A 230,686-nucleotide genomic window follows, 5' to 3' on the forward strand; every position below is an offset into this window, starting at 1 on the left:
GTAGTGAAACCGCTTAGCGCCGATGGTAGTGTGGGGTCTCCCCATGCGAGAGTAGGTCATCGTCAGGCACTTATTGTGAAAAATCCCCCGGGGCTTGCGCCTCGGGGGATTTTTTTGTGTGGAAGAAAAGTTTGTAGGTATAAAAGCGGAAGAGAGCGCCAGGTTTTAACGCCTGGCCTCTCTCACTGTTTGATCAGATATTGTCTCGCCTATGCTGGCACTGTCCTCCTGCCCAGGTTTCGTAGATGGCCCGGTCGTCCGCAAGCATCATGAGTGCAAAGAGACGTTCGCCTAAAGTAGTGCAGTGGTCAATGCGTCGTGACAGAAGCGGTGTCGAGCATGGGTCGATAACCACGAAATCTGCATCAAAAGAGGGGGCAAGCTGACCAATGTGGCTATGCAGCGAAAGAGCTTTCGCGTTGCCGTGGGTCAAGCCATAAAACCCCTGCCACGCCGTAAGCGGCTGTCCGCGCAGCTGGCCGACCTGATAAGCGCTCTTTAAAGTACCAAAACCGGAAAGGTCGGTGCCAGCACCGATATCGGTGGCATAGCTATACGCCATGCCGATTTCATTGGCTGCGTCACGATCAAAAAGACCGCTACCCAGGAACAGGTTGGAACTGGGGCAGAACGCTATGCTGGCTCCTCGATCGGCCAGGCGTTTGCGCATGCCGTTATCCAGATGAATACCGTGGGCAAACGTACTGCGCGGGCCTACCAGGCCTGCCTCTTCATAAACCGCCAGATAGTCGCGGCTGCCCGGGAAAAGTTCGGCTACCCAGTCAAGCTCGCCGCTGTTTTCGGCCAGATGCGTTTGCAGCCAGAGGCTTGAATCATTGCGTAGCAGCGCACCGGCGGCATCCATTTGTGCCTTGGTCGAAGTAGGCGCAAAGCGAGGCGTTACGCTATAGCCTAGCCGTTCACGGCCATGCCAGTCCTCGATCAAACGCTCGGTATCAGCAATACCCGAAGCGCCGTCAAGAAGCCCCTGAGGTGCATTGCGGTCCATCAACACCTTACCTGCCAGCATTCTCAGATTGCGTGTTTGGCAAGCAGTAAAGAAAGCATCTACTGAGTTTGGATGACTTGAACCGAAGACCTGCGCGGTTGTCGTGCCGGCCCGCAGCATCTCATCGAGAAAAGCGTTTGAAAGCGCTACTGCATGGGCATGATTGGCAAAGCGGCACTCTTCAGGAAAGGTGTAATCGTTCAGCCAATCGAGCAATTGGCGGCCATAGGACGCCATGATATCCAGCTGCACATAATGCACGTGAGTATCAATAAACCCCGGCATGATGAGCTTGCCGCGATAGTCGAGAACGCCCGCATTTTCAGCAAGCGAAGGGGATAGTTCAGCGAAATCGCCTAACGCATGGATATGTTGACCTTTCAGCCATAGCAGACCATCAGCATAATGTACGAGACTCCCCGGTTCAGGGGCATTCCCATTTCCCGGGTCCTGGGCAAAACTGATCAATTCAGCACGAATAAATGTGTCGGTTGTAACGGTCATATCAACTCGAGGTCGTCGGGGATTTGGCAAAGAGCGTGCGTGCCATATGTGGGTCAAGCCCACGGCTTTCTTGATTGGGGGGCATATCGGCCAGCCAGAGCAGTTCTGATACTGCTGTCAGGGCGATTGCGTAAGGTGTCTTATCCTGCAGCTTGGCATTCTGAATGCGGCCAATAGGACTTCGTACCCGATTTATTCGATTTTCGGAATATCCATCCCGCTTGAGTCGTCCTGCAAAGCTTGCCCATTTGCTCTCTGAACCGATAAGGCCGATAGAGGCGATGTCATCACGCAAAATCAGTGCGGCGACAAGCGCATAATCCTCATCGTGATCGTGGGTCATTACCAATGTATGCGTATCGGGTGGTAGCGTCGCCACACTGGTTTTTGCGTCATCAAGCGTACCGTACTCAAGGCGCGGCTGATGGCGGCACCTCTCGGTAAATACATCAAGGCGGCTATCAAACCAATACAGCTGCCAAGGTAGCGGTGCGCATAGCGAAACGATTTCACCGCCCACGTGGCCAGCGCCAAAAACCGCTACATTGACACGACTGCCCGGGAAAACTTCAAGAAGAACATTGACGTACCCGCCACAGCACTGCCCGCTGCGCCCACCCAGAGAAAAGGTTTCCAAGTGAAAACCCGGCTTTCCTGTGCTTAAAAAACTGCGTGCCGCCTCAAGGGTTTGCCATTCAAAAGTACCGCCCCCGAGTGTATCAAAGCATTCGGTAGGGGTGATGACCATTCGGGCACCGGGCTCACGCGGCGTTGACCCTTGGCAGGTAACCAGGGTGGCGAGCACGTGTGGCATTCCTGCTGTTTGCAGGCGGTTCAGGGCTTCATGCCAGGTATCAGAAGAAAGCGGTGCGCTCACAGCGTCTTTACCCTTAAAGCCTGAGCTGCCAGCAGTACGCGCTCGGGGGTGGCGGGTGTGTCCAGACGGGGTGAGACCCTATAATCTGAAAGACTCGAAAGCGCATCGCGTAGCGCTGACCATACGCTGATTCCCAGCATGAAAGGTGGCTCGCCGACCGCTTTTGAGCGATACAGGCTGGCCATGGAGTTCGGGTGCCCTTCAAGTAAGGATACGTTGAACGTGGCCGGCAGGTCGCCAAACGTGGGTATCTTGTACGTAGCGGGTCCGTCACTCATTAGTACGCCCTTATCGCTCCACTTGAGCTCTTCCGTCGTCAGCCAACCCATTCCCTGGATAAATCCGCCTTCCACTTGGCCGATATCAATGGCAGGGTTGAGCGAGTTGCCGACATCGTGGAGTATATCGACGCGATCCACCAGATACTCACCGGTCAATGTGTCTACACTCACTTCACTTACCGCCGCGCCAAACGCGTAGTAATAAAAGGGCCGGCCCTGGCCGGAAGCGCGGTTATAGTGGATCAGCGGGGTAGCGTAAAAGCCTTTTTCGGAAAGTGAAATCCGATTGAGGTACGCTGTCTGCACAAGTTCGCCCCACGGGATCCTGTGCTCACTTTCACCCAGGCCGGCGACCAGCATGCCGTCTTCCAGGCGCATACCCTCGCGATCCAGCCCGGTTTCAAAGTGGGCGGCAGCAAAATCAAGCAGTCTTTCACGTAGTTTACAGGCTGCGTCACGGGCGGCCATGCCATTCAGATCCGCACCGCTCGAGGCTGCCGTAGGAGAAGTGTTGGGCACCTTGTCGGTCCGCGTCGCAGTAATGCGCACTTGAGAGAGGTCCAATCCCAATTCAAGCGCTACTACCTGGCAAATCTTGGTATGCAGACCCTGGCCCATTTCTGTGCCGCCGTGGCTGATCATCACGCTGCCGTCGGTATAGACGTGGAGCAGGGCGCCGGCCTGATTGAGGTGTTGGGCAGTAAAGGAAATGCCAAACTTGACCGGCGTAAGCGCCAGCCCCTTTTTGATGATCGTGCTGCTCGCGTTGAAGTGGCGTACCGTCTCGCGCCGCGACCAGTACTCACTGTCGGTTTCGAGCTTGTCGATCAGATTATGCAGTAATTGGCATTGATCCACCGTTTGCCCGTAGTGAGTGACATCACGCCCTTCTCGATAAAGGTTACGTTTGCGAACCGTCAGTGGGTCCACGCCCGTATGGCGGGCAATATCATCCATGGCAGCTTCGATAATCATCATGCCCTGAGGACCGCCAAAGCCGCGAAACGCCGTATTGGAAGCTGTATGGGTCCTGGCCCGGTAGCCGGTTACGCGAACATCGCCCAGCGAGTAGGCGTTGTCGGCATGGAACATGGCGCGATCCACGATGGCATCGGAAAGGTCCGGCGAATAGCCACAGTTTCCAATCAGCGAAATTTCGCCGCCCTGAATAACGCCGTGGGCATCAAAACCGAGTCTATAGCGGTTGTGGAAAGGATGGCGTTTGCCAGTGACGTGCATATCCTCTCGGCGCGGTAGGCGAAGCCGCACTGCTTTACCGGTGCGCCTGGCAATAATGGCAGCGATACAGGCCCAGGGCGAGGCCTGGGTCTCTTTCCCGCCAAACCCTCCGCCCATTCGCCGAACCTCTACCGTCACGGCGTGAAAGGCAATGCCAAGGACCTCCGCCACCAGTTTCTGAGTTTCGCTCGGGTGCTGATTGGACGTGTGCACAATAACGCCTTCATCTTCAGTAGGCAGCACCACGCAGGCTTGTCCCTCCAGATAGAAGTGCTCCTGGCCGCCAACGAACAGATCGTTTTCAATGATTTGATCAGCCTGCTGCAGGACACTCTGCCAGTCGCCGCGCTCCTGGGTATGCGTAGGGCGAACCAGCTCTTCGCAGCGCGCCGCAGCAACCGGGTCGAGGCGGGCGGATCGTTCGTCGATATCGATAATGGCCAGCTTGACCGCGCGCCGCGCCGCCTGCAGAGACGTTGCCGCAACGGCAAACAGACACTGCCCGGCATAGCTGATATCGCTTTCGACAAAAATGGGATCGCCCGGGAAGACCGGCCCTATATCGGTATGTCCTGGTACATCGCCAAAGGTGATCACGTCGATAACGCCTGGCGCTTGCCTGACCGTTTCGAGATTCAGGCGCGTCAGCGTGCCGTAAGCTACCGGGGATAGACCAAGGGCCACATGCAGCGCATCAGCGGGTATTGCCAGATCATCGATATAGGCAGCTTTACCAGTCACGTGCTTTTCAGCGCTTTCATGAACGCTTGACTGCCCTGCATGGCATTGTCCGTGGTTTGCCACGGTATGGCGTGCCAATGGCCCATCGCCCTTGATCTGATCATCCAGCTCGCGGCGGGCGTGGCGGCTGTCGGTATCTAGCCTAGTGAGCGTACGCATGCAGCATTACCTCCTGGCCTGGTGATGAAAGCGTCAGATAAAGCCGCTCGATCAGATTGGCGGCCGCCTGCTGGCGGTACCGCGCACTGCCGCGAACGTCATCCATGGGTGAAAAATCTTTGCTCAGGGCAGCTTGGGCCTGACGAAAACCATCGGCAGTGATGAGCTGGCCTTCAAGGGCCTGCTCGGCTTTCAGGGCACGCTTGGGTATGGCTGCCATTCCCCCGAAAGCGATACGCACGTCACGCAGGCGCTCATTTTCGAGCCGATAGGTAAACGCGCCGAGAACCGCTGAAATATCATCTTCGCGGCGCTTGGAGAGTTTCCATACGTGGCATTTGACGTGCTCGTCAAGCCGGGGGATAAAGACACGGGACACGACCTCGCTTGCCGCCAGTGCGGTCCTCTTGTAGTCCAGAAAAAAGTCCTCGAGTGACAGCTGACGAGTCTGGTCGATACTTGCCAGTTCCACAACGGCACCCAGGGCCAGCAGCACCGGCGGGGTATCGCCAATGGGTGAGGCATTGGCAATATTGCCCCCCAGCGTACCGCGGTTACGAATCTGCCGAGAACCCAGGCGATGCAGTAGGTGGGCAAAGGCCGGGAAATGAGCGTTCAACAATGGCTCAAGCTGGGAGTAGGTAACCCCAGCGCCTATCCACCAGCCCTCTTGCCCCTCAAGTTGAGCCGTTTCGATGACCGATAGCGCTTTGACCCCTGTAATATCGATTAGCTGATTCAACGGTGTTAACTGCTGTGTCGCTTCAAGCCAAAGATCTGTCCCTCCGGCTATCAGGCGAGCATCAGGATAGCGAGCGCGAACGTGAGTCAAATCTTCAAGCGAAGCTGGCTGATAAAAGAAGCACTCAGCATTATCGTCTGGTGCCACCGGTGGTTGAGCCGATAGCACCGGCAGGGAAGCTTCATGCCAAAGGGCGGAGGGCTGGGCAAGGCTCTGCATCTGCAACGCTGCATCCCGGATAGGACGATACCCGGTGCAGCGGCAAAGATTGCCGCTTAGGGCGGCCTCAAGCTGTTCAGAAGTCGGGGGTTCACTCGTTTCAGTGCGCGACTCGTGAAGGGTAAACAAGGACATGACCACGCCGGGTGTACAAAAGCCGCACTGGCTTCCGTGGCACTCGACCATGGCTGCCTGAGCTGGATGCAACTGCCCGTTCAGCTCGAGCCCTTCAACGGTCATCAGCGATTTTCCCTGGAGCTGATGCGCGGGAGTAATGCAGGCATTGATACTTATATAGGCAGGTGTAGGCGCATCGGGGTCGGCAATGGCGACAGTGCATGCGCCACAATCTCCTGACGCGCAGCCCTCTTTCGTGCCTGTGATACCCAAATGTTCGCGCAGGAGCGTTAAGATACTCGTATCCGGCGCTACATGGCACTGTCTGGGGTTGCCATTGAGAAAGAACTCAATATTAGCCATGCCCGACTCCGTTATGTTTGTTCTGACCGATTGGTCAATATCAACTGAGCTTGAGACAAAAAAGCGCGCCGCGCAAGTGTTTGCTGAGCGCACCGAGGTGGGGCAAAGTTACGCAAAATGTTACTATTTTGTGCAACGTTAAGCGGCGTTGAGCGAAGTAGCGCGCGTATGTGTCATGCTTATTCAGGAAGTTTATATGTCAGCAGAAACTGCGACCAACGAAAGCGCCCAGCGTGAACGCATTGAACAAGGAATATTGAACGCAGCCGAGCAGGTGTTTGCAAGGCACGGATACCGGGGCGCTAGCCTTCAAGCCATAGCCGATCAGGCTGCGCTGCCCAAGGCTAATATCTTGTATTACATGGGCAGCAAACAGGCGCTCTATATTCGCCTGCTTAACCGTATGATGCGGCGCTGGAACGCGGTACTGGAAAACATCACCCCGGATAGTGATCCAGGGCAGGTTCTGAGCAACTTTATTCGCACTAAAATGGTGCTGGGTCAGCGCTATCCTGACGGTTCAAAGCTCTTTGCCGCCGAAATTCTAGCCGGTGCGCCGTTTTTGAATGAGTATCTTGCAGGCGAACTGCGCGAATGGGTGGCCGCACGGGCAGCCATCATTCGGCAGTGGTCTGCACAGGGCAGAATGGATGAGGTTGACCCGCGCTGGCTGATTTTCCTGATCTGGTCGGCCACTCAGCACTACACCGAGTACAGTGCTCAAGTGACGCGGGTCATTGGTCGCGATGCCCTTGACGAGAACGATCTGGCTTCCATTACCCGGTTTCTTGAGCACGTGATCCTTAAAGGCTGTGGAATCACTGCGCGGTCAACCGTTGAAAATGATGGGGCGGTCGATTCATGAGCCAGCTTCCTATCGAGCCGCATCTTGCTGCTATTGGCAGCGGTCTTGAAAGGCATAACCGACTTATTCTGATGGCGCAGCCGGGCGCCGGGAAAACCACTCGTGTACCGCTCGCGCTTTTAGAAAGCAGCTGGGCATCTGGGCAAAAGATTCTGTTGCTTGAGCCTCGGCGAGTTGCCGCCCGGTTAGCTGCCAGCTTCATGGCCCAGCAACTTGGTGAGCCGCTTGGCCAGACGGTCGGCTATCGGATGCGAGGCGATAGCTGTGTTGGCGAGCATACCCGGCTGGAGGTCATTACCCAGGGAGTGCTGCTGCGCATGCTGCAGGATGATCCGCTGATGGAAGGTGTAGCGGGGATTATCTTTGATGAGTTTCATGAACGCAGCATGGATAGCGATGTAGGCCTGGCATTCGCGCTGGATGTACAGACCAGCGTGCGTGATGATCTGCGCCTGATAGTGATGTCCGCAACCCTGGACATAGGCGCCCTGAGCCGTGTAATGGGGGCAGATGCGCCGGTTATCGTAAGCGAAGGTCGTCAGTATCCGGTAACAACCGGCTACCGGCCTGCTTATGCAAATGAAAGTCTTGAGCAGGCAACGCTGCGCGTTATCCAAGAAGCGCTAGGCGGTCAAGAGGCTGCGGATTTACTGGTGATTCTGCCCGGTGTTGCCGAAATAGAGCGGCTGGTGCAGATGCTGCGCCACACGCTGCCTGATATAGCGTCGCGCCCACTTCATGGGCGTATGTCGCTTGATGATCAGCGTGCGGCATTGGCCCCAGAGGCGAATAGGCGCCGCATCATTGTCTCTACTGCGATTACCGAGTCGAGCGTAACGGTCGAGGGGGTCAATGTCGTCGTTGATGCGGGGCTTGAGCGTGTGCCGATATTTCAGCCGGCAACGGGGCTTACCTATCTAGCGACCCGACGGGTTAACCGGGCAAGCGCCGATCAACGACGCGGCCGGGCAGGGCGCCAACAGCCAGGATACTGTTTTCGGCTATGGGCGCAAGAGCAGCCGCTGGTGGCGCACCGTGAACCTGAGATTTCACAAGCTGACCTGTCGGGCCTTGTATTGGAGCTGGCACGCTGGGGTGTCGGTTCGCCGGATAAGCTTAGCTGGATGACCGCGCCTCCCGCAGGCGCCTGGCAGAGTGCCAGAGCACTACTGGTACAGTTGGGTATGCTGGATGGAGAGCATAAGCTGACTCCCCTGGGCAAACGCTGCGCCCGTTGGCCGGTTGAGCCTCGCTTGGCCGTCATGCTTGAGCATGCTGCCGAGTTCAAGGCAACGGCCCTGGCCTGCGGGCTTGCCGCTTTGCTGGAAAACCGTGAGCGTCGTGAACGCTCCTTGCACGACGCGCTTGGGCAGCGGTTTTCCAACGCGAGACAGTTTCCTGCCTGGTTGCGTGACGCCAAGCGGTTTGCAAGGCTTGCGAACGTATCGCTCAAAGAGGCCGATTTGACACCGCTTTGCAGGCTTCTGGCGCTTGCTTACCCAGAGCGTATTGCCCAGCAGCTCAGCCCGGGGCGGTTCCAGCTGGCATCGGGAAAAACGGCGACTCTTTCGCTGAATGATCCGTTGGCGCACCAACCGTATATCATCGCGGTTGATCTAGAGAGTGCCTCGCGTGAAGCCAGAATCTATGCCGCTGAAGCATTCAGTCTTGAACTGCTAAGCCAGTTATATGCAGACCGTCTGGAGTGGCAAACACGGGTAAGCTGGTCTGAGCAGCAGGGCAAGCTTGTGGGCGAAAAGGTGCAAACCTATGAAGCGCTTACGCTCCTGGCGCGCCCTTTGACTACTCTGCCGCCGGACAGGGTGCTTGAAGCGATGCTTACCGCCGTACGCCAGCGCCCGGGCTTGTTGGCGACTTCGTCGCTTCAGCAGTTGCAGGGGCGGATGACGCTCTTGCGCGAAACGCTGGGGGAGCAGTGGCCCGACTGGTCGACGAAAGGGCTGCTTGATTCGCTGGGGCAGTGGCTGGCGCCTTACTTGACAGATATCACCCGTTTGACTCAGCTTGAAAGAATGCCACTGCACACTTTTCTGTTCAGCCAATTAAGCTGGGAACAGCAGAAAGCATTCAATCAACTTGTTCCTGAGGCGCTACAAGTACCCAGCGGTAAACAGGTTCATATCGATTACCTGACGTGCCTTGAAGGGCGCCCGCCGGTGTTGGCGTTAAAGCTGCAAGAGGCGTTTGGCTGGCAGGAAACGCCTGCCGTCGTAGAAGGTAGGGTAATGTTGATGATCCATCTGCTGTCACCAGCGCGCCGCCCCCTTCAGGTAACGCAGGATTTGAACAGTTTCTGGCTTAACGGCTACCCTCAGGTACGCAAGGAAATGCGCGGGCGTTATCCAAAGCATCCGTGGCCTGAGGATCCCTTGAGCGCAAAGGCCACAGCGTGGACCAAGCGTCGTTAATCCTGCTGTTGCGGGACTTCACCTGGAATACGATACCGAACACCATCTGCGCGCTGCTCTTCATAGCGCCTGTTTTCATCCTCCGGAGCCACACCCAGTACGGTTTCTTGCGAGCCGTCTGGCCAGGTATAGGTAGTGCAGCCTGATAAGGTGCTGAGTGTAGTCAGCGCCAAAACGGCTACCATCCCTGTCGAAAGGCGGTGCTTGTACATGCATGACTCCCTGCTTTATAGGATCTTGTTGAAAGACCTTGAATCGATGTGGGAACTATAGGGTGCTGGCTGGCAGGTTGTAAATCGCCAATCGTCACGCATCTGCTGTAAAAATGACTCTTGATGCGCTGTAGCAGGGACATTAATGCATTGACAAGCCGTGTTTTTCTAATCAACGCGCCACGTTGACAGTTTGTAGTGCGCGTTAGCCAGGTAGGTCAGCGTTTTTGTTTGATGCTAATATAAGTGCCAGGGAACGTTTGGTGATATCTGCGCGTTTTTATAGAAACCAAGGCTATCGCCATCGAAAAAAGTGTAAGGACACATCATGCAAGAATCGATAGAAAGCCGCTTGAAGTGGCTTTTACGTTTAACGCTGTTAGGGACATTGCTGACTGTTCTGGTCATTTTGGTAGGCGCATGGACACGCTTGGTCGATGCAGGCCTTGGCTGCCCCGATTGGCCGGGCTGCTACGGGCGACTGGTGGTGCCGGATAGTGAGTACGCTGCCCTGCGCCATCCGGATGCGCCGCTGGATGCATCGAAAGCCTGGGTTGAAATGGCCCACCGATATATAGCAACCCTGCTTGGCATGCTGGTCATCGGTGCCCTTGTACTAGGTTGGCCGCTGCGAAAAAAGAGCCAGTACCCTTGGCGCATAAGCCTTGTACTTATGGCCGCTATCGTCGTACAGGGCGCTTTTGGTGCTTTCACCGTTACTTTAAAGCTCTGGCCGCAAGTGGTTACCTTGCACCTTCTGGGTGGCTTAAGTGTACTGATGCTGTTTCTCTGGTTACACCTGCGTTTAAGAGGTGTCGCCCAGCACAAGGCGCTCGGCTCCAAACGTTTAAATGTCTGGTGGGGAATGGCCGCTGGCTTGCTGATAGTGCAGCTTGCCTTGGGCGGGTGGGTCACCAGTAATTATGCAGGTATTGCCTGTCAGGGGATTCCTACCTGTAACGGTCAGTGGTGGCCAGGTATGGATATTCACGAAGGCTTTCATTTGACACAAACGGTTGGGCCTAACTACCTGCATGGGCAGCTGCACGCGGAGGCGCGAACGGCGATTCACTTTGTTCATCGTGTTGGCGCCGTATTGCTGGGCTTGTCGCTAATTATTCTGCTTTATCAATACCGCCGCCACCCCATTATAAGGCGATCACTTGGCTGGGTGGTGGGTGTTTTCTTCCTGCAGGTTGCGCTTGGAGCATTAAATGTATTGATGTGGCTGCCTTTATGGCTTGCGCTGATACATACCGCAGGCGCCGTTCTTTTGAGCATTGCTATGCTATTGGCCTGGTGGCAGTGGCGACAGGAGAATGAATGCGCTTTCAACCGCTCTTTTGATGCGTGTTACCCCACTCAAAAAGTACCTGCCGGGCGTGGCATATAATCAAAAGCAGCTAGACCTATTAATCTTGCACAAGAAGTTCACGGTTGTCCCGTAAAGGGTGTACAATTCCTGTTCAGATATTTTCTGTTGGTGGTAAGGAGCTCTATGAATGTAACGGGCGCACTTATATTTCTCGTACTTGCCCTGGCTATCATTGCCGGTCTGGCGTTTTATGCCATGAAGCTTCGCAAGGAAGTAAAGCGGCGTGACGAATTCCGAATTGAAGAGGATCAACGGGCTATTCAGAACAGCCTGGATAACCTGGATTTCGTCACTGGCGCTTTGGTGCAAGGGCAGGTAGATATAACGGAAGGGGCGTGGCGCTGTAAGGTGCTTCTGGAAATTGTTGACCCAAGCCTGGCCGAGCGCGCTGAGTTTCAGGCGTTTGGTCAGGTTTATGAGCGCACTCGGCATTTAAAGACACACTCGGCGCGTTCAAAGCTTACGCCGCGTGAGCGCATGAGTGAAGACAAGCAGCGTCTGGAGGTGGAAGCCGAGATGCGACCAGCCGTATTGGCCGCTGCAGAAGCCGTGATTAAATGGCGCGCGCAAGGTCCTTCTGCGCTACATTAGGTGGATGCCGGTTGCAAAGAATAAGCAAATTGGCGCATCGGCGTGTTTTTTTAGTGCCGATTATGGCAGCTTTGCTATGCTTGAGATGTCGATATTGCCAACAAGTTGATATCTCGGCATTGTTGCCTTCATGCGTAAAAACGTTAATGATAGGCAAACCGTTCAATGCCAAGCAGGGGAACGCCCGCGTGGTGATATTGAACAGGCGAAAAATGGATGCTCTCGCAATAAGAAGCATTGGATAGATTTGGTCATATGGCCAGGTCAGCATTGGATCAAGGAGTCTTGCATGAAAAAATCTACGACTGGCTTACTCATCGGTTCTGCCTTGGTTGTTGGGCTTTCTGGCTGTGCCAGCTCTGCCTCACAATCTTCTGGTCAGAGCAGTGCCAGCAACAACAGCGAGCGTGAGTGGTATCAGCACCCGTTCGTCTGTGGTCTGGCAGGCAGCGTAATCGGTGGCAGCATTGGCTACGCCACCAGTGGCTCTTCCGACGAAGAGAGCGGTGCAGCAACGGGCGCGGTAGCGGGTGCAGCTATCGGCGGCCTGCTGTGTGCAGACCGTACGCCTGAGCCTGTAGCAGCACAGTGCCCAAGCTACGGTGAAGTACCTGCTGGCGTTGCGGTTGATGCCGAAGGTTGCCCGCTGGATTCAGACAATGACGGCGTGCCGGATTACCGCGACCAGTGCCCGGGTACCCCGGCCGGCGTTGAAGTAGATGCAGTAGGCTGCCCGCTTGACTCCGATGGTGACGGCGTTCCGGATTACCGCGATCAGTGCCCCAACACACCGGCTGGCACCGAAGTGAACGCGCTGGGCTGCCCTGCAAGCGCCGTTCTTAACGATGTGAACTTCGAATTCGACTCCGCTGAGCTGACTTCCAACGCCCGCAACATCCTTAACGATGTTGCCGAGCGCCTGGTCAACAACCCGGATGTACGTGTAAGCATCGAAGGCCACACTGATTCACGCGGTACCGCTCAGTACAACAAAGACCTGTCTCAGCGTCGTGCTGAATCTGTAACCACTTACCTTGCGCAGCGTGGCGTAGCTTCAAACCGCATGCGTGCTGTCGGTTATGGTCAAGAGCGTCCGGTTGCTTCTAACGACACCGATCAGGGTCGTGCGGAAAACCGTCGCGTTGAAATCGACGAGTGGAAGTAATTCATGACCTATCGATAGCGTCTCTGGTTTAACCGCTATCTTTAGTTGTGAAATGTGTACCAGCGGGAGGCCTCGGCCTCCCGTTTTTATTTTCCGTAGCGTGCAAGTCTGCTAGGCTACGCGCGGTTATAGTTTTGTATTACCTTATGCTTTTGCTCATTGATAGCGAAATGTGATCCTTGGTATGGATCACCACTGCGCTCAAGGAAAATTTGAATGCCGATTGTCACACTACCTGACGGTAGCCAAAGAACGTTTGAGGCGCCGCTTTCCATCATGCAACTTGCTGAGTCCATTGGCCCTGGTTTGGCTAAGGCGTGCATAGCAGGGCGTATCGACGGCGTTTTGGTAGATGCTGCAGACCTCATCAAGGATGACGCCAATGTGGCGATCATTACCGCGCGCGATCCGGAAGGGGTGGAAATCATCCGCCACTCCTGCGCGCACCTGATAGGTCATGCGGTCAAGCAGCTTTATCCCGAGGCCAAGATGGCCATTGGCCCTGTGATCGAAAACGGCTTTTATTACGATATCGATTTTGGCCGTTCAATTACGCCGGAAGATCTCGAAGCCATCGAAAAGCGTATGCAGGCGCTGATTGAGCGTGAATACGACGTGGTTCGTGAGTATGTGGATCGTGACCAGGCGATGCAGACCTTTCAGAATCGTGATGAAACCTACAAGCAGGAAATCATTCGCGACATTCCTGAAGGGGCCGAGATTCGTCTCTATCATCATGAAGAGTACACGGACATGTGCCGTGGCCCGCACGTACCGAACACACGTCATCTCAAGGCGTTCAAGCTGACCAAGCTTGCCGGTGCCTACTGGCGCGCAGATGCGTCCAACGAAATGTTGACGCGTATTTATGGAACGGCCTGGGGCGACAAGAAGCAGTTAAAAGCCTACCTCAAGCGCCTCGAGGAAGCGGAAAAGCGCGATCACCGCAAGCTAGCTCGTCGGCTTGATCTTTTCCATATGCAGGAAGAGGCGCCAGGCATGATCTTCTGGCACCCCAACGGGTGGGCGTTATGGCAGCAGGTCGAGCAGTACATGCGGGGTGTATACAAAGAGGGTGGCTATCAGGAAATCCGTTGTCCTCAGGTAATGGATGTTTCGCTCTGGAAGAAGTCCGGTCACTGGGACAACTACGCCGACGGAATGTTCTTTACCGAGTCCGAGAAGCGCGAGTACGCCCTGAAGCCCATGAATTGCCCTGGCCATGTTCAGGTATTCAATTCCGGGCTGCGCAGCTATCGTGAGCTGCCTGTACGCTTTGGCGAATTTGGCGGGTGTCATCGTAATGAGCCGTCCGGCGCCTTGCACGGTATCATGCGCGTTCGTGCCTTTACTCAGGATGACGGCCACGTTTTCTGTACCGAAGCCCAGGTCGAGCCTGAAGTCACCAGCTTCCACCGCCAGGCGCTCAAGGTCTATGAGGACTTCGGCTTCGAAGACATCGCCATCAAGATTGCCCTGCGCCCTGAAAAGCGCATTGGCAGCGACGAGGTCTGGGATCGCGCCGAGGACGCTCTGCGTGGCGCATTGAAAGCCTGCGACGTGGAATGGCAGGAACTTCCTGGCGAAGGTGCGTTCTATGGTCCCAAGATTGAATACCACATGAAAGACTGCCTGGGCCGGGAATGGCAAGTAGGTACCATGCAGGTGGACTTCATGATGCCCGAGCGTTTAGGTGCACAGTATGTGACCGAAGAGGGCGAGCGCAAGCCGCCGGTAATGCTGCACCGCGCGATCGTGGGCTCCATGGAGCGCTTCATAGGTATCCTGATTGAACATTATGCTGGCGCTATGCCATTATGGTTGGCACCTCAGCAGGCCGTGGTGATGACGATCACCGATGCACAGCGCGAATATGCCCTTGAATTGGAGCAGCGCCTGCAAAAAAATGGCTTACGGGCTAAAGCGGACTTGAGGAACGAGAAGATCGGCTTTAAAATCCGTGAGCATACGTTACAGAAAATTCCCTATCTCCTTGTGGTGGGAGATAAGGAAGTCGAAGCTGACTCGGTGGCCGTGCGAACTCGCAGCGGCGAAAACCTCGGCACAATGACTATCGATGAACTTATTGAGCGTCTAAGTGCAGAGCGAGCAGCCCTGGCGACATCGTCAATTGCCTAAGGAGACGGAACGATCAAGCGAAGCAACCAGCGCGGGCGTCCAGCAGACAAACGCCCACCAATGAACGAGCGGATTACCGAAGAAGAAGTACGTTTAATCGATGCAGAAGGTGAGCAGTTGGGTGTCGTGCCCACCACCGAAGCATTGGAGCGTGCTGAAGCTGCCGGTCTAGACCTCGTGCAAATCTCGAATGCCGATCCCATCGTCTGTAAGATCATGGATTACGGCAAATTCGTTTTTGAGACGAAGAAGCAAAAAGCGGCTCAAAAGAAGAAGCAAAAGCAAATCCAGGTCAAGGAAGTCAAATTCCGTCCTGGCACCGACGAAGGCGATTATCAGGTGAAGTTGAAAAACCTGACGCGCTTTCTGGAAGGTGGTGACAAGGGTAAGGTCACTTTGCGCTTCCGTGGTCGTGAAATGGCGCACCAGGACATCGGCCGCAAGCTGATGGAACGGATCGCGGCAGACCTGGAAGAGATCGGTGTGGTGGAGTCTTTCCCGAAAATGGAAGGCCGCCAGATGATCATGATCCTTAACCCGAAGAAGAAGTGATCCAGAGGCGTTGCCAACGGGCCATCGCTTAGGCGGTGGTCGGCCCTGGGTTTTCTAAAAAATATCGAGCGGAGTTTTCTCATGCCGAAAATCAAAAGCAACAGCGGCGCTGCCAAGCGCTTCAAAAAGACCGCTAACGGCTTCAAGCACAAGCAGTCTTTCCGTAGCCACATCCTGACCAAGAAATCGACCAAGCGTAAGCGTCAGCTGCGTGGAATGAAGCAGATTCATGCTTCTGACAAAGCGCTGATTCAGCGCATGCTGCCGAACCTGTAACGTCGAATTTTCTTTTCTGAGTGCCGTTGGCCTCAGCCTTAAAGTCAGGAGTGTGTTATGACTCGTGTTAAGCGTGGCGTAGTTGCCCGTCGTCGCCATAAAAAAGTATTGAAGCAGGCCAAGGGTTACTACGGTGCCCGTTCGCGTGTTTTCCGCGTAGCCAAACAGGCCGTTATCAAAGCCGGCCAGTATGCCTACCGTGACCGCCGTAACCGCAAGCGTCAGTTCCGCGCGCTGTGGATTCAGCGTATCAATGCGGGTGCACGCATCAACGGCATGTCCTACAGCCGTTTTGTTGGCGGCCTGAAGAAAGCCGGTATTGAAATCGACCGTAAAGTATTGGCCGACCTGGCAGTACACGAAAAAGCGGCGTTTGCTGCTATCGTGGAAAAAGCCAAGGCTGCCCAATAAGGTTTTCATTACGCCGAGCACTGCCGGTGTAACGTGACCAAGGTCATTTCAGTGTGACCCTGCAGGGGAAGAGCAGCCGCTCTTCCCCTGTTTTTTTGTCACCTTCTACGTGCAACACCCTCAAAAAGAGGGAGCCGCTTAATTCGGAGTGAAACGGATGGACCACCTTCCTACTCTGGTATCTGAAGCTCGTGATGCCATTCAGGCCGCGCAAGACGTTCCTGCCCTTGAGGAGCTACGCGTTCGCTACCTGGGAAAAAAGGGCGAAGTAACGGCCTTGCTGAAAGGCCTGGGCAAGCTATCGGCAGAAGAGCGTCCCGCTGCCGGTGAGCGGATCAACCAGGCCAAGCAGACGCTGGCCGGTGAAATTGATGCCAAGCGCCAGGCGTTGGACAGCGCTGCCCTAGATGCCCGGCTGGCGGCGGAGCGCATCGATGTCACTCTGCCAGGGCGTGGTCAGGCTGAAGGCGGTCTTCACCCCGTAACGCGCACGCTCGAGCGTATCGAAGGGCTGTTTACACGCATTGGCTACGATGTAGCGGTCGGCCCGGAAATCGAAGATGACTATCACAATTTTGAAGCGCTCAATATTCCGGCTCACCACCCGGCACGCGGAATGGCGGATACGTTTTATTTCGACGCGACTCGGCTGCTGAGAACCCATACGTCACCGGTGCAGGTGCGCACCATGAAAAACAGCGAGCTGCCGCTGCGCATCGTGTGCCCTGGTCGTGTTTATCGTAGCGACTCGGACTTGACGCATACGCCCATGTTTCACCAGGTAGAGGGGCTGCTGGTCGATGAGGGCGTCAGTTTCGCCGATCTCAAGGGTACCATTGAAGATTTTCTTCAGGCCTTTTTTGAGCGTGACGATCTGTCGGTACGCTTCAGGCCTTCTTACTTCCCGTTTACCGAGCCCTCCGCTGAGGTCGATATTCAGTGTGTCATGTGCAGCGGTAAGGGGTGTCGCGTCTGTTCACACAGCGGCTGGTTGGAAGTAATGGGGTGCGGCATGGTGCATCCGGAAGTATTCCGTCATTCGGGTATCGATACCGAACGCTATACCGGGTTTGCCTTCGGCATGGGCGCAGAGCGTCTGGCAATGCTGCGCTACGGGGTCAATGATCTGCGTTTGTTCTTTGAAAATGACCTGCGCTTTCTGCGCCAATTCGCCTAATACCGCCGCCTGATACAGGAACGATCATGAAATTTTCAGAACAGTGGCTGCGCGAATGGGTATCGCCGCAGCTTGGGACTCAGGCCATTGCCGATCAGATCACCATGGCCGGTTTGGAAGTGGACGCCGTCGAAGCGGTTGCCGCCTTGTTCAGCGGCGTTGTGGTCGCCGAAGTGCTGAGCAAGGAAAAGCATCCGGATGCCGACAAGCTGAATGTCTGCACGGTCAATGACGGTTCAGAGGCGCCGGTGCAGGTGGTGTGTGGCGCCGCAAACGTCGAGGTTGGTCAGAAGATTCCTTTTGCCCAGGTGGGCGGCGTACTGCCGGGCGATTTCAAGATCAAGAAAGCCAAGCTGCGCGGCGTCGAATCGCGTGGCATGATCTGTTCGGCATCCGAGCTCGGGCTCGAGGAAGATACCTCGCCCGGTATTCTGGTGCTGCCTGAATCCGCCCCGGTGGGTGTCGATTTTCGTGAGTTCATGCATCTTGATGACATGACCATCGAGGTGGATTTGACGCCCAACCGCGGCGACTGCCTGAGCATCAAAGGACTGGCGCGGGAAGTGGGCGTGCTTAATCGCCTGGCGCTCAGTGCACCTGACATCGAGCCGGTTAGCGCTGAAATCGACGATACCTTTTCGGTAAGCGTGGAAGCGCCCGAGAAGTGTCCGCGCTACGTTGGTCGAGTCATCAAGGGGGTGAACGTCAAGGCTGAAACGCCGCTGTGGATGGTCGAGCGGCTGCGGCGCAGCGGTATTCGCTCCATTGATCCGGTCGTGGATATTACCAACTATGTCATGCTGGAACTTGGCCAGCCGCTGCATGCTTTCGACCGCGATAACCTCAATGGCCAGATCATTGTGCGCCTGGCTCAGGCGGACGAGCAGCTGACGCTTCTGGATGGCCAGCAGGTATCGCTACGTCCCGAGACACTGGTGATCGCCGATGAGGCAGGGCCGCTCGCCATGGCGGGTATCATGGGGGGCGAGAATTCAGGCGTCAGCGAAGCTACTCAGACGATTTTTCTCGAGTCAGCCTTTTTCACGCCGCTTGCAATCGCCGGGCAGGCGCGCTCCTACGGCCTGCATACGGATGCCTCTCACCGCTTCGAGCGTGGCGTGGATCCGCAGCTTGCCAGCGTGGCGGTCGAGCGCGCCACGCGCCTGCTGATCGATATCTGTGGTGGCAAGGCCGGGCCTGTAGGCGAAACGACAAATGATGCCCACATGCCGGTGCCCAGCACCATCTTGCTGCGCGAAGCACGGCTGGAAAGTGCGCTCTCCAAAAAGCTGGCCGGTGATGATGTCACTGATATTCTCGAGCGACTGGGTCTTGATGTTACCCCCCAGGCAGATGGCTGGTCGGTGGTGGCGCCGAGCTGGCGTTTTGATGTTGCCATTGAAGAAGACCTGATTGAAGAGATTGCACGTATTCATGGCTACAATAACTTGCCTGTTCGCCGTCCGGCGGCGCGGCTTGCGCTGCGCTCAGCCGATGAAGCGACCCTGACCCAGGCACAGCTGCGTCGTCAGATGGTGGCTCGCGGTTTCCAGGAAGCCGTCACCTACAGTTTTGTTGCACCTGAGCTGCAGGCTGCGCTGCTGCCGGATGCGGTGTCTCCGGTACTTGCCAACCCGATCTCCGCCGATCTTTCGGTAATGCGGGCAAGTCTGTTTCCAGGTCTGGTGCGTGCCATGGAGCACAACCTGAATCGTCAGCAGACCCGCGTTCGTCTCTTCGAGACAGGGCTTGTGTTCAACGGTGAGCTGGACCAGCTGTCGCAAATCCCCATGATGGGGGCGCTGGCGTGCGGTAGCCGCGAATCGGAAGGGTGGAGCGGTTCAAAGGAGCGTATCGACTTCTACGATTTGAAAGGCGATCTCGAGAGTCTGCTGGCGTTAGGCGGTAATCTCGATGCCTGGCGTTTCGAGCCTGCCGAGCATCCAGCGCTCCATCCGGGTCAGAGTGCCCAGATTCTGTTCAAGGGTGAGCACGCCGGTTGGATTGGCACGCTACATCCTCAGGTGCGCGCCAAGCTTGGCCTGAAAGTGGATGCGGTGCTGTTTGAAGTGCGCCTGGATACGCTGAGTCAGGGCAGTATTCCTGCGTTTGAAGCATTGTCACGCTTCCCTGAAGTGCGCCGCGACCTGGCGTTTACCGTCAAGGATGAGGTGCCGGTACAGGCATTGCTGGATTGTGCCAGGGCGCAGTCGGGTGATTACTTGAAAGACATCACGCTATTTGATGTCTATGCTGGTAAAGGCGTGGCGGACGGCCACAAGAGTATTGCATTGGGCTTGACCTGGCAGCATCCTTCACGCACGCTAAACGATGAAGAAATCAATCAGTTGATAGATTCCATCGTGACACAAGTGCGTGTCCAGCTTGAGGCTGAGCTGCGCGGCTGACAATAATACGCGACACGACGCTTATCACGTTCTTGGCAATGCGTTTGCTACAAGGAGAGTCTTATGGGTGCGTTGACCAAAGCAGAGCTGGCGGAGCATTTACATACCGAGCTGGCACTGTCTAAGCGAGAAGCGAAAGCAATGGTCGAAGCTTTCTTTGAAGAGATTCGAGCCTGCTTACGAGAAAACGAACAGGTCAAGCTGTCAGGATTTGGCAACTTCGACCTGCGTGATAAGCGTGAACGGCCAGGGCGTAACCCCAAGACCGGCGAAGAAATTCCTATTTCGGCACGCCGTGTAGTGACCTTTCGCCCGGGTCAAAAGCTGAAGCAGCAGGTCGAGCACTACGTCAAGAACAAGTAGCGCTGATGAATAGCGAGATGAATGGAGCGTCTTCGGACGCTCCATTTTTTATGCGCGTAAGAATCAAGCCGCCTTGCACCAGCTAAAGCACAGGAGGGGGCTGAAATGCGCCTTCCAGACGGGTTATGTTACTATTCCGACTCATTAGCGGCGCTGGTTGAATCTCTGAATCAGGCGTCGGAATACTCTGAATACAGGAAGGTAGTGATGCCTCAACTGAACATACTGGTGGGTACCATGTACGGCGGCGCTCTGGATGTCGCCGAGCAGGTCAAGCCGCTCTTCGAAGCAGCCGGGTATGAAGTGAATATTGCCGAGCAGCCCACTTTAGACGATGTGACCAGTGATGACGGTGTTTCCCTGTTTGTAATCTCAACTACCGGTAGCGGCGACTATCCCGGCAACTTCGTCCCCTTTGTGCGTAATCTGAGTGATCAAAGCCCGGCGCTTACCTCCTTGCGTTACGGCCTGATTGCCTTGGGGGATAGCTCCTACGCCGATACCTTCTGTGGCGCAGGGCGCCAGCTCGATGCGCTGCTCGAAGAGCATGGCGCACGCCGTCTAGGCGAGCGCCTGGAAATCGATGCCATGGAAACCTTCATGGCGGATGATGCCGCAGTTCCCTGGGTGGAAACATGGATTGACGAACAGCTGAAGGGCGCCTGACATGCAGATCAGGCCTTACTCAGCGGAGCGTATAAGCGTAGCGCTTGGACTTTGCGTAGTGATGCTGGCGGCCGTGCCACGCTTCATGGCAGACGGCCATGAAACACGGCAAACGCTTATCATGATGGGCGTAGCCCTGGTAGCCGTGGCCACTGCCGTTCAGTGGCGCCTGCTGGGCGCCGAGCAGCGCAGCCGTCTGCCGCGTTTATGCTTGCGTCTTTCAGGCATGCTTGTTTTGGGGGCCTTGGTAATGGGCGCATGGCATATGCTGTTCACGGACTGGATCAGCTGGCAGGTGTTTATCTCTCATGCGGCTACCTGCGGATTGCTTGTGCATGCGGTAAGCCTTTGGTGGACATCCGAGCAGCATGCTAAAGAAATCTAAGCAGCATCTTCACTCAACTGCTGGTATTCACAAGCGATTAATCAAGCGTCTTGCGCTTTTACATGCGGAACCGCAAATGGGTAAATCTTGATGAATGGACATGAGTATCGGTACGATGGTTGACAGAAGATTGCTAGATGGCAAGCAGGATATTGCATCAACTCAACGTTACAGTGATTCAGGCCCGGAAAGTAATAAATAAGTCACTTATTGCCTTGTAATTAATGCCTGCGCCCCCATCTTGCGAGCATGGCGCTTGCCACCGTGCGCCAGGGTTCTTAAAATTGCCCCTTTGATCTTATTAAACACAGTCAACATGACGCCCAGCCGCTAGAGGACAATTCATGCAAGTTTCCGTCGAGACAACCTCCCAGATCGAACGCCGTATCACTATTCAGGTACCGGCTGCCGAAATCGACGAGGCTGTCAGCACTCGCTTGAAAGACACCGCGAAAAACGTTCGCCTGAATGGTTTTCGCCAGGGCCGGGTTCCGATGGCAGTGGTTCGTCAGCGTTACGGCGACAGCGTACGCAGCGAAGTCGTAGGCGAAGTGATGCGCGAGCGCTACGTGCGTGCCATTACAGACGAAAGCCTCAATCCTGCCGGCTATCCTCAGATCGAGCCGAAAGTGAATCAGGAAGGCAAGGATCTTGAGTTCGTGGCGATCATGGAGATCTATCCCGAGGTTGAGCTGGCCTCTATCGAAGGCACCGAGGTTGAGCGACCCGTCGTCAACGTAAGCGATGCCGACGTTGATGAAATGATCGAAACGCTGCGCAAGCAGAATGCCGATTGGCAGGAAACCGATGCAGCGGCGGCGGATGGCGACCAGGTAACCATCGATTTCCAGGGCTTCATTGGCGACGAGCCGTTTGAAGGCGGCAGCGCTGAAGGTCACGCGCTGGTTATCGGTTCCAATAGCTTTATCCCGGGTTTCGAAGAGCAGCTGATCGGTGCCAAGGCCGGTGAAGAGAAGACGATCAATGTAACCTTCCCGACTGATTACCAGGCCGAGCACCTGGCGGGTAAGGAAGCGAGCTTCAAGGTCACCGTACACAAGGTCAGCACCCAGCAGCTGCCCGAAGTGGACGCTACCTTCATCGAGCGCTTTGGTGTTGAAGACGGCGATCAGGAAAAATTCCGCGCCGAGATCAAGAAGAACATGACGCGTGAAGCGTCACAGGCAGTCGACAATCGCGTCAAGCAGCAGGTGCTGGATGCGCTGAAACAGGCGAACGATATTCCTGTGCCGAGTGCTCTTGTTCAGCAGGAAACTGACGCCATGAAGCGTCAGGCCGCGCAGCAGTTCGGCCTGGGCGAGGACTTCGATGTCAGCCAACTGCCCAATGAACTGTTTGAAGAGCAGGCCAAGAGCCGTGTTCAGGTAGGCCTGCTGCTGGCTGAAGTGATCAAGTCCAACGAACTTGACGCCGATGACAACGCTATCAAGGCGAAGGTTGAAGAGCTTGCCGAGCAGTACCAAGACCCCTCCGAGGTGGTTGAGTACTACATGAGCAATGACCAACTGAAGACCCAGGTGAAGTCAGCCATTCTTGAAGAGAAAGCGGTTGATAAGCTTCTGGAACAGACGAACGTTAAAGACGTTGAAATGTCTTATCAGCAAGCACTGGCTGCGGCTCAGCAGCAGGCTGAGCAAGACGAGGGTGCCGAAGAGGGCGAGCAGGCAAACGCCTAAGTACCCCGTAAGCGGCGCACCCCAAGCGGTGCGCCTTTCCCTCACCGGACGCAAGGAATCACCTGAATGAGTGAATTTGATATTCAAAACGCCGGCGGTCTAGTGCCCATGGTGGTTGAGCAGAGCGCCAAAGGGGAAAGAGCCTACGATATCTACTCGCGCCTGCTGAAAGAGCGTGTCATTTTTCTGGTCGGCCCCGTTGAAGACTACATGGCCAACCTGGTGGTTGCTCAGATGCTGTTCCTCGAGTCGGAAAATCCGGACAAGGACATTCATCTGTATATCAACTCGCCGGGCGGCTCGGTAACCGCGGGTATGTCGATTTACGACACCATGCAGTTCATCAAGCCTGACGTATCTACCGTCTGTATTGGCCAGGCGGCCAGCATGGGCGCGCTGCTGCTGACCGCAGGTGCTGCCGGCAAGCGTTACTGCCTGCCCAACTCACGCGTCATGATTCACCAGCCGCTGGGTGGCTATCAGGGCCAGGCGTCTGACATCGAAATTCATACACGTGAGATTCTGGGTATCCGTGAGAAGCTGAACCAGATTCTTGCCCACCACACCGGTCAGGATCTGGAAACGGTTGCCCGTGATACGGATCGCGACAACTTCATGAGCGCCAATAAAGCTCAAGAGTATGGCTTGATTGACGCAGTGCTGGATAAGCGGCCTACATCCTGATAGCGTGATGAGGTTTTGCTTTTCTAACGAGCTTTTATGGCGGTGCAAGCCGCCGCAGTGATAGAGGTACGCTAATGGCCGACGGCAAAGGCAAGGATGAAGGTGGCAAATTACTCTACTGCTCGTTCTGCGGAAAAAACCAGAATGAAGTACGTAAGCTGATTGCTGGCCCGTCCGTATATATCTGCGATGAGTGTGTCGACTTGTGTAATGACATCATTCGCGAGGAAGTTCTCGAAGCCGATGCCGAGAGCGATGAGGAGCGTTTACCTACGCCTCGCGAAATTCGCCATACACTGGATGACTACGTCATCGGACAGGACCGCGCCAAGATGGTGCTGTCTGTCGCGGTTTACAACCACTACAAGCGTCTGAAAACCGACGTGCGTGATGGCGATGTTGAACTAGGTAAATCCAATATTCTGCTCATCGGCCCCACTGGTAGCGGCAAGACGCTGCTGGCGGAAACCATGGCGCGTCTATTGAACGTACCTTTTACCATTGCGGACGCCACCACGCTGACGGAAGCAGGTTATGTGGGTGAAGATGTAGAAAACATCATCCAGAAACTCCTGCAGAAGTGCGATTACGACGTCGAGAAAGCTGAACGCGGCATCGTCTATATCGACGAGATCGACAAGATTTCTCGCAAGTCCGATAATCCGTCGATTACGCGGGACGTATCGGGTGAAGGCGTACAGCAGGCCCTGCTCAAGCTGATCGAGGGCACTACCGCCTCGGTACCGCCTCAGGGTGGGCGCAAGCATCCGCAGCAGGAATTTGTGCAGGTGAATACTGCCAATATCCTGTTCATCGTCGGCGGTGCCTTTGCCGGTCTGGATAAAGTCATTCGCGATCGTGCCGAGAAGGGCGGTATCGGCTTCAACGCCAGCGTCAAGAGCAAAGAGTCTTCGCGCGGTGTCGGCGAGCTTCTGGCGGATGTCGAACCGGAAGATCTGGTCAAGTTTGGCCTTATTCCCGAGTTCGTCGGCCGTCTGCCGGTCATCGCCACGCTGACTGAGCTTACCGAAGATGCGCTGATCCAGATTCTCACTGAGCCGAAAAACTCGCTGGTCAAGCAGTATGCCAAGCTCTTTGAAATGGAAGGCGTGACGCTTGAGTTCAGAGACGAGGCGCTGCGTGCAGTGGCTTCCAAGGCGATGGAGCGCAAGACCGGCGCGCGTGGTCTGCGCTCTATTCTTGAGTCAGTACTGCTCGACACCATGTATGAAATTCCTTCGATGGATAATGTCAGCAAAGTCGTCATCGATGGGTCGGTGATTGCTGGTGAAAGCGAGCCGCTGCTGATGTACTCCAACCAGGAAGAAGCTCGGGTTGACGGTACTGACGGGTAATCGCGGGTTGCTAGCCGCGGCCTAGCGTCAGCCGCTTGCGCCAAACCAAGGGGTCGCCTATGCGACCCCTTGTTGTTCATAAGGTGTCACTGCGTAGCATGCTCTACACTGCGTAGTACTTTTCATACAGTGATGTACTTGATCCGTCATTTTATCAAGTGCGCATCCCATTTGTTGAGGAACGTCTGCGATGCAGCAGAACGCCGAACAGACTCAATGTCTACCCCTATTGCCATTGCGGGATGTCGTGGTTTACCCGCAGATGGTTATCCCCTTGTTTGTGGGGCGCGAAAAGTCGATCCAGGCCCTCGAAGCGGCGATGGAGGCTGATAAACGCGTACTGCTGGTGGCTCAACGTGAAGCCTCTCAGGACGAGCCGGACAACTCCGACCTGTACGCCATGGGCACCGTGGCCGACATCATGCAGCTGCTCAAGCTGCCCGATGGCACGGTCAAGGTACTCATCGAAGGCAGTTTCCGTGCCGACGTACTCGAAATTGAAGAGAACGAAGCCGGCTATACCCAGGCAACCCTTTCTCCACGTGAAAGCGAACCGCTGACCAGTCGTGAACAGGAAGCCCTGGTGCGTGTGCTGCTCAACCAGTTCGAGCAGTACGTCAAGCTTTCCAAGAAAGTGCCCAATGAGGTGCTCAACTCGCTTTCCGGCATTGAAGACCCCAGCCGGCTGGTGGACACCATCTGCGCTCACTTGTCGCTCAAGATTGGCGACAAGCAGGAGCTTCTGGAAATGGACCGGGTGCGCGATCGTATCGAGCACCTGATGGCGCTTATCGAGTCCGAGATTGACCTGCTGCAGGTCGAGAAGCGCATCCGCTCGCGGGTCAAGGAGCAGATGGAGAAGACTCAGCGCGAGTACTATCTCAACGAGCAGATGAAAGCCATCCAGAAAGAGATGGGTGAGCTTGATAACGTGCCCAACGAGGCAGAAAAGTACGAGCAGGCGATCAAGGAGTCGGGAATGCCCCAGGAGGCATCCGACAAGGCGACGCAAGAGCTCAACAAGCTCAAGATGATGGCGACCAACTCGGCGGAAGCCACGGTTGTGCGCTCCTATCTGGACTGGCTGGTCGCTATTCCCTGGAAAAAGCGCACCCGCGTCAAGCATGATCTGGTCAAGGCGCAGGAAGTGCTCGATGAAGACCACTACGGCCTGGAAGAGGTCAAGGCACGGATTCTCGAGTATCTGGCCGTGCAGAAGCGCGTGCGCAAGATGAAAGGGCCGGTACTGTGTCTGGTGGGCCCGCCCGGGGTGGGCAAGACTTCACTTGGCCAGTCGATAGCTCGGGCTACCAACCGCAAGTATGTGCGACTGGCACTGGGTGGCGTGCGTGATGAGTCGGAAATTCGCGGGCATCGGCGTACCTACATCGGCTCGCTGCCCGGCAAGCTGATGCAGCGTATGAGCCGAGCGGGTGTCAAGAACCCACTGTTTCTGCTGGATGAAGTAGACAAGCTGGGCATGGATCACCGTGGCGACCCCGCGTCAGCGCTTCTTGAGGTGCTGGACCCTGAGCAGAACAACAGCTTCAGTGATCACTATCTCGAGCTCGATTACGATCTTTCCGAGACCTTGTTCATCTGTACGGCCAACTCGATGAATATCCCGGGTCCGCTATTGGACCGCATGGAGATCATTCGTCTGCCGGGTTATACCGAAGACGAGAAGCTGGCGATTGCCAAGCGCTACCTGCTGCCCAAGCAGCTGGCGGCCAATGGCCTCAAGGATAACGAGCTGGCCCTCAATGACGACGCGCTGCTTGAGTTGATCCGCTATTACACCCGGGAAGCCGGGGTGCGTGAGCTTGAGCGTCAGATTGCCAAGGTAAGCCGTAAGGTGCTGCGCGAGCGTCTCGAGAAGAAGAAACTCGAGAAGACGCAGACCCTTTCGGCAGAGCAGGTCGAAGACTATGCAGGCGTCAGGCGCTATAGCTACGGACTGGCCGAGCAGGATGATCAGGTAGGCCGCGTGACGGGCCTTGCCTGGACCTCCGTAGGTGGAGAGCTTCTGAGCATCGAGTCGGTGGTAACGCCAGGCAAGGGGCGTATCAACAAGACAGGCTCGCTTGGCGATGTGATGAAAGAATCGGTCAGCGCCGCGCAAACGGTCGTCAAGGCGCGTGCGGTAAGCTTTGGTATCGACCCTGCGCGGTTCGAGAGCGAAGACCTGCATATCCACGTACCCGAGGGCGCGACGCCCAAGGATGGCCCGAGCGCCGGCATCGCAATGGTAACCGCCATGGTGTCAGCCTATACTCAGCGCGCGGTACGCTGCGATGTGGCCATGACCGGGGAAGTGAACCTACGTGGCGAGGTATTGCCGATTGGTGGGCTAAAGGAGAAATTGCTGGCAGCCCGCCGTGGTGGTATAAAGACCGTCCTGATTCCTGAAGAAAACCGCCGTGATCTCAAGGAAGTACCGGAAAATATCAAAGGACCACTGGATATTCGCCCGGTACGTTGGATAGATGATGTATTGGCGGTGGCGCTGGTGAGTGATGAAAACGGTGGCAGTGCGTCGTTAAAGAGCGCTGACGCATCGTTCAATGCCACGACCGTTGCCAGTACCCATTGATGTTAAAGCCATCGGTCTTTAATTTTACTTAGTAAATTTGCCCAAAGCCTTATGCAATGGGCATTTCACGGCGCGTTTGCTTGACAGGTGTTTCAAGGCATTGCTATAAAACGCAGCTATGCTTTGAGGTTGTACCTTCTGGTGACCGTGCCGTTCAGAGCCATTTTTTGAAACAGTTAAGGGGTGAAGTGTGAATAAGTCCGAGCTGATTGAAGCCATTGCCGCGTCTGCCGATATTCCTAAAGCAGCGGCAACCCGCGCATTGGATGCCATGGTGGAGTCTGTCACCGATAGCCTCAAGAAAGGCGAAAGCGTTTCACTGGTAGGTTTTGGTACCTTCGCAATCAAAGAGCGTGCTGCACGTACGGGCCGCAACCCGCAGACTGGCCAGCCCATCGAAATCAAAGCGGCAAAAGTTCCTGGCTTCAAAGCAGGCAAGGCTCTGAAAGACGCCGTCAACTAATTGACCCGCGTTTACGGTAAGCTAATGGGCGCATCGCATCCGCGATGCGCCCATGTTATTTTCTGGGCGGGTATTTAAGGGGTTATCCGAAAACGTTTTTCGGACGACGAAGGTGTATTTGTATGGCTGTGTTGATCTGAGGCTAGCATGCTGCAAAGTATTCGAGATGGCTCCAGAAGCTGGGGCGCCAAAATTATTATCGGTCTCATGGTGGCAGCCATGGCGCTGTTCGGTGTGGAATCCCTGTTCAGCGTATTTGGCAGTGATCCCAATGAAGTCGCAAGTGTCAACGGCGAGCCCATCATGCGTCAGCAGGTTGAGCTTGAAGTGCAGCGCGCGCTACGCTCGGGTCAGGTGCCGCCAGAGCAGGAGCGTGCCCTGCGCAACGACATGCTTGATCAACTGATCACTCAGCAGCTTTTGACCCAGTACGCAGACGACGGTGGTTTCTACGTATCTGACGCCCAGCTGGACCAGATCATCGTTGGTCTCCCCGAATTTCATGATCATAACGGCCGCTTTTCTGCCGATATCTTCCGTAACCGTCTAGCGGGTGCCGGGTACTCGCCGGTATCCTTCCGTCAGGACCTGCGTCTGGATATCAAGCGCCAGCAGCTCCAGCAAGGCCTTGCGTTCAGCGATTTCAGCCTGCCGGGTGAACAGGCGCGTCTGGCCGAGCTGCAGCGCCAGGCACGCAGCTTCCGCTATGTGCTGCTGGACAGCAACGATGCCGATGCCGACATCAACGTCACTGATGAGCAGATACAGGCTTACTACGATGCCAACCAGGCGCGTTTCGAACGCCCTGAGCAGGTCCGGGTCGAGTACGTGTTGATCGATCGCCAGGCCATGGCGCAAGAAAGCGATGTCGATGAGCTGGCGCTGCGCAATGCCTGGCGCGAGCAGAACCGCGATGCAGACCGGCGCGTTTCGCACATCATGGTCACGTTTGGCGATGAGCGCAGCCGTGAAGAGGCGCAGGAGATTGCCAATACGGCCCGTGAAGCACTGGATGAAGGTGAATCCTTTGCCGATACCGCGCTTCGCTACTCCGATGATACGGCGAGTGCTGAAGAAGCCGGCGATCTAGGCGTCATTTCCCGCGGTATCTTTGGCGAGGCGTTCGATAACGCCGCTTTCTCGCTGGAAGAGGGCCAGGTGTCTGACGTCGTGGAAATGGATGGCGCTTTCCATATTGTTCAAGTAACCGAGATTGAAGCACCCACTTTTGAAGAGCAGCGCGATGTGCTGCGCCAGAACGTTGCCTTGAATGAAGTCAACGACGATTTCAATGCCAAGGTGCAGCAGCTCATTGACGAAAGCTTCGCCGCCGATGACCTGCAAAGCGTGGCAGACGATCTGAATCTGACACTCAACCAGACCGATTGGCTTGCCCGCGGTGAGGGCGAGGGCGTGCTTTCAGAGCCGGGCGTGCTGGATGAGGCGTTCAACGAAGAAGTGCTCGAAAACGGCTACAACAGCGAAGTCATCGAGCTGGACGATGACCGCCGCCTGGTGCTGCGTGTGGCGGAGCACCGTGAGGCCGCGCTGATCGGGCTCGATGAGGTGCGCGACGAGGTTGAACAGGCGGTTGCCTCTCAGCAGCGTCAGCAGGCCCTGCTCGAGCAGGCGAGGGCAATGACCGCCCAGCTTGAGGCGGGCGAGACCATCGATATTGACTGGCAGGAAGCGACCAATGTCAGTCGTCAGTCCGAGGGTACGCTGCCGCAGGTACTGATCCAGGAAGTGTTCAGGATGCCGCATCCCGAGGCCGGAGAGAGCCGCTACCGGGCGATCAACTTGCCCCAGGGTGTGGCCGTTGTCGCACTGGATGACGTCACAGATGGCGAAGCTGACGAGCAGATGCAGGGGTTTGTCACGCAGATGGCCGAGCAACTGCGCGCTCAGGCGGTCATTCAGGGCTTGATAGCCGAGTTGTATCGCGACGCGGATATCGAACGCTAGCGTTTCAAGTAGTGCTCTAAGACAAAAAGCCGATCATTTGATCGGCTTTTTGCTTTACGCTCGAGCCGCGGCGATTGCCACGCTCAGGTCAATCAGGCAGCCGGTGGCGCGTTCAACGGAAACTGACGAAGCGCCGGAGCGGGATGGTGCTCTGATGAGTCAATCACGATATCCCAGCCGTGCTGCGCATCCCAGTCGCCTAGAACAAACCGTTTGGCAGGTACGTCTTCAACGGTCAACTCATGTACCTGGGGGCGGTGCGTATGGCCGTGAATCATGGTGGTTATCCCGAAGCGCTCCATGACCGCGACGACTTCTTCATGGGTCACGTCCATGATCGCCTCGGCCTTGCCGGCGTTTGCATCCCCGGACTGCATGCGCAGGCTCTTGGCAAGCTCCATGCGCTGCTCAAGGGGCAGGGCAAGAATCTGCGCCTGCCACTCGGGGTCGCGCGACTGCTGTCGAAAGGCCATATAGGCGTCATCCTGGGTACACAGGCTATCGCCGTGAAGCAGAACCACGGGTACCCCTTCAAGTTCGACTTCCTGCACATCGGGCAACAGGCTTGCCTGGCATTCTGTGATGAACCGCTCGCCGAGCAGGAAGTCGCGGTTGCCGTGACAGAAATATACCGCCGTACCGCTGTCACTCAATGCTCTGAGGCGCTGTATCACCTCGTGCGCAACGGCACTCAAGGGATGAGGCGTATCGAGCAGGTCGTCGCCAATCCAGGCATCAAAAAGATCGCCCAGTATGTAGAGAGCGTTTGCCCCCTGAGCGGTATGTTCCAGATAACGATAGAACCCCTGATTGATCTCAGGGGTATCGCTGCTCAAGTGCATATCGGCTACAAGCAGAGTGCGCATAAGGCTCCCGGGATTATTCCGCTTCCTTGACGTAGGCGCGCTCGATAATCACGTCTTCAGCAGGAACGTCAGCGTGCATGCCGCGACGGGTAGTGCTGACGGCCTTGATGGTGTTGACCACGTCCATGCCTTCAACCACTTCGCCAAATACCGCATAGCCCCAGCCCTGCAGGCTCTTGCCGCTGTGGTCAAGGAAGCTGTTGTCGCCCACGTTGATGAAGAACTGGGCGGTCGCGGAGTGCGGGTCCTGGGTGCGCGCCATGGCGAGCGTGCCCACGGTGTTTTTCAGACCGTTATCGGCTTCGTTCTCGACCGGGTCGCGGGTCGGCTTCTGGTTGAAATCCTGATCAAAGCCGCCGCCTTGTACCATGAATCCGTCAATGACCCGGTGAAACAGGGTGCCATCGTAGAATCCTTCCTTTACGTACTGCTCAAAGTTGGCCGCAGTTGCCGGGGCTTTTTCATGATTGAGCGCGATGGTGATGTCACCGAAGTTCGTCTGTAATACGATCATAGATAAATTCCTGTTCAATAAAGGCGTTCGCCTTGGCGCTGTGCATCGGCGTCACGCTATAATAGCGGTTTTGCTCGGCACCGCGAAGCGCTAACCCATAAGCGTAGGCTTTGGTTGCCCGGCACGCCATCCACCACGAGGTTTTCAACACCACCATGACCAACGAGACCACCCCAGCGCCGAACTTCATTCGCAACCAAGTACGCGACGAGATCGAGGGCGGCCAGGTCACTAAAATCGTGACGCGTTTCCCTCCAGAGCCCAACGGCTTTCTGCATATCGGCCATGCCAAGTCGATCTGTCTGAACTTCGGGTTGGCGGAGCAGATGGGTGGCGAGTGTCATCTGCGTTTTGACGACACCAATCCGGCGAAGGAAGAGCAGGCGTATATCGATGCGATCAAGGAAGACGTCAGCTGGCTGGGCTTCAACTGGGCAGGCCCGGTGCGCTTCGCCTCTGATTACTTCGACCAGCTCTACGCCTGGGCGCAGCACCTGATTCGCGAAGGCAAGGCCTACGTGGATGATCTTTCCCCGGACGAGATTCGCGAATACCGCGGCACGCTGACGGCGCCGGGCAAGCCAAGCCCTTACCGCGAACGCAGCGTCGAAGAAAATCTGGATTTGCTGGAGCGCATGAGTCTGGGTGAGTTTGGCGAGAGTGAAAAAGTGCTGCGCGCCAAGATCGATATGGCCTCGCCCAATATCAACTTGCGCGACCCCATCCTTTATCGCATTCGTCACGCAAGCCATCACCAGACCGGCGACAAGTGGAAGATCTATCCCTCCTACGACTTCACTCACGGTCAGTCCGATGCCATCGAAGGTATTACGCACTCGATCTGCACCCTTGAGTTTGAAGACCACCGCCCGCTTTACGAGTGGTTCTTGAACAATCTGCCGGTGCCGAGCAAGCCGCGCCAGATCGAGTTTGCCCGCCTGAATCTCGACTACACGCTGACCTCCAAGCGTAAGCTCAAGCTGCTGGTCGATGAGCAGATTGTAGAAGGTTGGGACGACCCGCGTATGCCGACCATTTCCGGCATGCGCCGCCGCGGCTATACGCCGGCCTCGATTCGCAAGTTCTGCGAAATGATCGGCGTGACTCGGGCCGATGGTGGGCTTGTCGATATCGCCATGCTGACCCACGCGATTCGCTCGGACCTTGAAGATAACGCGCCGCGCGCCATGTGCGTGCTGAAACCGCTCAAGGTCGTGCTGACCAACGTGGCCGAAGATCACGAAGAGGTGTACGACGTGCCGGGTCACCCCGCCCGTGACGATATGGCGATGCGCAAGGTGCCGTTTGGTCGCGAGCTGTACATCGACCAGGACGACTTCATGGAAGATGCTCCCAAGAAGTTCTTCCGCCTGGCGCCGGGCAAGGAAGTGCGCCTGCGCAACAGTTACGTCATCCGCTGTGATGAAGTGATCAAGGACGATGCTGGCGAGGTGGTCGAGCTGCGCTGCTCGGTGGATTTCGACACCCTTGGCAAGAACCCGGAAGGGCGCAAGGTAAAAGGCGTTGTGCACTGGGTCAGTGCTGCTCATGGTGTGCCCATGGAAGTACGTCTGTACGACAACCTGTTCATGGTCGAGCAGCCGGATCGTGACAAGGATGTCGATTTCCTTGAGCACCTGAACACGGAATCTCTGGTCATCTGCCAGGCCATCGGCGAGCCGAGCCTTGCCGACGCCGCGCCGGAAGACCGCTTCCAGTTCGAGCGCATGGGGTACTTCTGCGCTGATCGTCATCTGTCCAAGCCGGGTCAACTGGTGTTCAACCGTACCGTAGGATTGAAAGACAGCTGGGCGAAAATCAAACAGAAGGGTTAAGGAATCGTCATATGCAAATTTACAATACGCTGACACGTCGCAAGGAACCGTTTACGCCGCTGGTCGCGGGTAAGGTGAGCATGTATGTCTGCGGCATGACGGTGTATGACTATTGTCACCTTGGCCACGCCCGCGTCATGGTGGCGTTCGACGTGATTACCCGCTACCTGCGTCACCGCGGCTATGACGTCACCTATGTGCGCAATATCACCGATATCGACGACAAGATATTGAAGCGTGCCGATGAGAACGGTGAAAGCATCACGGCACTCACCGAGCGCATGATCGCGGCCATGCACGAAGACGAAGCGCGCCTTGGCGTGTTGCCGCCTAGCCAGGAGCCCCGTGCAACGGGGCATATCGGCGATATCGTGGCCATGATCGAAACCCTGATCGATAAAGGTTTTGCCTACCCGGCCGATAATGGTGATGTGTATTACCGAGTGCGCAGGTTCACAGGCTACGGCAAGCTCAACAACCGCCAGCTGGACGACATGCGCTCGGGCGCACGGGTAGAGGTAGACGTCCATAAAGAGGATCCGCTCGATTTCGTGCTCTGGAAAGCGGCCAAACCGGGTGAGGCTCATTGGCCCTCGCCCTGGGGTAACGGCCGCCCCGGCTGGCATATCGAGTGCTCGGCGATGTCGACCTGCTGCCTGGGCGAAACCTTTGATATTCATGGCGGCGGGCCCGATCTGACCTTTCCGCACCATGAAAACGAGATCGCCCAGTCGGAAGCTGCCACGGGCAAGACCTACGTCAACACCTGGATGCATGCCGGCGCAGTACGCGTGAACCAGGAGAAGATGTCCAAATCCCTGGGCAACTTCTTCACCATTCGTGACGTGCTGGCGGAGCACGACCCGGAAGTGGTGCGCTATCTGCTGGTGGCAAGCCACTACCGTAGCGCCATCAACTACTCGGTGGATTCCCTGGTCGAGGCGCGTAAATCGCTGACGCGCCTTTATACCGCTCTCGACGGCGTCGAGGCCGTGCCTGCTCAGATAGAAGCGGCAAGCGCCTATCGCGAGCGTTTTACCACGGCCATGGATGATGACTTCAACACGCCCGAAGCGCTAGCCGTACTGTTTGACCTGGCACGGGAAGTGAACCGGGCCAAGAGCGACACACCGGAAAACGCGCCCGCCTTGGCGGCCGAATTGCGCCAACTGGCGGATGTGCTGGGCCTGCTTCAGCAATCCGCCCAAACGTTCTTGAAAGGCTCCCAGCAGCAGGGAGTTGCGCTTGACGAGGCGGCAATCGAGGAGAAGATTGCGCAACGCAAGGCGGCGAAGGCGGATAAGGATTTTGCTCGGGCAGATGCAATACGCGACGAGCTGGCTGCACTCGGCATTATCCTCAAGGACTCGAGAGAGGGGACGACCTGGGTTATCGAATCACCCCAGTAAGTGTGCGATTGTCAGGCGCTGGGGGCGGCGTCTGGTAACCCCTCGAATGCCTCTTATACTGAGGTTTATATACAGCGGGCGCCAGCGTCCGCTGTATAACGCCTGACCAATGCTCAATAAAAGACGTCTACGAAAGGATTGCCAAGATGCGCTTTACGCTGAAACCGCTACTCACTGCCGTCAGTCTGTCGCTGCTTACACTGTCGGCTGCGAATGCCAACGACCCCGTCGTGGTCGCCTCCAAGATTGATACCGAAGGCGCAGTGCTTGGCGAGCTGATCATTCAAACGCTGGAGCGCAACGGCATTCCTACCGAAGACCGCTTGCAGCTTGGCGCCACCAATGTGGTGCGTACCGCGCTGAGTGCAGGTGAAATCGATATCTATCCCGAATACACCGGTAACGGCGCTTTTTTCCACGATATGGCCGATAGCGACGTATGGAAAAATGCTGAGCAGGCCTATCAGACGGCGCGCGACAAGGACGCCGAAGATGGCCTTGTCTGGCTTGCGCCTGCCAGTGCCAACAACACCTGGGCGATGAGCATCCGCCAGGATGTGGCCAGTGAGCATGACCTGAAAACGCTGGACGACCTGGCGGCCTATATCGCCGAGGGCGGCGAGTTCAAGTTTGCGGCCAGTGCCGAGTTTGTCGAATCCGCCCAGGCATTGCCCGCGTTTCAGCAGGCCTACGGGTTCGAGCTGAGCGATGATCAGCTGCTGGTGCTTTCCGGTGGCAATACGGCGGCGACCATGCGCGCCGCCGCTCAGCAGACCAGCGGTGTCAACGGCGCCATGACCTACGGCACCGACGGCGGGCTGAGCGCGCTGGGCCTGCTGGTGCTTGAAGACACCAAAGGCGTACAGCCCGTTTACCAGCCGGCGCCGGTAGTGCGTGAGAGCGTGCTTGACGCTTACCCGGATATGGCGCCGCTGCTTGAAAAGGTTTTCACAAGCCTTGACGAAGTCACGCTGCAGGAACTCAACGCAAACGTTGCCGTTAACGGCCTTTCGGCTGATCAGGTGGCCAGCGATTATCTCGATAGCCTGGATGACTAATTAATGTCGCTGCTGGATGCGCTACCCGCGCCCAGGTTGGGGCGGGGCAGTTACCCTAATGTCGTTCTGGTCAGTTTAAGTGCGGTAATGCTGGCAGCGATCTGGGGGCTCGATGCGGTAAGCATGGCCCCCAACCGTATTGTTCAAGGCACCGGGGCGGGGGTGATGGAGGCGCTGGGCTGGCCCGGCGCGCTGCTGGCCTCGCTGCTGGTACTGGCACTGGGCGCGCTGGCCTTCAGGCCAAACCCCACCAACTACTCGGCGGCGCTGGGTGTGGTGGTACTGATACTGGCACTGATGCCCTTTGGCCTGATGGTGGCCGGGCACTTTCTGATCGATCCGGCGCTGCCTCAGGCGCGTCTTGGTATCGGGGCGGGCTACTGGGTCGTGCTGTTCGTTCTGCTGCTGTGTCTGATCGAGCTGCGCTTGCGTCTTGCACTGACCCGCCTCTGGCCGATGCTGATTCTTGCAGGCGTAGGGCTTCTCTGGTGGCTGTGCGCCTGGCTGTGGCTTGGTGATCTGGCGCTGGTGCAGGAGTACCGCGCCCGCGACCAGCAACTGATCCGCGCAGTAGGCCAGCATGTGGTGCTGGTAAGCGTGGCGGTGAGTATCAGTGTGGTGCTGGGAACGCTGCTGGCGCTGCTGATGCGGCGCTACGCACGGCTCCAGAAGGGGGCTTTTGCAATACTCAATTTCCTGCAGACCATTCCGAGCCTGGCGCTCTTTGGCCTGTTGCTGGCGCCGCTTGCCTGGCTCTCGGCCAACGTGCCGGTGCTTGCAAAGCTGGGCGTGAGCGGCATCGGCAATACGCCAGCGCTGATTGCACTGGTCGCTTACAGTCTGCTGCCCATGGTACGCAATACCTATATCGCCCTTGAAGAAGTCAGCGCTGATACTCTCGAAGCGGCAAGCGCCATGGGCATGCGTGCAAGCCAGCGGTTCTGGCAGGTGCGCCTGCCGCTGGCGCTGCCGGTGCTGCTTGAAGGCGTGCGTATCACTACCGTTCAGGCAATTGGCCTGACCGCGGTGGCCGCGTTGATTGGTGCCGGCGGCCTGGGTACTTTCATCTTTCAGGGGCTTGGGCAGGCGGCCATGGACATGGTACTGCTCGGTGCGCTGCCTATTCTCATACTGGCGCTACTGGTGGATGCCGCGCTCGGCGCCCTGGCAGAAGCGCTGCGCCCTGGAGGCGTTCAATGATCGAGCTTTCCCAGGTATCCAAACGGTTTGGTGATGAGACCGCCGTGGATGCCATCAGCCTCAAAGTGCCCAATGGCAAGTTCTGTGCGCTGGTGGGCACTTCCGGGTGTGGTAAATCCACTACGCTGCGCATGATCAATCGCCTGATCGAGCGTAGCAGCGGAGATATCATTTTAGACGGTCAAGCCATTGAAGCGTACGACCCGGTGAAGCTGCGCCGCCGGATCGGCTATGTCATCCAGAGCACCGGGCTATTTCCTCACTGGACGGTGGCTCGCAATATCGGCTTGGTGCCCAGACTTTTAAAGTGGTCGGCAGAGGACGTTCAAGCCCGAGTGGAAGAGTTGATGGGCCTTCTGGGCCTGCCCATCGAAGAGTTTGCCCATAAGTACCCGCATCAGCTGTCCGGCGGCCAGGCGCAGCGGGTGGGGGTGGCACGAGCCCTGGCGGCCGACCCGGATATCCTGCTGATGGACGAACCCTTCGGGGCGCTTGACCCGATTACCCGCGTCAAGCTTCAGGATGAGCTTGCTGGGCTTCAGGCGCGGCTACATAAAACGGTGGTCTTCGTGACACACGATATGGATGAAGCGCTGAAGCTTGCCGATCACCTGGTAGTCATGCGCGACGGCCAGATCGTACAGCAGGGGACCCCGCTTGCGCTGCTTCAGCGCCCCAAGGACCCGTTTGTCGAGTCACTGCTGGGCGGACTCGAGCGCGGTCTGAAGCAGGCGGCACTCAGTCGGGTGAAGGATCATATGTCCTCGCTTGGGCCAACACTACCGTCCCAGTACCGCATTGCGGCCGACTGCTCCCTGCGCCAGGCGCTTTCCGTCATGCTGCGCGACCACACCGACCGCCTCACCGTGGTTGATCAGCACGATGTACCCATTGGGGAGCTGTCACTGCGCAGGGTGGTGAAAGAAGCGCAGCTGGAAAAAGGGGCTACGCGTGACGCATAGCGCAACTCGCCGCTCTGCTGGCGGCGTGCACGTCACGCAAGATCACCTCTGGATGCGCCCGCTGTTCTGGGGCGTACTGCTGTGTATCTGCGTAGCGGGTATTCCCTATGCCGACGCGCTTTTTCGCTGGCTGGAGCCGGATGCCCGGCAGGTCATTTATCAGCGCGCTCCGTTTTATGCGCTGCTGAGCCGCCATCTGCTGGTGGTGGGCGTTGCCGCGGTGGTCACTATTGCGGTGGGTGTAGCTGCAGGCATTGCTGTAACCCGTAAAAGAGGTCGCGACTTTCTACCGCTGGTAGCTCAGCTGGCGTCGCTGGGGCAGACCTTTCCACCGGTAGCGGTGCTGGCGCTGGCCGTGCCGGTACTTGGGTTCGGTACGCTGCCGATCATCATGGCACTGATGCTTTACGGACTTTTACCCATCGTGCGCAACACCCTGGCGGGCCTGCAGGAGGTCGATGCCGATATCAAGATGTCCGCCCGCGCCATGGGCATGACCCCCGCCCAGATTCTCTATCAGGTGGAGCTGCCTCTGGCCGCGCCGGTCATCCTGGCCGGTATCCGTACCTCGGTGACCATCAATATTGCCACCGCGGCGCTGGGTGCCACGGTAGGCGCCAGCAACCTGGGCGACCCGATCATTGCCGGTATCATCAATGGCAACATGGCCTACGTCGTGCAGGGCGCCCTGATTATTGCGCTGCTCGCGCTGACCCTGGACAGCCTGTTCGATAGCATGCAGACCCGCTGGCGGCAGCGTCTCTCTTCGTCTTAAGTGGTATCCCTAAAGTCCTTGTGCTGCGTTACTGTCGCAGTAGTTGCGTTGACCCTCGTCAGATAAATCCACTGGCGAAATTGGTCAACACCAACAACACTGCCCTCAAAAGGGGTAAAACAAGGATAATAATGATGACGAACCACGTGCACCAGCCGGCCTTCATGACCGGTGATGAGTTTTCGATCGACACCTTCAGCCTGCTGGATGCCGAAGGCGAGCTCTACAGTGGCGCCAGCGAGCCCGCCCTTGAGCGTGACCACGCGCGCAGGCTCTATCAGGCAATGCTGGCCACGCGCATTCTCGATGAGCGCATGATGGCCGCCCAGCGCCAGGGGCGACTCAGTTTCTACATGCAGTGTGTCGGTGAGGAAGCCGCCGTGATTGGTGCAGCTGCCGCGCTGGACGATGCCGACATGATCATGGCGCAGTATCGTGAGCAGGGCGCGCTGATGTATCGCGGCTTCTCCATCGACGAGTTCATGAATCAGCTGTTCGGCAACGAGCTGGATTACGGCAAGGGCCGCCAGATGCCGGTTCACTACGGCTCGCGCAAGCTCCACTACATGACCATTTCCTCGCCGCTGGCGACCCAGATCCCCCAGGCCACAGGCTACGCCTACGGCCAGAAACTGGCCGGCGACGGCCTCTGCACGCTGACCTTCTTTGGCGAAGGTGCGGCCTCGGAAGGCGACTTCCACGCCGCCTTGAACATGGCCTCGGTACACAAGGTGCCGGTCATCTTCTTCTGTCGCAACAACGGCTACGCCATCTCCACACCCGCTGTCGAGCAGTTTGCCGCCGACGGTATCGCCCCGCGCGCCTTTGGCTATCACATGCACGTTATTCGGGTAGACGGCAACGATGTGCTCGCCGTGTTTGAAGCTACCCGTCAGGCGCGCAAGATTGCGGTTGAGCAGAACCAGCCCGTGCTGATCGAAGCCATGACCTACCGTCTGGCGGCACACTCCTCCTCGGACGACCCGTCCGGATACCGGTTGAAAAGCGAAGAGGAGACCTGGCGGCTCAAGGACCCGGTGCTGCGCATGCAAAAGTGGTTGTTGAAGAAAGGTTGGTGGAGCGAGGAGGAGGAAACCCGCGAGCAGGAGACGCGGCGTCAGGAGGTGCTGGATACCATGAAGCGCGCCGAAAAGCGCACGGCGCCGCCGCTCGAGAGTCTGGTAAGCGATGTCTACGCGGACGTCACTCCAGAGCTTCAGCGCCAGTTTGACCAGCTGAAAAAGCATATCCGCCGCTATCCAGAGGCCTATCCGCGCGGCGCGCGCTCACTCGACCTTGACGTAGATACCGCAAACGACGCGCAGGGAGATGCGTAACATGGCGACCATGAACATGCTGCAGGCGATCAATAACGCGCTGGATATCGCCATGGCCGAAGATGAAAAGGTCATCTGCTTCGGCGAAGACGTGGGTATCTTTGGCGGCGTCTTTCGGGCGACAAGTCATTTGCAGGAAAAGTACGGCAAGGCACGCTGTTTCAATACCCCACTGGTCGAGCAGGGCATCATCGGTTTTGCCAACGGGCTCGCCGCCCAGGGGTCGGTGCCGGTGGCGGAAATCCAGTTTGCCGACTACATCTTTCCGGCGTTTGATCAGATCGTCAACGAAACCGCCAAGTACCGCTACCGCTCGGGGGATCTGTTCAACGTGGGCGGGCTGACCATTCGTACGCCTTACGGCGGCGGCATCGCCGGCGGGCTTTACCACTCCCAGTCGCCGGAAGCCTACTTCACTCATACGCCGGGCCTGAAAGTCGTTGTGCCGCGCAACCCCTACCAGGCGAAAGGACTTTTGCTGGCCGCCATTCGCGACCCGGACCCGGTGCTGTTTCTAGAGCCCAAGCGCCTATATCGCGCCGCCGTCGGCGAGGTGCCTGAAGACGATTACCAGCTTCAGATAGGCGAGGCCGAAGTGATCAAGGAGGGCAGCGATATCACCCTGGTGGGCTGGGGCGCGCAGATGGAAGTGATCGGCAAGGCGGTGGAGCTTGCCGAAGAGCAGGGCATTGCCTGTGAGGTGATCGACCTGCGCTCGTTGCTGCCCTGGGATGCCGACACCGTTGTCGAATCCGTGCTCAAGACGGGGCGTCTGGTAGTGAGCCATGAAGCGCCGCTGACCGGCGGCTTTGCCGGTGAAATTGCGGCGACCGTTCAAGAGCGTTGTTTTCTCTATCTGGAATCGCCGATCAGGCGGGTTACCGGGCTGGATACGCCTTTTCCACTGGCATTGGAAAAAGAGTACCTGCCCGATCACCTGAAAATTTTTGAAGCGATTCGCGAAAGCGTTAATTTCTAGCGCCAGGAGAACAACAATGAGCGATTTCAAACTACCGGACATCGGCGAAGGCATCGTCGAGTGCGAAGTGGTCGAGTGGCGTGTGGCAGAAGGCGATACCATCGAAGAGGACCAGCCGATCGTCGAGGTGATGACTGACAAGGCCTTGGTGGAAATTACCGCTCCAGAAGCCGGCGTGGTGACAAGACTTTATGTGCCCCAGGGCAAGATTGCCAAGGTACACGCGCCACTATACGCCTACCAGGCAGAAGGTGAAGGAAGCGAAGATACGACGGATGAAGCCGTCGCTTCAAGCACTGACGCGCAAGCACCAGCAGCTGCGCTTTCCTCGCCGGTGGAAGACGCAACAACTTCTCAGCCCAGCGAGCGTACGCAGGGTAAAGTGCCGGCAAGCCCGGCCGTGCGTCGTCTGGTTCGCGAGCATGGCCTTGCACTCAATGCCATTGCGGGCAGCGGCAAGGCAGGGCGGGTGTTGAAAGAGGACGTGCTGGCCCACCTGGAGCAGGGTACGACGGCTTCTGCGTCTGGCGCGCCTGCACCTCAGGCCCGACACCCTCACGCGGATAGTGCACCGCGTATCGAACCCTTGCGAGGCGTGCGCGCGGTCATGGCCAGGCGGATGGTGGCGTCGGCAACCACCATTCCACACTTTCACTACGGTGAAGAGATCGATGTTACCGAGCTTCTGGCACTGCGCGAGCGCTTGAAGCCCCTGGCCGACGCCCAGGGCGAACGGCTCACGCTGATGCCGTTCTTCATGAAGGCGTTAGCGCTGGCCGTTGCCGAAACCCCCATTCTCAACGCTCAGCTCAATGAAGCGGGCGACGAGCTTCACTACTACCCACAGTGCAACGTGGGAATGGCGGTGGATAGTCAGGCGGGGCTTTTGGTGCCCAATGTCAAAGGGGTGGAGCGCCTGTCGCTTCTGGCGCTTGCCCGGGAAGTCGGCCGCCTGACCGCCGCCGCCCGGGAAGGGCGGGTAGATCAGGCTGATCTCAAGGGCGGCACCATCAGCATCTCGAATATCGGCGCGCTTGGCGGCACATACGCCGCCCCGATCATCAATGCGCCGGAAGCGGCCATCGTGGCCATCGGCAAGACTCAGTGGCTGCCGCGCTTTGATGCCGAGGGCGCGGTCCAGCGGCGCGCCATCATGACGATTACCTGGGCCGGCGATCACCGCTTTATCGATGGCGGGACCATCGCCCGGTTCTGCAACAGCTGGAAAGGTTTCCTGGAGGCGCCGGAAACCATGCTGCTACACCTGGCCTGACCAGTATGTCCCAGGCGCCTCTGCAGCAGTTCTATATTCCTGAAGAGCAGTCGGTCTACCTGCTGAGCCACCACGATGCGCGAAAACTGAAGGACTGGGTGGCGCTGTGCCAGGCGCAGCTCACCCAGCTGGGGTATCGAGACATCGAGCTGATCGGCAAGGGCGCCTACGGCTTCGTGTTCGCCGGAAGCGCCACAGCGCACCGCCAGGCTGACGGGGCAAACTCCCACTATGTCTTCAAGTTCTCGCGTATCACGCTGCCCACCCACCTGCAGGAGCGTCTCGAGGAGGAGGCGTTCATGCTGGATCAGGTCTCGCACCCGCGCATCCCCCAGCTGATTACCTATCAGCGCGCCCGCGGGCAGTCGATTCTGGTAATGGAGCGCGCCCCTGGCTGGAACCTCGAGCAGATATCGTTGAAACACGGGCGCCTGTCGCCCCGGCTGGTCGTGCATATTGCCCGTCAGCTCGCCGAGCTGCTCATCGCGCTGCGCCAGGAAACCGGCCCCAATGCGCGCCCCGTGGTGCATGGTGATATCAAGCCCTCCAACCTGGTCTTCGACCCGCCAACGGAATCGGTGGCGCTGATCGATTGGGGCTCTTCGGTATTTGCTCAGCTAGATGCCCGGCTGCAGTTCGTCGGCGCCAATGTGATGGAGCTGATGTCCGATAACCTGCAGCAGACCAATGCACGGCTGGGCGATGTGTACTTTATCGGCGAAGAGCAGCTCAACGGTGCGCTCTCTTCGCCGCGTTTCGATGAACAGGGCGTGGCAGGCACACTCTATGCGCTGGCCTCGGCACAGTCCTGCCGGTTTGGCCACCGGGCCATCCCGGCAAGCTCGCTTGGCCTGCCCATGGAGTTTGCCCGCACGTTGGACGGCATGCTGAGCCCCGACCCCGAGGTGCGGCGCCGTGCGGGGGACTACTTTCTCGACGCCATGCCGCGCATGGCTCGCGTCGTCATGATCGACCTGCCAGCGGCACCGCAATCGCCGCTGGTGCCGGTATGGTCACGCTCGGCCCGCCAGGAAATCGATACGGTGGTGTACAGCTCGCGCAAGGCGTTCTTGAGAGAAGCCAACGTCCAGGAAACCTTGAACGAGGTCAACGACGTGCAGCTTGACCGCTACTACAAGCAGTTCATGCAGGGCATGGGCGAAACCGAAAAGGCCTTTCTGGCCTCGGTCAGCCGGCTGGGCAAATATCCGGTGGTCGGTGGCCTGGCGGTACGCTGGGAGCGCGACGGCGTGTATATCGACTCATCGCTCAACCTGCACGACCCGGACCTGAAGCCTGCCTTCATCGAAGCCGTCAACAATATGGTGCATCTGGCCCGGGCCATTCACCGCCAGGGAGTCTTCAAGAGTTGCCTGTTCAACGCCCGGCAAACCCTGCATCTGGAGCGCGCCTCACTCGAGGATGCTTTCATTCCCGACGCCGCCATGGCCATCGGCTACGAGCTGAGCGCCATGCCCGAGCTTGAAAATCGCACCCGGCAGCATAGCTACTTCGAGGATGGACCCGACCCGGAGGAGCTGTTGATACTACCCGCGGCCATCATGCGCGGGCTACAGGCGCTCAACGACATTCACCATACCGGGATGATCATCTTCGAAGCGCTGCCCCAGCACCTCAAGATTCACACCTACTATCGCCTGCTGGACCCGGCAAAAGAGCAGGAATTTCGCGCACTTCTGGCCAGTATCCTGGCGGCCGTGTGCCAAATAGAAGGGCTTGGCGTATCCGGATTCATGAAAATGCCCTATAAGGACACGCGCTTTTTCACTCACCTTGAAAACCAGCCCGAACGCTACTATCCGCGCGACCCACGAGAGCAGGCCAGGAAAGCGAGCGTGTCCTAGTCGCGTGCTTTAATTGCGTGGTTCAACGTCGGTACGCTGCTTTGAGAGCCACGCGGTCAACTGCTCGACCAGGGTATCGCTGGCGCGCCCGAAGGCATCGACCACGGCGGGTATCTCGACGTCTGCCGCTTGGCTCGAGGTACGAAAACTCTGCGAGCCGATACTGGCGCGGGAATCGGCTTCCACCAGCTGTACATCCAGTTGAATGACCGCGCTTGGCCGGCCGTTTTCATACACGCTCTGAAAGTGGCGCAGCTCACTTAGCAGCAAAAGATCCGATGGCAAATGGTCGCTGCCTACGCTGGTATACAGGCCGCTCTGCTGAAGCCCATCGATCAGCCGTGCCTGTATGAGATCCGGCGTGTCCTCATGCCAGCGGGCGCCTTCATAGACATTCACCCGAGTGTTCTCGGGGTAGACCACGATTCGACTGCTGCTTAACAGGTAGCCCGCCTCGGGGGCGGCGATCCCCAAACGCCTTGTGGCCGATTGTCCGGCGCTCGCTTGGCTTGAGATAGTCGAAGCGGCGGCCTCGGATGCGGGCAGGCGATATAGCGTCGGCGGATCGTTTTCAGGCAGTATCGAGCAGCCCGCGCTCAGCATGAGCGCAAGCGACGTCAACGAAATGGCAAGGTGGCGTACTGTCATGGACGAAACTCCTCTACTTGATCACGGCCCAATAAAAAATCTCTGGGGCTCTCTTCCAGCTGGCGGGTAATGCGGTCAAGCGTATTGAGCGTGGAGCGCAGTGCAGACAGCGCCGGCGCAATGTCACGGGTACCCTGTAGCGTGCTTTCGACGGCGCCGGCGTTCTGCTCGATCAACTGCTCCATGCGCTGGGCGGCGCGGGCCACATCGCGGCTGGCGTCGGCGGCGCTCTGCATGACCTGCTGCCCATCTTGCTTGAGTAGCTGGTTGGCTTCGCGGCTGAGCTCGTCAATGCTTTCAAGGGTGGTGGTTGCCTGGCGCGATACGTCGCCGAACAGCGCCATGTTGTCATCCAGCGCCTGCTGCTGCGAGGCGATCATCTCGGTAATCTGCGCTACATTGGTCAGGATATTGCCCGCCTGCTCGCGGTTATCGTCGTTGAACAGCTCGTTGACGTTTTCCATGATGGCGCTGACGTTCTTGATCAGCTCTTCGCCCTCTTCGAACAGCGTGGCGATGGGGGATGGATCGGCGCTGATAAACGGCGCGTCTTCATCGGTCTGGTCGATCAGGCGCGGGCTTTCCGGCGTGCCGCCGTAGAGTTGAACCGACATGCTGCCGGTAATGCTGGCAAACGCGAGCTTGGCCCGCGTATCGATCTTGACCGGGGCATCCTCCACCACACGAATTCTGGCGATGACCTGGCGAGGGTCAGCAGGGTTGAGGGTAAGCTCGGTGACATCGCCCACCTCGATACCGTTGTACTGAACCGTGCTGCCTTCCGAGAGACCGCTGACGCTGCGTTCGAACAGAATACGATAGGCTTGATAATCGCGCTGGCCGGCGGCCTGGCTCATCCAGAGCGCAAACAGCAGGGCGGCCACAGCGGTAATGACCGTAAACAGGCCGATTAAAACGTGATGAGCGCGCGTTTCCATGTGCTACTCACTCCTTGTCTGAGGCGTTGAAGAGGTGGCGGACTGTTCCGCCGCCCGGCCGCGGGGGCCGTGAAAGTAATCCCGAATCCACTCGTCGTCGGTGTCGGCCACCTTGTCGATGGTATCTACCACCAGCACGCGCTTTTGCGAAAGCACCGCGACGCGATCGCAGGCGGCGTACAGCGTATCCAGGTCGTGGGTCACCAGAAACACGCTAAAGCCCAGTGCATCGCGCAGAGTCACCAGCAACTGGTCGAAGGCGGCCGCACCGATCGGATCAAGGCCCGCCGTGGGTTCGTCAAGAAACAGGATGTCCGGGTCGAGTGCCAGCGCGCGGGCGAGGGCGGCACGCTTGATCATCCCGCCAGAAAGCGACTCCGGATACTGCAAGGCCGCTTCCGGCTCCAGGCCGACCAGCGAAAGCTTCACCCGGGCGATGCGCTCGGCATCCTCTCTTTCAAGTTTGGCGTGCTCGATCAGCGGCAGCGCCACGTTTTCCTGAAGGTTGAGCGAGCTGAACAGCGCCCCTTGCTGAAACAGAACGCCAAAGCGGCGCTCGATCTGGCTGCGCTCTTTATCGTCCAGTGCACTCAAGTTGTTGCCCAGCACCTCGATCTGACCCGCATCGGGGCGCTTGAGTCCCACGATGCTGCGCAGCAGTACCGATTTACCGGTGCCAGAGCCGCCCACCACACCGAGTATTTCACCGCTCAACAGGTCAAGATCCAGCGATTCATGCACGACATGATCGCCAAAGCGGTTTTCCAGGTCACGCACCTTGATGGCCGGTGCCGATGAGTCGTCGTCGGTTGCCGGGCTGTTTGGGGGATGTTGTGTACTCACCAGCCCATCTCCATGAAAAAGAGTGCCGCCAGCGCATCGATCAGGATCACCATGAAAATGGATTGCACCACGCTTGACGTGGTGTGTGCCCCTACTGACTGGGCGCTGCCGCTGACCTTGAAGCCTTCCAGACAGCCGATAACGGCAATGACGAAAGCGAATACCGGCGCCTTGCTCAAGCCCACCAGAAAGTGCACCACCGAGACATCTTTTTGCAGGGTGGTCATGAATTGACCAACAGAAATATCCAGCGATAGTACGGCGACCAGCGCGCCGCCCACCAGGCCGCTGAGCATACCGATAAACGCCAGCAGCGGCAGGCTGACCAGCAGCGCCATTACTCGGGGAAGTACCAGAAGCTCTATGGGGTCGAGCCCCTGAGCCTTTAAAGCGTCGATCTCTTCGTTGGACTTCATTGCCCCCAGTTGCGCGGTGAAGGCGCTGGCCGTACGTCCTGCCAGCAGAATGGCCGCCAGCAGAACACCGAATTCACGAAGAAACGAAAAGGCCACGAGATCGATGGTATAAACGGTGGCACCAAAGTCTTCCAGCACGGTGGCGCCCAGAAAGGCCACCACCGCACCGACCATGAAGGTCAGCAGTATGACGATAGGTACCGCGTTAAGGCCGCTTTGCTGGATGTGCGCTACCGTGGCGGTCAAACGCCAGTGGCGCGGTTTGAACAGGGTCTGCGAAAAGGTGGCAAGCACCAGACCGATAAAGGCCAACAGCTGGCGCTGCTGAGACCAGAGGCCTGCCATGTACTCGCCGATATCCGCCAGCTTGTCAGTGAGACGCCGGGTACGCTGCTTCTCGACATCCAAGGGTGCGTCCATGGCCTCGGCAATGCGCAGCAGCAGCGCCTGCTGCTCCTTGGATAGCTCGCTTGCCCAGTCATCGACCGTCTGCGCGTTTTCAAGCCCAATGATATCGATGACCAGCATGGCGCCGGCAGTATCCAGGCGCTCGATATCCACCAGCGAGATAGTCTCTGCCTGGGTTTCAAGATAGGGCTTCACCGCGTCTTTCAACTGCGGGAAGTGGGCAAGCGTCCACTCGCCCTGTAGTACTAGTTTGTCATCCTGGCGTGTAATCCATTCGCTCGGCATCCCTGCTCCTATACGCCTGTTCCTCGATTAGTCTCTATGATGCATTCAAACAAGCGTTAGGGAAAGGCTGCCGTGGCGAGTTAGCCGATCAATCGACTCCTTGGCGCCAACTCCTGCTTGATCTGAGAGGCGACCTCCTTGAGCCGGGGGCCCAGGCTATTGACCAGCCGGTCATGGTCCAGGCGCAGGCTGGAACCGCCACAGTTGATCGCCATGATTTCTGCGCCATCTTCAAGAATCAGGGGCATGGCAACGGCGCTGATGTCACGCTGCCAATCCTGTTCAGAGAAGCAGAAGCCATGCTTGGCATAATCCTCCATGCTGCGCTGGATACCCTTTTCCAGAGCAGGCCAGTCGCTGCCATGAAACGCTGCCAGCTCCTGAAGCACCTGCTGGCGCCGGGGAGCGGGTAGACCGCACAGCCAGGCACGGCCGATGGCGGACGTGGCGATGGGCAACCGTGAGCCGACATCCAGGCGAATTATCAAGGGGCCGCTGCCGTGGCAGGTTTCCAGATACACCATGTCGTGACGGTCCGCACCGCCCAGGCTGACGTTGCAGTCGGTGGAGTCGGCAAACGTCTGCAGATGCGGCCGGGCCACCTCACGAATCCCCATGTTGGCCAGGAAACGATAGCCAAGCGCCAGCACGCCCGGGCCAAGACGGTATTTTTCCAGGTGGGTATTGTGCTGAAGATACCCCAGCTGGGTCAGTGTGTAGGTCAGCCTGGAAACCGTGGGGCGGGGAATGCTCGTGCGTTTGGAAAGCTCGGCGTTGCCCAGATACTCTTCACCCGTGCCAAAGGCGCGCAACAGCTCAAGACCGCGCGCAAGCGCGGTCACGAAGTTACGATCTTTTCCGGGTAGTTGCGAATCATCGGCTTCAGTGTCGATGGGGTGCATTCAATCTTCCAACAAGAGGTGACTTATAGCGCCCATTATCGCATACCTGTTTCAGGGCAGCTGTTTTCGCCTTCAACGAACAACACCGTGTACAGGCGTTAGCTGTCCAGGCGCTCGATGATCGTCGCAATGCCTTGCCCAACGCCAATGCACATGGTGACCAGCGCATAGCGCCCGCCGGTGGCTTCCAGTTGCCGAAGCGCCGTGAGCGCCAGGCGAGCCCCGGATGCACCCAGCGGATGGCCGATGGCAATGGCGCCACCGTTGGCATTCAACCGGCTGTCGTCGGATGAAAGGCCAAGCTGCTGCACGCAGCCCAGCACCTGAACCGCAAACGCTTCGTTGATCTCGATCACGTCCATCTGGTCAAGCGTAAGGCCCGCACGTGCCAACGCTTTCTTCGAGGCGGGTACCGGGCCCAGCCCCATGACACGCGGGGCTACGCCTGCGACGGCACTTGCCACAATGCGCCCCCGCGGGGTGAGGCCAACCTTATCGCCAGCGGCCTTGCTCCCCACGATCAGCGCCGCGGCGCCGTCGTTCAGGCCCGAAGCGTTACCGGCGGTCACCACGCCGCCCTCGAACAGCGCGCCCAGCTTGGCAAGCTTGTCTTCGGTACTTTGAGGGCGCGGGTGCTCATCCTTATCCACCAGCAGCGGCGGCTGCTTGCGCCCCTGTGGGACTTCGACGCCGACTATTTCGCCCTCAAAAAAGCCGCCGGCCAGCGCTTTCGCGTAGCGGGCCTGGGAGCGCGCGGCAAAGGCGTCGCTTGCTTCGCGGCCGATGTTCAGATCATGGGCTATGTTGTCAGCGGTTTCCGGCATGCTGTGGCTGCCGAACTCCTGGGCAATCCAGGGGTTGGGAAAGCGCGAGCCGATGACGGTATCGAACATGGGTTGGTGGCGGGCGTAGGGCGACTCTGCCTTGCCCAGCACGAAAGGCGCCCGGGACATGGATTCCACGCCGCCGGCCAGAAACAGCTCGCCCTCATCCAGGCGCGCGGCGCGGGCGGCATCCATCATGGCCGAAAGGCCGCTGCCGCACAGGCGGTTGACGGTCTGCGCGGCCACATCGATGGGCAGCCCGGCCAGCAGACTAGCGTGGCGGGCCACGTTGCGCGAATCTTCACCGGCCTGGTTGGTACAGCCGGCCAGCACTTCTTCATAGCTTTCCAGGGCAAACGGGTTGCGCCCTACCAGCGCTTTGAGCGTCAGGCCCAGAAGCTCATCCGGGCGAATGGCGGCAAGGCTGCCGCCATGGCGGCCAAAGGGCGTGCGAATACCGTCATAAATGTAGGCGTCTTGCATGTAAGGCTCCTTGTTGTCATCAAGCCGCTGTCAGTGACATCGAAAGCTCGGCACGGCGGCGTAGCCAGGGGCTTGGGCGGTAGCGCGGGTCGCCGGTCGCCTCAAGCAGGTTGTTCAAGATCGTCATGATGCGCGCCGCCCCGTAGTGGTCACCCATTTTCAGCGGCCCAAAGGGGTAGCCCAGGCCAAGCTCCACGGCGCGGTCGAGGGTGGCGGGGTCGGCCACGCCTTGCTGGGCGATCTCGGCGCCCACATTGACGATACACGCGGTAATGCGCTGCAAAACGAAGCCGTTGCTGTCCGAAAGGGTGCTTACCGGCGTGCCGTCGTGGTGGAGCAGGTGTGCGGCGGCTTGCACGTATTCAGGTTGAGTGATGGGTGTGCCCATCAAGCTGCGGCGCTTCTCGAGCCCGGCGAGCATGTCCACGGCGACGCACCGCCTGGCGTCGAGGCCCTGACGCAGGGCGCAGCCGGTGGCATCTTCGCCAAAGGGCGTCAGCAGGCAAAGCGCTTGGGCAGAGGGTGTGTCATCACTTTCCAGCGCCCAGCCAGCACTTTCGAGGAGTTCGGCGAGCAGCTTCGCGCTTTGCGGGTCGTCTTGGCTGATCCACACCGGGCAGGCTGACACCGAGGCAATTTCAGGCTCGTCCGGCATCTGCTGCTGGCCATCCACGTAGCGGTAGAAGCCCTCGCCGGTCTTGCGGCCCAGCAGGTTGGCGCTCAAACGCTGGCGCGTGAGCGGAGAGGGGCGAAAGCGCGGTTCCTCGTAAAACTGGTGGTAGATGGACTCCATCACCGCATGGGAGACATCCAGCCCGGTCAGATCCAGCAGCGTGAATGGCCCCATGCGAAACCCGCCCTGATCCACCATGATGCGGTCGATGGTGGCCGGGTCGGCCACGCTTTCGCCCAGAATACGCAGTGCTTCGGTGCCAAAGGCACGCCCGGCGTGGTTGACCAGAAACCCCGGGGTATCGGTGGTCAGGGCCGTAAAGTGGCCCATGGCCTCACCGAGTGCAGTAACGCGTCGGGTAACATCGCTGTGCGTGCGCAGGCCGGGAATGACCTCGACGATTTTCATCAGCGGTACGGGGTTGAAGAAGTGAAAGCCGATCACGCGTTCCGGATGCTGGCAGGCTGCGGCAATCGCCGTGACCGAAAGCGACGAGGTGTTGGTGGCAAGCACTGCCTGCGCGCTCACGATGCCTTCCAGTTCGCTGAAAAGCCCCTGCTTGGCCTCAAGCTTTTCCACGATGGCCTCAACGACGATATCGCAATCGGCAAGCTCGGTCAGGGCATTGGCTTCGCGTAATTGCTTGCTGTATTGCTGAGCGTTTTCAACGGTGATGCGCTGCTTTTCCGCGCTTCGCTGCCACAAGCCTTCTATAAAGGCTTTCGCCTCTTTGACAGCACCCTGCTGGACATCGAAGAGAACGACGTCAAGCCCTGCCTGAGCGGCAAGCTGAGCGATACCCCGGCCCATGGCGCCGGTACCTACAATGCCGAGTGTGGTAAAGGAAGAGGGGGTCGATTCAAACGCCATACGCTGGATCCTCGCGGCCATTAATGTCTTTTATACGTTATGGTTTTGCATTGCAAAATGGTATTCCGATTATTGACTGCCATCCTAGGCTATGCAAAAGTGCCTGACAAGCAATGTGGACGCTGATTTCGCAAAGCGAAACATAGCGGTTCGCAACCCATTATAACCATTCCTTGCCGCCAGGAGCCGCCATGATTCGTGACCCCGAACTGATCAGCCAGCTAGTCGATACCATTGCCCGTTTCGTTCGCGAGCGCCTGATTCCCAACGAGGCGCGCCTTGCCGAAGAGGACGCGGTGCCGCCGGAGATTCTCGCCGAGATGAAAGAGATGGGCCTTTTCGGACTCTCGATTCCCGAAGAGTACGGCGGCCTTGGCCTGACCATGGAAGAAGAAGCGCTGGTGGCCATGGAGATCGGCAAGACCTCGCCGGCGTTTCGCTCGGTATTTGGCACCAATAATGGTATCGGCGCTCAGGGCATTCTGATTGACGGCACCGAGGAGCAGAAAGCCAAGTACGTACCGCGCCTGGCGACTGGCGAGATCTTGAGCTCGTTCTGCCTGACCGAGCCCGACTCCGGCTCCGACGCGGCCAGCCTGCGTACCACCGCGGTGCGCGATGGCGACCACTACATCCTGAACGGCACCAAGCGCTACATCACCAACGGGCCTGAAGCCGACCTCTATACCGTCATGGCGCGTACCGATCCGGATAATAAAGGCGCTGGCGGTATCTCCGCATTTATCGTGGAAGGCGACACGCCGGGGCTTCATCGTGGCCCGGCGGATAACAAGATGGGCCAGAAGGGGGCGCATACCTGCGACATCATTTTCGAGAACTGCCGAGTGCCGGCCGAGAACATCATTGGCGGCAAGGAGGGGCAGGGCTTCAAGACCGCCATGAAGGTACTCGACCGCGGCCGGCTGCATATCTCGGCAGTATGCGTGGGGGTGGCCGAGCGTCTGGTGGAGGAGTCGCTGCGCTATACCATGGAGCGCAAGCAGTTTGGCGCGGCTCTGGCCGAGCACCAGCTGATTCAGGCCATGCTCGCCGACAGCAAGACCGAAGCCTACGCCGGCAAGACCATGGTGATGGATGCCGCAAGGCGCAAGGATGCCGGCGAAAACGTCTCGACGCTGGCCTCCTGCTGCAAGCTCTTCTGCGCCGAGATGGTGGGCCGAGTGGCAGACCGTGCGGTGCAGGTGCACGGCGGGGCGGGCTACATGTCCGAATATGCTGTCGAGCGTTTCTACCGCGACGTGCGCCTGTTCCGTATCTATGAAGGCACCACACAGATTCAGCAGATCGTGATTGCCCGGAACATGGTGCGGGAGGCGTCCTGATGGCCCTGTCGGTTACCTACCAGGCGCCGGATGAAGCGATCTTCGGGCACCTGGCCAGTGAACTCATCGCCCAGTTGCCCGAACGGCTAAGCACCCGGGTGCTGGAGAACGCTCAGCGCCTGGCTGATCAACCCGCCCTCGTCGACGGTAACGTGCGCTGGAGTTACGCAGAGCTTGGTCAGGAGATATGCGCCGCTTGCGATTGGCTGCGGGGAATGGATATTCGTCCCGGCGACCGGATAATGACGGTGAGCGAAAACTGCCGCGCCCTGGTGGTCCTGCTGCTGGCGGCCAGCGAAATGGATGTCTGGGTGGCGATCGTCAATTCGCGCCTCTCCGCGCAGGAAGTCGACCTGATTCAAGGTAACTGCCTGCCCCGGCGGGTGTTCTATACCTGTGATGCCTCGCCGGAAGCGTGTGCGCACGCCGAGCGTCATGGGGCGGGCCGCTACCAGCACCCTCAGCTGGGCGGGCTGGCCATTTCGCCTCTGTATGAAACCGACTCTGAGCCGGTATACGCAAGCGGTGCCGAGCAAGTGGCGGCGATGATCTATACCTCGGGCACCACGGGCACGCCCAAGGGCGTCATGCTGACTCACCGTGGCATCCTGTACATTGCTTCGATTTCCGGCGGCATGCGCCACTTGAGCGAGGGCCAGCGGGTATACGGCGTGCTGCCGATGTCGCACGTGTTCGGGCTCTCCTCGGTGTGCATGGGCTCGCTGTACAACGGCGCCTGCCTTTATACCGTACCGCGCTTTGACGCCGCCCATCTGCTGGCCGCCCTCAAGGATGAACGCATCACCGTGCTTCAAGGTGTGCCGGCCATGTACGCTCGTGCGCTTGAGTTCGTGAAACGCGAACGGCGCGCGCTGGAGGCACCGGAGCTTATCTATATTTCCGCTGGCGGCTCACCCCTGGACAGCGATACCAAGACCCGCGTGGAGGCGACGTTCGGATTGACCCTGCACAATGGATATGGACTTACCGAAGCCAGCCCGACCATCAGCCAGACACGTATCGATGACCGCCACACCAGCAGTACTGTAGGCCGCGTGCTGCCGCTACTCGAGTACCGCCTGGAGCCGCTTGGCGATAGCGGCACGAGCGAGCAGCCCGGTGATGAAGTGGGCGAGCTGTGGGTGCGCGGCCCCAACATCATGAAAGGCTACTTTCGCCAGCCCGAGGCCACGCGTGTCACCCTGACCGAGGATGGCTGGCTCAATACCGGTGATATCGCGCGCATCGATCACGACGACCAGCTGTATATTGTCGGGCGAAGTAAAGAGCTGATCATTCGCTCGGGATTCAATATCTATCCGCCGGATGTCGAGGCGGTGATCAACGAACACCCGGCGGTCACGCTTACCGCCGTGGTAGGCCGTCAGATTGCTGGAAACGAGGAGGTCGTGGCATTCGTGCAGTGCGAGCCCGGCGTGGAGATCGATATGTCTGAACTCAAAGCCTTTATCGCTGAGCGGCTGGCGCCTTACAAACGTCCCACGCAGATTGTGCTCATGGACGCGCTGCCTTCGACCGCCAGCGGCAAGATTCTCAAGGGGCGGCTGCGGGATCTGGCCCAGCAGGAGAGCGAGTGATGCGCTTGACCGATGAGACACAAACCGGCGATCAGACCGATGAGCCCGGTGGTTTCAATGACCTGCTGGGCTTTTACGTGGTCGAGTGGAGCGAGGCGCGCGCCGTGGTCGAGCTTGCACTGGACGAGAAGCACCTGAACCGCAGCGGCAACGTTCACGGCGGGGTGCTCGCCTCGATGCTGGACAACGCGCTGAGCCTGGCCGGGCTTTACTGCCCGGTGGCGGGTAACGCCCGGCGCGCCGTCACCCTCTCGCTCAGCACCACCTTCGTGGGCCCGGCCAGGCACGGCGTACTGCGTGCAACCGGCGTGTTGCGCGGCGGTGGGCGCAAGATCTTCATGGCAAGCGCGGATATCGTCGACTCCCAAGGCAATCTTGTCGCCATGGGTGAAGGCTCGTTCAAGCGCCGCCCGGGCAGCGAATCTCCTGAGGGGTTGCCCATTGCGCAGCTGCGGGCGCTTCGCGAGTGACCCTGGCCCGCCTGCGGGTTTCGCTACTGCTGCTGGTCACGAGTGCTACGCTGATCCACCTGGTCGTCGGCAGTGGTGTCGCCCAAGGCATCGGCATTGCCGCGCTCGCAGGCTACCTGGCTACCCTGGCCGGGCAGCTAAGCCGTATGGCCTGGGGGCTGCTGATAGCCGCCGGGCTTTTGACACTGCTCGCGCTCTGGCGCTCGCCCGCCCCTGGGCAGCTGCTGTTTGAGGCCGGTGGCCGATTTGCCTTCTTCGCCACTTTTGTAGTGGCGCTTAGCATGCTGCGCCTGCCGGCCTATCGCTCGCGCCTGGTGCGCCGCTGCGGGCAGAGCATGCTGCTGCAACTTCCCAGCCGCCGCTATCCGATTCTATCCCTCGGCTCGGCGCTGTTCGGGATTATCCTCAACATCGGCGTGCTCAACCTGTTTGCCGCCATGATCGAGAAAAGCAATACGCTTGAGGCGGCCCAAGGGCGCACCTGGGTGCGCGAGGCGCGCCGCCGCCGCATGATGCTGGCCCTGTTACGAGGTTTTGCCCTCGCGCCGCTGATTTCCCCCATGGGTATTGGGGTAGCCGTCGTGCTGTCGAGTCTGCCCCAGATCACCTGGTGGGAACTCGCGCCGTTTATTCTGGGCGCGGCTGGGCTGATTTTCGCGGTGGGCTGGGCAGTTGATTTCGTTACCGGGCCGCATCCTCCTGCCAATCGTGTTCAGCTCGCGTCACCTTCGCTGCGCCCGCTTGGGCAGTTCGCCATGCTGCTGATAGGGATTGTGGCTCTCGTCTTCTCGATTGCGTGGCTTCTGACGCTACGCCTGCCGATTGCTGCGCTGCTCGGCGCACCCTCCGCGGCGCTGATCTGGCTTGCCTGGCAGCGGCGCAGACTGGGTTATGCAGGCCTGCCGGCCGCTGCCTGCGCGTTGCATCGTCAGCTGCCCTGGCTGCTTTCTCCCAGTGCCAACGAAATCGTGGTGCTGGGGGCGGCGGGTTATTTGGGGCACCTGTGTGTGGGCCTGATCGATACCCAGCAGCTGGCGCCACTGCTGGCAGTACTGGATTCGCTAGGCACCTTTACCGCAGTGCTTGCCATGCTGATGGTAGTGGGGCTCGCTCAGGTGGGCGTCAACCCCATCGTTACCGTGACGTTGCTGGTGGGGTTGTTACCCACGCTACGCATTGAAGGACTTTCACCGGCCATGGTGGGTGCCTCGCTGATGGTGGGCTGGGCGCTGGCGCTCATGTCTTCCCCCATGACGGCATCGATGCTGATTCTGTCGCGCTTTACCGGGGTCCGGGCGACGCTGATTGGCTATCAATGGAACGGTCGATTTCTGGCAATCGCGATTCCACTGCTGGCTGTCTGGTTCGTGTGGGCACCATTTTAACCGCCTGCCGACAGGAAGCGCTTGACCTTTGTTCGGCGTTTTTTTATTGTATTTTTACAAATTGAAATATCATTCTGCTATGCGAAATTAAACTTTGTCGATATAACCCTTTGTCCATACAAACATTATGAATACGAGCGTTACCACTGTCAGCGATATGAATACTCGTCTTGATCGCCTGGAGCATGCCTTATGAAAATTCTCGTCGCGGTAAAGCGCGTCATCGATTACAACGTCAAGATTCGCGTCAAGGCGGATCACAGCGATGTCGATCTGACCAACGTCAAGATGGCCATGAACCCCTTCTGCGAAATTGCCGTGGAAGAAGCCGTGCGTCTTAAAGAGAAGGGCACTGCCACGGAAGTGGTCGCCGTATCCATTGGCCCGAAGGCTGCTCAGGAGCAGCTGCGCACCGCGCTTGCACTCGGGGCTGACCGGGCGCTTCATATCGAAACTGACGAACGTGTCGAATCCCTGGCGGTGGCCAAGCTGCTGGCCAAGGTAGTGGAAGAAGAGCAGCCCGAGCTTGTGATCCTTGGCAAGCAGGCCATCGATACCGACAACAACCAGACCGGTCAGATGCTCGCTGCACTGGCCAATATGCCTCAGGGCACCTTTGCATCCGAAGTGGTGGTTGAAGGTGACAAGGTCAACGTGACCCGCGAGATCGACGGCGGCCTGCAGACCGTGGCGCTGACGCTGCCTGCAATCGTCACCACCGACCTGCGCCTGAACGAGCCGCGTTACGCCAAGCTTCCCGATATCATGAAGGCCAAGAAGAAGCCGCTGGAGTCCAAGGCGCCGGCGGATTACGGCGTCGAGGTGGCATCAAGAGTGAGCCTGGTGAAGGTCGAAACCCCGGCGGAGCGCAAGGGTGGGGTCAAGGTGGCCTCGGTGGATGAGCTGATCGACAAGCTCAAGAACGAAGCCAAAGTGCTTTAAACCAAGGCTGCTTCAACCACTTCCCCGTTTTGAAAAGGAGTCCATACCATGAGCATTCTGGTTCTTGCCGATCTTCATGAAGGCGAGCTTGCCGCCGCCACCGCCCACGTCGTGGCCGCCGCCCAGCAGATTGGCGGTGACATCGACGTGCTGATAGCCGGCGAAGGCGTTCAAGCTGCAGCTGACGCCGCCGCCAGGCTTGAGGGCGTCAGCCGTGTACGTCTGGCCGATCACAGCGTCTACGCCCATCAGCTCGCCGAGCCATTAAGCGCGCTGATCGTGGCGCTGGCCGACGACTACACCCATATTCTCTCCAGCGCCTCCACCACGGGGAAGAACGTGCTGCCTCGGGTTGCCGCGCTGAAGGATGTCAGTCAGATTTCCGAGGTGCTGGCCATCGACAGCGCCGATACCTTCAAGCGCCCGATCTATGCCGGCAACGCCATCGCCACGGTGAAAAGCGACGATGCGCTGAAAGTGATGACCGTGCGTACAACGGCGTTCGACGCGGTGAACGAGAGCGGCAGCGCGGCGATTGAAACTGTCGATACGGTGGTCGAAAACGCCCAGTCGCAGTTCGTCAAGGAAGAGCTTGCTCAATCCGACCGTCCGGAGCTTGGCGGCGCCAGGATCGTGATCTCCGGCGGACGCGGCATGGGCAATGGCGACAACTTCAAGCTGCTCGACGGCATTGCCGACAAGCTGGGCGCGGCGGTGGGCGCCTCCCGCGCGGCGGTGGACGCAGGCTTCGTACCCAACGACATGCAGGTGGGGCAGACCGGCAAGATCGTTGCCCCGGATCTGTATATCGCCGTGGGCATCTCCGGGGCGATTCAGCACCTGGCGGGGATGAAGGACTCCAAGGTGATCGTCGCAATCAACAAGGACGACGAGGCGCCGATCTTCCAGGTGGCAGATTACGGGCTGGTGGGCGATCTATTCGAGCTGCTGCCCGAGCTCGAGAGCAAGCTGTAAAGTGCTCGATACCAAGGCCCCGCAAGGGGCCTTTTGCTGCCTGATAGTGAACCCTCGACCCTCGAGATGCCCATGATGGATAAACTTACCGCTTCCCTGCACCTGCCGGTCATTGGCTCGCCCATGTTCATCGTCTCGGGCCCGGAGCTTGTCATTGCCCAGTGCCAGGCGGGTATCATCGGTGCGTTTCCCGCCCTCAATGCCCGCCCGGCCGAGGTGCTGCGCGAGTGGCTTGCACAGATCACCCAGCACCTGGCGCAGTACAATCAAGCGCATCCCGATGCCCCGGCAGCCCCTTTTGCGGTGAATCAGATCGTGCACCCCACCAACGACCGGCTCGAGCACGATGTGGCGCTCTGCGCCGAGTTCGAGGTGCCGCTGGTGATTACCAGCCTGCATGCGCCGAATCGGGTGGTCGAGCAGGTGCATGGCTATGGCGGGCTTGTATTTCACGATGTGACCACGCTGCGCCACGCCAGAAAGGCGGTGGATGCCGGTGTCGATGGCCTGATTCTGGTATGCCAGGGCGCCGGCGGCCATGCCGGGCGGCTGAATCCGTTTGCCTTCGTGGCCGAGGTGCGCCGGTTCTTCGACGGGCCTCTGGTGCTTGCTGGCGCCATCACCAAAGGCGAGCAGATTGCTGCGGCGCGCGCGTTGGGAGCTGATCTCGTGTATATGGGCACGCGCTTTATCGCAACCCGGGAGGCCCGCGCTCAGCCCGAATACAAGCAGATGGTGCTGGACGCGGCGGCGGCGGATATTGTCTATACCAATCTGTTTACCGGCGTACACGGCAACTATCTGCGCCAGAGCATCGAGCAGGCGGGGCTTGACCCGGACGCGCTGCCCGAAAGTGACAAGAGCGCGATGCGCTACGGCTCCGGCGGGAGCAGCAAATCAAAGGCCTGGCGGGATATCTGGGGCGCGGGTCAGGGCGTGGGCGCCATCGATACACTCGGCAGCGTGGCCGATGAAGTGGCCACGCTGAAGGCGGATTATCAAAAGGCTCTGGATCACCTGCGCCGGCTTTGACGAAACGCCGCAACGCGCGCCTTGAAATCGTCGGTGGCCTTGCATTGATCCTGAAGTTCGCCTTCCAGACGCAGGGTGTCATCCAGCGAAAGCCCGGCGGCCTCGCGCAGCGCACGCTTGGTTGCCGCCAGAGCCTTTGGTGATTGCACGACCAATTGATGGGCAAGCTCACGCGCCTGGGCCACCACCTCGTCATCTTCTACCACACGATTGGCAAGCCCCAGCGCCTGGCAGCGCTCGGCATCGATGGGCGTGGCAAGTGCTGCCATCTCGAACGCCTGGGCGTGGCCCAGCTTTCTTGCGAGATGCCAGCAGGCACCGCCGTCGGGGATCAGCCCGATATTGATGAAGGCGAGTTTCAGGTAGGCCGAGCGGCCCATGACCACCATATCGCTGGCCAGTACGTAGGAGACCCCGATGCCCGCCGCGGCACCACTGACCGCGGCGATGACCGGTTTCTCCATGGCCATCAGACTTTTCAGCGCAGGCAGGAATAGCGTTGCCAGCCGCTCGCTGGCGGGCCGGGCGTCGGCTTTCTCGAACTCGGCAAGATCGGCGCCTGCGCAGAACGCACTGCCTTCACCGCGCAGAATCACGCAGCGCACGCTGGGATCGTCAGCCACCCGCGCCAGCGCTTCATTGAGTGCCAGGGCGGTTTCCTCGTTGAGTGCATTGCGCACGTCTGGCCTGCTGATCGCCACTTCCACCACGCCGCCTTCCAGATCAGTGGTGGTGACAACGTTACCGGTTTGTGAAGTCATTTAACGCTCCTTAAGCGGCGCTGAGTCGATCACTGACGTGCTCCAGGTGATAGTCGCTATCGCCCAGGTAGTGATCGAACATTATCAGATGCCTGGCGTAGGCGGCCACATGGCACTCGTCGGTCATGCCCATGGCACCGTGCAGTTGAATCGCCTGTTCGGCGATAAAGCGCGCCGACTCGCCGCAGTACGCTTTTGCCGCGGCGACCCTGTAGTCGCGCTCATCATTTGCAAGCGTCAGGCTGGTGGCTGCCAGAATCGCCATGGAACGGGACTGCTCCAGGTGCAGATGCATATCCACCATGCGGTGCTGCAGCGCCTGAAATGTCGCCAGAGGCACCCCGAACTGCTTGCGCTCTTTCAGATACGCAAGGGTCTGGTCGCAGGCGGATTCCATGGCGCCAATGGCCTGGGCGCAGAGCGCGGCGCGGCCAATGGCAAGCGCCTCGTCGAGCGCGCTTTCCACGTCCTCGCTCAGGCAGTGCTCCTGGGCAAGCAAGACATCCTCGAGCGTAAGATCCCCGGCGGGCTGCTCGTCCATGGTCTGATAGGTAAAGCTGCGAGCGCCGTGAGTGCCCGCAGGCACCACGAACAGCCCCAGCTTGCCGCTTTCGAGCTTTGCAGTGACCAGTGTGGCGGCAGCAGCGCCCAGGTTCACGACCAGATCCTTGCGGCCGCTGAGATGCCACTGACCCTCTTTCTGACGTGCTTGGGTAGTAATGGCCTGGGCGTCATAGCGTGCGGCGATCTCCTGCCAGCCGAGCGCCAGCTGATGTTCGCCCTCCAGCAGCGGCGCGAGCCAGCGCGCGCGCTGGGCATCATCGCCGGTCAGCGCCAAGAGCGTACCCGGCAGCACCAGCCCGAACAGGTAGGGTTCCGGCACCAAGCCCCGGCCAAGCGCCTGCAGGATGATCATCAGGTCGGTGCCATCGCCGCCAAGTCCGCCGGCTTCTTCGCTGAAAGGCATGTGCAGAAGGCCGAGCTCGGCGAAGGTTTGCCACAGCGAAGAGGCGCCGGGCGAGGGCGCCTGGAGCCGCGCGCGTCGCTGTTCCGGCGAGACGCGGTCCGCCACCAGGCGGGTCAGCGTCTCTTCAAGCATGCGCTGCTCGTCGGTTAAAGCAAAATCCATGGTGTCCCCTTACATGCCGAGAATGGTTTTGGCGACGATGCCTTTTTGTATCTCGTTGGCCCCGCCGTAAATCGAAAGCTTGCGCCGGTTGAAGTACTGGGCGCTGGCTGCCGCACGTTCGGCGTAGGCCGCATCGAGCGGTTCGTCGCGATAGAGAAAGTCGGGAAAGAACGCGACGGCCGCCGGGCCAAGCGCCCGCCGGGTCAGCTCGCTGAGTTCCTGGCGAAGCTCCGAGCCACGCACCTTCAAAAGTGAGCTTTCCGCGCCCGGGGCGCCGCCGTCACGCGCGGCGGCAATCACGCGCAGATTGGTTACCTCGAGCGCCATCAGCTCGAGCTCGGCTTTCACTACACGCTGGCGAAAGCTTGGCAGTTCCAGCAAAGGCTTGCCGCGGTGCTCGACACGGCCCGCCAGCGACTTCAAATGGCGCAGCGCCTGCTTGGCATGACCCAGCCCGGCGATGCCCGTTCGCTCGTGGGTAAGCAGAAATTTGGCGCAGGTCCAGCCCTGGCCCTCTTCGCCCACGCGGTTCTCGACCGGTACGCGCACGTTATCCAGAAAGACTTCGTTGACTTCATGCGCGCCGTCGAACGTGATGATCGGGCGCACCGTGATGCCCGGCGTCTGCATGTCAATCAGCAAAAAGCTGATACCGGCCTGCTTCTTGGCGGCCGGGTCGGTGCGCACCAGGCAAAACAGCATGTTGGCGTGCTGGCCAAGGGTAGTCCAGGTCTTCTGGCCATTGACCACGTAGTGATCGCCGTCGCGTACGGCGCGGGTAGTCAGGCTGGCCAGGTCCGAGCCGGCGCCGGGCTCGGAGTAGCCCTGGCACCACCAGTCCCGGTTATCGAGAATGCGCGGCAGATAGTACGCCTGCTGCTCGGGGGTGCCGAACTTCATGATCACCGGCGCCACCATGTTTACTCCGAAGGGCACTACGGTAGGGGCGTGGGCGGCGGCGCACTCTTCATCGAAGATATGGCGCTGCACCGGACCCCAGCCCGGCCCCCCGTGCTCGACAGGCCAGTTGGCGCCGAGCCAGCCCTGCTCGCTGAGGAGGGTCTGCCAGCGCAGATGATCGTCGGCGCGCAGATGGCGCCCGAGTCGCACGCGCTCGCGGATATCGTCGGGCAAAGTATCGGTCAGGAACTGGCGGACCTCGGCACGGAAGGCCTGCTCTTCGGGACTAAAGGTAAGGTTCATGTTCAGGATTCCTTGGCAAGCGTGGCCTGGCGATGCGGTCCGCCCAGGTGGCGCGGATAGTTCAACGCTTCCACGGCCAGCAGGTCGATATCGCTTTCCCGGTAGCATTCGCCGCGCTCGACGATGCCCAGACTCGCGGCTTCCAGCGCCGTCTGGGCTTTTTCAGCGTCCCCCTGCGCGGCGGCGCTGAGCGTGCCGAGTAGGCTTTTCTGTCTGCTGGCTACCACGTTCAGGCGCAGCGCTTTTAACGTGAGCGCGACGCGCTGCTGGGCCAGGCCATCGACGCCGTGATTGACCAGCTCATGAAACGCACCGCTTTCGGCGAGTACCAGACTCAGCCCGGTATCGGATTCGCCTTGCCCGAGATGCTCGAGCGTTAAACGCACGGCGCTTGATGGGCAGCCGTCAGCCGTGGCATCGGGGGCGAGGATGCAGAGCTCGGTGTCCGCGTTCGGGGCGCCGGCAAGCTCGAGCCCGGCGCGCGGCGCGGCCGCTTGAAGCTTCTCGAACAGCGGGTGCTTGCCGATCAAGGCGAGGCGCTTGAACGGTTCGGCGTTTTCGATATCCGGCACCTGGTGGGGGCTGCGCGCGGCGAAGAACAGGTGAATAAGTCCGGCGCGCTGGGGCGACTCCATGCACGCCATGAAAAGCGCTCGTTCGCGGTCGAGACCTTCCTGAAGCGACGCTGAGGTAGTACACGCCTCGACGGCCTCGACGATGCGAAACGGCGAGAAAAGCTCGGGCGCCTCACGCTCCAGACGCGCTCTGGTCGCCGCGATAGCATCAGCATCGGGCGCTGGGGCAGGCAGCTCGCCGGTCACCCGGGGCTGGATACGCCCGGCCACGGCGTCCTGCGCCGCTGCAAGACCTGCATCCAGAGGCGTTTGTGCTGTGCTTAGCGCATTGATGATACCCGCGGCAAGCGCTTCATCGGCGTCCAGGAAGCGCCCGCTGGTGATGATATCCAATGCCAGCGACACCCCGGCCAGGCGCGGCAGGCGCTGGGTGCCACCGGCGCCGGGCAGAAGCCCCAGTTTCACCTCTGGCAGGCCCACGCGCGTGCCTTCCAGAGCAACCCGATAGTGACACCCCAGCGCCACTTCCAGCCCGCCACCCAGGGCGGTGCCGTGGAGTACGGCGATAAGTGGCTTGGGGCTGGCTTCGAGCGCGGTGATGACCTCGGGCAGTATCGGCGCCTGGGAAGGCTTGCCGAATTCGCGAATGTCCGCGCCGGCAATAAAGGTACGCCCGCTTGCCAGCAGCACCAGTGCCTGGGTTTGAGGGTCGGCAATGCCCTCATCAAGCGCGTCGATCAAGCCGCTGCGCACGGTATGGCTCAGCGCATTGACGGGCGGGTTGTCGATTTCGATGATGCCGATATCGCCGTGGCGCTGATACGAGACGGTCATGGCTTACTCGCTCTGTTTTGTATAGTGAACATTTGATTATCAAGTGGGGCTAAGTGAGATCAGCAAACGCTGGTGGCGTTTTTGACTCAGGCGCGCCAGTAAAATACCCGGTAGCAAAGCAGCAAGCGCCAGGCCAATCAGCTCAAGCTGACTAAGCGGTACCATGCCGCCGCCGGGCAGGGCCAGCAAAAGCCCCGCAATCAGTACCAGGGCGCGGATGACGATCTCCTGCAGCGCCCCAAAACCGAGCCTGCCCACGCCCATCAGGTAGCCCTGCATTGCCGAGGCGAACAGGATGATGCCCACGACCGCCTGGATGAACACGGCCACGATCAACAGCGGCGCGCCCTGCATGATCAGCGCCGGGTTGAGCACGAACAGAAACGGAATGAAGTAGATCACGCTACCCAGGCGCATGGCCTGCAGGCCGGTAGCCATGGGGCGGGCGCCGGCCACCGTGGCCGCAGCAAAGGCGCCGAGTGCTACCGGCGGGGTGATAAAGCTCAGCATGCCCCAGTACAGAATGAACATGTGTACCGCCATCGGGTCCAGCCCGCCGCCCTGGATCAATGCCGGGGCCAGCGCGACCGCCAGGAAGATATAGGCGGCGGTAACGGTCATGCCGATACCCAGCACGAAACTCGTGACCGCGCCCATGATCAACAGAAGCGGCACGCTGCCACCGGCGATATTGATGAAGTCGTTGGCGATGGTGCCGGAGAGCCCGGTCATGGAAAGCGCGCCCACCAGCATGCCCACACCGGCCAGAATCGCGATCAGCTCGGCGAACAGCTTGGCCGCCGAGGAGAGTGTGTCGGCCACGTCCGACCAGCCCCAGCGGTTGTGCCGGGAGAGCTGGTTGAGCACCAGCAGAAGCGCAGTCGCATAGAAGGGGGCGACGGCTTCGCGCTGCATCACCAGCAGCATCCATACCAGCAGGGCGAAGACAAAGATGAAGTACCAGCCCTCTTTCAGCGTCTGTTTCAGCGAGGGCAGCTCCACGGCGGGCAGGCCCTTGATGTCGTTACGCGCGGCGTAGGCGTCGATCTGGATGAACAGGCCTAGAAAGTAGAGAATCGACGGGATGACCGCGGCCAGCGCCACGGCGGAGTAGGGAATATCCAGAAACATCGCCATGACGAAGGCAGTGGCGCCCATCACCGGCGGCATCAGCACCCCGCCGGTAGAGGCGCAGGCTTCCACCCCGCCGGCAAACGAGCGGCTCATGCCGATCCGCCGCATGGCGGGGATCGACAGCACGCCGGTAGTCAAGACGTTACTGATCACGCTGCCGCTCATCGAACCCATCAGACCGCTCGAGAAAATCGATACCTTGGCAGGGCCGCCGCGCACATGCCCCAGCAGTGCAAACGCCAGATTGATGAAGAACTTGCCGCCGCCGCTTTTTTGCAGCACCACCCCAAAGACCAGAAAGCCGATGACCAGCCCGGCAAAGGCTTGCAGCGGCACACCCATGATGCTTTCGGTGCTCATGGTGTGATACATCGCGGTCTGTTCAAGCGTGGAGGGGAAGGCCTGGATCGGGCCGGGCACGATATCGGCGACCAGCGGGTAGAGCGAAAACAGACCGGCAATGATGGCGATGGGCAGCCCACCCGCCCGGCGGGCCGCTTCGATGATCAAGAGCCAATAGGCGTAGCTTGCGTAGATGGCCAGGTCCGGGGCGGAAAATGCCCAGCCGCGTTCGAGAATGGGCACGGCGTTATAGACGAAGTAGCCGCCTACCGCGAGCGTTGCGGCGCTCAGCAGATAGTCGTACCAGGGGATGGGTCTGTCCTGCTGACGGCTGCTCAATGGCCAGAGCAGAAAGACCAACGGTAGCAGCAGCGCCACCACGGCGTAATAGAACTGCGTTTCGAGCCCTGTCACGAAGGTCAAAAGACCGGTGTTGAACAGATAGTCCAGGGTCATCAGCATCAACAGCACGGTAATGAAGGCCGGGATCCAGCGTAGCGCCGGGGGAAGCTCGCGAATCTGGCTGATCTTTTCTTTGACCTGCTGTTGATCGGCAGGGGGAGTATGGGTGGTCATAGGGCGTTCCATCAATCAGCAGGGGCGGCGGGCGCCGCCCCGTGGCGTGTCACTCGAAGATCGGCTCGAAACCGGCATCGCTCAGAGCGCTTGCGCGGGCGCTCATCCACTCGCTGGCAAAGGCGTCGTTATCGCTCGGGGCTTCTTGCAGGAACTGTTCCCAGGCGTCGATCAGCACCTGCTGGCGTTCGACCAGCTGGTCCTGGTGTGCCTGCATCTCGTCGGTCCACACATCAATTTCCTTGTAGTACTCGACGACCGCATCATGAAACGGCACGACCCACTGTAGGTCCTGGTACTCCAGGGCGTATCCGTTGGCGCCCGGGGCGTTATCCTTGTAGTCGTCGTAGTTCTCCTGCAGCGCCTTGATCAGGCCATAGGCAACGTTGTCTTCCAGGTCCTGATTGGCAACCACGATAGGGTACGGGTAGCTGGCACTCGCCAGTGGATTGTCGGCGCTGATATCGCCGGCACCGGCAGTCACTTCGTGCGGGCGGAAGTAGGGTGCCACGGCGGCCATGCGCTCCCAGCCTGCCTCGTCATCGGGGTCCAGCACCGGCCAGCTGATGCCGCGCGGGCTGCTGGCCAGCTGCTGGGCAGGCGGGGTGACGGTGGTAGTGAAAGAGGCGTCCACATCGCCGGCAATGATGCCGTCGAACGAGCGGGCGTAGCCCGGGTAGTCCACTCGCTCCACGTCGTCCCAGGTCAGCCCACCAAAGGCCAGATACGCCTCGGTACCCTTGTTGAGCGCATCATCACCCCGGATATAGGCAATGCGCTTGCCCGCCAGATCCGCCGGCGTTTCGACGTTCAGGTCGCCGGCTACGGCCAGGGAGAGGCCGAAGGAGGCGGTGGAGGTGGTGATCACGCGGATCGGCTGGGGTCCCCAGTCACGGTCGGCGAACATCATCACCCCTTCCATTCCGTAGTAGCTGGCGATCCCACAGGCGCACAAATCGACGCGCCCCTGCTTCAGCGGGGTCATGCGCGACACGTCGTTTTCACCCGGCAGAATACGTACTGACGAGTCGTATTTATTCTGCAGCATATTGCCGATGGCAACTGCCTGGGCGTAGCCGCTGGAGTTGGTACCGTAGGCGGTCCAGGCCATGGTGCTGGGAAGCTCGACGTCGCTTGCCTGGCTGACTGCAGAACCAAGCAGCGACAGGGGGAAAGCGGCGATCAGCAGGTATTGAGCAAATGGGCGCATTGATAGGCTCCTTTATTATGGTTGTGAGGCGGAATAAATTACGTTGAGTTACATGCTGTTTTGCTGTGCGGTATATCGTTTTGCAAATTGTCGATTGATAGTAGTGAAGCCGCCGGTGATATGTCAACGCCGTTATCTCGGTGGGCACGCGTCAAGACCACGGGCAGACTAAAAAGCCAGGCATCGGCCTGGCTTTTTAGTAAAGACTTTTTAGTAAAGAAGAGGGGAGATCACTAGGAAAATTCACGCCACGCTGCATAGGTGCTTAGAAACACCCGGCCGGTCAGCGCGTCGAGAAAATCGCTGTTCTTGAGCCTGTCCATGACCGGGCCCTTTACTTCGGAGAGGTGAAGCTTGACGTTCGAATCCTTCAGCCGGGCATTGATGGCGTCCAGGCTCTCGAGTGCCGAGGCATCGATCAGGTTGACCGCCGAGCAGATCAGCACCACGTGCTCAAGCTCCGGGCGGCTGGCCACCAGGTTGTAGACGGTATCTTCCAGATAGCGGGCGTTGGCGAAATAGAGGCTTTCATCGATACGCAAGAGTGCTGCATTGGTAGGCGCCTGCACGTCGTGGCGTTCGATATTGCGAAAGTGCTCGGTATCCGGTACCCGGCCCACCAGGGCGCTGTGCGGGCGGCTGGTCCGGTACAGAAACAGTGCAATCGAAAGCGTCACGCCGCCGATGAGGCCCGCCTCGATGCCTTCCACCAGCGTCAGCACAATGGTGACCGCCATGGCGGCAAAGTCGCTGCGCGAATAGCGCCAGGTCTGGCGCAGCATGGGGATGTCCACCAGGGTCAGAATCGAGACGGTGATGGTCGCGGCGAGCGTGGCGATGGGGAGATAATAGAGCCAGCCGGTAAACGAAAGCGTGATCAGCGCGATACCCAGTGCTGCAAAGGCACCCGCCGCCGGGGTCTGCGCGCCGGCGTCGAAATTGATCACCGTGCGTGACAGCCCGCCGGTGACCGGCATGCCGCTGGTGACCCCTGCCGCCAGGTTGGCCGCGCCCAGGCCAATCAGCTCCTGATTGGGGGAAATGCGCTGGCGCCGCTTGGCAGCCAGCATCTGGCCCATGGAGACCGATTCGACAAAGCCCACCAGGCTGATCAAGAGCGCTGGCACCAGCAGTGCGCGCCACAGCGAACTATCTCCCCAGGGAAAGCTCAACGCCGGCAGGCCGCTGGGGATATCGCCCACCACGGCCACCCCCTGGTCGGCCAACTGCCAGTGCCAGGTCATTAGCGTGGTGGCCACCACGGCAAAGACGGGGCCAGCCTTGGTGATGAGATCGACAAGCCCTCCGGGCAGGCCCACACCCGTCAGGAGGTTCTTGCCAAAGCGGCGCATGCCGATCAGAAACGCCAGCGTGCCGACGCCGATCATCAAGGTGTAAGGGTTGATGCCTGCAAGGTTGGGCGTCAGCGTCATCAGTCGTTCGACCAGGGTAAAGCCGCTGCTGGAGATTCCCAGCAGGCTGCCCAGCTGACTGACCGCGATCAGAATGCCCGAGGCGGTCAGGAACCCGGAAATGACCGGATGGCTCAGAAAGTTACTGAAAAAGCCCATTCTCAGCGCGCCCATCACGACCAGTATCATGCCGGAGAGCAGCGAGAGGATCAGCGCAGCGTCCAGATACATGGCCGACCCCGGCTCGGCCACTGAGGAGAGCGCCGCCCCGGTCATCAGCGCGATGATCGCCACCGGCCCCACGGCCAGCGTTTGACTGGTGCCCATGACGGTGTAGAGAAGCTGCGGCAGAATGCTGGCGTACAGGCCCACGACCGCGGGTAACCCGGCCAGCAGCGCGTAGGCCAGCGACTGGGGAATGACCATGACGGTCACGATCAGCCCCGCCAGTAGATCAGCACCCAGCAGGCGCCTGTGGTAATGGGGTAGCCACGTAAGAATGGGTAGGTAGCGCTTGAGCATGGGTTCCGGGCCGTCGAGAAGGTTTAAGAACCGAACGTTCTTTAGTTAGACGCTAATATTAACGCGTTCGCCATCGCTTTGCGGTATCGATGACAAAATTAACCGGCTCTCCTGCTCCCAAAGTGTAACTTCCATCATACTCGTAACCCGTTAAGCTGACTGAAGATGTAGTAGTCCAGTATTCAAGCGCTCAATAACATCAATTACAAAAGAGTTCTTTCCATGCGGCGACGATCTTTATCAGTGCTACGTATACTGGCGCCCTTGATGCTGCTGGTGCTGGCCATCGAGCTTGTGTCCTATTCCAACGGCCTTGAGTATGTGGCGCTGCTGTGCGCCCTGCTGGCCGGGGCCGGGCTGGTCGTGAGCGCGCTATCAGGCATCTACATGGCTGACCCGGAGCGTCTGACCCAGGTTCGCGGCGTCAAACCGCTACGCGATTACGGCTCGCTCAAGGCCATGGCCTATCGGCTGATGGGACGTGCCAGCAGCACGGCCATCGCTTCGGCAGAAGTCTCCCACTACGCCGATCTGATGGACCAGCGCTTGAACCAGCAGGAGGCCATGGTCCGCGAAGCCTCTTCGAGCATGAGTGCCATCAACACCGCCATCCTGCAGGTCAGCGCCAGCGCCACCCAGGTTGCTTCGCTTGCGGAAAACGCGCGTCAGGCCGGGCATCACAACCGCGATGAGCTGTCTGCCATCATCCGCGACATGAGCGAGGTGGCCCAGCGCTCCGATCAGGCGCTTGCCATGCTCAACGCGCTCAATGACAAGATCGAACGGGTGCGTAACGTGACCTCCATGATCGAGGGCATCGCCGAACAGACCCACCTTCTGTCGCTCAACGCTTCTATCGAGGCCGCCAGGGCGGGAGAGCACGGGCGTGGGTTTGCCGTGGTGGCCGGGGAAGTGCGCAGCCTGGCGTTGAAGACCTCGACCGCTACTCAAAGTGTCGAAACGCTGGTCAAGGATATGCATCATAGCGGTCAGCAGGTAGCGGTGACCCTGGGTTCACTGATGACGCGCGTGCGCGAACGTGCCGAAAGTCTGCAAACGGTGGGCGAAGGCGTGGGCACGATGACCCGGGAGTTCGATCAGGTCCAGCTCGAAATTACCGGCGTTGCCGAGTCCATGGAGAGCACCAAGGCGCACAGCCAGACCGTCGCCGAGAGCCTGCACCAGCTGGAAGCCGATGTCGACGAGGGTAACCGCAACATGCACGACCTGGCTGGCCAGGCGCGGGCCTTGATGGAGGCCGCCGAAGGCGTGGATGGGGAGCTTGCGCAGCAGCGCCTGAAAGGGCGACACCAGGACGTGTTTAGTGCGGCCCGCCAGGCTGCCGATCATCTGGGCAAGCTGCTTGAAAAAGCCATTGCCCGGGGTGAGCTGACCGCCCAGGCACTATTTCAGCCGGATTATCAGGCCATCCCCGGCACGCGGCCGCCGCTTTATCGCACCGGCTTCGATGCCTTCACCGACCAGCACCTGCCGGCACTTCAGGAGCCGCTGTTGGAGCAGTACGGGTTAAGCTACGCCATTGCCTGCGACCGCAACGGCTACGTGCCCACGCATAATGCCAGTGTCAGCCGGGAGCCGACCGGCGATTACGCTCATGATCTCAAGTACTGCCGCAGCAAGCGCATTTTCGATGATGCCACGGGCAGCCGCTGTGGAGCGCATACTCAGCCCCTGCTGCTGCAAACTTACAAGCGCGATACCGGTGAGATCATGCATGACCTCTCGGTGCCCATCTATATCAACGGCAGGCACTGGGGCGGTTTTCGGGTCGGCTATCAGCCAGAGCGCTCGACTGAAACGGCGTTGCCGCTGGCGCATCAGCGTTCTGCTTCAGTCCACCGCCTGGCGCGGGCGTGACTGCCAGGACGACCAGGAGTAGAGCGCAAGGCCCAGCCAGATCATCACGAAGGTAGCCAGTTGAATGGTGCCCAGCGACTCGCCGAATATGAACAGGGCAATCAGAAACTGGATGCTTGGATTGATGTACATCAAAAACCCCAGGGTCGAGAGGCGCAGCCGCCGGGCCGCGCCAGCAAAGGCCAGCAGCGGAAGCGCCGTGGCTACACCGCTCGAGACCAGCAGCACGCTCATGGGCGCGTCATGCAGGAAGTGCGATTCGCCCTGCAGGCTGAGCCAGGTCAGCGCCAGAAGTGCCAGCGGGAAGAGCAGCAGGGTTTCCACGAACAGTCCGGACAGGCCATCCAGCGGTATCTGCTTGCGGAAAAGCCCGTAGCTGCCAAAGCTCAGCGCCAGCATCAGGCTGATCCAGGGCAGCTCGCCCAGCATGGCAAACTGGATGATGATGGCAAGGCTTGCAAGCCCCAGCGCCACCAGCTGTAGCCGCGCCATGACCTCCCGGAGCACCAGCATGCCGAGCGCCACGTTGACCAAAGGCGTCAGAAAATAGCCCAGGCTTGCCTGCAGCACCTGACGGCTCTCCACCGCGTAGATATAAAGTCCCCAGTTGGCGCCGATCAGAAGCGCACAGATAAGTACCCGGCCCAGCCGGCGCGGCGCTTTCAGAGCGGCGATGACCGGTGTCCAGCGCTTTAAAAGCGTGATCAACCCCACCAGAAACACGCAGGACCAGAGGATGCGGTGAATCAGCACTTCCAAGGCCGGGATGCCCTCGAACAGCGCAAAGTAGAGCGGAAAACAGCCCCACATGATGTAAGCCGTCAAACCGAAGGTGACGCCTTTGGCTGCCTGTGGGTCGCGAACGGAAGGGGAGTGCATAGCAGCCTCATTATTTAAAAATGCTAATCTATCACACAATATGACAACACACCGGTGAAAGGAGAAGTAGCATGACGCAGCTGAAAACGAGCCTTGTACAGTGCGATTTGCGCTGGGAAGACCCCGAGGCCAATCATGCCCACCTGGAGCGTTTGCTGGGCGAGCTTGATAGCCGCGATACCGACCTGATCGTGCTGCCCGAGATGTTCGCCACCGGCTTTACCATGAACTCCCGGGAAATGGCCCAGCCGATGAACGAGAGTGCAAGCGTTGCCTGGCTCAAGGCGCAGGCCAAGGCGCGCGGATGCGTGATGACGGGAAGCGTGGCCATCAAGGATGACGGCCAGTACTACAATCGAATGATCTGGGCCACGCCGGAGGGCGAAATAAGCCATTACGACAAGCGCCATCTATTTCGCATGGCCGGCGAACACGAGCGCTACGGCATGGGCAAGACGCGCCAGATCGTCGAGCTCAAGGGCTTCAAGCTGCTGCTCAGCGTATGTTACGACCTGCGCTTTCCGGTCTGGACGCGCCAGCAACCGGCAGAAGGCGAGCACTTCGAGTATGATGCGCTACTTTGCGTCGCCAACTGGCCCGCCCCGCGCCGGATGCCCTGGCGGACACTGCTTCAGGCCCGCGCGGTTGAAAACCTCACGTATGTGGTGGGTGTTAATCGGGTGGGCGAAGATGCCAAGGGGCTGGCCTATAGCGGCGACTCCATGCTGATCGATTTCAAGGGCGAGCCCTTGATCGACCGTCCCGCCCATACCCCGTTCATTGAAACGGGCGTACTCGATAAAACGGAACTCGATGCTTTTCGTGAAAAATTTCCAGCCTGGCAAGATGCCGACCGCTTTTCGCTGCTGCCAGGGGTGGGTCAATAATGCGCCTTGACCGCTTTTTGAGTGAAACCAGCCCCTTGACCCGCAGCCTCGCCAAGCGGGCGCTCAAGAATGGCGAAGTGACGCTGAACGGCGAGCCGGTCAAGCAGGCGTCAACGCACATCGACACCGAGCAGGATGAGGTGGTGCTCAACGGCGAGACGCTCTCTCTGGTCGGGCTTCGCTACCTGATGATGCACAAGCCGACGGACGTCGAGTGCACTGCACGGCGCGGGCTTTACCCCCGGGTGATCGATCTGATCGACCTGCCCAAGGTGGAGCGGCTGCAGCCGGTCGGGCGTCTGGATGTGGATACCACCGGGCTTTTGCTGTTGACCGATGATGGCCAGTGGTCCCACCGCGTGACCTCGCCCAAGCACCGCTGCGCCAAGGTGTATATCGCCGAGCTTGCCGAGCCCTGGGAGGGCAGCGCTGCCGAGCACGCCATCGAACAGGTGGCCCAGGGCATTCTGCTCGACGATGAGGATACGCCGACCAAGCCCGCGACGCTTCGCTTCATCACCCCCCAGCGCGCCGAACTGACCTTGACCGAAGGGCGCTACCATCAGGTCAAGCGGATGTTTGCCGCTCTCGGTAATCACGTCAACGAACTGCATCGTCAGTCGATTGGCGACATTTCCCTGCCCGACGATCTGGCCCCCGGCGAATGGCGCGAACTCAGCGCCGAAGAGATCGCCAGCTTCTAGAACCTGGCCCAGCGCCCTTGACCGGGCGCTGTCAGACACCTCTATATTATACCGTTATCTTGTGTATGTGATCATTTGTAGACGCCTGAAGCTTGAATCAGGTAGACAGGCGTCAGGCAGAAAATTCGCGCAGGTGGGCGGCGGCAATCAGCGCCTGGGTATAGGGGTGTTGAGGCGAGGCCAGCACGTCCAGGCAGGGCCCCTGTTCGACCACTTCACCCTCTTTTAACACCATGATGCGGTGCGCTACGGCGCGTACCACGGCCAGGTCGTGGCTGATAAACAGATAGCTCAGCTTGCGGCGTTCCTGCAGCTGGCGCAGCAGGGTGACCAGCTGCTTTTGCACCGTGCGATCCAGCGCCGAGGTCGGCTCGTCCAGCACTAAAAGCTCAGGCTCGAGAATGATCGCCCGGGCCACGGCAATGCGCTGGCGCTGCCCGCCGGAAAATTCATGCGGGTAACGCGCTGCGCCACTTTCCGGCAGGCCGACTTCCTTGAGCGTCTGGTGCACCCGCTCGGCTACTTCGTCCTGGGTCAGGTGCGGGTAGTGAAAGCGCAGGCCTTCGCTGACGATATCGAACACCGGCATGCGCGGCGAGAGCGCGCCGTAAGGGTCCTGAAACACCATCTGAAAGCGGTGACGCTGGCGGCGCAGGGTGTCGCCGTTAAGCTCGCTCAAGCGCGCCTCGCCCAGATTTATCTCCCCCTGGCTCTGCACCAGACGCATGATGGCCGAGGCAAGCGTCGTCTTGCCGGAACCGGATTCGCCGACGATACCCAGCGTCTCGCCCGGGGCGATGGCAAGATCAACCGCCTTTACGGCTTCAAAGGGAGGTGGCTGGCGCTTGAAAAGCCCTGCCTTGGGGCGCGCGAAACTGACCTTGAGCTGCCGCGCGGTGAGCAGTGGAGCGTCACTGATCAAGGGGGCCGGGCGGCCTTCGGGCTCGGCGGCCAGCAGGGCCTTGGTGTAGTCACTTTGCGGGTGGGTAAGCACCTCTTCCACCGGGCCGATTTCCTGGACCTTGCCCTGGTACATCACACATACGCGCTCGGCATAGCGGCGCACCAGGTTGAGGTCGTGGCTGATGAACAGCATGCCCATGCCATGGCGGTCGCGCAGCTCCTTCAGCAGCGCCAGAATATCCTGCTGCACGGTGACATCGAGTGCCGTGGTGGGTTCGTCGGCAATCAGCAGCGCGGGATTGTTGGCAATCGCCATGGCGATCATCACGCGCTGACGCTGGCCGCCGGAAAGCTGGTGGGGCCAGGCGTCCAGCAGTTCCTCTGCCCGCGGCAGCTTCACCTGTTCGAGCAGCTCCCTGGCTTGTAAACGTGCCGCCTTGCCGCCAAGCCCCTGGTGCAGGCGCAGCGTCTCGCCGATCTGCTTGCCGATACGGTGCAGCGGGTTGAGCGAGGTCATGGGCTCCTGGAACACGAACCCTACCCGGTTGCCGCGCACACCGTTCCACTCCCGGCGGGAAAGGCGGTTGAGGTCGGTATCCTCCAGCCAGCGCTCACCGCTCACCTCGGCGTTGCCGGGCAGAAGGTTGAGCGCGGCAAGCGCCGAAACCGACTTGCCCGAGCCGGATTCACCGACAATCGCCAGGGTTTCGCCGGCGTTCACGCTGAGCGACAGCGCATCCACCACGGTGTGGCCGTCGAAGGCGATGGTGAAGTCGGTCAACCGCAGCAGCGGCTTTACAGCGTTTGAGTCAGGCATGCGGGGCTCCCTGTACGGGTCGAGCGCTCTGTTTGACGTGGCGCGGGTCAAAGGCGTCGCGCAGGCCTTCACCGATGAATACCAAAAGCGAAAGCATGATGGCCAGCGTCATGAAGGCAGTGATACCCAGCCAGGGGGCGTGCAGGTTGTTCTTGCCCTGCGCTGCCAGTTCGCCAAGCGAGGGGGCACCCGGTGGCAGGCCGAAACCGAGAAAATCAAGCGCCGTCAGCGTGCCGATGGCGCCGGTAAACAGAAAGGGTATGAAGGTGAGCGTGGCCACCATGGCGTTGGGCAGCACGTGGCGCCACATGATCAGCCGTGACGGCAGGCCCATGGCCTTGGCGGCGCGCACGTACTCCAGATTACGCGCCCGCAGGAATTCCGCGCGCACGATATCGACCAGCCCCAGCCATGAGAACAGCAGCATGATGCCCAAGAGCCACCAGAACCCCGGCTGCACGAAGCTGGCCAGGATGATCAGCAGAAACAGCACGGGGAGCCCCGACCAGATCTCGGTGATGCGTTGGCCGATGAGGTCCACCTTGCCGCCGAAATAGCCCTGCACGCCGCCGGCCAGCACGCCAAGCACCAGCGAACCCGCGGTCAGCACCAGCGCAAAGGCCACCGACAGGCGAAAGCCGTAGATGACTCGGGCCAGCACGTCACGGCCCTGATCGTCGGTACCCAGCCAGTGGCGGCGGTCCGGCGGTGCCGGCGAAGGGCGGGTCATCTGCATGTCCAGCGTCTGGTAGGAGAACGGAATCACCGGCCACAGCGCCCAGCCGTGGTCGTGGATCTGCTCCTGGATGAACTGGTCGAGATAATCGGTGCGCGTGGGCAGAAAGCCGCCGAACTCGGTTTCCGGATACTCCACCAGCAGCGGTGCGTACCACTGGCCATCGAAGTGTAGAATCAGCGGCTTGTCATTGGCGATCAGCTCCGCCGCAAGGCTCAGAATGAACAGCCCGCCAAACAGCCAGAGCGAAACGCGTGCTCGCCGGTTGGCCTTGAAGGCCGCGATACGGCGCCGGGTGATCGGCGACAGTCCTTGAAACAGTCGTGATGTCATAAAGCCCATGCTCACGACTCCCTTGACGCAAAATCGATGCGTGGGTCGACCCACACATAAGTAAGATCGGATATCAGCTTCAGCAACAGTCCGATCACGGTATACAGGAACAGCGTGCCGAAGATCACCGGGTAGTCGCGCTGCATGACCGCCTCGAACCCTAAAAGCCCCAGCCCGTCGAGGGAGAAGATGACCTCGATCAAGAGCGCCCCGGTAAAGAAGATGCCGATCATGGCGGCGGGCAGGCCTGCAATGATGATCAGCATGGCGTTGCGGAACACATGGCCATACAGGATGCGGCCTTCGGTTGCCCCCTTGGCCCGGGCAGTGAGTACGTACTGCTTGTGAATTTCATCCAGAAAGCTGTTCTTCGTCAGCATGGTGAGGGTGGCAAAACTGCCGATCGCGGCGGCGACGACCGGCAGTGTGATATGCCAGAAGTAGTCCTTCACCTTGCCCCAGGTAGAAAGATCGGCAAAATCCGGCGAAGTAAGCCCGCGCAGCGGAAACCAGTCCAGGTAGCTGCCGCCGGCGAACACCACGATCAGCATGATGGCAAATAGAAAGCCCGGAATCGCGTAGCCGACGATCACAAGCCCCGAGGTCCAGACATCAAAGCGCGAACCGTGGCGCAGCGCCTTGCGAATACCCAATGGAATCGAGATCAGATAGACCAGCAGCGTCGTCCAGAGCCCCAGCGAAATCGATACCGGCAGGCGCTCGATCATCAGCTCGACCACCGGCCGGTCGCGAAAGAAGCTGGTGCCGAAATCAAGCGTCAAGTAATCCGCCATCATCCCCATGAAGCGCTCGTGGGCGGGCTTGTCGAAGCCGAACTGCTGTTCGAGCTGTTCGATGAAGCGCGGGTCGATCCCTCGGGCGCCGCGTGAGTCGTCATTGACCTGAATATCCGCGCCGCCCATGTCCAGGCGCGTGCTGGCCATCGCGTTGGCGCCTTCAAAGCGTGCCAGCATCTGGTCGATGGGGCCGCCCGGGGCGGCTTGAACGATCATGAAGTTCAGCAGCATGATCCCCAGGAGCGTCGGGATCATCAGTAGCAGTCGGCGTAGGGTATAGCGTGCCACGGTACACTCCATGAGTGATAAGCGAGCCAGGCTCTGCGCGCCTGGGTTATGCGTCAGTTGCGGCGCTGAAGTTCCGCTTCACGTTCGGTATTCACCCACCAGGCATCCAGATCCATGCCGTACTCGGGAAACGGCTCCTGATAGCCGAACTTGTCCCAGACGGCGATTCGCGTTTCTCCCGAGTGGTACTGGGGAATCGCGTAGAAGCCCCAGCGCAGCACGCGATCCAGCGCCTGGGTGGCAGTATCCAGCGTTTCTCGGCTATCGGCGCGGATGATGTTCTCGACCAGCGCGTCCACCGCCGGGTGGGCCAAGGCCATACGATTGCGGCTTTGCGGCGCCTCGGCGGCGGCGCTGCTCCAGTAATCGCGCTGCTCGTTGCCCGGGTTGTTGGACTGGGGGAAGTGGCTGGTCACGATATCGTAGTCGTAGTTGCGCAGGCGGTTGAGGTACTGGTTGATATCCACGATGCGCATGGACGTCTGCACGCCGAGCCTGGCCATGTTACGCAGCATGGGCTGTACCACGCGCTCGAGTGCGGCGTCATACATCAACACTTCAAGACGCAGCGGCTGGCCGGTTTCAGAATGCATCAGCACGCCGTCCTCGATTTCATACCCCGCCTCACGCAGCAGTTCGAGCGCGCGGCGCAGGCGTTCGCGCAGGTCCGTGGGTTCATCGATGGGCAGTGGGTCGGTAAACAGCCGCTCGGAGCGGTGCGAGGCCAGAAGCGCTTCCCGATAGGGTTCCAGCAGGGCAAGCTCTTCATCGGAAGGAAGCCCCGTGGCTTCCATTTCCGAGTTCTGGAAATAGCTTTCTGTGCGCCGGTAAGCGTTGTAGAAGATATTGGTATTGAGCCAGGGGAAATCGAAGGTCAGGCTCAGCGCTTCACGTACGCGCGGGTCCTGAAACTTCTCCTTGCGCAGATTGAACACGAAGGCCTGCATCAAGGATGGGTTCACATCGGGAACCGTGATGCGCTTGACCAGCCCTTCACGGTAGGCAGGAAAGTCATACCCGATTGCCCAGGTGGCGGCGCGGGCATCTTCACGAAAATCGATCAGCCCGGCCTTGAACGCTTCCCAGGCAATGTCCCGGTCACGGTAGTAGTCGTAGACCACGCGGTCGATATTGTAGCGGCCGACGTTGACCGGCAGATCCTTGCCCCAGTAATTTTCATCGCGCTGGTACACGATGCGCCGACCCGGGTCCACTTCACTGATGCGGTATGGGCCAGAGCCCGGGTGGGCGACCAGCGTCGGCGAGCTGAAATCCCGCGGCTCCCAGTAGTGGCGGGGCAGAATGGGCAGCTGGGTGATGATCAGCGGAAGTTCTCGCGACTGGGTGCTTGCGAACTCGAAGCGCACCTGGTGCTCGTTAAGCGCCTGTACCTTGTCGACGTCGGCGTAGTAGCTTGCGTAAAACGGGTTGCCTTCTTCGCGCAGCAGGTTGAAGGAGAACACGACATCATAAGCCGTGACCGGCTCGCCATCCTGAAAGCGCGCTTCCGGGCGCAGGTCGAACTCGATCCAGCGGCGCTCGGGGTCAAGGCGCACGCCCTCGGCCAGAAGGCCGTAGACGCTGAACGGCTCCCCCGGGTTGCTCACCATGAGGGTATCGTAGATCTGCGAGATGCCGGTGGCAGGGGTGCCGCGAATGATGAACGGGTTGGTGGAGTCGAAGCTCGAACCCACGGCGGTGTGGATGATACTGCCGCCCTTGGGCGCCTGCGGGTTGACGTGGGGGAAGTAGGCGAAATCCTCGGCAAGCGCGGGGCTATCGTAAAGCGACAGGCCGTTTACGGTTTCGATCGGCGCGCTGTTGGCATTGACGGTGTCGGCCGGGGCGAAGTTGGCCGTGTCCACACTGTCGGCGTCTGTGGGCGAGGCAGTCGCTGAAAAGCTCATCAGCAGACTGCTTGCGATCAATAGCGACTTGGCAAAAAGCACACCGCGCAGCATGGGTTACATTCCGTATCAGCAGAGCCTTGCAACTCAACGACCCGAAAGGGTCAGGAGTTGTCCCGGTTGCAGGGCTCCAGGGCGGTCGAGGGCATTCCAGCGTATCAGGTCATTCTGATTAACATTATAACGGCTGGCAATGGCCGACAGGCTATCGCCGCGTTCAACGCGATGGATATCCGGCGTCTGGGCCGAGGCCAGCTCTGTAGAGGTGGTTTGCGAAAGCTGAGCTAATACCTGGGTATCGACTTCTTCAGGCACCAAAAGCGTTTGTGCGCTGCGCGGGTCGATGCTGCCGTTAAGCAGGCCAGGGTTTAGCTCGGCCAGCGCCGACTGGCTGACATCCAGCAGTTTGGACGCCTGGGCAATGCTCAGCGGCTGCTCCAGGTGTACCTTGGCGAAGGCTGGGTCTACGTGAATCTCAGGCAGCGAAACGTTGAAACGTGCCGGGTCAGCGATGATGGTGGCAATCGCTTTCAGCTTGGGAATGTACTGCATGGTTTCGCGGGGCAGGGAAAGGTCCCAGTAATCGGCGTTGGCGCCTTGGCTCCGAGCCTGATGCAGCGCGCGGTTGACCGTTCCAGCCCCGGCGTTATATGCCGCCAGCGACAGCATGATATCGCCTTCGTACCACTGGTCTGCCTGCATTTCCAGGTAGTCAAGCGCGGCATCGGTGGAGGTGATCACATCGAGCCGTCCGTCGTAACTGCCGTTGCGAACCAGGCCTAGCGCATCGCCGGTCCCCGGCATGAACTGCCATAACCCGGCGGCGCCCCGGTGGCTACGTGCGCTTGGATCAAACGAGCTTTCCACGAAAGGAATCAGAGCAATTTCACCCGGCAGGCCGCGCTCGCTGACCTGCTGGCTGATCCAGGCAAGCCAGGGTGTTGCGCGTTCGGTGATGGTTGCAATGTTTTGCGGGCTGGCACGGTAGTACTCGATCCACTCATCTACCCGGGCCTGAGCGTCGGGTGGCAGCTTGAGATCCTGCCATTGAAAGCTCTGACGCAAGGTCGTCCAGGCATCCTGGGGCTCAAGATCCAGCGCCTCCCAGAAATTCGTTTGAAACGGTGAGGGGTAAGCGGGCTTGGCGGCGCCTGTGCTGTCGTTACCAGGAGTATCTGCATAGGCGTCATAGGCAGGTGACGAAGCTTGTGTGTTGGCGGCGGCGGCCATCAACAGGCCCATAATTACCGTGCTGCCAGCGCTCAGCATCAAGCGCTGACGGATCGTTCGATAGGTCATAGTCAAATTCGTTTAGTTTCGATAGCGTACTTAAAAACGATTCTTCCACTCACGCAGAGTGGTAAACGTTGCGAGGTCGTGGTCATTGGCTCCCTGAGTACCGGCGGCGTTACGCACGCTTTGCGTACCAACGCGCAGGTAGGGATTGATCTTCAGCTCGCGTCCTATCGTGCTGGGTAGGGTCGGGCGATCCAGTGCCCTGGCCTTTTCACACTCGTTCAAGGCGTATGTCACGTCATCATTCTCTGGGTCTGCCGCTTTGGCAAAATCAAGGTTGGCTTGCGTGTACTCATGAGCTGCAAAGACCAGCGTATCGGAAGAGAGTTCCGCTAACCTGTTCAATGAAGTGAACATTTGCTCGGGGGAGCCTTCAAACAACCGACCACAACCGGCGCAGAAAAGCGTATCACCACAGAATAGAAGCCCCGGAATGCCGGGGGCGTAGAAGCTTATGTGATCGAGGGTATGGCCGGGCGTGGCCATGACTTCAAATACGCGGCCCATGACGCGAACGGTGTCCCCATCGCCCACGCGCTGGTCGATACCTTCGATGGAGGGGTTTGCCGGGCCGATCACGTGAGGGGAGTAGCGCTTGATCAGCTTGGCAAGGCCCCCGGTATGATCATGATGGTGGTGAGTGATCAGGATCGTGTCGAGGGTCAGCGATTCGCGCTCCAGAAGCTCGATGACGGGATCGGCTTCACCGGGATCCACCACACAAACATTTTGACTGGTATCTTGTCTCAGTAGCCAAATATAGTTGTCGCTAAGGGCGGGAATCGGTGTCACGCTCATCATGGGCGAGATCCTTTTAGGGTTGCAAACCTGCTGTTAAGTACGTTGAAAATACGTCGAGAAGGCGTTAAAAGCCGATACTCTGGAGGGAAGCGCTGTTCATGTCAAATTCGAGCCCGGCAACGGTAATGGCCAAGCGTCTGCTGGATAGCCAGTCCTACTGGAAGACGGATGCCGGGCGGGCGCTCTGGGACGTACAGCGTGCCTGCCTGGGGCCTGTGATAGAAAACCGCGCGGGCAGGCATGGCCTTGAAATGGGTATGGGCCCTTCACTGATGAACGTTTCGGCCATTGCCCATCCGATACGCTGGGCACCTGCCTTGGGCGTGGCGACCGGCCCATCGACGCTGGTGTGCCCTCCGGATCACCTGGCGTTACCGGATCGCTGCATGAACGTGGTGATCATTCACCACTGGCTGGAGCACCTGGATGCCCCGCATCACGCCCTTCAGGAAGCCGCCCGGGTAACTGCCGACGACGGCAGGCTGGTGTTGATGGGATTCAACCCGCTGGGCCTGAATGCTCTGACGCGCAAGCTTCGAAAACGCAGCTCGGAGTTTCCCTATAATGGGCAGTGGCACAAGCCAAGCCGCCTTCGCGACTGGCTGGCGTTTGTCGATTTTGAGGTCGAACGCGTAGACTATTGCTGCTTCAGAGGTTTGATGAAAGCGACCTGTCGGGAGAGCTGGGAAGCACTTGGAAGGCGCAACAACCTGCCGTGGGGTGAAAGCTACATGATTCAGGCGCAGCGTCGCCAGCAGTCGGCGCCGATCAAGCGTGTCAGATTTTCATTACCCACCCCGCTGCCTTCCTCTTCATTGGGGGCCACACGCAGCACTTCTGCCCATGTATATCCGCCAGACACCGCCGGTCGCCCCAGAACACGTTAAGCCAATGCCCGTTGATAAAGGATAGTAAGTGTGAGTAATCAAGCTGCCGAGCGGCTACCGCAAGTGACGGTATATACCGATGGCGCATGCCGGGGCAACCCGGGCCCCGGAGGGTGGGGCGTTGTCCTTTCAAGCGGCCAGCATGAAAAGACCCTCAAGGGGTATGAAGCCGATACCACGAATAACCGCATGGAATTGATGGCCGCCATCATGGCTCTTCGCACGCTGAACAAGCCCTGCGAAATAGCGCTATGGACCGACTCCCAGTACGTTCGTCAGGGCATTACCCAGTGGATTCACAACTGGGTGAAGCGGGGCTGGAAAACCGCCGCCAGGCAGCCGGTCAAGAATGCCGAGCTGTGGAAGGCCCTGCACGAAGAGACCCACCGCCACAAGGTGGCCTGGCACTGGGTAAAAGGGCATAGCGGCCATCCCGGCAACGAGCGCGCCGATGCGCTCGCCAATGAAGCCATTGATGAACACCAGCAGAGGAGAGCGTGATGCGCCAAGTCATCATGGATACCGAGACAACCGGTATCGACCCCAAGGATGGCCATCGCATTGTCGAGATCGGCGCGGTCGAGATGATCAACCGCCGTTTTACCGGGCGCACCTATCATCAGTACATCAACCCGGAGCGGCATATCGACGCCGAGGTCGTGGCGATCCACGGCATCGATAACGAGAAAGTCGCCAACGAGCCGGTATTTGCCCAGATAGCCGATGAGTTCTGGGCGTTTATTGAGGGCGCAGAGCTGGTCATCCATAACGCGCCCTTTGACGTAGGCTTTATCGACCATGAGCTTGGCCTGCTCAACAAGACGCGTGGCGGTGCCCCGCTTGGGCCGGTGCGCCAGCACTGCCGGGTGCTGGACACGCTGACCATGGCGCGAGCCATGCACCCAGGTCAGCGAAATAGCCTGGATGCGCTGTGCAAGCGCTACGATATCGATAACGGTCACCGGGTGTTGCACGGCGCCTTGCTAGATTCCGAGATTCTGGCCGATGTCTACCTGGCCATGACCGGCGGGCAGACGGCGCTGACACTGGATGCCGAAACCTCTTCCGAGGAGCAGGAGGACAACTCGACAAGTGAAGGGCTTTCGGTGCAACGGCTTGCGCTGACCCCCGGCCAGCTGCGCGTTATTCGGCCAACGGATGAGGAGCGCGCCGCGCATCAGGCCAAGTGTCAGGCCCATCAACTCAACTGGTTCAAGGAAAGCAGTAACGATGCTTAGGCGTGAAATTCCCCATCACGTGCGCGAAGGGCGGGTGATAGTGCTTTCCCGAAGCCGACTTGCGCCTGCGCCGCTCTCGGCAGATGAACCGCTGACGCCGCTTCAGCCCCATCAGCCCTGGACAGCGCAGATGCAGCCGCTGTGTTACTGGGACGATGAGCCCGTGGCCCTGCGCCTCGAGAAAGAGCCGAATGAGGAATGGATCGATGGGCGCCAGTGGATGGCGGAGCTTCCCGCCAGCTGGTTCAGTTTGCTGTCTACCGCGTTGCAGGTAGGCGCATGGCTTGAAAACCACCGTTTCTGCGGGCGCTGCGGGGCACCGGCCACCAAGCTTGAAGCCGAGTTCGCCATGCACTGCCATGCCTGCGGGCATCGCAACTATCCGCGCATTTCACCGTGCATCATTACGCTGGTGACCAGTGGTGAAGCGATGCTGCTGGCGCGCAGTCCGCGGTTTCCACCGGGGCGCTACTCGACGCTGGCGGGGTTTATCGAGCCTGGGGAATCAGCGGAGGAAGCCGTACACCGTGAGGTTTTCGAAGAGGTAGGCGTGCATATCGACCAGCTGCGCTATCACCAGAGTCAGGCCTGGCCGTTTCCGCACTCGCTGATGCTGGGTTTCTTTGCTGAAGCCACCACCAAGCGGATTCGGATCGATGGTGTGGAGATCAGCGATGCGGCGTGGTTTTCACCGCGCCAGCTGCCGTCTCTGCCTCCGCCGTACTCGATTTCACGCGAGCTGATCGAAGCGCATCTGGCCCGCCTGAGCTGAACACGGCGGACCAGCACAAAAAAGAGTAAATCAGTTGGGGAACAGGCTGGTCAGCTTGGTGGCCAGCATGACGTTGCCGGTGGCTTTCAGCTTGCCGGTCATGAAGGCGGTCATGCCGTTGATTTCGCCGCTCATGATGCCTTTGAGCGTATCGGTGCTCATGCTCAGGCTGACCGACGGGTCATCGTGCTCGCCTTCGTGCACATCCAGGCTGCCATCATCGATGACCAGGTAATGACTACCAGCGTCGGAGAAGTGGAACTGAAATATTTCATGCATTCCCTTGGCAGCGTCAGGGTTAAAACGGGCCTGCAACTTTTCAAGCGTAGTGTTCGACATACGATTATCTCCATGGGTGTTAAAAGGCGTATAAGTAGGGTTCGATAACCTTGAGAATGTAGCTGAGCGTATTTCAAACAAGTGTTTTAATCAAGCGGTGTTACCCGGTGGCAATCGCAAGGTCTGATCTTTTCATAGGAGAGTGTACGTGAGTGAATGGATAGCGGAAATGGGCACGTTCCTGTTGCAGACCACTATCGTGATGGTTCTGCTGGGGCTGGTGGCACTTTTAATGCTGCGGAGCAAGGGGACTCAAGGGAGTGACCTCAAGCTGTATATCGAACCTCTCAATGAGCAGCGCCTTGCGCGCAAACGGCGCTTGAAAGCCGCCGCCAGTGAGCCCGGGGCGCGCAAGCAGCTGATCAAGACGTTTCGGCGTGAGGACAAGAAGCGCCAGAAAGCTGCGAAGCAAGGAGATAGCGTGCCCTCAAAACCGCGCGTGTGGGTGCTGGATTTTCAAGGTGATTTGAAAGCGTCGCAGACCGAGCACTTCGGGCAGGAAATCTCGGCGATCATTGATGTCGCCACTGCTGAGGATGAGGTGGTCGTGCGTCTTGAGTCCGCCGGCGGTCTCGTACACGCCTATGGTCTTGCCGCCGCACAGCTTGATCGGTTACGTAGCGCGGGGCTTACTACCACCGTATGTATCGACAAGGTAGCGGCCAGCGGCGGTTACATGATGGCCTGTACGGCGCAGCACGTTAAGGCAGCACCCTTTGCGGTCATTGGCTCGATTGGCGTTGTTGCCCAGGTGCCCAACGTGCATCGCCTGCTCAAACGGCATGATATCGATGTCGAGCTGCTCACAGCGGGTAAATACAAACGCACGCTGACCGTCATGGGTGAAAACACCGAAGAGGGACGGGCAAAGTTTCTGGACGATCTGGAAAACACGCATCAGCTGTTCAAGCGCTACGTAAGCGACCACCGCCCGCAGATGGATATCGATACGCTCGCCACTGGCGAGATATGGTACGGCAGCGAAGCGGTGTCCAATCAGTTGATCGACAGCCTGGGTACCAGCGAGGCATACCTGGTGGAGCGCATGGCCGAAGCCAAGGTGTACAGCGTCAAGCTCGAGCGCCCCAAGACCATGGGGCGCCGGTTGGGTCTGGCAGTCTCCAGCGGCGTGGAGAGCGCCATGCTCAAGGCCTTGAGTGTGCTGGAAGCGTCTAGCTGGCAGCGCCGCTGAGCTTCCAGGTGTGACTCCATGTTCAGGGCGTGTAGTGCTGCGCCAGGGTGTTCAATATCGCCTTGGCGCTTTCACTGCTCAATGAATAGTAGATGGTCTGTGATTCTCGCCGCGTATTGACCAGCGCATCGCGACGCAGGATGGCCAGGTGCTGGGAAAGCGCTGACTGGCTCAACGATAGCTGGTGGTTGATTTGCGTGACGGAAAGCTCTTTTTCCGCCAGCAAGCAAAGAATTTGCAGTCGTTTCTCATTGGCTAGCGCCTTCAGCAGGTTTGTGCCCGCCTCCAGAGCCTGACCATTGTTTTCAAGCAGGCGTGCAGCAGCGCTTGAGGACGCAGACATGACAATCTCCTTGCCTACACTGTTTGAATAGTTGTTATGGCAGCTTTTAAAAGCTTCGTTTTTATAAATTACGTTTTTATGATTCAGGTTTTTATAATTTATCGTCAGTTATCGTCGCGGCGAAGATTATTAAATCAATGATCAGTAATTTAGCGAATTTTGTCCAAGAAATTGTTTAACGGTTAATCAATGGTAAGCACCGGTAAAAAACGCGAAATGCTGCTTTTTTGTCGCTAACGGGTACTTTTGTCCGACATTTAGACAATGGTAGCAGGGCGGGTCAGGCGTATACTTTATAGAGTATCCGAAAGGAAAGATCGAAGGTTGATTCACTATTCCCTGTAACAATGAATACAACGATAAAGGGCTGCCATGAACCGCTATTCAGATGCCTACCGTCAAGCCACCGAGCAGCCTGAAGTATTCTGGGCGGAACAGGCCAGGCGCCTGCCTTGGTATACTCCACCAACTCAGGTACTCAGCTACGATGATCAACAGCATGCGCGCTGGTTCAGCGATGGCGAGTTCAATATCTGCTACGCCGCGCTGGACCATCATGTAGCGCAGGGGCGGGCGGAACAGCCTGCTATCTATTGGGACTCACCGGTTACCCAGTCCAGGCGAACGCTGACCTACCGCGAATTGCGCGATCAGGTAGCCCACTTTGCCGGTGCGTTGGCAGGCCTGGGTGTCAGGAAGGGCGATCGCGTGGTGATATACATGCCCATGATTCCCGAAGCGCTGGTCGCCATGTACGCCTGTGCAAGGTTGGGTGCCATCCACTCTGTGGTATTCGGCGGATTTGCCCCGCACGAGCTTGCCATGCGCATCGAGGATGCAGAACCCACCGTTGTGGTCGCGGCTTCCTGCGGTATCGAAGTCGACAAGGTGGTTCCCTACAAGCCGATTATCGATCAGGCGCTTACCCAGAGTCGCCATCAGCCCGACGCCTGTGTGATCTTTCAGCGCGATTTACACCCGGCCATCTTGGGTGCGCGTGATCATGACTGGGGCGAACTGGTCGCCAATGCTCCTTTCGCTGAATGCGTGCCGGTCAAGGGCTCGGATCCGCTGTATATCCTTTACACCTCCGGAACTACCGGCAAGCCCAAAGGCGTCATGCGTGATACCGCCGGGTATGCCGTGGCGCTTGCCTACTCGATGCAGACCATTTACGCCATGAACCCGGGTGAGGTGATGTGTACCGCCTCGGATGTCGGCTGGGTGGTGGGTCATTCGTATATTGTTTATGGCCCGTTGCTGCATGGCTGCACCAGCGTGGTGTATGAAGGTAAACCCGTGAATACACCGGATGCCGGCAGCTTCTGGCGCTTGATCGAAACCTACCGGGTGACGAGTTTCTTTACCGCGCCGACGGCGTTTCGAGCTGTCAAGAAGGCCGACCCGGAGGCCCGGCTGCTTGGCGAATACGATATCAGCAGCCTGAAACATCTGTATGTGGCCGGCGAGCGGCTCGATCCACCAACCTTCCATTGGTTGGATGACCTGCTTGATGTGCCGGTGATCGACCACTGGTGGCAAACCGAGACCGGCTGGCCGATTGCAGCCAATCAGCCAGGGCTTGAGGCAATGCCGATCAAGGCGGGGTCTGCGAGTCTGCCGGTGCCCGGCTTCAACGTGCAGGTGCTTGACCGTGAAGGTGAGCAGGCAGCCCCCATGGAACAGGGCAGCGTGGTGATCAGGCAGCCGCTGCCGCCTGGGTGCCTGACCGGCATCTGGCGCGATCCGCAACGTTTTCACAGTGCCTACATGGCCGCGTTTCCGGGTTACTACCTGACCGGTGACGGTGGCTATTTCGATGAAACGGGCTACCTGTTCATCATGGGGCGTACCGATGATGTGATCAACGTGGCCGGGCACCGGCTTTCTACTGGTGAAATGGAGGAAGTGGTGGGCGGGCACCCGGCCGTGGCCGAGTGCGCGGTCATCGGTATCCATGATGCGCTCAAGGGACAGGTCCCCCTTGGCCTGGTGATTCCCAAGGATGACTTCAGCGGTGATGAGCTGACGCTTGAAAACGAGTTGATCGCTCGGGTGCGCGAGACCATTGGCCCTATCGCGTGCTTCAAGCAGGTGCTGGTGGTGAACCGTTTGCCCAAGACACGCTCGGGAAAGATACTGCGCAAGCTTCTGCGTAACATGGCCGATGGCAAGGCGTTTGGCATTCCCTCGACCATTGATGATCCGACAAGCCTTGAAGAGGTGCACGCCATCATGTGTGACCGCGCGGTAGGTTCAGCATTGATCCGGCACGCTTGAAATAGCGTGCGCTTTTATTGCACTCGAGAACGCGTATAATGCGCGCCCAGCAGCGCCATGCGCTTTCTTATGAGGGTTCCCTAACCCCTCCTGGCTTGAAAAAAAGGTCTTCCTGAATGTTTGCATTAACTCCTGCCCAGCACCGCCGTTGCCTGATGGTGATGGTGGCGTTTCATATCGGCATCATTGCCGCCAGTAACTACCTCGTACAGCTTCCCTTTACGCTTTTCGGGTTTCATACCACCTGGGGGGCGTTCAGCTTTCCGTTCATCTTCCTGGCGACTGACCTGACGGTCCGGTTATTCGGCAAGGGGCCTGCCCGTGCCATTATCCTGCGCGTCATGCTGCCGGCGCTTGTGGTGTCCTACGTCGTGTCCGTAGTGTTTCCGCGCGGCAGTTTCGCGGGAATCGAGGCGCTGGGTGAATGGAATCTGTTTGTGGCGCGTATTGCGCTGGCAAGTTTTCTTGCCTACGTGATTGGACAGCTTCTGGATGTACAGGTATTTGACCGCCTTCGCCAGCTGGCCTGGTGGGTAGCGCCGGTGTGCTCGACGGTATTGGGTAACCTTGCCGATACCTTCGCCTTCTTCTGGACGGCTTTTCACAATAGCCCCGACCCTTTCATGGCCGCCCACTGGATGGAAATTGCCGCCGTTGACTACGCCATCAAACTGGCCATCAGCTTGTTGTTCTTTCTTCCTTTGTATGGCCTGCTGCTCGCCTGGCTGACGCGCCGCCTGGTGGTCTGGACAGGGCGCGCCGACCTTGCGCCGCGCACAGCGTAGGCCCTGTCTGAAAAGTGCCTGCATGAACGCCTTTTACCCCGGATTTACAACGCTTAGGAAATCGACATGACCGATGCCGAAACGCTAGATCTGCACTTTCTGGACATGGCCTGCGAAGCGCAGCGCGAGGCCACACCGCTGGTCGTGATTCACGGTCTGATGGGCAGCGCTGATAACTGGCGCTCTCACTTGAAAGTCTGGCAGCGTACGCGGCGGGTCATTGCAGTCGATTTGCGCAACCACGGCCGCTCACCGCACGGTGATGACATGCGCTACGCCACCATGAGCCAGGATGTGCTGGCCCTGATGGACAGGCTTTCCATCACACAGGCGCACATTCTGGGGCACTCCATGGGCGGCAAGGTGGCAATCAGCCTGGCGCGATTGGCGCCGGAGCGCGTGGTATCGCTGATGGTAGGCGATATTGCTCCGGTCACCTACCGGCATGGGCACGACGACGTCTTTGCAGCGCTTGAGCGGGTAAGAGAAGGCACACCCAAGAACCGCCGCGAAGCCGACGACCTGCTGGCCGAGCACGTGGATGCTCGCCCAACGCGTCTGTTTCTGGCCACGAACCTGGTGCGTAACGATGACGGCGTGATGGGGCTTCGGGTGGGGCTTGACGAAATCAAGCGCGGCTATAGCGATATCATCGGCCCGCCCGCCGGCGAGGTGCCTTTTGAAGGCCCGACGCTGGTACTTCGCGGTTCAGAGTCCCACTACGTGACCGATGACATGCTGCCTGCCCTGCGTGAGGTACTGCCCAAGGCGCGGGTAGTGACGCTCAAACAGGCTGGGCACTGGCTGCATGCCGAGCAGCCCGAAGCGTTCCAACAGGCGGTGGACGCCTTTATCGCGCATCATGACCGCTGAGGCGCGCCCCTCAAAGCGCCTTGATGCTAAGGCCATGCGCTTCAGGCGTGCGTAGAAAACGGTTGAGAATGCGGTAGCTATCCACATCGAACGCCGGGGCTGCGGCGTGGGTCAAGCGTTGGGCTTTCCTGAGCGTCTCGGCGCTGCCCAGATAGCACCAGTGATCGACCACGTGCCAGGCCCGCCGGCCTTGTGCGCTGGGTCCTTCCTGAATGGCAATACGCCCAGGCCACGGCCAGGCCTTGATCTGTAGCTGCGCCAGTGCTTCCTGAGCGCGCGCCGTGTGGGTTGCCAGGCTCTCCTTGCCATCACAGGCGCCCAGACATTTACCCAGCTGGCTTGCAAAGCAGCGGCCTTTCCCCTTGGTCAGCCCGAGCACCTGGGGGCAGAGCCTATGCTCTTCTGCGATAGTGCGCAGCGCCTCCTTGGCATCCTTGGCACTTCGAAATAACCCGTAAAGCGTCCCTTCCGGCGGCTTCGTAAGCGCGTCGCCGCTGGCAAGCGCAGGCTGGTTAGCCCCTGCCGGCCAGTGCCAGGTCGTGAGCTTGCGCTGCTTGCGAAGCTGGCGGTTCATGATCGGCATCAGAGATTTGACCAGCTGTGCCTCACGCAGCTGGGCGCCCAGGTCGCCGGCGGTTTCTTCCCACTCGATATGATGAATCTGCTGGGCAAGGCGCATGGCCTTGTTGTCCTGATAGTCGCGCTGAAAGTGGCTGAGCACGCGGCGGCGCAAATTGACGCTCTTGCCTACGTAAAGGGGTAGCCGGTTATGCCCGTAGAAGAAATAGACGCCCGGGGATTCGGGGAGATCCGCAAGCTTGTGGCTATCCAGGTGCGCAGGTAGCGTGCGATGGCGCTTCTCTTCGGCAAGCGCGCCTTGCCACGTTTCATCACTGTGCTGGGCTTGCCACGCCTGCCACAGGGCCCACAGCGCTTGTACGTCATCATCGGCGCGGTGTGCACGGGCCCGGGGTATGGCATAGCGCTCAAGCAGCGCTTTAAGGTTGTGCTGAGGCTCGTGAGGGGCAAGCCTGCGTGAAAGGCGCAGCGTGCAGATGATGCGAGCCTGGTAGTCGTGGCCCGAGCGAGTGAAAGCGTTGCGCAGAAAGCTGTAATCAAACCGCGCATTGTGAGCGACCAGCGTATGGGAAGGGCCCAGCCACTCGCGCAGCGACTCGGCAATCTCTTCAAAGCGCGGGGCGCCTTCCACCATGGCATCATCAATACCCGTCAGCTGGCGGATATTGGCCGGCACACGAATCTCCGGGTGAATCAGGCTGGACCAGCGATCAACCGGCTTACCGTCAATGACTTTAAGCGCCGCGATCTCGGTAATGCGGTCCCGCGTTGCGCGCGTGCCGGTAGTTTCCAGATCGATAAAGATCAGCGGTGCCTGAGTCATGGTGCTCCCGTGTTGAAAGATGGCATCAAGGGGTAAAAAGATCGACGGCCACGCGTGAGACGGGCAGGACCGCGTCGGTTAGGCCTTTGTGAAGCAGATAAGTTTCGAAAGCGCCGTAGCGGCGAGTATCCAGCGCGGCCGGGCTAAGCGCCATGCGCCGCTGGATATCCGGCCAGGCGGCCACGTTGGAGGCGTTATCCAGAATAGGGTGGGTCTCTACCAGAAGCGTCCAGGCCGCTTCCGGATTATTCACGATCCAGTCGCTGGCTTCTTCCACAGCGATGATGACCCGCGACCAGGTCTCGCCGTGCTTTGCCAGTGAGTTGCTATTGGCAATCATCACCAAGCCGTCGTGGCGAGGTACGCCCAGCTCAGCGTAGTGCAAGGTATGCGTGGCAATGCCGTTGGCAGCGAGCGCCTGAGGCAGGGAGTGATAAAAGCCATCGGCAATGGCATCGATATCGCCGCCGTCCATGGCGCTGACAGCGTTGAAATGAACGCTTTGCGGCGTTAGAAAGCCGTCGGTCTGGCGTACCGAACGCGGCACCAGCTCGCGTATCAGAATATCGGCCCCTTCCTGAGTAGAGTAGCCGTAATGCAGACCGGCCAGATGCGTGGCGTTTTCCGGCTGCGCGGTCCCTTTCACAATGACGGCGGTCAAGGGGGTTTCGATCAGCGTGGCAACACGGGTAATCGGCGCGCCGTGGTGAGCAAACAGATGCAGAAGTGGCTGACGCGTTAGCGCCAGATCCACTTCGCCGGCAGACAGCAGCTTGATGGCTACCGAAGGGTCGGCCGGGGTTTGCAGTTCTACATCCAGCCCCTGGGCGATAAACAGTCCACGCTCCTTGGCGACTATCAGCGCGGCGTGTTGAGGGCTTAGATACCAATCCAGCATCAGCGAGACGCTTCTCAAGGGGGGCGGCTCAAGCGGTGGGGGGAGCGCCAGTGCGGTAGAAGGCGCTTCCTCGATCTCTTCGTCAGCACTGGTTTGCCACAGCTCTTCGACAACTACCAGTTCACTTTCCAATGAAAGGGGAGGCTGCTCGTCCGGTGCGTCCGTATCTTGCGCGTAAGCTGATGAAAAAATAAAAAATATGCAAAATATCGTTATAAAGAAACGTAACTGCCCAACACCTGAAAGGCAACGTACCATAATCACTGACTCCTGATATCAAGTCGGCGGAGTTTAGCCGTGTCTATCCGTCCATGACTAGTCTTGGGTGCGTTGAGCGGCTGAGTTAGCGGAGTAAATTTATCGGCAGCGTGTAATAATAGTGCGGCATTGATGGTGAGATGGAGAGACATGGACGCGATCTATACGTTCTTTTTAGTAGGTGGTTCCCTGATGGCGCTTAGCATCCTTGCAAGCCGCCTTTCCTCGATGATGGGGGTCCCACTGCTGCTTATCTTCCTGGGCCTTGGGATGCTGGCCGGCGAAGAGGGTGTACTCGGGGTAGCCTTTGATGACTACTCGATGGCCTTTGCGATAGGCCATCTGGCGCTTGCCATGATTCTACTGGATGGCGGGCTGCGCACGCGGCTGAAAACCTTCAGGGTAGGTTTCAAGCCCGCGCTTTCCTTGGCCACTCTTGGTGTCTTCATTACCAGCGCCATCGTTGGCATGATCGCCATGTGGGTGTTTGATTTAACCCTTATACAGGGCCTGCTGGTTGGTGCCATTGTCGGCTCGACCGATGCCGCTGCCGTCTTTTCCATGCTGAGTGGGCGCGGGGTCAACCTCAACGAGCGGGTAGGCGCGACGCTTGAAATCGAGTCGGGCACCAACGACCCGATGGCCATCTTTCTTACCCTGATGCTGGTAGAGTTGCTGGTAGGCGATATCGGCGGGCCGCTGGAAACCCTGGCTTTCTTTGTTTCCCAATTTGGTATTGGTGTAGTGGTCGGCATTGGTGGCGGCTGGCTGAGCGCCAAGCTGCTGCGCTGGCTGGATCTCGCGCCCGGCCTTTACGCCATGCTGGCGCTGGCGCTGGGTTTCAGCGTATTCGGCTTGACCAGTGTACTGGGCGGTAGCGGCTTCCTGGCTATCTATTTGACCGGCGTCATGATTGGCAACCAGCCGGGGCGCCATCTCAACTTCATTCTGCCGGTTCATGATGGTCTGGCCTGGCTTAGCCAGATCGGCTTGTTCCTGGTGCTGGGCCTGTTGGTAACTCCCAGCCAGCTCTGGGAAGTGGCCCTACCGGCTGGCCTGGTTGCGCTGGCGCTTATCTTCATCGCCCGTCCGCTTGCCGTGCTGATTACCATCAAGCCGTTCTTCAAGTTCCGCTGGCGCGAAACCTTCTTCATTGCCTGGGTAGGTTTGAGAGGCGCGGTACCCATCGTGCTGGCCATTTTTCCGGTCATCGGCGGGGTCGAGAATGCGTCGCTGTACTTCAACGTGGCATTTGCCGTTGTATTGATGTCGCTGCTCATTCAGGGCGGTTCACTGACGCTGATGGCCCGCTGGCTGAAGGTAGAAGTACCGGCCGGCACCACGCCTAATCGACGAGGCCCGCTCGGGATTCTGCCGGACAATGATTTCGAGATGTTCGTTTACACGGTGGAGAACAGCGACCTCGAAGACGTACCCATCCGCCTGTTGCGCTTTCCTTCGGGGGCGCTCATCTCAGCGCTATTTCGAAACCACGCCATGCTGCATCCCAAAGGCAGCACGCGGTTGAAGCTGGGGGACGTCATTTGCGTGATAGGCCGCACCGAGGATCTCATCGCCCTCAATCGGCTGTTTAACGGCGATGCCAAGCTCAAGCAGGAGCGAGCCTTCTTCGGTACCTTCACGCTTGATGGTACCGCTCATATGAAAGATGTGGCCCAGGCCTACGGTTTGACGCTAAGCCCCGGGGAGCACGATATGACCCTAGCCGAGTTCGTCGCCCTGCGTGTAGGTGGGCATCCGGTAGTCGGGGATGACGTGGATTGGCACGGTATTCATTGGGTAGTCAGCGAGATGGAGAAGGGCACGATTACCCGCGTCGGGCTGCGGTTGTACTAATTTCTCTAGAAGGTGTTGACTTACAAGGGAATGCTGATACTATACGCACCCATAAGCCGGAGGGATGGCAGAGCGGTTGAATGCACCGGTCTTGAAAACCGGCATAGGTTAATAGCCTATCCAGGGTTCGAATCCCTGTCCCTCCGCCAAATATTACGAATAAGCCGCTGATTTCAGCGGCTTTTTTGTGTCTGCGATTTAGCTGACCCATACTGCAGCCCATACTTTGGTTTTGGCTCTCACGGAGCGGTATTGCACCTTTTTGGACGCTGCTTTTCTTTCTAAACTTCCTCTTTCTCACCTTCAGATTGCATTCCAACAAAACCTTTATGCATGCACACACATGAAGGATGACAGCCCCTTTTCCATCAGATACTGTTATCTTAAGAATTATGAGTGACCGCTATTGGCTGGTAACGATCTGAAAGGGAAATACAGTTGGGGAAATCCTATGCAAGCTTTGCAGCGAGAGAGTACCTTGGCTGCAAGTATCTGTGGCTCTGACAATTACGCTTGGGCCATCTCTATTAGGTTCAACTCATAGCGGCCCTGGTTCATCCTCGTTGGAGTGACACACCATAGACAGCATTATCATCAAATCTTAGATTCACCAAGATTGGCCTTTCAAATAAAAGTATATAGGGAATAGCGGTGATTTCTATCGGCGACATTTATAACCAAGATCTCAACTTCTTGTTCGGATCAGGAGCGTCTTCTGGGCTGCTTCCCACGCTGCAGTTGCAAGTAATGACCGGCGAAGGCGACAAACGTTACACACTGGAAGACTTGGCCACTAAGTTCGAACGTGAGGGCGACCGACGCCTGATCCCGTTATTCATGCACTATTACGCCAATTGCATCCGACCGGCGGAACAGCTCAGCCTAGAAAAGGCAGTAGCAGAGGAGCCAGGTGCCACGGTCATCAGAAATTACCGCACTTTCTTGGTCACAGCGTTGGAGATGACTAAGCGCCGCAAGGCACTCGACCGCCGCTGTAATGTGTTCACGACCAACTACGATGGTTGCTTCCCGCTCGTAGCTGATGCTTTGATCAGGGAGAGTGACATTGATTTCGTGCTCAACGACGGTGCAAGAGGTTTTACTCAACGCATCCTACAGGCCCGGAATTTTGGGGCCTATATGTGCCAATCTGGCGTATTTGGTCGATATCAGAGCAGCATCCCACAAATCAACCTGATCCACCTGCATGGGTCGGTCTACTGGAGCAAGTCGAGTGAAACTATACAGGTCGACTACAACCTGTCAGACCGAGAACCCTTGCTGGATGTAAATGCTATTGAGCTGCTGCAGCCCTTCTCTGCGGCCCTCAACAATCCGGCTTCTATGCTTGCCGATGTGCCCGACCCTGACTTTAGTGTTGAAGCGCTTAAAGCATTCTGGGCAAAATACGAGCAGATGCCCATCGTTAACCCAACTAAGTGGAAGTTCCACGAGACCGTATACGAAGAACACTACTACCAGATGCTACGACTGCTCAGCTATGAGCTGGAAAAGCCCAATGCCGTACTCATTACCTTTGGCTTTTCGTTCGCAGACGAACACATTCTCAACTTGGTCATGCGGTCGCTTTCTAACCCTCGCCTACAGGTTTTTGTGTGCTGCTTCAACAAGTCGGAGCAAGTAGCGATGGAAGAGAAGTTTAAAAGCCTCCGTAACGTTAAGTGCTTGGTCTTGGAAGGCGAGGAGATGACCTTCACCGCCTTCAATGAGCAGGTGCTGGCTTGGCCGGATGCGATGACGTCAGCGCAGTTGGTATCTGGTACCGGAGAAATTACCACTGATCTAGAAACATCGGATGCGTTCGAGGATCTCGTATGAGCATCCGCGTTGGCGAAGTTATTGCGGTGCATGGTACCAAGATAGTCCTTAAGATCGACGAGCAGTCGAGCAAAGAAACTCTCTTCTACGATGGCGACAAGTACAAGGGAGTGTCGATCCGCGAGTACCTGTCAATCCAGCGTGGATTCCGGGACATAATCTGCATGGTCGAGGGGGAGTTTTTGGACGAAAGCCGGACAGAACTCCTCGACGGCAAGCAAACCTTCGTCCGAAAGGTTGAGGCAAGACCCATCGGCTACTTCGACCGATCTGGGTTCAACCAAGGCATCAAGTTTCTGCCAATGATTCAAGACGCTGCCCACCTGTTGTCCGAAGAAAGGATTAGATCCATTTTTGACCGCGAGGCCGATGGTGATTTCAAGATTGGGCAAATGCTCAAAGAGGAGATCGCAGTCGGGCTACCCTGGAAGCGCCTATTCAATAGCCACATTGGCATCTTTGGCAACACTGGCAGTGGTAAGTCCAACACGCTAGCTAATTTATACACCGTTCTATTCGACCAGAAACTGACTGTAATCACGGGCAAGAGCCGGTTCATAATCTTAGACTTTAACGGTGAGTATGGTGGCGAGCAGCTTACGTCAGCCGCTAATAAGACGCTCTACCAGCTGTCCACTATGACAAGCCCCGATCAGAATGACCCCACGTCTCGGTTCCCGTTGGCTCCAGATGAGTTCTGGGAGCTGGAGACGATGGCTCTACTCTTTCAAGCTACCACCAACACGCAACGCCCATTCCTTAGTCGTGTCATTAATGGCAAGCAGCGCTTTGGAGAAAATCCAGCTTCGTTGGCAAACTACGCCAAGGCCAAATTCAGGCAGTCGTTCTGCGCTGGCGAAGTCAAACCCGCCACGCTAGACCTGATGCGCACAGTGGCAAAGCGGATGGGCAACCAACCATTGCAGGATCTACTGGCTGAAATCACCTTGTACCGCAATGGTCGCTTCAACTATCGCGGAGCATTTATCGATCCGAACGGTACCCAGTATGCAGTGCACATTGCGCCATCTGTGGAGACGCTGGACGCTCAGGGGCTCGATGAATTCGACGAGCTTGTGCTACGTGTCAACTTACAGCTAATGTCAGACCTAAACGCAGGCTATGTTCAGTTTGAATACATCCAGCCGCTACTCAAGCGAGTTGAGTCATCATTAGCCAGCCTACGGAAAGTCCTAACGATTTCGAGAGTCCCGTCCGCCGAACAGCTACTCACGGTCATCTCGATGCGTCGTTGCAATAACGAGCTGAAGAAGATCCTACCGCTACTCTTTGCTAAGCATTACTACAACAGCCACAAGTCCGTGGTCGCTAATCCGCCGGATTGCACCATCCATCTTATCATCGACGAGGCGCACAATATTCTCTCAGACCAGTCTGCACGTGAAAGCGAAACGTGGAAAGACTATCGCCTTGAGCAGTTTGAGGAGATTATCAAAGAGGGGAGGAAGTTCGGCATGTTTATCACCATTGCCAGTCAGCGACCGGCCGACATATCGTCGACAATTGTCTCGCAAATACACAACTTCTTTATCCACCGGCTAGTGAACGACCGGGACCTCTATCTGATCGACAACACTATTTCCACATTAGATTCGCTGTCCCGGAGCCACATACCTAGCTTGTCGCAAGGGTGTTGTGTGGTGACCGGTACCGCCTTTGAGCTGCCGATGCTGATTCAAGTTGACAGGCTGCTCGGTAATAAGCAGCCAGCCAGCGAAGACGTCGATCTGGAAAGGCTCTGGAGCGAGTAGCAGTCGCGTATTGAGAGCGTAACACGGCCCTCTCACAACCTTTACCGGATATTGGCATTGAGCAAATGAACTCCTACATTTATTGACCGTTATATCTTTATTGCAATGTCAGGATGTCAGCTTGTTGGTTCGGCGGCGCTAGTACAGAACGGTATGGGCACAAAGCTGGATTTATCCTCTTGGTTAGCAGCCGTTTATGTAAAAGACGGCTTCAGGCATCTAGGGATAGCAACGAAATTGATTGCTCGGTGTGAAGAGAAGGTAGTTCGCTCAGGTGCTAACGCCTAGTACCTCTACACCGAGTTTGCGTCGAGACTTTATGAGAAGCTCAGCGGGCGTCACATGGAGCGATGCGAATACAAGGAAGTGACAGTCGACGTCATGTGCAAACAGCTCCGCTCTTAACAAACGCAGGCACGGCGACGGCCTTTTCATTGCGGCTGCGCCTCCACTACAAGCCGCGCGTGCTGCGGGCGTTGGGCCACGGTAAACGAAAGCAGGCGGAAAGTGATAAATCTGACTTACTTGGGAAAAATAGAAGACGCCTTCAAGAAGCGCGGCTACGGATATCAATGGCACGTGATGTCTGGGTACATCATCGAGCAAACCTTAGGATTGGACTGGTACCGGAAGAACGGCGCCCTTGGAGGCCGCCGTGCCCCTCCGTTTGACCAGAGTATGAAAGAAGAGGTACTAGCGCTCGACAATTACCTTAACTTTTTTCGACTCGGGCACATGCTGTTTCTCCTAAGGGACACACCGGGGTTCGAGCAACTCTTGGCGGACTTGTCGCGTCGCGAGTTTGAGCCAGTCTTCTTTGAGCTGCACGCTGCAGCCCTGCTGGTGCAGAACGGTTATCCGATCCAATTTATCCGTCCCACTGGCGTCAAGGGAGAAGACTACGACTTGCGAGCGAATGTAGATGGTCAACTTGTTGCTGTTGAGGTGAAGGCGCGCCGCGCGGGACCGATAAAACACTCCCGCTCAATGAGGAACGCGCTGAAAAAGGCAAAGGAGCAGCTACCGCGGACAAGTCCGGGCGTTATATGCATCGCGATTAGTACTGAATATGACGCAGAGGAAGAAGGGTGACATGTCGAGGAGGAAATAGAAGCAATCCTCTATGAGTTTTTGTCGAAAACAAAGCGGGTGAACGGCGTCTTCGTCGTCTGGCATAGATGGGCTGGAGATCCGCTGCTGTGCATGACGGTTGTAAAGGAGTACAGAAACCATAACGCTCGGAATCACCTTTGCCGCGAATGGCTTATAAAGCCTGCGGCAGATGGCGTTCAAAACGGTTTCCCCTCCTTTATGTCGAAGGCACAACAAAGCGATTCAGCCGACACAGCAAAACCGCGCGGCTGAGCTTCAGCGTTCTATCAGAGTGTTGCCTAAAAGACCGCTCTTGGCCGAAATTGGAATACTCGTACATATGTACTATCGACCCCAATCGGACATGCTTGGGAATGCAGCAGGAGCGGAATTTTGGCTATATTGCCTAATGGAAATTAATAGCCCAAAGGGTCATAGGCTTGGGAGAATATGGAAGGTTGTATTTACTGGAAAAAGTGCCAGCATACTCATTCAATCATAAAACACGCCGTCTAATAACTGTTATATGCCATAGGAGAGATGGTGGAAACGACAAACATTGTACGTAAATTATTTGATGGTGTTGTTCCTGAAAGAGCAACAGATATTGACTCGATCACGAAAACCTATGGCCCCCAGTTTCGACTGCTCGGCGATCGAGAAGGGTTCAATTTAGATGCTGGAGGCTTCTCCGCGATTCAGTACACCAGCAGATCAACTCGCCAAATGTGGCTTTTTGGGTACGCAGGAAGGCAAGCGCTGCACTGTTATGCTTCGTTAATAGTATTGCTGAAATCATGGGGCGACACTCTCGATATCAACGAAATCAACAAAATTCCAAATCAAGCTGCAGAAGATGATGCTTTCAAAGCAATACTTGATGCTGTGAAGAAGTTGAACACTGCATTTCACGAAGATGACTTTGAATGGCCTTCGGATACACCGATGCCGGAGAAAGGGAGGCCATCAGATGCAGAGCGTGCTGCAGTGTATGATCTAACCTGCATGGCGACAGCATATGTATTTTTGCATGAGCTGAAAAAAGGCGTTACTAAACATTGCAGTGATACGGCGATTGAGGAGCTGTACGAGCATGAAAAACACAAGCCGACTCACCCGCCCAGATTGGGTATTCGTACGCTTAGCAATGTGACAACAGCGGCAGCTATTGATCTTTTTGATCGGGAAGCCGTCAAATCCACAATATTACGCTCAAGTGAAGGGGAGAAAATTTTATCGGGTCATGCAGCTCAAAAGTTATCGCTATGGAATTCGCTTTGGGGTGGCGAGCCTGTGCGAGTGGATCGTAAAACGAGTAATAGTTGTGTGGTCAACCCACGTACTACGCTTTACATACAGGCACAGCCGAGTGTGATGCAGCGATTTGTCGCAAAAGGAGGAGAAAACGCACGAGGCATAGGCTTTTTCGCAAGGACACATATTGCTTACCCAATTACGACACAGGGCATGCGATCTGTTAAACAGATAATCAAAGCACCCAACTATGAATATGATGCTTTAGTGAAGGATCTGTTTCAGCGCAACATTGAAGCTGGAAAAGTGCCCGACTTCGAGCGTTGTGTCATTCGCTTCTCTAATGACGCAAAAGGCCGATGGTTTGTGATGGCCAATGAAATTGAGCGTGAAATATGTTTCGGTGGCCGCTTTGAGGGCTTTGGAGATCATGCATCTAAGCTAGCGGATAATATTGCCAGAATGGCAGTGCTTCTGCACTGCGCCGAATTTGGTCTAAAAGGGGAGGTTTCATTAGCCACATTAAACGATGCAATACTGCTCTGTTTCTGGTTCTCTAATGAATTTGTTCGCCTATTTCGGGCACCTTCAGAAGAGCAGCGAGATTACCTATCACTACAAGACTGGTTTAACCAAAAGAGAGCCGAAGGTTATCGCTATTTGCGTAAAAACCATGTTAGGAAATATTGCCCAAATGCATTACGTGACGCAGGTAAATTAAACATCCTGCAGACCACTATGCAAAACAACGGTGAAATTAGAATGGCAGTGTTCGCCAATAAAGCCATTATCGATCTTTATCCGAACTATCAAGATGATCAGGCTTTGCTGATGTCAGTAGTAAGCTCATAACACAGAATCCCCTGGGCCATAAGGCTCGGGGGTTTTTGTTTTTGTACGGGGTATAAAAGGCTATTCACGTGCAATGTAATCTCAGGCCTTAATTAAGTGGGGAAAGTGGCGGTTTGAGAAAGTGAAGAATGCTTCATTAACCGCTTGCGTTGATATACGCTAGCAAGCCACACCATTTAACAGCACGCTTGGCACGGTTTACGGCCAAGGAGTGGTAGGAGACAAGCGCATGGAGATCATCGACAATATCAACCGGCTGTTAGGCGATGATCTGAAAGACACTCTGCAGCCTGGAGCCAAGCTCAAAATAGCGGCGTCCTGCTTCTCCATCTATGCCTTTGAAGCCCTAAAAAAAGAACTAGAAAAGGTTGAGTCTCTCGACTTCATTTTCACGTCGCCTACCTTCGTGCCTAGTGAGGCCACCGACTCGCTGCGAAAAGCTCACCGTGAGTTTTTTATCCCTAAGGCCGAACGTGAGCGCAGCCTTCATGGTAGCGAATTCGAAATACAGCTCAAGAATCAGCTGAATCAAAGGGCCATTGCCCGCGAGTGTGCCAGCTGGATACGCCGCAAAGCTAACTTCCGTTCTAATCGTGGGCAGGCTGCCATGCAGCCTTTCGCGGGTGTGCTTTCCGATACCGCTAATACGGTTTATATGCCGTTGCAAGGCTTTACCGCTGTCGATCTTGGTTACCAGCAAGGCAATGCCATTTCCAACTTTGTCACGCGGTTCAGTGACCCAGCACATACCACACAATTTATGGCGCTGTTTGACCAGCTCTGGGAAGATGAAGAGAAGCTGGAGGATGTGACCGCCGCGCTTTGCGAGCATATCGAAACCGTGTATCGAGAGAACTCGCCCGAGCGCATTTACTTTTTGATGCTTTACCACATCTTTCACGAGTACCTGGAAGACATCAGCGAAGACGTTTTACCCAATGACCGCACGGGCTACCAAGATACGGTGGTGTGGCAGAAGCTCTTCAATTTTCAGCGGGATGCAGCCACTGGCATTATCAATAAGCTAGAGACCTACAACGGCTGTATCCTGGCCGATAGCGTTGGGCTTGGTAAAACCTTCACGGCATTGGCGGTGATAAAATACTACGAGCTGCGCAATCGTGCCGTGCTGGTACTATGCCCGAAAAAGCTAGCCGATAACTGGCTGACCTATAACCGCAACCTGACCACCAACGTACTTGCTCAAGACCGGCTTAATTACGATGTGCTTTGCCACACAGACTTGCAGCGCACCAGTGGCGAATCTCTAGGCATGCCGCTAGATCGTGTCAACTGGGGCAATTACGACCTTGTGGTGATCGACGAGTCACATAATTTTCGCAACAACGACATCTATAAAGACCGGGAAACGCGTTACCAAAAGCTGATGAACCAGGTCATTCGCGCTGGTGTGAAAACCAAGGTGCTGATGCTGTCCGCGACGCCAGTCAATAATCGCTTCAACGACTTGAAGAATCAGCTGGCCCTCGCTTACGAAGGTGAATCAGAAAACCTGACGCGTCACCTCAGTGGCACCCAGGATATTGATGTTGTGTTTAGGCGTGCTCAGGCCGCTTTTAATCACTGGTCGTCTCTGCCTCCTGAAAAGCGCACTACTAGCGCTATCCTCAAGTCGCTGGATTTTGATTTCTTTGAACTGCTGGACAGTGTCACCATTGCGCGGTCACGGCGGCATATTGAAACCTTCTACGACACCAGCGAGATAGGCAGTTTTCCTAAACGTCGAAAGCCTCTGTCATTTAATTGCCCATTAACTGAACGTAAAAGTGTCCTTGATTTCAATGAGATTTTCCAACATTTGTCACAGCTTAGACTCGCTGTTTATGCGCCTATTAGCTATATCCTGCCCAGCCGTTTGAAGAAGTACGAAGCGATGTATGACACTCAGGTGTCAAGTGGTGGAGGGAGTTTCAAGCAGGCTGATAGGGAAAAGAGCTTGCAAGCCTTGATGACAACTAATTTGTTGAAGCGGCTAGAAAGCTCGGTGGCTTCCTTTCGACTGACGTTACAAGCGCTGCAAAATAGTCATCAGACGATTCTAGATAAAATCGAAGCCTTCAAGCAAAACGGCAGCACGCTACATTTTGCTGATATTGCAGCGGCTTATGAGAACGCTGATCCTGAGGATGATGACATCCCCATGCCTGACGACAGCACGGTGGGCAAGAAGATACAGATCAGCTTGAAAGACATGGATTTACCCTCGTGGGAGCATGATCTTAACAACGACTTGGTGTGGATCGAATTGCTGTTAGAACAAATGGCAAAAGTCACGCCTGAAGAAGATACCAAGCTGCAGCATCTAGGCCGTTATATTACTGACAAAATCGCGGCACCTATCAACCCAGGCAATAAGAAAATTCTCATCTTTACCGCCTTCGCGGATACGGCCAAGTACCTCTACCAACAGTTGTCCCCGACGTTATTAGAAGCGCATGGCCTTCACACTGCGCTAGTGACTGGTAGCGATGCCCCGGTTTCTACACTAGGTAATATGCCCGATAGCCGCCGCCATCACGATTTCCAAGGTTTACTCACTCTGTTTTCGCCGCACTCCAAAAGCAAAGCGCAGGTGTTTCCGAACGAGCCGCGTGAAATTGATATCCTGATCGCGACAGACTGCATCTCAGAAGGCCAGAACCTACAGGACTGCGACACCCTCATTAACTACGACATTCACTGGAACCCGGTGCGCATTATTCAGCGTTTCGGGCGAATTGACCGTATCGGCTCTCTTAACGAGACTATTCAGCTAGTTAACTACTGGCCGGACATCAGTTTAGATGAGTACATCAACCTAAAAGAGCGGGTAGAGAACCGCATGGTGATTGCCGATGTCACCGCGACGGGGGACGACAATGTACTCAATGCCCAGGCCAACGATGTTGCCTATCGGCGGGAGCAGCTGCGCCGCCTTCAAGACGAAGTCGTCGAGATGGAAGATTTGAAGTCCGGCGTCTCTATTACAGATCTGGGCCTGAACGAGTTCCGTATGGATCTGCTGGGCTATATCAAAGAGCACGGTGATTTAAGCCGTCTGCCCAATGGATTGCATAGCGTTGCACCGGCACAGCCTGACAAAGGCCTGTTTCCTGGTGTGATTTTTCTGTTGCGACACCTCACGAACTCCGGCCACAAAGCAGAAAGCGAACTTCAGCAACAGAACCGCTTACATCCTTACTACCTGGTTTATATTGGCAATGATGGCGAGGTACTGAACGATTACACTGAGGTCAAACGCCTGCTAGATTTAGCGCGCACGGCCTGCAAAGGGTATTCTGGCGCCGTAGAGTCTGCTTACCGTCCATTCAATCAGGAAACCCAGGATGGCCGTGATATGAGCGTTTATTCAGCACTGCTGGATCAAGCTATCCGCTCTATGGTGGCTGCTAAGGAAGAGCGAGAGGTAGATAGTTTGTTCGGAGGCGGGACAACTACTGCCTTAGTCGATACCATACAAGGACTTAGCGATTTTGAGTTGATGGCGTTCGTGGTGATCCGCGACGCAGCGCATCAAGCATATTAAAACGATATCGCTGCGGTTAACTGGGGGAAGGATGAAACTGAACAAAGTTGATGTCAGGAACTACCGCTGCTTTGCGTCAGTGAGCCTGTCTTTGCACCCCCAAATGACGGTGATTGTGGCGGAGAACGGTCAGGGGAAATCCACCCTGCTAGATGCGTTACGCGTTGGGCTATGGCCCTTCATCAGCAGTTTTGATCTGGCAAAGGCTTCAGGATACAGCGACCCGCAAAACGGTATTTCAGTCGCAGACGTGCGCCGTGTGATGGAGAGCAGCGTGGGGATGAAGCGTCAGTTGCCTACCATTATCGAAATGGAAGCCGATTGGGGCGAGCTTTGTTCAGTCGAGTGCGGCAACACCATGCCAGCGTCACACTGGCTTCGTTTTCGTGAAAGTGAAGCTAATCGCACCAAAACGAGAGGGGATGGTGATACCAAACAGTTGGAGAAGTGGGCCAAAGCGCTACAGGAAACGGTGCGCAAGCCAGAAGATGCTTCTCCCTTACCCGTTTTTGGTTATTACGGCACTGGGCGCTTGTGGATGCAGAAGCGCCTACTATCAGAAGCAGATCGTCGCTCAGAAAAGCAGTCTGAGAAAGACGACTTCTACGTGCGCACTTTTGCCTACCGCCACTGTATGGACCCGGCCTCATCGTTCAAATATTTTCGTGACTGGTTTATCTGGGCTTGGAAAAGTCGTACCAACACGAATGAGCGTAAGTCGGCAACATCAGCTGACCGAATCCGCGCTCATGAACGCATTGAAGCTGTTCAGCATGCTATCGACGCTATTCTTAAGCCGACCACCGGCTGGCATACATTGGAATATAGCCTGGAAGATGGCGAAACCCTGATTCTCAATCACGATAATGCAGGTTACTTATCGGTCGACCAACTAAGCGACGGCATACGGAGTGTTTTAGCAATGGTAGGAGACTTAGCCTACCGCTGTATTCGCCTGAACCCACATCTAGGGTCGGAGGCTCCGTCGAAAACAACCGGCGTTGTGTTGATCGATGAGGTAGATATGCACCTGCATCCTCGCTGGCAACAGCGGATTTTGCAGGCATTACAAACATCGTTTCCCTCTATTCAATTTGTGGTAACTACCCATAGCCCCCAAGTGATCACAACCGTGGCGCGGGAAAATCTGCGCGTGATTCACGAAGAGGACGGCCAGTTTGATGTCGTGATGCCAGATTTCAGCCCGTTAGGGCATTCGTCAGGGGATGCGCTTTCGTATGTCATGGGGGTAACGCCCACTCCCGCCATCGACAACATTAAAGAACTGGTGGCGCAAACCGAGCAGCTGATTCGTGCAGGCAAAGAGCAAACGCCAGAAGCGCAGCAAGCTATGCAAACCCTCACGGCAATGGGCTACGAATTTACTGAAGCAGAGCTTCACACTTGGCGCTTTTTGGCAGACCTGAAAAAGAGCCGTAACGATGGTTGAACTACAGCATGGCAACACAGAACCTCATGTCCTGACAGAGTTCAAGCAGCAGCACCCTGGCTTGCAGGTAATAGACTTTAAAGAGAATCAGCAGTTTCAGGCTATCAAGTACGAAATACGCTCGGCCCTTAACCTTTTGCAGCAAGGGCGCTGCGTTTACTGCGAGGCTTGGCTGAGTGATGAAGAGGGGCATATTGAGCATATAGTGCCCAAAGGTGGGCCAAATGCTCAGCCAACGCTTTGTTTCGAGTACACCAACTTTGCTCATAGCTGTTCCACGTACAACACCTGTGGGCATAGCAAACAAGCAAAAGTGTTACCCATACCACCAGGGCAGGGCTGTAATGATCACTGGACCCTAAGCACCGAAGACGGTTCTATCCAACCACTGACGGGATTGAACCGGGCACAGCGACACAAAGTGACGCAGACGCGCGATATGTTGGGGTTAAACAGGCACGCCGAGCTTGTACGTGACAGAAAAAAATGGATTGAACAATTTGAGGTAGTGGCGAAAGCACACCCAGAAGCGATAGACCAGTTTATTGGCAGTGCGCCGTATCGATACCTACTCGCCACACTGCTCCGGTAACGTCGGTCATGTTCTATCACTACCCAGATAAAACCCGCTTAGATCGCGTGGTAGCCAAGCAGAAGGTGCTTGCTCACACCAAGGGAAGCAACAAGCTGCGTGAGCGTTTTCGTGATGAAGTAGAGCAGATCACTTGGCATGCCAAAATAGCCCCCAGCACACTGAATATACCCAGCACGAAGGATGTGCCTGAGCTGCAGGTGTTTGTGGTCACCCTGAAAGGTGAAGCACTCCACGATGATGTGTTGAGCGCCATAGACCATGCTATCCCGTTTCCCATTGTATTTGAGCTGCAAGGCCCAAACGGCGTGTGTGTTAAAGCGGCCTACAAATGCCCAAGCCAGGCGGATGCCAACAAATGGGTAACGGACGATAGCTATCTTAGTAGGGGTTGGCATGCAAAGGATGCAGAGCGCCATCCACTACCACCCGCTATTCATCTGCAGGCACTCTACCACCAGTGGCTGAGTAAGCTGATACCCGTGCCTAAGCGTGGTGGTGAGCGTTTGGAAGAGCAGCTAGCACGCTTCAGTGCTGCCAGCGCCTTAGAAAAGCAGGCTGAAAAATTAGAGAAACGGTTACGCAGCACGAAACAATTTAACCGCAAAGTCGAGCTGAATGCCGAGCTTCGCGGAATACGAAAACAGATTACCGAATATATTGCCCACTAGGGGTCAAGCGCCTAGCAGGCCAGGAGAAAGAAATCACCATGGATAAGCTCAAAATGCATTCGCCCAACCTAACAGAGGGCAACATCGCCAAGCTGGCAGAACTCTTCCCTAGCTGCGTGACGGAAGCGCGTGATGAGCATGGCAAGGTAAAGCAAGCAATCGACTTCGATCAGCTGCGCCAAGAGCTATCTGATCATATCGTTGAAGGCCCTCAAGAGCGTTACCACTTGAATTGGCCCGGTAAGCGAGACGCCTTGCTGGCAGCGAATGCGCCGATAGCTAAAACGCTACGTCCTTGCCGGGAAGAAAGTGTTGATTTTGATAGCACTAAAAACCTATTTATCGAGGGTGATAATCTTGAGGCGTTAAAGCTACTTCAGGAAACGTATCTTGGTAAGGTTAAGATGATTTACATTGACCCGCCTTATAATACGGGAAATGACTTTATATACTCTGATGATTTTTCAGAGCGAAAAGAAGATTATTTTTTGAGGTCAGTGCAAGTTAATGAGGAGAATGAGCGGCTTGTTGCTAATTTAGCTTCAAACGGGAGATTTCATTCAGACTGGCTTTCAATGATGTATTCGAGAATTAAGTTGGCGCGGAATCTGCTTTCCGAGGATGGAGCTGTTTTTGTAAGTATTGATGATAATGAGTCAAGCAATATAATAAAAATCATGTCCGAAGTCTTCGGGGAGCAAAATTTCGTTGCACAATTGGCTGTTCAGCTAAACCCTAGAGGTCGACATCTTGATCGTTATGTTGCCAGTACTCATGAGTCTATAGTTGTTTTCGTTAAAGATACAATTAACACAAATGCCATTCATGGAGTAGAAAAAGAAGGGCGAATGGAAGATGAGTACAATAAGAAAGATGAAAATGGTCCCTACCGATTGTTAGGGCTAAGAAATCGTAATCAATCTTTTAATCCCGAAACTAGGCCAAATCTATATTACCCTATTTATGTAGACCCCCAATCAGAGTCCGTATCTCTTATAAAAGATGATAAGTACAGTATCGAAGTTTGGCCAGATGCGCCTGATGGTATAAAAACATGTTGGACGTGGGGTAAGGATAAAGTGAGAAAGGAAAGTAGCTTATTGTGCGCTGTTCCTTACTCTTCCGAGTGGAGGATTTTTAGGAAAGATTATTTGCTCGGTACGGATGGTGAAAAAGCTAAAAGCTTAGTTAAGTCGCTGTGGATAGATAAAGAATTTACCAACGACTACGGAAGGAAGTCGGTTAAAGATCTTTTCGGGTCAGCAGTCATGGACTTTCCAAAATCTCCATATCTTTTGGAAAGACTGGTTCAAATTGGCAGCCATAAAGATTCTTTAGTCATGGATTTTTTTAGTGGTTCATCTACTTTGGCGCATTCAATAATGAATGTTAATGCGAACGATGGGGGTGATAGGCGATTTGTGATGGTGCAGCTGCCAGAGAAAGTTCAAATAGGCTCTAAAGCAGAAAAAGCCGGCTGTGAAAACATTGCTGAGCTTGGTAGGGAAAGGATTCGACGAGCGGGTGAAAAAATTCTTGAGTCAGATTTTAATTCAAATTGGGGTAAGGACATTGGCTTTAGAGTATTGAAGGTAGATAGCTCCAATTTGCAAGAAGTTTACTACCAACCCGGCGAGCTGCGGCAGGATATGCTGTCTGATACTGCCGATAATATCCGCCCAGACCGCACCCCAGAAGACCTGCTGTTTCAGGTATTACTGGACTGGGGCGTTGATCTCAGCCTCTCGATAGAGCAAAAAGACATTGCGGGTAAAACGGTTTACTTCGTGGATGGTAGCGACAAGCATATGGCGTTAGCCGCCTGCTTTGATCTGGATATCGATGAGGCCTTCGTCAAGCAGCTGGCTGATTACGAGCCGCTACGAGCCGTTTTCCGCGACGCGGGCTTTGCTAACGACGGCGTCAAAATCAATGTTGAACAGGTATTTGCTCAGAAGTCACCCAACACAGATGTGAAGGTGATTTGATGAAGCTCCAATTTAAAACTCAGGCGTATCAGACCCGAGCCGTTGACTCCGTAGTGGCCTGCTTCAAAGGCCAGCCGCCAAGCCGTGGGGTAACTTATCAAATTGACCCAGGTAGGGTAAGCACGCTTTCTACCCCCATGCAGCGTGACCTTTATGCATCGCCGCAAGAGGCTGATGCAGGCTTTCGAAACGCAGATGTTGAGCTTTCTGAAATGGAGCTACTGGGCAATATAAAAGCGGTGCAGCAGCGCCAGAATTTGCCCGTTTCAGACGCACTGGCCAAGGATGATAAAACTGGTTGTTCCATTAACCTTGATGTTGAGATGGAGACCGGCACCGGCAAAACCTACGTTTACTTGAAGAGCATGTTCGAGCTGTATGAAAAATACGGCTGGGGCAAGTTCATCATTGTCGTACCCAGCATTGCCATTCGTGAGGGTGTATATAAGTCGCTGCAAATCACGGCAGACCACTTCCAAGAAGCCTATGGCAAGAAAGCACGATTTTTTATCTACAACTCAAAGCAGCTGCACCAAATAGAGGATTTTTCCTCTAATGCGGGCATTAACGTGATGGTCATCAACGTCCAGGCGTTTAACTCCCGTGGTGCCGATAATCGGCGGATATACGACGAGCTAGATGATTTTCAATCTCGTAGGCCTATCGATGTCATCAAGGCTAATCGACCCATTCTATTCCTTGATGAACCGCAGAAGATGGAGGGCGGCAAAACGCTTGGCTCGCTGAGCGAGTTTAACCCTCTGTTTATTGTGCGCTACTCAGCCACACACAAAACGACCTACAACAAAATCCACCGGCTGGATGCGCTGGATGCCTACAACCAAAAACTGGTTAAAAAAATATCAGTGCATGGCATCACTACCCGTGGCTTAACCGGCACGGATGCCTATCTGTACCTTGAAAATATCGAAACCTCCCGCAGCAAACCACCCGTTGCGGTAGTGGAGTACGAAGAAAAAGGGGCAAGCGGTATTCGGCGTAAGCGTCGCAAGCTGCGGCTGGGTGACAACCTTTATGAGCTGTCGGGTGGGTTAGCCCAGTACCAAGGCTTTGTGGTCTCTGACATTGATGCCAGGGTTGACCAGCTCAGCTTTACCAACGGCGTTGAACTAACGGTGGGTGATATCACCGCTGATATCTCTGAAAAGGTATTGCGGCAGATACAAATTCGCGAGGCGATCAAAGCCCATTTCAAGAAAGAGCAGCAGCTCTTTTCTCAAGGCATCAAGGTTTTAACGCTGTTCTTTATCGATGAAGTGGCCAAGTACCGCCAGTATGACGACAGTGGTGAGGTAGCTGGCGAGTACGCTCAGATGTTTGAAGAGGAGTACAAGCGTGAACTCAACGAGGTGATGACGCTTGAAGACAGTGACTACCATCGCTATCTGAAAGGAATTGCCACCGAGAAAACACACAACGGCTACTTCTCTATCGACAAGAAGTCCAAGCGGCTGGTAGACCCCAAAACGAAGGCGCGCTCAAACGAGACGGATGATGTCGATGCGTATGACCTTATCCTGAAAGACAAGGAGCGGCTGCTTTCCTTCAAGGAGCCAACGCGCTTTATTTTCTCGCACTCAGCGCTGCGAGAAGGCTGGGACAACCCTAACGTATTTGTTATCTGCACGTTAAAGCACAGCGATAACACCATCTCACGCCGCCAAGAGGTCGGGCGTGGGCTGCGTTTGGCGGTTAATCAGCTGGGTGAGCGTATGGATGACCCCATGACCGTTCACGACATCAACGGGCTGACTGTAATCGCCAGCGAAAGCTACAAGGATTTCGTCACCGCGCTGCAGAAAGATATTGCCGCCAACCTTTCTGAACGGCCCCGTAAGGCTGATGAGAATTACTTCAAGGGTAAACTGCTGGTGAACGATGCCGGAGAAGAGACTGAAGTAACGGCTGCGATGGCGAAGGATATATATCGTTATTTGCTCAAACATGATTACACCGATAACGATGACCACATCACCGATACCTATCACCAGGCTAAAGAAAAAGGCGTGCTAGCGGAGTTGCCGGATTCACTGAAGCCTTATGAGGCACAGATTGGTCAGCTGATCGATAGCGTTTTCAGCAATGCTCAATTGCCGCACATCGACGATGGCCGTCGCACCAAACTCAATCCCCGCAACGATAACTTCAATAAGCAGGAGTTTCAGGCGTTGTGGGAGAAGATAAATCGCAAAGCGGCGTATTCGGTACGCTTTGACTCAGATGAGCTGATTCAAAAATGCGTCGGTTATCTGGACTTAAAGCTCCAGGTGAAGCGCCTTGAATACAAAATCGAGCGCGGCGAGCAGAATGTGGATGCCAGCTATGAAGACCTCAAGCGTGGCGAAGGTTTTACGGTCAAAGAAAGAGATAACCAAAAATACCAAGGCTCAGTGCATTCAGCAGTTACGTATGATCTGATTGGTCGATTAGCAGATGGTACAAAGCTAACGCGCCGTACCATTGCTGCGATGCTTTCTAAGGTTAAGGCGAGTACCTTCAAACAGTACGCCATGAACCCAGAAGACTTCATGATGCAGGCCGTGCGCCTTATCAATGAGCAGAAGGCGACCATGGTGGTCGAGCACATCAGCTACGACCCGCTCAATGAGACCCATAGCCAAGACATCTTCACCATCGAGAAGCCTGAAAACCGGCTGGATACCGCCTTCAAAGCCAAAAGGCACATTTACGATTATGTGGTGACTGACTCAGGGATTGAGCGTGACTTTGTGGAAGATATGGAGACACGCAAAGAGGTCGTGGTATACGCCAAGCTGCCTAAGAGCTTCTTCATCCCGACACCAGTGGGCAATTACAACCCAGACTGGGCGATTGCCTTCCATGAAAATGATGTCAAGCATGTCTACTTTATTGCAGAGACCAAGGGCAGCATGTCATCTATGGAATTACGTAAGGTGGAAGAAGCCAAGATCAAATGCGCTGCCGAGTTCTTCGATACCATTGCCACTGCCCAGGTGAAATACGATGTGGTGGATTCCTACGACAAATTGTTGGATTTGGTGAGATGATGCAGTACTGAGATGGCTCAATGATTTCACTATTCTTGGTTGTGAAAGCTGTACTTTATTAGTCTATTAAGTTTAACTAAAAACTAATTCAGTATTGTTTTTACCACAAGGTGGTCACTGTGAGTCGAGTAATATTGGTGCGCAGCCCTGCAGTATTAAGTCATCAGCATCAGGTTGGCTACGGCTGGTCCCAGATGAATTTTTCTGGTCATGCTAGCGCTGATGACTTAATGGGCGCGTTTTGCGAGCAAAATATAGAGATTGGTCGAAAAGAAAACCAAATCCGCCGATTTTTCAATATTGAGCAAGGTGACCTGCTTGTAGTGCCAGTAAATCGTGCGATCTTGCTTGCCCGAGCTACGGGACAGAAAAGCTTCAGCCAGGATGTGCATTATGGTGAAAATCTTGTAGGGGCTGAATTTCTGCGTAATCCGGATGGTAGTCTTAAGCGCGTTCCTCGAAATGATCTCTCTAACGCACTCGAAACCCGTCTAAAAATTCGCATGGCGATTGCACCACTGGACGAGTTCTCCGATGAGCTAGAACGTCTTTATTCTACGCTCGAAAAAGGTGGGCATAGCAGCATTAGCAGCCACTACGAAGCACAAAACAATGACTTAGTAGCTGAGGCGAAAAGCGAACTACTCAAGCGTATCCAAAAGGGTGGCACCTACTTAGCAAGTGGTGGAGAGGGCTTTGAGCGGTTGGTTATGGAGCTATTGGAGTTAGAGGGTTATAGCGTTCATCGCCCTAGTAAGTGTCACTATGCAGGTATAGCAGATGCTGACATTGAAGCGTATCGGCAGGATCGTTTCATCCAGACAAAGCTCTTGCTTCAGGTTAAGCACCATCAGGGCACAACAGATGCCCATGGAATTAAGCAGCTAGCGGCCATTGAAGAAGAGGGCGCACTGCGCTGGCTCATCACCTCAGCACTCATTGAAGAGCAAACAAAGACTTACGCAGAAAGTCATGATGTGCAGGTGATGGATGGAAACGAGTTTGTGGACTGGCTCTTTGAGCAAGCTCATCGCTTGAAGTTAACGACCAGAAGCCGTCTAGGGCTTTCTGATGCGCCAGTGCTAGTGTAGGGAAGGCTTAGCTCCCTCTTCTAGATTTAGGTTAGTGTATGAGCGTAGGTGCTTTTGGAAAAATATATTTCGCTTTTAATTTCAGCTTTCCTAATGGGCATACTTGTTCAGAGTCGTCCTCGATAAAATTTGCTAGACTTTATCCAAAATAAAATTTAATATCAATTTTTATCTTTTTTTCAGGAGTTTTGTATGTCAGGCGTGAATCAATATCTTAAGGAAGAGTTTGCTAAAATGAAGGGTAAGGTATGGTTAACGCCAGATATACCCGAGAAAAAGCTTAGCAATGCAGTCAATGCTTTTAAGTATAATGGTGATCCTTCAACAATTATTGCTATTCTTGATAATACTACACTTCGTAGCGCTAAAGAAGGTTTTATAGTCAGTGGTAGCAAGTTGGTGTGTAAAGAGGTTTTTGAGTCGCCAATAGAATTGCTTTTTGAGGACATTGAAAGCTTTGAATATATTGAAAACATTACTCAAAACTCAAAAGGTAAAGAGAAAAAGAGCAGCTTTTTAAAAGTGAATAAAAAAGATGGAAGTGCGCACGATTTTAAATACAATGCACTTGTCGATACTGAAGCACTTGCTAGAATATTAAATGACGCGCTTAAAGGTTTCGAAAATTATGAAGAGCAAAGTCAGCTTGAGCCTATTGAAAATCTGTCTGAAGAGTTAAAATTAGCTTATCTTAAAGTTATAGTTAACATGGCCTTTGATGATGACGGGGAGGTTGATGAAAATGAGTTCTCCGAAATACTTCAACTGATTACGCGCCTCAATTTAAAACCTGAGTCACGCAATGAAGTTAGACTGTATATAGCCACTCCAGAAGATGTACTCTCAACTGAAGAACTTGTAAATATTTTAAATAAGCATTCTCCTGATGGAATGCAGCAATCATTACATGTTTCTTTAGTGAAAGATTTACTCAGCATTCATTCATCTTTGACACAAGGTCAAGCAAAAGAATTTGAATTTCTTCAAAAAAACAAAAAATTATTTAGCATTGGAGATCAAGAGATAGAGCTCGCACAGATGGCGATTGAAAATGATAGAAAAATACTTGATCGAAAATATGATGATAAAGCGATTGCCAGAAGTGTCAAAGAATTGAGTGCTAAAGCAGGCGCAATAGGTGTCCCCCTAGGTGCTGTGTATTTGTCTGGTTCTGTCATGGGATTATCGGCAGCTGGCATGACCTCAGGTCTTGCAACACTTGGTATGGGTGGCGTTCTAGGCTTGTCCAGTATGGCAACCGGAATAGGAGCCGCTGTAATATTAGGTGTGGTTGCATATAAGGGTATTCGTCATCTATCTAACACGGGCGTTGAAGAAGGCGATAAAAGACGAGAAATTATGCTTCAGGAAGTAATCCGGCAGAGTCAAAAAACAATTAGTATGGTAATCGAAGATATTAATTTATTGACAAAAGAACTATCAGAAGCTCTTGCTTCTGAGCATGTGACAAAGGAGAGGCTTGACCAGCTTGGGCAAAAATTTAAGCAATATGTTCAAGCTACAAAATTGATTAATAACAAAGCAGAAAAAGCAGAAGTTCATAAGGCTAGGCTTAAGTCTCCAGAGATATTGGATGTTAATAGATTAAGAGCACTAACTAAAGAACATGATAAAAAACGCTATTTTGATTTGGTGATGAGTTTTTATCAAGAGGTAACTATTAAAGAAGAAAATAGTGATGGCCAAATAGAGGAAAAAACTGTCTGGAAAATGATAGGTTGTGATAATACTAGAGAGCTAGAAGAGTTAGGCGGCGTTTTTGAAATGTTAGGCTACTCAAGTACGCAAAGTGCTATCAAAGGTAAATTGCAGGGTTTTATGTCGTAATGAAGAATGACAAGAGAATAACAGACTCATTGCTGGTGCAGAAGCACCAGCAGCTTGCCAGTCAAAAAAAAATTGGTGAAATTCGCTCAGGTATTAAAGATCTAAAAATAGTACGCAGTGAAAACCTTAATAAAATAGATGACCTTGAGTCTGAAATAGATGCAATGTTAAGTGCAGAAGGCATTGTATTCGATGAAGCATTGCATATAGAGGGAGCTGGCATCGACTCTCTGACTAAAGTTGATGAGGATAAGATTTACTTTGAAAATAAAATATCAGCTTTAGACAGTGTTGTTGGGAATATCGATGATTGGGATTCGTATATTTTCTCAATCAAAGCTTATACACGTAGAAATAATGTGGATCTTAATGTAGATCCATTTCAGGTCTTAATGACTGAATCTCAGAGAATTGATATAAATAAAAGGATCCAAGATGAATTAACTTACAAAAAAGCTAGTTGCGATAAGTACGACTATATGCTAGCTGGTACGTGCGGAATGATAGCAGGGCTGATTGATATTGTTTTTGTAGGTACGCCAAAACAAGGTATATTGGGAAAAAAAACTGATGAAGCAGTCGACGGCGCAGTGAAGCAATTTGCTAAAGTACTTGGCTGGAAAGGGCCAAAGGCTGATCGGGATCCCACGGCAAGTGCTATTGGCTTTTTGGAAGGAAAATTTAAAGTTAACTACGACCAAACCCACACTTATAAAAGTGGTAAGATGGGTACAGATGGTTTAGTTAAAAATCTTTATCCAGGAAATCATCATGTTAAAAGCCTTGCGCATTCACCTGATTTAATCGGCCTTTTTTTCTCCATTCTTAATCAGTTTAATAATACATCAACTTTTGTTAGCGATGGAAAGTTGGTAACTATAGATACAGAAACATTTGAATTAAACGGCGGTAATTTCATAGCAAAAATTTTTGCTGGTTTTTGTAACTGGTTTGGTCATCTGCTCTCTGATGTTGCAGGTTCCTCAGGTGCGAGAGGTAACGAATCTAGAGGGAGCGGTATTCCCATGCCTTTTTATTCATTATTACAGTTTTTAGAGGTTGGTGAATTTGGTAAACATCGCGACTCTTTTGCGAAAGTGTCCGTCAAAGTCTTTGAGCAGGGCTATGACTTTCGCCATGGAGTAGCACTAGCTATACCTGTTCTGATCTCAGAGCTGCTTACTAGAGTTTGTTGGGCTTTTAAACAGCGGTTCTATCATCGTCAAGACTGGATAAACTGTGTGCCCTCAGCAGCTGTTCCTGAACTTCGTAGAATGCTTTTAGTATCTCACGGAACTCTATGCTTAGTAGATGGAGTTGATGCAGGTATTAAATCTGGAGGAGATGTAGTTCAATTTATGTTGCGCGCGAATATTCTTGCATGGGCAAGGCTTGGTACAGTTGCTACAAAAGAAGTCATTTCATTGTACAAAGCTGGCTCTTTAGATATAGATGCTGCTAATGAATATTTAGATAGAGAGTACGAAAAAATGATTGGAAAGAATAATAATCAGCTATTTTGAAATTAATAACTGCCAGAATTTTAACTAGATATCGCACGCTATCAAGTGTTATAAGTATCACAAGAAAATTCTGGCTTTTAATTTTTATCTTTACATGTATGTTATCAAAATTTTAATTGCCTTGGGTTTTGTAGATACTCCCAGGCCTTATACTGAAGATATCTATGTTGTTTAGATGAAAAGAGAAAGCTACTATCACGAAAGATTGTGAGTGACAGCAGCCCAAGGATCTGCAAGAAATTATAACCTTTTACAGGTATCAATCTGTCTTCAATTTCCGAAAATTTATGCTTTATGATGCTATAAATAGCTTGTTGTAAGACTCCTTTCGCAATTCCAGCACTCACCAGCTTCTCCGCAATGAGACTGGCTCTTATATAAGACTTATATAGTGGATATTTAGATTCTTTATTCCTTTTTATTTCATTCATTTCTTTTTTGCCTTTATAATTTTTTTCGGCAAGAATGTCGATCAAAACAATTAAGTCAGTTGATTTTTTGCGATTTCTTGTATTTTTTCATTTATGGATTTTTTTACAGATAGCTCACGCGTAAGCTTTTCTGTGATAGTGAGATTCTTAATTTCTTCTTCCAAAATAGTTTCGAAATTTATTGCTTCGCTGTAGGAATTAGAAACAATCTTGGGTATTTGTTCTAAGCAATTTGCTGTTAATTTCTTTTCTTTATATCTTTCCTCTAACCAACTTGTCACTAGTTTCTGCGCTATTTTTTTATCTTTGGTGTCGTTAATCATATTGTTTTTTTGGAGGTAGTGATGAATCGCATTTATATCTTTTATTAACTGGTTTGACCATGGATTTGCTTGATAGTCACCAATGTCACTGAAGTCAGATTTGAGTTCCCCATGAAGAAAATTTTTCAATTTTTCAATTTCAAAGCTAAGAAAAAATATTTCTTCTATTTTTAATTTAGTTCTCTGGGAGATAATGTTAATGAAATAAAACTCTTGAAACATATAACTAAGTCTTTCTCTTACAATGCCACACATGCAAAAGCGACTACATTCTTCTTCATGAAGCACTTTTTTCGCTGCTAATGAATGAGGAGATTATGCTGTTATAATATTTTGTTTAGAGTTGGTGTAAACTACCAAATGTGGATTTGACGTTTTCCAGTTTAAGGTGCGAAGTATTTTTTCGTTATTTTTAGTCGAAGGTATAAATCCGTCAAGGGCTTCCGGTTCGACCTTAAGAAAGTTCTCCTTAATTGGATTAAGCATGTAGTCACGCTCGCTTTTAGGGAGGCGAATGCCTATTTCTATTGGTTGTTCTGGCAAAATTATAAGATGGATATCATTGTTGGCTACTGTTTTAATCAGTTTTTCAATGTCACAGCCTAGTATAGCAATAACTTTTTTTAAAGAAAGTATTGGTTCTTGTTTGTTTAATAAAAACATGACTTTTAACTCGTGCCTAATTGAAAGTTATCGAGTTTTTGTTGAGCTTTTTTAGCTCTAAACTAAGCAAAGTTGGTTTGCTTTTGGGTATTATGAAATCAGCCCATTCCTGCATCATTGCACGCCGTTTTTCGAACAGGTCACCGCGTCTATATGCAGCCTCTACCTTATTTTCAATAGTGTGTGCCAAGGCCATCTCGGCAACATCACGAGGATAGCTAGTAACTTCGCCAGTCCAGTCACGGAAGGAAGAACGAAATCCATGGGGTACATAATTGCCTTGCTCACCATGTGTGCCGTAGCCCAACCCCCGCATGAACTGTAAAAGTGACATATTGGAGAGCGGTCGGCCAGCCTTCATGCCAGGAAAAATATGGTTGTTACCGTTAACGCGTGGAACGTTATGGAGTAGATCCATGGCTTGGCTAGATAATGGCACCCTGTGTTCACGATTTGCCTTCATGCGTTCGGCTGGTATCCGCCAAGTTTTTTTGCAAGATCGATTTCATGCCATTCAGCATTTAACACTTCTGATGTGCGTGTGGCAGTCAATATGAGAAATTGCAATGCCTTTGAAGACATACTGTTGTAGCGCTGAATGAAGTCCATAAACGCTGCAACTTGCTCGTAAGGCATAGCAGGGTGGTGATTCACCTTTTGCACTCGCGATGGCTTAGCGAGCAATTTATCGAGGTGGCCACGCCAGCGGGCAGGGTTAACCGGGTCACGATACTCATGGGCTGCTGCGAAATTTAGTATGTTTTCAATGCGCCCTTGTACACGCTTAGCTGTTTCATTTTTGACTGTCCAGATAGGCGCGAGGATCTTCAATATATCCTGAGTGGTGACCTCTTCTACGGGGAGATTACCTATCACCGGGCGCACGTATGTTTTAAGAGTGCTTACCCATTGACGCGCATGCTTGGCATTTCGCCAGCTGCTTCGGTGGGATTGAATATAGCGTGCGGCGCAATGGGTAAACGTGATAGGTCCTGCTTCAATTTCCGTTTTCTGTTCACGTGCTGCCAGTGGGTCAATGCCTTGCTTGACGAGCTTGCGTTGCTCAGAAACTAAATCCCTTGCCTCTGATAGAGGCGTATCTGCAAAGCTACCGAGTCCCATATCTCTCAGCTTCCCAGCCCATCGAAAACGGTAAATCCAGCTTGCGCCGCCACCTTTACCAATTTTGAGGTACAGCCCATCCCCATCATTAGTCATTCCAGGCTTTGATTCCCTGACAAGCTTTTGAACGCCTTTTGTTGTGAGTTTGCCCATGGCCGCTACCTCCGAAGTAGGTTTTTAGCGTACCATATCTCAGCCCATACACCAGCCCATACTTGCACTCTGTTTTGCGTTGTATGTGAGTGGATGAGGTTGTACTGTATGGACTGTTATTTTATTATGGATCAAGTGCTTGCTGGAGCTTTGTGGATGCGGTGGGACATGTAGTATACGGACTGTCCCTCCGCCACTTATCCGAAAAGCCCCTGATTCGTCAGGGGCTTTTTTCGTTTGCGTTACCTACTAGTTCTATCGAATTTAGGGGCGGTAACGATATTGACAAGCCGGAGCCAAGACCGGTGCATTCAAGACAAGCCTCAAAGCTCCTTCGCCAAACTAGGCGAGGCCTTGTCCAGATGAAGATAATTGGCATCGAAGTCACTGAAGACTTTCATCCTTTCCCAATCATGTATTGTGACGGAGCGGTTCTCCCAGGAAACGAGCCCTTCACTGCGAAGTTTGCTGATGACCCGGTTGGTGTGAACCGGTGTGATGCCCATGGCTTCACCTACCTGCTGCTGGGTAATGGGAAGCATGAAGCTGTGGTCATCGGTAAGACCCGCTGCTCGGGAACGTATCAATAGTTCGCAGAAGAGGTGCGCCATGCGTTGGTCTGCCTGCCGGCCACCGATATTGACCAGCCATTGGCGTAGGGTGGCTTCATCTACCAGCATCGACCAGAAAAGCGCCCGGGAAAGTCTGGGGTGGGACTCGTAGAGTTCCTGAATACGGTGCTTGGGAATAGACGTGACCTGGGAGGGGATGACCGCACATATGGAGTGATCCATCTTGTCGACCAGGGTGATATGTATATCGCAGGCATCGCCGGGAATCAGAAACCCGAGCGCCTGATATTTTCCGTTGTCAGTGACCTTGTAGCGGGTTGCCCAACCTTCCAACAGGATGCTGACTTCATTTGGGCTATCGTCAACGCGTATCAGGTCTTCAGATTTTCTGAGTGACCGAATAGGCGTTATATAGTGCTCAAGCGCTTGGATCTCCTCGGATGTGCAGGCCTGAAAGTTGTTTAGCTTATTAACGAATTTTTTAAGCAAATTGATTCCTGAGTAGGCTGGAAAGATTGTTATCAGTATTGTCCGTTATCTTGTTTAATGGAAGTTAATTAATTATTATTTTGTTAGTCATGGTTATTTACATAAAAATTAAATAGCTGCCGTTAAATTGTTTGATATTTATTGTTATAAATTGCGAGAAGGCTTGTGCTGATCCATAGTGGCCGACCGCTATAAGGTGGCTATTATGCAAAATCGGCTCCACTGGGCTACCCTTAAGTAGTTAATTTTATAGAGAGAATTCTGGTTATGAATCAATCTTCAATTTGCCCTGAGTGTGGCAGTACACAATTGCGTTTTCCGGATGATGGCGCGAGTGATCAGGGCGTCAGTTGTGCCTCCTGCGGGGCTGCATTAGGCGATAAACATCGGTTTACTCGCGAATATAAGGTTGATTCCCAAGATGAAAATGAGCATAAGGTAGAGAAGGGCATTAAGCAGGTGATTAACAAGGCAAAAGGCAAGGGTGAGTAATTGACAGCTTTATGGGTGATTATTTTACCAGCTCGGCTGGCCGAGCTGGCCTGACCTGTTCATAAGTAATTAGTTCCCTTGATCGATATGGTTTTTATCAACGTTTCCAAAATGTTATAAAATTTGCTGACTCTAGGAGGCTAGGGCAGAAAGATCAGTTATCGACTAAGCTACAGGTATGCACAACATGATGTTGTGATGCTCGGCAAGGAGTAACTTTAAATGGCATTTCCTAAAACGTGTACTCAGTGTGGCAGTGAAGACCTTCGAATTCCTGGAGATTCCGAGGAAGATCAAAATATCTACTGCAATTCCTGCAACGCCGTGGTCGGCGACAAGAAGAAGCTGGCCAAAGAAATAGAAGATGAGGGCGAAGGCGATCATCAGGTCGAGAAGCTGCTCAAGTCGCTGAGCGGTAAGGAGTAGGTCAAGCGACTAAATTCATGAACATCAAGAACCGCCAGCCGTGAGCTGGCGGTTTTGCTATGCCACGTGGTGGCATCAGTGCGTAAATAAATCAGTTGAGCTGTTAACTATCTAACTGTTCGTTCAATTCTTTCACTGCTTCATCGGCTTCTGGCTTGGTTGCACACCGGCGCCTAACCATTTCGCCATCGCGTTCGCTTTCATCACGCGTATCCACTATCCACCACTCCGGCTGCGCATCAATTTCAGGTCCCTCCTTGACTGCTCGATAAACTGAAAATACGGTCATTTTCCACTCCTTGGCTGGTATGAACCTTTATACCCTAGCTCAGAGCGTCTAATTTGGGTACTGATCACCAGGCCAATTTGATATATCGCTTGATATCCAAATCCTTGTATTGTGGCAAGTATTATTCTGAGCATTCAGAGGTTGATGATGTCGACGTTTTTTAGGCGCTTAGCAGAAGTGGCTTCACCCGAGATTGGTGTGGGCTGCATGAACCTTTCCCATGGGTACGGGCAGCATGTACTGGAAAACGATGGCATCAGAGCGTTGAATGAAGCGTTTGAAATGGGCTATCGGCACTTCGATACGGCGACGCTGTATGGGGCGACCGCGAATGAGCGCCTGCTGGGTATGGCGCTCAGCGAGAAGCGCCATGAATTTTTGCTGGCCAGCAAGTGCGGGATGGCCATGGACCCGGAAAGCGGCAAGCGGGTAATCAATGGCCGCCCGGAAACGCTGCGCCGCCAGTGTGAAGATAGTCTGACACGTCTGCGTACCGACCATATTGATGTTTACTACCTGCACCGCCTGGACCCAGACGTAGCGGTTGAAGAGAGCGTCGGGGCACTGGGCAAGCTGGTCGATGAAGGCAAGATAGGCAGCGTAGGGTTATCCGAAGTGTCGGCCATAACGCTTAATAAAGCGTACCGGGAGTACCCGGTGGGCGCCGTACAGTCCGAGTACTCGCTATGGACGCGAAACCCTGAAATTGCCTTGGTCCAGGCGTGTAAGACGCTGGAGGTGGCACTGGTAGCCTTCAGCCCGCTGGGTCGGGGGTTTCTGACCGGCGCAATAGACACCAATACCGCGTTCGCAGAAGGCGATATGCGCGCCAACATGCCGCGTTTCAGCGCGGAGTGTCTGCCGGGTAACCTGGCCTTGCTGAAAGACTTTGTGAGCCTTGCCCATGAGCTTGATGTGACACCGGCGCAATTGGCGCTTGCCTGGGTGAAGGCGCAGGGGAGCCATGTCTTACCCATTCCGGGAACGCGTTCTATCGCCCATATGCGCGAAAATCTTGCGGCTGAGAACCTGACTCTGGAACCCGCCTATTTAAGCAAGCTCAACAATATGCTGACGCCTGATAAAGTACTGGGAGAGCGCTACAGCGCAGCTCAGCAGGCGGATATCGATACCGAAACGTTTGCTGCACCCGGAGAAGAGTAAGGGTTGCGAAATAGGCATGACAGCACTATTGCTTTCGGCATACATTCGGCTAGCATGCAGGAAGTGGCTGGTTGTCGCCAGCCCGATCCAGGAAAGAGATCATGATCAAGGGTCTAATTATCTGTTTTGCGATACTTTTTGCTCAGCTCGCCGTGCTGCATATTGTTGATGCCAGGCTTTACTCTCAAGATGCGCGTCCAACTGCCAATACGCTGGTGCCGCCGCCAAGAGAAGAGGAACTGGAAAGCTAGCGAGCAGACCCGCCGGCAAGGGATATGCCGGCTGGTACAGTATCTGAACCGGCTAGCTTAATGCTCTGCTGCCTGTTCCGGCAGCGTGTCCTCCAGCCACTGAGTAAAGGAAGCCCAGGAGCGTTCATCGGCACGCTGCTGGTAGCGGTCACTGCCGAATACGCTGAAGGCATGCGGTGCACCGGAATAGATGTTGATCTCGTAGCTGACATCCGCGGCTTCCAGCTCGCTGCCCAGAGCGGCAACGTCCTCAAGGCTTACGCTTTCATCGGCGCCGCCATGGGCGATGTAGATAGGGGCTGTGTCGGCGCTATACGCCTGACCTTCCGGCGTTTCCAGACCACCATGAAAGCTTGAGTAAGCGGCGATATTGTCCGCCTCGCCAGAGCGGGCCATTTCAAGCGCCACCGCGCCTCCGAAACAGTAGCCCAGAAGAATGGTTTGCGGCGTAGCGCCCTGCTCCTTGGCCTGAGCAAGCCCGGCTAGCGTCAATTCACGCATTCGCGCCCGATCCTCATAAAGGGCGTTGGTCGCAGCCTGTTTATCTTCGACCGATTGCGGTCGGTTGCCTTCACCGAAAAGGTCGATGGCAAAGGCGTTATATCCTTCTTCGGCGAGCATATCCGCACGCTGACGCTCATAATCATCGACGCCGTCCCAATCGTGAATGATGATGACCGTGCCTTTTGCATCGCCCGGGGCGGGTACGTAGTAACCTTCAAAGGATTCATTATCAATCGAATAGACGATATCTTCGCCTTGAGGTGTAAAGGCAAAAGCAGCAGGTGCTATCAAGGTAAGTAGCAAGGCAGTTGGTGTCGATAACGGTGCTTTAAACATTAGCAGGCTTCCTTTTAATAACAATAGTTAGCTAAATAGCAGTCAATAAAAAATAAGCATAGACGACTATGCTTGCGTTAGAAAAAGGTTGAGCCTTTGTTTTCGAAGTCGATAAAGGCTTGCGTCTGGAACTTGGTAGCGGCATGCTTGTCTATTAACAGCAATATTATTTTTTGGGGAGCATAAACACATGGCTTATAACGATCTAAACACGGCACAAACGCGATCAGGCGGTGTGGCCAATAGTGTCAGCACCAACAAAGTGCTGCGCAATACCTATGCCTTGCTGGCAATGACGCTGCTGTTCTCTGCCGTCATGGCAGGTGCATCCGTTGCCATGGGTGTTCAGCAGATGAACATCTTTGTGTTTTTCATCGGCGCTTACGGGCTGATGTTCCTGGTTCATAAAACGGCCAACTCTGCTGCTGGCCTGTTGGCAACGTTTGCCTTTACCGGGTTCATGGGCTTTACCCTGGGTCCAATTATTTCTGCCTACCTGACGCTGCCTAACGGTGGTGCGCTGATCATGAATGCCTTGGCCATGACGGGTCTGACATTCTTTGGTCTTTCAGCGGTAGCGTTGACCACCAAGAAGGACTTCAGCTTCCTGGGCAATTTCCTGCTGGCGGGTGCGATCGTATTGGTGCTGGCCATGGTGGCGGGACTGATCTTCAATATTCCAGCCCTTTCGCTGATGGTATCAGCCGGTTTTGTACTGTTTGCTTCCGCGGCAATCCTGTACCAGACCAGCGAGATCATTCACCGTGCGGGCGAGACGAATTACATCCTGGCAACGGTGACGCTGTATGTCTCGATCTACAATCTGTTTGTGAGCCTGCTGTCCATTTTGGGTATCATGAGCAACGACTGATCGCTCAGCGGTCAGTAAACGGGCAGCCCCTACCAGGTAGGGGCTGCTTTTTTTTGATCATCTGTTTCGAGTTATTGCGATGGAGTATGGTCTATTGGTGATGGGCGCACCCTATACCAGCCCGGCACCCCATTCGGCGTTGCGTTTTGCTCATACATTGCTGGCCCGCGGTCATCAAATTGGCGGGGTGTTTTTTTATCATGAGGGCGTACACAATGCGTCTGCCCTCATGGCCCCACCTCAAGATGAGCTTAACCTGCACAAGGCATGGGTAGAGCTACACAATGCCCATCAGGTGCCCCTTGATGTGTGCATTGCCGCCGCCTTGCGACGCGGTATCATGAGCGAGGCAGAGGCCAAGCGCCACGGTAAAGCATCTTTCAACCTGGAAGCGCCGTTTGAATTAACCGGGCTTGGCCAACTGCTGACCCTACAACAACGTTGTGATCGTCTGATCACTTTCGCCTGATAGGAGGGTTCATGACAGAGCCGAACGGCCTGTTGGTCATCATTCGTCATGCCCCATACGCTTCAAACTTGCTGCGAGAAGGGCTTGATACGGCGCTGGTCGCTGCCGCATTCGGCCAACCAGTCGATTTGCTGTTTCTAGGGCAAGGGATAATGGCGCTGCTTCATGAGCAGGGCAACGGTGCACCTGGCCAGAAGGCGAGCAGGCCCACTATGGATATGCTGGAGATGTACGATATCGAGCGGCTGTGGACCTCTCAGGAAGCCCTGCAGGCACTTGAGCTTGAGCCTTCGCAGCTATTGGGTAGTGTAGAGGTACTGGAAGCCAAGAGGTTACCGGACTTTTTAAAATCCTACTCGCAAATTCTCAACTTCTAGCGGGATGCGTCATGCTGCATATTTTAACCAAAGCGCCCGATAGCGATGCCGCCCAGCAGATGCTTCAAGCAGTGGGTGAGAACGACGCCATCATACTGACGGAAGCTGGCGTACAGGCAGCGCTACACAGTGAATGGGGGGGCTTTCAATTGCATTCTGCGCGTATCTTTCTATTAGCGGAAGATGTAACCGCATGGGGGCTCGACGATGCAGTCGCAAGCCAAGCGCTTACGGCAGTAGATATCGATGGTTTCATAGCGCTGACAGAGCAACACGTTCAAACGGTAACCTGGTACTGAAATGTCGACAACAGAAATATACCGTTATCTTGATCTAGATGAAAACATTGGGCTCGATCCCGAAGGTTATCTAGTTGATCAGAGTCAATGGTCAGAATCCGTTGCTGAACTGCTGGCAGCCGATGAAAGTATGGTGCTGAGCGAAAACCACTGGGAAATTATTCGAGTAGTGCGTGACTTCTATCAGCGTTATGAAATGGCGCCGGCCATGCGCCCGTTGGTAAAGGCAACCAAAAATGCGCTTGGAGCGGAAAAGGGGACTTCGATCTATCTAATGTCGCTGTTCCCGGGCAGCCCGCCGAAGCGGGTTGCCCGTCTTGCCGGGCTGCCCAAACCTACCAATTGCCTCTAACAGGCTTTATTGCTGGCACTCTGCGCCTTGACAAGCTAGGCAATGTCACCGCGCGTGCATACTGAAAGCACCACCGCATCTTCGGCGCTGGTAGACACCAGCGCATGGCCCATGTCGCTATCAAAATAGATGCTGTCGCCTTCAACCAGCACCAGCGGGGCGTAGAACTCGGTGTAAAGCATGATATCGCCATGCAACACCATCAGGAACTCTTCGCCATCATGACGCACCCACTGATGGTACTCATCAAAGCTGCGTGCCCGCACGATTGTCTTGAATGGAATCATGCGCTTCTGCGCCAACTGGTGGCCTAAGAGCTCGTGCTCATAGGTGGGGGTCGGGTGCTGCTGGCCCTTGCCTTTACGGGTAAGATCACGCCTGCCCATGGTGTAGCGTTCGCGCTTGGGTGGGGTAAGCAGCTGTGGCAGATCGATATTGAGCCCAGTGGTCAACTTCTGTACCACGCTGAATGTGGGCGAAACCTGATCGTTTTCGATTTTCGACAGCGTAGAGCGGGCAAGCCCCGTGCGCTGGCTGACATCTTCGAGCGTCCACTGGTTGGCCAGGCGTATCTGCTTGAGCCGCTCGCCAAGGCATAGTGGCTCGACGAACGCCTTGCGCCCGGAGGCGATACGCAGGGCGGCGTTTTCTTCAGAGGTGGCGGTCATAGTCATCACGTAGGAAACAGCATTAACGGCCATAGTATCATAGCGGCAAGGCGGGGTAGTTAATGCAGCCGTCGTCAGCGCATCCTAAGGGGCATCAGCAAACGGCAACCCCAGCAGCGCTTTCAGGTGCGCTTCAACGCCGCTGGCCAGAGACGTGGGGTTATAGCCGCCTTCCAGCACCGAGACGACCCGGTTTTCGGCATACAGCGTGGCGATCTCCATGGCCAGATGCGTCACCCAGTAGAAGTCTTCATCATCCAGGCAAATGTCAGCCATAGGGTCATCACGGTGGGCGTCGAACCCGGCGGAGATCATAACCAGATCAGGCTTGAAGGCGTGCAGGGCAGGGAGCCACTGCTGCTCGACCAGGCGGCGAAACTCACGGCCTTCAGTGCCAGCATCAAGGGGCGTATTCACCACGTTTTGCCATTCGCTGCGCAAATAGCGCCAAGGGTAGAACGGGTACTGGAAGCTGGTGCAGATCAGCACATCCGAGCGGTCTTTCAGTATATCGATAGTGCCGTTGCACTGGTGTACGTCAAAATCGAGTATGGCGATGCGCTTGGCGCCGTAGGTATCGCGGGCGTGGGCTGCGCCTACGGCAATATTGTTGTAGAAGCAGAATCCCATCGAATCGGTGGCTTCAGCGTGGTGCCCCGGCGGCCTGACGGCACAAAAGACGTTATCTGCCTGACGTTTGAAGACCTGATCCACTCCCTTGATCACTGCACCCGCCGCCACGCGTGCCGCCTTCAGGCTGTCGGGGTTCATCAGCGTTTCGCTGTCAAGAGCAGCGATTCCCTCGCTGGGTACGCACTTTTCCAAGGCATTCAAATGCCGGGCAGGATGTACTTTGGCCAAGGCTTCAAAACAAGCCTCCTTGGCGTCGGCCTGCATGGTCTGCTGAAGTAACCCGGCCAGCGAAAGGCGTGCGCGAATGGCGTCCAGGCGCTGCGGGCTTTCCGGATGCTCAGGCCCCATATGGTGCAATGAACAGTCGGGATGGGTAAGGTAGGCAGTAATCATTCAGGCGCTCCATTCTAGTGAGGCCACCTTAATCGCCTCCGGGGCTTGCGCGACAGTGTCAATAAGTCGTACACAGTCGTTATCTATTTCAGGGGAGACGCACTCGTGAGTACGCGCTTTTTGCATCATTTTTTTGAACCCCGCACGCTGGCGGTGTTCGGCGCCTCTGAAAAACCGGCGTCTTTGGGCGGCCTTGTGCTGGGTAACCTTCAGGAAGGCGGCTTCAAGGGCAGGCTATGGGCTGTCAATCCCAAAGGCTATGACCAGGTATTTGGCGTTTCCTGTTTCAAGAGTGTAGCGGATTTACCCGAAGTGCCGGACCTGGCGGTGGTCTGCTCACCCATTCAAGGCGTGCCCGCGCTGATCAAGCGTCTGGGCCAGTTTGGTGTCAAGGCGGCACTCGTGCTTTCCGGCGGCGCTTATCTCGACCGCGACGAGGATAACAAGGGCTCGATTCGTGAACGTATGCTCCAGGCAGCCATTGCCTCGGGCATTCGCGTACTTGGCCCTGAGTGCATGGGGCTGATCGTGCCCGGCAAGCACCTCAATGCCTCCTACGCCAGCCAGCCGGTCAAGGCCGGGCGCGTGGCCTATCTGGGCCAGTCGGGAATGCTGGCCAATGCGATGATCGATTGGGCCGCGGGGCGTGGAGTCGGGTTTTCCCACCTGATCACGGTAGGCGACAGCGTCGACGTTCTGCTGCCCGACCTGATCGATTATGTGAACCAGTTTTCACCAGCCCAGGCCATTCTTCTGCATCTAGAGCGCGTGACCGACGCTCAGCACTTCATGACCTCCGTGCGCGATGCGTCGCGCAACCGCCTGGTGGTTGCCATCAAGAGTGGCCGCACGCCGCAGTCGGATATATCCGGCATGGCGCCTACGCCGGGTATTGCCAATCGGGATGTGGTGTTTGATGCGGCGTTTTCCCGGGCTGGCGTCGTGCGCGTCAACGACTCTGACGAGCTGCTGGACGCGCTTGAAACGCTCTCTCGGGTCAAGCCGCTGCGCGGCGATCGGCTGGCGATTGTCTCCAATGGCCTGGGGCCTGCCATGCTCGCCATCGATAAACTCGTCAGCGCCGGTGGAAAGCTTGCCGTGTTCAGTGAAGAGACTCAGGCGGCGCTGCATAAAAGCCAGATGGACATGAGCAAGCCGGGGGAAAACCCGGTGGACCTTGGTGGTAATGCCTCGTCAGCCAAGTTTGTCGAAGCGCTTGAGATTGTCGCCGCCGACCCGAACGTTGACGCTGTGCTGGTAGTGCATGCGCCGACCCGAATGGCCCCGTCAGCAGCCACCGCCCAGGCGCTGATCGATAATCGCAAGAAGTTCCGGCGCAACCTGCTGACCAGTTGGATGGGGCTGAAAGAGGCATTGAATGCGCGCCATCTGTGCAACGTGGCCGGTATTCCCACCTATATCTCGCCGGAAAAGGCCGTCAAGGCGTTCATGCATATGGTGGATTACCAGCGTGTGCAGGCGCTTTTACATGAAATTCCCCCGAGCCTGCCATTTTCGACCAGCAGCGAGATCCGCGCTCAGTGCCGGGCATTGATTGCGCAAGCCAAGGAGCAGGGCAGACAGACCCTTACCCACTCGGAAACGTCACAAGTGCTTGAGGCTTACGGTATACCCACGGCGTCAAGCGTCTATCTGACCCGCCCTGAAGAGGCGCAATCCGCGGCGCAGCAGATCCAGGGCCCGATGGCCCTCAAGGTGATTCACGAAGGTAACTGCCGGCCGTACCGGTACCGCAAGCATCCGCACAAGATTTCCGCCGGCCTTTTGCAGGATCTGCAGACGCCGGAGCAGGTGGCCGATGGCGTGCGCCAGCTGGGCGACAAGGTGCAGGAGAAGTTTCCCCAGTACGCCATTCGCGAATACTGCCTTCAGCCCATGCAGCGCGGCAAGCACTCCATGCAGATTTGCGCGGGGATTACCCGGGACCCGGTGTTCGGCCCGCTGATCGTGTTTGGCATTGGTGGCTACAAGGTCAACGTACTGGCCGACCGCCAAGTGGCCCTGCCGCCGCTTAACATGAGCCTGGCGGCGGACGTGGTGGGCAGAACTCACGCCGCCTCTCTGATTCGAGAGCACTCCGCCGAGCCCGAGCGCGATATCGGGCGGCTCTGCCAGCTGCTGGTGAAGCTTTCACAGATGGCGTCTGACCTTGGCGATTTGCGCGGGCTTGAAATCAATCCGCTGCTGCTCAACCGCGATGGAGTACTTGCGGTGGATTTCGCCATGGATCTTGGCACCCCGGCGCGGTTTGCCATCATGCCGTACCCGGAAGAGCTGCGTGAGTGGGTAACGCTCAAGAACGGCTGGCAGGTCGAGGTGCGCCCCATTCGGGCAGAAGATGCACCGCTCATTACCACTTTCCACCGCCAGCTTTCCGAAGAGAGCATCCGGTTTCGCTACTTCCACAATAAATCCAACCTGACTCAGCGCGATCTTTCGATCCTTTCGCACATCAACTATGACCGCCAGATGGCGTTTATCGCCGAGCACCAGCACGACGATGGCAGCAAGGAGATGCTGGGCGTGGTGCGGGTGTGGAACGACCCGGATAACATTCGCACCGAGTTCTCGGTCATTATTCGCGATGATCTACAGGGGGTCGGTATCGGCAGTCTCTTGATGAAGAAGATGATCGACTACTGCACCCATATCGGCACGCTGGAAATGATCGGCAAGATCATGGTGGATAATCACCCGATGCGGGCCTTGATGAAGCACCTGGGCTTCAAGTGCCGCTATAACATGGAAGAGCAGGTGATTGACGCGGTACTGCGTCTGAACGAGCCGGAAAGCGAGTGGCAGCGCCACCGCCTGGAAAGCTTGCCGGATTGAAACGAGTCCGCCTGCTCAATGAGCAGGCGGACTCAGGCGTTAACGGCGAGGCGCACTCAGGGTGCCAGGCGGAACTGGCTCCATTCGCCACCATCCCGGCGCTCGAAGCGGATACGATCATGCAGGCGGCTGGGCTGGCCCTGCCAGAACTCGATCATTTCCGGGTTGAGGCGGTAGCCGCCCCAATGGATCGGGCGGGGTATATCCTGGCCTTCGTAGGCCTGTTCAAAACGCTTCTGACGCTCTTCTATCCAGTTACGGTCCGGGATGACCACGCTTTGAGTGGCAATCCAGGCGCCCAGCTGGCTGCCGCGTGGGCGGCTGGCAAAATATTCATCCGATTCATCCGGCGCTACCTGTTCTACCGGGCCTTCTATGCGCACCTGGCGGGCCAGCGATGGCCACCAGAAAGTCATTGCCGCAAAGGGCACGTTGTTGAGTTCGCTGCCCTTGTGGCTGTGGTAATTGGTGAAGAACACCATGCCATGCTCATCAAAACCCTTCAGCAGCACTACGCGTGCATGGGGACGGCCCTGGCTATCCACGGTGGCCAGCGTCATGGCATTGGCGTCTTTGCCTTCTTTCTCCATGGCAAGGCTGAACCACTCGTCAAACAGGACGAACGGCCCCTCGGCAACGTGCGCTTCATCGAGCCGGCCGCCTTCGTAATCACGCCGGATGTCAGCAATATTGCGGGTCATTAGCGGATCTCCCTAAAGATATTCGTTATTTTCGCGGCTTGCCGGGTAACGCACAAGCCTCTTGCCTAACGGCCTGACTGACGTTGCTGCCGGCTGCGAAAGCGGGCGTAGGCCATACAGCCTGCAAAAAGCACCAGCGCTACAGCCGCTTCTACAATACCGCGCCCTGTTTGCCCCGGCACGGCGGCCAGCATGACTCCCTGAGTGACATAAAGCAGGCTTACAAAGGCAAGCCACGCATGCCCCCGCGCGCGCTTGCCAATGATGGAAGGTAGAAACAGCACCAGCGGCAGTACAAAAGCAAGCACCGGGCGCCAGTCAAGCTCATCACCCTGAATCAGAAAGCCGCGAGAGACGACCAGCACGAGCAGTACGACAAAGCTTGCAATCACGCACTGTCGGGCGCGCGCTGTCAGCCTGTCCAGACCATGGCGCTGCTCGAGCTCGCTTAGCCACTGCATCATGACGCCTCCTGACGCATCCGGCCAAGCGCCAGTGCCAGCCTTGCCAGGCGCTTGCCCTGGGCCACGCATAGCGCTCGTTCCTGTTGATCTACCGAGCGGTCGCTGCGTGCCCCCGCAAGATGGCTTGCGCCGTACGGCGTGCCGCCTCCCTGAGTGCTTAGAAGCTCGGTTTCGCTGTAGGGAATGCCGGCATACACCATGCCGTGGTGAAGCAGGGGCACCAGCATGGTCAGCAGGGTGCTTTCCTGGCCGCCGTGCAGGCTTGAGGTAGAGGTAAAGGCGCAGGCGGGTTTATCGACCAGAGCGCCATTCATCCAGAGACTGCTGGTGGTGTCCAGAAAGTACTTGAGCGGGGCGGCCATATTGCCAAAGCGGGTAGGGCTGCCGAGCGCCAGCGCGCTACAATTGCGCAGGTCATCGAGCTCGACGTATACCGCGCCCTCGTCAGGAATCTCGGGGTCAACCGCTTCACAGGTAGGGGAAACAGGGGGAACGGTGCGCAAACGGGCTTCGATACCGGAAATACTCTCGATACCTGCGGCCATCTGCCGGGCCATTTCGGCCGTCGCTCCGGAGCGCGAGTAGTAAAGCACCAATACGTAGGGAGTCGTGTCACTCATCATGTTTCCTTCGTCCAGGAAGAAGGCTTAACAAAAGCCATGTCTGGTGCTTATGGTATCAGAGCTATCTGCCGGGCAGGAGATGGCATTGAAAGCTGACTGGTTTCAGGCAGCCTTACGTACACCCAGGCAAGGCTTCCATCGGCGAGCGCTTTTCTTTCCCGCGTGTAACGCTCTCCCAGGCGCTCGTAACGGTCCAGCCGTTCAAGCTCGCCAGGGGTCACGCTAAGTATCAAGCCTTCGACCTGATCGCCGGGTTGAGCGGAAACATCCAGCCCGTTGCGGTGATATCCCTCCAGTATAGCTGGCTGGGGGTCGCCTGAACTTCCCATCACCAGCCAGCGAACAACGGTGTAGCGCAGCGTGCCGTAAACGAATACGTGGTGGGTGCGCTGCTCAACGTCCGCCAATTCGTCCGGCGGGGAATAGAACCATGGGCTCAGCATGGTCAGCCATAGCCAACTGGCAAGCCCCAATCCCAGTACGCCCGCTACCTGTAGGCACTTTTTAATCCAAACCATGACGTTACCTTAACGAATGTTGATCACCAAGCTTGGCGTTTGGCAGCACATCCGGCAAGGGCCAGCAATTTATTTATGCAACGGCGTGGGGTTTGCTAGGATAGACAGTAGACCCCATCGGAGGAGCCTGTAATGAACCAGCCACTTCGTGACGATATGGATTTTCGAGCGTTTATCGGCGATGTGAAACCCTTGGCCCCCAGCAACCGTGCCAATGCCGAAAGCCATCGCAAACGTCCCTCCGAGGCACAGTTGGCTCGCCGTGAAAGCGCCCAGGAAGCCATTGACGAGCGCAATTTTCTATCCGATGACTTTGTGGATCTGCTGCCGCCCTTTGACCCGATCGAGTATCGGCGCGAAGGCATTCAGCAGGGGGTTGTCGATAAACTCAGACACGGCGGCTACAGCGTGCAGGCTCAGCTGCACCTTCTGCGCCGACCATTAGCCGAATGCCGCCGGATGGTATTCCCGTTTATTCAGGAGGCCTATGCCCACGATCTACGCTCAGTGATGATCGTTCACGGTAGAGGACGTGAGCTGGATAGCCCGGCCAACGTGCTGCGCTCCTACCTTGCCAAGTGGCTCAGCCAGTTCGAAGAGGTGCAGGCTTACGTGTCGGCCCAGCCGTCGGAAGGGGGGCTTGGTGCTACCTGGGTGATGCTGCGCAAGAGCGAGCGGGCGAAGGCCAACAACCGCGAGCGCCAGCAGAAAAGGCGCGGCTAGACGGTAGCGCCAGAACAGCAAAAAGGGCAGCGCAAGCTGCCCTTTTTGCGTTTATCCCTGGCTGGTCAGCCTATTCGCTGGTCGCCAGGCGGCGCTCGAACAGCGCCTGACGCTCTTCGACATCCGTTTGATAGCGCACGCTGAACGAGTTGAGCAAACGCAGGGCATCGTCCGGGTGCTGGTCATCACGTAGTGCCATGGCGTTGAAGCCGCAGCGGCGCATGTAATCCAGCTGATCGACCAGTACGTCGCCTACCGCGCGTACTTCACCGGCATACCCAAAACGCTCACGCAGCAGGCGGGCAAGCGAGTAGCCGCGGCCGTCGGTAAAGCTGGGGAAATCGATGGCCACGGCGGGAAGAGGTGCAAGTGTTGCCGCAAGCGCGGAGGTCAGCTCGGTGTCGCTCAATAGCAGCGGCGCAAGCTCTTCATCCTGCTTGTTGGCCTGCCATAGCGGCAGCGGCACGAAAGCCGGGCGCTGTTCGGGCAGGGTGTCGGCATCGTAAGAAACGCACCAGGCGTTTTCCGCCGCCAGCTCGCCATCCAGCAACAGGTGATCGACATGCACCGGCGCGTTGGCCTGCGCTTCGTCTGTCGGGGTATCCACGTTATTTGGCATAGACACGCTCTTTAAAGGGTTTCAAACCAATCCGGCGGTAGGTATCCAGGAAGTGCTCATCTTCATGGCGTTCGGCGACATACACCTGCAGCACCTTTTCAACCACTTCAGGAACATCCTGACGGAAGAAAGACGGGCCCAGAATTTTACCCAGCGATACGTCATCGGTAGCGTTGCCGCCAATCGAGATCTGATAGAACTCTTCGCCTTTCTTGTCTACGCCCAGAATACCGATATGGCCTACATGGTGATGGCCACAGGCGTTCATGCAGCCCGAGATATTAAGATCCAGTGGCCCCAGGTCGTACAGGAAGTCCAGGTCCTCGAAGCGCTCCTGCAGCGCCTGAGCAATGGGGATCGACACCGCATTGGCAAGGCTGCAGTAGTCACCGCCCGGGCAGCAGATGATATCGTTGAGCGTGCCTACGGTCGGGTTGGCCATGCCCAGCGCTTCCAGCTCATTCCAGAGCGCTTGCATTTCATCGACCGGCACATCCGAGAGCACCAGGTTCTGCTCATGGGTCACACGCATTTCGCTGAAGCTGTAACGATCGGCCAGGTCTGCCACGGCATCCATCTGGTCTGCGGTAACATCGCCCGGGGCGTGTTCGCGGCGCTTGAGCGACAGCGTCACCGCCTTGTAGCCTGGCACCTTGTGATCGGTAACGTTATTGGTGACAAACCGCGCGAAGCTGCGGTTTTCAGTGCGCAGACGCTCGAAATCAGCGATGGCGCTTTCCGCCACCGGGCGCCGCTCGGGCTCGGGGAAGTGGCGCTTGGCGGCATCCACCGCCGCCTGGTTCAACGTCTGCGGGCCATCCTTCAGGTGGGCCCACTCTTCGTCCACGCGGCGGCGGTACTCTTCGATACCCAGCGCCTTGACCAGAATCTTGATACGCGCCTTGAACTTGTTGTCCCGGCGGCCAAACTGGTTATACACGCGCACGCAGGCTTCAAGGTAGGTCAGCAGGTGTTGCCAGGGCAGGTCTTCACGTACCACTTCGGCAATCATCGGCGTACGGCCAAGGCCACCACCGGCGAGTACCTTGACGCGCAGCTCGCCTTCTTCGTTGCGCCACAGGCGCAGGCCGATGTCGTGAACCTGAATTGCTGCGCGGTCCTTGGCCGCGCCGGTCACGGCAATCTTGAACTTGCGTGGCAGGTAAGCGAATTCTGGATGCAGCGTCGACCACTGGCGAATCAGCTCGCACCAGGGGCGCGGGTCTTCCACTTCGTCGTTGGCAATACCGGCAAACTGGTCGCTGGTGGTATTGCGGATACAGTTGCCGCTGGTCTGAATGGCGTGCATCTGTACCTTGGCAAGCTCGGCCAGAATATCCGGCACGTCTTCCTGGGCTGGCCAGTTCAGCTGCAGGTTTTGCCGGGTGGTAAAGTGGCCGTAGCCGCGGTCGTAACGACGGGTAATATCCGCAAGCGAGCGAAGCTGATAGCTTGCCAGCATGCCGTAAGGAATGGCGATGCGCAGCATCGGCGCATGCCGCTGGATATACAGGCCGTTTTGCAGGCGCAGCGGACGGAACTCTTCTTCTCCCAGGCGTCCTGCCAGGTAGCGATCCATCTGGTCGCGAAACTGGGCAACGCGCTCATCAACCAGCGTCTGGTCATGAATATCATAACGGTACATGTGGCACGATCCTGCTAAAAGCGAAATGGTCACGTCAGGGCGGACAATACGATAGTGTTACCTTAACGCGTGTCTCATATTCTACAAAAGAATATATAATTATCTTTTTATCGTTAAACGGTATTTAAAGCGCCGGGCACAAGCCAGCGCTTTCGCTGCCATACCCACAGAAACCCTGCCGAATTGGCCAGGCGGTAGCATAGCTGCACGAGCCATACGCCAAGCAGCCCCTGCTGAAGGCCTATCCCCACCCACCAGGCAAGGGGTAAAAACAGCAGCCACTGCATGCCAAGACTCAACATCATCACCGTACGCTGCGCCCCAGCCCCCATCAAGGCCTGGGCAAGCACCAAGGCGGCGGCATCCAGCACAATCATCACACCCGTAATCTGCAAGGGGAGCGTACCCAGCGCCACCAGCTCGGGGCTTGAAAAGAAGATGCTGAGGACATGCCCAGGCATCATCAGCATGGGTAGCGCTAAAAAGGTGAGCAGTGCGGCTGCCACACGCAGCGCGTCCAGCCCCCACCGGTGCGCGCCATGCTGATCATCACGTCCGAGCGCCTCACCGACCAGGCTCATGGCGGCAACGCCGACGCCAACCCCGGGCAGAATCAGCAGCAACGAAAGGTTGACCAGCACATGGCCCACCGCAACGCTCGCCGTGCCTAGACGGCTCAGCAGCCAGAAAAGCACCACGTAGCCTGCCGCAAAACATACCTGTTGCATTGAGTGCGGAAGGGCAAGGGCAAAGGTGGTACGCAGCGTAGCAAAAGAGGGCAGACTTGCCATGACGCCGGTATTACGCGCCGGCGTCATGCTCACCCACAGCCAGAGTGCAAGCCCCAGAAACATGGAAAGCGTGGTGCCTACCCCGGCGCCGTTGGCTCCCAGGCTGGGTAGCCCCGCGAGGCCGTAAATCAGCATGCTGCTGGCGGCCACGTTGAAGAGCTGCACGACAATGATGATGCGTAAATAGAGATGGGTCTGTTGACGGCCGTTCCAGTAGCCCCGAAAACACAGTGTCAGCGCGATGGCAGTCAGCGCCAGGATGCGCCAGCGAAAGTAGCCAGTGGCCACGCTCTGCACATCCGGCGTCTGAGTAATCAGACTCAGCAGGGCAGGCGCCTGCCACCAGGCCAGCAGCGATAACGGCAAGCCAACGGCTAACCCGATCATGGCCCCCGCTTGCAGCGGCTCGCTGACTTGTTGACTGCCGGCACCGACATGCTGGGAGGTTTGCGACTGCACGCTGGAAGAGAGCCCGAACACCAGCGCCGTCATCATGAACATGGCGTAACCGCCAACACCGACACCTGCCAGCGCCACCTGACCCAGATGGCCAACCAGCGCCGCGTCGATGAGATTAAGCATGCTCTGGGAGAGCATGCCCAGCATGATGGGTAGCGCCAGGCGTATTACCTTGCCATGGCGCTCGGCCAGTGATGCCATGTCAGCTTGGGTCGTAGGAGAGTACGGGCGATAGCCAACGCTCCATTTCCTCAAGCGGCATCTGCTTACGCTCGGCGATAGCTTCTACCTGGTCACGGGTAATCTTGCCCGTCGAAAAGTACTTGGACTGCGGGTGGGCAAAGTACCAGCCCGCCACCGCCGCAGCCGGCCACATGGCGTAGCTTTCCGTCAGTGCAAGCCCGGTATTCTCCGTGGCGTTCAATAGCTTGAACAGGGTGCCTTTCTCGGTGTGATCCGGGCAGGCCGGGTAGCCCGGGGCCGGGCGAATACCCTGGTACTTTTCCGCAATCAGGGCATCGTTATCCAGCGTCTCTTCCGGAACGTAGCCCCAGAATTCCTTGCGCACACGTTCGTGAATTCGTTCGGCAAAGGCCTCCGCCAGGCGGTCGGTCAGTGCCTGTACCAGAATGGCGTTGTAGTCATCGCCTGCTGCTTCGTACGCTTTAGCAAGTTCATCCACGCCGTGGCCGGTGGTCACGGCAAACCCGCCAATCCAGTCGGCCTTGCCGCTCTCCTTGGGCGCAATGAAGTCCGCCAGGCTGTAGCAGATGCCGTCACGGCCCTTGGTGGTCTGCTGACGAATATGATGAAGCCGTTCGACTACTTCGCTGCGGGATTCATCGGCGTATACTTCGATGACGTCATCATCCACGCTATTGGCAGGCCACAGGCCAATCACGCCGCGGGCCTGTACGCGCTTTTCATCCACCAGCTTTTTCAGCATGACCTTGGCATCGGCAAACAGGCTGCGTGCCGCTTCACCGACAATCTCGTCATCGAGAATCTTCGGGTATTTGCCAGCCAGCTGCCAGCTCATGAAGAAGGGTGTCCAGTCGATGCGCTCGATCAGCTCTTCAAGGTCATAGTCGTCAAAGGTCTTGAGGCCCGTGAAAGCGGGTTTTACCGGCGTCATGCTGTCCCAGTCGGTACGGAAACGGCGTTTGCGAGCCTGAGTGTAATCCAGATCCGCCGCCTTGGGGCGACGTTTGGCGTTGCGCTCGCGGACCTTCTCGTACTCTTCGCGAATCTCCGCGACGTAGGCGGTTTTCAAATTCGGCGCCAGCAGGCGCCCGGCCACGCCGACCGCACGAGAAGCATCGGTCACGTAGATCACCGGGTGCTCGTACTGAGGTTCGATCTTGACCGCGGTGTGGGCTTTGGAGGTGGTCGCCCCGCCGATCAGCAGCGGCAGGTTCATGCCCCGGCGCTGCATCTCCTTGGCGACATGCACCATTTCATCCAGCGACGGGGTGATCAGCCCGGAAAGGCCGATGATGTCGGCATTGTGGTCGATGGCAGCCTGAAGAATCTTGTCGGCGGGTACCATCACGCCGAGGTCGATCACCTCGTAGTTGTTACATTGCAGCACCACGCCAACGATGTTCTTGCCGATATCGTGAACGTCGCCCTTGACGGTGGCCATGACGATCTTGCCCTTGGCCTTGGTCTCTTCGCTCTTTTCCGCTTCGATAAACGGGATCAGATAGGCCACCGCCTGTTTCATGACGCGCGCTGACTTTACCACCTGAGGCAGGAACATCTTGCCTGCGCCAAACAGGTCGCCCACCACGTTCATGCCATCCATCAGCGGCCCTTCGATCACCTCGATCGGGCGCTCGGCCTGGGCTCGGGCCTCTTCGCTGTCATCCTCGATGTAGGCAGTAATGCCTTTGACCAGAGCGTGCTCGATACGCTTGTTGACCGGCCAGCTGCGCCACTCGAGATCCTCTTTCTTGGCCGCACCGCTGCCGTCGCCCTTGTACTTGTCGGCAATGTCCAGAAGTCGCTCGGTGCCGTCGCTGCGACGGTTGAGCACCACGTCCTCGACCGCTTCGCGAAGCTCACTGGGCAGGTCGTCATAGACGGCCAGCTGGCCGGCGTTGACGATACCCATGGAAAGGCCGGCACGGATGGCGTGGTACAGGAACACCGAGTGAATCGCTTCGCGCACCGGGTTGTTGCCGCGAAACGAGAACGACACGTTGGAAACGCCGCCGGAGATCATGGCGTGGGGAAGGTTGTCGCGAATCCACTGGGTGGCTTCGATGAAATCCACCGCGTAGTTGTTGTGCTCGTCGATACCCGTGGCGATGGCGAAGATGTTCGGGTCGAAGATGATATCTTCCGGCGGGAAGCCGATATCGTCGACCAGCACGCGGTAGGCGCGCTCGCAGATTTCGGTCTTGCGGGCGAAGGTATCCGCCTGGCCCTCTTCGTCAAACGCCATGACCACGATGGCGGCACCGAAACGGCGGCACTTGGTGGCCTGCTCGCGAAACGCGGCTTCACCCTCTTTCAACGAGATCGAGTTGACCACCGCCTTGCCCTGAACGCACTTCAGGCCCGCTTCGATGATCTCCCACTTGGAGGAGTCGATCATGATCGGCACGCGAGCGATATCCGGCTCGCCGGCAATCAGGTTGAGAAAGCGCACCATGGCTTCCTCGGACTCCAGCATGCCCTCATCCATATTTATATCGATGACCTGGGCGCCGCTTTCCACCTGTTCGAGCGCCACTTCCAGCGCCGTGGTGAAATCCTCCTCCACGATCAGGCGCTTGAAGCGCGCCGAGCCCGTGACGTTGGTACGTTCCCCCACGTTGACGAACAGCGAGCTGCCGTCGATGTTGAAAGGCTCGAGTCCGGAGAGGCGGCACGCCGCGCTGCGCTCGGGGATCTGGCGGGGCGGCATGGTGCTGACGGCTTCAGCGATCGCCCGAATGTGTTCAGGCGTTGAGCCGCAGCAGCCGCCGATGATATTGACCAGGCCGCTTTGAGCAAATTCGCCAACGATGGCCGCCATCTCTTCCGGCGTCTGGTCGTACTCGCCAAACTCGTTGGGCAGGCCGGCGTTGGGGTGGGCGGAGACGAAGGTGTCTGCCTTGGTGGAAAGCTCTTCAAGGTATGGACGCAGCTCTTCGGCACCCAAGGCGCAGTTCAGGCCGACCGAGAGCGGCTGGGCGTGGCGCACCGAGTTCCAGAAGGCTTCGGTGGTCTGGCCCGAAAGCGTACGGCCCGAGGCGTCGGTGATCGTGCCGGAAATCATCACCGGCAGGCGCTTGCCGAGGTCTTCGAAAAGCTCTTCAAGGGCGTAGATGGCCGCCTTGGCGTTGAGCGTATCGAAGATCGTCTCGATCATGATCAGATCGGCGCCACCTTCGATCAGGGCGTTGGCCGCTTCGTAATAGTTCTCGCGCAGCTCATCGAAAGTGACGTTACGCTTGGCCGGATCATTGACATCGGGTGACAGCGATGCGGTACGCGAGGTGGGGCCCAGTACACCGGCGACATAGCGCGGCACGCCGGTTTCCCGAGCGACGGCGTCGCATACTTCCCGCGCCAGCCGCGCCGACTCGCGGTTAAGCTCCACCACGATCTCTTCCATGCCGTAGTCGGCCTGGGAAAGACGCGTGCTGTTGAACGTGTTGGTTTCAATGATATCGGCGCCGGCTTCCAGGTAATCGCGGTGAATGCGCGATACGACATCCGGGCAGGTCAGTGCCAGCAGGTCATTGTTACCCTTCAGGTCCGACGGCCAGTCGCTGAAGCGTTCGCTACGAAAGTCTTCCTCGCTCAGCTCGGCATTTTGCAGCATGGTGCCCATTCCGCCATCCAGAATCAGGATACGTTGAGCAAGGCGTTGGGCGAGGGAGGCGTTCTGATCACTAGCGGCCATAACGGGGGGTGTTCTCCAGCGTCTTAATCGAAAACGTTTTTATCGAAATAAGTGATCGATAAGGAATTTGGTCAATATGATACCAAAGGCCGCCTGACACGGCAGCTACGAATACAGCCATTGAAGTTACCCAGTACTGGCCGCATTTTAAATAGCCTACTAAAACAGTCAGGATTGTGTCGGCGCGCGGTTTTGCTTACCATAGCGCTAAAATGACATGTGAAGTGGTACTGCCACCGTTCACGGGAGGAGGTTAGCCTCATGACCACGACTATCGAAGCACCTGGTATCGACATTACCGACAGCGCCCAAGGGTATCTTGCCGAGCTGCTTGAAAAGCAGAACGTTGAAGGCATTGCCGTGCGCATCTTTATTACCCAGCCGGGCACGCCCTATGCGGAAACCTGCCTGGCCTACTGCCGCCCCGGCGAGGAAGAGCCCGCTGACGTCAAGCTTGAGCTCGAGAAGATCAACGTGTTTCTGGACAAGAACAGCCTGGCGTTCTTGGAAGAAGCCGTGGTGGACTTCAACGCCGACCGCATGGGCGGGCAGCTGACGATCAAGGCGCCCAACGCCAAGATGCCCAAGGTGAATGCCGACAGCCCCTTGGAAGACCGTATCAATTACGTGCTGTACAGCGAGATCAACCCGGGGCTGGCGGCCCACGGCGGTGAAATCAAGCTGGTGGAGCTGACCGAACAGAAAATGGCCGTGCTGGCCTTCGGTGGTGGCTGCCAGGGCTGCGCGGCGGTAGATTTGACCCTGAAAGATGGCGTCGAGAAAACCCTGATGGAGCGTATCCCGGAGCTTGCCGGTATTCGCGATGTTACCGACCATACGGATACCACGAACGCTTACTACCGCTAAGCGTCCAGCCTTCCAGAACCCAGCCTCGGCTGGGTTTTTTTTTATTTCGTTGAAACGATTTTCTAGTGCACTGGCGTAAAGCGTGCAACTATTTAAAGCTTACCAAGGGTTATACAAACGCCGGGTAGTGATTAGATGCCGTGCTTTCCTGAGCGAGCAGCCTTTCACTCACGCCGAGCATAAAACAACGGATGTTTTCCGCGTCGGGGGATACCACTATTAATATAAAGCGCGCATTTTCCAATATTCATAAACCTATCTTCTTTGGCTCATTGGCCCTGCTGATTGCCGTCACCCTGCCATTGATCCTGTTTCCCGAAATGGGGCGGGTATGGGTAATGGTGGCTCAAGGCTTTGTCACCGATAACTTCGGCGTGCTGTACCAGGCCATGGGGATCGCATCGCTTGGGTTCATGTTCTATATCATCTTCAGCGATATTGGTCAGATCAAGCTGGGTGATGCGGATTCCGAGCCCGAGTTCTCGCTGTTTTCCTGGGGTGCCATGCTGTTCGCCGCGGGTATCGGCGGGGCGGTGGTGTTCTGGGGTGTGGTCGAGTGGATGTACTACCTGCAAAGTCCGCCGTTTCATCTTGAACCGTTCTCGGAAGAAGCAACCGCCTGGGCAGCTACCTACGGCATGTTCCACTGGGGGCCTATTGCGTGGTCGATCTATCTCGTGCCGGCGCTACCCATGGCGTATTTTCTTCATGTGCGTAAACACAAGGTGCTGCGTATCAGTGAGGCCATTCGCCCAGTGCTGGGTGAAAAGCTAGCCCGCAGCTGGCTGGGTAATATCATCGATGTGCTGTTCATCTTCGGTATGCTGGGGGGCGGGGCAACGTCGCTGGGTATTCTTGTGCCGCTGATCAACCAGGGCCTCGGCGACTTGTTTGACTTCACGCCCAATGCGGTCAGTCAGATTGGCGTGCTGGCAGGCACTACCGCGCTGTTCGCCATCAGCGCCTGGCGGGGACTCAAGGGCGGCATCGAGGTGCTATCGGATATCAACATGTACCTGGGCCTGGGAATACTGCTGTTCGTTCTCACTGTGGGTCCTACCGTGTTCATTCTGGATACCGGCCTCAACTCCATTGGCCTGATGCTGAGTAACATCATTCAGATGGCGACCTGGACCGAGCCGTTTGGCGCACTTGGCGGATTTGAAGAGACAGGCTTTGCCAAATCCTGGACGGTTTTCTACTGGGCGTGGTGGCTGGTATTTGCACCCACGGTAGGGCTTTTCATTGCGCGTATCTCCAAGGGACGTCGAATCAAGACCATGGTGGCGGGTTCGCTGTTTTTCGGCTCACTGGGCTGTGCGCTGTTTTTCATCATTCTGGGTAACTATGGCCTTTACCTTCAGCTAAGCGGCACGCTGGATGTCATTCAGATCATGAACGATCAGTCTGCCAACGTGGCTTTCTACGCCGTACTGGGCCAGCTTCCGTTCTCCTGGCTGCTGACACTGGCCGTGGTGATTCTGCTGTCGATCTTTACCGCGACCACCTTTGATTCGATTGCCTATATCCTGTCTTCGGCAGCCGAAAAGAGCGTCAACAAGGAGCCGGCCCGCTGGCATCGCCTGTTCTGGGCCTTTACGCTCTCGTTTTTGCCCATGTCGCTGCTGTTTCTGGGAGGACTCGAAACGCTGCAGACGGCCAGTATCGTCAGCGGCGTACCGCTGCTGATCATTGCCGTGCTGCTGATGGTTTCGATGGTGCGGGCGGCGCAATACGATCTGCGCTATCAACCCGATTATGAAGAGCCTGAAATCAATATCGAGGAGTTCCCGGAAAACGATCCCTGGACCGAAGAGGGGTCGTGGGAGGTCGCGGAAGACGAGCATCAACCAGACAGAACGTAACGCACTAGGTAAAAAAGGCCACCTCGGGGTGGCCTTTCTATTCATGCCGACTGCTTCAGCCGCTGGCGAAGCTTGGGCAGAGTACGCGATACGGGCGGTATGCGCAGGCACATCAGCAAAGCCCCGACAAGGGCGTACACAAACCACTCCTGCATGTCTGCGCGCACCACCCATAGAAAATGCAGCAGCACGAGCGCGAGGATCAGGTAGCTTGCCTTGTGCAGGGTTTTCCAGCGCTTGCCCAGCTTGCGCATTGCCCAGCGGTTGGAAGTGGCGCCAAGCGCCGTCAACCCAAGCAATGCCAGCATGCCGACAATGATATAGGGTCGGTTGACGATTTCGCTGCCCAGGCGAGCCCAGTCCAAACCCAGAATGAACAGCACGTAGCAGGTGAGATGCAATACCGCATAGGCGAGCGTCCACAGCCCCAGCTGGCGGCGAATAAGGTTGAAGCCTTTCCAGCGGGTCAGCTTGGTGAGTGGCGTGAGGCTAAGCGTGAACAGCAGCAGCCATAGCGCCCCCAGGCCAATATTGAGCAGCAGGTAACGCCCGGGCTCCGGCCCTGCCATATTATTGGCCACCTGCCAGCCCCACCAGGCAAGCGGCACCAGCGCCGCTACAAACACACTTGCTCGCCACAGGGTAAATATATAGGCAGGCATCGACATCAGTAGTTGACTCGTAGATCCATTCCCGAATAGAGGCTGGCAACTTCATCGGCGTAGCCATTGAACATGCGGGTATCGATGATATTGGTGTTGAACAAGCTGTTGGGCAGGCGGCGCTCGGTTGCCTGGCTCCAGCGCGGATGATCAACGTCCGGATTGACGTTCGCGTAGAAGCCGTACTCATTGGCGGCGATTTGCTGCCAGGAGTTGAGCGGCTGTTCTTCTACCAGCGATATACGCACGATCGACTTGATGCTTTTGAAGCCATATTTCCAGGGCACCACAAGGCGCAGCGGTGCGCCGTTCTGATTGGGCAGCTCTCGGCCATACATGCCCAGGGCCAGGAAGCTGAGCGGGTGCATGGCCTCATCGAGCCGTAAACCTTCCACGTAAGGCCAGTCGATGAGGGCAAATGACGAACGCTGCCCAGGCATCTGATCGGGATCCACCAGGGTTTCAAAGCGTACGTACTTGGCTTTTGAGGTCGGCTCGGCGCGCTGAATGACGTCGGCCAGCGAAATGCCCAGCCAGGGAATGACCATCGACCAGGCTTCCACGCAGCGCAGGCGGTAAATGCGCTCTTCAAACTGTGAGGGTGTTGCGATGTCTTCAAGGGCGAAGCGCCCGCCATTATTGACCTCACCATCAATCACCACGCTCCAGGGTTCGGTCACCAGGGTACCTGCCTTGCGCGCCGGATCGCTCTTTCCAGTACCGAACTCGAAAAAGTTGTTGTAGCCGCTGGCATCTGCGTAAGGCGCGGTCTTATCCTGGGCCGGGTCGCTTGGCACTACGGCCTGCCATTCGGCGGCGTCGCGTTTGGCCTTGAACCAGTCAGGGGCATCGCTTTGTGGCACATCGTTATAGTCAGGGCGCTGCTCGGAGGCCTTGGTATTACCGGCAAAGGCCAGTCCCGCGCCAATGCCGGCAAGCCCACCCATGAAGCGCCGGCGCGATAGATAGACCGACTCAGGCGTCACTTCCGATTCGTGAAGATCACCTGGCTTGGCAATTTTGATCAGCATGATGATGCCTCCTGCCCGTTAACGCCTGACACTGGCTGCAAGAGATTCGACCAGGCACATAACGATGGATTGATAGAGCAATACGGTTATAGGGAATAGTAGACACACTATGTAAATAGCTCAGCTTGATCTGGCTGGCGTACCTTTACTTTCAACGCAGCTGAATACAGGGCTAATCACTTCTCTTTCAGCTGCTGCTCTCTGACGCTAATCGACGCGGGTAGTTCAGCCAATTGCTGCTGCAAGCTCGCCATCTGCTGTGCCATGCGGGTTTGCCACTCCTGCGCCTGACTAGCCTGCTCAGCCTGCTGGCGTTGAGCGCTTTGAGCTTCTTCGAGCCGCTCGCTGAGCGCTTCGCGTTGCTGGGTAAGCACTTCGCCGTGCTGTTCGAGTTCTTGAATACGCTGCAGCGCCTGACGGGTTTCCATCTGCTGACGCTGCAGATCCTGTCGATTGGCCTTGAGCTCTTCACTTAACGCATCGATACGCTGCTGCTTTTGTTGTACGCGCTTGAGAGAAGCCTTCTCCTCCTGGGCGCGCTCCTGACGCGCTTCATCCAGCATGGCCATTAACCTGCCTTCGGCGGCTTCGTTGCGCTGCTCTTCCTGTGCAAGGCGCTTTTCCCAGCCAGCTTGCTGAGCTTTCAGTTCTTCGCTGTGCTGCTGGGCGCTCGCCGCACTCTGCTGACGAAGGGTTTCTGTCGTCTGCTTGAGCTGCTGATTCTCTTGCCGCACTTCACTTGCTGTCTGCTGCAGGTGCTGCTCGTTTGTCTGGCTGGTGGCCAGTTCACGGGTGATTGCCTCAAGGCGCTGCTCGGTATGGCGTAAATGCTCTGCCAGGGCGCCTTCGCGCTGTTCCGCATTGGCCGTTTGCTGAAGTGCCTCTGCCGCTGCCTGCTGCGCTTCTTCTACCTGACGGTTGGCTTCCTCGCGGTAATGAACCAGTGCCTGGTTGGCGACTTCCTGCGCTTCGCGCCAAAGCTCGCTGGCAAGGTTTACCACGACCTCGGGCACGCCTTTAGGCGGGGGAACGTCGCGATTCTGCTCCCGCTCGGTACGCCATAAGCGGAAGTGTTCGCTGATGGTGGTGAAACTACCAGTGCCCAGCACTTCACGTATGCGCTGCACGCTAGGCGTATCACCGCGGCTTAGCAGCGTATCGATTGCCTGTTGAACGTCACTGTACTGGATGCCGCTACGAGCCATGATCTCTGCCTTTTAAGCCGTGGGGTTGAGGCGCCTATTGTCCAACGGCTAGCACTCAAACACAATAATTACGTTATATGTAATACGTAAAATTATTTATCTTTAGGGCGATAAATTCAAGATTACTCTTATTATCTTGAATTTATACAGCTTTAAAACCATACTTGTGCCCATGCAAAGAGCTGATGCTTGAGTAGAAAAGCTTCACTGAAGGGCTTAAGCAGCTCGACATGTTGAAGTGAAAAAGTATTTTATAATCAAAAGGTTGTTTATATATGGGTGTGAAGTGAGCGTCATCGAGAAGCGCGGAAGTGATCTTCCGGTTGAGATATCGCGGCCAGCGGCCACCACTCAGCTCGCCATAAGCACAACCCAGGCGCGAATTAGTGCGGCCACAGATGCCGAGGCCGTAGCGGCGTGGCTTGCTGAATACCAGGAAAGCCCGCAAACCTGGAAAAGCTATCGCCGCGAAACCGAGCGCCTGCTGCTGTGGCTTGCCAGCAGGCAGCTGACCCTGAATGGCATGGACCGCGAAGCCTTGCGCCAGTTTGAACAGTTTCTCTCCGACCCGCAGCCCGCCGAGCGCTGGGTAGGGCCTTCAAGGCCTCGTCAGCATCCACAGTGGCGGCCGTTTCGGGGCGGGCTTTCGCCTGCCAGCCGTCGGCAGAGCCTGATCATCTTGCAAGGGCTCTTCAGCTGGCTGGTTGAAGCCGGGTGGGTCGGGCATAACCCGTTTCGGTTGATGCGGGACAAGTCACGTCGGCTGAGCAACCAGGCGCCGGGTATCGAGCGCTATCTGGAGCGCCCCGTGTGGGAGTGGTTCTGGCAATGGCTGAACAGGCCGCTGGGAGTAGAGCAGAGCGATCGTGCTTTATATGAGCATGCGCGGCGGCGCTTCATCTTTGGTTTTGCCTATCTGCTTGCGCCGCGTGTCAGCGAAATGGCCGAGGCACGGATGGGCGATTTCAAGATGACGGAAGGGCGCTGGTGGTGGGACGTGGTGGGTAAGGGCAGCAAGATAGCCCGCGTGCCGTTGCCGGAGGATATGCTGATGTGTCTGGCTGCCTGGAGAAAAGTGCTCAAGCTGGATGCCAAGCCGGCTTATCAAGAGCAAAGCCCTGTGATAAGAGCCTTGGATGGGCAGCGTGGTATTGGCCACAACCAGCTTTACCGGCTGATTCGCGATACGTTCAATCAAGCGGCAGAGGCACTTGAAGGCGAGGGCGGCGACCCCACCTATATAGCCGCACTGCGCCAGGCCACGCCGCACTGGCTACGCCACACGTCGATCACTCATCAGGCGCAGTCTGGCATCAGCCTGCGCCACTTGGCCGAAAGTGCGCGCCATGCGCGTCTGGATACCACCTCGCGCTACCTTCACACGGAAGATCACGAATGGCATCGTGAGCAGCAGCGCCATCGGCTTGTGCCTTAAAGCAGGTATACTAGGGCGACGTTTTTAAAATGCAGAGAGAAGGAATCCCTATGAGCACTTCCGGCGCCGAACAGGCCCAGCAAGAGCTGATTGAAGAGTTTGAGATATTTGATAACTGGATGGATCGGTATCAGTACATTATCGATATGGGCAAGCAGTTGCCGGATTTCCCCGAGGCGTGGAAGACCGAGCAGTACAAGATCCAGGGTTGCCAGTCCAATGTCTGGATGTGCCACGAAGCGCAGGAAGAGCAATTGATCTTCAAGGCCACGTCGGATGCAGCCATTGTTTCCGGGCTGATTGCCGTACTGCTGCGTATTTATAGCGGACGTAGTGCTGCTGAAATTCGCGCGACCGAGCCCCACTTCCTGAAGGATCTGGGGCTGGACAAGCATCTTTCGCCGACGCGCAGCAACGGCCTGCATGCCATGCTTGAGCGCATCTATCAGGTCGCGGGAAAGAACTGAAAGAAACGGTAGAAAAGGGCGGTGGGGATTGGAGGTGGTAGCTTAGCGTGGAGGGTGATGGTCGCTATTGCAGCAAGGCGCTAGCTCGTTATCTTCACGGCAAAGCTTTTCGCTGCGCCCGCCGGGTACCGGGTCCAGGCCGCCGGCACTACCGGGATGACACCTGACGATTCGCTTGAGTGCCATCCAGCCGCCCTTGATGGGCCCATGGACCTGGATGGCTTCAATCGTATAGGAAGAGCAGCTGGGCCAGAAACGGCAGCGCGGGCCCAGCAGCGGGCTGATCAGATACTGATAAACCCGTACCAGGCCAATCATCAGATACCCCAGCAGGCTGCCGGTGAAACGAATCGTTGCGCGCCATCCTCGGGCAATCACTACTTTTGACCGTAAAGCTCGGCGGGGTCGATCAGCGGCTTGCTGTTGATATGCGCCTGTTCATCAGTCAGCGATAGATAGAAGCAGCTGCGACGGCCGGTGTGGCAGGCAGGCCCCGTCTGCTCAACCTGAAGCAATAGCGTATCCCCATCACAATCGAGCGCGGCGGCTTTGAGATGCTGCTGCTGGCCAGAGGATTCGCCTTTTCGCCAGAGCTTCTTGCGCGAGCGTGAATAGTAGCAAACCCGCTGCGTGGTCAGCGTCTCTTCCAGCGCTTCACGGTTCATCCACGCCATCATCAGCACTTCCTTTGTATCGTGCTGCTGGGCGATGGCAGGCAGCAAGCCGTCTGCATTGAAACGCACGGCATCCAGCAGCGTGGACGTATCTGGCAGGGTGTCGTCAGGCGTGGCGGATTCGAGCGCCTTGAACAGCTCGCGCGGAGGCAGTTGGCTAAAACGGGACATGCAAATTACTCTCTCTCTTGCTTACTGGCGGTGCGGCAGTTCTGGCAAAGGCCTTGCAGCTCAATGGTCTGGCGTTCAACGCTAAACCCCTGACGTTTGGCAAACGCCGCCAGCTGGTCACTCACTTCGTCCAGATGCAGCTCTTCCACATAGCCGCACTGGCGACAGATCAGCAGTTGAAAGCCGTGAATATGCTCAGGGCAGGCACAGGCGACATAGGCGTTCTGTGACTCGATGCGATGCACCAGGCCCTGATCGATCAAGAACTCAAGGGCCCGATAAACGGTTGGCGGGCGCGCGGCCGCGTGCTCCGTAGAAAGCTTATCAAGCAGATCATAGGCTTTTAAGCCGCCACCGTTCTTGGCGATCAATTCAAGCACCCGACGCCGAATGGGCGTAAATCTTACGCCTCGGCTATGGCACTGTGATTCTGCTTGTTGAAGTAGCGTATTCGCTTCAGTCATTGGAGCACTCATTGAACGTCTTGAACCCTAGTCTACGCGCTTGCCGTAACGGTGTCAGGGGTTTCGGTAAGCTCGCTCTTTCGGGCAAAGTGGTGCTGAGCAAACGCGACGCGCTTGGCGACAGGAACACCGTCGGGCTGCCGCTCGATCAGGTCAAGCCGGCGGCGCAGGCCCTCGCCGTTGGTCATCTGAATGGCAAGACCAGGGCGGGCATTCAGTTCAAGCAGCATCGGGCCGTGCTGGCGATCGAGCACCATATCGGTACCCAGATAGCCAAGCCCGGTCATTTCATAGCAGCCAGCGGCCAGGTTCAGCAGGGTGTCCCATTGGGGAACGACCAGGCTTGCCAGATCGTGGCCCGTATCCGGATGGCTGAAACAGGGGCGATCAAACTGCACGCCGCGCAGGGCTTCGCCAGTGGCAATGTTAAGCCCTACGCCGACCGCTCCCTGGTGCAGGTTGGCCTTGCCATCGGAGGCGGCGGTCGAAAGACGCATCATGGCCATTACCGGATAGCCCTTGAACACGATGACCCGAATATCGGGAACGCCTTCGTAGGTATAGGCCATCAGGCTTTCATCGAAGTTGATCAGCGTCTCGATCAGGGCAACGTCGGGCGAGCCACCCAGCGAGTAGAGCCCTGAAAGAATATTGGAAACGTGGCGCTCCAAATCCTCCAGGCTCAAATGCGCGCCGCTGGGCTTTACAAACTGGTTATCGACCACTTTCTCGATGACCAGAATGCCCTTGCCGCCGCTGCCCTTGGCGGGTTTGATCACGAAACCGTTGTGGCCTGTCAGCATGTCACCAATGTGCTTGACGCCGAACTGCGTGGACACCGTGCCGATCAGCTTGGGCGTGGTGATCCCGTACTCCTGGGCCAGCAGTTTGGTTTTCAGCTTGTCATCCACCAGCGGATAAAGGCGGCGAGAATTGTAGCGGCCGATATAGCGGATGTTGCGCCGGTTCATGCCAATGATGCCTTTATCCTGCAAGCGCCCCGGCCACGTCCAGTCCTTGAACCAGCTCATGACGGTTTCTCATCATCGGTAATCGGTTTGAAGCGGCGCAGCTCAAGCAAACGGTAGCCGGTGTAATTACCCAGCAGCAGAATCAGCGCCATCAGGATCAGCTGAACACCCAGGAAGTTGAAGGTAATGTGGCGTACCCAGGGATTGTTCATGGCCAGATAAGCGAGTACCGCTGTCAGGAGGCTACCGCCGCCCTGAATCAGCACCTGCTTGGGGCCTTCCTCTTCCCAGAGGATCGACATCCGCTCGATAGTCCAGGCCAGAATGATCATCGGGAAGAACGTGACCGTAAGCCCTGCGCTCAGCCCCATTCGGTAGGCCAGAACGGTGAAGATAGAGATGATGGCTATGACCGTTATGATGACCGCCGAAACCCTGGCTACCAACAGCAAATTCAAATACGACAAGTAGTTACGAATGACTAGGCCGACGGCGACGATGAGCAGAAAGCCAATCAGACCCGTCAGCAGGGTGGTTTGTATAAAGGCGAGGGCAATCAGCACTGGCATGAACGTGCCCGAGGTCTTGATGCCCACCAGTACACGCAGAAACACCACAACCAGCGCGCCGATCGGGATCAGCAGAATGGTCTGGAAAAGCGCCTGCTCTTCCAGCGGCAAGCTGTGAATCGAGAAGTTGAGCAGAGTGTCTTCCGAGTAATGGTTTCGTACTGCAGCGGAGGCTGGCTGGTGATGGGTCAGCATGGAAAAGGCAACGCGGGAGTTGGTGCCGCCCTGAACTTCCAGTACGGCGCGGCCACCGGTTTCCCATAGCAGCAGGTTATCCGGCTGACCCTGCTCGCCGGTCATGGGATTGAACAGCGACCACTGGTTGGCAGGCTCATTAAACACCTGGATCCAGCTGCTGAGCGACTGGCGGCGACGCCCATCTTCCAACAGTAAACCGCTCACTTCCCGGGCCTGTACACCGGCCTGGTTCAACAGACGAACGATCAGGGCAGAGGGCGTCTCCTGGGTAAGCAGCAAACGTGCGTTTTCCCCCTGGCGCTCACCATTGACATCCAGAATCAGCTCGCGTGCAAAGGTCTCGTTATTGGCACTACGTGCCCACGCCCGGTCAATCAGTTGACTTGCAGCAGACTCGTAGGGGCTTTCCCAAGGGGTAGCGGTTCTCAGACCAGGCGGCGTTTGCACCGGTGGGCGGGCATCCGGTGACACCAGCATTTGCACGGAGTAGTAGAGCTGCTGGCTGCCGGCCGCCTCGCGAATGGTCCACTGCGCCTGGCGGCCCAGCTCGTCGGCCTGGTAGGCCAGCCCGTAGCCCGAGGACGCGGTATTTTCGGTCAGAACGCGAAAGCCGTTCTGATGCGAAGGCAGGGCCAGATCCACCTCGACGGGGCCGTTTTGTGCGTTGAAGTTGATAACGGCTTCGACTTCCCACACCTGGCGCTGTTCGCCTGGTATCCAAGGAATTTCAAACTGCAGATGCCTGTGCACGCTGGTGGCAATACCTGCCACCAGAAGTAAACCTACGATTATGTAAAACGGAAGCCGGGACATGAAAATTCCTTTCAGCGAAAAGCGGCAGGGTAGTGCGGTTACTCTTCGGTATCGTCTTGGTCGACTGCTTCATCTTCAGCGGCCTGTTCAGCGGATTCGCCACCAGGGAATTCCGGACGCTCATGCACATAGGACTGTGCTACATCGATTACCGCAATATCCATCAGAAAACGTCGGCCCAGCAGTACCGGGAAATCAAGATGACTTCGATCATTAAGGGTGAACTGAACGTTTTCGCGAATCGGACCAAGGGTCATCAATAGTGAAATGACCGGGCGAGACTCTTCACCTGAGGCCTGAACGATGCGCACGCGACGATCTACCGGGGCTTCAATCCATTCATCGCGCAGTGATTCAACAACCACATCATCATCATTGAGGGCCAGCTTGAAGCGCACCCAGTCCTCACCGTCGCGTTCGAAACGGGTGATATCAGATGCTGACAGTGACGAGGTATTGGCGCCGGAATCAACCCGAGCCTTTAAATAGGTGCCGATGCTGGGCAAGCCTACCCATTCACTACGCCCGACAATGGTCTTTGTTTCCAGCGTGTCAGGAATATCGCACTCTTCGCGAATGATGATGGGTTCTTCGCCACGGGCTTCCAGCTCTTGGATGTCACTGCGAAGCGAGCGCAGAAGACCGCCTACTTCTCGTACGTCTGCGGTCAGGGCCTGCTGCTGAGTGAGCTGTTGCTGCTGGTGTTGAGTGGTCGCGTCACACTGTTGAGACAGGGAATCCTGAAGTTCAAGCATCCGGGTAGTGAACGCCGCTTCGCTAAGCGGTGGCGGTTCAGTTGATTCGGGCTGCTGTAGGGCACAACCTGAGAATAGAAGTGATAAGCCAGCCATCAGCCACAAAACACCTGGGCGCATAACGAGGGACATCCTTGAAAATAAAAAAGGAATGATAAGGAGAAGCGAGTCCGGTTGTCCAACGTGATAACAGTTTTTTGAACTCTATCTGACACCCTATTTAACATAATATATATTATGCGAACACTAGGTGATGGATCGTGGAGCAACCAACCCGGCAGCCTACTGGACACTTACATGCTTAGGCAAGTACTGATACGAACTCTGCGTTTTCGATTCATTAATGTGAGTACCGGGCTTAATGATCTCAGGCACTTTGACTATCGCACGTGCCTTACCAGGTATTTACTCGACGTTCCCTGATCTCTTCGCATAAAAAAGCAGCCTGCTAAACGCAGGCTGCTCTTGAAAAACTTGCTATGGCCTAGTCTTCTGAAGGCGCATAGGAGCCGTCTTCGCGGTGTACTTCGTTACCGCTTAGGGCCGGTGTAAAGACGCAGGCAACCGTCATGCCTTTTTCCTTGCCACGCAGCAGGTGCTCATCGTGTTTATCGAGTAGATAGATATCGCCAGCCTTGATGGGCCAGATCTTGCCATCTGCCAGCGTTTCCACTTCACCTTCGCCTTCGTAGCAGAACACGGCTTCATAATGGTGCTTGTACTGAATATGGGTTTCTGTGCCCGGGAAGATACGCGTGATATGAAACGAGAAACCCGCGTTATCTTCAGCCAGTACCAGGCGCGTGCTGTCCCAGTTACCGTTTTCAGCCGTTACCAGCCGATCTGTCTTGCGTGCTTCTTCAAGGTTGCGAACAATCATAAATTACTCCGTTACAAGATGGCTGTCAGCCCAGCCACCAGATTTCGTCAGTTAACGTGGGTGATTGACTCGTTTAACCGTTTACCACCGATTTAACTGCATCTTCTAGGATGTCCAGTGCTTCCAGCAGGTCTTCGTCGGTGATGGTCAGCGGGCACAGGCATTTGACAACTTCGCCTTCCGGGCCGCTGGTTTCAATGATCAGGCCGTTTTCAAACGCCTTTCCGGTGATCTTGTCGGCGATTTCGCCTGATACCACATCGATCCCGCGCATCAAGCCGCGGCCGCGCTCGGTTGCCGGCATGCCGTTTTCAGTAAGCAGCGCTGCCAGTTTCTGGAAGCGTTCTTCAACGATACGAGCCTTGCGCTGGATATCGCGCTCGAACGTATCGTTGGACCAATATTTCTTCAGCGCCGCCGTGGCCGTTACCATGGCCAGGTTGAAGCCGCGGAAAGTGCCGTTGTATTGGCCCGGTTTCCACTTATCCAGCTCTGGGCGCATCAGCACGTGAGCAAACGGCAAGCCGAAGCCGGAAAGCGACTTGGAGTTGGTAACGATATCGGGTTTGATGCCAGCGTGTTCAAAGCTGAAGAATTTGCCGGTACGCCCGCAGCCTGCCTGAATATCGTCCACGATCAGCAAGATGTCATGCGCATGACAGATGGACTCGAGACGCTTGAGCCACTCAAGGCCAGCAACGTTGATACCGCCCTCGCCCTGCACGGTTTCGACGATGACACCAGCGGGAATATCCAGGCCGCCCGAATTGTCCTTCAGCAGCTTTTCAAAGTAATCCAGCGTATCTGCGTGCTCGCCCATGTAGCCATCGTAAGGCAGGAAGCTTGCGCCTTGGGTTGGAATTCCGCCGGTTGCCTCACGGAACTTGCGGTTACCCGTGGTAGCCAGTGCGCCCATGGTCACGCCATGAAAACCGTTGGTAAAGGTCACAATGTTGTGGCGACCCTTGGCAACGCGAGCCAGTCGAATGGCCGCTTCCACCGCGTTGGTGCCGGTCGGCCCCGGCAGATGCACTTTATAATCAAGGCCACGCGGCTTGAAGATGACTTCTTCAAGAGTTTCCAGATAGTCGCGCTTGGCGGCCGTCCACATATCCAGACCGTGAACGACGCCATCAGTGGAGAGGTAGTCGATCATTGCCTGCTTGAGGTGCGGATTGTTATGCCCGTAATTGAGCGTACCTGCCCCGGCTAGAAAATCGATGTACTCGCGCCCTTCTTCATCGGTCAGGCGAGCATTCTGGGCTTTGGTAAATACCACGGGAAATGAACGCGAATAGGTACGTACGTTGGATTCCATGCGTTCAAGGGTTTGCGTCTTCATTAATGACCTCCATGTATCATCATTATTAAATAGTAAAGCGTGTGAATGACTGCCCTACTCGAGAGTTATGATCAGCAGTGATCGATTTGAAACGGACCGATACGAACCAGGTTTTCCGGATCGTGCTCACCACCAAGCTGTTCTGTCGAAAAGTACTCACGGCTATTGAGCGGTGCATGCCAGCGCGCGGCCAGGCGGCGAAAAAGCCCCCAGGAGGCCCGATTGTCAGGCGTAATGGTGGTTTCCAGATGATGAATATCGGATAGCTCCGGACGTGCCAGGATAGCGTCTACCAAACGCCGGGCAAGCCCAGTACCGCGGGCCTTCTCACCTACGGCTACCTGCCACAGAAAGTAGGTGTCGGGAGCATTATCCTTGATATAACCAGAGACAAATCCAACGATCTCACCCTCTTCATTGGTCGCTATGGCACAGGTGTCACGAAACTGGGTAGCAAGAAGCAGGTAAGCGTAGGCAGAATTCACATCCAGCGGTGGGCACGCTTTAACCAGCTCGAATATCCCCCAGCCATCGTCTGCATTGGGCTTGCGTATAAATAGCGGCGTTTCGACAAAGCCGACTACCGCATCAGCCACCGTTGGCCGAGCAAGGTCCGACGAGGAAGTAAAAGGTTGTATAGGTGTATTCATGGTTATGCTTCGCTGTAGCGAATTTGTTGTTCATTATAACAGCTGATTATTACCAATTCAAAAATCATGTTATTCACCGCCCTGTTTTCCATAACGAGGGGTTATATATAGCCTGCCAAACGACGCCCAGGCCACCAAACTGAAGGGTAACGATACGAGTTTAGTCTAACTATTCCCTAGGCGAGGCATAAAAAAAGCGAGCCTTTAGCTCGCTTAAATAATCTATATCAAGACCTGGTTTGGGTTCTCAGCGTGACAAACTCCTCAGCGCTGGTGGGGTGAATACCCACCGTCAGGTCGAAGTCCTCCTTGGTCAGGCCGGCCCGTACCGCAATCGCAATGCCTTGGATAATTTCACCGGCCTCTTCGCCAACCATGTGAGCGCCCACCACGACGTCTGTCGCATCGTCGACAACCAGCTTCATCAAGGTACGCTCCTGGCTTCCCGACAGCGTATGCTTCATGGCGCGAAACTCGGTGGAATAGACCCGGATGTTGGCGAATTGCTTCCTGGCTGCTTCTTCACTTAACCCAACGGTACCGATATTAGGCTGGCAGAAGACGGCCGTGGGAATCTTGGTGTAATCCAGCGGTTTGGGCGTCGTATCCTTGAAGTGATGCTCGACGAGCTGCATGGCTTCGGTAATCGCCAGTGGCGTAAGCTCGGGCCCTTCAGTCAAGTCTCCCAGTGCCAGTATTGAAGCCGCTGACGTCTCGAAGCGTTCGTTAACCGGTATCTTGCCGTTTTCATCCAGAGTGATACCGAGCTTTTCCAGACCCAGGCCTTCAACGTTGGCTCTGCGCCCAGTGGCGGCCAGCACGGCATCCACTTCCAGCGTTTCACCCGTAGTGAGCTGCACGCTGTACCCTGAGTCCGACGCTTCTATGCGCTCGATGTTGGTATCGAAGTGCAGGTTGACGCCCTTCTTCTCCATCTCATTACGCGTAAACTCGCGTACTTCGTTATCGAATGGCTTGAGGAACAGGTCACCTCGATAGACCAGATGAGTTTCACTACCCAGTCCGTTAAAAATACTGGCGAACTCGACGGCAATATAGCCGCCGCCCAAGACTAAAAAGCGCTTGGGGAATGACGCTAGATCAAATACTTGATTGGAATCCAGCGCATGCTCCTTGCCTGGAAAGTCGGGAACCCAGGGCCAGCCGCCGGTCGCCAGAAGAATTTTCTTTGCCGTCACGTGGCTTACGCCGCTGTCATCCTTCAGCGCTACCGTATGTGCATCGACAAGCTCACCGCGCGCGTTAAGCAGCGTGACGCCGGCACCTTCCAGTAGACGCTGATAGATTCCATTCAATCGTTTGATCTCGCTGGTCTTGTTATCACGCAGCGTGGCCCAGTCAAACGTGGCCGGCTCGGAAAGCTGCCAGCCGAAACCGGCGGCATCATCAAAACTGTCGTGAAAATGCGCCGCGTATGCGTAAAGCTTCTTGGGGACGCAACCAACGTTGACGCAGGTTCCACCAAGATAGCGGTCTTCAACGATAGCGACGCGCGCGCCGGTGGCGGCCGCCATACGGGCAGCGCGAACCCCGCCCGAGCCGGCGCCAATCACTAAAAGGTCATATTCGTATCCGGAATCGGCTACCATTCTTTACTCCTGTAAATGCTCATACGTACTGTTACTTTAGTCGCGTATGCTTATTGACCTGGCTGACTGGGAAGGTTACAACCTTTTTACCCCTGATGTACCCAACCCTAACCTGACGATATGATGAAACGGAGACTCCATGTCTAACCCTATTGCGACGCTCCTTGACAATAATCGTGCCTGGGCTGAACGCATGTGCGAAGAGGATCCCGACTTTTTCAAGCGCCTATCAGACCAGCAGAATCCCGACTATCTATGGATAGGCTGCTCGGATAGCCGAGTACCTGCCAATCAGATTATCGCTCTACCGCCCGGCGAAGTGTTTGTTCACCGCAACGTTGCCAACCTCCTGCATCACACCGACATGAACGCACTCTCGGTCGTTCAGTATGCGGTGGATGTATTGAAAGTCAGCCATATCATGATTGTGGGGCATTATGGTTGTGGCGGTATCCGTGCGGCAGTCACCGGCGGTGAATGCGGCGTGGTGGATTACTGGCTGCATTCAGTACGGGAACAGTATAACCATCATCGCCATTCACTCGAGCATCTTGCTCTTGATGACCAGGTCGACCGCATGTGCGAGCTGAACGTCAAGGCGCAGGTTAACAGCCTGTGCCGTACTAAAATCCTGCAGCGCGCCTGGCAGCGCGGCGAATCGATTTCCGTTCACGGCTGGGTCTATGGCTTGAGTGATGGCCGCGTCAAGGATCTCAAGTGTACCGTGACCGGGCTGGATCAGGTGGAAACCCTTTACCGTATTGACCGCCTGCAACCTAGCGATTAACTCGCGGTTCAGCACTACTGGCCGCTTATGTAAAACGACTACCGCTTGGCGGTAGTCGTTTAAGGTATGCCCTTTCCTATCTACTGCACTGCCGGTTAGCCACCGATCGGGCAAGTAACACCGGTGCCCTTGAGACCACAGTAGCCATCGGGATTCTTGTCCAGGTACTGCTGGTGGTACGTTTCTGCAAAATAGAAGGTATCCAGCGGCTTGATCTCGGTGGTGATGTGGCCGCGGTTTGCCGCGCTTAACGCCTGCTGATATACCTTGGCGCTTTGCTCCGCCGCCTGCTGCTGAGCCTGTGTCGTCGTATAAATGGCCGAGCGGTACTGCGTGCCGATATCGTTACCCTGGCGGTTACCCTGGGTGGGGTCATGCTGTTCCCAGAATACCTGCAGCAGAGCTTCGATATCGGTCTTGCTCGGATCATAGATGACGCGCACCACTTCCGTATGACCGGTACGCCCGGAGCAAACCTCCTTGTAGCTAGGGTGCTCCGTCGAGCCACCGGCGTAACCCGCTGCCGTCACGTAAACCCCCGGCTGCTGCCACAGCAGGCGTTCGACACCCCAGAAACAGCCCATTCCCAGTACGATCTCTTCGAAGTTCTCCGGATAAGGCCCCTTTAATGAGTGGCCATTGATGGTATGCACGTCACCGGTTTCGATAGGTGTGCGCTGCGTATTGCCACCGTTTAGATTGAACATGTAAGCCTCTCTACTGCTGCTTGTAAATGACGGGGTCGCCACGACGGGAGAATGTGTAGATCAAGTCCACCGCCTGGTTCGCGCCTGATACCGCCTGTACATATAGGTTACGCCATAGCGTATAGCGTAAGGTTAGTTCTGCAATCGGTGAGAAAATTCCCACGCCGTAGCTGATGCGAATATCATCGGTCAGCTGACCGCTGAGGGCGACCTGGCTTTCATCGCCGGCACCGGTGGTATCCAGGGCCAGATCATCAATGCCAAAAGCTTCGCCGATAGAGCCGACCGCGCCCCCTGTACGTCCAAGCGACATGCCGATCAACGCCGTGGTCAGTGCACTGTCCATGCCGCCTCCTGCATCCGGTGCGCGGCCGCGCAGCAGATAGGAGAGCGCCTGGGTTTCACCCATGGACGGCTCCGAGAAGATCATCACATTAGGCTCTTCGGCACTGCCGGTAACGCGCAGTCCGGCGATCACATCATCCTCGGTTACCTCAGGATTGCGTATGGCCTCGAAGTCCAGCGTAGGTAGCGATGGCGGGCCACTGAACAGCAGTTGGCCACGCCGGATAAGCAGATCCTGACCAAACGCCTGGAAACGGCCATCGACCAGATTCACATCGCCAAACAGTTGAAGGCCTCCGCTATCCTGGCGGATTTCCAGCGTACCCCCTAGCCCAGACTCAAGCCCATACGCGGAAATCTGCATATCGCGCCCCAGAGTCAGGGTAATCAATACGTCAAGCTCCATACCCGTTTGGGCCAGCTCCTCGGCGGCGCTGGGGTCATCACCATTTGCCAGCGCACGTCGTTCGGCTTCTCTCGCCGCTTCTTCGGCAGCGCGGTCATCGCTCTCGGTAATGATTATTTCATCCGAGCTGGGCTCGATGGCCGATGAAGACCTGGAGCCGATTTCCAGCCGTGCCCAAGGCAGGTCCACATTCCCGCGTACCTGCAGTCGTTCTGGTGTGACCCGCACGCGAATATCGGGGGCTGCTTCCAGACGCCCGAACTGCGGCAGCACGAGAAGCAGCGGGTCCTGGGTAGCATTCAGGTCCACCCCAATACGCCAGTCGTCGGCGCCAGGCCAGTAAGTATCGCCGGTAATGTTCAGGCGCCCCCGCTCGGCCGCCAGAAAACCGTTGATATCACCTTGCTCACCGTCAAACGAAATGGTCAGCTCGCCATCGCGCACGTCCAGCGGAATATCCGGTCCGTGCAGGCGTAGTCCACGCAGTGCCAGGCTGCCCTGCAAATCAGGCTGGCCGGTGGTGCCGCCAATCTGTACGCGGCCGTCAATCGCGCCTTCAAGGCGGTCCATGTTGACGACCATGGGACGATAGGGTTCCAGCGACAGGTTGTTGGCCAGCAGCTCACCCTCCAGCCTGCCTTGGCCCATGGGATCGCTCAGCGAGAGGTTGAGCGTCAAATCGCCAGCCTCTGAAAACGATAGCACCATGTTGGTATCCGCCTGAGACTGATTGGCCTGCAGTTGAGCGTCAAGGTTGATGGCGGGCAGCCGAACCGGCTGGCCATAATCATTGATGGCGGTGATTGCAAGCTCGCTGAGTACCTGAACATCGGCTTGCCAGCGCGCACCGCCCTGACGCCAGGCAAGCGTCGCGTCTGCGGTAGTGGCGCCTTCAAATGACCACTCATCGGGCAGGAATGGCTCGAGCATTTCCATGGGAACTTCACGTACGGTCAGTACGGCGCGCCCTTGATCGGCTGATGCGTTGATGGGTTCCTGCGAGCAGACCAGGCCGCCCTCTTCGCGGCGTAAACAGAACGGTGAAAGCCGTGCCTGACCGTTTGCCAGGTTATAGCTCAACTCAAGCGGAGCCTCCAGGCGAATGGTGCCCGCTTCCGAGTCAATTTCAAGCGGCGTTAACCGGCCCTGATACTGCTGGCGTGCCTGATCAAAACGGCCGTCCAGGCCAAGCGATGCCTGCTGAAGAGGAGTGTCGGGATCACCTTGGACATCAACCTCCAGCTGGTGCTGAGAAAGCCGGCCGGTGAGATTCAACTCTGCGGCCGTCAGCCGCTGGCCGCCGGCGAATATCTGCTGCAAGCCAAGCTGGACATCGAGCCTTGGATCATCAAGCCCTTGTACCGTGGCGTCGAGTTCAAGGCGTTCTACGCTATTATCTGCAAAGCGCAGATCACGCCCCGCCAGGTCTGCCACGATTTCAGGCTGGGCGAAGCTGCCGGTCGCCCTTACTTCACCGCTCAAGGTACCAGCAAGTTCAGGAGAAAGGGTACGCAATTCCCGTAAGGCGATATCGGCATTTAGCGACATCGACTGCTCGCTCACCTGGCCGGAGGCTTCGAGCCGGTTGTTCCCTTGGGTGAACAGCAGTTCGTGGATATCCACTTCCATATTGCTGTTGGCATCCAGGGCGGCCTGCAGCGTTAAAGGATAGTCACGCAACTGCCCGCCGATATCGATGTTGGCAATGCTGACAGACCATATATCCCCCTGCTGACGCACCCCCAGCTCGATATCCCCGGTCAGGCTACCGTCCATCTGATCCACAAAGTGCGACGGGTCAAACTGCTCCAGCCGGATACGGGTATCAATCGTCAACGGGGCGAGCCAGTCGATTCGACCTTCGCTGCGCAGCGTGCTCTCTTCTACCTGAAGAGCCAGCGGCTGCCACTGGAAGTGACTGAAATCACCCTGGCCGCTCAGCGATACCTGCGTAAGGGGTAGCTCAGGCCCTTGGGCGGCCAGCTGAATGTCAGCCTGGTAAGCCGTAAGACTTCCGGAGACAACAGCATCGACGGCTTCAATGACATAAGGAGGTGGCTGATCTTCGCCTTCCACGGCTGCATTTACCAGCGGCCATTGCAGGCGTTCACTCTGCAGGCGCGCTTCAAAAGGCAGCTCGGGGGCCAGTGCATTGACCTCGGCATCAAGCGTAGCCGTCACGATACCCGAGGCAGTCAGCTCAGCCTGAAGGTTATCCAGCGGGCCTGAAAGCGTCAGTTCAAGCACTTCACCGTCAAGCTCGGGAAACCGTTCAGGCAAGAACAGCACGGCATTTAGCTGAGCGTCCAGCGGGTAGTTACCGGTGAGGTCGACGTTTGCCGTAAGGTTCGCCTGAGCGTCATCACTCAGCACTTCCAGCGACGTTACCTCCACTCGGCTCTCTTCCGTTTCAAGACCTAGTTGTAACCGCTCAATGGCGTACTCGAACGCGCCGGTAAGCCGAATATCGGTAACCGTCAAATCACTGATGTCGAAATCAACCGGCAGTACGATTTCCGGTAGTTCTACAGGATCGCGCGCGGCAAGGCTTTCTTCCAAAGACACTGCCTGCATGGCCTCGTCACGAGGTTCGGCCGCAAGCACCGCCCCATCGATTGCCTCAGGCGTCAGGGGTGTCTGCGTATTTTCAGTGAGCTGTACGCCTGGCGAAGGGGGTAGGTATACCGTCAACTGGTCAAGCTGGCTCGGTGCAAAAGCCACCCGGCTCTGTTCGGCTGTAGCTGAGGTTTCAAAATTGTCCCAGTCGATGCGGGTACCATCGGCCAGCTGTACAGCCACGTTATCCAGCGCGACGGAGCGAAGCTCGACAGGAAACGGTAGATATAGCCTGAAAGGTGCGCTGTCCTCGTTAGGGGGGGCTTCTGTCTCGCTGGCACCAATACGGATATCCGCTCCATCCACGCGCAGCGTATCGATACAAAGCCGCCTTGAAAGCAGGCAGTCATCCGCCCAGGCAAGCTCGAAGTCGTCAATTACAACACGAATATTACCCAGCTCAAGACGAAATCCTTGAAGGGTGAATTCATCAAGCAGTGCGCCTTCCTGATGCTCGAAGGTAAAAAAACCGCGCTCCTGTCCCTGGGAAAACAGAAACCCTGTTCCCCAAGGCGACAGCGCTACCCCCAGCAGCAGTGCAACTAAACCAAACAGCCACAAGGGCAGAATAATAATCAGACGTATCAAGCTCCATAGCGCAAGCCAGGTGCGCTGGCGCGAAGAGTATGGCTGACGCGTCGTGGAGGAGGATTCAACCTGGGACAAAGCGTGCTCCTAGAATTCCGGGCCGATGGAAAAATGTATGCGGTATGCATCGTCGTTATCGAAAGGATGCGCTACATCAAAGCGAATCGGCCCTACCGGCGATACCCAGCGAACCCCTACGCCGGCCCCGGTTTTCAGATCGTCTGGCGCCCAGTCATCAAAGGCATCACCGGTATCGATGAAGGTGGCACCCCACCAGTTATCCTTGACGCGCCGCTGGTACTCAAGGCTTGAAGTCACCATCTGCTGGCCACCGCGAAGGCGCCCTTCTGCGTTGCGTGGCGAAAGGCTTTCATAGGAGTAGCCGCGCACGCTACGATCGCCCCCGGCAAAAAAGCGCAACGAGGGCGGCAATTTGGAAAAATCATCGGTTTCGATGGCACCCATGCTCAAACGCGCCAGGAAGCGATTGTCGTTACCTAGCGTACGTATCCACTCGGTGTCGCCGGTCAAACGGGTGAACTGAGCATCCGAACCCCAGACGCGGTCAGAGTATTCCACTGACAGCTGCTGGCGGTCCCCCCAGAGGGGAAAGCGCTGTGGGCGGGTGCGTGTTCTTGACCACTGAATGCCTGGGTAGAACAGCCATACCTGATCTGCCTCACCGCCCTGGGTGAAGTCTTCATAAGTGGTGCGGAAATAGATGGTCTGCACCCAGTCGTTGTCAAACTGCCAGCGCCGGCCCAGCTCGACCCCGGCCTCCAGGGATTGGGTGTCACTGTCATCAATATTACGGATACCGTACTGAAGGCGGTAGCTATCGCGTAGCGGATCTTCAAGGGGGATATTGTAAACCCCTGTGAAGCGCTGCTCCGGCGCAGAAAGATACAGGTCGTGGTTGAGACTATGGCCGTAACTGTTGATCCATGGCTGGTTCCAGCTGAAACGCAGCCGCGGGCCTACATCGGTTGCATACCCGATACCTACCTCGAACTGATGGCGGTCAGCAGGCTCGACGCTTACATCGATAGGCAGCTGTGTATCATCACGCTTGTTGATCATGAGCACGCTGGCGAGCGCCGCGCTGCTGATCAGTGGCCGTACGGGTTGGCTGGCCGTCGCCTCGGACCACCAGGGGTCGCCGCCGCTTGGGGGCGTAATGGTAAGTTCCTGGGCGGTTTCCAGCCTGGGGCGCACGGTAACGGAACGGAACCAGCCGGTTTCGGCCAGGCGTTGGTTATAGGTCGCAAGCGATTCGGCCAGATAGGGGTCATTGGTTTCAAAGGTCTGCATGTTCTGCAGACGTTCGGGGTCGATATGGCTACCCGTGATATAGGTCTGACCAAACCGGTAGCGCGGCCCGCTATCGAAATCCATGTAGAGCCGTGCGCTTTGAAGGTAGGGCCGTACTTCCATGCGGCGATCGGTAAAGCCCCAGTCGAAGTAGCCACGCTCGATGGCAAGGCCGGAAAATTGCGACCTCAGGCTATCCCAGGGGGCGTGGCGAAGCGGCTCGCCTTCACGCAGTGGAAAATTGTCCAGCGCTTCCTTGAACGGAGGATCGTCCTTGGCATCGCCTTCTATATTGATCGAAAGTACTTCGATCTCGATGCGCGGGCCGGGATCAATCGTTAACCGGATAGCGGGTTCAAGTTCGACTCTGATATCCGGTTCGTAGTAACCGTATACGCGCATGGCTTCCTGGGTTCGGCTGCGAATTTCGCCTTCCAGTCGCACGTCGGTGTACTGCTCTTCGTCAATACTTTCCAGGTAGGCGCTGATGTTCTCTTCAACGTCACCACCCACTCCATCAATCGCAGCCTCTAGCGCCCAGACAGGCATTGCCACACTTACAGCACACAAGGGCAGCGCGCTGAAACAAGCCACACGGGTGGCTATGCGCCATCGCTGTTGTCTTCCCATACATTAAATCCCTAAAAATTCAGCGACTCATGGCTGTTTTAAAACCCTGACACTTATCTGAGCATCTCGATCTGGGCGCTAAACGCCAGTTGAGCTTGGCGCAGCTGGCGAACATCGCTTTCAATCCCTGCAATACGCTGACTCAGCTGTGCTTCTATGTCAGCTACTTGATCTTCCTGCGCCGATGCTGTCTCTAACTGTAGCGTATCCAGCCCGGTTTCCAGCATATTAAAACGCTCACTGACGTTATCATTCTGAGCGCTGATCTGCTCTTCAACCGATTGACGTAGCGCACTCGACGCACTTTCCAATGAAGCCAGCTGCTGAGAGGTAAGCTGCTTCAGGTGTTCGACCTCTTCGATCAGGTTTTGTCTGCCTGAGGTACCGGCCTTTTCCAGTGTATCCAACGAAGTGCGAAGCGCTGCCAACTGGCGGTCGCGCAGCTCAGCCTGCCCCTCGAAAGCATCCATTCGTGCGTTTATCCGGTCCAGCGTATCGCTGGATACCTGTTCCTGGCTGTCGGTCAGCACGCCATAGATATCTTCTCGGGTATTTGTCAGGGCGATAGACAACTGCTCTTGCTCTTGAAATAGCGTTGTCATCTGGGCTTGCACAAACGCGATGGTATCTTGCACATCAGTATCGCCCGAATCGAGCCGGGCGTGGACATTGGAAGCTTCCCCGCTTACCCGGTGCAGCTCATCCATCAACCGCCCACGCTCAAACCAAGCCGCCGCGGACACTGCCGCCAGAAGGCCAAAGAGTATGAGAACGGCAAGCCATAGCGGCCATACGGCTGGCCCCTTGCGATGACGTAGATGATGAGCCGTCAAGCTTTGATCCACATCTGGAACAATGCGTTGAGATGGCGTCGAATTGGGCATGGAGTTTCCTCAAAAAGACGTAGGGTCAGCGCGGCGACCAATACCACGGTACGTTAACCCGCAGCTGGCAACAAACGCCGGATCGTAGATATTTCTACCGTCCAACACCAGCTTGGCGCTAAGCAGCGATGCCAGGCGATGCCAATCCGGATTCCAATAGGATTTCCACTCGGTCACCAGCATCAACGCATCGGCCCCTTCACAGGCCTGGTAAGGGTCCTGATCGAAGGTTTGCAGATCATCGCGCTGACCCACAACCTGGTGCAGGGCGCTGATGGCCGCCGGGTCATGCAGTCTTACCTTGGCCCCCTGAGCCCAGAGTGCTTCAAGCAGCGTAAGAACCGGCGCATGATCAATGCGCGCCGTTCCCGGTTTGAAGGCAGCACCCCAGATAGCCACGGTCTTGCCCGAAAGCTCGCCTTCGAAGTGGGCCCACAGCTTGCGAAACAGGGTCTCCTTTTTATGTTCGTTGATGTCCATGACCTGCTCAAGCAGGGCCGAGTAGCGCCCGCTCTTGGACTGAACGTCTGCCAGGCGCATCAAGTCACGGGAGAAATTGGGCCCGCCAAACCCGCAGCCCGGGTACAGGTATTCAAAGCCGATGCGCGTATCGGCGCCCATGCCTTGGCGCACGTGTTCGACATCCACTCCCAGTGTGTCGGCAAGACCGGCAATTTCATTCATGTAGCTGATGCGCGTGGCCAGCATGCCGTTGATGGCAAGCTTGGTAAGCTCGGCCGCACGCCGGGGCATGGGTTGAAACACTTCCTGGCGGCGATTGAACGCACGCAGCAGCTCACGCACCACCTGCTCTCCCTTGGCATCGTCACACCCCAGCAGCCAGCGCGTTGGTCGGGTGAACGATGCCCAGGCGCGCCCTTCTTCAAGCGTATCCGGCAATGCTACGCTGCTGTGCTGCGCTTTCATCAGGTCGTGCAGCCGCTCGGTTTCACCGACCGGGAACGTCGAGTTGTTAACCAGTACGGCACCGTGCTGTGCGGGCAGGCCCGGCGCTTGGAGTAGTTCGCTTGCCGAATGGCGCTGGCCGGGGGATAGCGCAAGCCAGATGACATCGGCAGTTTCAGCTTCATCTATCGTGTCGATCAGCCTTAGCGTGTTATCGGCCAGGGCCTGCTGAATATGCGGCATCAATTCAGGCTCACGGCGCAGCCAATCCACCTGGGAAAGGCTTGACCAAGGTGCGCTTTCATGGGGCAACCACTCCACCTGGTGCCCCACCCAGGCAAGGGCGGCGGCGGCTGTTGCGGCACTCAGCTCGCTTCCATAAAGTAATACGCGCATCTAACGGGCTCCTTGTGCGTCGGGAAAGCGAGAAGGTATCGCCATAAAATTCATACAATGGTCCTTTTTATGCGTTCTGACCCAGGAGTGGTTAGAATGCCCATAATACTCAACGATTGAGTGGATGCCACTCGCCACTTGACGCCAATTAACTGGCTGGATGAAAAAACCATCCATCGCTTACCGACCATGGGAGTCAATACATGCAAGCGACACCTCAGGATAGCACTGCTGGACGCTACCAAGACAATGTCGATGTGGCAGAAGTTGCTAAATTTGAAGCACTTGCCAGCCGCTGGTGGGACCCGAAAAGCGAATTCAAGCCGCTGCATGATATCAACCCCTTGCGCCTGGACTTTATCGATGCGCGGGCCGGTCTTGCCGGCAAGAAGGTGCTCGATGTGGGCTGCGGTGGCGGCATACTGAGTGAGTCCATGGCGCATCGCGGGGCAACCGTTACCGGGATTGACCTGGGGGAAGCGCCGCTGGGCGTCGCCCGGCTCCACGCTCAAGAGAGCGGCGTGTCCGTGGAGTATCGAAAAGTGAGCGTTGAAGCATTGGCTGTCGAGCAGCCAGGCCACTTTGATGTTGTCACCTGCATGGAGATGCTTGAACACGTACCTGATCCGGCGTCGGTGATTCGTGCCTGCTGCGCGTTAGTACGCCCTGGCGGTTATGTGTTCTTCTCGACGCTTAACCGTACGCCCAAATCCTATGCCTTTGCCATTCTTGGCGCTGAGTACGTGCTTAAGCTGCTTCCTCGCGGCACGCACGACTACGCCAAGTTCATTCGGCCATCTGAAATGGCTGCCTGGTCACGCGATGCCGGTCTGCAGGTACGCGAACAGACGGGCTTGACCTACAACCCTCTTACCCGCCGTTACCGGCTGGTTGCCAATGATGTCTCGGTCAATTACATGATGTACTGCCGTAAAGTGAGCCAATAAATGGCAACGACTGCCCCGCTTGCCATACTGTTCGATCTTGATGGGACCCTGGTGGATACCGCGCCCGATTTGGCAAGAGCAACCAACGCCTTGCGCGAACACCACGGGCTGGCACCACTGCCTTATGAGCAGATTCGCCGCCAGGTATCCAATGGTGGAAGCGCGCTGGTAACGCTGGCGCTGGGGCTCGAGCACGGCGCGCCCGAACACGATGCGGCGCGCCAGTTTCTGCTGGATAGCTACGCACAGGCGGTTGCTGTCGATAGCCGGGTGTTTGCGCCGCTTGATCGGTGGCTTGAAAACTGGCATGCCGATCAGCGGCCTTGGGGAATCGTGACCAACAAGCCTCGCGTGTACACTGAGCCCCTGCTTGAGGCGCTGGCGCTATTGCCGGGCGCACTACTGTGTGCCGATGACCTGAGCGTCAAGAAACCTCACCCGGAGCCCTTGTGGGAAGCCGCACGCCGACTGGGTGTTGCGCCCAGCGAATGCTGGTATGTAGGTGATCACGTTCGAGACATGCAGGCCGCCAAGGCCGCTGGCATGACCGCCGTGGCCGTCGGCTATGGGTATGTCAGCGAAGAGGACGATTACCAGCAGTGGCCGGCGGATCTATGGTTTGAAGAGTGTCAGGCGCTGGTGGCGGCTCTCGAGGGCTTTCACAAAGACAGGTAGGATCCATCGGGTTGCTCAGGCGCGACGGCCTGAGCAACCACCGCCGATGTCAGCTTTGACGCGGCGGCTGGGCATCGAATTTCTGCCCGCTGACACCGGCGCTATCAGCCCCCATCAGCCATAAATAGGTGGGCATTATGTCTTCAGGGGTACGCAGCGTGGCCGGGTCTTCACCGGGGTAGGCGCTTTGCCGCATTTGAGTACGCGTAGCGCCGGGGTTCAGGGTGTTGACGCGAAGGTTCGGCTGGCTTTCCAGCTCATCAGCCAGTACCTCGACAAACCCTTCTGTTGCGAACTTGGATACCGAATAGGCGCCCCAGTAGGCCCGCCCTTTTCGACCAACGCTTGATGACGTAAAGATGATGGAGGCGTCATCGGCGTTTTGCAGCAACGGCAGCAGCGCCTGGGTCATCCAGATTGGCCCGTTGATGTTGACCTGCATGACCTGTTCCCAGAGCTCAGGATCGTACTGATCGAAAGGCGTTATACGGCCCAGTAGTCCGGCATTGTGCAGAAGGCCGTCCAGTCGGCCAAACTCTTTATCCAGCGTTCTGGCCATTTCATCAAAATCGTGAAGCGTTGCGCCTTCGAAATTAAGCGGAAAAATTGCCGGCTGAGGCCCACCCGCTGCTTCGATTTCATCGTAGACGCGCTCGAGTTTTTCGATGGTCCGGCCCAGCAGAATGACTGTTGCGCCGTGGCGTGCATAGCTTAATGCCGCCGTACGGCCAATACCGTCACCCGCTCCAGTGACCAGGACAATTCGGTTTTCAAGCAGATCGGCAGGTGCTTGATAGTCGATTTTACAGCTCATGCTATTTCCTGAATGCACACGTTCAATACGTTGTTAGCCAGCCGATTGACGAAGAAAATCGTTGGCAAGTCCGGCGGCACTGCTTTGCGGGTAATCATCACGTACCTGTTCGAGCAGTTCCCGGCTCTGTTCGGCCTCGCCCTGGCGCGCCTTCACCAAGCCCAGTTTATAGAGGGCATCGGGTACCTTGCTGCTGCCGTTGAACTCTTCGATGACACGGCTGAACGCCGTGTCGGCTTCGCTCAACTGTCCTTCTGCCGCATAAAGCTCGCCCAGCCAGTAGTGACCGTTAGCGGCCAGGCTACTGTCGGGATGGGCTGCGACAAAGGCTTCAAACGCCTTGATCGCTTCATCAAAGCGGCGCGCCTGTACGTGGGCAAAGGCGGCTTGATAGTCCGCCTGGGCATCTTCGCTGACGTTACGCGTCGACGGCGCGTTCACCACCTCCTGCGCCGCTTCAGGTTCGACCTGGGGTGTCGCCTGCTCGATCTGGGTGGTCGAGCTGCTGTTCATCAAGCGGTCTTCGATATCTAGATACTGCTGCTGGGACTGACGCTTCAATTGTTCAAGCTGGTGGCGAAGTTCTTCAATCTGGCCGCGCAGCTGCTGAATTTCCTGCTGGTGCTCTTCTACCTGATTGAACAGCACAAGATTGCCGCTGGAGGGCTCCTGGCGCTGAGTCTGCTGGTAGAAACCGCTGGAGCCACCGGAAGAAAGATCTTGCACGAGCGGCTGCTGGGCGACCGCTACAAGGGGCAATACGGACAGCGGGAGCACTAAGGCTCCCGCACCGCACAGCCTCTCAAAAAAGCGTTTGAGACTGTGATTCATGACAACTCCATAGATAACACCGGCATGCCTTGAGCACACCGGCGATATCAGTAGTTAAATACTATCAGTAGTTAAACACGACACGACGGTTTTGTGAGTAGGCGCTTTCAGTCTGACCGCTAGCGGCCGGGCGCTCTTCACCGTAGCTCACAACGCTCATTTGCGAAGGAGATACACCCTGAATGTTCAGGAAACGCTGAACCGCACGGGCACGACGCTCACCCAGTGCCATGTTGTACTCACGGGTACCGCGCTCGTCGGTGTGGCCATGCAGTACAACCTGGGCGTTCGGGTTGGCACGCAGATAACGCGCATGCGCCATTACCGCAGACTCGTATTCGCTCTTGATGCTGTCACGATCGTAATCGAAGTAAATGGTGCGAACTTCAGGAATACGCGAGTCAGCCTGCTGACCAGCGCCCGAGCCTGAACCAGTAGTGGAACCATACTGACCGCTAGTACCGGCACCTGAAGTGCCTGCACCCATGCTGCTGCCATCCTGGCTGCCATAAGAATCGCCATCTTGGGTTCCGCCGGTGCTGGAACAGCCCGCGATTACAACGATGGATAATGCTACTGCCAATGAGCGAGCCAACGGCTTAAGTTGCATAATCAGACTCCTTGCCTGAAAGAAATAATTGCCATTTATCATCAATTTAAAAATGGTGACCATGCGGGATCTCGCACATCACCTTGTGCTGCAGGAAGCCGGAATGACGACCGCCCATCGGCAGAAACGGCACTCAGCACCCCGTTGTTACCCTGTTGGGTAGCGAAGATTACCATGGTCCCGTTCGGCGCAACACTAGGAGATTCATCTCTTGTTGAATCACTTAGTACGACCAGACGTCCACCGTCCAGATCTTGACGTGCTACCTGATATCCGCGGCTTGAACGATGGATCAAAAAGATCTGATCGCCATCCGGAGAATAACGTGCCCGGGCATTGTAATTACCGGTAAACGTCACACGTTTGGTTTCGCCACTGCCCAGCGAATACTGGTAAATCTGTGGACCACCGCTGCGGTCAGACGTGAACAGCAGGCTACGGCCATCCGGCGACCAGGCGGGCTCGGTATCGATACTGTTGCTATTGGTCAGCTGTTCGACAGAGCGGCTACCGATATCCATCACGTAGATTTCCGGTTGGCCATCCTTGGACAGTGACATGGCAATGCGGCGCCCATCCGGGGACCATACCGGCGCGCCGTTGATACCCTCGAACGACGTTGCCTGCACACGCTGGCCGGTGGCTACATCCTGAATATAGATGGCCGGGCGCTCACTTTCAAAGGATACATAGGCAAGTTTACGGCCATCCGGCGACCAGGCGGGCGACATGATCGGCTGATCCGAAGTCAATACCTGCTGGCTGTTATGACCATCGGCATCGGAAATGTAGAGGCCGAACTGCATGTTGTCGCCAAGCCCCTGCGCCGTGATATAGGCAATGCTGGTCGAGAAGGCACCGCGAATATCGGTGATCGCTTCAAACACCTGGTCGCTTATGTAGTGAGCGGCACCACGCAGGTCGTTGGCATTGGCGGTGACGGTTTCACCAATCATGCGGCGCTGACCGCTGATGTCCATCAGTTCAAACTGCAGCTGATAACCGTTGCCGGATTGTTGGGCGCGACCGACAACCAGATAACGCACGTCAAGCGAGCGCCAGGTACCAAACTCGACTTCTTCAGCCTGGCTTGGTTTTTCGAACATGGCGCTGCGCTCGAGCGGTTCGAACAGTCCGCTGCGTTCAAGGTCGTCCTGTACAATCTGGGCGATATCTTCCGACATGCCTTCGGCGCCCGCAAAAGGCACCACCCCGATTGGTACGGCCTGGTCACTGCCACGTGTAATTTCAATGGTTAGCTGGGCACTTGCCGTACTGCTAATGAATAGCAGCGCGCAGAATAACCACACTTTGCTCAATATTTGCATCAGCGAACATCCCCCGGGGTAAATCGCAGATTGATTTGACGTAAGTTTCGCTGCTGATCCGCTGGCAAATCTCTCAATTCGCTGAACGGGGCAGCCTGTTCAACAGCCTGTATAGCAGACCGATCAAAAGCACTGTCACCACTTGATGTCGCAACCGATGCCGCAAGCAGCTCTCCCGATGGGCCCAAGCGTATCTGAATCGTAGCATTCAGTGAATTGCTTGCTCCAGGCGGGATCAACCAGGCCTGTTCTACAGCACGGCGTACTATATTGATAAAGCTGTTGGCCGCCTGTTGAGCCTGCTGGGCATTGGCGGCGGCTTCGGCCTCCCCTGCCAGTTGGCGTTGCATGGCCGCCTCTGCTGCTTCCGCCGCTGCTTTGCGCTGGCGCTCAGCCTCAGCTTCGCGTTGGCGCTGGGCTTCGGCTTCACGCTCACGTTCGGCCGCTGCTTCCCGCTCACGCTGCGCTTCAGCCTCGGCTTCACGACGGGCCTGTGCTGCCGCCTCTTCACGCGCTTTGGCGGCTTCCGCTTCGCGCTGACGTTCAGCTTCAGCTTCTGCCTCCCGCTGCTCTTGCGCTTCACGTTCGCGCTCGGCTGCCGCTTCGGCTTCACGCTTGGCTTCGGCTTCTGCCTGTTCTTTCGCGCGCTGAGCTTCGGCTTCACGTTGCGCTTCGGCTTCCGCTTCCGCCTGCTCTCGAGCACGCTGGGCTTCGGCTTCACGTTGGCGCTGAGCCTCCGCTTCTGCTTCGCGGGCCTGTGCTTGTGCGGCTTGCTCCTGGGCCTGGCGCTCGGCTTCTACAGCGCGCCGCTGAGCATCTGCTTCGGCGGCGGCCTGGGCCTCGGCCAATGCTTCGGCCTCCGCCTGAGCAGCCTGGCGGGCAGCCTCTTCAGCCGCTTGCTGCTGTGCCTGGTTATCCTGCTGGGGCTCTGGTTCTGGCTCGGGTTCTGCCACTTCCGGTGCGCTTACCTGCGGCTCCTCAACGGGTTCAGTGGCGCTGTTCATGGCGGCCTGCTGCTCGGTCACCTGCTGCGCTTGATCCGTGAAGGTTTCGGTACTGACAAAAGTAGCCTGCACGATGGAAGACGAATCCGGCTCGACCGAGTGACTGGGCCAGTTGACCAGGCTAAAAATTATAATAGCCAGATGCACGGCCACCGCGAGGATGACGGGTAGCGTGTAACCCACATCCTGTGGATCCCGAGGCGCATCGGCGACTATCTGTGTCTTGCCCTTAACCATCTTGCGGCGGCTCTGAAAGCAGGCCCACATTGGCCACACCGGAGCGTTGAAGCGTGCTCATCAGCAGCACGATCTGACCGTATTGCACATTCCGGTCGCCCCGCACCATTACCGGCGTACCCGGGCGGCGCTGAAGTATGGCGCCTACGCGCTCGGACATCTGGTCGAGTGACACCGGTGTCGAGTCTTCACCCAGAGTAATGAAGTAGCCGCCATCACGATCGACCGAAATGATGATCGGATCGCTGTCCTGAGTATCGATAGGCTCGGAAGACACCTGAGGCAGGTCAACCTGAACCCCTTGTGTCAGCATGGGCGCCGTAATCATGAAGATGACCAGCAGTACCAGCATGACGTCGATAAAGGGAACGACGTTGATTTCCCCCATCGGCTTGCTTTTATTACTGCGATTGAATGGACCTTGCATGGCGTACTCCCCTTAACTGGCGCTAGGCTTGCCATCGCGGCCTTGCAGGTTACGGTGCAAGATCGCGTGAAACTCTTCGGCGAAGTCTTCGTATTTGCCGAGCAGGCGAGACGCGTTATTGGAGAGACGATTGTAGAAAATGACCGCAGGAATGGCCGCAAACAGACCCATCGCCGTGGCAATCAGCGCCTCGGCAATCCAGGGCGCGACGGTTGCAAGCGTTGCCTGCTGAGTCATGGAAAGCGACTGGAAAGACCCCATGATACCCCAGACGGTACCAAACAGGCCGATATAGGGGCTTGCTGAAGCGACCGTTGCCAAGAACACCAGGTGCTGGGTCAGACGGTCTTCTTCACGCGACCAGGCAACGCGCATGCTGCGCTGTACGCCTTCCAGGACGGTGTCGGCGTTGCGGGTCTTGGGCATCAGGCGGTTGAACTCGCGAAAGCCGGCCTGAAAGATATGCTCGGCGCCGTGGCGCGGGTCGTCGGCCGGGATTTCGCGATAGAGTTCGTTTAAATCGACACCTGACCAGAACGACTCTTCGAACTGGTTGTACTCCTGCTTGGCACGGCGTAGCGCGATACTACGCTGAAAGATCACCACCCAGGACAGGATTGACCCCACCACCAGCAGTAGCATCACCAGCTGTACTACGACGCTGGCATTCATTATCAGGTGTGGGATGGACATGGTGTTATCGTTCACAGGTGCCCTCATCAATCTATTAACGCCGGCCATGGCCGACTAAGTGGTGGTTTCCGGTTATGAAACCGCGGTTAAGTGGTTAACCCTGCCTGAAAGGCTGCGGGCCAGGCTTTAGGCCGCAGGCGTTTTGCATCCAGGCAGGCTATCTCGACTGTCGCGCTGCAGAGGAGTTCCTCGCCCCGCTCTACACGCTGTTCAAACGTCACCCGGCAACGACCGGTCTCGGTGATACGGGCCGTAACGCTCAATGCCTCATCCAGCCGTGCGGGCTTTGCATAGTGACAGGCTAAGCGATATACCACCAGCTGCGTGCCTTCGTCTAGTAACGTTTGCTGATCAAGTCCTAACTCACGCAGCCATTCGCTGCGCGCCCGCTCCATAAACTTCAGATAGTTAACGTAGTAGACAATACCACCGGCGTCAGTATCTTCCATGTAAACACGTACGGGTAGCGAAAACGAAACGCTCACGGGCGGCGCTCTCCTTCCATGTCGACCGAGTGCTCGTTGGGAACACGGTTGAAGTGCAGCCAGGCCTGGCGGGTGACCGTGCGGCCTCGGGGGGTACGCATCATCAAGCCCTGTTGAATCAGGTAGGGTTCGATCACATCTTCAATGGTGTTGCGCTCTTCGCCAATGGCCGCGGAGAGCGAATCGACCCCTACCGGACCACCTTCGAACTTGTCGATCATGGCCAGCAACAGGCGGCGATCCATATGGTCCAGGCCGTAGTGGTCCACGTTGAGCATGTTCAGCGCCGCGTCAGCGAGAGCAACATCGACCGTGCCATCGCCTTTTATCTCCGCATAGTCGCGCACCCGGCGCAGCAAGCGGTTGGCGATACGCGGGGTGCCGCGAGAGCGACGAGCTACCTCCACGGCGCCTTCGTGACTGGTCTCCACACCCAACAGGCGCGCCGAACGGGTAACGATTTCGGTCAGCTCATCAAGGCTGTAGAACTCCAGGCGCTGCACGATGCCGAAGCGGTCGCGCAGCGGCGAGGTTAAAAGTCCCGCCCGCGTGGTAGCCCCGACCAACGTAAAACGCGGCAGGTCCAGCTTGATGGAGCGCGCCGCGGGCCCTTCCCCAATCATGATATCGAGCTGAAAATCCTCCATGGCCGGGTACAGCACTTCTTCGACCGCCGGGGAAAGCCGATGAATCTCATCGATGAACAACACATCGCCGGGTTCAAGATTGGTCAGCATGGCGGCCAGGTCGCCGGCACGCTCAAGCACGGGCCCGGAGGTGGACTTGAGGCCCACGCCCATTTCCGTGGCAATAATATTGGCAAGCGTGGTCTTACCCAGCCCCGGCGGGCCAAATACCAAGGTGTGATCAAGGCTTTCTTCGCGTAGCCGGGCCGCGCCGATGAATATCTCCAACTGCTCGCGGACGCGCGGCTGGCCGATATAGTCTTCAAGACGCTTGGGGCGAATGGCATAGTCGATCCGCCCTTCACCCTGCTCTGGTTCAGCCGCTATCAACCGGTCATGTTCTAACATAAATGCTCTTCTTTAATACGGGCGGTCTATACCGTGCGACGGGCCTCATCAGCCGTTCATGCGACGCGTCAGCGCGGCCTTGATCAAGGCTTCTGTGGGCTGCTGGGGGTCAAGGTCGGCCAGCATCTTGCTGGCTTCGGTCAGCTTGTAACCCAGGCTGACCAGGGCGGACTCGGCGTCAGCCAGGCTGTTGCGCACAGGGCGGCCGTTGGCGGCCTCCAGCGGCAGTGGCGCGTATGAACCATTTTCCCACTCGGGGAAGCGGTCGCGCATTTCGATGATAAGCCGTTCGGCGGTCTTCTTGCCTACTCCGGGGAGCTTGGTCAGTGCCTTGCTGTCGTCGTCACGCACGCAGCGCATGAAGGCGTCCTCATCCATGCCGGAGAGAATAGCCAGAGCGAGCTTGGGCCCCACACCGTTCACCTTGATCAGCGCTCGGAATAGCGCCCGCTCATGCTCACGGGCAAAGCCGTAAAGCAGGTGAGCATCATCGCGAATGGTCAAATGGGTATAAAGCGAGGTGCTTTCCCCCACTGCGGGCAGCGATATCAGCGTATTCATCGAGGCTTCAAGCTCATAGCCTACGCCATGAACGTCAATCACGACCCAAGGCGGTTGTTTTTCCAGCAGATAGCCACTCAGACGTCCAATCATAAATACGCTCGCGATAGTAAAAACAGGCGTTTACTATAATGCTACTCTGTACAGGTGACCAGTAGTCGTTACAGCCGCCAGCGCCCGGTAGAGGCGCGCCGGCTGCGTCCACTCGACGTTGCGGGCAGACCGTTACGTGAATAAGCGTGGGTGAGCGCGATGGCCAGCGCATCGGCGGCATCCGCCTGAGGCGTAGCGGAAAGCTTGAGCAGCGCCGTTACCATATGCTGAACCTGGAGCTTGTCGGCACCGCCCTGTCCGGTCACTGCCTCCTTGATACGGCGTGCCGCGTATTCGGCAACGCCCAGGCCGTGATTGGCCATACAGACCAGCGCCGCTCCCCGGGCCTGGCCAAGCTTGAGTGCTGAATCAACGTTCTTCGACATGAAAACCCGCTCGATGGCCGTATCCGTGGGTTTGTACAGGCCGACAACTTCACTTAATCCTGCGTAAATCTGAGCCAGACGCTGCTCGAGCGGGCCATCGGAGGTGCGAATGCAGCCGCTGGAAACATAGCTTGGCTTCACTCCATTGAGATCGATGACTCCATAGCCGGTAATACGCGAGCCCGGATCGATCCCGAGAATACGTACCGGTAGTGTGGCTTGTGTTCCATCCATGACGCGTGTACTCACTTTTACCATACAAAAACACCGACGCCGGAGCGTCGGTGTTTTCAGCAATCGGCGGCCTGTCAGCCGGCGACGTTACTCGCTAGCCGCTTCAGGCTTTGCCTTTTGACGTAACCGGATGTTCAGATCCTTCAACTGGTCAGGGCTGACCTCGCCCGGTGCGTCTGTCATCAAGCAGGCGGCACTCTGGGTTTTCGGGAACGCAATGACTTCACGGATGGTCTTGGCCCCGACCATCAGCATGACCAGACGGTCCAGGCCGAAGGCCAGGCCACCATGGGGCGGCGCGCCGTACTGAAGCGCGTCCAGCAGGAAGCCAAACTTCTCTTGGGCTTCCTCTTCACCAATGCCCAGAATCTCGAACACCGTGCTTTGCATGGCCTGGTTGTGAATACGAATGGAGCCACCACCCAGCTCGGTGCCGTTCAGTACCATGTCGTAGGCACGTGAAAGCGCTTTCGCCGGGTCAGCCTTGAGCTCTTCCGGCGAGCAGGAAGGCGCAGTAAACGGGTGGTGGAGCGGGCTCAAGCGGCCATTATCGTCGGCTTCGAACATCGGGAAGTCGACAACCCACAGCGGCGCCCAGCTTTGGGTGTAAAGATCAAGATCCGCACCCAGCTTGACGCGCAGCGCGCCAATCGCTTCGTTGACGATACGGGTCTTGTCGGCACCGAAGAAGATGATATCGCCATCTTCGGCGCCTAGACGATCAAGGAGCTCCTCGACGATGTTTTCCATGAACTTGACGATAGGCGACTGTAGCCCATCAAGCCCCTTGGCGCGCTCGTTGACCTTGATCCAGGCCAGGCCTTTGGCGCCATAGATACCCACGAACTTGGTGTATTCGTCGATTTCCTTACGCGAAAGCTTGGCACCGCCCGGCACTTTAAGTGCGGCTACCCGGCCATCATCAGCGCTGGCAGGGCCTGAGAAAACCTTGAAATCGACCTGTTTCATCAGATCGTCAACGTCGGTCAGCTCAAGCGGAATACGCAGGTCCGGCTTGTCGGAGCCGAAGCGGTCCATGGCTTCCTGCCAGGTCATGCGCGGGAATTCCGGCAGTTCGACGTTGAGCACTTCCTGGAAAAGCTGACGGATCATGGCTTCGGTAATACCCATGATGTCGTCTTCTTCAACGAAAGAGGCTTCGATATCGATCTGGGTAAATTCAGGCTGGCGGTCAGCACGCAGATCTTCGTCGCGGAAGCATTTGGCAATCTGGTAGTAGCGGTCAAAACCGGCCACCATCAAAAGTTGCTTGAACAGCTGCGGCGACTGCGGCAGTGCAAAGAAGTTGCCGGCATGGGTACGGCTGGGTACCAGATAGTCGCGGGCGCCTTCAGGGGTTGCGCGGGTCAGGATGGGCGTTTCGATATCCAGAAACCCCTGATTTTCCAGGAACGCGCGAACGGTATGAGAGATACGCGAACGCAGACGCAGTTTTTCGATCATGTCCGGACGACGCAGATCGATATAGCGATGCTTCAGGCGTACTTCCTCACCTACCTTGCCGTGCTCATCGAGCTGGAACGGAGGCGTGGCGGCCGTGTTGAGCACTTCCACTTCCTTGGCCAGTATCTCGATCATGCCGGTGGGCATGTTGGGGTTCTGGGTGCCTTCAGGACGCAGTCGTACGCGACCGGTAATACGCAGAACATATTCACCGCGGGCGCGGTCGGCAGTCGCAAACGCTTCGGCAGTATCCGGGTCTACCACAAACTGGGCAATACCATCGCGGTCACGCATATCGAGGAAAATTACCCCACCGTGATCGCGGCGACGATGTACCCATCCGCAAACGGTGACCGTTTGATCCACCAGTGTCTCGTTTAGCTGGCCGCAATAATGGCTGCGCATGTCAAATCCTGTTCTGTTACGTGGCAAATAAGGTGTCACGAGCCGGTTAGGCTCAGCGCCCGCTAGGCGGCGCCTTTTGACTTGGAAGTAGTGTCACTCTTGGCGCTGGTAGTGGAAGTGGTTCCCTTGGCATCAGCGGCCAGGTTCTTCTTGCTTCCCGTTTTAAAATCGGTTTCATACCAACCACCACCCGCCAGGCGAAAACCGGCAGCGGATACGAGTCGTGCCAGGTCATCCTGGCGGCACGCGGGGCACTCGGTTAACGGAGCCGCGCTGATTTTCTGCAATTTTTCCATGCGATGGCCGCAGGCCTTGCACTCATATTCATAGATAGGCATGTTGATAACTCCTGAAAAGCTCAACAACGACAGGATATTGGCGGATATAAACGCAGCCAGCTGCGAATATGTGGCCTGTCGAGATAAAATCCAAGGCTGCGGTTGATCAAGCGGCAATATTATACCCTTTTGTGCCCCCTGCCGAGCAAGGCTAACTGCTCCTCGGCCATAACTGGAGAGAATAAAATGCTTCACGCCGTGATGCTGGATGCCAAGAGCATGGGTCCGCAGATTGATTTAAGCGCGATAAAAGGCGCGGTGACCCAACTCGATGTGCACGATCAAAGCTCTACCCAGGAGGCCCTGGAGCGTCTGGCCGATGCCGACATTGCGCTGGTCAATAAAGTAGTACTGGATGCCGAGACGCTGAAGCAACTGCCCAAGCTACGCTTGATATGCGTCATGGCCACGGGGCTTAACAATATCGACCTAGATGCCGCAAAGGCGCTTGGCATCAGCGTCAAGAACGTCACCGCCTACGGTACTGCCAGCGTATCTCAGCATACCTTGATGCTGATGCTGACGCTGGCCAACCGTCTTCCGCAGTACCAGCGTGAGGTGGCGAGCGGCGCCTGGCAGCGCAGCGAGTTCTTCTGCCTGCAGGATCACCCCACGCTACAGCTGGCCGGCAAGCGTCTTGTCATGGTTGGCCAAGGCGAGCTCGGCTCCGAGGTTGCCCGCCTGGCAGAAGCCTTCGGCATGCAGGTCACCTTTGCAGCGCGACCGGGCAACGAGGCCAATGATTCCCGCCCGTCCCTGGATGAACTGATGCCCGAGGCCGATATCATCAGCCTGCACTGTCCGCTTAATGCAGATACCAAGCACCTGATCAATCAAGATCGCCTGCGGGCCGCCAAGTCATCGCTGCTGGTCATAAACTGCGCGCGCGGAGGCATCATTGATGAAGAAGCCGCACTCGACGCGTTGCGTCAGGGCAGCATCGGCGGCCTGGCGGTCGACGTTCTTCCAGCCGAACCGCCGCGCGATGGGCATCCTTTGCTGGATGCGCTTGCCGAACCGCTGAACCTGATCGTGACTCCCCATAATGCCTGGATTACGCCCGAAGCACGCCAGAACATCATTGCGCTGACGGCCGATAATATTGCCCAGTGGAAAGAGGCAGCGCACTCAGCCTGATCAGCCGGCAGGTCGACTCGACCCCTCAAACCTCTGCATGGGTTACCCGCGCCTGCGCGGGGCCCACTCGGTATTAGAACTCGTTTCCATGTTTGGGAACGGGTTTTTCAGCTTCGAGAATTTCCTGGCGGATCAGTACCGCGCTGTTGCGTGGGATCAGCTTTCTTCCCCGGCGTAACAGCAGGGAACGGGTAAATGCAGCACCAAACAGCAGGATCAGTGACGAGTAGTAGACCCACAGCAGCACCATTACTACCGAGCCCGCAGCGCCATAGGTGGACGCCGTAGCGGTATAGGCAAGGTAGATGGCAATCAGATTGCGGCCGATGGTAAACAGTACGGCGGTAACCACCGCTCCGATAAATACGTCTTGCCAGCGCAGCACGACATCCGGCAGTACCTTGAAGATAGTCGCAAACAGCAAAACCACTACGCCAAGAGAAATAAGGGATTCGAGAATCGTGGTGAAGTAACTCGCCAGCGGCAGAATATCATTGGCTACCTGCAGCATGCCGCGCAGCGCTACGCCAAGAATCAGCGAGACCAGCAAGATAAATCCGATGGAAAGCACCACGGTAAGCGATAGCAGTCGAGTCTTGATAAAGATGAACATGCTATTGCTGGTAGGTTTGGCAGTGACGCCCCAAATAGTGTTCAAGGAGAACTGCATCTGAGCGAACACAGTAGTTGCCCCCACTAAAAGTGCGCCGAACCCAAGAAGAGTCGGCAGCAGGCCTGACTCCTCAATGCGTGACTGCGCAACGGCTCCTTCGATGGCAGACGCTACATCTACCCCCAGCGACCCCTGCAATTGAGCCACGATCTGGCCCTGAGCGGCGTCTTCACCCAGCACTATACCGATAACCGTCACAGCGATAATGATGGTCGGCGCCAGTGAGAAAAGCGTATAGAACGCCAGTGAGCCTGCATAGCTGAATGCATTGCGTTCCAGCCAAAGCGATATAGCGTCCTGAACGACCTTCCACCAGAAAGTGAGGTGTTTTTTCAGCATAATCATTCCCTTGAGTTGTTCGTTAGCGTCTTTCTTGTGACTGCCTGACAGCATACCGAATGCGGGCCGGGTGCGCAGCCCTGATCACATTGCGCGCTATTGTCTTCACCTCCATAATAGCGTGTTTACTCTATCAAGCATTCAAGGAGGCACCATGGCTTCTGACGCCAACTGCTCAACGCCTGCCTACGCCTTTGACTGTTTGGTGTTTATTGGGCGCTTTCAGCCGCCTCACCTGGGGCACCTGGCGGTTCTTCGCGAAGCGCTGAATCAAGCGCGGCAGGTCATTGTACTGGTAGGGTCGGCCTGGCAGGCACGCTCACTGCGTAACCCTTGGCGGTTTGATGAGCGTCAGGTAATGATCCGCTCGATGTTTGATGATGCCGATAACCAGCGCTTGGAAATCACGCCACTGCTGGATGCGCTGTATAACGATGACGTATGGGTGCGCGACGTGCAGCGCAAAGTACGTGATTTGGCGATACCGGCCAATGCGCGTCTTCCAAGGATAGGCTTGATCGGAGCGGGTCGTGGCCAATCGAGCTACTACCTGTCGCTTTTCCCCCAGTGGGAGTCAGTCAGCGTGCCGCTGGTCGAGGGCATCTCGTCCGGTCAGATCCGCGAGCGGCTGTTCCACTCGGAAAGCGCGGCGAGCGACTACCTGAGCACCGGGGCCTCCCACGACCTGCCGCCTGGCGTCGCGAGTAGCGTGAATGAATTCCATCACAGCGATGCTTATTGCCAGCTTCTTGAAGAGCAGACGCTGCTGGATCAATATCGTAAGGCCTGGGCTCATGCGCCCTACCCGCCCATTTTTGTGACGGTCAATGCAGTGGTCGTTCAATCCGGGCATGTACTGCTTGTACGCCGCAATGCAGCACCTGGAAAGGGCCTTTACGCCCTTCCCGGCGGCTTCATCAACCCCCATGAACGCTTGCTCGATGCCTGCATGCGCGAATTGAGAGAGCGGCTGCGTCTCAAGGTCCCGGAACCCGTATTGAAGGGCTCGTTACGCGGACGGCAACTATTCGATGAGCCGCACCGCAGCTGGCGTGGCCGTACGCTTGCCGAAGCCTTCTATTTTGCCCTCCGCCCGGACCAGCAATTGCCTCGCTTGAAACCGGTAAAAGGCGCAGATGAGGCTCGTTGGGTGGCACTGGCAGACCTTGAACCCGACAGCCTGTTTGAAGATCACTTCTTTATCATTCAGAACTTTCTGGGCCTGCCCGCCGATTTTGGCTCATCGTCTTAGGCAACCTTGCGTGCCAAGGCTAAGCCTGCAAGAAGTCTCGCGGAAGTTTCATCATCTGCCGCCAAAGCTTCTCGACGCCCGGCTTATGGACCAGCGAGCAGCGGTAAAGACGAATTTCCAGCGGAATATCCCAACTTTCGTCGCCCGCCCTGACCAGACGTCCGCTCTTGAGCTCTTCACGAATGCAGAAATCCGGTATCCAGGCAGCTCCTATGCCCTGAAGCACCATTCCTTTCAGACCTTCCGCCATGGCGGTTTCATAAACGGTGCGCAGTTTCATGCGTAGCGGGTCGTTTTTCAGCAACATGCGCACGCTTCGGCCTAGAAAAGCGCCTTGGGTATAGGCCAGATAGGGAATTGACGCGTCACCTTGCAGCGAAAAACAGGGTTTTCCGTTTTCATCAGGCAGTGATACCGGCAGCATATTGACCTTGCCGATCGAGAAGGAAGGAAACACTTCTGCATCCAGCTGCATGGTGGCAAAAGGATCATAATAAGCCAGCATGAGATCGCAGTTGCCTTCACGCAGTACGTGAATGGCCTCGCCCACGTTCATGGCGACCAGACGCGTGGGCAGCTCGCCCAAGCCCTTCTGAAGACGCGAGATCCAGGGCGGAAAGAAGCTGAGTGCCAGCGAATGGGCGGCGACGATATCCAGCGCCTCGTTGGCAATGGAAAGTCCGCGCAGGTGGCTCAATGATTCGTTGAGCTGCTCGACGAGATTGCGCGCAGTGACCAGAAATAGCTGGCCTTCAGAGGTAAGCCCGACCGGCGTGGTGGAACGATCAACCAGGGTGACGCCAATGGCCTGTTCCAGGGCACGAATGCGCCGACTGAATGCCGGCTGGGTAACGTGGCGTTGCCGGGCGGATGCCGAAAAGCTTCGGGTATTGGCAAGTGCTACGAAATCTTCAAGCCATTTTGTTTCAAGATTCACCTCACACTCCTCTGCCCTTCATAGCGTGTTTTTGCATTGTTCAACCACTGCTTATTGTATGGGAGACATCAAGTAAGCGGCTCTTGATACCACTTTTTTCCATAAAGGCCGCTTTTGAATTTCATCTACCGTAACACGCCGGCATTGCGCAAAATCCTTTTCCAGCATGTGATGCACTTCTTCTGCAAACGTGGTGCTCGGAATGAACGCGGTAATCTCGAAATTCAGGCGAAACGAACGATTGTCCAGGTTTACCGTGCCGACAGTTGCTGCGTCGTTATCGATCAGCATGATTTTTTGGTGAAGAAATCCAGGAAGATAACGGTATATTTTTACGCCTGCTTTCAACATGTCGGGCAAGAACGAAAAGGCAGATAGAAAGACCAGCAGATGATCCGGCCGCTCTGGAATCATGACGCGTACATCGATACCACGCATGGCGGCCAGTCGCAAAGCGTCCTGAACGCCCTGGTCGGGGACAAAATAGGGGCTGGTAACCCATAACCGGTGAGTAGCACTATGAATCAGTTGCTGAATCAACAGACTGGCCGTGTCCTGTCGGTCAGCCGGGCCTGAAGGCACAATCACTACGTGCTGGTCGGTATCGGCATGGCTCTCGGCTTGCCAGTTCAGGCTGGCAACCTCACCGGTAGCCCAGTGCCAATCTTCCCAGAAGGCCTCCTGGAGGCCAAGTACGCTTGGTCCTTCCAACATCAAGTGGGTATCCCGCCAGGGCCCGTGTTTGGGGTTCTGCCCAAGATACTCGACGCCGACATTGAAGCCGCCAAGCCACCCCTGCTTGCCATCTATCACGGCTATCTTGCGGTGATTGCGAAAGTTCAGCTGAAAACGGTGCTTGAACCCACGCGAAGAGCGAAATGGGCTGACGGCGATATCCTCGGCGGTAAGCTCCTTCAGGTAGCCTTCGCCAAGCTTGCGGCTACCTATTTCGTCGTACAGAAAATAGACGCGCACGCCCCTTCTTGCCGCTTTCAGCAAATGTGCGTGAAGCCGGCGCCCGAGCGCATCGTCACGCACGATAAAGAACTGCAGCAGCAGGTAGTGCTCTGCCCTGTCGATGCCCTCGAACAGGCTGGTAAAGGTGGCTTCACCATCTATCAAGAGCGTGGCATTGTTGCCGCGCGTCAGCGGCATCATGGCCAACTGCTCGACGGCCTGAATATCGGAATTGGCAGGCGGCGCCAGAAACGGCCGAGTGCTCTCCTGGTATCGCGCCAATACACGTCTGAGCACGTTATCGCGCTCACCACGGGCCATTACATAGCCGTAAAAACGCGGGCGGCCAAAAAACCAGTAAGCCGGTAAGGCAACATAGGGAAAGATGAACAGTGAAATGATCCATGCAATGGCGCCCTGCGATGTTCGACTCGACATCAGCGCCATGACGGCTGATACCATTCCTAGAATGTGTATCAGCATAATGCCTGTCCCTAGCAACCAAGAAGCCATACTCACTTCCCCATCAAGCGTATTAGTCGTTTCAAAACGTCTTACTGAACAAAATGCACAGAAGCCCCGCATTCACGGGGCTTCTGTCGGCTAAGGATCTATCGCGGCAAACGGCATCATGCGGTCTGAGCGATGATTTCCTTCCATTTCGCTGGCCCGGTTTGATGCACTGAAGTGCCCAGGCTATCAACGGCTACCGTCACCGGCATATCTTCTACTTCGAACTCGTAGATGGCTTCCATGCCGAGATCTTCAAAGCCGACCACGCGGGACTTCTTGATTGCCTGAGCCACCAGATACGCCGAACCACCCACGGCCATCAGGTAAACTGCTTCATTATCGCGGATCGCCTCGATGGCCTGCTGGCCACGCTCGGCCTTACCCACCATGCCCAGAAGGCCGGTCTCTTCGAGCATGGTACGGGTAAATTTATCCATGCGGGTCGCCGTGGTAGGCCCTGCCGGCCCCACTACTTCATCGCCGATAGGATCGACCGGACCTACGTAATAGATAAACCGGCCTTTCATATCTACCGGCAGCGGCTCGCCCTTGGCAATCATGTCGACCATGCGCTTGTGGGCGGCGTCACGGCCGGTCAACAGCTTACCGTTCAGCAGCAGCGTATCGCCGGGCTGCCAGGTTTTCACCTCTTCCGGGGTAACGCTGTCCAGATTGACACGCTTGACGTTGTCACCCATCTCACGGGTAATTTCCGGCCAGTCTTCAAGTTTGGGTGCGGCCAGTGCCACGGGGCCCGAGCCATCCAGCGTGAAGTGGGCGTGGCGGGTGGCCGCGCAGTTGGGAATGATTGCCACAGGCTTATTGGCGGCGTGGGTCGGGTAATCCTTCACCTTGATATCCAGCACGGTGGTCAAACCGCCCAGACCTTGAGCGCCAATGCCGCTCTTGTTGACCTTGTCGAAAAGCTCAAGGCGCAGCTCTTCGGCGCGATTGCTGGGGCCACGGGCCTGAAGATCCTGAATATCAATCGGATCAAGCAGTGCTTCCTTGGCAATTTGCATGGCCTTCTCGGCAGTGCCGCCAATGCCAATGCCCAGCATACCCGGCGGGCACCAGCCGGCGCCCATCTTGGGAAGCTGTTCCATGACCCAGTCGACCACGCTATCCGATGGATTCAGCATGGCGAACTTGGATTTCGCTTCGCTACCGCCCCCTTTAGCGGCAACGTGAATGTCAACCTTATCGCCAGGTACGATCTTGTGATGAATGATCGCTGGCGTATTGTCCTTGGTGTTCTGACGCTTGCCATCCGGGTCGGCCAGTACCGAGGCGCGCAGGACGTTATCCGGCAGCAGATAGGCGCGGCGCACGCCTTCATTGACCATGTCGTCCAGGCTCATATCCGCGTCCCAGGTCACGTTCATCCCCACATGAACAAACACGGTAACGATACCGGTATCCTGGCAGATAGGACGATGACCGGTAGCGCACATTCTCGAGTTGATCAGAATCTGCGCAATGGCGTCTTTAGCGGCGGGATTCTGCTCACGTTTGTAGGCCGCATCCATCGCATCGATAAAGTCTTTCGGGTGGTAGTAAGAGATATATTGAAGAGCATCGGCAACGCTTTGAATCACGTCGTCCTGGCGAATCACGGTCATGGAGTAACGGCTCCTTGGTTTGCGTCTTGTCTACGGCTTTTTTTAACTGACTGAAAACGGCCGTTTAAGCGTGCGCGGAGTATACCGTATTGACAGTAAAGCGGCAGCTTCTAGCGTAGGTTACTTAACCAGACGTAGGTCTAAGAGCAGAATTTATGCATCAGACAAGATAACGGTATAATAAATTTTCAAGCAGGCTGGCACGTAGGGCACCAGTAAAGCCGCCGAGAACCTGCACTCATCCTCTCGATGACGTCTCCACAGCGATGGCAGCTGAGCCCTGCTCGCTCGAAAACGGCAAAACGCCATTGGCGGCGAGTCTCACCGGAGGCTATCGCCTGCTCAATCCAGGCCTCGGTATTGGTCACACCGGCCAGCTTGTAGGCCTGGCGGGTAATCTCCACAATCAGCGTTGCCAGGGTTAACTGCTGTTCTGTGCTGAGGTCAGCGGGCCGCTTGCGTGGGTGAAGCCTTGCAAAGAAAAGAATTTCAGAACGCAGGTAATTGCCAAGTCCGGCCACCAGTCCCTGATCCAGCAACAGTGCCCCCAGACTACGTCGATAAAACGGCTTCATGGTCAGCCGCGCCAGCACATCGTCAGCGCTTACCTCTTCACTTAAGAGGTCTGGGCCCAGGCGGGCCAGAAAAGGGTGTTGATCAAGCGTGTCTTGATCCCAAAGCGAGATATCTGACGCGCTATATAAGCTTGCCACCCTGCCCTCGGTTTCCAGGCGTGCTCTGAGTGACCGCTTGGTGTCTGGCGGCTGATCGGTGCGATGCAGCTTCCACACACCGTAAAGCTGGTTATGTGAATAGAGTACCTTTTGATTGGCAAAACGAATCAGCATTGCCTTGCCGCGGGTATCGACTGCCGATACCCGCTGGCCAATCAGCGTGTCGGTTTGGCTTGCCAATTCTGGAAAAGCGAACCAGGCATCTTCAATTACCCGGCCGCCTATCTGTTTTTCTATGCGGTCCGCTGCACGACGAATCTCGGGTCCTTCCGGCATAGGTTATCCTAAGGCTAGCTGTTTCTCTTTCATTTGATTGAGCTGATCGCGCAAGCGAGCTGCTTCTTCAAACTCCAAATTTTGCGCCGCTTCAAACATGGCATCTTCGAGTTTACTGATGGCCGCCAGCAGATCATGCGGCCCCATGTTGGCGATATCGTAACCGCCAGCGTCCTCAGCCACCTTGCGCTCAGCGCCACGCTTACGGTTGCTCTTCTTGCTGCCGGGCGCCTGGGCGGCTTCCAGAATATCGGCGACCGAGCGTGTCACGGTGGTCGGCGTGATGCCATGCTCTTCGTTATGCGCCTGCTGCTTGGCACGCCGGCGCTCGGTCTCATCTATCGCCTTGCGCATCGAGTCGGTAATCCGGTCGCCGTACAGGATGGCTTTACCGTGAGCGTTACGCGCTGCACGCCCTATGGTCTGGATCAGCGAGCGCTCGGCGCGCAGGAAGCCTTCCTTGTCGGCATCCAGTATGGCCACCAGCGACACTTCCGGAATGTCCAAACCCTCACGCAGCAGGTTGATACCCACCAGAACGTCGAATTTGCCCAGACGCAGATCACGAATGATTTCCACGCGCTCGACGGTATCGATATCCGAGTGCAGATAGCGCACGCGAATACCGTGCTCATCGAAATACTCGGTCAGATCTTCGGCCATGCGCTTGGTCAACGTGGTCACCAGCACGCGCTCCCCAACCGCAGTGCGCAGGCCGATCTCGGACAGCAGGTCATCGACTTGGGTGCTGGCCGGGCGGACTTCAATCTCGGGGTCCAGAAGCCCGGTCGGTCGCACGACCTGCTCGACCACTTGCCCGGCATGTTCGGCTTCATATTTGCCTGGCGTTGCCGAGACGAAAATAGCTTGAGGAACGATGGACTCCCACTCCTCAAACTTCATGGGCCGGTTATCCAGCGCCGAGGGTAAGCGGAAACCGTACTCCACCAGGGTTTCCTTGCGTGAACGGTCGCCCTTGTACATGCCGCCTACCTGAGGAACGCTGACATGTGATTCATCAATGAACAGCAGTGCATCGTCCGGCAGATAGTCAAAGAACGTGGGCGGCGGCTCGCCGGGTGCCCGGCCGGAAAGGTAGCGGGAGTAGTTTTCGATACCGTTGCAGTAGCCAAGCTCCAGCATCATCTCGATATCGTAAAGCGTGCGCTGCTCAAGACGCTGCGCTTCCACCAGGCGCTCGTGCTTGCGCATCCAGTCCAGACGCTCTTTGAGTTCCCCCTTGATGGCATCGATCGCCCCCAGAATGGTTTCGCGGGGCGTGACGTAGTGAGACTTCGGGTAGATAGTCATCCGCGGTACCTGACTGCGGATATCCCCGGTCAATGGATCAAAGATACGAATTGAATCGATTTCGTCATCAAACAGCTCCACCCGAACCGCGTCTTCGTCGGAGTCGGCGGGAAAGATATCGATAACGTCGCCCCGCACACGATACGTGCCGCGACGAAAGTCCATGTCGTTGCGGGTATACTGCAGCTCCGCCAGACGGCGCAGGAAAGCGCGCTGATCGATCAACTCCCCCCGGGTGAAGTGCAGGCGCATCTTCAGGTATTGGTCCGGGTCGCCCAGACCGTAAATTGCCGACACCGAAACGACGATCAAGGCATCACGGCGCTCAAGCAGCGCCTTGGTAGCGGAGAGGCGCATCTGTTCGATATGGTCGTTGATCGAGGCATCTTTCTCGATAAACGTATCTGAAGACGGCACGTAGGCTTCCGGCTGATAGTAGTCGTAGTAGGAAACGAAATACTCGACGGCGTTATCCGGGAAAAACGACTTGAACTCGCCGTAAAGCTGGGCAGCCAGGGTCTTGTTAGGCGCCATGACGATGGTAGGCCTTTGAAGCTGCTGCACCACGTTAGCCATGGTAAATGTCTTGCCCGACCCGGTAACTCCAAGTAGCGTCTGATGGGCAAGCCCTGATTCCAGGCCGCTTACCAGGCCTTTGATGGCGTTTGGCTGGTCACCGGCAGGCTGAAATTTCGACTGCAACCGAAACTCTTTGCTCATCGTCGCTCCTAACTGAAAAATGAAACCCTGAGACGTTAAACCGCTTGGGTCGTGATATCGATAGTGGCCTGCGTCATGAGCCGCTGTATCGGGCAGCGCAGGCTGATCTCCTCAAGCCTGGCGCGCTGTTCAGGGTCTCGGATGCCGTGCAGCGTCAGGACGACATTGAGCTTGTAGGTACCTTCGGCCTCTTCACTATCATCCCGATGAACGGTCACCGTCACCGCCTCCAGTGGCCACTGCTTGCGCTTGGCGTACATCTGTACGGTGATGGCCTTGCAGGTACCCAGCGCGATATCGAAATAGTCGTGAGGGTCCGGCGCGCTGCCCTCTCCGCCTACAAGTTTGGGCACATCGGCATATAGCGCTTCAAGGCTATCCAGCTCGATACGCTGACGAAATACATGGTTACGCTGGCTAATGACCGTAATAGGGGGATGCATCAGGACACGTTTACTCCCAGTTTGAGTTTCTCGACCGCGGCGATCAGCGCTTCACGCTTGACGCGTCCTTCGACCTCGGCACCATGGCGTCCTACTTCGGCACTGTCGACGCCGTCCAGCATCATCAACGCTGTGGTAATCTTGTTCACCTGATCGGCGTTCTTCACGCCCTGAAAAGTTAGTGACTGTTGTGACATTGCGAATCTACCCCGTTTAACCTTATGCAAAACTGATACAGAGAGAAGAGTCTAGCACGCTAAAGGCACCTTGCAATTCGCGCCTTGCGCCCACACGTTGAGAAGCTGCTTATCTTGACGCACACTTTCTTTGTGTCCCCAACAGGAGTTTATATGCCAACGGTTATCCCCTCTACCACGATTACCGGCAACCTGCGCCTTGGCCACCTTGCAGCGCTGGATGTGAAAGGGGCAGATGCAGAAAAATTCCTGCAAGGTCAAACCAGTGCTCAGGTAAGCCTGGCCAACGGCGAGTTTGCACCGCTCACCTGTTTCTGTACCCCCAAGGGGCGCATGCTGGCCAATGGGCAGCTGCTGCGTGTGGGAGATGGGCACTTCAGACTCATCCTGAGCGCCTCGCTTGCCGACACGCTCGCGACCCACCTCAAGAAATTTGCCGCCTTCTACAAGGCAGAACTGCTTCTCGACACGGGCATCGAGCTTATCGGCGCCAGCGCCGATGCCCAGGCACTGGCCACATCACTTGAACTTGCGTTACCTCAACAGCCTTTCGCCCAGTACAGTAATGCTCGGGCAAGCGTCATTCGCCTGCCGGGCAGCGTGCCACGCTGGATGTTCTGCGCGCCAGCCGGCATCACCACCACGGCCGAGGACGCCCAACAGGCGGCCTGGGCACTTGAAGATATTCGCAGCGGTCTTGCCTGGCTCACCGAGGCCCAGCAGGATCATTTTTTACCCCAGATGCTCAACTGGGAAGCATTAGGCGGTATCAGTTTCAAGAAAGGCTGCTATACAGGGCAGGAAGTGGTCGCCCGGGCGCATTTTCGTGGTCAGGTCAAAAAGCGTCTGGTACGCGCTGAACTGGTCACCCGCCAGCAACCAGCAGTTGGCGCCAGCCTGATGACCGAACAGGACAAGTCCATGGGAGAAGTGGTGGCCAGTACCCGCCGCGATACCGAAAGCATCGAGCTGCTTGCCGTTCTGAATACCAGAGTAGTGGATGAAGCGCTTCCGCTTTATTGGGAGGGCAGTCCGTTGACGCTTCTTCCGCTACCTTATTCGATCGAGCGGGTCGATCCGGAGCAGCTGGCGGCAAGCCTTAAAGCAGATACGTAACTATCTGCACTGCCCGCATGGCTATTTGCCAAGGTCGAGATCAAATAGACGCGCGGCGTTAGCCGAACTGTTCGCCGCGACGTCTTCTACACTCTGCCCACGAAGCCTGGCTACCTCACGACACACTCTGGCAAGATGGCGCGGTTCATTGCGCTCCCCCTGATGCCCGTTCAAGGGCATATCCGGGCTATCGGTTTCCAGCACAAAACCATTGTCAGGCAGCGCCGCCACCATGCGGTGGAGCCGCTTGGCGCGTGGATAGGTAATCGCCCCACCCACCCCCAGCACGAAGCCTAACGCCAGAAACCTGCGCGCCTGCTCTATGGAGCCGGCAAAGGCGTGAATCAAGCCAGCACGCGGCAGCGCCAATTGACGCAGACGCTTGCTGACCTGATCGTTGGCCTGCACGCTGTGAACCACGACCGGCAGCTCATGGCGCTTGGCCAGGTGCAGTTGAGCGTCAAACAGCGTCCACTGCCTGGTCAAGCTCTGCTGGAAACGCCCATCGATACCGCACTCACCCACTGCGACAACGTGCGGATTACGGGCAAGCGCCTGATCAAGCGCATCCAGGTCGCTCTCTCCATGCTGATCAATGAAATAAGGATGCAGCCCCAGGCAGGCACTGGTGTCGTTTCTTGTTCCCAGCGCCAGCACATCGGGCCACTTGCTGCGCATCGTGCCAGGCACCACGAAATGCGTGATGCCGGCGGCACGTGCGTTCGCCAGGACGGCTTCGCGATCGGTATCAAAGGCGCTGAAATCCAGATGGCAGTGCGCGTCGATCAGCATAAGACCTCGTCGTCAGCCGCTGACAGTCGAGTTAGTGCTCGCGGGTCGGCTGGAAGCGGATATCCGGCCAGCGCTCCTGGGTCATCTGCAGATTGACGCGGGTAGGCGCGATATAGGTCAGATAACCGCCGCCATCGATGGCCAGATTGGTACTGGCCTTGCGCTTGAACTCCTCAAGCATCTTGGCATCTTCGCAGTAGACCCAGCGCGCCGTCTGCACATTAACGCCTTCATAGATACAGTCGACCTTGTACTCCTCTTTCAGGCGGTGAGCGACAACGTCAAACTGCAGCGTACCCACGGCCCCCAAAATGAGGTCGTTATTATCCATGGGCATGAAGACCTGAGTCGCGCCCTCTTCAGAGAGCTGCTGCAAGCCTTTCTGCAGCGCCTTCATCTTGAGCGGGTCTTTCAGGCGCACGCGCTTGAAAAGCTCCGGGGCAAAGTGAGGAATACCGGTAAAGCGCATATCCTCGCCTACCGTGAAGGTATCGCCGATCTGGATCGTGCCGTGGTTGTGCAGGCCGATGATATCACCGGGCCAGGCTTCCTCCACGTGGGAACGGTCAGAGGCCATGAAGGTTAACGCATCGGCAATCTTGACGTCCTTGCCGATACGCACATGGCGCATCTTCATGTTCTTTTCGTACTTGCCCGAGCAGACACGCAGAAAGGCAATACGGTCGCGGTGGTTCGGATCCATATTGGCCTGAATCTTGAACACGAACCCGGTAAAGCGCTCATCGTGGGCGGTCACTTCACGCACATCGGTTTCACGCGGCTGAGGGGCCGGCGCATACTCGACAAAGCCATCGAGCATTTCTCGCACGCCAAAGTTACCCATGGCAGTACCAAAATAGACCGGAGTCATTTCACCGCGGCGATACGCTTCTAGATCAAACTCGTGGGAAGCGCCGCGCACAAGCTCGACTTCCATACGCAGTTCTTCGGCCTGTTCTTCGCCAAGCACCGCATCGACTTCCGGGTTATCCAGCCCTTCAATGCGCTTGTCTTCCGGTATCCGGCTTCCCTGACCTTGGGTATACAGGTGGATCACATCGTTATAGAGGTGATAGACCCCCTTGAAGTGACGCCCCATGCCAATGGGCCAGGTCATCGGCGAGCACTGGATGTTAAGGACGGTCTCGACTTCATCCATGACTTCGATGGGGTCGCGAATATCCCGGTCCATCTTGTTGATGAAGGTCAAAATTGGCGTCGTACGCAGGCGACACACTTCCATCAGCTTGATGGTACGGTCCTCTACACCCTTGGCACCATCAATCACCATCAGCGCAGAGTCGACCGCCGTCAGCGTGCGATAGGTGTCTTCAGAGAAGTCTTCGTGACCCGGCGTATCCAGCAGGTTGACGATGCGCCCACCATAGGGGAACTGCATCACGGAGGTCGTCACCGAGATACCCCGCTCCTGCTCCATCTTCATCCAGTCTGAAGTCGCGTGGCGGTCATTGCGCTTGCTCTTGACCGAACCGGCCAGCTGAATGGCATTCCCGAACAGAAGCATCTTTTCGGTAATGGTGGTTTTACCCGCATCAGGGTGGGAAATGATAGCGAAGGTGCGGCGTAGATCTGCTTCGCGCGCTAGTTGAGCTTCAGACATGGAGTTCTCTAGAAGATGGCACAGGTTTCAATAGGTGTTGCCTTGCAACCAAGGCATCAATGGCGCCCATGGTACCGCAACTAGGCCTTTGCAGCATACTTTCAACGGTTTGGGGGCTATGCGTTGAGCATAAAAAAACGCCGAGCATCTCGGCGTTTCAGGTGAAGCTCACCGCCTTGAAGCGGTGATGAAATGACATATCACGCGTAGGTATTGATCTGCGTTCCCAGACTACCTTCCTGGGCCAGGTTTGGTTCGGCTCCCAGATTGGCAGACGCCAGTACTTCTGTGACCTGCTGAGCCTGCATATCCAGTGCATTTCGTAAAACCTGCATCTGCATCTCTTCAGCGGTTTGCGCTTGATTCATGTAGAGCGCCGTACTGACCGTGCTGCTGATAGAAACGTCCATGGCACTATCCTTTAAGTGAACGATCTATGCACCATAGCAAAGAAGCCGTCAACGCACAAAAGCTTCCGAGCGCTTAAAATCGGTCTGCCCGGAAAGGGGTCATATCAATTTCGGTCGATTTACCTTCGATCATATCAGCCAGCAGCTGCCCTGTAGCCGGGCCCAGAGTAAAGCCCTGATGGCCATGACCAAAGGCAAGCCAGAGGCCAGGATGACGCGGCGCGGCGCCAATGACCGGCTTCATGTCAGGCAGACAGGGCCGAGCGCCCTTCCAGGCGGTAGAGTCACGGCGTTCGCCCAGCGGGAAAAGCGTGCGGGCTACCTTTTCAGCTGCCTGGAGCTGCTGCTCATCCGCCGGTGATTCGATACGGTTCAACTCGGCCCCGGTGGTCAGGCGTACGCCTGCATTCATTGGGGCAAGCAGGTAGCCCACCTCGGCATCCATCAACCAGTAGTGCAGTTTGGCCGGTGCCTGCGTTGCATAGTGCATGTGGTAACCGCGTTTGACGAACGTCGGGAAATGATAGCCAAGCCCCTTCATCCAATCGCCAGACCATGGCCCGAGCGCGACAACGACGTTATCGGCCTCGAGAGTTTCAGCCTCAGTAACGACACGCCAGCGCTCCCCAACCTGCTCGACCTTCTGGATAACCCCTTGGTGCAACTCGCCACCACTTTGGGTAAACGCCTCTGCATAGGCACTCACCAGCGCACCGGGATCGGCGACTGTCCAGGGGTCAAGCCAATGAATAGCGCCGATAATATCCGAACTTATATCAGGCTCCTTGCCTTCAATCCCGGCGCGATCCAGTACATCAAACTGCACGCCATACAGCTCTCGGGCTTCTTCTGCCTCTCTAACACGCTTATCCAGCCGGGCCTGGGTACGGTAAATTTCAAGCCAGCCCTCTTTACGCACCAGATGCTCGGCCCCCGCGGCCTTGATCATGGGTTCATGAGTTTTCAGGCATAGCTGAATCAGGGAAGCCCATTCGGGAATGATCTTTTGATACAGGCGCGACGACGAGTTGTGCCAGTAGCTCAGCAGTGGCGAGGCGGCGTTCATCATGCCCGCTGCCCGATAGCGAATATCCACGCGCCGGTTTGGCAGAACGCTCAGGATGGTTTTCATGTCACGGGGGAATGCATAGGGGCGTACGGCTTCGCGCTGAATAATACCTGCATTGCCAAACGAGGTTTCCCGGCCGGGTTGGCGGCGATCAACCAGCGTGACCTGATGCCCGCGCTGCTGTAAATGCCACGCGATACTGACCCCCACCATTCCCGCTCCTAGCACCACCGTTTGTCGCGTCATTGCATGCCCCTGAACGTCCAAGCCCGCGCTTATTCCAGGCTAAAATATAGTTAACAACTAATTGAAAAATATCACCAAACAAACGCCATTAATACAGTGTAAAAAACCTTTTTGTGCTATTTAGTCAGCAATATTGCCTATAAAAAAAGTTTTGAAAGAGGACTTTACTGCACGCCTGAGTTGTTGCCATTCAAGCGTCTAGCGCAGGCAAGACGACACGGGGCAAGCATATTGTTGCCAACCAGGATCAACGACAATCGAGGGGTATAAAAGAAGAAACTGCTAACAGTGAAGCGCAGTTAAAAAAGCAGAAGAGACACGAAAGTATAAGAAGGGATAAACAGAAACGCAAAATCCACCGTCAGGTGGTTAGATAACAATCAAATAAGGGAAGAAAGAAAAGAGAATCAGAAGAAGGTTAATGGGGTGGATGATGGGGATCGAACCCACGACCACCGGAGCCACAATCCGGGGCTCTACCACTGAGCTACATCCACCACAACCTAAAACCGGGTACTGCTTCTATCAAATGGGGTGGATGATGGGGATCGAACCCACGACCACCGGAGCCACAATCCGGGGCTCTACCACTGAGCTACATCCACCATTGATAGTACTGACTGTACTTGATGACTCCTGACCGGATACGCCCATTGAAACACTTTTTAATGGCACGCCCAGCAGGACTCGAACCCGCAACCTACGGCTTAGAAGGCCGTTGCTCTATCCGGTTGAGCTATGGGCGCACGTAAAGCATTCGAAACAAGCTGAACACCGATGAGCACTTGACCACAACCACGCTCGGAAAAGCAATCTACCACCTTTCACGTTAAGTGTGGTCGGGATGGAGGGATTCGAACCCCCGACATCCTGCTCCCAAAGCAGGCGCGCTACCAGACTGCGCTACATCCCGATTTATCACTCTTGACGCTTACCGCGCTGCCCGTCTCAAGCGAGGCATATATTACTATTTTTAAATTTAAAGTCAACACTTAAAGCGATTGATCGTGCTGATGCTTTGCCTGACCGCCCTGGCATGCGAAAATTGCCCGCCTCAGCAAACGCGCCTGCCCACGGGCAAGCGCGCCAGCATTCAACCTCCACAGGGATCTTTGTAAATGACCGCCCAACTTATCGATGGAAAAGCCATCGCTGCTGATGTCCGTCAACGCGTTGCCGAGAAGATAGCGGCACGCCAGCAAGCTGGCGCCCGCGCACCAGGACTAGCCGTTGTTGTGGTCGGACAAGACCCGGCGTCTCACGTATACGTCAATAACAAGCATCGCGCCTGTGAGCAGGCTGGCATTCGTTCAATTCAACATGCCCTGCCTGCCGAAACCACTCAACAAGCGCTGGAAGCCCTGGTCGACCAGCTCAATGAAGATGAAAGCGTAGACGGCATTCTCGTACAGCTCCCCCTGCCCGGTCACCTGGATGCAGGCCCCATTCTGGAGCGTATTGACCCGGGCAAGGATGTGGATGGCTTCCACCCTTACAACCTGGGCCGCCTTGCTCAGCGCCTGCCCGCTCTGCGCCCCTGCACACCCAAAGGCGTGATGACCATGCTCGAGCACAGCGGGCTTAACGTGCGTGGCCTGAATGCTACGATTGTGGGTGCTTCCAATATTGTCGGCCGCCCCATGTCACTCGAGCTGATGCTGGCAGGCTGTACCACTACCGTTTGCCATCGCTTTACTCGCGACCTCGAAGCCCACGTCAGCCGAGCTGACCTGGTCGTGGTGGCCGTTGGCAAGCCGGGTATCGTCAAGGGCGAGTGGATCAAGGAGGGCGCTATCGTGATCGATGTGGGTATCAACCGTCAGGCAGATGGCTCGTTGATTGGCGATGTCGACTTCCAGGCCGCCGCTGAACGCGCCAGCCATATTACGCCGGTACCCGGTGGCGTTGGTCCGATGACCGTCGCTACACTGCTGGAAAACACGCTTGAAGCCGCCGAGCTGCACGACGCTAACACCCAGGCTCGTTCTCGTTAATCTTTCACGTATCAAGGAGCCTTCCCTATGAAGCGCATTGGAATCATCGGCGCCATGGCCCAGGAAGTCAGCATTCTGGTAGACCAGCTGGAAAATGCCGAGCGTTACGAGCACGCGGGTTCTGTGTTCCATACCGGTACTCGCCACGGGCTTGAGGTCGTCATCCTGCAATCGGGCATCGGCAAGGTAAATGCTGCCGTGGGCACCGCCATCCTGCTGGAACGCCACCAGCCCGATGCCATCATCAACACGGGATCCGCTGGCGGGTTTGCAAGCGATCTCAAGATTGGCGATGTGATCATTTCAGACGAAGTGCGCCACCACGATGTGGATGCAATGGTATTTGGCTATGAAATTGGCCAGGTGCCGGGTATGCCGGCGGCTTACGTCGCGGATGCACAGTTGAGGGATATCGCCCGCCAGGCGATTGATACCGTGGGCGAGGTCAGCGTGCGTGAAGGGCTGATTGCCACGGGCGATTCGTTTATCTCGGACCCCGAGCGCGTGGCCGCTACCCGTGCCCAGTTCCCGGCCATGCTGGCCGTTGAAATGGAAGCGGCGGCCATCGCACAGACTTGCCATCTTTACGGCTGTCCGTTCGTGGTCATTCGCGCCCTTTCAGATATTCCAGGCAATGAAGACAACCACCTCTCCTTCGAGCAGTTTCTCGACATAGCGGCGGCACACTCCTCGCGCATGGTCGATGAGATGCTGCGCGCCCTTGGCCAACGCTAGCCAGCCGTCTCGTTAAATGCACAAACGGAGCCATCAGGCTCCGTTTGTGGTTATAACCTGGCACGCGGCGAATGCTCGCAAGGCACAGATGGATAAAGGCTCAAGGCGCCTCTTTTAGCCGCTCGGTCAGACTATCCAGAAATGCCTCGGCTGTTTCACGCTCATAGCGGTAATAGGTCCATTGCCCTGCACGCTGGGAAGAAACCAGGCCCGCGCGGGAAAGCGTGGAAAGATACAGTGAAATAGTAGGCTGAGAGAGTCCGGTCTTTTCGCGAATATGGCTGACACAGATTCCGCCCGGCGGCGCCAGGTCTTTCTGAGCCGGAAAATGGCGTTCCGGCTCTTTCAGCCAGGTCAGTATGTCGAGGCGCACCGGATTCGCCAGGGCGCTTAAAACGGTATTAATATCCATGATCACGGCCAATGGTTGGAAGCCGAATCATTATACGCGTTTCCACGCCAGGCTGCCGAGACAGCCTGGCAGCCAGCATCACCGTACCAGGGTATCAAGCGCCTGACTGTCAAAATCCGACAGCTCATCCAGCCGGCCTTCATTTACCTTGTTGGCCCATTCCGGGTCGGAAAGCAGCGCGCGACCAATGGCGATCAGATCAAAATCACCCCGCGAGCGCCACATGGCCAGTTCTTCAACGTTGACGCGGCTCTTGGAGGTCGGATCTTCGGTACGCGTGAAGTGGCCGGTACGGAAAGTACGGTCAAGGCCTACGCTCCCTACGGCGATGACCGGCTTTCCGGTCAATTCACGCGTCCAGGTGGCAAGCGTTTTAGTGCTGCCTTCAAAACCAGGTTCCCACACGCGGCGGGTGCTGGCATGGAAGATATCCACGCCGTCTTCGGCCAGCGGTTTGAGAATTTGCCCCAAATCTTCGGGCGTTTCAGCAATGATGGCGGTGTAGTCAGAGAGCTTCCATTGCGAGAAACGGAAGATAATCGGGAAATCCGGGCCCACCGCTTCACGCACTGCACGCACGATCATGCGTGGAAAACGCAGGCGATTTTCAAGGCTGCCACCGTAGGCATCAGTACGCTGGTTGCTCTCCTCCCACAGGAACTGGTCGATCAGGTAACCGTGAGCGCCATGCAGCTCAATACCGTCAAAACCGATGCGCTGTGCATCACGCGCCGCGCGGGCAAAAGAAGCGACCACGTCATGGATATCCTCTTCGGTCATCGCTTCAACCACTTCCAGGCCATCCTCCACGATCGACATGGGCCCAAAGCCAGGAACGCTCGCTTGCGGCTCGATACCTGGGCGCCGCTCGCGTCCTACGTGCCACAGCTGGGGCACAATCTTGCCGCCGGCCGCGTGTACGCCTTCCACGACACGCTGCCAACCGGCCAGCGCTTGTTCACCGCAAAAGGCTGGCACATTCGGATAACCGTTGGCCCCTGGGTGATCAATGTAGGTGCCTTCGGTAATGATTAGCCCAACGCCTCCTTCAGCGCGGCTTTTGTAATAGGCTGCCACCTCTTCACTGGGCACCCCGTCGGGCGACTGATTGCGCGTCATGGGCGCCATGACAATACGGTTGGGCAGCGTGACAGGGCCCATGGCGAATGTTTCGAATAGGGGTGCGGCAAGTGCTTTTGCAGAAACGGTCATACGGGATTCCATAAATATATAGAGATATCTCAATATATAAACACAAAATTCGATCACAGTAAAACCGCGCTACCCAAGGACGCCTGCGAATTTTTTAAAAAGACAGCTAGTAAAACGGAGCCTTCAGGCTCCGTTATGGGGTGCGACTATCAGGCCTTGATCGACCACTCCAGAGATTCACCGGCAAGCAGTGGAATGATGCTTTTGCCGTTCGCGTAGGGGTAGCTATCCGGCAACTGCCAGGACTTGCGTTCCAGCGTGATGCTGTCCGGGTTCGGGTCCAGGCCGTAGAAGCGCGGCCCGTTGAGGCTTGCAAAGGCCTCGAGCTTGTCCAGCGCGCCCATTTCATCAAATGCGCGGGCATAAAGCTCAATGGCAGCAGGTGCCGTGTAGGCGCCGGCACAGCCACAGCTTGACTCCTTGTCACCCTGGGCATGCGGAGCGCTGTCGGTTCCCAGAAAGAACTTGGCGCTGCCGCTGGTGGCCGCTTTCAATAGCGCCTGGCGATGCTGCTCGCGCTTGAGAATGGGCAGACAGTAGTAGTGCGGGCGAATACCGCCTACCAGCATCTTGTTGCGGTTGAACAGCAGGTGATGAGCGGTAATGGTGGCGGCGATGTTATCCGGGGCCTGGGCAACAAACTCCGCGGCCTGCTGGGTAGTAATATGTTCAAATACCACTTTAAGCGCGGGGTGGCGTGCCAGCAGCGGCTTCATTACCCGCTCGATAAACACCGCTTCACGATCAAAAATATCGATATCGGCGGTAGTCACCTCGCCATGCACCAGCAGCGGCATACCCACCTTGGCGAGCATGGCAATAGTGTCATCGCAATGGGCAAGATCGGTTACGCCTGAGTCCGAGTTGGTGGTCGCGCCGGCGGGATACAGCTTGACGGCCTTGATGACACCGCTGCGTGCCGCTCGCTCGATCTCATCGGGCGGCGTGGTATCAGTAAGATAAAGCGTCATCAGTGGTTCGAAGGTGCTGCCTTCAGGAAGCGCTGCCAGAATACGTTCGCGGTACTCGAGCGCCTGAGCGGTGGTCGTTACCGGGGGCGTTAGATTGGGCATGATGATGGCTCGCCCCATCTGGGCGGCAGTGTGGCCAACAACGGCTTTCAACGCTTCGCCATCGCGTAAATGGAGGTGCCAATCATCGGGGCGGGTCAGGGTAATAACGTCCACGGCAAGTCCTAGACTGATGAATGAGGAAAACACGGCCACAGTATACGCGATACGGCCGGCGGAGAAATCTGTGCGGGGGTGCCACAGCATGAGCCAAGTATCGTATTATGGCGGCACTTTTAAAGGTTCAAGGTCCAACTGTTTATGCAAAACGTGCGACGCTATGCGGATATCACTGCCAGCATAGAGGGCTTGGTATGGCTCGGGCTTGCCTGGTCGATCTCTATTTCGGTACATACCGGCAGTACAGAGCCAACCCTTGCGACGCTATTTATCGTAGGGGCTTTGGTGCTGTTCAGTTGGGCTCACCGCCCCATGCGCTACCTGCTGCGCCGTTATCATATCCGCAAACGGCGTACCGATATGTGGATTCACATACTGGCCCTGCCTCTGCTGCTGGCCATGTTCTTTCATATCATGGTAGAAGCCACCTTCGGCAGCGCCTGGCTTCCACCCAAGATGCTGCTGTTCAATCTGCTGGCCTCGGCGGGCTGGATGACCTATGTCATGACGCTCTTCATCAAGTTCGTCATTCACAGCATCAAGACCTCTCATAAATAGGTGGCCCATGCAGCCTGCCCTGCCGCTTCCACTTTCGACCCCCAACCGCAACCTGGTTCGCCTGACGATTGTTCGAGGCATCACCTGGACGGGCTTTCTGCTTGCAATCGTGGTGGGTGTAGAGCTTTTAGCGTTCAATCTGCCGGTCACGGCGGTCGTCAGCGTAGTGATTGCCATGGGCGTGCTCAATATCGTGACCTGGTGGCGCTTGGGCCGCCCGCGGGCCGTTGAGCATATCGAATACCTGCTGCATCTGCTGGCCGATATTGCCGGCCTGACCCTGCTGTTCTATTTTTCCGGCGGCTCGACCAACCCGTTCATTACCTACTACCTTGTGCCGGTCACCATTGCGGCCGCCACCCTGCCCTGGCGACACGCCTGGGCATGCGCCTGCTGCGCCATGGCGGGCTACAGCTTTTTGATGTTCTATTACCACCCCATACCGCAACTTGCCCATATCAACAGCGACGTCATGCTTAATCTGCACGTGCTGGGCATGTGGCTGAACTTTGGCCTTTCCGCCGGGCTGGTAACGTTTTTCATCTATAAAATGGCCCACGCACTGCGCAGCCGTGACAAGGCACTCTCGCGAACCCGGGAAGCCGCGCTGCGCAACGAGCAGGTACTGGCCGTGGCCACGCAAGCCGCCGGCACGGCGCACGAGCTGGGCACACCGCTTTCGACCATGGCGGTGCTCTTGAAGGAGATGCAGGCAGACGCTCCCGAAGACGGCACGCTACAGCAGGATATAAAGCTGCTGCGCCAGCAGGTGGATATCTGTAAATCGCGCCTGCAGCACCTGGTGACCAGCTCGGACCGGCGGCGCATGGCGGAACCGGAAATACTCGAGGCGCAGGAGTGGCTGACCGGCGTCGTCCAGCGCTGGCTGGTGCTGCGCCCGGATGTCAGCCATCAACTGGATATCGCTGAAAGACGTGGCAAACCCTGGCTGGCGGTGGATACCACGCTGGATCAGGCGCTGATGAACCTGCTCAACAACGCCGCCGATGCCAATCCTGAGCGCATCGCGATACGCCTGGATTGGCAGGAAGAGAGCGTGGTAATCGATATTCGCGATCACGGCCCGGGCATTGCCATGTCGATTGCGGACCAGCTTGGCGATACGTTCATCTCTACCAAGAGCAAGGGCATGGGCATCGGCCTGTTTTTGACCCATGCCACGATCAACCGCTTTGGGGGTGGCGTTAGCCTGTATAATCACCCGGAAGGCGGCACCCTGACGGAAGTCACCCTGCCGCGCAGCTCGGCCCCCAATTGAAGCGCTCAGACGCGTTTCACGCCATAACGTTGAGGACATCATGCAAACGACCGATCAACGCCTGCTCATCATTGATGATGACGAGATGTTCTGCCATGTATTGAGCCGCGCATTTACCCGCCGTGGTTTTGAAGTAATGACAGCCCACGATGCCGATCAGGCACTCGCGGTGGCGGCCCAGTTCCAGCCCACCATGGCAACGCTCGATCTCAAGCTTGAAAATAGTTCGGGCCTGAAGCTGTTGCCCGAGATGCTGGCAGCCGTTCCCCACTGCCGCATTGTGGTACTGACCGGCTATTCAAGTATTGCGACCGCCGTGGAGGCCATGAAGCTGGGTGCGGCCAACTACCTGTGCAAACCAGCGGACGCCGACGATATCATCGGCTCGTTCGAGCAGCAGGAGGGCGACCCCAATATCGAGCTTGCCGATAATCCACCCTCCATCAACCGTATTACCTGGGAACATATTCAGAAAGTGCTTCAGGAGCATGATGGCAATATCTCGGCAACTGCCCGGGCGCTTGGCATGCACCGCCGTACACTACAGCGCAAGCTGCAAAAGCGTCCCGTAAAGCGCTAGCTTCAAGCAGCGAGAAACGCCTGATCGTCGCGTATCAGTGAGCCGTCCAGCCCAGATCGATGTTCCAACTTGCCCCGGTAACCGCGCCGGCGGAGTCGGACGCCAGATAAGCGACCATTTGTGCCACTTCAGAAGGCTCGATCAGGCGCTTGATGGCCGCGTTCTTGAGCATGATCTTTTCGATCACCTCCTGCTCCTCCATGCCATTGAGCCTTGCCTGATCGGCAATCTGATTATCCACCAGCGGCGTTTTCACGTAGGCGGGGCAGATGGCATTGGCGGTAATGCCCTGCTCCCCGCCTTCCAGCGCCGCCGTCTTGGTCAGGCCGATAAGGCCATGCTTGGCACTGACGTAAGCGGCCTTGCCCGGTGATGCCACGTTGGCGTGGATAGAGGCAATATTGATGATGCGCCCCCACCCGCGCTTGCGCATATGCGGCCAGGCGGCCTGGCTAAGCAGGAAAGGCGCCGTCAGCATGAGATCAATGATGTTGCGCCACTTCTGCTCGGGAAAGCTTTCAATAGTGGCCACGTGCTGAATGCCGGCGTTATTGACCAGCACATCCACCCCGCCAAATCGCGTTACCGCATCCTGAACGGCGTCGCGACACGCCTGTGGGTCGGTCAGGTCCGCCTGAAAGAACGCTGCACCGGCTTTATCGGCCACATCTTTACCGGCAGCGTTGAAATCAACCGCCAGCACCTGATACCCCTGTTCGCAAAAATGCGCAACGACCGCCGCTCCGATACCGCTGCTGGCCCCCGTGACCAGTGCCACTCGGGGCGTGGAACCTGTCGGTGATGTCATTAAGATCTCCTTTAACGTCAGCAAATAAAGTCAGCAAAACCGCTTGGCGAGAAACAGTCCCAGTATAGGAGCATGGCGAACATGCTGCCTAACTCTCCGGGCCGCAGGTTAAACGCGGCTCAATGGCCTCGATGCTCAGGCCCTATTGGCGAAATTCAGATGGCTACGTCACAATGGCGGACGTGATTGCCAAGGGTTCCGCTAGTTGGCGCCCCTTTCTTACTCAGGCCAGGAGCCTTTATATGTTTGTGGTTATTTTTGGCAGGATGTCCTGTCCGTTTTGCGTGCGCGCCAAGCAGCTTGCCGAGCATCTGGAGTCAGCGGGAAAAATCGAAGGCTATCGCTACGTGGATATGCCTTCTGAAGGCGTCACCAAGGAAGATATCGCCAAGACGGCCGGCAAACCCATTCATACGGTACCGCAGATATTTGTCGATCAGGCTCATATAGGCGGCTTTACCGAATTTGACCAGTTTGTACGCGACAAGCAGCTGCTGGGCCGCTAAGAAACGTTGAACGTTAAATCGGGCGTTTATAGCCGTTGAACTTGGCCGCCTGACGCTTGCCTATACTAAGCAGCAAATAACAATTTCATTTGACATGCTTGTTCAGGCGGCGAGGTTCACACCATGCAACGTGATGAATTCGTACAGCAACTGTGGCTGGATTACGTTCATGCCCATCCGGATATAGGTGCACTGAGGCTTTGGCCGTTATCATCAGGTGCTGAGTACCTGACGTTGGTGACGCTCAACTACGGCGCCTTTTCTGCTCAGAATCTGATGTCCCGGCTTTCCCACATGGGGTATCAATCAATTGCCCACTACGCCATGGCCGATAAAGGGCTATTGATCTACCTGCTTGCTCCCAACGATGGCGGAAGCTGTCTGATACTTGCCGAATTGCAGCTGGGCACGTTATGCAAGACACCGCGTGATGCGCTTACCCACCTGGTCATGCAGTCCCATCCTCAGGATTGCAAAGGACACAATCTGCTATGTCGGGGTCGTCCATGGCCCATGCCTTCCTGGGGGCTGTACCTGACGCTTGAAGAGGCTCATCCGTTGGCCGCCTGGATAGCGGTGATGGGACCGCGCCTCCACCATGCCGGGTTCGACTGTGCCACGCTGGGTAACTGTCTGGAAATACTCAACGACCAGCTGGCTGGAACCGGCATGCCTGGCTTGAAAGAGGCTCAAAACGGCGTGTTTTCCCTTTCTCCCCTCATCGAGCACTGCTTCTACCCGGCCATGCCACAGCGTGTCGTCTTCAGCGAAGGCGACGAACACCGCCTTTGTCTTGGCGGGCTGGCGCTGACTCAGAAGCAGGTAGAGGCGGGTACGGAGCGCATCGCACAGATACTGCTTCCGTCCCATGCACGGTGTGAAGTGGCTTGAAGGAAAGCGGCCCCTGAGGGCCGCGGCACGACATGAAGGTTACTCTTCAACAAATGTCATTTCAGGCACGTGATCCGGCACGACAAGCTTGCCTGCGGTTTTCTCGATAATTTCCTCGACGCTGACGCCCGGAGCGCGCTCTTTGAGCACAAAGGCACCGTCCTTGATTTCAAGATAAGCAAGATCGGTCAGCACCCGGCTGATGCAGCCAGCTCCAGTCAATGGCAGCGTACATTTCTCGAGCAGCTTCGACTCACCGTACTTGGAGGCATGGGTCATGGTGCAGATGATGTTTTCAGCGCCAGCGACCAGATCCATGGCGCCCCCCATTCCCTTGATCAGCTTGCCCGGCACCATCCAGGAAGCAATGTTGCCCTCCTGATCCACCTCGAAAGCGCCCAGCACCGTCAGATCCACGTGGCCACCTCGAATCATGGCAAAGGACTCGGCGGATGAAAAAATCGCGGCCCCGGGCCGAGCGGTAACGGTCTGCTTGCCTGCATTGATCATGTCGGCATCGAGTTCTTCTTCAGTGGGAAAGCGACCCATGCCGAGCAGCCCGTTTTCCGACTGAAGCATGACGTCCATTCCTTCAGGAATGTAGTTGGCGACCAGAGTGGGAATGCCGATACCCAGGTTTACATAGAAGCCATCTTCCAGTTCGCGCGCCACGCGCTGCGCCATCTGTTCACGTGTCAAAGCCATGGTGACTACCTCGTTACTAGACGTTGAGAAAATTGAGCAAGTCGCTTACTGCTTCCGGTGCTAGGCACCATGCACCGTGCGCTTTTCGATACGCTTTTCAAAGGAGCCTTGGATGATGCGGTCCACGTAGATGCCCGGCGTATGGATCTGGCTTGGCTCAAGCTCACCTGGCTCGACAATTTCCTCGACTTCAACAACGGTAATTCGGCCGGCTGTGGCGGCCAGGGGATTGAAGTTCTGGGCGGTATGGCGATACACGACATTGCCGTAGCGGTCTGCCTTCCAACCTTTCACGATAGCGAAATCGCCCACCAACGCCTCTTCCAGGATGTAGTGGCGACCGTTGAACTCGCGCACTTCCTTGCCTTCACCGATCGGCGTGCCGTAGCCGGTGGCCGTGTAAAACGCCGGAATCCCGGCACCGCCTGCACGCATTCTTTCGGCCAGCGTGCCCTGGGGAGTCAGCACGACTTCAATTTCATTATTGAGCATCTGCTGCTCGAAGAGGGCATTTTCGCCCACATAGGAGGCGAATATCTTGCTGATCTGGCGATCTTCAAGCAGCACCCCCAGGCCAAACCCGTCCACACCGCAGTTATTGGAAGCAACCGTCAGGTTCTTGACCCCACGCCGTTTGATTTCTGCTATCAGGTTTTCAGGGATGCCGCATAGTCCGAACCCGCCGGCCAGCACGGTCATTCCATCTTCAATGCCTTCCATCGCTTCTTCGTAGGAAGCAACACGCTTGTCGAATCCTGCCATGGTCATGCCTCGCCTTGTTGTCGTTCATTGATGTAGAGAGCTTGCTGCGCATCCCGGTATTGTTCTTCGTCACTTATCTGGTAAGTTACTTTTTTTCAAGACGTCTAGCCTAACCTCCTCTATACCAGCGCCGTCAAGACGGCTTTCGCTAGGCAATATGGGTTTGATCCATTAGCATTTATTATTGTTGATTTTTTAGGGAAGCGGCATGGCTATTTTCACGGGCATGGTCAGCATCTTGCTGCTTACGCTCAATACACTTTTCTGGGGCGTTCCACTCATCGCCCTGACCTTACTGAAAGTGATCGTTCCGGGGCAGCGCTACAGGGCATGGGTTCTGAAAGCACTTTGCGCTGTGGCACTGAACTGGATCGGGGTAAATCTATGGTGGATGAAGCGCTGGCTGAAGCCCCGGGTAGCGTTTTCAGTGCCGGACTCCTTGAGCCCCGACCAGTGGTGGCTGGTCATCTCCAACCACCGCAGCTGGACCGATATATTCATTCTGCTGATGGCCGTACATCGGCGTGTACCCATGCCGCGCTTTTTTCTCAAGCGCCAGCTGATCTGGATTCCGATTGTGGGGCTTGCCTTCTGGGCGCTTGAGTTTCCCTTCATGCGCCGCTTCACCCGTGAGCAGATTGAGGCCAACCCCAAGCTTGCCACCATTGATCGCCAGTCGACCGAGCTGATGTGCCGCCAGGCGCGCCATGCGCCCATCGCCATCTTCAACTTTGTTGAAGGTACCCGGTTCACGCCCGCCAAACGCGATGCGCAGCAAAGCCCGTATCAACACCTATTGCGCCCCAAGGCAGGCGGAATTTCCCAGGTACTTAGCCTGCTTGGTGACCAATTGAATGGTATTCTAGACGTGACGATCAGTTACGCTAATCCGTCGCCGACCTTTTGGGGATTTTTATGCGGCCAGGAAGCACCGGTTACGCTTCATGCCAGGCAGCTGGCCATTCCTCAGTGGATGTACGAATCCAACCACCACGACGAAAAGCAGCACAAGGAACGCTTCCACGCATGGATCAATTCACTCTGGCAGGAAAAAGATGCCCTGTTGGACAGTCAAACCGATCACGATTAATCGGTTGGCTGGGCGCCTGCTTATTAATCAGCCTGCTGTCGGGATGCGCCGGGTCGTCTCAATCGAGCCAGCGCGTCAATGCGATACCCACCAATAATACAAGCCAGCTCAACGGCAACTGGGTGGAAGTTCAGCGCGGCGATACGCTCGGCAAACTGGCTAACCGGGCCAACGTGCCCCTGGAGCGTCTGGAGCGCTTCAATCCAGGCGTGAATGCCAAGCGTCTAGCCGTTGGTCAGCGCCTGCTGATTCCTACCCAGAATGAGCGCGCGCCCTCAGGCGGCCCCTACCGCTATCAGATACGCGCCGGGGACACCTACTCAAGCGTGGCACGACACTTTGGCACCACCAGCGGGCGGATCCAGAGCGCCAACCCCGGCACTTCGCCCACGGCGCTGAAAGTCGGCCAGGTCGTCAGCGTGCCGCTTTCCGGTAGCGCGCCGCGCAGTGGATCCTCCAGTGGCGGCTCGTCATCTTCAGGCAGTACCGCCAGCAGCCGCCCTGCGGCACCTGCGCAAGCACCGGCATCGCTGCCAGCTTCGGCGCGACGCTGGCCCTGGCCGCTTGAGGATTACCGCATCGTACGGCGGTTTGGCGCCGATGATCGGGGCACGCTGCAACCGATGCTGCTGGCCACCCAGGCCGGCGCCAAGGCGCAGGCGGTAGCGCCTGGCGAAGTACGTTTTGCCAACGGTATGCGCCAGCTGGGTGAAGTGGTGATCGTGCACCATGCAGATAACCTTCAGACGGTGTACGCGCTGTGTGAACGCACGCTGGTGTCGGTAGGCCAGCAGGTAAAAACCGGCGAAGCACTGTGTGACGTTGGCCAAAGCAGCACCAGCCAGCGCTACGATCTGCTGTTTGACCTGCGCCAGGGCGGCAAACCGGTTGACCCGCGCCAGGTGCTTCGCTAGTGAGAGCGTAATGGATACGAAAAAGCCCCTGTTATCAGGGGCTTTTTTGGTCGTACCAAATACCAGCCTTAACCGCGATAGTAGCCCGGTTTTATAAAGGGCATGGCCGTTACCATCATGGGCAGTCGCTTGCCACGTACCTCGGCGAATACGCTGCTCCCGGGTGCCTCGAAGTCGCGGCTGACATACCCCATCGCAACCGGCTTACCCACACTTGGCCCAAACGTGCCTGAAGTGACTTCGCCCACCTGATTGCCGGCTTCATCGACCAGCACGGCACCTTCACGAATCGGCGCACGGCCTTCTGCCAGAAGTCCTACGCGCTTGCGCATATGGTCCTTGGTATCCACCTGATGCAGAATCAGATCCGCCCCCGGAAAACCCGCCGAACGCTCACCGCCATGACGGCGCGGCTTGCCGATCGCCCAGATCAGCCCCGCCTCGACGGGCGTGGTAGACGTATCCATATCGTGCCCGTACAGGCAGAGCCCGGCTTCAAGGCGTAGCGAATCGCGTGCGCCCAGGCCAATCGCCTCCACTTCCGGCTCGGCCAGCAGGCGCTCGGCGAAAGCTTCGCAGTCATTGGCCGATACGGAAATCTCGAAGCCGTCTTCACCCGTGTAGCCGCTGCGGCTCACCCATACATCGCATCCGGCAATGGTGAAGCGCTGATGCTGCATGAATACCAGCTCACAGGCCTCAGGACAAAGGCGCTGCATCACGACGTGCGCCTGCGGGCCCTGTAGCGCCAGCAGACCACGATCCAACGGCTCGATTTCATGGGTAGAGCCCAGGTTAGTGCGCAGATGGGCCAAATCCTGGTCCTTGCACGCGGCGTTCACGACCAGATAGAAATGCTCGCCTGCGTTGACCACCATCAAGTCATCGATGATGCCGCCCTCGGTGCTGGTAAACAGCCCGTAGCGCTGCTGGCCTTCGTTGAGGCCTGCCAGATCGGCGGGAATCAGGGTTTCCAGTGCCTTGGCCGTATCCGGCCCTGAAATCAGAATCTGCCCCATGTGCGATACGTCGAACAGCCCACACTGCTGGCGCGTATGCTCGTGCTCTTTCTTGACGCCCAGCGGGTACTGCACGGGCATCTCATACCCGGCGAAGGGTACCATTTTCGCGCCCAGCTTCAGGTGCAGTGCGTGCAGCGGCGTATGCTTCAAATCGTTCATGATAGTTCCTTGATTAAACAAGAATCGGGAAGCCTGGCTTCCCGATTCAGTCAGTGCGTGAACGTCACTTTACGGCACTCATCGCAGCTTACTTGTCGTGGTCCAGTGCTTCGCCCGGCAGGACTTCCTTGCCGGCAAAGTAATCCTTGGTCAGCTTGAACACCACCGGTGACAGCAGCGCCAGCGCAATCAAGTTGGGAATGGCCATCATGGCGTTGAAGGTATCCGCCATCAGCCAGATAAAGCCCAGTTGCGCAATCGCCCCCAGCGGAATGGCCAGTACGAACAACACGCGATACAGCATGATGGAGCGCGTACCGAACAGGAACTGGAAACATTTCTCGCCATAAAACGACCAGCCAAGAATGGTGGTAAACGCAAAGATGGCCAGCGCAATGGCGACAATCGGATTACCGAATCCAGGCAGCGCCTGATCAAAGGAGAGCGCTGTCAATGAAGCTCCCTCTTCACCGGTCTGCCAGACCGTCGAGGTCAGAATGACCAGTGCCGTAATGGTGCACACAATGATGGTATCGATAAAGGTGCCCAGCATGGCGATCAGCCCTTGGCGCACCGGGTTCTTGGTTTTAGCGGCGGCGTGGGCGATAGGCGCACTTCCCAGCCCCGCTTCGTTGGAGAAGATACCGCGCGCCACGCCAAAACGAATGGCGGCCATTACCGCAGCCCCGGCAAAACCGCCAGCGGCAGCCATGGGGTTGAAGGCGTAATAGAAAATCAGACCAAAGGCCTCGCCAATCTGGCCGGCATTGATGATCAGCACCACAAGGCCCGCAAGTACGTAGGCAATGCCCATGATGGGCACCAGCTTGCCGGCCACCTTGGCGATACGCTTGATACCGCCAAGAATGACCGCACCCGCCAGCACCATGATGACAACGCCTGTCAGCCAATGGGGTACGCCGAAGGTGGCGTCCATGGCATCCGCTACCGAGTTGGACTGCACGGTGTTGCCGATACCAAACGCCGCCACGGCACCAAAGAACGAGAACAGCCCGGCCAGCCACAACCACTTCTTGCCCAGACCATTCTTGATGTAGAACATCGGGCCGCCCACGTGGTAGCCCGTGTTGTCAGTTTCACGGTAGCGCACGGCGAGCACCGCTTCTGAGAACTTGGTAGCCATGCCGACCAGCGCGGTAATCCACATCCAGAAAACAGCGCCCGGGCCGCCCAATGCAATCGCGGTCGCAACGCCGGCAATATTACCGGTACCAATGGTGGCTGAAAGGGCCGTCATCAGCGCGTTGAAAGGCGAGATTTCCCCCTCTTCCGCCGCGCTATCCGCCGTTGGCTTCTGGCTTGGTTTGGCATCACGTCCCTGCCACATTAGCTTGAAACCCATGCCGAGCTTTCTGATCGGCATCAGTTTCAGTCCAATTTGCAGATAGATCCCGACGCCCAGCAGCAGGATCAACATCAACGGGCCCCACACCACCCCATTGATTGCCCCGAAGAGGCTATTTAAAGTTTCCACACGTTTCTCCTTAACCCTGTTAGTTCGCTTTTTATAGGTGTTTGACAGTCATCCTGCCGACATTCAGCCTTATGTTGTCTACCCAGCGTCGTGCCTTGCTTAGCCTCATGAAAGCACTATTCAAACGCTTGGGCGAAACCCTTTTATGTTTTACACCATTTGCTTGGTGCTCTTCTATGTTAATACCGTATCTGTATGGCAAATGAGCAATCGGCGCAGTTATGGGCTCAGCCTTGTTGCCACAGAAATTGCCGGGCGGTGCCATATTTTCTCGATGGAGAAATTTGTTTCCAATCAGAAACACGTTAACATACGCCAAAACTTGCCCGTTGCCTGGCCTGCAAGCAGTCGCCAAGAGTGGCGACAAGCGCTAGTATTCACCTGTCCAGACATTTGTTTCATAAAGGGAATCACCATGAGCAACCTTCCTTCGAATCTTCGTTACGCTAAAAGTCACGAGTGGGTACTTGATCATCAGGACGGCACGGTCAGTGTAGGTATTACCGACCATGCTCAAGAAGCACTTGGCGATGTGGTATTTGTCGAGCTGCCTGAAGTTGGCCAGACCCTGACCCAAGGCGAAGAGTTTGGTGTCATCGAATCGGTTAAAGCCGCTTCAGATCTCTACTCACCGGTAACCGGTGAAGTGATCGAGGTCAATGAAGCGCTGGAAGACGCGCCGGAAACGGTCAACGAAGCCCCCTACGAAGGCGGCTGGATCATGAAGGTGCGCCTTGACGACAAGAACCTGGATGCTCTGCTCGATGCTGATGCCTATCAGGCCACGTTAAGCGCTGACGACTAAGAATGATTCTGGAGCCTGCCCTAAACCGCAGGCTCCTTAAGTAATGCCCCTGCAAAGTTTCTCTTTCACGCTCGGAATCTTCCCATGCCTTTTGAAACACGCCGCCTGGCCGAACTGGCCGACCACGATGCTTTTATCAAACGTCACAACGGCCCCGATGCGGCCGACGTGGAAACCATGTTAAAAGTGCTCAACTTAAAGGGCATGGAAGATCTGATCGAGCAGACCGTGCCCAGCGATATCCGCCTGGGCCGCGAGCTTGACCTGGATGAGCCGCGCAGCGAGGCCGAAGCGCTTGAGTACCTGAGCCAGCTGGCGCGCCAGAACCGTGTGACCAAGAGCTATATAGGGCAGGGCTATTACGGTACTTATATGCCGGCGGTCATTCAGCGCAACGTGCTGGAAAACCCGGGCTGGTATACCGCCTACACGCCCTACCAGCCGGAAATTTCCCAAGGGCGCCTTGAAGGCCTGCTGAATTTCCAGCAGGTCATCATGGACCTGACCGGCATGGAGCTTGCCAACGCCTCCCTGCTTGATGAAGCGACCGCGGCGGCTGAAGCCATGGCGCTGTGCAAGCGCAGCAACAAGAAGAGCAAATCCAATGCCTTCTTTGTTGCCGACGATATCTTCCCCCAGACCCTGGACGTGGTAAAAACCCGCGCGGCATTTTTTGGCTTCGAGCTGATCAGCGGCCCGGCGAAAGAACTTGCCGACCACGATGTCTTCGGCGCGCTTGTTCAGTACCCTTCCGCCAGCGGTGAGGTGCACGACCTGAAGCCGCTGCTGGACGCCGCCGCCGAGCGCAACGTCATGACCTGTGTGGCATCCGACCTGCTCAGCCTGGTACTGCTTAAAGAACCAGGCGCACTGGGTGCCGATATCGTGATCGGCAACTCGCAGCGCTTTGGCGTGCCCATGGGCTTTGGCGGCCCGCACGCGGCGTTCTTTGCCACCTCGGACAAGCTCAAGCGCTCGATTCCCGGGCGTATCATCGGCGTATCCAAGGATAGCCGCGGCAATACGGCGCTGCGCATGGCCATGCAAACTCGCGAGCAGCACATCCGCCGCGAAAAGGCCACATCCAATATCTGCACCGCCCAGGCGCTGCTTGCCAACATCGCCGGCTTCTACGCTACCTACCATGGCGCCGAAGGCCTGCGCAAGATTGCCAGCCGCGTGCATCGATTGACGACGGTGCTGGCACAAGGCCTGGGCCAGGCAGGTGTCAAGCTGGCTCACGACAGCTGGTTTGATACGCTGCGCCTGACGGGTGTGGATGCCGGCAAGATTCATGGCCGCGCCATGACCCACGATATCAACCTACACTATTTTGCCAATGGTGATGTGGGCGTAAGCCTTGATGAAACCACCACCGCCAACGATGTGACCACGCTGTTCGACGTACTGCTGGCTGACGAACACGGGCTTTCGGTAGCCGCGCTGGATGAGCAGATTATTGCCAATGGCACTACCGGCATCCCCGGCGCCTGCCAGCGTGAAAGCGACTTCTTGAGCCACCCGACCTTCAACCGTTATCGCAGCGAAACGGAGATGTTGCGCTACTTGAAGCGGCTGGAAAACAAGGACCTTTCCCTGGCCCACGCGATGATTCCGCTGGGTTCGTGCACCATGAAACTGAACGCGACCAGTGAGATGATTCCGGTCTCCTGGCCGGCGTTTGCCCACCTGCACCCGTTCGCGCCGCGTGACCAGGTGGCAGGCTATCATCAGATGATCGATGAGCTGGCTGCCTTTCTAGTGGAAATTACCGGCTACGATCACATTTCCATGCAGCCCAACTCCGGCGCCCAAGGCGAATATGCGGGTCTTCTGGCCATTCGCCGTTATCAGGCGGCGCAAGGTGAATCACACCGTAACGTGTGCCTGATCCCAAGCTCGGCGCACGGCACCAACCCGGCAACGGCTGCCATGGTGGGCATGGACGTTGTCGTGGTGGAGTGTGATCAGAACGGCAATATCGATATCGATGACCTCACCGACAAGGCTGCCAGGCACAGTAATCAGCTCTCGGCGATCATGATCACCTACCCGTCCACTCACGGGGTATTCGAGTCTCACGTGCGCAAGGTGTGCGAAATTGTCCACCAGCACGGTGCGCAAGTTTACGTGGATGGCGCCAACATGAATGCCCAGGTCGGGCTGACCCGCCCGGGCGATTTCGGTGGCGATGTATCCCACCTGAACCTGCACAAGACGTTCTGCATTCCTCATGGCGGCGGTGGCCCCGGCATGGGCCCGATTGGCGTCAAGGCGCACCTGGCGCCTCACGTTTCCAACCATGTGGTCACGCCTATCAATGGTGTCAATGAAGCGAGCGGCGCGGTATCGGCGGCGGCCTTTGGCAGCGCCTCGATCCTGCCTATCTCCTGGGCTTACATCAAGATGATGGGCGCACGCGGCCTACGCGAGGCCACCGAGCTGGCCATTTTGAATGCCAACTATATTGCCAAGCGCCTGGAAGAGGCTTACCCCATTCTGTATCGCGGTGCCAATGGCCATGTGGCGCATGAGTGCATTATCGATATTCGCCCGCTCAAGGCAGCATCGGGCATCAGTGAAGAAGATATTGCCAAGCGCCTGATGGATTACGGTTTCCACGCGCCCACCATGTCGTTCCCGGTACCGGGTACGCTGATGATCGAGCCTACGGAGTCCGAGTCACTTTACGAGATTGATCGTTTCTGCGACGCCATGATCGCAATCCGCGAAGAGATCAAGCGTATTGAGGCGGGTGAATGGCCGCTGGAAAACAACCCGCTGGTCAACGCACCACATACCCAGGCAGATATCATGGATAGCCAGTGGGAGCGCCCGTATGATCGCAAGCTCGGCGCTTTCCCAAGCGAAGCCGTCACAGCGGCCAAGTATTGGCCGACCGTCAACCGGGTAGATAACGTGTTTGGCGATCGACAGCTGATCTGCTCGTGCCCCAGCATCGATGAATATCGCCACTGACCCATCGCGTAATACCTGAAACTCTCAGCTATCCGTTTACTCGGGTAGCTGAGGCGTTCGCTCCTGAATGCGCTGTCGGTAAAATCCCTCCAGGAGCTTTTCGTACCGCTTGGGCAGTACGGAATCACGCCGACGCAGTAGATACAGCTCTTCGTTGACTGCATGAGGAAGCGGGAGTGCTTTTACCTGACGCTGCCAGGGCGATGTTTCCAACACCAGCAGCGATACCACCGTGAATCCTAACCCGCGGGCCACCGCATCCAGCACCATGCTGACTTCGTTGGTGAACCCCTGGTAACGGAAATGCGTCATCGAGCGGAACTCTTCCGGGTAATTCGCACGCAATAATGCGTTGGCGTGATTGATCCCATCGTAGTAGTTGAGAAAGCCAATGCCCATCAACTCGGACAGCGTATTGCCGGCAAAATCTGCAGGCACGACCAGACAGAGCGGCTCTTTATGCCACAGCGTACAGGTAAGTTCTGGATGATTGACCGCTTCGGTCACGATACCGATATCGTATCGCCCTTCCAGCAGGTCATTCACGATTTCGTGGTTAAAAGCGAAGCTGTAATTGACCGTCAAGTTAGGGTGCATCTGCTGCTGCCCTAGAATAAACGGATAGAACATGAGCCCGACACTGCCCGGCGAGGCTATCCGGCATTCACCGCTATCCAGCGAATCATCATCCAGCCCATGGCGAAACTGCTCATGCTCGGCAAACAGCTTGAGTGCGTAGTCATAAGCTCGGCGACCGGTCTCCGTTAGCGTAAAGCTGCGCCCTTTACGTTCCAGCAGGGTTTTATCGAGATAGTTTTCCAGCTTGCGAACGTGTTGGCTCACACCCGGCTGGGTCATTTCCAGGCGCTGCGCAGTGCGGGTAAAACTGCCGGTCTCTACCAACGTGATAAACGTTCGAAAATAGAGCGCGTTAAACATGATAAAACGCCATCCTTGTCAGCCACCGTATATGCTCATTTTGGCTATAGGGTAGCACAATTAGGATTAGCCCTGGTGGCCCTGTACCCCCTGGCCTTGCGTGGTAGTATGCCAATAGATGCAAAACGACCAGGAAACGGCGAACTAATGACCCAGACTATTCAACCCCGCGCGACGATCTCCAGCATTATCTCTCCAGAAGGAAGTCTGGAAGTCCTGTCTCAGCACGAAGTCAATCGGTTACAAAGTACATCGCAAAACGGCCTGCACGATCTATTGCGCCGCTGTGCGCTCGCCGTGCTGAACTGCGGCAGACCCACCGATGATAGTGTTGCCATTCTGGAAGCCTACAAAGACTTCGATATCGAAGTCCTGCAACAGGATCGAGGCATTCGCTTGAAACTCACCAACGCCCCGGCCGAAGCGTTTGTGGATGGCCAGATGATCCGCGGTATCCGTGAACATCTTTCCTCGATTATTCGCGATATCGTGTATGTCTATAATGAGATCCAGCACCACGACCGGTTTGACTTGAGCACCGGAGAAGGTACTACCAACGCGGTGTTTCATATTCTGCGCAAGGCGGGCACGCTGAAGCCCGGGCGCGACCCGAGCCTGGTGGTGTGCTGGGGTGGACACTCTATCTCGCGTGAAGAGTACGAATACTCCAAGGACGTAGGCTACCACCTCGGGCTGCGCGACCTGGATATCTGCACCGGCTGCGGCCCGGGTGCCATGAAAGGCCCCATGAAGGGAGCCAACGTGGCCCATGCCAAGCAGCGCCGCAAGGACGGCCGCTATCTTGGAATTTCAGAGCCGGGCATCATTGCTGCAGAAGCACCCAATCCTATTGTCAACGAGCTGGTGGTCATGCCCGATATCGAAAAGCGCCTGGAAGCGTTTGTTCGCCTGGGCCATGGCATCATCGTTTTCCCCGGTGGGGTAGGCACGGCTGAAGAGATTCTTTACCTGCTGGGCATACTTCTCCATCCGGCGAATAGCGAAACACCCTTCCCGCTCATTTTTACGGGCCCTGCAGACTCGGCCGCTTACTTTCAGAAAATCGACGAATTCCTGGTTTATACCCTGGGCGAGGAGATTCGCCAGTACTACACCATCATCACCGGTGACCCGGTGGCCGTGGCGCGCAAGATGCGTGAAGGCATTAATACCATTAAGGAGTTCCGCCGCCATCAGCAGGACGCCTTCTACTACAACTGGCGGTTGACCATAGCCCGTGAGTTCCAGGCCCCTTTCGAGCCGACCCATGAGGCCATGCGCAGCCTGGCACTACATCGCGAACAGCCCAAGCACGAACTGGCGGCCAATCTGCGTCGCGCGTTTTCAGGTATCGTGGCGGGTAACGTCAAGGAACAAGGCATTCGTGCCATTGAAGCCCACGGCCCCTTCGTCCTCACTGCCGAGCCGCTTTTAATGCAGCGTCTGGATGAGCTGCTTAGCTCGTTTGTCGCTCAGGGGCGCATGAAGCTCGACGGTCAGCCGTATACGCCCTGCTACGTGTTAAAGTGAGTCTGCTATCAGGATAAACCCGCACGCCCGCTAGTCGCTCCGCGTCTGGCGGGCGTTGCCTGTCGAGAATACGCCGTTGCTAATCGCCCTGCTTACGCTTCTTGCAGCCGGTATCGTCAAGGGTGCCATTGGCTCCGGCGTTCCCGTGCTGGTCGTTCCGGTACTGACCATGCTTTACGACGTCAAACTGGCCATCGCCCTGCTGGTAGCGCCCAACCTGTTCACGAACATGGTTCAGATCTGGCAGTTTCGCCGGCATTTATTGCCGCTTCGCTTTCTTGTCGCTTTTTCTCTGGCTGGCGCCATCGGCATTCTTGTGGGCACCTGGGGGCTGGTGGTGCTGTCGCCGGAGCTGCTGTCGATGGGCGTGGCGGGGGCCATTATTCTGTATCTACTGATCAAGCTCACCAACCGCCAGTTTGCACTTTCCTACTCTGCCGCTTCACGTATCGTCATTCCGGCCGGCTTGCTGGGCGGCGTTCTGCAAGGGGCCGCCGGAATGTCGGCACCGGCCTCCATCACTTTCTTGAACGCCATGCGTCTTGAAAGGCCTGTGTTCATCGGCTCTATCTCGGTATTTTTCACCTCGATTACCATCGTACAGATCCCCGCCCTGCTCAGCGCCGGTATTCTGACGCTTGAACGCTCGCTTTATAGTGTGGCAGCCCTGCTGATCATTTTACTGACCATGCCGCTAGGGACACAGCTGGGCAAGCGCTTGCCACACCAGTGGTTCGATAACCTGATCATGTTATTGCTTGGCGGTATTGCCATTAAAATCGTGGCGGACATCTTATCCGGATAGGCGTTCGGTAAACTCAGGCAATACAAGCAAAAAAACTCAAACCCGCTACACTGAAAAGGATTTCATGAGAAGCAGGCGCCAGGTAGCAAGTGGACCTGCTCGAAACCTTATTCATGCACCGCGCTTTCAATTTTCAACGACCAAGGAAAGGAAATCACTATGTTGATGATCGACCAGTTACGTGACGGCAAGATAAAAGCCTTTGCCAAGCACCGCTATGAAAGCAGCTCTGCCGAAGAGCTACGCGCGGCCTCTGAAGGGCCTGCCGACAAAGCTGAAATGGAGCACTGGGAGCTCTCTGAAGGCCAGTGGGAAGAAGCCATTGCGGCCGCTCTGGCGGACCATGAGTCCGATGAGTAATCCAGCGTAACCGCCTCCCAGTACCTATTATCGCCAGCGCCATTGAGCCTGGCGTTTTTTGTAGCGCCTGCTTGTACCCTTTTTCGGCAGCAAGTCGTTAATAAGTATTAAAGTCGTTTACTGCTTCATAAACTTGTCTGCCCTATCGCAACCAAACACCCTTTTGAAAGTCAGATGTTGAGTCGAGTGGTCGCCAACAAGGAGAGAGACAATGTCCATAATGATCGATGACGTGCTGATACTTCCTAAAGCCGAGGTCAAGGAAACGCTTTCTGTAGGAGACGAGAAAGAGCATTACGGCCTTCAGGATAACCGCAACGAGCATAATAGAATAACGAGAGACGTTATCTTCAAGGTAGTCGCGGTCAACGAGGATCATTATGAAGTCAAGATCCTTGATATCCTGACACCTTGATTGCTTGATTGCTTGATTGCTTCATCAGGCGCTGATTAATCGTCCATATTTACCCATCAGCGCCCGACCCAAGCACTACTCTTCGACTTTTACCTTTCTCAAGTCTCCCACACTTACCCCTTCGGGCAGGTCGGTTTCTTCGGCAGGCAACCATACTGGCGCAAGATCACTATCTTCACGCCCATCCTTATGAGTATGACCAGGGATACGGTATACCACTTGGCTTCGATGATCGTCCCAGGCAAAGATTCGATCCATATCGTGCTCCTTTGAAGAGTTCAATAGCACTTGGTAGATGCAACGTTCTTTTAGCAAAGCCCTTTCTAGGAGCCTAGCACTATATGGATCCGTTATGAGAGCGTACGTTCAATCCTAGACCATGCCGCTGGCGATTATCTTGCCTTTAATAACCATTTTCTTTCCACACTCCCACCGTTTTTTCTCTCTAGACTTAACGTTTCTTCGCAAGTCCAGGAGCTTTCCATGAAGTGGCAAAAAATTCAGGTTTTCATAGGAGCCTTGAGCATGGTGCTGATGGCTGATAGTGCCTTTGCCCAGCCTGCTCATGCTCCGGCACACGGTGCGCGCCATCAACAGGGACATGATGGTGAGCACCACCCTAGAGGAGCACGCCACTCAAACGGCGAACGCGCCAGCTCTCAGGTAGATTTGCCGCGCATCAATGAACGTGAACTGGTACGTCTGCTTCGTCAATATGATGCACCTTCTGCAGAACCCCTACCGCCCGGTATTCAACGGCAAATCGAACGCGGCAAACCCTTGCCCCCAGGTATTGCCAAACGTTTCGATGGTGCGCTGGTGGCACAGCTGCCCCACTACCCCGGCTATGAGTGGGAGCGCGTAGGTGCCGACGTCATCCTCATCGAAGCCGCCACGCGCGTAGTGGTCGATATCGTTGTCGATGCACTGCGTCGCTAAAGGCCAATGGGTGAATGCATGATCGAGCCCCGTGACTCAAAAAGTCATAGTGTGGGAGTATGCTAGTCGGTTTAGTTAAAGCAATGTAAGGAATACAGCATGCCCACCCTGCAAGAGCGCTTGACCCTGGCCATTTCCATTGCCGAAGAGGCTGGAGAGCTGATTCGTGAAGCCCGCGCGAATCAATCCTTTTCCAAGCGCCTCAAAGCTGATGAAGAGCTTGTCACCGATGTCGACGTCGCCGTTGATAAACTGATAAAGGCGCGGCTGAACAAGCATTTCCCTGGAGAAGCGCTTTTAAGCGAGGAGCTTTCCCCTGATCGAGCGCTGAATACCGAGACGACTGCACTTTGGGTGGTCGATCCCATCGATGGCACCGTCAACTTTGCCCAGGGTTTGCGTCACGTGGCGGTATCCATTGGCTGGATGGAAAATGGCGTTACCAAGGTTGGCGTGGTGCATGCCCCCTTTCTTCAAGAAACCTTCAGTGCAGCCGAAGGGTCGGGCGCTTTCTGCAATCAACAGCGTATTACGTCGAGCAATGTGTCAACGCTGGCCGAAACGCTTGTAGGTACGGGTTTCCCCTACCAGAAGGAGGCGCGTCAGGCGTTGATGCCCAGGCTATTCGCGGTTTTGGCTCATTGCCGTGATGTACGCCGCAACGGCGCTGCGGCACTTGATCTGTGTGACGTGGCCTGCGGTCGCCTGGATGCTTACTACGAAACGGTGTCACCCTGGGATTTTGTAGCGGGCTGGTTGATTGCGCGTGAAGCCGGTGCGCGTGTGGGCCACTTGGGAGAGATACCTGCGGGTGTCCCTGCCGACCTATACCCCAACGAGCTGCTGGTGGCCGCGTCAGGTATCTACGACGCAATGAAGCAGCTGTTACTCGACGCCAAGTAAACCCTGGACACGCTTTAGCCGGTTGAAGCACCGATATGGCAAATACTTGAAAAGAAAGCGCAAAAAGGGCTTTTCATTTGATCGAGAAAGCGATAGTATACGCACCGTCTTGAGGCAAATGCTTAACAGGACATCGGAGTGTGGCGCAGCTTGGTAGCGCGTTGCAATGGGGTTGCAAAGGTCGCAGGTTCGAATCCTGTCACTCCGACCAGGTTTATTTAAAACCGCCGCTTACGGGTAAAACCGAGCGGCGGTTTTTTTATATTTACACGTTCTTCAAGAGATGAATATCTTGATAAGCGGCTTAGCGCCGATTATCAAATTCGTCAGAGTGCCGGGCGGGCGTGCTACGGGATTGGGGGCGCTGCGGAGAGGTGCGCGTGCGGCTTCCACCACGATACTTGCTCCAGGCATTTTTCGCCTTCTGCCGATTGGCTGGCTTACGCAGCCAGTTAAAAATCGCCAGTAAAATCCACTTTCGCATTTGAACCTCCTGGTTCCTGGAGAGATGGCAGGACACTACCTTTTGAGGCCTCTTTTTAAATCTAGTCTAATCACAAAATTATGCATGCATTCATGCCACAAAAGGCGATAAGTGCATGAACCATACCTGCCATATGCTCGACTTCTTGCTTCATGGCGCTATTTTTCTGATTTTATACTCCCGCCTTCAATCGTGATACCTCCTGCATTGGGACGATTCGTGGTGATCTCCCCTTCAAGATCATTACTATTGGAAAAAGCGCTAGCCAACGGCTGCCGACGGTTATCTTCAATATTGCACGCCTGAAATTTAAAACCTACGGGAGCCTCTACCTCGGCTGACTGGGTCAAGGAATGGCTGGTCAACACCATGCTACGATAAGAGGCCAGCTCACCTTCACAAGCGCGCAGCGATGCCTTATCCATGTAATTGCCATACTGGGGCACGGCGACGGCCATCAGCACGCCAATGATTGCAATCACTACCATGAGCTCGATCAATGTGAAGCCGTCTTGAATGCACTTCTCGTGATAGACAGTCTGGCGAGTACTCATAAATTCCCCCTGCTTTAAATGCGCTATCGAATAAAACTGGTCGCGCTGGCCTACCCTTATCATTCGATATCTCTCTTGAATCACTAATACATATTTAATTTTACTTAATCAATAGTTTTGATTAGGATATTTGTATAACTGTAATTTCAAGATGCCTATAAGTGCACTGCAGCCATCCGCAATAGTGTCCAAATCTCAAAATGAATAATAAAATTGAATCAATGACTTGTAGCCACATCATGTTGCCGATATCGCGTGTTTCACGATGAGCATCCAAGGCTTCGCTACTTATCTGTTCAAACGGGAGCTGTTGACCTTTGATCAGGCAATACAAGCCCAAGCGGACGCTGAAAAGTTAGGCATTTCGCTGTTACGCTATGCGGTTGAGCACGAACTGCTGGATGCCATAACGGCAGCGTCAGTGGCCGCCGAAGAGTATGGTTTACCACTGATCGATCTGGAAGCGGTAATGCTGGATGCACTTCCGCCGGCCAATGCATTCCCCGGTCATTTACTTAAGTCGCTTGGCGTATTACCGCTATCACAACAGAACCGGCAACTCAGCGTTGCCATTAGCTGCCCTTCACAGCTGCCCCAGCTTCGGGAACTGGCCTTTGCGGTTGATGCTGCACGAGTAGAAGGCGTTCTGGCCCCTATCACTCAGCTCGATGAGATGCTGAACAGCTACTTGAGCAACAGCCGCTACTCGTCGCTGGACAAGATTTCCGATATTACCATCAGCAGCTTGACGCCCGACAACGAGGATCTTTCGCTTGAAGAGACGCTACAAAATGCCGAAGAAGGCCCGGTCGTCGAGTTCGTCAACAAGGTCTTGCTGGATGCCATAGACCGCAACGCTTCGGATATTCATTTTGAACCCTACGAGCACCATTACCGAATCCGGTTTCGCATTGACGGCGTGCTTATCGAGATTGCCAACCCGCCGCTTTCAATGCGCAACCAGATCGCTGCCCGTTTGAAAATAATGGCAAGGCTGGATATATCCGAGCGCCGTCTTCCTCAGGATGGAGCTATCAAGCTGAAGCTGTCCCACGATCGCGCGCTGGACCTGCGTATCAATTCACTTCCCACCGTTCATGGCGAAAAGATAGTCCTTCGACTGCTTGATCCTGCAGCCATTCACGTCGGGATAGAGCAACTGGGGTTCACAAATGGTCAGCAAATACTTTACGAACACGCGCTGAGGCAGCCTCAGGGCATGATCCTGGTTACCGGACCGACGGGTAGCGGCAAGACGGTTTCTCTCTATACGGGTATAGGGCTGCTTAATGAGCAGGAGCGTAATATCTGTACTGCTGAAGATCCCGTGGAGATAAAAGTTGCTGGCATCAACCAGGTAAACGTACTGCCCAAGATCGGACTCGATTTTGCCAACGCGCTGCGGGCCTTTCTGCGTCAGGACCCCGACGTCGTCATGATAGGTGAAATACGCGATCTTGAAACAGCGGATATTGCCGTCAAGGCCGCGCAAACCGGTCATCTGGTACTGTCGACTTTACATACCAACTCGGCGGCGCAAACGTTGGCGCGTCTTTCGAATATAGGCGTTTCATCGTTCAATATTGCAAGCTCGGTGACTCTTGTCATTGCCCAGCGCCTGGCCCGTAAGCTATGTGGCGCGTGTAAAACCGCAGCCACCCTTCCTCCTGACGTACTGCGCCATGAAGGGTTCACCGAACAAGAGATCGAGCATGCCGCACTGTATCGTCCGGTCGGCTGCAAAAAGTGCACGCACGGATATAAAGGGCGTATCGGTATCTACGAAGTCGTACCTATTTCTGAATCCATGCAAAAGCAGATCATGCACAACGAATCAGTCCTCGAGATTGACCGTCAGATAAGAAAAGAGGGGCACCCGAGCCTTCGCCAAAGCGGTTTTCACTACGTGATGCAAGGTTTAACCAGCCTGGAAGAGATCAACCGTGTTACCAAGGAGTGATGCAATGGCCAGGCCTACCCGTAAAACGCGCGCTGCCCGCCTGTATCGCTGGAAATGGTCCGGCACAGGGCATCAGTCGCGACCGCTGAAAGGTGAAAGCATCGGCCACTGCAAGGCTGATATCATCGTTGAATTAACCAGGCAAAATATTCATGTACGCAGCATCAGAAAAGCAGGCGGCGTACGTATCCATGGCGCGATCAAACCTGCCGATATCATGCTCTTTTCGCGCCAGATGGCCACGATGATTCAGGCGGGCATTCCTTTGCTGCAGTCCCTCAACGTGGTAGCGGAAAGTTTTAAAAAGCCCGCGATGATGATACTTGTAAAAGCATTAGCGGACGATGTGGCCTCCGGCACGAGCTTTTCTCAAGCATTGCGTCGTTACCCACAGCATTTTGATTCACTATTTATCCATCTGGTAGCAGCTGGCGAGCAGTCAGGAACGCTTGTGAGCATGCTGGAGAGAAACGCTGCCTATAAGGAAAAGGTGGAGTCGCTCAAGGCGCGGGTCAAAAAAGCCCTCTGGTATCCTGCCTGCGTACTCATTGCTGGTATCGGAATTACACTGCTGCTGTTGGTAAAGGTGGTGCCCCAGTTTGAAGGCATGTTTCAGAGCTTTGGTGCCGAGCTGCCCGCCCTTACACAGTTAATTGTCGAGCTGTCTACCTTGACCCAGCAGCTTTGGTTACCGCTTGCAGGCGCTATCTTGGCCGTCATACTGCTCCTCAGATGGGCAGCACAACGCACAGCGCCGCTCGCTTATCGTCTGGATACCGCCTTGCTTGCACTGCCTGTTATCGGGAATATCGTCAACAAGGCGGCAGTGGCACGCTTTGCCCGTACGCTGGCCACCACGTTTGCATCGGGCGTTCCACTGGTTGAGGGCCTTGAAACCGCCGCAGGCACGTCAGGCAATAGAGTATACGAGCAGGCGGTACGGCAAATTCGCCAGGAAGTGGCCACCGGTCAACCACTGCACCTGTCCATGAAGATGACCCACCGGTTTCCACTCTTGACGGTGCAGATGGTCAGTATTGGCGAAGAGGCTGGCGCCCTTGCTACCATGCTGCGCCGTGTTGCGGAGTATCACGAGGAAGAAGTAGACAACGCGGTGGATGCACTCACTTCCCTGATGGAACCTCTTATCATCATTATCCTGGGAGTGCTGGTAGGTGGCATTGTCATCGCCATGTATCTGCCCATTTTTGATTTAGGCACGGTTATTTAATAAGGGAGCAGCATGCGCCTACCGCCTCTTGAGGTGACTATCCTCATTTTCATGCTGGGCATTTGCCTGGGCAGTTTTCTAAACGTCGTCATTACTCGTCTTCCTGTGATGCTGATGAATCAGTGGCGCTCAGAAGCGCGCAGTGCGCTGGAGCTAGCCCATGAGCAGCCACCCCGGTTCAATCTGGCGTTACCGCACTCACTCTGCCCCCGCTGCGAACATCCCATTGCCTGGCACGATAACCTGCCCCTGATCGGCTGGATCAAACGTCGTGGGCGGTGCGCCCACTGTCAGGGGAGAATCAGCCTGCAATATCCGCTGATTGAACTTAGCGGCGGCTTATTGGCCCTGGCCGTTTTGCTACTTCATGGGCTCAGCACGACAAGCCTTTTTATCTACGGCGCCTGTCTGGCACTTCTCGCCCTGGCGGTTATCGATTTCCGAACCTACCTTCTGCCAGATATTCTTACGCTCCCTCTCTTGTGGGCCGGCCTGCTCTACCACTTGCTGTTTCAGCCTTACATGCTATCTAGTGCAGTCATTGGCGCAATGGGGGGTTACCTGGTGCTCTGGAGCTTCTTCTGGCTATTCAAGCTGATAACCGGAAAGGAGGGCATGGGGTATGGGGACTTCAAGCTTTTGGCGGCCCTGGGCGCGTGGCTTGGGTGGAGCCTCCTTCCGCTGCTGCTGATTCTCTCGGCGGGTCTTGGCGCAATCATTGGCATCATTGCACAGGCCCTTCATCCGCATTTACGCGGCACTCCCCTTCCCTTTGGGCCATTTCTGGCGATCGCAGGCTGGATATGTTTGCTGGTGGGTAACGAGCTGCTGGCGCTTTATGTCTCATTTGCGGCCTAGCGAATGCATTCTCGCCAATGCCCCTTATACACACTCACCCGCTGGCAAGTACCGACTTTTAAGAGGAAAGCGCGTAAAATAGTCGATTCTAGCAAGTATCAAGGATAGCTATGATCATTGGCTTAACCGGTGGTATCGGCTCAGGTAAATCAACGGTTGCCAGCACCTTCGAAGCGCTGGGCGCCGGCTGGGTGGATGCCGATCACGTAGCGCGCGAGATAGTACAGCCCGGAGAGCCCGCGCTGGCTCTGATCATCGACTACTTTGGTGAAAACATTGCAAAACCGGATGGCACGCTTGATAGGGCCGCCTTGCGGGAGCGCGTATTTTCAGATTCTGCCCAACGTCTGTGGCTCGAGTCAGTAACGCATCCTCGAATAAGAGAGCGTTTGACGGACCAGCTTGCGGCTTTATCCAGGCGCGCGCCCTATGTTCTGCTTGTTTCACCGTTACTGTTCGAATCCGGCCAGGATGCGCTTGTCGAGCGTACATTGGTCGTGGATGTACCCACTGAGCTTCAGCTATCGCGCACACTGGCACGTGATGGCGTCAGCGAAGAACAGGTACACGCCATTCTGGCCGCTCAATTACCGCGGGAACAGCGGCTGGCAAAAGCCGATGACGTAGTAGATAACAGCGGCGATCAGGCTCATATGCGACGCCAGGTCGAACGGCTGGACAGCTTTTATCGTACGCTCTGAATTTTACTATTTATCCAGGATTTTTTATGTCTCACCCTGCTAATGACGCTCCCCTTGAAGTCAATTGCCCACAATGCGGAACAACGGTTGCATGGGCACCTGAAAGCACTTACCGCCCTTTTTGCAGCAAGCGCTGTCAACTGATCGACTTTGGTGCCTGGGCGGAAGAGTCTCACCGCATTGCTGGTGAATCGGCCATGGATGAAGCCGATCTGGAAACCTTGCTGGCTCAAGCCGACAAGGATGCCCCCCTCTCCTAAACAGCGGATATCCCTATGCCCGATACCGATGTGACGGCTTATCGTTTGCTGCATGAACTAGATGAACGCTTTGATCGTCTCGTTGAAGCCATTGAAGTCGCGCTGACTATCTACGAACAGCAAACGCTTCCTACCTGGGCTTTCCACCAGCCGGCCATCGAAGCCGGCTGGCTAAGACATGCACTGCTTGATATGTGGCACCAGGAAGGCCAGGACGGGCGTGAAACGCGCAATTACATCGGTGTTGTGGCGGCTAATCAAACGCTGTTAGAGGCGATCGGGGCTATCAACGAGGCGAAAGCGAACATAAGCGAGCTGTTGCAGAAAATAAAAAACCTTTCGCCTAAGGCGTTTGGAGAAATCAAACAGCGCCTGCCTAAACGTCACCCTTACGTTGACGACGTATTACGTCAAAGCGGGTTTGCCAGGCTTCATCTGAAACAGTGCTGGCGGCAAATACCCGTCGCTGAAGCGCCTGTCTCGCGAATACGTCTTGCCTGGTACAGCAGCGGTCGCTCGATCAAACGCTTGAGCGTTCAGGAGGCCGAAAGGAAACTGATGGACCTGGATACCGAGGCCGCGCATGTACGCATTCAGCTACGCAAATTGGCGGGGTTACCTAGCGGCGAAGTGCTGGCTCAGGTACAAGCCCAGGCACCATTGATGCGAGCCAACCTGTTTTTTACCGAACCCTTGGCAGATGGTCATACAAGACGCGCATTCAATATTGCCATGCCGCTATTTGTACCGGCTCCTGAACAGCGCCTTCCGCATATGAACCTGCCACCGTTGCACCCACCTACCCAGCGCACGCGGGCCAGAAGGCGCGATGAAAAGCTTGAGCAGGAACCCTTCCTACCCAGCTTGCGTATCTATCGCTATAAAGATGCTTGATTTTTTAAATCTCGGTTATATCCGGAGACCTGTTTTCTGGCCACAGACCAAACGTCACCAGCGTAGACACAAGAGTACTCAAGGCCGTCTCTGACTGGCCATACTCACTCATCAACTCTTTCAAGCGAGCTTCAAACAGGCGAGCACGCTCTTCCAGACGTTCAGTGGCATCATCCTCTTCAAGCGCTGCCAATGAGCGTACCGGTGGGCCGGTTGGAATATCAAAGTCGCTGTTGGGGTCTTCTAACTGACGTAATGCTTGGGCAAACGCATCATCCAATTCACGAAACTTGCGCAGTTTCTCACGCTCGTCCAACTGTTTTGGAGCTTTGTGATATTTCATCGATGTTTCATTTACACCTTGCTTGAAATGGTGGAAGCACCTGGTGGGCAGGCATTTCCTGCAGATTGTGCCAAAACGTATAAACCTTAACGTTCAAGTGCCAGACGCGCGCTGGTGCTGAACACGTGAGTACGCAGCCGATCACTCCGAAAACGCGATCCAAACGGACAGTTGATACAGGCTTTAACGCAGAGAGTAGCCAACATGAATAGGGAATCTATAGCCAAATTCTCTCTGGTGCTGATTGGTCCGCGCTTATGACCCACGAAGTAGCGGATGGGTTCCTGGGACACTCTACGGTTATCCAGCGCTTAGCTACCAATATACGGCATAGAAAACGGTATCTCGAAAGCGCAGTGCAGCCGAATCTGCTTCACAGGCTAATCACAGCGTAGCATATAAGCGACGCAATGATTCATACGCGGCAGGACAGCCTAACGACCAAGTCATGCAAAACCTAACTTGAGTAAAACCGTCAGCCGTGAAAATGATCCTATGGAGTCCAGCAGACTGATAAAGGCCTGATTCAGGATTATACCTTGAAAATAATAGTGAAACGTAACAATTCATTCTACTGCGCATCGCTCAGACCAAACACGCGGCAATGAACCAGTAACCACGCAACAAAGGTCAGGACGCGCGAGCAGCCGCCAGGCGTGCCAGAAAAGGCTTGGGATAATATCCTACGGCAAGCGAATCACCAGAGAAACAAGCGCTGCGTATTGAACCAAAAAAAACGGCACTTCCAATAAGAAGTGCCGATAGTCGACCTTAGTCTTCCATGCTTTCCAGCCAGGACTCGACGGTTTCATCGCCGTATTCGTCTTTCCAGCTACGCAGGCCCTTATGATTGCCACCACGGGTTTCGATGACTTCACCCGTCTTGGGGTTTTTATAAACCTTCAGGCGACGCTTACGGCGATTGGTAGTGCTAGCCGCAGGTGCTTTAACACTACGCTG

215 protein-coding genes and 6 tRNA genes (1 of these 221 cut by a window edge) are annotated in these 230,686 nt (G+C 56.5%); 109 read left to right on the plus strand and 112 right to left on the minus strand.

From position 1 onward, the window contains the following. Positions 1 to 193: 193 nt before the first annotated feature. The 4 genes from guaD to xdhA are packed head-to-tail and all read right to left on the minus strand — an operon-like array spanning position 194 to position 6,251. A complete protein-coding gene (guaD, locus tag B0H98_RS04555; RefSeq protein WP_106373893.1) occupies positions 194 to 1,513 on the minus strand; it encodes a guanine deaminase in 1,320 nt (439 codons plus the stop codon). A 1-nt stretch (position 1,514) separates the two neighbouring features. Next, positions 1,515 to 2,327, minus strand: coding sequence for a xanthine dehydrogenase accessory protein XdhC (xdhC, locus tag B0H98_RS04560; protein ID WP_340162375.1), 813 nt, complete (start codon positions 2,325 to 2,327; stop codon positions 1,515 to 1,517). Between the two features lie 59 nt (positions 2,328 to 2,386). After that, positions 2,387 to 4,810: a xanthine dehydrogenase molybdopterin binding subunit gene (gene xdhB / locus B0H98_RS04565; protein WP_106373895.1), complete on the minus strand. Its 2,424-nt coding sequence runs from the start codon at positions 4,808 to 4,810 to the stop codon at positions 2,387 to 2,389. Continuing rightward, positions 4,794 to 6,251 (minus strand): xanthine dehydrogenase small subunit, encoded by a 1,458-nt coding sequence (gene xdhA / locus B0H98_RS04570; RefSeq protein ID WP_106373896.1) that lies wholly within the window; start codon positions 6,249 to 6,251, stop codon positions 4,794 to 4,796. The genes xdhB and xdhA overlap by 17 nt, the downstream gene beginning before the upstream one ends. Positions 6,252 to 6,447: 196 nt before the next feature. Between xdhA and B0H98_RS04575 the strand changes: the two genes are divergently transcribed. Continuing rightward, the gene (locus tag B0H98_RS04575) at positions 6,448 to 7,116 is read left to right on the plus strand and encodes a TetR/AcrR family transcriptional regulator (RefSeq protein WP_106373897.1); all 669 of its coding nucleotides are present in this window, start codon (positions 6,448 to 6,450) and stop codon (positions 7,114 to 7,116) included. Beyond that, on the plus strand, positions 7,113 to 9,545 hold the full coding sequence (gene hrpB / locus B0H98_RS04580) for an ATP-dependent helicase HrpB (protein WP_106373898.1): 2,433 nt from the start codon (positions 7,113 to 7,115) through the stop codon (positions 9,543 to 9,545). Before B0H98_RS04575 ends, hrpB begins: the two co-directional genes overlap by 4 nt. Here hrpB and B0H98_RS04585 read toward each other — a convergent pair. Continuing rightward, positions 9,542 to 9,757: a hypothetical protein gene (locus B0H98_RS04585; protein ID WP_106373899.1), complete on the minus strand. Its 216-nt coding sequence runs from the start codon at positions 9,755 to 9,757 to the stop codon at positions 9,542 to 9,544. The two genes, hrpB and B0H98_RS04585, sit on opposite strands and share 4 nt — an antisense overlap. Positions 9,758 to 10,085: 328 nt before the next feature. On the opposite strand from B0H98_RS04585, the gene B0H98_RS04590 reads away from it, so the two are divergent. The 18 genes from B0H98_RS04590 (at position 10,086) to B0H98_RS04675 (ending at position 30,022) form a co-directional block, all read left to right on the plus strand. Continuing rightward, the gene (locus tag B0H98_RS04590) at positions 10,086 to 11,150 is read left to right on the plus strand and encodes a COX15/CtaA family protein (RefSeq protein ID WP_106373900.1); all 1,065 of its coding nucleotides are present in this window, start codon (positions 10,086 to 10,088) and stop codon (positions 11,148 to 11,150) included. 105 nt (positions 11,151 to 11,255) lie between these two features. After that, entirely contained in the window at positions 11,256 to 11,723 is a 468-nt protein-coding gene (locus B0H98_RS04595; RefSeq protein ID WP_106373901.1) for a DUF2489 domain-containing protein, read from the plus strand. A 289-nt stretch (positions 11,724 to 12,012) separates the two neighbouring features. Next, positions 12,013 to 12,888 carry an OmpA family protein gene (locus B0H98_RS04600; RefSeq protein ID WP_106373902.1) on the plus strand — a complete coding sequence of 292 codons (876 nt, stop codon included), beginning with the start codon at positions 12,013 to 12,015 and terminating at the stop codon, positions 12,886 to 12,888. Positions 12,889 to 13,104: 216 nt separating this feature from the next. After that, positions 13,105 to 15,027 (plus strand): threonine--tRNA ligase, encoded by a 1,923-nt coding sequence (gene thrS, locus B0H98_RS04605; RefSeq protein ID WP_106373903.1) that lies wholly within the window; start codon positions 13,105 to 13,107, stop codon positions 15,025 to 15,027. A gap of 60 nt (positions 15,028 to 15,087) precedes the next feature. Further along, on the plus strand, positions 15,088 to 15,579 hold the full coding sequence (gene infC / locus B0H98_RS04610) for a translation initiation factor IF-3 (protein ID WP_106373904.1): 492 nt from the start codon (positions 15,088 to 15,090) through the stop codon (positions 15,577 to 15,579). 81 nt (positions 15,580 to 15,660) lie between these two features. Then, the gene (rpmI, locus tag B0H98_RS04615; RefSeq protein ID WP_009724291.1) at positions 15,661 to 15,855 is read left to right on the plus strand and encodes a 50S ribosomal protein L35; all 195 of its coding nucleotides are present in this window, start codon (positions 15,661 to 15,663) and stop codon (positions 15,853 to 15,855) included. 57 nt (positions 15,856 to 15,912) lie between these two features. Next, entirely contained in the window at positions 15,913 to 16,266 is a 354-nt protein-coding gene (gene rplT, locus B0H98_RS04620; protein WP_009097607.1) for a 50S ribosomal protein L20, read from the plus strand. A 157-nt stretch (positions 16,267 to 16,423) separates the two neighbouring features. Beyond that, a complete protein-coding gene (gene pheS, locus B0H98_RS04625; RefSeq protein WP_106373905.1) occupies positions 16,424 to 17,443 on the plus strand; it encodes a phenylalanine--tRNA ligase subunit alpha in 1,020 nt (339 codons plus the stop codon). Between the two features lie 26 nt (positions 17,444 to 17,469). Further along, the gene (gene pheT, locus B0H98_RS04630; protein ID WP_106373906.1) at positions 17,470 to 19,851 is read left to right on the plus strand and encodes a phenylalanine--tRNA ligase subunit beta; all 2,382 of its coding nucleotides are present in this window, start codon (positions 17,470 to 17,472) and stop codon (positions 19,849 to 19,851) included. A 63-nt stretch (positions 19,852 to 19,914) separates the two neighbouring features. Further along, a complete protein-coding gene (locus B0H98_RS04635) occupies positions 19,915 to 20,214 on the plus strand; it encodes an integration host factor subunit alpha (protein WP_106373907.1) in 300 nt (99 codons plus the stop codon). Positions 20,215 to 20,421: 207 nt separating this feature from the next. Then, the gene (locus B0H98_RS04640; RefSeq protein ID WP_106373908.1) at positions 20,422 to 20,880 is read left to right on the plus strand and encodes a flavodoxin; all 459 of its coding nucleotides are present in this window, start codon (positions 20,422 to 20,424) and stop codon (positions 20,878 to 20,880) included. Position 20,881: 1 nt separating this feature from the next. Further along, on the plus strand, positions 20,882 to 21,265 hold the full coding sequence (locus B0H98_RS04645; RefSeq protein ID WP_106373909.1) for a hypothetical protein: 384 nt from the start codon (positions 20,882 to 20,884) through the stop codon (positions 21,263 to 21,265). A gap of 344 nt (positions 21,266 to 21,609) precedes the next feature. Further along, positions 21,610 to 22,962, plus strand: coding sequence for a trigger factor (tig, locus tag B0H98_RS04650; protein WP_106373910.1), 1,353 nt, complete (start codon positions 21,610 to 21,612; stop codon positions 22,960 to 22,962). 66 nt (positions 22,963 to 23,028) lie between these two features. Beyond that, on the plus strand, positions 23,029 to 23,646 hold the full coding sequence (gene clpP / locus B0H98_RS04655) for an ATP-dependent Clp endopeptidase proteolytic subunit ClpP (protein ID WP_106373911.1): 618 nt from the start codon (positions 23,029 to 23,031) through the stop codon (positions 23,644 to 23,646). A 74-nt stretch (positions 23,647 to 23,720) separates the two neighbouring features. Next, a complete protein-coding gene (gene clpX, locus B0H98_RS04660; protein WP_106373912.1) occupies positions 23,721 to 25,001 on the plus strand; it encodes an ATP-dependent Clp protease ATP-binding subunit ClpX in 1,281 nt (426 codons plus the stop codon). A 190-nt stretch (positions 25,002 to 25,191) separates the two neighbouring features. Continuing rightward, on the plus strand, positions 25,192 to 27,594 hold the full coding sequence (lon, locus tag B0H98_RS04665) for an endopeptidase La (protein WP_106373913.1): 2,403 nt from the start codon (positions 25,192 to 25,194) through the stop codon (positions 27,592 to 27,594). Positions 27,595 to 27,784: 190 nt separating this feature from the next. Then, entirely contained in the window at positions 27,785 to 28,057 is a 273-nt protein-coding gene (locus B0H98_RS04670) for an HU family DNA-binding protein (RefSeq protein ID WP_087111465.1), read from the plus strand. Between the two features lie 147 nt (positions 28,058 to 28,204). After that, positions 28,205 to 30,022, plus strand: coding sequence for a SurA N-terminal domain-containing protein (locus B0H98_RS04675; RefSeq protein ID WP_106373914.1), 1,818 nt, complete (start codon positions 28,205 to 28,207; stop codon positions 30,020 to 30,022). Positions 30,023 to 30,114: 92 nt separating this feature from the next. Here B0H98_RS04675 and B0H98_RS04680 read toward each other — a convergent pair whose 3' ends face one another. From B0H98_RS04680 to B0H98_RS04690, 3 genes are read right to left on the minus strand one after another with little or no spacing between them, the layout of a single operon-like run. Continuing rightward, positions 30,115 to 30,888, minus strand: a complete 774-nt coding sequence (locus B0H98_RS04680; RefSeq protein ID WP_106373915.1) for a UDP-2,3-diacylglucosamine diphosphatase — start codon at positions 30,886 to 30,888, stop codon at positions 30,115 to 30,117. Between the two features lie 13 nt (positions 30,889 to 30,901). Then, complete coding sequence (locus B0H98_RS04685) at positions 30,902 to 31,402, minus strand: peptidylprolyl isomerase (protein ID WP_106373916.1); 501 nt, start codon at positions 31,400 to 31,402, stop codon at positions 30,902 to 30,904. Next, a complete protein-coding gene (locus tag B0H98_RS04690; RefSeq protein ID WP_106373917.1) occupies positions 31,374 to 31,559 on the minus strand; it encodes a hypothetical protein in 186 nt (61 codons plus the stop codon). The genes B0H98_RS04685 and B0H98_RS04690 overlap by 29 nt, the downstream gene beginning before the upstream one ends. Between B0H98_RS04690 and B0H98_RS04695 the strand changes: the two genes are divergently transcribed. From B0H98_RS04695 to B0H98_RS04740, 10 genes are all read left to right on the plus strand, one after another. Further along, positions 31,558 to 33,237, plus strand: coding sequence for a glutamine--tRNA ligase/YqeY domain fusion protein (locus B0H98_RS04695; protein ID WP_106373918.1), 1,680 nt, complete (start codon positions 31,558 to 31,560; stop codon positions 33,235 to 33,237). The two genes, B0H98_RS04690 and B0H98_RS04695, sit on opposite strands and share 2 nt — an antisense overlap. Positions 33,238 to 33,248: 11 nt before the next feature. Next, on the plus strand, positions 33,249 to 34,646 hold the full coding sequence (gene cysS / locus B0H98_RS04700) for a cysteine--tRNA ligase (protein ID WP_106373919.1): 1,398 nt from the start codon (positions 33,249 to 33,251) through the stop codon (positions 34,644 to 34,646). A gap of 146 nt (positions 34,647 to 34,792) precedes the next feature. Then, complete coding sequence (gene osmF, locus B0H98_RS04705) at positions 34,793 to 35,704, plus strand: glycine betaine ABC transporter substrate-binding protein OsmF (protein WP_106373920.1); 912 nt, start codon at positions 34,793 to 34,795, stop codon at positions 35,702 to 35,704. A gap of 3 nt (positions 35,705 to 35,707) precedes the next feature. Further along, positions 35,708 to 36,904 (plus strand): ABC transporter permease, encoded by a 1,197-nt coding sequence (locus tag B0H98_RS04710; RefSeq protein ID WP_106373921.1) that lies wholly within the window; start codon positions 35,708 to 35,710, stop codon positions 36,902 to 36,904. Beyond that, positions 36,901 to 37,866: an ABC transporter ATP-binding protein gene (locus tag B0H98_RS04715; RefSeq protein WP_106373922.1), complete on the plus strand. Its 966-nt coding sequence runs from the start codon at positions 36,901 to 36,903 to the stop codon at positions 37,864 to 37,866. Before B0H98_RS04710 ends, B0H98_RS04715 begins: the two co-directional genes overlap by 4 nt. 52 nt (positions 37,867 to 37,918) lie before the next feature. Next, positions 37,919 to 38,641, plus strand: a complete 723-nt coding sequence (locus tag B0H98_RS04720) for an ABC transporter permease (RefSeq protein WP_106373923.1) — start codon at positions 37,919 to 37,921, stop codon at positions 38,639 to 38,641. Positions 38,642 to 38,775: 134 nt separating this feature from the next. Beyond that, positions 38,776 to 39,978 (plus strand): thiamine pyrophosphate-dependent dehydrogenase E1 component subunit alpha, encoded by a 1,203-nt coding sequence (locus B0H98_RS04725; RefSeq protein ID WP_106373924.1) that lies wholly within the window; start codon positions 38,776 to 38,778, stop codon positions 39,976 to 39,978. 1 nt (position 39,979) lies between these two features. After that, positions 39,980 to 40,957, plus strand: coding sequence for an alpha-ketoacid dehydrogenase subunit beta (locus B0H98_RS04730; protein WP_106373925.1), 978 nt, complete (start codon positions 39,980 to 39,982; stop codon positions 40,955 to 40,957). 16 nt (positions 40,958 to 40,973) lie between these two features. Continuing rightward, complete coding sequence (locus tag B0H98_RS04735; RefSeq protein ID WP_106373926.1) at positions 40,974 to 42,230, plus strand: 2-oxo acid dehydrogenase subunit E2; 1,257 nt, start codon at positions 40,974 to 40,976, stop codon at positions 42,228 to 42,230. 5 nt (positions 42,231 to 42,235) lie between these two features. Continuing rightward, on the plus strand, positions 42,236 to 44,095 hold the full coding sequence (locus B0H98_RS04740; RefSeq protein ID WP_106373927.1) for a protein kinase domain-containing protein: 1,860 nt from the start codon (positions 42,236 to 42,238) through the stop codon (positions 44,093 to 44,095). Between the two features lie 9 nt (positions 44,096 to 44,104). Here B0H98_RS04740 and B0H98_RS04745 read toward each other — a convergent pair whose 3' ends face one another. From B0H98_RS04745 to B0H98_RS04775, 7 genes are all read right to left on the minus strand, one after another. Further along, complete coding sequence (locus B0H98_RS04745; protein ID WP_106373928.1) at positions 44,105 to 44,743, minus strand: ABC-type transport auxiliary lipoprotein family protein; 639 nt, start codon at positions 44,741 to 44,743, stop codon at positions 44,105 to 44,107. Further along, positions 44,740 to 45,681, minus strand: a complete 942-nt coding sequence (locus B0H98_RS04750) for an MlaD family protein (RefSeq protein ID WP_106373929.1) — start codon at positions 45,679 to 45,681, stop codon at positions 44,740 to 44,742. The genes B0H98_RS04745 and B0H98_RS04750 overlap by 4 nt, the downstream gene beginning before the upstream one ends. Positions 45,682 to 45,684: 3 nt before the next feature. Continuing rightward, positions 45,685 to 46,527 (minus strand): ABC transporter ATP-binding protein, encoded by an 843-nt coding sequence (locus B0H98_RS04755; RefSeq protein WP_479715053.1) that lies wholly within the window; start codon positions 46,525 to 46,527, stop codon positions 45,685 to 45,687. Continuing rightward, complete coding sequence (locus B0H98_RS04760) at positions 46,521 to 47,633, minus strand: MlaE family ABC transporter permease (RefSeq protein WP_106373930.1); 1,113 nt, start codon at positions 47,631 to 47,633, stop codon at positions 46,521 to 46,523. The genes B0H98_RS04755 and B0H98_RS04760 overlap by 7 nt, the downstream gene beginning before the upstream one ends. Positions 47,634 to 47,713: 80 nt before the next feature. Continuing rightward, complete coding sequence (locus B0H98_RS04765) at positions 47,714 to 48,535, minus strand: IclR family transcriptional regulator (RefSeq protein WP_106373931.1); 822 nt, start codon at positions 48,533 to 48,535, stop codon at positions 47,714 to 47,716. 98 nt (positions 48,536 to 48,633) lie between these two features. Then, the gene (locus B0H98_RS04770) at positions 48,634 to 49,842 is read right to left on the minus strand and encodes a 3-oxoadipyl-CoA thiolase (RefSeq protein WP_106373932.1); all 1,209 of its coding nucleotides are present in this window, start codon (positions 49,840 to 49,842) and stop codon (positions 48,634 to 48,636) included. Positions 49,843 to 49,861: 19 nt separating this feature from the next. Further along, positions 49,862 to 51,385: a 3-hydroxyacyl-CoA dehydrogenase gene (locus tag B0H98_RS04775; RefSeq protein WP_106373933.1), complete on the minus strand. Its 1,524-nt coding sequence runs from the start codon at positions 51,383 to 51,385 to the stop codon at positions 49,862 to 49,864. Between the two features lie 191 nt (positions 51,386 to 51,576). On the opposite strand from B0H98_RS04775, the gene B0H98_RS04780 reads away from it, so the two are divergent. From B0H98_RS04780 to B0H98_RS04810, 7 genes are all read left to right on the plus strand, one after another. Further along, positions 51,577 to 52,728 (plus strand): acyl-CoA dehydrogenase family protein, encoded by a 1,152-nt coding sequence (locus tag B0H98_RS04780; protein WP_106373934.1) that lies wholly within the window; start codon positions 51,577 to 51,579, stop codon positions 52,726 to 52,728. Continuing rightward, positions 52,728 to 54,326 carry a class I adenylate-forming enzyme family protein gene (locus B0H98_RS04785; RefSeq protein WP_106373935.1) on the plus strand — a complete coding sequence of 533 codons (1,599 nt, stop codon included), beginning with the start codon at positions 52,728 to 52,730 and terminating at the stop codon, positions 54,324 to 54,326. Before B0H98_RS04780 ends, B0H98_RS04785 begins: the two co-directional genes overlap by 1 nt. Next, a complete protein-coding gene (locus tag B0H98_RS04790) occupies positions 54,326 to 54,796 on the plus strand; it encodes a PaaI family thioesterase (RefSeq protein ID WP_106373936.1) in 471 nt (156 codons plus the stop codon). Before B0H98_RS04785 ends, B0H98_RS04790 begins: the two co-directional genes overlap by 1 nt. Continuing rightward, positions 54,793 to 56,181: a hypothetical protein gene (locus B0H98_RS04795; protein WP_106373937.1), complete on the plus strand. Its 1,389-nt coding sequence runs from the start codon at positions 54,793 to 54,795 to the stop codon at positions 56,179 to 56,181. The genes B0H98_RS04790 and B0H98_RS04795 overlap by 4 nt, the downstream gene beginning before the upstream one ends. A gap of 192 nt (positions 56,182 to 56,373) precedes the next feature. Then, complete coding sequence (locus B0H98_RS04800; RefSeq protein ID WP_106373938.1) at positions 56,374 to 57,123, plus strand: electron transfer flavoprotein subunit beta/FixA family protein; 750 nt, start codon at positions 56,374 to 56,376, stop codon at positions 57,121 to 57,123. A gap of 48 nt (positions 57,124 to 57,171) precedes the next feature. Then, positions 57,172 to 58,098, plus strand: a complete 927-nt coding sequence (locus tag B0H98_RS04805) for an electron transfer flavoprotein subunit alpha/FixB family protein (RefSeq protein ID WP_106373939.1) — start codon at positions 57,172 to 57,174, stop codon at positions 58,096 to 58,098. Between the two features lie 72 nt (positions 58,099 to 58,170). Further along, entirely contained in the window at positions 58,171 to 59,130 is a 960-nt protein-coding gene (locus B0H98_RS04810) for an NAD(P)H-dependent flavin oxidoreductase (RefSeq protein ID WP_106373940.1), read from the plus strand. Here the strand turns inward: B0H98_RS04810 and B0H98_RS04815 are convergent. The 7 genes from B0H98_RS04815 to B0H98_RS04845 form a co-directional block, all read right to left on the minus strand. Beyond that, positions 59,112 to 59,891, minus strand: a complete 780-nt coding sequence (locus tag B0H98_RS04815; RefSeq protein ID WP_106373941.1) for an enoyl-CoA hydratase/isomerase family protein — start codon at positions 59,889 to 59,891, stop codon at positions 59,112 to 59,114. The two genes, B0H98_RS04810 and B0H98_RS04815, sit on opposite strands and share 19 nt — an antisense overlap. Positions 59,892 to 59,901: 10 nt before the next feature. Then, entirely contained in the window at positions 59,902 to 61,020 is a 1,119-nt protein-coding gene (locus B0H98_RS04820; RefSeq protein WP_106373942.1) for an acyl-CoA dehydrogenase family protein, read from the minus strand. Positions 61,021 to 61,029: 9 nt separating this feature from the next. Beyond that, positions 61,030 to 62,223 carry an acyl-CoA dehydrogenase family protein gene (locus B0H98_RS04825; protein WP_106373943.1) on the minus strand — a complete coding sequence of 398 codons (1,194 nt, stop codon included), beginning with the start codon at positions 62,221 to 62,223 and terminating at the stop codon, positions 61,030 to 61,032. Between the two features lie 2 nt (positions 62,224 to 62,225). Then, complete coding sequence (locus B0H98_RS04830) at positions 62,226 to 63,632, minus strand: enoyl-CoA hydratase/isomerase family protein (protein WP_106373944.1); 1,407 nt, start codon at positions 63,630 to 63,632, stop codon at positions 62,226 to 62,228. Between the two features lie 39 nt (positions 63,633 to 63,671). Beyond that, positions 63,672 to 65,684, minus strand: a complete 2,013-nt coding sequence (locus B0H98_RS04835; RefSeq protein WP_106373945.1) for a TRAP transporter permease — start codon at positions 65,682 to 65,684, stop codon at positions 63,672 to 63,674. Between the two features lie 49 nt (positions 65,685 to 65,733). Next, positions 65,734 to 66,894: a TAXI family TRAP transporter solute-binding subunit gene (locus B0H98_RS04840; protein WP_106373946.1), complete on the minus strand. Its 1,161-nt coding sequence runs from the start codon at positions 66,892 to 66,894 to the stop codon at positions 65,734 to 65,736. A gap of 233 nt (positions 66,895 to 67,127) precedes the next feature. Further along, positions 67,128 to 68,828: a SulP family inorganic anion transporter gene (locus B0H98_RS04845; protein WP_106373947.1), complete on the minus strand. Its 1,701-nt coding sequence runs from the start codon at positions 68,826 to 68,828 to the stop codon at positions 67,128 to 67,130. Positions 68,829 to 69,071: 243 nt separating this feature from the next. Between B0H98_RS04845 and B0H98_RS04850 the strand changes: the two genes are divergently transcribed. Then, a complete protein-coding gene (locus B0H98_RS04850; RefSeq protein WP_422822139.1) occupies positions 69,072 to 70,706 on the plus strand; it encodes a methyl-accepting chemotaxis protein in 1,635 nt (544 codons plus the stop codon). Here the strand turns inward: B0H98_RS04850 and rarD are convergent. Then, the gene (gene rarD / locus B0H98_RS04855; RefSeq protein WP_106373949.1) at positions 70,680 to 71,585 is read right to left on the minus strand and encodes an EamA family transporter RarD; all 906 of its coding nucleotides are present in this window, start codon (positions 71,583 to 71,585) and stop codon (positions 70,680 to 70,682) included. The genes B0H98_RS04850 and rarD overlap by 27 nt on opposite strands. A gap of 71 nt (positions 71,586 to 71,656) precedes the next feature. Between rarD and B0H98_RS04860 the strand changes: the two genes are divergently transcribed. Continuing rightward, a complete protein-coding gene (locus tag B0H98_RS04860; RefSeq protein ID WP_106373950.1) occupies positions 71,657 to 72,472 on the plus strand; it encodes an amidohydrolase in 816 nt (271 codons plus the stop codon). Next, the gene (locus tag B0H98_RS04865; protein WP_106373951.1) at positions 72,472 to 73,176 is read left to right on the plus strand and encodes a pseudouridine synthase; all 705 of its coding nucleotides are present in this window, start codon (positions 72,472 to 72,474) and stop codon (positions 73,174 to 73,176) included. The genes B0H98_RS04860 and B0H98_RS04865 overlap by 1 nt, the downstream gene beginning before the upstream one ends. A 112-nt stretch (positions 73,177 to 73,288) precedes the next feature. Here B0H98_RS04865 and B0H98_RS04870 read toward each other — a convergent pair whose 3' ends face one another. Genes B0H98_RS04870 through gloB form a run of 6 tightly spaced genes read right to left on the minus strand, consistent with a single transcriptional unit; the run spans position 73,289 to position 81,054 of the window. Then, positions 73,289 to 74,896 (minus strand): ABC transporter ATP-binding protein, encoded by a 1,608-nt coding sequence (locus tag B0H98_RS04870; protein ID WP_106373952.1) that lies wholly within the window; start codon positions 74,894 to 74,896, stop codon positions 73,289 to 73,291. After that, complete coding sequence (locus B0H98_RS04875; protein WP_106373953.1) at positions 74,889 to 75,974, minus strand: ABC transporter permease; 1,086 nt, start codon at positions 75,972 to 75,974, stop codon at positions 74,889 to 74,891. Before B0H98_RS04875 ends, B0H98_RS04870 begins: the two co-directional genes overlap by 8 nt. A 2-nt stretch (positions 75,975 to 75,976) precedes the next feature. Beyond that, positions 75,977 to 77,050, minus strand: coding sequence for a microcin C ABC transporter permease YejB (locus B0H98_RS04880; RefSeq protein WP_106373954.1), 1,074 nt, complete (start codon positions 77,048 to 77,050; stop codon positions 75,977 to 75,979). A gap of 53 nt (positions 77,051 to 77,103) precedes the next feature. After that, entirely contained in the window at positions 77,104 to 79,011 is a 1,908-nt protein-coding gene (locus tag B0H98_RS04885; protein WP_106373955.1) for an extracellular solute-binding protein, read from the minus strand. A gap of 33 nt (positions 79,012 to 79,044) precedes the next feature. After that, positions 79,045 to 80,256 carry a transglycosylase SLT domain-containing protein gene (locus B0H98_RS04890; protein ID WP_106373956.1) on the minus strand — a complete coding sequence of 404 codons (1,212 nt, stop codon included), beginning with the start codon at positions 80,254 to 80,256 and terminating at the stop codon, positions 79,045 to 79,047. A gap of 30 nt (positions 80,257 to 80,286) precedes the next feature. After that, on the minus strand, positions 80,287 to 81,054 hold the full coding sequence (gene gloB / locus B0H98_RS04895; protein ID WP_106373957.1) for a hydroxyacylglutathione hydrolase: 768 nt from the start codon (positions 81,052 to 81,054) through the stop codon (positions 80,287 to 80,289). Between the two features lie 98 nt (positions 81,055 to 81,152). On the opposite strand from gloB, the gene B0H98_RS04900 reads away from it, so the two are divergent. The 4 genes from B0H98_RS04900 to nudC are packed head-to-tail and all read left to right on the plus strand — an operon-like array spanning position 81,153 to position 83,951. Continuing rightward, positions 81,153 to 81,941, plus strand: a complete 789-nt coding sequence (locus B0H98_RS04900; RefSeq protein ID WP_106373958.1) for a class I SAM-dependent methyltransferase — start codon at positions 81,153 to 81,155, stop codon at positions 81,939 to 81,941. Positions 81,942 to 81,971: 30 nt separating this feature from the next. Further along, a complete protein-coding gene (rnhA, locus tag B0H98_RS04905; protein ID WP_106373959.1) occupies positions 81,972 to 82,442 on the plus strand; it encodes a ribonuclease HI in 471 nt (156 codons plus the stop codon). Then, the gene (dnaQ, locus tag B0H98_RS04910; RefSeq protein ID WP_106373960.1) at positions 82,442 to 83,179 is read left to right on the plus strand and encodes a DNA polymerase III subunit epsilon; all 738 of its coding nucleotides are present in this window, start codon (positions 82,442 to 82,444) and stop codon (positions 83,177 to 83,179) included. Before rnhA ends, dnaQ begins: the two co-directional genes overlap by 1 nt. Beyond that, entirely contained in the window at positions 83,172 to 83,951 is a 780-nt protein-coding gene (gene nudC / locus B0H98_RS04915) for an NAD(+) diphosphatase (protein ID WP_106373961.1), read from the plus strand. The genes dnaQ and nudC overlap by 8 nt, the downstream gene beginning before the upstream one ends. 30 nt (positions 83,952 to 83,981) lie before the next feature. On the opposite strand, the gene B0H98_RS04920 is transcribed toward nudC, so the two are convergent. Further along, on the minus strand, positions 83,982 to 84,290 hold the full coding sequence (locus B0H98_RS04920; RefSeq protein WP_106373962.1) for an SCP2 sterol-binding domain-containing protein: 309 nt from the start codon (positions 84,288 to 84,290) through the stop codon (positions 83,982 to 83,984). Between the two features lie 148 nt (positions 84,291 to 84,438). Here B0H98_RS04920 and sohB point away from each other — a divergent pair, with 148 nt between their 5' ends. Beyond that, on the plus strand, positions 84,439 to 85,482 hold the full coding sequence (gene sohB, locus B0H98_RS04925; protein WP_106373963.1) for a protease SohB: 1,044 nt from the start codon (positions 84,439 to 84,441) through the stop codon (positions 85,480 to 85,482). A 22-nt stretch (positions 85,483 to 85,504) separates the two neighbouring features. Here sohB and B0H98_RS04930 read toward each other — a convergent pair whose 3' ends face one another. Beyond that, entirely contained in the window at positions 85,505 to 85,825 is a 321-nt protein-coding gene (locus B0H98_RS04930) for an ArsR/SmtB family transcription factor (RefSeq protein ID WP_106373964.1), read from the minus strand. Positions 85,826 to 86,197: 372 nt separating this feature from the next. Between B0H98_RS04930 and B0H98_RS04935 the strand changes: the two genes are divergently transcribed. The 3 genes from B0H98_RS04935 to B0H98_RS04945 all read left to right on the plus strand — a co-directional run bounded on the left by B0H98_RS04935 (position 86,198) and on the right by B0H98_RS04945 (position 89,763). Continuing rightward, positions 86,198 to 88,105, plus strand: a complete 1,908-nt coding sequence (locus B0H98_RS04935) for a propionyl-CoA synthetase (RefSeq protein WP_106373965.1) — start codon at positions 86,198 to 86,200, stop codon at positions 88,103 to 88,105. A gap of 116 nt (positions 88,106 to 88,221) precedes the next feature. Next, positions 88,222 to 88,890 carry a 7-cyano-7-deazaguanine/7-aminomethyl-7-deazaguanine transporter gene (locus B0H98_RS04940; RefSeq protein WP_106373966.1) on the plus strand — a complete coding sequence of 223 codons (669 nt, stop codon included), beginning with the start codon at positions 88,222 to 88,224 and terminating at the stop codon, positions 88,888 to 88,890. 66 nt (positions 88,891 to 88,956) lie between these two features. Then, entirely contained in the window at positions 88,957 to 89,763 is an 807-nt protein-coding gene (locus B0H98_RS04945; protein WP_106373967.1) for an alpha/beta fold hydrolase, read from the plus strand. 10 nt (positions 89,764 to 89,773) lie between these two features. Here B0H98_RS04945 and B0H98_RS04950 read toward each other — a convergent pair whose 3' ends face one another. Both B0H98_RS04950 and B0H98_RS04955 read right to left on the minus strand, forming a co-directional pair. Beyond that, complete coding sequence (locus B0H98_RS04950; RefSeq protein ID WP_106373968.1) at positions 89,774 to 91,165, minus strand: 3'-5' exonuclease family protein; 1,392 nt, start codon at positions 91,163 to 91,165, stop codon at positions 89,774 to 89,776. Positions 91,166 to 91,190: 25 nt separating this feature from the next. Next, positions 91,191 to 92,195 carry an ABC transporter substrate-binding protein gene (locus B0H98_RS04955; RefSeq protein WP_244182968.1) on the minus strand — a complete coding sequence of 335 codons (1,005 nt, stop codon included), beginning with the start codon at positions 92,193 to 92,195 and terminating at the stop codon, positions 91,191 to 91,193. Positions 92,196 to 92,471: 276 nt separating this feature from the next. Between B0H98_RS04955 and B0H98_RS04960 the strand changes: the two genes are divergently transcribed. From B0H98_RS04960 to B0H98_RS05030, 16 genes are all read left to right on the plus strand, one after another. Continuing rightward, positions 92,472 to 94,178, plus strand: coding sequence for a potassium/proton antiporter (locus B0H98_RS04960; RefSeq protein ID WP_106373970.1), 1,707 nt, complete (start codon positions 92,472 to 92,474; stop codon positions 94,176 to 94,178). A gap of 58 nt (positions 94,179 to 94,236) precedes the next feature. Then, positions 94,237 to 94,327: transfer RNA gene (locus B0H98_RS04965), tRNA-Ser, on the plus strand. A gap of 502 nt (positions 94,328 to 94,829) precedes the next feature. Continuing rightward, a complete protein-coding gene (locus tag B0H98_RS04970; RefSeq protein WP_106373971.1) occupies positions 94,830 to 96,017 on the plus strand; it encodes an SIR2 family protein in 1,188 nt (395 codons plus the stop codon). Next, complete coding sequence (locus tag B0H98_RS04975; RefSeq protein WP_106373972.1) at positions 96,014 to 97,789, plus strand: ATP-binding protein; 1,776 nt, start codon at positions 96,014 to 96,016, stop codon at positions 97,787 to 97,789. The genes B0H98_RS04970 and B0H98_RS04975 overlap by 4 nt, the downstream gene beginning before the upstream one ends. Positions 97,790 to 97,888: 99 nt before the next feature. Continuing rightward, a complete protein-coding gene (locus B0H98_RS17300; RefSeq protein WP_422822142.1) occupies positions 97,889 to 98,077 on the plus strand; it encodes a GNAT family N-acetyltransferase in 189 nt (62 codons plus the stop codon). Between the two features lie 219 nt (positions 98,078 to 98,296). Next, on the plus strand, positions 98,297 to 98,881 hold the full coding sequence (locus tag B0H98_RS04980; protein ID WP_106373973.1) for a hypothetical protein: 585 nt from the start codon (positions 98,297 to 98,299) through the stop codon (positions 98,879 to 98,881). A gap of 543 nt (positions 98,882 to 99,424) precedes the next feature. Continuing rightward, on the plus strand, positions 99,425 to 100,987 hold the full coding sequence (locus tag B0H98_RS17035) for a DUF3987 domain-containing protein (RefSeq protein WP_208623582.1): 1,563 nt from the start codon (positions 99,425 to 99,427) through the stop codon (positions 100,985 to 100,987). A 229-nt stretch (positions 100,988 to 101,216) separates the two neighbouring features. Beyond that, the gene (locus B0H98_RS04990; protein WP_106373974.1) at positions 101,217 to 104,534 is read left to right on the plus strand and encodes a helicase-related protein; all 3,318 of its coding nucleotides are present in this window, start codon (positions 101,217 to 101,219) and stop codon (positions 104,532 to 104,534) included. Between the two features lie 31 nt (positions 104,535 to 104,565). Continuing rightward, complete coding sequence (locus B0H98_RS04995) at positions 104,566 to 105,984, plus strand: AAA family ATPase (protein WP_106373975.1); 1,419 nt, start codon at positions 104,566 to 104,568, stop codon at positions 105,982 to 105,984. Then, positions 105,977 to 106,576 carry a retron system putative HNH endonuclease gene (locus tag B0H98_RS05000; RefSeq protein ID WP_106373976.1) on the plus strand — a complete coding sequence of 200 codons (600 nt, stop codon included), beginning with the start codon at positions 105,977 to 105,979 and terminating at the stop codon, positions 106,574 to 106,576. Before B0H98_RS04995 ends, B0H98_RS05000 begins: the two co-directional genes overlap by 8 nt. An 8-nt stretch (positions 106,577 to 106,584) precedes the next feature. Then, positions 106,585 to 107,247: a DUF4391 domain-containing protein gene (locus B0H98_RS05005; protein WP_106373977.1), complete on the plus strand. Its 663-nt coding sequence runs from the start codon at positions 106,585 to 106,587 to the stop codon at positions 107,245 to 107,247. Between the two features lie 38 nt (positions 107,248 to 107,285). Next, positions 107,286 to 109,235 carry a site-specific DNA-methyltransferase gene (locus tag B0H98_RS05010; protein WP_106373978.1) on the plus strand — a complete coding sequence of 650 codons (1,950 nt, stop codon included), beginning with the start codon at positions 107,286 to 107,288 and terminating at the stop codon, positions 109,233 to 109,235. After that, complete coding sequence (locus B0H98_RS05015) at positions 109,235 to 112,285, plus strand: type III restriction-modification system endonuclease (protein WP_106373979.1); 3,051 nt, start codon at positions 109,235 to 109,237, stop codon at positions 112,283 to 112,285. The genes B0H98_RS05010 and B0H98_RS05015 overlap by 1 nt, the downstream gene beginning before the upstream one ends. 119 nt (positions 112,286 to 112,404) lie before the next feature. Further along, complete coding sequence (locus B0H98_RS05020; protein ID WP_146130232.1) at positions 112,405 to 113,376, plus strand: restriction endonuclease; 972 nt, start codon at positions 112,405 to 112,407, stop codon at positions 113,374 to 113,376. 192 nt (positions 113,377 to 113,568) lie between these two features. Further along, positions 113,569 to 115,224, plus strand: a complete 1,656-nt coding sequence (locus tag B0H98_RS05025) for a hypothetical protein (protein ID WP_106373981.1) — start codon at positions 113,569 to 113,571, stop codon at positions 115,222 to 115,224. Then, on the plus strand, positions 115,224 to 116,747 hold the full coding sequence (locus B0H98_RS05030) for a hypothetical protein (protein WP_106373982.1): 1,524 nt from the start codon (positions 115,224 to 115,226) through the stop codon (positions 116,745 to 116,747). Before B0H98_RS05025 ends, B0H98_RS05030 begins: the two co-directional genes overlap by 1 nt. Before the next feature lie 104 nt (positions 116,748 to 116,851). Here the strand turns inward: B0H98_RS05030 and B0H98_RS05035 are convergent, their stop codons facing one another. From B0H98_RS05035 to B0H98_RS05055, 6 genes are all read right to left on the minus strand, one after another. Next, a complete protein-coding gene (locus B0H98_RS05035) occupies positions 116,852 to 117,223 on the minus strand; it encodes a hypothetical protein (RefSeq protein WP_146130233.1) in 372 nt (123 codons plus the stop codon). Between the two features lie 5 nt (positions 117,224 to 117,228). After that, a complete protein-coding gene (locus B0H98_RS05040) occupies positions 117,229 to 117,789 on the minus strand; it encodes a hypothetical protein (RefSeq protein ID WP_146130234.1) in 561 nt (186 codons plus the stop codon). Positions 117,790 to 117,816: 27 nt separating this feature from the next. Then, a complete protein-coding gene (locus tag B0H98_RS05045) occupies positions 117,817 to 118,164 on the minus strand; it encodes a hypothetical protein (RefSeq protein ID WP_106373985.1) in 348 nt (115 codons plus the stop codon). A 16-nt stretch (positions 118,165 to 118,180) separates the two neighbouring features. Continuing rightward, on the minus strand, positions 118,181 to 118,627 hold the full coding sequence (locus tag B0H98_RS17155; RefSeq protein ID WP_244182969.1) for a tyrosine-type recombinase/integrase: 447 nt from the start codon (positions 118,625 to 118,627) through the stop codon (positions 118,181 to 118,183). Further along, entirely contained in the window at positions 118,624 to 119,439 is an 816-nt protein-coding gene (locus B0H98_RS17160; protein WP_244182970.1) for a tyrosine-type recombinase/integrase, read from the minus strand. The genes B0H98_RS17155 and B0H98_RS17160 overlap by 4 nt, the downstream gene beginning before the upstream one ends. A 323-nt stretch (positions 119,440 to 119,762) precedes the next feature. Then, on the minus strand, positions 119,763 to 120,443 hold the full coding sequence (locus B0H98_RS05055) for a Crp/Fnr family transcriptional regulator (protein WP_340162376.1): 681 nt from the start codon (positions 120,441 to 120,443) through the stop codon (positions 119,763 to 119,765). A gap of 324 nt (positions 120,444 to 120,767) precedes the next feature. On the opposite strand from B0H98_RS05055, the gene B0H98_RS16955 reads away from it, so the two are divergent. Next, on the plus strand, positions 120,768 to 120,992 hold the full coding sequence (locus B0H98_RS16955; protein WP_146130235.1) for a hypothetical protein: 225 nt from the start codon (positions 120,768 to 120,770) through the stop codon (positions 120,990 to 120,992). A gap of 222 nt (positions 120,993 to 121,214) precedes the next feature. Continuing rightward, the gene (locus B0H98_RS05060; protein ID WP_106373986.1) at positions 121,215 to 121,418 is read left to right on the plus strand and encodes a hypothetical protein; all 204 of its coding nucleotides are present in this window, start codon (positions 121,215 to 121,217) and stop codon (positions 121,416 to 121,418) included. A 103-nt stretch (positions 121,419 to 121,521) separates the two neighbouring features. On the opposite strand, the gene B0H98_RS05065 is transcribed toward B0H98_RS05060, so the two are convergent. Beyond that, the gene (locus tag B0H98_RS05065) at positions 121,522 to 121,707 is read right to left on the minus strand and encodes a hypothetical protein (protein ID WP_106373987.1); all 186 of its coding nucleotides are present in this window, start codon (positions 121,705 to 121,707) and stop codon (positions 121,522 to 121,524) included. A 147-nt stretch (positions 121,708 to 121,854) separates the two neighbouring features. Between B0H98_RS05065 and B0H98_RS05070 the strand changes: the two genes are divergently transcribed. Then, on the plus strand, positions 121,855 to 122,871 hold the full coding sequence (locus B0H98_RS05070; RefSeq protein ID WP_106373988.1) for an aldo/keto reductase: 1,017 nt from the start codon (positions 121,855 to 121,857) through the stop codon (positions 122,869 to 122,871). Positions 122,872 to 122,972: 101 nt separating this feature from the next. Further along, entirely contained in the window at positions 122,973 to 123,122 is a 150-nt protein-coding gene (locus B0H98_RS17040) for a hypothetical protein (RefSeq protein ID WP_167392646.1), read from the plus strand. Between the two features lie 57 nt (positions 123,123 to 123,179). Here the strand turns inward: B0H98_RS17040 and B0H98_RS05075 are convergent, their stop codons facing one another. Continuing rightward, positions 123,180 to 123,962 (minus strand): dienelactone hydrolase family protein, encoded by a 783-nt coding sequence (locus tag B0H98_RS05075; protein ID WP_106373989.1) that lies wholly within the window; start codon positions 123,960 to 123,962, stop codon positions 123,180 to 123,182. Positions 123,963 to 124,152: 190 nt separating this feature from the next. On the opposite strand from B0H98_RS05075, the gene B0H98_RS05080 reads away from it, so the two are divergent. From B0H98_RS05080 to B0H98_RS05100, 5 genes are all read left to right on the plus strand, one after another. Then, positions 124,153 to 124,833: a Bax inhibitor-1/YccA family protein gene (locus B0H98_RS05080; protein ID WP_106373990.1), complete on the plus strand. Its 681-nt coding sequence runs from the start codon at positions 124,153 to 124,155 to the stop codon at positions 124,831 to 124,833. Between the two features lie 79 nt (positions 124,834 to 124,912). Continuing rightward, positions 124,913 to 125,302, plus strand: coding sequence for a sulfurtransferase complex subunit TusD (gene tusD, locus B0H98_RS05085; RefSeq protein WP_106373991.1), 390 nt, complete (start codon positions 124,913 to 124,915; stop codon positions 125,300 to 125,302). Between the two features lie 11 nt (positions 125,303 to 125,313). Then, the gene (gene tusC, locus B0H98_RS05090) at positions 125,314 to 125,679 is read left to right on the plus strand and encodes a sulfurtransferase complex subunit TusC (RefSeq protein WP_106373992.1); all 366 of its coding nucleotides are present in this window, start codon (positions 125,314 to 125,316) and stop codon (positions 125,677 to 125,679) included. An 11-nt stretch (positions 125,680 to 125,690) separates the two neighbouring features. Further along, on the plus strand, positions 125,691 to 125,978 hold the full coding sequence (gene tusB / locus B0H98_RS05095; protein ID WP_106373993.1) for a sulfurtransferase complex subunit TusB: 288 nt from the start codon (positions 125,691 to 125,693) through the stop codon (positions 125,976 to 125,978). Position 125,979: 1 nt separating this feature from the next. Further along, on the plus strand, positions 125,980 to 126,330 hold the full coding sequence (locus B0H98_RS05100; protein WP_106373994.1) for a TusE/DsrC/DsvC family sulfur relay protein: 351 nt from the start codon (positions 125,980 to 125,982) through the stop codon (positions 126,328 to 126,330). Between the two features lie 35 nt (positions 126,331 to 126,365). Here B0H98_RS05100 and B0H98_RS05105 read toward each other — a convergent pair whose 3' ends face one another. Together B0H98_RS05105 and B0H98_RS05110 are read right to left on the minus strand one after the other, a co-directional pair. Beyond that, the gene (locus tag B0H98_RS05105; RefSeq protein ID WP_106373995.1) at positions 126,366 to 126,998 is read right to left on the minus strand and encodes a helix-turn-helix domain-containing protein; all 633 of its coding nucleotides are present in this window, start codon (positions 126,996 to 126,998) and stop codon (positions 126,366 to 126,368) included. 84 nt (positions 126,999 to 127,082) lie between these two features. Next, positions 127,083 to 128,024, minus strand: a complete 942-nt coding sequence (locus B0H98_RS05110) for a histone deacetylase family protein (RefSeq protein ID WP_106373996.1) — start codon at positions 128,022 to 128,024, stop codon at positions 127,083 to 127,085. Between the two features lie 105 nt (positions 128,025 to 128,129). On the opposite strand from B0H98_RS05110, the gene B0H98_RS05115 reads away from it, so the two are divergent. Beyond that, positions 128,130 to 130,877, plus strand: coding sequence for a bifunctional acetate--CoA ligase family protein/GNAT family N-acetyltransferase (locus B0H98_RS05115; RefSeq protein WP_106373997.1), 2,748 nt, complete (start codon positions 128,130 to 128,132; stop codon positions 130,875 to 130,877). A gap of 56 nt (positions 130,878 to 130,933) precedes the next feature. On the opposite strand, the gene pdxH is transcribed toward B0H98_RS05115, so the two are convergent. The 4 genes from pdxH to B0H98_RS05135 form a co-directional block, all read right to left on the minus strand. Then, complete coding sequence (gene pdxH, locus B0H98_RS05120; protein WP_106373998.1) at positions 130,934 to 131,578, minus strand: pyridoxamine 5'-phosphate oxidase; 645 nt, start codon at positions 131,576 to 131,578, stop codon at positions 130,934 to 130,936. 65 nt (positions 131,579 to 131,643) lie between these two features. Beyond that, complete coding sequence (locus B0H98_RS05125; protein WP_106373999.1) at positions 131,644 to 132,042, minus strand: DUF2069 domain-containing protein; 399 nt, start codon at positions 132,040 to 132,042, stop codon at positions 131,644 to 131,646. Then, entirely contained in the window at positions 132,039 to 132,662 is a 624-nt protein-coding gene (gene wrbA, locus B0H98_RS05130; protein ID WP_106374000.1) for an NAD(P)H:quinone oxidoreductase, read from the minus strand. Before wrbA ends, B0H98_RS05125 begins: the two co-directional genes overlap by 4 nt. Positions 132,663 to 132,712: 50 nt before the next feature. Further along, the gene (locus B0H98_RS05135; protein ID WP_106374001.1) at positions 132,713 to 133,183 is read right to left on the minus strand and encodes a gamma-glutamylcyclotransferase family protein; all 471 of its coding nucleotides are present in this window, start codon (positions 133,181 to 133,183) and stop codon (positions 132,713 to 132,715) included. A gap of 132 nt (positions 133,184 to 133,315) precedes the next feature. Here B0H98_RS05135 and smrA point away from each other — a divergent pair, with 132 nt between their 5' ends. After that, the gene (smrA, locus tag B0H98_RS05140) at positions 133,316 to 133,906 is read left to right on the plus strand and encodes a DNA endonuclease SmrA (protein ID WP_106374002.1); all 591 of its coding nucleotides are present in this window, start codon (positions 133,316 to 133,318) and stop codon (positions 133,904 to 133,906) included. A 70-nt stretch (positions 133,907 to 133,976) separates the two neighbouring features. Here the strand turns inward: smrA and B0H98_RS05145 are convergent, their stop codons facing one another. The 4 genes from B0H98_RS05145 to metH form a co-directional block, all read right to left on the minus strand. Further along, entirely contained in the window at positions 133,977 to 134,525 is a 549-nt protein-coding gene (locus B0H98_RS05145) for a DUF934 domain-containing protein (protein WP_106374003.1), read from the minus strand. Beyond that, on the minus strand, positions 134,515 to 136,170 hold the full coding sequence (locus B0H98_RS05150; RefSeq protein WP_106374004.1) for a nitrite/sulfite reductase: 1,656 nt from the start codon (positions 136,168 to 136,170) through the stop codon (positions 134,515 to 134,517). Before B0H98_RS05150 ends, B0H98_RS05145 begins: the two co-directional genes overlap by 11 nt. Before the next feature lie 113 nt (positions 136,171 to 136,283). Further along, on the minus strand, positions 136,284 to 137,621 hold the full coding sequence (locus tag B0H98_RS05155) for an MATE family efflux transporter (protein ID WP_106374005.1): 1,338 nt from the start codon (positions 137,619 to 137,621) through the stop codon (positions 136,284 to 136,286). Between the two features lies 1 nt (position 137,622). After that, positions 137,623 to 141,318: a methionine synthase gene (metH, locus tag B0H98_RS05160; RefSeq protein ID WP_106374006.1), complete on the minus strand. Its 3,696-nt coding sequence runs from the start codon at positions 141,316 to 141,318 to the stop codon at positions 137,623 to 137,625. A gap of 261 nt (positions 141,319 to 141,579) precedes the next feature. On the opposite strand from metH, the gene nfuA reads away from it, so the two are divergent. Then, positions 141,580 to 142,185, plus strand: a complete 606-nt coding sequence (gene nfuA, locus B0H98_RS05165; protein ID WP_106374007.1) for a Fe-S biogenesis protein NfuA — start codon at positions 141,580 to 141,582, stop codon at positions 142,183 to 142,185. 191 nt (positions 142,186 to 142,376) lie between these two features. Further along, positions 142,377 to 144,050, plus strand: a complete 1,674-nt coding sequence (locus tag B0H98_RS05170; RefSeq protein WP_106374008.1) for a BCCT family transporter — start codon at positions 142,377 to 142,379, stop codon at positions 144,048 to 144,050. A 41-nt stretch (positions 144,051 to 144,091) separates the two neighbouring features. Here B0H98_RS05170 and msrQ read toward each other — a convergent pair whose 3' ends face one another. From msrQ to B0H98_RS05185, 3 genes are all read right to left on the minus strand, one after another. Beyond that, positions 144,092 to 144,718, minus strand: a complete 627-nt coding sequence (msrQ, locus tag B0H98_RS05175) for a protein-methionine-sulfoxide reductase heme-binding subunit MsrQ (RefSeq protein ID WP_106374009.1) — start codon at positions 144,716 to 144,718, stop codon at positions 144,092 to 144,094. After that, positions 144,718 to 145,743, minus strand: a complete 1,026-nt coding sequence (gene msrP, locus B0H98_RS05180; protein WP_106374010.1) for a protein-methionine-sulfoxide reductase catalytic subunit MsrP — start codon at positions 145,741 to 145,743, stop codon at positions 144,718 to 144,720. The genes msrQ and msrP overlap by 1 nt, the downstream gene beginning before the upstream one ends. 176 nt (positions 145,744 to 145,919) lie before the next feature. Further along, entirely contained in the window at positions 145,920 to 146,948 is a 1,029-nt protein-coding gene (locus B0H98_RS05185; RefSeq protein ID WP_106374011.1) for a DNA-binding protein, read from the minus strand. A 328-nt stretch (positions 146,949 to 147,276) separates the two neighbouring features. On the opposite strand from B0H98_RS05185, the gene B0H98_RS05190 reads away from it, so the two are divergent. Both B0H98_RS05190 and B0H98_RS05195 read left to right on the plus strand, forming a co-directional pair. Beyond that, the gene (locus tag B0H98_RS05190) at positions 147,277 to 148,383 is read left to right on the plus strand and encodes a tyrosine-type recombinase/integrase (RefSeq protein ID WP_106374233.1); all 1,107 of its coding nucleotides are present in this window, start codon (positions 147,277 to 147,279) and stop codon (positions 148,381 to 148,383) included. A gap of 50 nt (positions 148,384 to 148,433) precedes the next feature. After that, positions 148,434 to 148,850, plus strand: coding sequence for a SufE family protein (locus B0H98_RS05195; RefSeq protein WP_106374012.1), 417 nt, complete (start codon positions 148,434 to 148,436; stop codon positions 148,848 to 148,850). 42 nt (positions 148,851 to 148,892) lie between these two features. Here the strand turns inward: B0H98_RS05195 and yidD are convergent, their stop codons facing one another. The 10 genes from yidD to gorA all read right to left on the minus strand — a co-directional run bounded on the left by yidD (position 148,893) and on the right by gorA (position 157,947). Next, positions 148,893 to 149,168 (minus strand): membrane protein insertion efficiency factor YidD, encoded by a 276-nt coding sequence (gene yidD, locus B0H98_RS05200; protein WP_208623587.1) that lies wholly within the window; start codon positions 149,166 to 149,168, stop codon positions 148,893 to 148,895. 59 nt (positions 149,169 to 149,227) lie between these two features. Next, entirely contained in the window at positions 149,228 to 149,695 is a 468-nt protein-coding gene (gene hisI, locus B0H98_RS05205; protein ID WP_106374014.1) for a phosphoribosyl-AMP cyclohydrolase, read from the minus strand. Between the two features lie 5 nt (positions 149,696 to 149,700). Further along, positions 149,701 to 150,159, minus strand: coding sequence for a Fur family transcriptional regulator (locus tag B0H98_RS05210; protein ID WP_106374015.1), 459 nt, complete (start codon positions 150,157 to 150,159; stop codon positions 149,701 to 149,703). Between the two features lie 32 nt (positions 150,160 to 150,191). Next, positions 150,192 to 151,190 carry an alpha-L-glutamate ligase-like protein gene (locus B0H98_RS05215; protein ID WP_106374016.1) on the minus strand — a complete coding sequence of 333 codons (999 nt, stop codon included), beginning with the start codon at positions 151,188 to 151,190 and terminating at the stop codon, positions 150,192 to 150,194. Beyond that, positions 151,187 to 152,710: an inactive transglutaminase family protein gene (locus tag B0H98_RS05220; protein WP_106374017.1), complete on the minus strand. Its 1,524-nt coding sequence runs from the start codon at positions 152,708 to 152,710 to the stop codon at positions 151,187 to 151,189. The genes B0H98_RS05215 and B0H98_RS05220 overlap by 4 nt, the downstream gene beginning before the upstream one ends. Positions 152,711 to 152,748: 38 nt before the next feature. Then, on the minus strand, positions 152,749 to 153,585 hold the full coding sequence (locus B0H98_RS05225) for an ATP-dependent zinc protease family protein (protein WP_106374018.1): 837 nt from the start codon (positions 153,583 to 153,585) through the stop codon (positions 152,749 to 152,751). A 364-nt stretch (positions 153,586 to 153,949) separates the two neighbouring features. Further along, positions 153,950 to 154,345 (minus strand): ectoine synthase, encoded by a 396-nt coding sequence (locus B0H98_RS05230; protein WP_106374019.1) that lies wholly within the window; start codon positions 154,343 to 154,345, stop codon positions 153,950 to 153,952. A gap of 73 nt (positions 154,346 to 154,418) precedes the next feature. Next, complete coding sequence (gene ectB, locus B0H98_RS05235) at positions 154,419 to 155,687, minus strand: diaminobutyrate--2-oxoglutarate transaminase (RefSeq protein ID WP_106374020.1); 1,269 nt, start codon at positions 155,685 to 155,687, stop codon at positions 154,419 to 154,421. Between the two features lie 71 nt (positions 155,688 to 155,758). Beyond that, the gene (gene ectA, locus B0H98_RS05240) at positions 155,759 to 156,337 is read right to left on the minus strand and encodes a diaminobutyrate acetyltransferase (protein WP_106374021.1); all 579 of its coding nucleotides are present in this window, start codon (positions 156,335 to 156,337) and stop codon (positions 155,759 to 155,761) included. A gap of 227 nt (positions 156,338 to 156,564) precedes the next feature. Then, positions 156,565 to 157,947, minus strand: coding sequence for a glutathione-disulfide reductase (gene gorA / locus B0H98_RS05245; RefSeq protein WP_106374022.1), 1,383 nt, complete (start codon positions 157,945 to 157,947; stop codon positions 156,565 to 156,567). A 139-nt stretch (positions 157,948 to 158,086) separates the two neighbouring features. Between gorA and can the strand changes: the two genes are divergently transcribed. Continuing rightward, positions 158,087 to 158,734, plus strand: coding sequence for a carbonate dehydratase (gene can / locus B0H98_RS05250; protein WP_106374023.1), 648 nt, complete (start codon positions 158,087 to 158,089; stop codon positions 158,732 to 158,734). Positions 158,735 to 158,829: 95 nt separating this feature from the next. Here the strand turns inward: can and msrA are convergent, their stop codons facing one another. Genes msrA through B0H98_RS05275 form a run of 5 tightly spaced genes read right to left on the minus strand, consistent with a single transcriptional unit; the run spans position 158,830 to position 167,523 of the window. After that, on the minus strand, positions 158,830 to 159,441 hold the full coding sequence (msrA, locus tag B0H98_RS05255) for a peptide-methionine (S)-S-oxide reductase MsrA (protein WP_106374024.1): 612 nt from the start codon (positions 159,439 to 159,441) through the stop codon (positions 158,830 to 158,832). 10 nt (positions 159,442 to 159,451) lie between these two features. After that, positions 159,452 to 163,474: an autotransporter assembly complex protein TamB gene (tamB, locus tag B0H98_RS05260; protein WP_106374025.1), complete on the minus strand. Its 4,023-nt coding sequence runs from the start codon at positions 163,472 to 163,474 to the stop codon at positions 159,452 to 159,454. A gap of 9 nt (positions 163,475 to 163,483) precedes the next feature. Then, positions 163,484 to 165,337 carry an autotransporter assembly complex protein TamA gene (tamA, locus tag B0H98_RS05265; protein WP_106374026.1) on the minus strand — a complete coding sequence of 618 codons (1,854 nt, stop codon included), beginning with the start codon at positions 165,335 to 165,337 and terminating at the stop codon, positions 163,484 to 163,486. Positions 165,338 to 165,390: 53 nt separating this feature from the next. Further along, positions 165,391 to 166,221, minus strand: a complete 831-nt coding sequence (locus B0H98_RS05270) for a GumC domain-containing protein (protein ID WP_106374027.1) — start codon at positions 166,219 to 166,221, stop codon at positions 165,391 to 165,393. A 9-nt stretch (positions 166,222 to 166,230) separates the two neighbouring features. Beyond that, positions 166,231 to 167,523, minus strand: coding sequence for a nucleotide sugar dehydrogenase (locus tag B0H98_RS05275; protein WP_106374028.1), 1,293 nt, complete (start codon positions 167,521 to 167,523; stop codon positions 166,231 to 166,233). Positions 167,524 to 167,726: 203 nt separating this feature from the next. On the opposite strand from B0H98_RS05275, the gene ubiG reads away from it, so the two are divergent. Both ubiG and B0H98_RS05285 read left to right on the plus strand, forming a co-directional pair. After that, the gene (gene ubiG, locus B0H98_RS05280; RefSeq protein ID WP_106374029.1) at positions 167,727 to 168,470 is read left to right on the plus strand and encodes a bifunctional 2-polyprenyl-6-hydroxyphenol methylase/3-demethylubiquinol 3-O-methyltransferase UbiG; all 744 of its coding nucleotides are present in this window, start codon (positions 167,727 to 167,729) and stop codon (positions 168,468 to 168,470) included. Further along, positions 168,471 to 169,145: an HAD family hydrolase gene (locus B0H98_RS05285; RefSeq protein ID WP_106374030.1), complete on the plus strand. Its 675-nt coding sequence runs from the start codon at positions 168,471 to 168,473 to the stop codon at positions 169,143 to 169,145. It begins immediately after the preceding gene. Positions 169,146 to 169,194: 49 nt separating this feature from the next. On the opposite strand, the gene B0H98_RS05290 is transcribed toward B0H98_RS05285, so the two are convergent. The 13 genes from B0H98_RS05290 to B0H98_RS05350 all read right to left on the minus strand — a co-directional run bounded on the left by B0H98_RS05290 (position 169,195) and on the right by B0H98_RS05350 (position 180,089). Further along, positions 169,195 to 169,959, minus strand: coding sequence for a YciK family oxidoreductase (locus B0H98_RS05290; RefSeq protein WP_106374031.1), 765 nt, complete (start codon positions 169,957 to 169,959; stop codon positions 169,195 to 169,197). 33 nt (positions 169,960 to 169,992) lie between these two features. Continuing rightward, positions 169,993 to 170,790 (minus strand): tol-pal system protein YbgF, encoded by a 798-nt coding sequence (gene ybgF / locus B0H98_RS05295; protein ID WP_106374032.1) that lies wholly within the window; start codon positions 170,788 to 170,790, stop codon positions 169,993 to 169,995. Positions 170,791 to 170,854: 64 nt separating this feature from the next. Continuing rightward, a complete protein-coding gene (gene pal / locus B0H98_RS05300) occupies positions 170,855 to 171,400 on the minus strand; it encodes a peptidoglycan-associated lipoprotein Pal (RefSeq protein WP_106374033.1) in 546 nt (181 codons plus the stop codon). A gap of 41 nt (positions 171,401 to 171,441) precedes the next feature. Next, positions 171,442 to 172,728, minus strand: coding sequence for a Tol-Pal system beta propeller repeat protein TolB (gene tolB / locus B0H98_RS05305; protein ID WP_106374034.1), 1,287 nt, complete (start codon positions 172,726 to 172,728; stop codon positions 171,442 to 171,444). Beyond that, entirely contained in the window at positions 172,728 to 173,969 is a 1,242-nt protein-coding gene (gene tolA / locus B0H98_RS05310; protein WP_106374234.1) for a cell envelope integrity protein TolA, read from the minus strand. Before tolA ends, tolB begins: the two co-directional genes overlap by 1 nt. Beyond that, the gene (gene tolR, locus B0H98_RS05315) at positions 173,962 to 174,396 is read right to left on the minus strand and encodes a protein TolR (protein WP_106374035.1); all 435 of its coding nucleotides are present in this window, start codon (positions 174,394 to 174,396) and stop codon (positions 173,962 to 173,964) included. The genes tolA and tolR overlap by 8 nt, the downstream gene beginning before the upstream one ends. A gap of 12 nt (positions 174,397 to 174,408) precedes the next feature. Then, positions 174,409 to 175,089 (minus strand): protein TolQ, encoded by a 681-nt coding sequence (gene tolQ / locus B0H98_RS05320; RefSeq protein ID WP_018916114.1) that lies wholly within the window; start codon positions 175,087 to 175,089, stop codon positions 174,409 to 174,411. Positions 175,090 to 175,175: 86 nt separating this feature from the next. Next, positions 175,176 to 175,574 carry a tol-pal system-associated acyl-CoA thioesterase gene (ybgC, locus tag B0H98_RS05325; protein WP_106374036.1) on the minus strand — a complete coding sequence of 133 codons (399 nt, stop codon included), beginning with the start codon at positions 175,572 to 175,574 and terminating at the stop codon, positions 175,176 to 175,178. Beyond that, positions 175,571 to 176,608, minus strand: a complete 1,038-nt coding sequence (gene ruvB, locus B0H98_RS05330) for a Holliday junction branch migration DNA helicase RuvB (protein ID WP_106374037.1) — start codon at positions 176,606 to 176,608, stop codon at positions 175,571 to 175,573. The genes ybgC and ruvB overlap by 4 nt, the downstream gene beginning before the upstream one ends. A gap of 48 nt (positions 176,609 to 176,656) precedes the next feature. Then, positions 176,657 to 177,262: a Holliday junction branch migration protein RuvA gene (gene ruvA / locus B0H98_RS05335; protein WP_106374038.1), complete on the minus strand. Its 606-nt coding sequence runs from the start codon at positions 177,260 to 177,262 to the stop codon at positions 176,657 to 176,659. A 68-nt stretch (positions 177,263 to 177,330) separates the two neighbouring features. Next, a complete protein-coding gene (gene ruvC / locus B0H98_RS05340) occupies positions 177,331 to 177,882 on the minus strand; it encodes a crossover junction endodeoxyribonuclease RuvC (RefSeq protein WP_106374039.1) in 552 nt (183 codons plus the stop codon). An 87-nt stretch (positions 177,883 to 177,969) separates the two neighbouring features. Beyond that, positions 177,970 to 179,751 (minus strand): aspartate--tRNA ligase, encoded by a 1,782-nt coding sequence (gene aspS, locus B0H98_RS05345; protein ID WP_106374040.1) that lies wholly within the window; start codon positions 179,749 to 179,751, stop codon positions 177,970 to 177,972. Between the two features lie 62 nt (positions 179,752 to 179,813). Then, the gene (locus B0H98_RS05350) at positions 179,814 to 180,089 is read right to left on the minus strand and encodes an FmdB family zinc ribbon protein (RefSeq protein ID WP_106374041.1); all 276 of its coding nucleotides are present in this window, start codon (positions 180,087 to 180,089) and stop codon (positions 179,814 to 179,816) included. A gap of 186 nt (positions 180,090 to 180,275) precedes the next feature. Between B0H98_RS05350 and B0H98_RS05355 the strand changes: the two genes are divergently transcribed. Then, the gene (locus tag B0H98_RS05355; RefSeq protein ID WP_106374042.1) at positions 180,276 to 181,226 is read left to right on the plus strand and encodes a D-2-hydroxyacid dehydrogenase; all 951 of its coding nucleotides are present in this window, start codon (positions 180,276 to 180,278) and stop codon (positions 181,224 to 181,226) included. A 73-nt stretch (positions 181,227 to 181,299) separates the two neighbouring features. On the opposite strand, the gene B0H98_RS05360 is transcribed toward B0H98_RS05355, so the two are convergent. Then, complete coding sequence (locus B0H98_RS05360; protein ID WP_106374043.1) at positions 181,300 to 182,238, minus strand: YihY/virulence factor BrkB family protein; 939 nt, start codon at positions 182,236 to 182,238, stop codon at positions 181,300 to 181,302. Positions 182,239 to 182,392: 154 nt separating this feature from the next. Between B0H98_RS05360 and B0H98_RS05365 the strand changes: the two genes are divergently transcribed. Beyond that, entirely contained in the window at positions 182,393 to 183,490 is a 1,098-nt protein-coding gene (locus B0H98_RS05365; RefSeq protein ID WP_106374044.1) for a bifunctional nicotinamide-nucleotide adenylyltransferase/Nudix hydroxylase, read from the plus strand. A 19-nt stretch (positions 183,491 to 183,509) separates the two neighbouring features. On the opposite strand, the gene B0H98_RS05370 is transcribed toward B0H98_RS05365, so the two are convergent. The 7 genes from B0H98_RS05370 to B0H98_RS05400 form a co-directional block, all read right to left on the minus strand. Continuing rightward, positions 183,510 to 184,427, minus strand: coding sequence for a LysR substrate-binding domain-containing protein (locus B0H98_RS05370; RefSeq protein ID WP_106374045.1), 918 nt, complete (start codon positions 184,425 to 184,427; stop codon positions 183,510 to 183,512). Between the two features lie 51 nt (positions 184,428 to 184,478). Continuing rightward, positions 184,479 to 185,897 carry a cardiolipin synthase gene (gene cls, locus B0H98_RS05375; RefSeq protein ID WP_106374046.1) on the minus strand — a complete coding sequence of 473 codons (1,419 nt, stop codon included), beginning with the start codon at positions 185,895 to 185,897 and terminating at the stop codon, positions 184,479 to 184,481. Positions 185,898 to 186,013: 116 nt separating this feature from the next. Beyond that, positions 186,014 to 187,519, minus strand: coding sequence for a fumarate hydratase (locus B0H98_RS05380; protein WP_106374047.1), 1,506 nt, complete (start codon positions 187,517 to 187,519; stop codon positions 186,014 to 186,016). Positions 187,520 to 187,707: 188 nt separating this feature from the next. Further along, the gene (gene nei / locus B0H98_RS05385; RefSeq protein ID WP_106374048.1) at positions 187,708 to 188,529 is read right to left on the minus strand and encodes an endonuclease VIII; all 822 of its coding nucleotides are present in this window, start codon (positions 188,527 to 188,529) and stop codon (positions 187,708 to 187,710) included. Between the two features lie 3 nt (positions 188,530 to 188,532). After that, on the minus strand, positions 188,533 to 190,560 hold the full coding sequence (gene uvrB / locus B0H98_RS05390; RefSeq protein ID WP_106374049.1) for an excinuclease ABC subunit UvrB: 2,028 nt from the start codon (positions 190,558 to 190,560) through the stop codon (positions 188,533 to 188,535). A 35-nt stretch (positions 190,561 to 190,595) separates the two neighbouring features. Then, the gene (locus B0H98_RS05395; RefSeq protein ID WP_106374050.1) at positions 190,596 to 191,003 is read right to left on the minus strand and encodes an OsmC family protein; all 408 of its coding nucleotides are present in this window, start codon (positions 191,001 to 191,003) and stop codon (positions 190,596 to 190,598) included. Further along, positions 191,003 to 191,200, minus strand: coding sequence for a hypothetical protein (locus tag B0H98_RS05400; RefSeq protein ID WP_106374051.1), 198 nt, complete (start codon positions 191,198 to 191,200; stop codon positions 191,003 to 191,005). Before B0H98_RS05400 ends, B0H98_RS05395 begins: the two co-directional genes overlap by 1 nt. A gap of 153 nt (positions 191,201 to 191,353) precedes the next feature. Here B0H98_RS05400 and ygfZ point away from each other — a divergent pair, with 153 nt between their 5' ends. Beyond that, positions 191,354 to 192,316, plus strand: coding sequence for a CAF17-like 4Fe-4S cluster assembly/insertion protein YgfZ (gene ygfZ / locus B0H98_RS05405; protein WP_106374052.1), 963 nt, complete (start codon positions 191,354 to 191,356; stop codon positions 192,314 to 192,316). A gap of 21 nt (positions 192,317 to 192,337) precedes the next feature. On the opposite strand, the gene B0H98_RS05410 is transcribed toward ygfZ, so the two are convergent. From B0H98_RS05410 to B0H98_RS05445, 8 genes are all read right to left on the minus strand, one after another. Then, entirely contained in the window at positions 192,338 to 193,108 is a 771-nt protein-coding gene (locus tag B0H98_RS05410) for a TatD family hydrolase (protein ID WP_106374053.1), read from the minus strand. A gap of 31 nt (positions 193,109 to 193,139) precedes the next feature. Then, entirely contained in the window at positions 193,140 to 194,729 is a 1,590-nt protein-coding gene (locus B0H98_RS05415) for a peptide chain release factor 3 (protein ID WP_106374054.1), read from the minus strand. A 200-nt stretch (positions 194,730 to 194,929) separates the two neighbouring features. After that, entirely contained in the window at positions 194,930 to 195,139 is a 210-nt protein-coding gene (locus B0H98_RS05420; protein WP_106374055.1) for a putative motility protein, read from the minus strand. 73 nt (positions 195,140 to 195,212) lie between these two features. Next, entirely contained in the window at positions 195,213 to 196,454 is a 1,242-nt protein-coding gene (locus B0H98_RS05425; protein ID WP_106374056.1) for an NAD(P)/FAD-dependent oxidoreductase, read from the minus strand. Between the two features lie 422 nt (positions 196,455 to 196,876). Continuing rightward, a tRNA-His gene (locus B0H98_RS05430) sits at positions 196,877 to 196,951 on the minus strand. Between the two features lie 33 nt (positions 196,952 to 196,984). After that, positions 196,985 to 197,059, minus strand: a tRNA-His gene (locus tag B0H98_RS05435). Positions 197,060 to 197,123: 64 nt separating this feature from the next. Next, positions 197,124 to 197,200 (minus strand) — tRNA-Arg (locus B0H98_RS05440). Between the two features lie 90 nt (positions 197,201 to 197,290). After that, positions 197,291 to 197,367 (minus strand) — tRNA-Pro (locus B0H98_RS05445). 205 nt (positions 197,368 to 197,572) lie between these two features. Here B0H98_RS05445 and folD point away from each other — a divergent pair. Next, positions 197,573 to 198,448 (plus strand): bifunctional methylenetetrahydrofolate dehydrogenase/methenyltetrahydrofolate cyclohydrolase FolD, encoded by an 876-nt coding sequence (gene folD, locus B0H98_RS05450; RefSeq protein WP_106374057.1) that lies wholly within the window; start codon positions 197,573 to 197,575, stop codon positions 198,446 to 198,448. Positions 198,449 to 198,475: 27 nt separating this feature from the next. Next, entirely contained in the window at positions 198,476 to 199,183 is a 708-nt protein-coding gene (gene mtnN, locus B0H98_RS05455; RefSeq protein ID WP_106374058.1) for a 5'-methylthioadenosine/S-adenosylhomocysteine nucleosidase, read from the plus strand. 100 nt (positions 199,184 to 199,283) lie between these two features. On the opposite strand, the gene B0H98_RS05460 is transcribed toward mtnN, so the two are convergent. The 3 genes from B0H98_RS05460 to pyrC all read right to left on the minus strand — a co-directional run bounded on the left by B0H98_RS05460 (position 199,284) and on the right by pyrC (position 201,994). Next, positions 199,284 to 199,595, minus strand: a complete 312-nt coding sequence (locus B0H98_RS05460) for an ArsR/SmtB family transcription factor (RefSeq protein ID WP_244182972.1) — start codon at positions 199,593 to 199,595, stop codon at positions 199,284 to 199,286. A 78-nt stretch (positions 199,596 to 199,673) separates the two neighbouring features. Beyond that, positions 199,674 to 200,807, minus strand: coding sequence for an NADH:flavin oxidoreductase (locus B0H98_RS05465; RefSeq protein ID WP_106374059.1), 1,134 nt, complete (start codon positions 200,805 to 200,807; stop codon positions 199,674 to 199,676). Positions 200,808 to 200,956: 149 nt separating this feature from the next. Then, positions 200,957 to 201,994, minus strand: coding sequence for a dihydroorotase (gene pyrC / locus B0H98_RS05470; protein WP_106374236.1), 1,038 nt, complete (start codon positions 201,992 to 201,994; stop codon positions 200,957 to 200,959). A 144-nt stretch (positions 201,995 to 202,138) separates the two neighbouring features. On the opposite strand from pyrC, the gene B0H98_RS05475 reads away from it, so the two are divergent. From B0H98_RS05475 to B0H98_RS05485, 3 genes are read left to right on the plus strand one after another with little or no spacing between them, the layout of a single operon-like run. Beyond that, positions 202,139 to 202,555, plus strand: a complete 417-nt coding sequence (locus B0H98_RS05475) for a hypothetical protein (RefSeq protein ID WP_106374060.1) — start codon at positions 202,139 to 202,141, stop codon at positions 202,553 to 202,555. A 7-nt stretch (positions 202,556 to 202,562) separates the two neighbouring features. Then, a complete protein-coding gene (locus tag B0H98_RS05480; RefSeq protein WP_106374061.1) occupies positions 202,563 to 203,834 on the plus strand; it encodes an ATP-binding protein in 1,272 nt (423 codons plus the stop codon). A 40-nt stretch (positions 203,835 to 203,874) separates the two neighbouring features. Beyond that, positions 203,875 to 204,414 (plus strand): response regulator transcription factor, encoded by a 540-nt coding sequence (locus tag B0H98_RS05485; RefSeq protein WP_106374062.1) that lies wholly within the window; start codon positions 203,875 to 203,877, stop codon positions 204,412 to 204,414. 34 nt (positions 204,415 to 204,448) lie between these two features. On the opposite strand, the gene B0H98_RS05490 is transcribed toward B0H98_RS05485, so the two are convergent. Then, the gene (locus tag B0H98_RS05490) at positions 204,449 to 205,222 is read right to left on the minus strand and encodes a 3-hydroxybutyrate dehydrogenase (protein WP_106374063.1); all 774 of its coding nucleotides are present in this window, start codon (positions 205,220 to 205,222) and stop codon (positions 204,449 to 204,451) included. Between the two features lie 242 nt (positions 205,223 to 205,464). Between B0H98_RS05490 and B0H98_RS05495 the strand changes: the two genes are divergently transcribed. Next, entirely contained in the window at positions 205,465 to 205,728 is a 264-nt protein-coding gene (locus tag B0H98_RS05495; protein WP_106374064.1) for a GrxA family glutaredoxin, read from the plus strand. 123 nt (positions 205,729 to 205,851) lie between these two features. Continuing rightward, positions 205,852 to 206,619 carry a VOC family protein gene (locus tag B0H98_RS05500; RefSeq protein WP_106374065.1) on the plus strand — a complete coding sequence of 256 codons (768 nt, stop codon included), beginning with the start codon at positions 205,852 to 205,854 and terminating at the stop codon, positions 206,617 to 206,619. Positions 206,620 to 206,658: 39 nt separating this feature from the next. Here B0H98_RS05500 and B0H98_RS05505 read toward each other — a convergent pair whose 3' ends face one another. Next, on the minus strand, positions 206,659 to 207,324 hold the full coding sequence (locus B0H98_RS05505) for a CoA transferase subunit B (RefSeq protein ID WP_106374066.1): 666 nt from the start codon (positions 207,322 to 207,324) through the stop codon (positions 206,659 to 206,661). 60 nt (positions 207,325 to 207,384) lie between these two features. Further along, positions 207,385 to 208,086, minus strand: coding sequence for a CoA transferase subunit A (locus B0H98_RS05510; RefSeq protein ID WP_106374237.1), 702 nt, complete (start codon positions 208,084 to 208,086; stop codon positions 207,385 to 207,387). Positions 208,087 to 208,294: 208 nt separating this feature from the next. Between B0H98_RS05510 and B0H98_RS05515 the strand changes: the two genes are divergently transcribed. Beyond that, entirely contained in the window at positions 208,295 to 209,176 is an 882-nt protein-coding gene (locus B0H98_RS05515; protein ID WP_106374067.1) for an acyltransferase, read from the plus strand. A 122-nt stretch (positions 209,177 to 209,298) separates the two neighbouring features. Further along, positions 209,299 to 210,090, plus strand: a complete 792-nt coding sequence (locus B0H98_RS05520) for a LysM peptidoglycan-binding domain-containing protein (protein WP_244182973.1) — start codon at positions 209,299 to 209,301, stop codon at positions 210,088 to 210,090. A gap of 68 nt (positions 210,091 to 210,158) precedes the next feature. Here B0H98_RS05520 and gcvT read toward each other — a convergent pair whose 3' ends face one another. Continuing rightward, positions 210,159 to 211,271, minus strand: coding sequence for a glycine cleavage system aminomethyltransferase GcvT (gene gcvT, locus B0H98_RS05525; RefSeq protein WP_106374068.1), 1,113 nt, complete (start codon positions 211,269 to 211,271; stop codon positions 210,159 to 210,161). 88 nt (positions 211,272 to 211,359) lie between these two features. Then, positions 211,360 to 212,766 (minus strand): alanine/glycine:cation symporter family protein, encoded by a 1,407-nt coding sequence (locus B0H98_RS05530; protein WP_106374069.1) that lies wholly within the window; start codon positions 212,764 to 212,766, stop codon positions 211,360 to 211,362. 415 nt (positions 212,767 to 213,181) lie between these two features. On the opposite strand from B0H98_RS05530, the gene gcvH reads away from it, so the two are divergent. Next, positions 213,182 to 213,571 carry a glycine cleavage system protein GcvH gene (gene gcvH / locus B0H98_RS05535; protein WP_106374070.1) on the plus strand — a complete coding sequence of 130 codons (390 nt, stop codon included), beginning with the start codon at positions 213,182 to 213,184 and terminating at the stop codon, positions 213,569 to 213,571. Positions 213,572 to 213,655: 84 nt separating this feature from the next. Beyond that, complete coding sequence (gene gcvP, locus B0H98_RS05540) at positions 213,656 to 216,550, plus strand: aminomethyl-transferring glycine dehydrogenase (protein WP_106374071.1); 2,895 nt, start codon at positions 213,656 to 213,658, stop codon at positions 216,548 to 216,550. Positions 216,551 to 216,586: 36 nt separating this feature from the next. On the opposite strand, the gene B0H98_RS05545 is transcribed toward gcvP, so the two are convergent. Beyond that, positions 216,587 to 217,489: a LysR family transcriptional regulator gene (locus B0H98_RS05545; RefSeq protein ID WP_106374072.1), complete on the minus strand. Its 903-nt coding sequence runs from the start codon at positions 217,487 to 217,489 to the stop codon at positions 216,587 to 216,589. Positions 217,490 to 217,636: 147 nt separating this feature from the next. Here B0H98_RS05545 and ppnN point away from each other — a divergent pair, with 147 nt between their 5' ends. From ppnN to B0H98_RS05565, 4 genes are all read left to right on the plus strand, one after another. Next, positions 217,637 to 219,019, plus strand: a complete 1,383-nt coding sequence (gene ppnN / locus B0H98_RS05550) for a nucleotide 5'-monophosphate nucleosidase PpnN (protein ID WP_106374073.1) — start codon at positions 217,637 to 217,639, stop codon at positions 219,017 to 219,019. A 76-nt stretch (positions 219,020 to 219,095) separates the two neighbouring features. Beyond that, a complete protein-coding gene (locus tag B0H98_RS05555; RefSeq protein ID WP_106374074.1) occupies positions 219,096 to 219,824 on the plus strand; it encodes a sulfite exporter TauE/SafE family protein in 729 nt (242 codons plus the stop codon). A 159-nt stretch (positions 219,825 to 219,983) separates the two neighbouring features. After that, positions 219,984 to 220,184, plus strand: a complete 201-nt coding sequence (locus tag B0H98_RS05560) for a hypothetical protein (RefSeq protein ID WP_106374075.1) — start codon at positions 219,984 to 219,986, stop codon at positions 220,182 to 220,184. 211 nt (positions 220,185 to 220,395) lie between these two features. Further along, positions 220,396 to 220,599: a hypothetical protein gene (locus B0H98_RS05565; RefSeq protein WP_106374076.1), complete on the plus strand. Its 204-nt coding sequence runs from the start codon at positions 220,396 to 220,398 to the stop codon at positions 220,597 to 220,599. A 75-nt stretch (positions 220,600 to 220,674) separates the two neighbouring features. Here the strand turns inward: B0H98_RS05565 and B0H98_RS05570 are convergent, their stop codons facing one another. Further along, on the minus strand, positions 220,675 to 220,857 hold the full coding sequence (locus tag B0H98_RS05570) for a hypothetical protein (RefSeq protein ID WP_106374077.1): 183 nt from the start codon (positions 220,855 to 220,857) through the stop codon (positions 220,675 to 220,677). A gap of 225 nt (positions 220,858 to 221,082) precedes the next feature. On the opposite strand from B0H98_RS05570, the gene B0H98_RS05575 reads away from it, so the two are divergent. The 3 genes from B0H98_RS05575 (at position 221,083) to B0H98_RS05585 (ending at position 222,652) form a co-directional block, all read left to right on the plus strand. Continuing rightward, positions 221,083 to 221,538 carry an anti-virulence regulator CigR family protein gene (locus tag B0H98_RS05575; RefSeq protein WP_167392647.1) on the plus strand — a complete coding sequence of 152 codons (456 nt, stop codon included), beginning with the start codon at positions 221,083 to 221,085 and terminating at the stop codon, positions 221,536 to 221,538. A 99-nt stretch (positions 221,539 to 221,637) separates the two neighbouring features. After that, positions 221,638 to 222,441: an inositol monophosphatase family protein gene (locus B0H98_RS05580; protein ID WP_106374078.1), complete on the plus strand. Its 804-nt coding sequence runs from the start codon at positions 221,638 to 221,640 to the stop codon at positions 222,439 to 222,441. Between the two features lie 134 nt (positions 222,442 to 222,575). Then, positions 222,576 to 222,652 (plus strand) — tRNA-Pro (locus tag B0H98_RS05585). Between the two features lie 93 nt (positions 222,653 to 222,745). Here B0H98_RS05585 and B0H98_RS05590 read toward each other — a convergent pair. Beyond that, on the minus strand, positions 222,746 to 222,925 hold the full coding sequence (locus tag B0H98_RS05590) for a hypothetical protein (RefSeq protein WP_106374079.1): 180 nt from the start codon (positions 222,923 to 222,925) through the stop codon (positions 222,746 to 222,748). Between the two features lie 158 nt (positions 222,926 to 223,083). Continuing rightward, on the minus strand, positions 223,084 to 223,479 hold the full coding sequence (locus B0H98_RS17260; RefSeq protein WP_106374240.1) for a pilin: 396 nt from the start codon (positions 223,477 to 223,479) through the stop codon (positions 223,084 to 223,086). A gap of 265 nt (positions 223,480 to 223,744) precedes the next feature. On the opposite strand from B0H98_RS17260, the gene pilB reads away from it, so the two are divergent. The 6 genes from pilB to B0H98_RS05625 all read left to right on the plus strand — a co-directional run bounded on the left by pilB (position 223,745) and on the right by B0H98_RS05625 (position 229,383). Beyond that, positions 223,745 to 225,439, plus strand: a complete 1,695-nt coding sequence (gene pilB, locus B0H98_RS05600; RefSeq protein WP_106374080.1) for a type IV-A pilus assembly ATPase PilB — start codon at positions 223,745 to 223,747, stop codon at positions 225,437 to 225,439. A gap of 4 nt (positions 225,440 to 225,443) precedes the next feature. Next, on the plus strand, positions 225,444 to 226,670 hold the full coding sequence (locus tag B0H98_RS05605) for a type II secretion system F family protein (RefSeq protein WP_106374081.1): 1,227 nt from the start codon (positions 225,444 to 225,446) through the stop codon (positions 226,668 to 226,670). A 12-nt stretch (positions 226,671 to 226,682) separates the two neighbouring features. Beyond that, positions 226,683 to 227,528 carry a prepilin peptidase gene (locus B0H98_RS05610; protein WP_106374082.1) on the plus strand — a complete coding sequence of 282 codons (846 nt, stop codon included), beginning with the start codon at positions 226,683 to 226,685 and terminating at the stop codon, positions 227,526 to 227,528. 110 nt (positions 227,529 to 227,638) lie between these two features. Beyond that, entirely contained in the window at positions 227,639 to 228,229 is a 591-nt protein-coding gene (gene coaE, locus B0H98_RS05615) for a dephospho-CoA kinase (protein WP_106374083.1), read from the plus strand. A 26-nt stretch (positions 228,230 to 228,255) separates the two neighbouring features. Then, positions 228,256 to 228,489 carry a DNA gyrase inhibitor YacG gene (gene yacG, locus B0H98_RS05620; protein ID WP_106374084.1) on the plus strand — a complete coding sequence of 78 codons (234 nt, stop codon included), beginning with the start codon at positions 228,256 to 228,258 and terminating at the stop codon, positions 228,487 to 228,489. A 15-nt stretch (positions 228,490 to 228,504) separates the two neighbouring features. Then, complete coding sequence (locus B0H98_RS05625; protein WP_106374085.1) at positions 228,505 to 229,383, plus strand: DNA replication terminus site-binding protein; 879 nt, start codon at positions 228,505 to 228,507, stop codon at positions 229,381 to 229,383. 4 nt (positions 229,384 to 229,387) lie between these two features. On the opposite strand, the gene B0H98_RS05630 is transcribed toward B0H98_RS05625, so the two are convergent. Then, entirely contained in the window at positions 229,388 to 229,726 is a 339-nt protein-coding gene (locus tag B0H98_RS05630; RefSeq protein ID WP_106374086.1) for a hypothetical protein, read from the minus strand. A gap of 771 nt (positions 229,727 to 230,497) precedes the next feature. Then, on the minus strand, positions 230,498 to 230,686 hold the 3' portion of the coding sequence (locus tag B0H98_RS05635; protein ID WP_106374087.1) for a histone-like nucleoid-structuring protein, MvaT/MvaU family. The gene runs 189 nt beyond the window's last position; 189 of the gene's 378 nt are visible here — the last part of the coding sequence; its start codon lies off the right edge, out of view — the gene reads right to left on this strand; the stop codon is at positions 230,498 to 230,500.

The sequence above is a fragment of the Vreelandella songnenensis genome (assembly GCF_003002925.1).
Taxonomy (GTDB): domain Bacteria; phylum Pseudomonadota; class Gammaproteobacteria; order Pseudomonadales; family Halomonadaceae; genus Vreelandella; species Vreelandella songnenensis.

Coding starts and splice junctions, on each gene's coding strand:
- B0H98_RS05185 (WP_106374011.1), bottom strand. CDS start 146,948: ATGGCTCGTAGCGGCATCCAGTACAGTGACGTTCAACAGGCAATCGAT.
- B0H98_RS05015 (WP_106373979.1), top strand. CDS start 109,235: ATGAAGCTCCAATTTAAAACTCAGGCGTATCAGACCCGAGCCGTTGAC.
- B0H98_RS16955 (WP_146130235.1), top strand. CDS start 120,768: ATGAATCAATCTTCAATTTGCCCTGAGTGTGGCAGTACACAATTGCGT.
- B0H98_RS04780 (WP_106373934.1), top strand. CDS start 51,577: ATGATTCGTGACCCCGAACTGATCAGCCAGCTAGTCGATACCATTGCC.
- B0H98_RS05135 (WP_106374001.1), bottom strand. CDS start 133,183: ATGGTTTGGATTAAAAAGTGCCTACAGGTAGCGGGCGTACTGGGATTG.
- B0H98_RS05350 (WP_106374041.1), bottom strand. CDS start 180,089: ATGCCTATCTATGAATATGAGTGCAAGGCCTGCGGCCATCGCATGGAA.
- B0H98_RS05380 (WP_106374047.1), bottom strand. CDS start 187,519: ATGACCGTGATTCGCCAGGACGACGTGATTCAAAGCGTTGCCGATGCT.
- B0H98_RS04805 (WP_106373939.1), top strand. CDS start 57,172: ATGAGCATTCTGGTTCTTGCCGATCTTCATGAAGGCGAGCTTGCCGCC.
- B0H98_RS05045 (WP_106373985.1), bottom strand. CDS start 118,164: ATGTTTTTATTAAACAAACAAGAACCAATACTTTCTTTAAAAAAAGTT.
- B0H98_RS05290 (WP_106374031.1), bottom strand. CDS start 169,959: ATGAGCTGTAAAATCGACTATCAAGCACCTGCCGATCTGCTTGAAAAC.
- B0H98_RS04815 (WP_106373941.1), bottom strand. CDS start 59,891: ATGACTTCACAAACCGGTAACGTTGTCACCACCACTGATCTGGAAGGC.
- B0H98_RS05495 (WP_106374064.1), top strand. CDS start 205,465: ATGTTTGTGGTTATTTTTGGCAGGATGTCCTGTCCGTTTTGCGTGCGC.
- B0H98_RS05105 (WP_106373995.1), bottom strand. CDS start 126,998: ATGACCGCCACCTCTGAAGAAAACGCCGCCCTGCGTATCGCCTCCGGG.
- B0H98_RS04995 (WP_106373975.1), top strand. CDS start 104,566: ATGAAACTGAACAAAGTTGATGTCAGGAACTACCGCTGCTTTGCGTCA.
- B0H98_RS04920 (WP_106373962.1), bottom strand. CDS start 84,290: ATGTCGAACACTACGCTTGAAAAGTTGCAGGCCCGTTTTAACCCTGAC.
- B0H98_RS04715 (WP_106373922.1), top strand. CDS start 36,901: ATGATCGAGCTTTCCCAGGTATCCAAACGGTTTGGTGATGAGACCGCC.
- B0H98_RS04865 (WP_106373951.1), top strand. CDS start 72,472: ATGCGCCTTGACCGCTTTTTGAGTGAAACCAGCCCCTTGACCCGCAGC.
- cysS (WP_106373919.1), top strand. CDS start 33,249: ATGCAAATTTACAATACGCTGACACGTCGCAAGGAACCGTTTACGCCG.
- B0H98_RS05065 (WP_106373987.1), bottom strand. CDS start 121,707: ATGACCGTATTTTCAGTTTATCGAGCAGTCAAGGAGGGACCTGAAATT.
- B0H98_RS04685 (WP_106373916.1), bottom strand. CDS start 31,402: ATGATCGTATTACAGACGAACTTCGGTGACATCACCATCGCGCTCAAT.
- B0H98_RS05475 (WP_106374060.1), top strand. CDS start 202,139: ATGCAAAACGTGCGACGCTATGCGGATATCACTGCCAGCATAGAGGGC.
- infC (WP_106373904.1), top strand. CDS start 15,088: ATGAACGAGCGGATTACCGAAGAAGAAGTACGTTTAATCGATGCAGAA.
- gcvT (WP_106374068.1), bottom strand. CDS start 211,271: ATGAACGATTTGAAGCATACGCCGCTGCACGCACTGCACCTGAAGCTG.
- can (WP_106374023.1), top strand. CDS start 158,087: ATGTCTAACCCTATTGCGACGCTCCTTGACAATAATCGTGCCTGGGCT.
- msrQ (WP_106374009.1), bottom strand. CDS start 144,718: ATGTCGATGCCTGCCTATATATTTACCCTGTGGCGAGCAAGTGTGTTT.
- B0H98_RS04600 (WP_106373902.1), top strand. CDS start 12,013: ATGAAAAAATCTACGACTGGCTTACTCATCGGTTCTGCCTTGGTTGTT.
- B0H98_RS05110 (WP_106373996.1), bottom strand. CDS start 128,024: ATGATTACTGCCTACCTTACCCATCCCGACTGTTCATTGCACCATATG.
- pal (WP_106374033.1), bottom strand. CDS start 171,400: ATGCAACTTAAGCCGTTGGCTCGCTCATTGGCAGTAGCATTATCCATC.
- B0H98_RS04575 (WP_106373897.1), top strand. CDS start 6,448: ATGTCAGCAGAAACTGCGACCAACGAAAGCGCCCAGCGTGAACGCATT.
- B0H98_RS04820 (WP_106373942.1), bottom strand. CDS start 61,020: ATGGATTTTGCTTTAACCGACGAGCAGCGCATGCTTGAAGAGACGCTG.
- tolR (WP_106374035.1), bottom strand. CDS start 174,396: ATGCAAGGTCCATTCAATCGCAGTAATAAAAGCAAGCCGATGGGGGAA.
- ppnN (WP_106374073.1), top strand. CDS start 217,637: ATGACCCAGACTATTCAACCCCGCGCGACGATCTCCAGCATTATCTCT.
- ruvB (WP_106374037.1), bottom strand. CDS start 176,608: ATGTTAGAACATGACCGGTTGATAGCGGCTGAACCAGAGCAGGGTGAA.
- B0H98_RS05075 (WP_106373989.1), bottom strand. CDS start 123,962: ATGTTTAAAGCACCGTTATCGACACCAACTGCCTTGCTACTTACCTTG.
- B0H98_RS05485 (WP_106374062.1), top strand. CDS start 203,875: ATGCAAACGACCGATCAACGCCTGCTCATCATTGATGATGACGAGATG.
- B0H98_RS05630 (WP_106374086.1), bottom strand. CDS start 229,726: ATGAAATATCACAAAGCTCCAAAACAGTTGGACGAGCGTGAGAAACTG.
- B0H98_RS04825 (WP_106373943.1), bottom strand. CDS start 62,223: ATGAACCTTACCTTTAGTCCCGAAGAGCAGGCCTTCCGTGCCGAGGTC.
- B0H98_RS05195 (WP_106374012.1), top strand. CDS start 148,434: ATGAGCACTTCCGGCGCCGAACAGGCCCAGCAAGAGCTGATTGAAGAG.
- metH (WP_106374006.1), bottom strand. CDS start 141,318: ATGGCCGCTAGTGATCAGAACGCCTCCCTCGCCCAACGCCTTGCTCAA.
- gcvH (WP_106374070.1), top strand. CDS start 213,182: ATGAGCAACCTTCCTTCGAATCTTCGTTACGCTAAAAGTCACGAGTGG.
- guaD (WP_106373893.1), bottom strand. CDS start 1,513: ATGACCGTTACAACCGACACATTTATTCGTGCTGAATTGATCAGTTTT.
- hrpB (WP_106373898.1), top strand. CDS start 7,113: ATGAGCCAGCTTCCTATCGAGCCGCATCTTGCTGCTATTGGCAGCGGT.
- B0H98_RS05000 (WP_106373976.1), top strand. CDS start 105,977: ATGGTTGAACTACAGCATGGCAACACAGAACCTCATGTCCTGACAGAG.
- B0H98_RS05605 (WP_106374081.1), top strand. CDS start 225,444: ATGGCCAGGCCTACCCGTAAAACGCGCGCTGCCCGCCTGTATCGCTGG.
- B0H98_RS04960 (WP_106373970.1), top strand. CDS start 92,472: ATGGACGCGATCTATACGTTCTTTTTAGTAGGTGGTTCCCTGATGGCG.
- B0H98_RS04885 (WP_106373955.1), bottom strand. CDS start 79,011: ATGCTGCGCGGTGTGCTTTTTGCCAAGTCGCTATTGATCGCAAGCAGT.
- B0H98_RS05360 (WP_106374043.1), bottom strand. CDS start 182,238: ATGCTGAAAAAACACCTCACTTTCTGGTGGAAGGTCGTTCAGGACGCT.
- B0H98_RS04830 (WP_106373944.1), bottom strand. CDS start 63,632: ATGACCGTCTCGTATCAGCGCCACGGCGATATCGGCATCATCGAAATC.
- tolA (WP_106374234.1), bottom strand. CDS start 173,969: ATGGTTAAGGGCAAGACACAGATAGTCGCCGATGCGCCTCGGGATCCA.
- B0H98_RS04840 (WP_106373946.1), bottom strand. CDS start 66,894: ATGCGCCCATTTGCTCAATACCTGCTGATCGCCGCTTTCCCCCTGTCG.
- B0H98_RS04645 (WP_106373909.1), top strand. CDS start 20,882: ATGCAGATCAGGCCTTACTCAGCGGAGCGTATAAGCGTAGCGCTTGGA.
- pheT (WP_106373906.1), top strand. CDS start 17,470: ATGAAATTTTCAGAACAGTGGCTGCGCGAATGGGTATCGCCGCAGCTT.
- B0H98_RS05460 (WP_244182972.1), bottom strand. CDS start 199,595: ATGGATATTAATACCGTTTTAAGCGCCCTGGCGAATCCGGTGCGCCTC.
- B0H98_RS04640 (WP_106373908.1), top strand. CDS start 20,422: ATGCCTCAACTGAACATACTGGTGGGTACCATGTACGGCGGCGCTCTG.
- xdhA (WP_106373896.1), bottom strand. CDS start 6,251: ATGGCTAATATTGAGTTCTTTCTCAATGGCAACCCCAGACAGTGCCAT.
- ruvC (WP_106374039.1), bottom strand. CDS start 177,882: ATGGATGGAACACAAGCCACACTACCGGTACGTATTCTCGGGATCGAT.
- coaE (WP_106374083.1), top strand. CDS start 227,639: ATGATCATTGGCTTAACCGGTGGTATCGGCTCAGGTAAATCAACGGTT.
- B0H98_RS04890 (WP_106373956.1), bottom strand. CDS start 80,256: ATGACCTATCGAACGATCCGTCAGCGCTTGATGCTGAGCGCTGGCAGC.
- B0H98_RS17155 (WP_244182969.1), bottom strand. CDS start 118,627: ATGAAGGCAAATCGTGAACACAGGGTGCCATTATCTAGCCAAGCCATG.
- B0H98_RS04930 (WP_106373964.1), bottom strand. CDS start 85,825: ATGTCTGCGTCCTCAAGCGCTGCTGCACGCCTGCTTGAAAACAATGGT.
- B0H98_RS05285 (WP_106374030.1), top strand. CDS start 168,471: ATGGCAACGACTGCCCCGCTTGCCATACTGTTCGATCTTGATGGGACC.
- B0H98_RS04585 (WP_106373899.1), bottom strand. CDS start 9,757: ATGTACAAGCACCGCCTTTCGACAGGGATGGTAGCCGTTTTGGCGCTG.
- hisI (WP_106374014.1), bottom strand. CDS start 149,695: ATGTCCCGTTTTAGCCAACTGCCTCCGCGCGAGCTGTTCAAGGCGCTC.
- B0H98_RS04725 (WP_106373924.1), top strand. CDS start 38,776: ATGACGAACCACGTGCACCAGCCGGCCTTCATGACCGGTGATGAGTTT.
- B0H98_RS05490 (WP_106374063.1), bottom strand. CDS start 205,222: ATGACATCACCGACAGGTTCCACGCCCCGAGTGGCACTGGTCACGGGG.
- B0H98_RS17260 (WP_106374240.1), bottom strand. CDS start 223,479: ATGAGTACTCGCCAGACTGTCTATCACGAGAAGTGCATTCAAGACGGC.
- B0H98_RS04635 (WP_106373907.1), top strand. CDS start 19,915: ATGGGTGCGTTGACCAAAGCAGAGCTGGCGGAGCATTTACATACCGAG.
- B0H98_RS04785 (WP_106373935.1), top strand. CDS start 52,728: ATGGCCCTGTCGGTTACCTACCAGGCGCCGGATGAAGCGATCTTCGGG.
- clpP (WP_106373911.1), top strand. CDS start 23,029: ATGAGTGAATTTGATATTCAAAACGCCGGCGGTCTAGTGCCCATGGTG.
- tusB (WP_106373993.1), top strand. CDS start 125,691: ATGCTGCATATTTTAACCAAAGCGCCCGATAGCGATGCCGCCCAGCAG.
- B0H98_RS05570 (WP_106374077.1), bottom strand. CDS start 220,857: ATGGATCGAATCTTTGCCTGGGACGATCATCGAAGCCAAGTGGTATAC.
- nei (WP_106374048.1), bottom strand. CDS start 188,529: ATGCCGGAAGGACCCGAGATTCGTCGTGCAGCGGACCGCATAGAAAAA.
- clpX (WP_106373912.1), top strand. CDS start 23,721: ATGGCCGACGGCAAAGGCAAGGATGAAGGTGGCAAATTACTCTACTGC.
- B0H98_RS05150 (WP_106374004.1), bottom strand. CDS start 136,170: ATGTACCGTTATGATATTCATGACCAGACGCTGGTTGATGAGCGCGTT.
- yacG (WP_106374084.1), top strand. CDS start 228,256: ATGTCTCACCCTGCTAATGACGCTCCCCTTGAAGTCAATTGCCCACAA.
- smrA (WP_106374002.1), top strand. CDS start 133,316: ATGAACCAGCCACTTCGTGACGATATGGATTTTCGAGCGTTTATCGGC.
- ectB (WP_106374020.1), bottom strand. CDS start 155,687: ATGAAGACGCAAACCCTTGAACGCATGGAATCCAACGTACGTACCTAT.
- pheS (WP_106373905.1), top strand. CDS start 16,424: ATGGACCACCTTCCTACTCTGGTATCTGAAGCTCGTGATGCCATTCAG.
- ruvA (WP_106374038.1), bottom strand. CDS start 177,262: ATGATTGGACGTCTGAGTGGCTATCTGCTGGAAAAACAACCGCCTTGG.
- B0H98_RS05590 (WP_106374079.1), bottom strand. CDS start 222,925: ATGCGAAAGTGGATTTTACTGGCGATTTTTAACTGGCTGCGTAAGCCA.
- thrS (WP_106373903.1), top strand. CDS start 13,105: ATGCCGATTGTCACACTACCTGACGGTAGCCAAAGAACGTTTGAGGCG.
- cls (WP_106374046.1), bottom strand. CDS start 185,897: ATGGCTTCTTGGTTGCTAGGGACAGGCATTATGCTGATACACATTCTA.
- B0H98_RS05425 (WP_106374056.1), bottom strand. CDS start 196,454: ATGACGCGACAAACGGTGGTGCTAGGAGCGGGAATGGTGGGGGTCAGT.
- B0H98_RS05465 (WP_106374059.1), bottom strand. CDS start 200,807: ATGACCGTTTCTGCAAAAGCACTTGCCGCACCCCTATTCGAAACATTC.
- gloB (WP_106373957.1), bottom strand. CDS start 81,054: ATGATGAGCGTGACACCGATTCCCGCCCTTAGCGACAACTATATTTGG.
- B0H98_RS04775 (WP_106373933.1), bottom strand. CDS start 51,385: ATGGCGTTTGAATCGACCCCCTCTTCCTTTACCACACTCGGCATTGTA.
- B0H98_RS04770 (WP_106373932.1), bottom strand. CDS start 49,842: ATGCAAGACGCCTACATTTATGACGGTATTCGCACGCCCTTTGGCCGC.
- B0H98_RS05070 (WP_106373988.1), top strand. CDS start 121,855: ATGTCGACGTTTTTTAGGCGCTTAGCAGAAGTGGCTTCACCCGAGATT.
- B0H98_RS05515 (WP_106374067.1), top strand. CDS start 208,295: ATGGCTATTTTCACGGGCATGGTCAGCATCTTGCTGCTTACGCTCAAT.
- msrP (WP_106374010.1), bottom strand. CDS start 145,743: ATGCTGATCAAAATTGCCAAGCCAGGTGATCTTCACGAATCGGAAGTG.
- B0H98_RS05230 (WP_106374019.1), bottom strand. CDS start 154,345: ATGATTGTTCGCAACCTTGAAGAAGCACGCAAGACAGATCGGCTGGTA.
- lon (WP_106373913.1), top strand. CDS start 25,192: ATGCAGCAGAACGCCGAACAGACTCAATGTCTACCCCTATTGCCATTG.
- B0H98_RS05400 (WP_106374051.1), bottom strand. CDS start 191,200: ATGTCACAACAGTCACTAACTTTTCAGGGCGTGAAGAACGCCGATCAG.
- tolB (WP_106374034.1), bottom strand. CDS start 172,728: ATGCAAATATTGAGCAAAGTGTGGTTATTCTGCGCGCTGCTATTCATT.
- B0H98_RS05170 (WP_106374008.1), top strand. CDS start 142,377: ATGTTTTCCGCGTCGGGGGATACCACTATTAATATAAAGCGCGCATTT.
- B0H98_RS04940 (WP_106373966.1), top strand. CDS start 88,222: ATGTTTGCATTAACTCCTGCCCAGCACCGCCGTTGCCTGATGGTGATG.
- ectA (WP_106374021.1), bottom strand. CDS start 156,337: ATGAATACACCTATACAACCTTTTACTTCCTCGTCGGACCTTGCTCGG.
- wrbA (WP_106374000.1), bottom strand. CDS start 132,662: ATGAGTGACACGACTCCCTACGTATTGGTGCTTTACTACTCGCGCTCC.
- B0H98_RS04800 (WP_106373938.1), top strand. CDS start 56,374: ATGAAAATTCTCGTCGCGGTAAAGCGCGTCATCGATTACAACGTCAAG.
- B0H98_RS04975 (WP_106373972.1), top strand. CDS start 96,014: ATGAGCATCCGCGTTGGCGAAGTTATTGCGGTGCATGGTACCAAGATA.
- B0H98_RS04595 (WP_106373901.1), top strand. CDS start 11,256: ATGAATGTAACGGGCGCACTTATATTTCTCGTACTTGCCCTGGCTATC.
- B0H98_RS05545 (WP_106374072.1), bottom strand. CDS start 217,489: ATGTTTAACGCGCTCTATTTTCGAACGTTTATCACGTTGGTAGAGACC.
- rpmI (WP_009724291.1), top strand. CDS start 15,661: ATGCCGAAAATCAAAAGCAACAGCGGCGCTGCCAAGCGCTTCAAAAAG.
- B0H98_RS05480 (WP_106374061.1), top strand. CDS start 202,563: ATGCAGCCTGCCCTGCCGCTTCCACTTTCGACCCCCAACCGCAACCTG.
- ubiG (WP_106374029.1), top strand. CDS start 167,727: ATGCAAGCGACACCTCAGGATAGCACTGCTGGACGCTACCAAGACAAT.
- rarD (WP_106373949.1), bottom strand. CDS start 71,585: ATGCACTCCCCTTCCGTTCGCGACCCACAGGCAGCCAAAGGCGTCACC.
- B0H98_RS04765 (WP_106373931.1), bottom strand. CDS start 48,535: ATGCACCCCATCGACACTGAAGCCGATGATTCGCAACTACCCGGAAAA.
- yidD (WP_208623587.1), bottom strand. CDS start 149,168: ATGATTGGCCTGGTACGGGTTTATCAGTATCTGATCAGCCCGCTGCTG.
- nudC (WP_106373961.1), top strand. CDS start 83,172: ATGCTTAGGCGTGAAATTCCCCATCACGTGCGCGAAGGGCGGGTGATA.
- nfuA (WP_106374007.1), top strand. CDS start 141,580: ATGACCACGACTATCGAAGCACCTGGTATCGACATTACCGACAGCGCC.
- ygfZ (WP_106374052.1), top strand. CDS start 191,354: ATGCCAACGGTTATCCCCTCTACCACGATTACCGGCAACCTGCGCCTT.
- B0H98_RS04990 (WP_106373974.1), top strand. CDS start 101,217: ATGGAGATCATCGACAATATCAACCGGCTGTTAGGCGATGATCTGAAA.
- xdhC (WP_340162375.1), bottom strand. CDS start 2,327: ATGCCACACGTGCTCGCCACCCTGGTTACCTGCCAAGGGTCAACGCCG.
- B0H98_RS05005 (WP_106373977.1), top strand. CDS start 106,585: ATGTTCTATCACTACCCAGATAAAACCCGCTTAGATCGCGTGGTAGCC.
- B0H98_RS05060 (WP_106373986.1), top strand. CDS start 121,215: ATGGCATTTCCTAAAACGTGTACTCAGTGTGGCAGTGAAGACCTTCGA.
- B0H98_RS05415 (WP_106374054.1), bottom strand. CDS start 194,729: ATGTCTGAAGCTCAACTAGCGCGCGAAGCAGATCTACGCCGCACCTTC.
- B0H98_RS04695 (WP_106373918.1), top strand. CDS start 31,558: ATGACCAACGAGACCACCCCAGCGCCGAACTTCATTCGCAACCAAGTA.
- pilB (WP_106374080.1), top strand. CDS start 223,745: ATGAGCATCCAAGGCTTCGCTACTTATCTGTTCAAACGGGAGCTGTTG.
- B0H98_RS05365 (WP_106374044.1), top strand. CDS start 182,393: ATGGCTTCTGACGCCAACTGCTCAACGCCTGCCTACGCCTTTGACTGT.
- B0H98_RS05215 (WP_106374016.1), bottom strand. CDS start 151,190: ATGAGCTGGTTCAAGGACTGGACGTGGCCGGGGCGCTTGCAGGATAAA.
- B0H98_RS05410 (WP_106374053.1), bottom strand. CDS start 193,108: ATGCTGATCGACGCGCACTGCCATCTGGATTTCAGCGCCTTTGATACC.
- xdhB (WP_106373895.1), bottom strand. CDS start 4,810: ATGCGTACGCTCACTAGGCTAGATACCGACAGCCGCCACGCCCGCCGC.
- tusD (WP_106373991.1), top strand. CDS start 124,913: ATGGAGTATGGTCTATTGGTGATGGGCGCACCCTATACCAGCCCGGCA.
- B0H98_RS05355 (WP_106374042.1), top strand. CDS start 180,276: ATGCTTCACGCCGTGATGCTGGATGCCAAGAGCATGGGTCCGCAGATT.
- B0H98_RS04675 (WP_106373914.1), top strand. CDS start 28,205: ATGCTGCAAAGTATTCGAGATGGCTCCAGAAGCTGGGGCGCCAAAATT.
- B0H98_RS05025 (WP_106373981.1), top strand. CDS start 113,569: ATGTCAGGCGTGAATCAATATCTTAAGGAAGAGTTTGCTAAAATGAAG.
- mtnN (WP_106374058.1), top strand. CDS start 198,476: ATGAAGCGCATTGGAATCATCGGCGCCATGGCCCAGGAAGTCAGCATT.
- B0H98_RS05155 (WP_106374005.1), bottom strand. CDS start 137,621: ATGGCATCACTGGCCGAGCGCCATGGCAAGGTAATACGCCTGGCGCTA.
- B0H98_RS05275 (WP_106374028.1), bottom strand. CDS start 167,523: ATGCGCGTATTACTTTATGGAAGCGAGCTGAGTGCCGCAACAGCCGCC.
- B0H98_RS04835 (WP_106373945.1), bottom strand. CDS start 65,684: ATGACCACCCATACTCCCCCTGCCGATCAACAGCAGGTCAAAGAAAAG.
- msrA (WP_106374024.1), bottom strand. CDS start 159,441: ATGTTCAATCTAAACGGTGGCAATACGCAGCGCACACCTATCGAAACC.
- B0H98_RS05580 (WP_106374078.1), top strand. CDS start 221,638: ATGCCCACCCTGCAAGAGCGCTTGACCCTGGCCATTTCCATTGCCGAA.
- folD (WP_106374057.1), top strand. CDS start 197,573: ATGACCGCCCAACTTATCGATGGAAAAGCCATCGCTGCTGATGTCCGT.
- B0H98_RS04735 (WP_106373926.1), top strand. CDS start 40,974: ATGAGCGATTTCAAACTACCGGACATCGGCGAAGGCATCGTCGAGTGC.
- B0H98_RS05420 (WP_106374055.1), bottom strand. CDS start 195,139: ATGGACGTTTCTATCAGCAGCACGGTCAGTACGGCGCTCTACATGAAT.
- B0H98_RS04730 (WP_106373925.1), top strand. CDS start 39,980: ATGGCGACCATGAACATGCTGCAGGCGATCAATAACGCGCTGGATATC.
- B0H98_RS04740 (WP_106373927.1), top strand. CDS start 42,236: ATGTCCCAGGCGCCTCTGCAGCAGTTCTATATTCCTGAAGAGCAGTCG.
- B0H98_RS04945 (WP_106373967.1), top strand. CDS start 88,957: ATGACCGATGCCGAAACGCTAGATCTGCACTTTCTGGACATGGCCTGC.
- tamA (WP_106374026.1), bottom strand. CDS start 165,337: ATGGGAAGACAACAGCGATGGCGCATAGCCACCCGTGTGGCTTGTTTC.
- B0H98_RS04950 (WP_106373968.1), bottom strand. CDS start 91,165: ATGACTCAGGCACCGCTGATCTTTATCGATCTGGAAACTACCGGCACG.
- B0H98_RS04750 (WP_106373929.1), bottom strand. CDS start 45,681: ATGGAAACGCGCGCTCATCACGTTTTAATCGGCCTGTTTACGGTCATT.
- B0H98_RS17040 (WP_167392646.1), top strand. CDS start 122,973: ATGATCAAGGGTCTAATTATCTGTTTTGCGATACTTTTTGCTCAGCTC.
- B0H98_RS05225 (WP_106374018.1), bottom strand. CDS start 153,585: ATGCGCCCAGGTGTTTTGTGGCTGATGGCTGGCTTATCACTTCTATTC.
- ybgF (WP_106374032.1), bottom strand. CDS start 170,790: ATGAATCACAGTCTCAAACGCTTTTTTGAGAGGCTGTGCGGTGCGGGA.
- B0H98_RS04935 (WP_106373965.1), top strand. CDS start 86,198: ATGAACCGCTATTCAGATGCCTACCGTCAAGCCACCGAGCAGCCTGAA.
- B0H98_RS04690 (WP_106373917.1), bottom strand. CDS start 31,559: ATGGTGGTGTTGAAAACCTCGTGGTGGATGGCGTGCCGGGCAACCAAA.
- aspS (WP_106374040.1), bottom strand. CDS start 179,751: ATGCGCAGCCATTATTGCGGCCAGCTAAACGAGACACTGGTGGATCAA.
- B0H98_RS05010 (WP_106373978.1), top strand. CDS start 107,286: ATGGATAAGCTCAAAATGCATTCGCCCAACCTAACAGAGGGCAACATC.
- B0H98_RS17160 (WP_244182970.1), bottom strand. CDS start 119,439: ATGGGCAAACTCACAACAAAAGGCGTTCAAAAGCTTGTCAGGGAATCA.
- pdxH (WP_106373998.1), bottom strand. CDS start 131,578: ATGACCCGCAATATTGCTGACATCCGGCGTGATTACGAAGGCGGCCGG.
- B0H98_RS04760 (WP_106373930.1), bottom strand. CDS start 47,633: ATGCCGAGCGAATGGATTACACGCCAGGATGACAAACTAGTACTACAG.
- B0H98_RS05395 (WP_106374050.1), bottom strand. CDS start 191,003: ATGCATCCCCCTATTACGGTCATTAGCCAGCGTAACCATGTATTTCGT.
- dnaQ (WP_106373960.1), top strand. CDS start 82,442: ATGCGCCAAGTCATCATGGATACCGAGACAACCGGTATCGACCCCAAG.
- B0H98_RS04900 (WP_106373958.1), top strand. CDS start 81,153: ATGTCAAATTCGAGCCCGGCAACGGTAATGGCCAAGCGTCTGCTGGAT.
- B0H98_RS05505 (WP_106374066.1), bottom strand. CDS start 207,324: ATGGCTTTGACACGTGAACAGATGGCGCAGCGCGTGGCGCGCGAACTG.
- rplT (WP_009097607.1), top strand. CDS start 15,913: ATGACTCGTGTTAAGCGTGGCGTAGTTGCCCGTCGTCGCCATAAAAAA.
- B0H98_RS04860 (WP_106373950.1), top strand. CDS start 71,657: ATGACGCAGCTGAAAACGAGCCTTGTACAGTGCGATTTGCGCTGGGAA.
- B0H98_RS05575 (WP_167392647.1), top strand. CDS start 221,083: ATGAAGTGGCAAAAAATTCAGGTTTTCATAGGAGCCTTGAGCATGGTG.
- B0H98_RS04870 (WP_106373952.1), bottom strand. CDS start 74,896: ATGCCTGACTCAAACGCTGTAAAGCCGCTGCTGCGGTTGACCGACTTC.
- B0H98_RS05125 (WP_106373999.1), bottom strand. CDS start 132,042: ATGATGCAGTGGCTAAGCGAGCTCGAGCAGCGCCATGGTCTGGACAGG.
- B0H98_RS05565 (WP_106374076.1), top strand. CDS start 220,396: ATGTCCATAATGATCGATGACGTGCTGATACTTCCTAAAGCCGAGGTC.
- B0H98_RS05610 (WP_106374082.1), top strand. CDS start 226,683: ATGCGCCTACCGCCTCTTGAGGTGACTATCCTCATTTTCATGCTGGGC.
- B0H98_RS04710 (WP_106373921.1), top strand. CDS start 35,708: ATGTCGCTGCTGGATGCGCTACCCGCGCCCAGGTTGGGGCGGGGCAGT.
- B0H98_RS05510 (WP_106374237.1), bottom strand. CDS start 208,086: ATGGCAGGATTCGACAAGCGTGTTGCTTCCTACGAAGAAGCGATGGAA.
- B0H98_RS04680 (WP_106373915.1), bottom strand. CDS start 30,888: ATGCGCACTCTGCTTGTAGCCGATATGCACTTGAGCAGCGATACCCCT.
- B0H98_RS04810 (WP_106373940.1), top strand. CDS start 58,171: ATGATGGATAAACTTACCGCTTCCCTGCACCTGCCGGTCATTGGCTCG.
- tusC (WP_106373992.1), top strand. CDS start 125,314: ATGACAGAGCCGAACGGCCTGTTGGTCATCATTCGTCATGCCCCATAC.
- B0H98_RS04790 (WP_106373936.1), top strand. CDS start 54,326: ATGCGCTTGACCGATGAGACACAAACCGGCGATCAGACCGATGAGCCC.
- B0H98_RS05030 (WP_106373982.1), top strand. CDS start 115,224: ATGAAGAATGACAAGAGAATAACAGACTCATTGCTGGTGCAGAAGCAC.
- B0H98_RS05625 (WP_106374085.1), top strand. CDS start 228,505: ATGCCCGATACCGATGTGACGGCTTATCGTTTGCTGCATGAACTAGAT.
- B0H98_RS04745 (WP_106373928.1), bottom strand. CDS start 44,743: ATGACAGTACGCCACCTTGCCATTTCGTTGACGTCGCTTGCGCTCATG.
- B0H98_RS05270 (WP_106374027.1), bottom strand. CDS start 166,221: ATGCCCAATTCGACGCCATCTCAACGCATTGTTCCAGATGTGGATCAA.
- B0H98_RS05080 (WP_106373990.1), top strand. CDS start 124,153: ATGGCTTATAACGATCTAAACACGGCACAAACGCGATCAGGCGGTGTG.
- tolQ (WP_018916114.1), bottom strand. CDS start 175,089: ATGTCCATCCCACACCTGATAATGAATGCCAGCGTCGTAGTACAGCTG.
- B0H98_RS05560 (WP_106374075.1), top strand. CDS start 219,984: ATGTTGATGATCGACCAGTTACGTGACGGCAAGATAAAAGCCTTTGCC.
- B0H98_RS05500 (WP_106374065.1), top strand. CDS start 205,852: ATGCAACGTGATGAATTCGTACAGCAACTGTGGCTGGATTACGTTCAT.
- gcvP (WP_106374071.1), top strand. CDS start 213,656: ATGCCTTTTGAAACACGCCGCCTGGCCGAACTGGCCGACCACGATGCT.
- B0H98_RS05100 (WP_106373994.1), top strand. CDS start 125,980: ATGTCGACAACAGAAATATACCGTTATCTTGATCTAGATGAAAACATT.
- gorA (WP_106374022.1), bottom strand. CDS start 157,947: ATGGTAGCCGATTCCGGATACGAATATGACCTTTTAGTGATTGGCGCC.
- B0H98_RS05145 (WP_106374003.1), bottom strand. CDS start 134,525: ATGCCAAATAACGTGGATACCCCGACAGACGAAGCGCAGGCCAACGCG.
- B0H98_RS04845 (WP_106373947.1), bottom strand. CDS start 68,828: ATGCTCAAGCGCTACCTACCCATTCTTACGTGGCTACCCCATTACCAC.
- B0H98_RS04875 (WP_106373953.1), bottom strand. CDS start 75,974: ATGGGCTTTATGACATCACGACTGTTTCAAGGACTGTCGCCGATCACC.
- uvrB (WP_106374049.1), bottom strand. CDS start 190,560: ATGAGCAAAGAGTTTCGGTTGCAGTCGAAATTTCAGCCTGCCGGTGAC.
- B0H98_RS04590 (WP_106373900.1), top strand. CDS start 10,086: ATGCAAGAATCGATAGAAAGCCGCTTGAAGTGGCTTTTACGTTTAACG.
- osmF (WP_106373920.1), top strand. CDS start 34,793: ATGCGCTTTACGCTGAAACCGCTACTCACTGCCGTCAGTCTGTCGCTG.
- B0H98_RS05210 (WP_106374015.1), bottom strand. CDS start 150,159: ATGACTGAAGCGAATACGCTACTTCAACAAGCAGAATCACAGTGCCAT.
- B0H98_RS05220 (WP_106374017.1), bottom strand. CDS start 152,710: ATGTCCCGGCTTCCGTTTTACATAATCGTAGGTTTACTTCTGGTGGCA.
- tig (WP_106373910.1), top strand. CDS start 21,610: ATGCAAGTTTCCGTCGAGACAACCTCCCAGATCGAACGCCGTATCACT.
- B0H98_RS04720 (WP_106373923.1), top strand. CDS start 37,919: ATGCGCCCGCTGTTCTGGGGCGTACTGCTGTGTATCTGCGTAGCGGGT.